The sequence below is a fragment of the Photorhabdus aballayi genome (genome assembly GCF_026153155.1).
In the GTDB taxonomy this organism is placed as follows: domain Bacteria; phylum Pseudomonadota; class Gammaproteobacteria; order Enterobacterales; family Enterobacteriaceae; genus Photorhabdus; species Photorhabdus luminescens.
The window spans coordinates 1-188486 of the sequence record NZ_JAPFCD010000005.1 but is presented as its reverse complement, the minus strand read 5'-3'; the positions used below and the strand labels follow the sequence as shown (position 1 = coordinate 188486).

At 42.4% G+C, this 188486-nt stretch carries 168 protein-coding genes, 6 tRNA genes and 2 pseudogenes; 90 read left to right on the top strand and 86 right to left on the bottom strand.

The annotated features are described in order from the left end of the window. The 13 genes from OO184_RS04950 to OO184_RS04885 all read right to left on the bottom strand — a co-directional run. Window positions 1–233: hypothetical protein (locus tag OO184_RS04950; protein ID WP_265378219.1), on the bottom strand; the 233-nt coding region annotated here is incomplete at its 3' end. Between the two features lie 7 nt (window positions 234–240). Further along, window positions 241–1131 (bottom strand): EamA family transporter RarD, encoded by an 891-nt coding sequence (rarD, locus tag OO184_RS04945; protein WP_265378218.1) that lies wholly within the window; start codon window positions 1129–1131, stop codon window positions 241–243. Between the two features lie 114 nt (window positions 1132–1245). Continuing rightward, on the bottom strand, window positions 1246–1716 hold the full coding sequence (locus OO184_RS04940; protein ID WP_265378217.1) for a thioesterase family protein: 471 nt from the start codon (window positions 1714–1716) through the stop codon (window positions 1246–1248). Between the two features lie 325 nt (window positions 1717–2041). Then, the gene (locus OO184_RS04935; RefSeq protein WP_283256219.1) at window positions 2042–4444 is read right to left on the bottom strand and encodes a GNAT family N-acetyltransferase; all 2403 of its coding nucleotides are present in this window, start codon (window positions 4442–4444) and stop codon (window positions 2042–2044) included. After that, on the bottom strand, window positions 4444–5745 hold the full coding sequence (locus tag OO184_RS04925) for a lysine N(6)-hydroxylase/L-ornithine N(5)-oxygenase family protein (protein WP_265378216.1): 1302 nt from the start codon (window positions 5743–5745) through the stop codon (window positions 4444–4446). The genes OO184_RS04935 and OO184_RS04925 overlap by 1 nt, the downstream gene beginning before the upstream one ends. A gap of 30 nt (window positions 5746–5775) precedes the next feature. Further along, window positions 5776–7233 carry a pyridoxal phosphate-dependent decarboxylase family protein gene (locus tag OO184_RS04920; RefSeq protein WP_265378227.1) on the bottom strand — a complete coding sequence of 486 codons (1458 nt, stop codon included), beginning with the start codon at window positions 7231–7233 and terminating at the stop codon, window positions 5776–5778. Window positions 7234–7495: 262 nt separating this feature from the next. After that, window positions 7496–8272 (bottom strand): siderophore-iron reductase FhuF, encoded by a 777-nt coding sequence (gene fhuF / locus OO184_RS04915; protein ID WP_265378215.1) that lies wholly within the window; start codon window positions 8270–8272, stop codon window positions 7496–7498. Window positions 8273–8451: 179 nt separating this feature from the next. Continuing rightward, a complete protein-coding gene (locus OO184_RS04910; RefSeq protein ID WP_265378214.1) occupies window positions 8452–9264 on the bottom strand; it encodes an ABC transporter ATP-binding protein in 813 nt (270 codons plus the stop codon). Further along, a complete protein-coding gene (locus tag OO184_RS04905) occupies window positions 9264–10310 on the bottom strand; it encodes a FecCD family ABC transporter permease (protein WP_265378213.1) in 1047 nt (348 codons plus the stop codon). The genes OO184_RS04910 and OO184_RS04905 overlap by 1 nt, the downstream gene beginning before the upstream one ends. After that, the gene (locus tag OO184_RS04900; protein WP_265378212.1) at window positions 10297–11310 is read right to left on the bottom strand and encodes a FecCD family ABC transporter permease; all 1014 of its coding nucleotides are present in this window, start codon (window positions 11308–11310) and stop codon (window positions 10297–10299) included. Before OO184_RS04900 ends, OO184_RS04905 begins: the two co-directional genes overlap by 14 nt. After that, entirely contained in the window at window positions 11307–12323 is a 1017-nt protein-coding gene (locus OO184_RS04895) for an iron-siderophore ABC transporter substrate-binding protein (RefSeq protein WP_265378211.1), read from the bottom strand. The genes OO184_RS04900 and OO184_RS04895 overlap by 4 nt, the downstream gene beginning before the upstream one ends. 68 nt (window positions 12324–12391) lie before the next feature. Continuing rightward, the gene (locus OO184_RS04890; RefSeq protein ID WP_376712539.1) at window positions 12392–14632 is read right to left on the bottom strand and encodes a TonB-dependent siderophore receptor; all 2241 of its coding nucleotides are present in this window, start codon (window positions 14630–14632) and stop codon (window positions 12392–12394) included. 53 nt (window positions 14633–14685) lie between these two features. After that, the gene (locus OO184_RS04885; RefSeq protein ID WP_265378210.1) at window positions 14686–16506 is read right to left on the bottom strand and encodes an IucA/IucC family protein; all 1821 of its coding nucleotides are present in this window, start codon (window positions 16504–16506) and stop codon (window positions 14686–14688) included. Window positions 16507–16955: 449 nt separating this feature from the next. Between OO184_RS04885 and recQ the strand changes: the two genes are divergently transcribed. From recQ to yigL, 3 genes are read left to right on the top strand one after another with little or no spacing between them, the layout of a single operon-like run. After that, window positions 16956–18782: an ATP-dependent DNA helicase RecQ gene (gene recQ / locus OO184_RS04880; RefSeq protein WP_265378209.1), complete on the top strand. Its 1827-nt coding sequence runs from the start codon at window positions 16956–16958 to the stop codon at window positions 18780–18782. A 14-nt stretch (window positions 18783–18796) separates the two neighbouring features. After that, window positions 18797–19795: a lysophospholipase L2 gene (gene pldB, locus OO184_RS04875; protein ID WP_265378208.1), complete on the top strand. Its 999-nt coding sequence runs from the start codon at window positions 18797–18799 to the stop codon at window positions 19793–19795. Window positions 19796–19817: 22 nt separating this feature from the next. After that, window positions 19818–20618 (top strand): sugar/pyridoxal phosphate phosphatase YigL, encoded by an 801-nt coding sequence (gene yigL / locus OO184_RS04870; RefSeq protein ID WP_132346111.1) that lies wholly within the window; start codon window positions 19818–19820, stop codon window positions 20616–20618. Between the two features lie 122 nt (window positions 20619–20740). Here yigL and OO184_RS04865 read toward each other — a convergent pair whose 3' ends face one another. From OO184_RS04865 to OO184_RS04820, 10 genes are read right to left on the bottom strand one after another with little or no spacing between them, the layout of a single operon-like run. Continuing rightward, window positions 20741–21637, bottom strand: a complete 897-nt coding sequence (locus OO184_RS04865) for a hypothetical protein (RefSeq protein ID WP_265378207.1) — start codon at window positions 21635–21637, stop codon at window positions 20741–20743. Then, window positions 21634–22602 carry a hypothetical protein gene (locus tag OO184_RS04860; RefSeq protein ID WP_265378206.1) on the bottom strand — a complete coding sequence of 323 codons (969 nt, stop codon included), beginning with the start codon at window positions 22600–22602 and terminating at the stop codon, window positions 21634–21636. Before OO184_RS04860 ends, OO184_RS04865 begins: the two co-directional genes overlap by 4 nt. After that, window positions 22599–23567, bottom strand: coding sequence for a hypothetical protein (locus OO184_RS04855; RefSeq protein WP_265378205.1), 969 nt, complete (start codon window positions 23565–23567; stop codon window positions 22599–22601). The genes OO184_RS04860 and OO184_RS04855 overlap by 4 nt, the downstream gene beginning before the upstream one ends. Beyond that, window positions 23564–24532 (bottom strand): hypothetical protein, encoded by a 969-nt coding sequence (locus OO184_RS04850; RefSeq protein ID WP_265378204.1) that lies wholly within the window; start codon window positions 24530–24532, stop codon window positions 23564–23566. Before OO184_RS04850 ends, OO184_RS04855 begins: the two co-directional genes overlap by 4 nt. Next, complete coding sequence (locus OO184_RS04845) at window positions 24529–25497, bottom strand: hypothetical protein (RefSeq protein WP_265378203.1); 969 nt, start codon at window positions 25495–25497, stop codon at window positions 24529–24531. Before OO184_RS04845 ends, OO184_RS04850 begins: the two co-directional genes overlap by 4 nt. After that, on the bottom strand, window positions 25494–26462 hold the full coding sequence (locus tag OO184_RS04840; protein ID WP_265378202.1) for a hypothetical protein: 969 nt from the start codon (window positions 26460–26462) through the stop codon (window positions 25494–25496). The genes OO184_RS04845 and OO184_RS04840 overlap by 4 nt, the downstream gene beginning before the upstream one ends. Further along, window positions 26459–29470, bottom strand: coding sequence for a toxin VasX (locus OO184_RS04835; protein WP_265378201.1), 3012 nt, complete (start codon window positions 29468–29470; stop codon window positions 26459–26461). Before OO184_RS04835 ends, OO184_RS04840 begins: the two co-directional genes overlap by 4 nt. Continuing rightward, window positions 29467–30699, bottom strand: coding sequence for a DUF4123 domain-containing protein (locus OO184_RS04830; protein ID WP_265378200.1), 1233 nt, complete (start codon window positions 30697–30699; stop codon window positions 29467–29469). The genes OO184_RS04835 and OO184_RS04830 overlap by 4 nt, the downstream gene beginning before the upstream one ends. After that, complete coding sequence (gene tssI / locus OO184_RS04825; RefSeq protein ID WP_265378199.1) at window positions 30696–32708, bottom strand: type VI secretion system tip protein TssI/VgrG; 2013 nt, start codon at window positions 32706–32708, stop codon at window positions 30696–30698. Before tssI ends, OO184_RS04830 begins: the two co-directional genes overlap by 4 nt. Window positions 32709–32725: 17 nt before the next feature. Next, window positions 32726–34405, bottom strand: a complete 1680-nt coding sequence (locus OO184_RS04820; RefSeq protein ID WP_265378198.1) for a type VI secretion system baseplate subunit TssF — start codon at window positions 34403–34405, stop codon at window positions 32726–32728. Between the two features lie 324 nt (window positions 34406–34729). Here OO184_RS04820 and OO184_RS04815 point away from each other — a divergent pair, with 324 nt between their 5' ends. Continuing rightward, complete coding sequence (locus tag OO184_RS04815; protein WP_132346133.1) at window positions 34730–34993, top strand: PAAR domain-containing protein; 264 nt, start codon at window positions 34730–34732, stop codon at window positions 34991–34993. A 79-nt stretch (window positions 34994–35072) separates the two neighbouring features. Here the strand turns inward: OO184_RS04815 and mscM are convergent, their stop codons facing one another. From mscM to rsgA, 3 genes are all read right to left on the bottom strand, one after another. Further along, window positions 35073–38408, bottom strand: coding sequence for a miniconductance mechanosensitive channel MscM (gene mscM, locus OO184_RS04810; RefSeq protein WP_265378197.1), 3336 nt, complete (start codon window positions 38406–38408; stop codon window positions 35073–35075). 26 nt (window positions 38409–38434) lie between these two features. Further along, the gene (gene asd / locus OO184_RS04805) at window positions 38435–39328 is read right to left on the bottom strand and encodes an archaetidylserine decarboxylase (protein WP_265378196.1); all 894 of its coding nucleotides are present in this window, start codon (window positions 39326–39328) and stop codon (window positions 38435–38437) included. 74 nt (window positions 39329–39402) lie between these two features. After that, the gene (rsgA, locus tag OO184_RS04800; protein ID WP_265378195.1) at window positions 39403–40458 is read right to left on the bottom strand and encodes a small ribosomal subunit biogenesis GTPase RsgA; all 1056 of its coding nucleotides are present in this window, start codon (window positions 40456–40458) and stop codon (window positions 39403–39405) included. A 94-nt stretch (window positions 40459–40552) separates the two neighbouring features. Here rsgA and orn point away from each other — a divergent pair, with 94 nt between their 5' ends. The 4 genes from orn to OO184_RS04780 all read left to right on the top strand — a co-directional run bounded on the left by orn (window position 40553) and on the right by OO184_RS04780 (window position 41637). Further along, on the top strand, window positions 40553–41098 hold the full coding sequence (gene orn / locus OO184_RS04795; RefSeq protein ID WP_265378194.1) for an oligoribonuclease: 546 nt from the start codon (window positions 40553–40555) through the stop codon (window positions 41096–41098). A gap of 193 nt (window positions 41099–41291) precedes the next feature. Then, window positions 41292–41367, top strand: a tRNA-Gly gene (locus OO184_RS04790). Window positions 41368–41422: 55 nt separating this feature from the next. Next, window positions 41423–41498 (top strand) — tRNA-Gly (locus OO184_RS04785). Window positions 41499–41561: 63 nt separating this feature from the next. After that, a tRNA-Gly gene (locus OO184_RS04780) sits at window positions 41562–41637 on the top strand. 176 nt (window positions 41638–41813) lie between these two features. Here OO184_RS04780 and OO184_RS04775 read toward each other — a convergent pair. From OO184_RS04775 to OO184_RS04755, 5 genes are all read right to left on the bottom strand, one after another. Further along, on the bottom strand, window positions 41814–42140 hold the full coding sequence (locus OO184_RS04775) for a type II toxin-antitoxin system RelE/ParE family toxin (RefSeq protein ID WP_265378193.1): 327 nt from the start codon (window positions 42138–42140) through the stop codon (window positions 41814–41816). Next, window positions 42140–42682, bottom strand: coding sequence for a type II toxin-antitoxin system Phd/YefM family antitoxin (locus tag OO184_RS04770; protein WP_265378192.1), 543 nt, complete (start codon window positions 42680–42682; stop codon window positions 42140–42142). The genes OO184_RS04775 and OO184_RS04770 overlap by 1 nt, the downstream gene beginning before the upstream one ends. A 64-nt stretch (window positions 42683–42746) precedes the next feature. Beyond that, window positions 42747–43436, bottom strand: coding sequence for a DMT family transporter (locus tag OO184_RS04765; protein ID WP_265378191.1), 690 nt, complete (start codon window positions 43434–43436; stop codon window positions 42747–42749). After that, entirely contained in the window at window positions 43427–43768 is a 342-nt protein-coding gene (locus OO184_RS04760; RefSeq protein WP_265378190.1) for a DMT family transporter, read from the bottom strand. Before OO184_RS04760 ends, OO184_RS04765 begins: the two co-directional genes overlap by 10 nt. 18 nt (window positions 43769–43786) lie before the next feature. Beyond that, complete coding sequence (locus OO184_RS04755) at window positions 43787–44254, bottom strand: tetratricopeptide repeat protein (protein WP_265378189.1); 468 nt, start codon at window positions 44252–44254, stop codon at window positions 43787–43789. A 56-nt stretch (window positions 44255–44310) separates the two neighbouring features. Between OO184_RS04755 and OO184_RS04750 the strand changes: the two genes are divergently transcribed. After that, on the top strand, window positions 44311–45228 hold the full coding sequence (locus tag OO184_RS04750; protein WP_265378188.1) for a LysR family transcriptional regulator: 918 nt from the start codon (window positions 44311–44313) through the stop codon (window positions 45226–45228). 56 nt (window positions 45229–45284) lie between these two features. On the opposite strand, the gene OO184_RS04745 is transcribed toward OO184_RS04750, so the two are convergent. Both OO184_RS04745 and queG read right to left on the bottom strand, forming a co-directional pair. Then, complete coding sequence (locus OO184_RS04745) at window positions 45285–45716, bottom strand: flagellar protein FlhE (protein ID WP_265378187.1); 432 nt, start codon at window positions 45714–45716, stop codon at window positions 45285–45287. 864 nt (window positions 45717–46580) lie between these two features. Then, window positions 46581–47738: a tRNA epoxyqueuosine(34) reductase QueG gene (gene queG / locus OO184_RS04740; RefSeq protein WP_265378225.1), complete on the bottom strand. Its 1158-nt coding sequence runs from the start codon at window positions 47736–47738 to the stop codon at window positions 46581–46583. A 171-nt stretch (window positions 47739–47909) separates the two neighbouring features. Between queG and tsaE the strand changes: the two genes are divergently transcribed. From tsaE to OO184_RS04630, 22 genes are all read left to right on the top strand, one after another. Beyond that, window positions 47910–48374, top strand: coding sequence for a tRNA (adenosine(37)-N6)-threonylcarbamoyltransferase complex ATPase subunit type 1 TsaE (gene tsaE / locus OO184_RS04735; RefSeq protein WP_265378186.1), 465 nt, complete (start codon window positions 47910–47912; stop codon window positions 48372–48374). A 14-nt stretch (window positions 48375–48388) separates the two neighbouring features. Beyond that, window positions 48389–49672: an N-acetylmuramoyl-L-alanine amidase AmiB gene (gene amiB, locus OO184_RS04730; protein ID WP_265378185.1), complete on the top strand. Its 1284-nt coding sequence runs from the start codon at window positions 48389–48391 to the stop codon at window positions 49670–49672. A gap of 9 nt (window positions 49673–49681) precedes the next feature. Further along, the gene (mutL, locus tag OO184_RS04725; protein WP_265378184.1) at window positions 49682–51583 is read left to right on the top strand and encodes a DNA mismatch repair endonuclease MutL; all 1902 of its coding nucleotides are present in this window, start codon (window positions 49682–49684) and stop codon (window positions 51581–51583) included. Further along, window positions 51576–52517 (top strand): tRNA (adenosine(37)-N6)-dimethylallyltransferase MiaA, encoded by a 942-nt coding sequence (gene miaA / locus OO184_RS04720; RefSeq protein ID WP_265378183.1) that lies wholly within the window; start codon window positions 51576–51578, stop codon window positions 52515–52517. Before mutL ends, miaA begins: the two co-directional genes overlap by 8 nt. A gap of 110 nt (window positions 52518–52627) precedes the next feature. Further along, a complete protein-coding gene (gene hfq, locus OO184_RS04715; protein ID WP_265378182.1) occupies window positions 52628–52936 on the top strand; it encodes an RNA chaperone Hfq in 309 nt (102 codons plus the stop codon). A 94-nt stretch (window positions 52937–53030) separates the two neighbouring features. Then, complete coding sequence (gene hflX / locus OO184_RS04710) at window positions 53031–54311, top strand: ribosome rescue GTPase HflX (protein WP_265378181.1); 1281 nt, start codon at window positions 53031–53033, stop codon at window positions 54309–54311. A gap of 105 nt (window positions 54312–54416) precedes the next feature. Beyond that, window positions 54417–55637, top strand: coding sequence for an FtsH protease activity modulator HflK (hflK, locus tag OO184_RS04705; RefSeq protein ID WP_265378180.1), 1221 nt, complete (start codon window positions 54417–54419; stop codon window positions 55635–55637). Between the two features lie 5 nt (window positions 55638–55642). Then, a complete protein-coding gene (hflC, locus tag OO184_RS04700; protein WP_265378179.1) occupies window positions 55643–56653 on the top strand; it encodes a protease modulator HflC in 1011 nt (336 codons plus the stop codon). Window positions 56654–56925: 272 nt separating this feature from the next. After that, a complete protein-coding gene (locus OO184_RS04695) occupies window positions 56926–58224 on the top strand; it encodes an adenylosuccinate synthase (RefSeq protein ID WP_265378178.1) in 1299 nt (432 codons plus the stop codon). 189 nt (window positions 58225–58413) lie between these two features. Then, on the top strand, window positions 58414–58839 hold the full coding sequence (gene nsrR / locus OO184_RS04690) for a nitric oxide-sensing transcriptional repressor NsrR (protein WP_049585060.1): 426 nt from the start codon (window positions 58414–58416) through the stop codon (window positions 58837–58839). A 44-nt stretch (window positions 58840–58883) separates the two neighbouring features. Next, on the top strand, window positions 58884–61325 hold the full coding sequence (rnr, locus tag OO184_RS04685) for a ribonuclease R (protein WP_265378224.1): 2442 nt from the start codon (window positions 58884–58886) through the stop codon (window positions 61323–61325). Between the two features lie 122 nt (window positions 61326–61447). Next, window positions 61448–62182 (top strand): 23S rRNA (guanosine(2251)-2'-O)-methyltransferase RlmB, encoded by a 735-nt coding sequence (gene rlmB, locus OO184_RS04680; protein WP_265378177.1) that lies wholly within the window; start codon window positions 61448–61450, stop codon window positions 62180–62182. Window positions 62183–62362: 180 nt separating this feature from the next. After that, window positions 62363–62758: a 30S ribosomal protein S6 gene (gene rpsF, locus OO184_RS04675; protein ID WP_265378176.1), complete on the top strand. Its 396-nt coding sequence runs from the start codon at window positions 62363–62365 to the stop codon at window positions 62756–62758. Window positions 62759–62763: 5 nt separating this feature from the next. Next, on the top strand, window positions 62764–63081 hold the full coding sequence (priB, locus tag OO184_RS04670; protein ID WP_265378175.1) for a primosomal replication protein N: 318 nt from the start codon (window positions 62764–62766) through the stop codon (window positions 63079–63081). Window positions 63082–63085: 4 nt separating this feature from the next. After that, window positions 63086–63313: a 30S ribosomal protein S18 gene (rpsR, locus tag OO184_RS04665; protein WP_000135199.1), complete on the top strand. Its 228-nt coding sequence runs from the start codon at window positions 63086–63088 to the stop codon at window positions 63311–63313. Between the two features lie 38 nt (window positions 63314–63351). Further along, complete coding sequence (gene rplI, locus OO184_RS04660) at window positions 63352–63804, top strand: 50S ribosomal protein L9 (protein ID WP_265378174.1); 453 nt, start codon at window positions 63352–63354, stop codon at window positions 63802–63804. An 848-nt stretch (window positions 63805–64652) separates the two neighbouring features. Further along, window positions 64653–65681 carry a PLP-dependent cysteine synthase family protein gene (locus tag OO184_RS04655; protein WP_265378173.1) on the top strand — a complete coding sequence of 343 codons (1029 nt, stop codon included), beginning with the start codon at window positions 64653–64655 and terminating at the stop codon, window positions 65679–65681. Then, entirely contained in the window at window positions 65671–66861 is a 1191-nt protein-coding gene (argG, locus tag OO184_RS04650) for an argininosuccinate synthase (protein ID WP_265378172.1), read from the top strand. The genes OO184_RS04655 and argG overlap by 11 nt, the downstream gene beginning before the upstream one ends. After that, window positions 66858–67661 (top strand): dimethylarginine dimethylaminohydrolase family protein, encoded by an 804-nt coding sequence (locus OO184_RS04645; protein WP_265378171.1) that lies wholly within the window; start codon window positions 66858–66860, stop codon window positions 67659–67661. Before argG ends, OO184_RS04645 begins: the two co-directional genes overlap by 4 nt. A 148-nt stretch (window positions 67662–67809) precedes the next feature. Next, window positions 67810–69507 carry a carbamoyltransferase family protein gene (locus OO184_RS04640; protein ID WP_265378170.1) on the top strand — a complete coding sequence of 566 codons (1698 nt, stop codon included), beginning with the start codon at window positions 67810–67812 and terminating at the stop codon, window positions 69505–69507. A 124-nt stretch (window positions 69508–69631) separates the two neighbouring features. Beyond that, window positions 69632–70819 carry an MFS transporter gene (locus OO184_RS04635; RefSeq protein ID WP_312023686.1) on the top strand — a complete coding sequence of 396 codons (1188 nt, stop codon included), beginning with the start codon at window positions 69632–69634 and terminating at the stop codon, window positions 70817–70819. A 10-nt stretch (window positions 70820–70829) separates the two neighbouring features. Then, the gene (locus tag OO184_RS04630; protein ID WP_265378169.1) at window positions 70830–72125 is read left to right on the top strand and encodes an ATP-grasp domain-containing protein; all 1296 of its coding nucleotides are present in this window, start codon (window positions 70830–70832) and stop codon (window positions 72123–72125) included. 36 nt (window positions 72126–72161) lie between these two features. Here OO184_RS04630 and OO184_RS04625 read toward each other — a convergent pair whose 3' ends face one another. Further along, window positions 72162–72878 carry a helix-turn-helix domain-containing protein gene (locus tag OO184_RS04625; protein WP_265378168.1) on the bottom strand — a complete coding sequence of 239 codons (717 nt, stop codon included), beginning with the start codon at window positions 72876–72878 and terminating at the stop codon, window positions 72162–72164. A gap of 271 nt (window positions 72879–73149) precedes the next feature. Between OO184_RS04625 and bamJ the strand changes: the two genes are divergently transcribed. From bamJ to cysQ, 4 genes are all read left to right on the top strand, one after another. Then, window positions 73150–73770 carry a BamJ family beta-barrel-assembly machinery protein gene (bamJ, locus tag OO184_RS04620; RefSeq protein WP_265378167.1) on the top strand — a complete coding sequence of 207 codons (621 nt, stop codon included), beginning with the start codon at window positions 73150–73152 and terminating at the stop codon, window positions 73768–73770. A gap of 576 nt (window positions 73771–74346) precedes the next feature. Next, entirely contained in the window at window positions 74347–75450 is a 1104-nt protein-coding gene (locus OO184_RS04615) for a hypothetical protein (protein ID WP_265378166.1), read from the top strand. Between the two features lie 122 nt (window positions 75451–75572). After that, window positions 75573–76946: an MFS transporter gene (locus OO184_RS04610; protein WP_265378165.1), complete on the top strand. Its 1374-nt coding sequence runs from the start codon at window positions 75573–75575 to the stop codon at window positions 76944–76946. 118 nt (window positions 76947–77064) lie between these two features. Next, the gene (cysQ, locus tag OO184_RS04605) at window positions 77065–77808 is read left to right on the top strand and encodes a 3'(2'),5'-bisphosphate nucleotidase CysQ (protein ID WP_088374101.1); all 744 of its coding nucleotides are present in this window, start codon (window positions 77065–77067) and stop codon (window positions 77806–77808) included. A gap of 95 nt (window positions 77809–77903) precedes the next feature. Here cysQ and OO184_RS04600 read toward each other — a convergent pair whose 3' ends face one another. Then, window positions 77904–78458: a YtfJ family protein gene (locus tag OO184_RS04600; RefSeq protein WP_265378164.1), complete on the bottom strand. Its 555-nt coding sequence runs from the start codon at window positions 78456–78458 to the stop codon at window positions 77904–77906. 290 nt (window positions 78459–78748) lie between these two features. On the opposite strand from OO184_RS04600, the gene OO184_RS04595 reads away from it, so the two are divergent. Further along, window positions 78749–78955 carry a stringent response modulator YtfK gene (locus OO184_RS04595; RefSeq protein WP_011148633.1) on the top strand — a complete coding sequence of 69 codons (207 nt, stop codon included), beginning with the start codon at window positions 78749–78751 and terminating at the stop codon, window positions 78953–78955. A 115-nt stretch (window positions 78956–79070) separates the two neighbouring features. Here OO184_RS04595 and paeA read toward each other — a convergent pair whose 3' ends face one another. Both paeA and msrA read right to left on the bottom strand, forming a co-directional pair. After that, window positions 79071–80402 (bottom strand): polyamine export protein PaeA, encoded by a 1332-nt coding sequence (gene paeA / locus OO184_RS04590; protein ID WP_265378163.1) that lies wholly within the window; start codon window positions 80400–80402, stop codon window positions 79071–79073. A gap of 165 nt (window positions 80403–80567) precedes the next feature. Continuing rightward, window positions 80568–81203: a peptide-methionine (S)-S-oxide reductase MsrA gene (gene msrA, locus OO184_RS04585; RefSeq protein ID WP_265378162.1), complete on the bottom strand. Its 636-nt coding sequence runs from the start codon at window positions 81201–81203 to the stop codon at window positions 80568–80570. Between the two features lie 114 nt (window positions 81204–81317). Between msrA and tamA the strand changes: the two genes are divergently transcribed. The 3 genes from tamA to OO184_RS04570 are packed head-to-tail and all read left to right on the top strand — an operon-like array spanning window position 81318 to window position 87180. After that, window positions 81318–83060 carry an autotransporter assembly complex protein TamA gene (gene tamA, locus OO184_RS04580; RefSeq protein ID WP_265378161.1) on the top strand — a complete coding sequence of 581 codons (1743 nt, stop codon included), beginning with the start codon at window positions 81318–81320 and terminating at the stop codon, window positions 83058–83060. Beyond that, on the top strand, window positions 83057–86830 hold the full coding sequence (gene tamB / locus OO184_RS04575) for an autotransporter assembly complex protein TamB (protein WP_265378160.1): 3774 nt from the start codon (window positions 83057–83059) through the stop codon (window positions 86828–86830). The genes tamA and tamB overlap by 4 nt, the downstream gene beginning before the upstream one ends. A gap of 2 nt (window positions 86831–86832) precedes the next feature. Next, entirely contained in the window at window positions 86833–87180 is a 348-nt protein-coding gene (locus tag OO184_RS04570; protein ID WP_049585080.1) for a gamma-glutamylcyclotransferase family protein, read from the top strand. Window positions 87181–87281: 101 nt separating this feature from the next. On the opposite strand, the gene ppa is transcribed toward OO184_RS04570, so the two are convergent. Next, a complete protein-coding gene (ppa, locus tag OO184_RS04565) occupies window positions 87282–87812 on the bottom strand; it encodes an inorganic diphosphatase (protein WP_011148627.1) in 531 nt (176 codons plus the stop codon). Between ppa and OO184_RS04560 the strand changes: the two genes are divergently transcribed. Beyond that, window positions 87811–88083 (top strand): hypothetical protein, encoded by a 273-nt coding sequence (locus OO184_RS04560; protein ID WP_265378159.1) that lies wholly within the window; start codon window positions 87811–87813, stop codon window positions 88081–88083. The genes ppa and OO184_RS04560 overlap by 2 nt on opposite strands. On the opposite strand, the pseudogene OO184_RS04555 reads toward OO184_RS04560, so the two are convergent. After that, a pseudogene (locus tag OO184_RS04555) lies at window positions 87985–88182 on the bottom strand (IS630 family transposase); the annotation flags it as partial. The gene OO184_RS04560 and the pseudogene OO184_RS04555 sit on opposite strands and share 99 nt — an antisense overlap. 276 nt (window positions 88183–88458) lie before the next feature. Between OO184_RS04555 and OO184_RS04550 the strand changes: the two are divergent. From OO184_RS04550 to OO184_RS04540, 3 genes are read left to right on the top strand one after another with little or no spacing between them, the layout of a single operon-like run. Beyond that, complete coding sequence (locus tag OO184_RS04550) at window positions 88459–89370, top strand: HD domain-containing protein (RefSeq protein WP_283256218.1); 912 nt, start codon at window positions 88459–88461, stop codon at window positions 89368–89370. Window positions 89371–89387: 17 nt separating this feature from the next. After that, window positions 89388–90629, top strand: coding sequence for a cytochrome P450 (locus OO184_RS04545; protein ID WP_265378158.1), 1242 nt, complete (start codon window positions 89388–89390; stop codon window positions 90627–90629). A gap of 48 nt (window positions 90630–90677) precedes the next feature. Next, window positions 90678–91193, top strand: a complete 516-nt coding sequence (locus OO184_RS04540) for a hypothetical protein (protein ID WP_265378157.1) — start codon at window positions 90678–90680, stop codon at window positions 91191–91193. 461 nt (window positions 91194–91654) lie between these two features. On the opposite strand, the gene fbp is transcribed toward OO184_RS04540, so the two are convergent. Further along, window positions 91655–92659: a class 1 fructose-bisphosphatase gene (fbp, locus tag OO184_RS04535; protein ID WP_265378156.1), complete on the bottom strand. Its 1005-nt coding sequence runs from the start codon at window positions 92657–92659 to the stop codon at window positions 91655–91657. Between the two features lie 165 nt (window positions 92660–92824). On the opposite strand from fbp, the gene mpl reads away from it, so the two are divergent. Next, complete coding sequence (mpl, locus tag OO184_RS04530; protein WP_265378155.1) at window positions 92825–94195, top strand: UDP-N-acetylmuramate:L-alanyl-gamma-D-glutamyl-meso-diaminopimelate ligase; 1371 nt, start codon at window positions 92825–92827, stop codon at window positions 94193–94195. A 45-nt stretch (window positions 94196–94240) separates the two neighbouring features. Here mpl and argR read toward each other — a convergent pair whose 3' ends face one another. Beyond that, window positions 94241–94711 carry a transcriptional regulator ArgR gene (gene argR / locus OO184_RS04525; RefSeq protein WP_036776550.1) on the bottom strand — a complete coding sequence of 157 codons (471 nt, stop codon included), beginning with the start codon at window positions 94709–94711 and terminating at the stop codon, window positions 94241–94243. A 456-nt stretch (window positions 94712–95167) separates the two neighbouring features. Here argR and mdh point away from each other — a divergent pair, with 456 nt between their 5' ends. Further along, window positions 95168–96106, top strand: a complete 939-nt coding sequence (gene mdh, locus OO184_RS04520; RefSeq protein ID WP_265378154.1) for a malate dehydrogenase — start codon at window positions 95168–95170, stop codon at window positions 96104–96106. Window positions 96107–96207: 101 nt separating this feature from the next. On the opposite strand, the gene OO184_RS04515 is transcribed toward mdh, so the two are convergent. After that, window positions 96208–96474, bottom strand: coding sequence for a helix-turn-helix domain-containing protein (locus tag OO184_RS04515; protein WP_011148622.1), 267 nt, complete (start codon window positions 96472–96474; stop codon window positions 96208–96210). 185 nt (window positions 96475–96659) lie between these two features. On the opposite strand from OO184_RS04515, the gene OO184_RS04510 reads away from it, so the two are divergent. Beyond that, window positions 96660–97007 (top strand): DNA-binding protein, encoded by a 348-nt coding sequence (locus OO184_RS04510; RefSeq protein ID WP_283256217.1) that lies wholly within the window; start codon window positions 96660–96662, stop codon window positions 97005–97007. Between the two features lie 76 nt (window positions 97008–97083). After that, the gene (locus OO184_RS04505; RefSeq protein WP_049585090.1) at window positions 97084–97464 is read left to right on the top strand and encodes a DNA-binding protein; all 381 of its coding nucleotides are present in this window, start codon (window positions 97084–97086) and stop codon (window positions 97462–97464) included. 21 nt (window positions 97465–97485) lie between these two features. On the opposite strand, the gene ispB is transcribed toward OO184_RS04505, so the two are convergent. Then, window positions 97486–98457, bottom strand: coding sequence for an octaprenyl diphosphate synthase (ispB, locus tag OO184_RS04500; protein WP_265378152.1), 972 nt, complete (start codon window positions 98455–98457; stop codon window positions 97486–97488). A 251-nt stretch (window positions 98458–98708) separates the two neighbouring features. On the opposite strand from ispB, the gene rplU reads away from it, so the two are divergent. The 3 genes from rplU to cgtA all read left to right on the top strand — a co-directional run bounded on the left by rplU (window position 98709) and on the right by cgtA (window position 100597). Beyond that, on the top strand, window positions 98709–99017 hold the full coding sequence (gene rplU / locus OO184_RS04495; RefSeq protein WP_214052309.1) for a 50S ribosomal protein L21: 309 nt from the start codon (window positions 98709–98711) through the stop codon (window positions 99015–99017). Window positions 99018–99036: 19 nt separating this feature from the next. Beyond that, entirely contained in the window at window positions 99037–99294 is a 258-nt protein-coding gene (rpmA, locus tag OO184_RS04490) for a 50S ribosomal protein L27 (protein ID WP_011148617.1), read from the top strand. 127 nt (window positions 99295–99421) lie between these two features. Next, window positions 99422–100597: an Obg family GTPase CgtA gene (gene cgtA, locus OO184_RS04485; protein WP_265378151.1), complete on the top strand. Its 1176-nt coding sequence runs from the start codon at window positions 99422–99424 to the stop codon at window positions 100595–100597. 78 nt (window positions 100598–100675) lie between these two features. On the opposite strand, the gene dacB is transcribed toward cgtA, so the two are convergent. Next, a complete protein-coding gene (gene dacB / locus OO184_RS04480) occupies window positions 100676–102124 on the bottom strand; it encodes a serine-type D-Ala-D-Ala carboxypeptidase (protein ID WP_265378150.1) in 1449 nt (482 codons plus the stop codon). Between the two features lie 261 nt (window positions 102125–102385). Between dacB and greA the strand changes: the two genes are divergently transcribed. Then, a complete protein-coding gene (gene greA / locus OO184_RS04475; protein ID WP_049585094.1) occupies window positions 102386–102862 on the top strand; it encodes a transcription elongation factor GreA in 477 nt (158 codons plus the stop codon). Between the two features lie 133 nt (window positions 102863–102995). On the opposite strand, the gene yhbY is transcribed toward greA, so the two are convergent. Next, on the bottom strand, window positions 102996–103289 hold the full coding sequence (gene yhbY, locus OO184_RS04470; RefSeq protein ID WP_049585095.1) for a ribosome assembly RNA-binding protein YhbY: 294 nt from the start codon (window positions 103287–103289) through the stop codon (window positions 102996–102998). A 140-nt stretch (window positions 103290–103429) separates the two neighbouring features. Between yhbY and rlmE the strand changes: the two genes are divergently transcribed. From rlmE to OO184_RS04390, 17 genes are all read left to right on the top strand, one after another. Then, window positions 103430–104059 carry a 23S rRNA (uridine(2552)-2'-O)-methyltransferase RlmE gene (gene rlmE, locus OO184_RS04465; RefSeq protein WP_049585096.1) on the top strand — a complete coding sequence of 210 codons (630 nt, stop codon included), beginning with the start codon at window positions 103430–103432 and terminating at the stop codon, window positions 104057–104059. Between the two features lie 57 nt (window positions 104060–104116). After that, window positions 104117–106069: an ATP-dependent zinc metalloprotease FtsH gene (gene ftsH, locus OO184_RS04460; RefSeq protein ID WP_088374111.1), complete on the top strand. Its 1953-nt coding sequence runs from the start codon at window positions 104117–104119 to the stop codon at window positions 106067–106069. Between the two features lie 84 nt (window positions 106070–106153). Further along, window positions 106154–106999: a dihydropteroate synthase gene (folP, locus tag OO184_RS04455; protein ID WP_265378149.1), complete on the top strand. Its 846-nt coding sequence runs from the start codon at window positions 106154–106156 to the stop codon at window positions 106997–106999. Continuing rightward, a complete protein-coding gene (gene glmM / locus OO184_RS04450; protein ID WP_265378148.1) occupies window positions 106996–108333 on the top strand; it encodes a phosphoglucosamine mutase in 1338 nt (445 codons plus the stop codon). Before folP ends, glmM begins: the two co-directional genes overlap by 4 nt. A 176-nt stretch (window positions 108334–108509) precedes the next feature. Continuing rightward, complete coding sequence (secG, locus tag OO184_RS04445; protein WP_265378147.1) at window positions 108510–108848, top strand: preprotein translocase subunit SecG; 339 nt, start codon at window positions 108510–108512, stop codon at window positions 108846–108848. A gap of 59 nt (window positions 108849–108907) precedes the next feature. Continuing rightward, window positions 108908–108996, top strand: a tRNA-Leu gene (locus OO184_RS04440). Between the two features lie 58 nt (window positions 108997–109054). Next, window positions 109055–109131, top strand: a tRNA-Met gene (locus tag OO184_RS04435). 211 nt (window positions 109132–109342) lie between these two features. Next, window positions 109343–109795, top strand: coding sequence for a ribosome maturation factor RimP (gene rimP, locus OO184_RS04430; protein WP_023043415.1), 453 nt, complete (start codon window positions 109343–109345; stop codon window positions 109793–109795). A 21-nt stretch (window positions 109796–109816) separates the two neighbouring features. Continuing rightward, window positions 109817–111325, top strand: a complete 1509-nt coding sequence (gene nusA, locus OO184_RS04425) for a transcription termination factor NusA (protein WP_049585102.1) — start codon at window positions 109817–109819, stop codon at window positions 111323–111325. A 24-nt stretch (window positions 111326–111349) separates the two neighbouring features. Continuing rightward, window positions 111350–114079 carry a translation initiation factor IF-2 gene (gene infB / locus OO184_RS04420; protein ID WP_265378146.1) on the top strand — a complete coding sequence of 910 codons (2730 nt, stop codon included), beginning with the start codon at window positions 111350–111352 and terminating at the stop codon, window positions 114077–114079. Between the two features lie 68 nt (window positions 114080–114147). After that, on the top strand, window positions 114148–114558 hold the full coding sequence (gene rbfA, locus OO184_RS04415; protein ID WP_049585104.1) for a 30S ribosome-binding factor RbfA: 411 nt from the start codon (window positions 114148–114150) through the stop codon (window positions 114556–114558). After that, a complete protein-coding gene (gene truB, locus OO184_RS04410) occupies window positions 114558–115505 on the top strand; it encodes a tRNA pseudouridine(55) synthase TruB (protein WP_265378145.1) in 948 nt (315 codons plus the stop codon). The genes rbfA and truB overlap by 1 nt, the downstream gene beginning before the upstream one ends. A gap of 124 nt (window positions 115506–115629) precedes the next feature. Next, window positions 115630–115899, top strand: a complete 270-nt coding sequence (gene rpsO, locus OO184_RS04405; protein ID WP_015836102.1) for a 30S ribosomal protein S15 — start codon at window positions 115630–115632, stop codon at window positions 115897–115899. Window positions 115900–116145: 246 nt separating this feature from the next. Next, window positions 116146–118275: a polyribonucleotide nucleotidyltransferase gene (gene pnp / locus OO184_RS04400; RefSeq protein ID WP_265378144.1), complete on the top strand. Its 2130-nt coding sequence runs from the start codon at window positions 116146–116148 to the stop codon at window positions 118273–118275. A gap of 124 nt (window positions 118276–118399) precedes the next feature. Then, on the top strand, window positions 118400–119284 hold the full coding sequence (gene nlpI / locus OO184_RS04395; RefSeq protein WP_036776503.1) for a lipoprotein NlpI: 885 nt from the start codon (window positions 118400–118402) through the stop codon (window positions 119282–119284). Window positions 119285–119385: 101 nt separating this feature from the next. Next, on the top strand, window positions 119386–119466 hold the full coding sequence (yrbN, locus tag OO184_RS25165) for a protein YrbN (RefSeq protein ID WP_105394837.1): 81 nt from the start codon (window positions 119386–119388) through the stop codon (window positions 119464–119466). Beyond that, on the top strand, window positions 119456–121357 hold the full coding sequence (locus tag OO184_RS04390; RefSeq protein WP_265378143.1) for a DEAD/DEAH family ATP-dependent RNA helicase: 1902 nt from the start codon (window positions 119456–119458) through the stop codon (window positions 121355–121357). The genes yrbN and OO184_RS04390 overlap by 11 nt, the downstream gene beginning before the upstream one ends. 85 nt (window positions 121358–121442) lie before the next feature. On the opposite strand, the gene OO184_RS04385 is transcribed toward OO184_RS04390, so the two are convergent. From OO184_RS04385 to OO184_RS04365, 5 genes are all read right to left on the bottom strand, one after another. Next, a complete protein-coding gene (locus OO184_RS04385) occupies window positions 121443–121820 on the bottom strand; it encodes a type II toxin-antitoxin system PemK/MazF family toxin (protein ID WP_312023685.1) in 378 nt (125 codons plus the stop codon). Then, on the bottom strand, window positions 121810–122091 hold the full coding sequence (locus OO184_RS04380; protein WP_265378142.1) for an AbrB/MazE/SpoVT family DNA-binding domain-containing protein: 282 nt from the start codon (window positions 122089–122091) through the stop codon (window positions 121810–121812). The genes OO184_RS04385 and OO184_RS04380 overlap by 11 nt, the downstream gene beginning before the upstream one ends. Window positions 122092–122212: 121 nt before the next feature. Beyond that, entirely contained in the window at window positions 122213–124015 is a 1803-nt protein-coding gene (locus OO184_RS04375; RefSeq protein ID WP_265378141.1) for a carbon starvation CstA family protein, read from the bottom strand. A gap of 170 nt (window positions 124016–124185) precedes the next feature. Then, entirely contained in the window at window positions 124186–124902 is a 717-nt protein-coding gene (btsR, locus tag OO184_RS04370) for a two-component system response regulator BtsR (RefSeq protein WP_265378140.1), read from the bottom strand. A gap of 2 nt (window positions 124903–124904) precedes the next feature. Further along, window positions 124905–126602 (bottom strand): sensor histidine kinase, encoded by a 1698-nt coding sequence (locus tag OO184_RS04365; protein WP_265378139.1) that lies wholly within the window; start codon window positions 126600–126602, stop codon window positions 124905–124907. Window positions 126603–126837: 235 nt separating this feature from the next. Here OO184_RS04365 and OO184_RS04360 point away from each other — a divergent pair, with 235 nt between their 5' ends. The 4 genes from OO184_RS04360 to OO184_RS25040 all read left to right on the top strand — a co-directional run bounded on the left by OO184_RS04360 (window position 126838) and on the right by OO184_RS25040 (window position 130652). Continuing rightward, window positions 126838–127809 carry an HlyD family secretion protein gene (locus OO184_RS04360; protein ID WP_265378138.1) on the top strand — a complete coding sequence of 324 codons (972 nt, stop codon included), beginning with the start codon at window positions 126838–126840 and terminating at the stop codon, window positions 127807–127809. Window positions 127810–127816: 7 nt separating this feature from the next. Next, window positions 127817–128962 carry an ABC transporter permease gene (locus OO184_RS04355; RefSeq protein WP_265378137.1) on the top strand — a complete coding sequence of 382 codons (1146 nt, stop codon included), beginning with the start codon at window positions 127817–127819 and terminating at the stop codon, window positions 128960–128962. Next, window positions 128962–130107: an ABC transporter permease gene (locus tag OO184_RS04350; protein WP_265378136.1), complete on the top strand. Its 1146-nt coding sequence runs from the start codon at window positions 128962–128964 to the stop codon at window positions 130105–130107. The genes OO184_RS04355 and OO184_RS04350 overlap by 1 nt, the downstream gene beginning before the upstream one ends. A 407-nt stretch (window positions 130108–130514) precedes the next feature. Beyond that, entirely contained in the window at window positions 130515–130652 is a 138-nt protein-coding gene (locus OO184_RS25040; RefSeq protein WP_312023687.1) for a helix-turn-helix domain-containing protein, read from the top strand. Window positions 130653–130762: 110 nt separating this feature from the next. Here OO184_RS25040 and OO184_RS04340 read toward each other — a convergent pair whose 3' ends face one another. The 7 genes from OO184_RS04340 to OO184_RS04310 all read right to left on the bottom strand — a co-directional run bounded on the left by OO184_RS04340 (window position 130763) and on the right by OO184_RS04310 (window position 140923). Further along, entirely contained in the window at window positions 130763–131305 is a 543-nt protein-coding gene (locus tag OO184_RS04340; RefSeq protein WP_265378135.1) for a CDP-archaeol synthase, read from the bottom strand. Then, the gene (locus OO184_RS04335) at window positions 131295–131918 is read right to left on the bottom strand and encodes a CDP-alcohol phosphatidyltransferase family protein (RefSeq protein ID WP_265378134.1); all 624 of its coding nucleotides are present in this window, start codon (window positions 131916–131918) and stop codon (window positions 131295–131297) included. Before OO184_RS04335 ends, OO184_RS04340 begins: the two co-directional genes overlap by 11 nt. After that, on the bottom strand, window positions 131915–133501 hold the full coding sequence (locus tag OO184_RS04330) for a fatty acid CoA ligase family protein (protein ID WP_265378133.1): 1587 nt from the start codon (window positions 133499–133501) through the stop codon (window positions 131915–131917). The genes OO184_RS04335 and OO184_RS04330 overlap by 4 nt, the downstream gene beginning before the upstream one ends. Next, window positions 133498–134553, bottom strand: a complete 1056-nt coding sequence (locus OO184_RS04325; RefSeq protein WP_265378132.1) for a hypothetical protein — start codon at window positions 134551–134553, stop codon at window positions 133498–133500. The genes OO184_RS04330 and OO184_RS04325 overlap by 4 nt, the downstream gene beginning before the upstream one ends. Continuing rightward, entirely contained in the window at window positions 134546–137290 is a 2745-nt protein-coding gene (locus OO184_RS04320; RefSeq protein WP_265378131.1) for a phosphoenolpyruvate synthase, read from the bottom strand. The genes OO184_RS04325 and OO184_RS04320 overlap by 8 nt, the downstream gene beginning before the upstream one ends. A gap of 163 nt (window positions 137291–137453) precedes the next feature. Next, window positions 137454–139958 (bottom strand): hydroxymethylglutaryl-coenzyme A reductase family protein, encoded by a 2505-nt coding sequence (locus tag OO184_RS04315; RefSeq protein WP_265378130.1) that lies wholly within the window; start codon window positions 139956–139958, stop codon window positions 137454–137456. 20 nt (window positions 139959–139978) lie between these two features. Continuing rightward, window positions 139979–140923: a prenyltransferase gene (locus OO184_RS04310; protein WP_265378129.1), complete on the bottom strand. Its 945-nt coding sequence runs from the start codon at window positions 140921–140923 to the stop codon at window positions 139979–139981. A gap of 620 nt (window positions 140924–141543) precedes the next feature. Here OO184_RS04310 and OO184_RS04305 point away from each other — a divergent pair. Continuing rightward, the gene (locus OO184_RS04305) at window positions 141544–141840 is read left to right on the top strand and encodes a hypothetical protein (protein ID WP_265378128.1); all 297 of its coding nucleotides are present in this window, start codon (window positions 141544–141546) and stop codon (window positions 141838–141840) included. Beyond that, window positions 141834–142337, top strand: a complete 504-nt coding sequence (locus OO184_RS04300; RefSeq protein ID WP_265378127.1) for a GNAT family N-acetyltransferase — start codon at window positions 141834–141836, stop codon at window positions 142335–142337. Before OO184_RS04305 ends, OO184_RS04300 begins: the two co-directional genes overlap by 7 nt. On the opposite strand, the gene OO184_RS04295 is transcribed toward OO184_RS04300, so the two are convergent. Further along, entirely contained in the window at window positions 142306–142620 is a 315-nt protein-coding gene (locus tag OO184_RS04295; RefSeq protein ID WP_265378126.1) for a GIY-YIG nuclease family protein, read from the bottom strand. The genes OO184_RS04300 and OO184_RS04295 overlap by 32 nt on opposite strands. A 274-nt stretch (window positions 142621–142894) precedes the next feature. On the opposite strand from OO184_RS04295, the gene bhsA reads away from it, so the two are divergent. Both bhsA and OO184_RS04285 read left to right on the top strand, forming a co-directional pair. Then, window positions 142895–143146 (top strand): multiple stress resistance protein BhsA, encoded by a 252-nt coding sequence (gene bhsA, locus OO184_RS04290; RefSeq protein ID WP_049585126.1) that lies wholly within the window; start codon window positions 142895–142897, stop codon window positions 143144–143146. 123 nt (window positions 143147–143269) lie between these two features. Beyond that, window positions 143270–143701, top strand: a complete 432-nt coding sequence (locus tag OO184_RS04285; protein WP_265378125.1) for a YhbP family protein — start codon at window positions 143270–143272, stop codon at window positions 143699–143701. 2 nt (window positions 143702–143703) lie between these two features. Here OO184_RS04285 and nrdG read toward each other — a convergent pair whose 3' ends face one another. The 8 genes from nrdG to argF form a co-directional block, all read right to left on the bottom strand. Beyond that, window positions 143704–144168, bottom strand: a complete 465-nt coding sequence (gene nrdG / locus OO184_RS04280; RefSeq protein ID WP_265378124.1) for an anaerobic ribonucleoside-triphosphate reductase-activating protein — start codon at window positions 144166–144168, stop codon at window positions 143704–143706. 18 nt (window positions 144169–144186) lie between these two features. Then, a complete protein-coding gene (nrdD, locus tag OO184_RS04275) occupies window positions 144187–146328 on the bottom strand; it encodes an anaerobic ribonucleoside-triphosphate reductase (protein ID WP_265378123.1) in 2142 nt (713 codons plus the stop codon). Window positions 146329–146577: 249 nt separating this feature from the next. Then, entirely contained in the window at window positions 146578–146964 is a 387-nt protein-coding gene (gene ridA, locus OO184_RS04270; protein WP_088374136.1) for a 2-iminobutanoate/2-iminopropanoate deaminase, read from the bottom strand. A 217-nt stretch (window positions 146965–147181) separates the two neighbouring features. Then, window positions 147182–147646, bottom strand: a complete 465-nt coding sequence (gene pyrI / locus OO184_RS04265; protein ID WP_265378220.1) for an aspartate carbamoyltransferase regulatory subunit — start codon at window positions 147644–147646, stop codon at window positions 147182–147184. A 284-nt stretch (window positions 147647–147930) separates the two neighbouring features. Continuing rightward, window positions 147931–148482, bottom strand: a complete 552-nt coding sequence (locus OO184_RS04260) for a class I tRNA ligase family protein (RefSeq protein WP_265378122.1) — start codon at window positions 148480–148482, stop codon at window positions 147931–147933. Window positions 148483–148885: 403 nt separating this feature from the next. Next, window positions 148886–150130, bottom strand: a complete 1245-nt coding sequence (locus tag OO184_RS04255) for a phenylacetate--CoA ligase family protein (RefSeq protein ID WP_265378121.1) — start codon at window positions 150128–150130, stop codon at window positions 148886–148888. A 1267-nt stretch (window positions 150131–151397) separates the two neighbouring features. Then, on the bottom strand, window positions 151398–152321 hold the full coding sequence (gene pyrB / locus OO184_RS04250) for an aspartate carbamoyltransferase (protein ID WP_265378120.1): 924 nt from the start codon (window positions 152319–152321) through the stop codon (window positions 151398–151400). A 306-nt stretch (window positions 152322–152627) separates the two neighbouring features. Then, entirely contained in the window at window positions 152628–153644 is a 1017-nt protein-coding gene (gene argF / locus OO184_RS04245) for an ornithine carbamoyltransferase (RefSeq protein ID WP_265378119.1), read from the bottom strand. A gap of 164 nt (window positions 153645–153808) precedes the next feature. Here argF and rraB point away from each other — a divergent pair, with 164 nt between their 5' ends. Next, the gene (rraB, locus tag OO184_RS04240; RefSeq protein ID WP_049585133.1) at window positions 153809–154216 is read left to right on the top strand and encodes a ribonuclease E inhibitor RraB; all 408 of its coding nucleotides are present in this window, start codon (window positions 153809–153811) and stop codon (window positions 154214–154216) included. A 241-nt stretch (window positions 154217–154457) separates the two neighbouring features. Here the strand turns inward: rraB and OO184_RS04235 are convergent, their stop codons facing one another. The 8 genes from OO184_RS04235 to pepA all read right to left on the bottom strand — a co-directional run bounded on the left by OO184_RS04235 (window position 154458) and on the right by pepA (window position 166844). Next, window positions 154458–157265, bottom strand: coding sequence for an RHS repeat domain-containing protein (locus OO184_RS04235; RefSeq protein WP_283256216.1), 2808 nt, complete (start codon window positions 157263–157265; stop codon window positions 154458–154460). 393 nt (window positions 157266–157658) lie between these two features. Beyond that, window positions 157659–158432 (bottom strand): amino acid ABC transporter substrate-binding protein, encoded by a 774-nt coding sequence (locus OO184_RS04230; protein WP_265378118.1) that lies wholly within the window; start codon window positions 158430–158432, stop codon window positions 157659–157661. An 87-nt stretch (window positions 158433–158519) separates the two neighbouring features. After that, window positions 158520–159284, bottom strand: a complete 765-nt coding sequence (locus OO184_RS04225) for an amino acid ABC transporter ATP-binding protein (RefSeq protein ID WP_265378117.1) — start codon at window positions 159282–159284, stop codon at window positions 158520–158522. Then, the gene (locus tag OO184_RS04220; RefSeq protein WP_265378116.1) at window positions 159262–159963 is read right to left on the bottom strand and encodes an amino acid ABC transporter permease; all 702 of its coding nucleotides are present in this window, start codon (window positions 159961–159963) and stop codon (window positions 159262–159264) included. The genes OO184_RS04225 and OO184_RS04220 overlap by 23 nt, the downstream gene beginning before the upstream one ends. Window positions 159964–160359: 396 nt before the next feature. After that, a complete protein-coding gene (locus tag OO184_RS04215; protein ID WP_265378115.1) occupies window positions 160360–161133 on the bottom strand; it encodes an amino acid ABC transporter substrate-binding protein in 774 nt (257 codons plus the stop codon). A gap of 763 nt (window positions 161134–161896) precedes the next feature. Next, complete coding sequence (locus tag OO184_RS04210) at window positions 161897–164794, bottom strand: valine--tRNA ligase (RefSeq protein ID WP_265378114.1); 2898 nt, start codon at window positions 164792–164794, stop codon at window positions 161897–161899. 13 nt (window positions 164795–164807) lie between these two features. Continuing rightward, on the bottom strand, window positions 164808–165257 hold the full coding sequence (locus tag OO184_RS04205; RefSeq protein ID WP_011148563.1) for a DNA polymerase III subunit chi: 450 nt from the start codon (window positions 165255–165257) through the stop codon (window positions 164808–164810). Window positions 165258–165323: 66 nt separating this feature from the next. Then, window positions 165324–166844 (bottom strand): leucyl aminopeptidase, encoded by a 1521-nt coding sequence (gene pepA / locus OO184_RS04200; RefSeq protein ID WP_088374147.1) that lies wholly within the window; start codon window positions 166842–166844, stop codon window positions 165324–165326. A 286-nt stretch (window positions 166845–167130) separates the two neighbouring features. On the opposite strand from pepA, the gene lptF reads away from it, so the two are divergent. Both lptF and lptG read left to right on the top strand, forming a co-directional pair. Next, window positions 167131–168231 carry an LPS export ABC transporter permease LptF gene (gene lptF, locus OO184_RS04195; RefSeq protein ID WP_265378113.1) on the top strand — a complete coding sequence of 367 codons (1101 nt, stop codon included), beginning with the start codon at window positions 167131–167133 and terminating at the stop codon, window positions 168229–168231. Then, the gene (gene lptG / locus OO184_RS04190; protein ID WP_265378112.1) at window positions 168231–169307 is read left to right on the top strand and encodes an LPS export ABC transporter permease LptG; all 1077 of its coding nucleotides are present in this window, start codon (window positions 168231–168233) and stop codon (window positions 169305–169307) included. The genes lptF and lptG overlap by 1 nt, the downstream gene beginning before the upstream one ends. 87 nt (window positions 169308–169394) lie before the next feature. Here the strand turns inward: lptG and ampH are convergent, their stop codons facing one another. Then, the gene (ampH, locus tag OO184_RS04185) at window positions 169395–170612 is read right to left on the bottom strand and encodes a D-alanyl-D-alanine-carboxypeptidase/endopeptidase AmpH (RefSeq protein ID WP_265378111.1); all 1218 of its coding nucleotides are present in this window, start codon (window positions 170610–170612) and stop codon (window positions 169395–169397) included. Between the two features lie 407 nt (window positions 170613–171019). Between ampH and OO184_RS04180 the strand changes: the two genes are divergently transcribed. From OO184_RS04180 to OO184_RS04170, 3 genes are all read left to right on the top strand, one after another. Further along, window positions 171020–171104, top strand: a tRNA-Leu gene (locus OO184_RS04180). Between the two features lie 177 nt (window positions 171105–171281). Beyond that, window positions 171282–172532 carry a tyrosine-type recombinase/integrase gene (locus tag OO184_RS04175; protein ID WP_265378110.1) on the top strand — a complete coding sequence of 417 codons (1251 nt, stop codon included), beginning with the start codon at window positions 171282–171284 and terminating at the stop codon, window positions 172530–172532. A 116-nt stretch (window positions 172533–172648) separates the two neighbouring features. Beyond that, the gene (locus OO184_RS04170; RefSeq protein WP_265378109.1) at window positions 172649–173494 is read left to right on the top strand and encodes a DUF6387 family protein; all 846 of its coding nucleotides are present in this window, start codon (window positions 172649–172651) and stop codon (window positions 173492–173494) included. Window positions 173495–173660: 166 nt separating this feature from the next. Here the strand turns inward: OO184_RS04170 and OO184_RS04165 are convergent, their stop codons facing one another. After that, window positions 173661–174503, bottom strand: a complete 843-nt coding sequence (locus tag OO184_RS04165) for a hypothetical protein (protein WP_265378108.1) — start codon at window positions 174501–174503, stop codon at window positions 173661–173663. Window positions 174504–174653: 150 nt separating this feature from the next. After that, window positions 174654–175226 carry a hypothetical protein gene (locus OO184_RS04160; protein WP_265378107.1) on the bottom strand — a complete coding sequence of 191 codons (573 nt, stop codon included), beginning with the start codon at window positions 175224–175226 and terminating at the stop codon, window positions 174654–174656. Between the two features lie 645 nt (window positions 175227–175871). Between OO184_RS04160 and OO184_RS04155 the strand changes: the two genes are divergently transcribed. From OO184_RS04155 to OO184_RS04130, 6 genes are all read left to right on the top strand, one after another. Then, the gene (locus OO184_RS04155; RefSeq protein ID WP_265378106.1) at window positions 175872–176078 is read left to right on the top strand and encodes a helix-turn-helix transcriptional regulator; all 207 of its coding nucleotides are present in this window, start codon (window positions 175872–175874) and stop codon (window positions 176076–176078) included. Between the two features lie 14 nt (window positions 176079–176092). After that, window positions 176093–176389 (top strand): hypothetical protein, encoded by a 297-nt coding sequence (locus OO184_RS04150; protein WP_265378105.1) that lies wholly within the window; start codon window positions 176093–176095, stop codon window positions 176387–176389. 77 nt (window positions 176390–176466) lie between these two features. Then, window positions 176467–176778 (top strand): hypothetical protein, encoded by a 312-nt coding sequence (locus OO184_RS04145; protein WP_265378104.1) that lies wholly within the window; start codon window positions 176467–176469, stop codon window positions 176776–176778. Window positions 176779–176998: 220 nt separating this feature from the next. Continuing rightward, window positions 176999–178303: a tyrosine-type recombinase/integrase gene (locus OO184_RS04140; RefSeq protein WP_265378103.1), complete on the top strand. Its 1305-nt coding sequence runs from the start codon at window positions 176999–177001 to the stop codon at window positions 178301–178303. 32 nt (window positions 178304–178335) lie between these two features. Further along, window positions 178336–179304: an IS30 family transposase gene (locus OO184_RS04135; protein ID WP_265378102.1), complete on the top strand. Its 969-nt coding sequence runs from the start codon at window positions 178336–178338 to the stop codon at window positions 179302–179304. A gap of 31 nt (window positions 179305–179335) precedes the next feature. Further along, on the top strand, window positions 179336–179509 hold the full coding sequence (locus tag OO184_RS04130) for a hypothetical protein (protein ID WP_265378101.1): 174 nt from the start codon (window positions 179336–179338) through the stop codon (window positions 179507–179509). Between the two features lie 86 nt (window positions 179510–179595). On the opposite strand, the gene OO184_RS04125 is transcribed toward OO184_RS04130, so the two are convergent. The 7 genes from OO184_RS04125 to OO184_RS04095 form a co-directional block, all read right to left on the bottom strand. Continuing rightward, window positions 179596–180183, bottom strand: coding sequence for an ankyrin repeat domain-containing protein (locus OO184_RS04125; RefSeq protein ID WP_265378100.1), 588 nt, complete (start codon window positions 180181–180183; stop codon window positions 179596–179598). A 75-nt stretch (window positions 180184–180258) separates the two neighbouring features. Next, a complete protein-coding gene (locus tag OO184_RS04120) occupies window positions 180259–180621 on the bottom strand; it encodes a hypothetical protein (protein ID WP_265378099.1) in 363 nt (120 codons plus the stop codon). A gap of 80 nt (window positions 180622–180701) precedes the next feature. After that, window positions 180702–181319: an HNH endonuclease family protein gene (locus tag OO184_RS04115; RefSeq protein WP_265378098.1), complete on the bottom strand. Its 618-nt coding sequence runs from the start codon at window positions 181317–181319 to the stop codon at window positions 180702–180704. Then, entirely contained in the window at window positions 181316–183187 is a 1872-nt protein-coding gene (locus tag OO184_RS04110) for an AAA family ATPase (protein ID WP_265378097.1), read from the bottom strand. The genes OO184_RS04115 and OO184_RS04110 overlap by 4 nt, the downstream gene beginning before the upstream one ends. A 2-nt stretch (window positions 183188–183189) precedes the next feature. Continuing rightward, entirely contained in the window at window positions 183190–184098 is a 909-nt protein-coding gene (locus OO184_RS04105) for a DNA-methyltransferase (RefSeq protein ID WP_265378096.1), read from the bottom strand. Beyond that, a complete protein-coding gene (locus OO184_RS04100) occupies window positions 184091–184408 on the bottom strand; it encodes a HigA family addiction module antitoxin (protein ID WP_265378095.1) in 318 nt (105 codons plus the stop codon). Before OO184_RS04100 ends, OO184_RS04105 begins: the two co-directional genes overlap by 8 nt. 350 nt (window positions 184409–184758) lie before the next feature. Further along, window positions 184759–185472, bottom strand: coding sequence for a YuaM family protein (locus OO184_RS04095; protein ID WP_265378094.1), 714 nt, complete (start codon window positions 185470–185472; stop codon window positions 184759–184761). Window positions 185473–185848: 376 nt separating this feature from the next. On the opposite strand from OO184_RS04095, the gene OO184_RS04090 reads away from it, so the two are divergent. Next, window positions 185849–186490 (top strand): tyrosine-type recombinase/integrase, encoded by a 642-nt coding sequence (locus OO184_RS04090; RefSeq protein ID WP_312023683.1) that lies wholly within the window; start codon window positions 185849–185851, stop codon window positions 186488–186490. Here OO184_RS04090 and OO184_RS04085 read toward each other — a convergent pair. Further along, a pseudogene (locus tag OO184_RS04085) lies at window positions 186466–186828 on the bottom strand (helix-turn-helix domain-containing protein); the annotation flags it as partial. The gene OO184_RS04090 and the pseudogene OO184_RS04085 sit on opposite strands and share 25 nt — an antisense overlap. Before the next feature lie 659 nt (window positions 186829–187487). On the opposite strand from OO184_RS04085, the gene OO184_RS04080 reads away from it, so the two are divergent. Then, the gene (locus OO184_RS04080; RefSeq protein ID WP_265378093.1) at window positions 187488–188165 is read left to right on the top strand and encodes a hypothetical protein; all 678 of its coding nucleotides are present in this window, start codon (window positions 187488–187490) and stop codon (window positions 188163–188165) included. Here OO184_RS04080 and OO184_RS04075 read toward each other — a convergent pair. After that, window positions 188160–188486: IS630 family transposase (locus OO184_RS04075; RefSeq protein WP_265378092.1), on the bottom strand; the 327-nt coding region annotated here is incomplete at its 5' end. The genes OO184_RS04080 and OO184_RS04075 overlap by 6 nt on opposite strands.

Below are 188486 nucleotides of genomic sequence, written 5' to 3'. Positions count from 1 at the left end.
ATATCAGCATTTCCATCAGATAGCGGTAATACAACACAAAATCCCAAAATAACATCAGCTTGCTCCGCAATATAAACATATCCTGCTTCAATATATTTTATCGGCAGTTCTATCATGTGGGGATTTGCTAGTAATAATTCCCTATCTTCTTCCCACATGAGAGATGCACGTAATTGCAGCGCTTCAAGGGCGATCTGTTCGGTTGTATTGGCTAATCTGATGGTTATTCTCATTATTTTGTTATCTCTGCGCTCTACGCTGTGTATACATTGCATCCAATGTAAATAGCACTAGTGCAGCCCAGATAAAGCCGAAAGTAATCAGACGATCAATGCCTATCTGTTCACCATAAACCAAGGTTGCTAGCAAAAACATTAGCGTTGGGCCGACGTACTGAAAGAATCCTAGTGTGGATAGACGCAGGTGAGCCGCGGCTTCGGTGAATAACAGTAATGGCACAGTAGTAATAATGCCTGCGGCGATCAGCAATAAATTGAGAGTCATTGGGTTATTACTTAAATCACTGGTTGGAGTGTTGGCAAAACCAAATAGATAAATGGCAGCAACCGGCAGTAACCAGAGGGTTTCAATCGTCATGCCCGTTTGAGCGTCAACATTCATTTTTTTACGCAGCAGGGCATACAGGGCAAAAGTGACAGCTAAACTTAATCCAATGACCGGTATAGAACCAAATTGCCATAGCTGGATTAACACGCCGGTGAAGGCCAGAATAACAGCAGCCCATTGCATGCGGCGGAAACGCTCACTCAGAAACAGCATACCGAACAAAACGTTAACCAGTGGGCTAATAAAATAACCCAGGCTAGCTTCCAGCATATGGCCGTGGTTTACTGCCCAGATGTAAATCAACCAGTTACAGGCAATGATAGTGGCCGTCACGGCCAGCAATAATACTTTTTTAGGTTGACGGAAAATTTTGGCTACCTGTGACCAGTGACGAGTTAATGTTAGCAACAGCAACATAAAGAAAAATGACCAAATAATACGATGAGTCAGAATTTCGTCAGCAGGTACTTGCTGGATATGTTTAAAATAAACTGGCGCGATTCCCCAGATAAAACAGGCGCCGAAGGCGTACAGTACTCCTTTAGTCGTTTGTGGCTTGTTCATATTGTCCTGATGTTAAGATAGAAGGTGGAAAACGTGTTACCGGTTTTTAGCCCGTTAACATGAAAATAATATGTCACCGGGCTGAATATTACGCAAGCGATTAAAATTATATTGTCATCCTACCAGATAGGTCGCCGTTACACTGGCGATATGGTCTCTCTGCTCATTATGTAGTTCTGCTCTGGCGACGGAAACTTTGTTGCCATTACGGATAATACTACTGGTGGCAGTAAATAATTCACCGCGGCCGGGGCGTAGGTAATCCACGCGTAAATCAATGGTCCCCATTATTGATAATCGCTTTGCTAATTCTTCTATTGATGCAGGTACCAGACGAGGTAAGGCGTTACCGATGCAGACCAATCCACCACATACATCCAGCACTGATGCAACTACACCGCCATGTAGAATCTCCTGTGCAATATTACCTACTAGTTTACTTTGGTTACGGAATTGTATTTCTACGTAATCCGGTTCAAATCGGATTAGTTCAAGTCCTAATAATTGGTTAAAGGGCATATCGTGAACAAAAGCATGACCAATCACTTTTCGGGCTTCTTCCAGGGTTAATAGCGTTGTAGACATTTAATTTTATTCCTAAATAAAGGTATGTGTTATCAGTGTGAATTTATATGGTTAATGGTTTGTTGATATTATGCTTTTATTGCTAACCTTGCCAGTTTGTAAGGAATATCTGGTAATAATCTGAATAACATAATTGAATACAACTATAGGTAAGTTGAAACTGGAAATAATATCGGCGCTGGAATTTAATCTACTGAAATTACGTGTATATGTAAATTGTGTAAATAAATAAGGCAGTACTGTTCATCGTACTGCCTTAAGAGAATTGAGAAATTTGCTGATGAAGCTTAGTTCTCTGTAACTATATTTTACGTATTACTATATTTTACGCATTACCAAATGTGGCAATTGGATTAATCAGGTTATCAGCAAACTGTAAACTTTGAGCTGGATCAGCTAAATCAAGCATCTGACGGTTATTCGCTATTTGTAGGCGGTTTAGACAGCAGCGTTTAATCTCCGGTGTAAACAGATCGTAACGTACAAATTGCTCACTCAACTCAGGATGGTTGCGCTGATAACTTAAAATACATTCTGCTACAGCCTGCCAGAACAGATCCTGTGAGTAGTCACCCTGTTCATCCAGAATTGCTGCCAGATAGCGGAATATACCGTCAAACACATCAGATAGGATGGTCAGTGTTTTCATCTCTTCTGGCATGTCTACTTTGACTCGACTCGCTTTTTCCGGTAAATCGGCGTCGGGATTCATGACCAGAATTTCTTCAGCCAAATCTTTCATAAAGACGTGTTGTGGAGCATGGTCTTCCAATACCAGAATGATGTTTTCGCCGTGTGGCATGAACATCAGATCGTAAGCGTACAGGCAGTGCAATAGTGGAGCAAGATAACTATCCAAATAGCGGTGTAGCCATTCCTGAGTAGACAGACCGGATGCTGAAATTAACGCAGGCAACAGGGCATTCCCTTGCTGATCACTGTGCAGTAACGCAGCCATTGTCATCACTTGTTGCCTAGGTTCAATCAATTGCAATGGGTTTTCTCGCCATAGGGCCGCCATCATTTTTTTGTAAGGCGTATCGCTACTGATTGCTTGCTCGTAATAGCTGTTTTTGAAACCAACGCTGGCGACTTCTCGTAAAATTTTAAAACGATAATGTTGCAAGACGGGATCTTGCGTTACCAAATCAAATAGCCAGTCATTAATGCCCGGTGTCGTCGCCATATAATAAGGTGATAAACCGCGCATAAATCCCATATTTAGAATAGACAACGCCATTTTTACATAATATCGCTGAGGATGACTGCGATTGAATAGGGTACGGATTGACTGTTGCGCCTGATAGGTATCAGCCCCAGTACCAAGGTAGACCAATTTCTGATTAGCAATATCGGGCGCAAACACCGATGCCAACTTGTTCTGCCATTGCCAGGGGTGAACAGGCATCAGTAAGTAATCCTCTGGATTAAGATTAAGCGCGATCAACCGCTGGTCAAATTCAGCCATTGTGGTTGTGCCTAGTTCTTGTTCCAGCAACTGTTGATAGTTAAGTTGCTCAATGCAGGCGAAGTGAGCTTTGCTCTTATGTGCGGCCAGCCATACTAAATGCATAGCAGAGGCGGCTTCGGGACTAAAGTTCTGGAAATCGCCAATATCAAAACCAATCCGGCCATTGTTGGCGACGAAAGAGGGGTGTCCTTCCATCATCTCCCCTTCCAGCGCCTGAAAATCAGTGTTCACGAGATCCATTGCACTGATGCCGACTCTGTTATGCTTAAAAGCGCTGCTATAGAGAGTACTGGTAATTTCTTCCAGATAGGTAGGCATCACGATGTCGCTAATGCCAAGTTGTTGTTTGAACTCAATAATGAATAGCAAGGAATCGAGCGCTACTTCTTCTCCGTTAGCATTTTTCTGTAACGAATCGGCATCAATCAGCCAGTGATCCAGCGCCATACGTCGCGCCCGGAAAGTATAGCTGACCAGATGGTCGGCACTATCCAAACGGTAATGATGATATCCGTTACTATCCGCTTTTTCAGTTAACTGTTGAGGCGCGAGTAGACATTCATGTGAAAATTCAGAAATAGCTTTACACAAGTGCAGACGATTAACCTTCTGCCAGACTGCCGGTTGCAAGTGTGTAGCATTTGCCATCAATGAGCCTGAAGGGGTTGATGTTGTTGCTTGATGTTCCCGCTGTAACGCAATCTGATGCTGCTCTCTGGTACAAAAGGCTAACTTGGCGGTTTTATGAGGTAATACCAATGCCTTCTGATAAACAAAACCGGCCCGCAGATTAAGCTTGTGAATTTTCTCATTACGTATATCGGGTTCAACCACCATGCGAGCCACAGTAGGATCGCTAAAAATAAAGGCCATGATGGTTTGGAAAATTCCCCAGGTGAAATGCCTGATTTTTTCTTGCGGTGGTGCAACCAGAATATGCATTCCCATATCATCTGGGTGTGCTGGATAATATTTTCCAATCAGATCATCTTGTGCACGATAACACTCTAATAAAAAAGCAGGTTGCTCCCGATATATTCCAATAAATACACTGCCTGGATGGCGTGATTCTAAATCATGATAAAATTCCCATACCTGTTTTTCGGTATTGTTTTGCATTCCCCAATAATGGGCGTAATCCCGGTTAACCCAGTCAGTTAATATGGGAATATCCCGTTCCAGATCCAGTGGACGTAATGCAAAGCTGCCTATTTCAGGCAAGGATTTTTCAAACAGCGTAGGATTAAAGACGGACATTAGCACGCTCCTTCGGTAGCAACGCTGAACTGCTGGAAAGCGATACTTTTCTCAATCGGGTAATGTTCAGTACCGGTAATTTCATAAATCAAGCAAGAGTTGCGATAACAAGCCATCCCCAGATCCGGTGTAACGAAACCGTGGGTATGTAATTCCACATTTTGTATGAAAACAGTATTGTTGCGATCAATGCTGTAATTACGTTGTACACCATAACGCCCTTTTTCATCCCAACGAATAAGATGGCGTATACCTTCAATAAAAGTCGGAGGCTGATACTGATAGCCAGTTGCCAGAACAACTCCTGCGGTATCCAGAGAAAATGGTTGCTCCTGCTCATGCTGGAATAACGTTAATGTCAGGTCGCGCCCATTTTCTGCATGGCTAACTTGCCGTAACTCACTATTGGTATATAAATTAACGTTTAATTCACCGTTTAATCGTTTAGTGTACATTAAATCGAAAATATCGTTGATTAATGAACTATTGATGCCTTTATAAAGCTGTTTATGGGACAGATTTAATGCATCACGTTTTTCTTCCGGGAGGTTATAGAAATAATCTACATATTCTGGTGAGGTCATTTCTAGAGTCAGCTTGGTATATTCCAGCGGAAGAAAACGTGGTGAGCGGGTAAGCCAATTAAGTTGATAATCGAATCTGTCAATATCACTGAGCAAATCGTAGAAAATCTCAGCGGCACTTTGTCCACTACCCAAAACGGTAATAGATTGTTTTTGTTGTAAAGCGGCTTTGTTCTTCAAATAATTACCAGATGTCACCATCTGGTCAGCGAAGGGTTGGCAGCACTTTGGAATATAGGGCGAAGGACCGGTACCTAATACCAGCTTTTTACAAACAAATTGATGTTGTTGTCCCGTTAACGTATCTGAACAATGTAATGTATATAGCGAGGTATGTTCATCATAGCTAATGCTGTTAACGCGCGTGTTAAAACGTAAATTGGATAACTGTTCTACCGCCCATTGACAATATTGATTGTATTCCTTACGCATCAAGAAAAAACTTTCCCGGATATAAAAGGAATATATTCTCCCTTTTTGCTTAATATAATTAAGGAAGCTAAGTGGGTGCGTGGGTGAGGCTAAGGTCACCAGATCTGACATAAAAGGGGTCTGCATGGTGGAATTTTCCAGCATCATTCCCGGATGCCAATCAAAGCCCGGTTTTTGATCGATAAACAGGCTATGAACATCTTTTAGTGGTTGAGTTAAACAAGCCAGTCCGAGATTAAAAGGACCTATTCCAATGGCAATAAAATCATAAGGGCGAGTTGTCATAATTTCTCCTGGTGAATAGCATTAATTTCATTAGTTATTATTATGGGTTGCCAGAAAATCGTTTCCGTGCATTACGATGCTATGCACAATTTCTTGTAGATGTTGTTGGTTTGTTGCCGGGTTAAGGAAAGTAAATTTTAAATATTGTTTGCCATTGACTTTGGTGCCTGCAATAACGGTATTGCCTTCACGGAATAGCGCTTTGCGAATGGCTGCATTGATGGCATCAATATCAGCATCGGGTAATTTTTGTTTAGGAATAAAACGGAAAACCAAAGTACTTAATTCTGGATAATGAATAAGTTCAAAATAGGGATTTTGCGCCATTAATCGATAGGCATCCTGAGCCGTATCGACAACTTTATCAAAAGCTTGCCCAAGTCGTTTTGCGCCCATAATTCGTAATGTCAGCCACATTTTCAATGCATCAAAACGACGAGTTGTCTGGATACTTTTATTAACCAGATTGGGTGTACCCTCTTGTGAGGCGCTGAGTGGATTTAAATATTCGGCATGATAAGTCAGATGGGATAAATGCTGCTTATTTTTGACGAAGAAAGCACTGCAACTAACGGGTTGGAAGAATGACTTATGGTAATCCACAGTGACAGAATCCGCCAAATTAATGCCTTCCAGTAGATGAGCGCGACGAGGCGAAACGAGTAAACCGCATCCGTATGCCGCATCCACATGTAGCCAAATACCATACTGTTTGGCGATAGCCGCGATAGGATGAAGTGGGTCAATACTGCCGAAATCTGTGGTACCGGTTGTCGCGACAATGGCAAAAGGAATGTTGCCTTGTTCGATGCATTGGTTAATGCTTTGTTCCAATGCTTGAGGGTCCATACGGAACTCACTGTCGTGAGGAACAGAGACAACGGCGTTATATCCTAAACCAAGGATGGCAGCGGCTTTTTGTGTACTGAAATGGCTGACTGTTGAGGTAAAAATACGCAGTTTATGGAAATCTGCTGGCAGACCATGTAGCTGATTTTTATGTTCAGGATCGCGCTGATGACAAAAATGATCCCGTGCCAGTAGCATTGCCATCAGATTTGATTGGGTACCGCCACTAGTAAAGATACCATCAGCATTTATACCTAATGCCATTTTATCTCGTGTCCAGTCGAGAACTTTTTGTTCTATTAGTGTCCCGCCAGCGCTTTGATCCCAGGTATCCAATGAAGAATTAATCGCGCCAATAATGGTTTCAGCCAGGACGGCGGGTAATACTAATGGACAATTAAGATGGGCCACATACCTTGGATGATGAAAATAAACAGCATCTTTAAGATAAAGTTGTTGCAACTCATCTAAAGCCTGGTTTAAAGAGGTGAGGGGAAGATCTAAATTCACTTTAGAAAATAGTGGGGATAATTCATGGGGTAATATCCCACTGAAAGGCTTATCCACCTGCTGTAATACTTTCTTTATTCTGGTAACGACATTATAGGCGTCATCAAGATAGTCTCCAGCACTATGCATATTTAAGAAATATCTGGAAAAATCTTTTTCCGTTATATGACTATCTTCCGTGTGTGGATGGTTTAATAGCAGAGTGTCTCCGTACATTATATATCCTTTTTATCTCATATATAGGTTATCATTTGGTTATTGCCCAACATAATTGATTTTATTATGTGTAATATTTGGTTAGATTAAATAAGTGTTGAATAATGGCGCGATTAAATCATAATAATCTCTTTCTGCCTAAGCAGATAGGAATTAAAAATTATAGAATAGAGTGTTAATCTTTGCTTTCTACTTTAGATTCCAGGGGGCAATCATGGCAATTACCGACGCCAGGTAGTTTATTTCGCTGGCAGCAACTGCGACGTTGCATATTGTTATGCCGTAAAATAACTGTACGGTAAAGGGGATTATCTCTACCATCAGGTAATTGCGGCTCCATAAAAAGACCATGTATAATTTCTTGATATAACTTGCTATTTATTCTTGTGCTGAATTCGGCAAGATACCAATGCATAAGATAACCGATATTATTCCACAGGAGACGTCTATTTATCCCTTGATATGATTCAATCTTTTCACATACGGGAATAATATGGCGATCCAAGAGAGAATAATGGCGGTGTAGTAATGATGAAGGCGCCTCATTCAGCCAGGTTAAATTATAGTAAAAAATATCTGGTCTGCCGCTGTCATGGAATTCAACCTGAAAAAGATTGTAATGGGTATCCACTGCTTGTGGATATTCCAGCAGCATTAACATCATTGGGGGAATAACTAAACCAAAATACCATTGGGTCCACAAGGAATATAGGGCTTTTTGGTTAGGTTTTATATCATTGTCGCCGTAATATTCATCCTGATAGCGCTGAATTAATACTGGAAACTTCTTTGTATCTGACCACTGGGGAAAGCTCATGCTGGTAACAGGGATATTGTCTGCATTTACTCTCATTGTGGCAGTAAAATGGCTGAATGTTTGTTCAAATAACTGGATGATATCTTCAATTACCACTGTGGTTAAAGGTGCAATTGAATGCTTTGTATTTGACACCGTCAACTCCCTGCTTACACTTTCGTACAACCTGATTGTAGTATCTTACATATGACTAATCATTGTAAATATAATTATGATAATTATTATTATTCTCATTGTCATTATCAAGTGGTAAATCTTTTAAGCGCCTATATTGCTTGTTAATACGACAAAATCATAGTCAGCTCATTTCTTGTTCAGATAGGATTATATCTTGGAATAATCAATGGCTTACCAGATTCTGGGTCGCAAATAATACGGCAAGCCAGACCAAACACATCAGCGATACTCTGCTCATTGATAATCTCTTCTGGCACCCCTTCGGCGTAAATTTTGCCATTTTTCATCATAATTAAATGTGAGGCATAGCGTAGTGCTAGATTAATATCGTGTAGTACCAGCACTAACGTTTTCCCCTGTAAATGTAGACGTTGGCAAAAATCAAGCATTTCAATCTGATGGGTGATGTCCAAATAAGTGGTTGGTTCATCTAACAGTACAATGGGTGTTTGTTGTGCCAATGTCATGGCAAACCAGGCGCGCTGACGCTGACCGCCGGAAAGCTCACTTACTAACCGTTGCGACATCTCCTGGAGTTCGACTGCCTGTAAAGCGTCATTAACTGCTCGTTCATCTTCTGCTGACCACTGCCGTAAAAAAGATTGATGAGCGTAACGCCCACGTGAAACCAAATCGTATACTGTCAACGCTTCGGTGATGGTTGCCCCTTGTGTCAACAGAGATAGCTCACGTGCTACCGCTTTGGGTTTGTAATGTCGAATATTGCGCCCATCAAGCAGGATTTCACCATGTTGTGGCGTTATACCTCGGCTAATGGCGCGTAGTAGGGTCGATTTTCCACAACCATTCGGGCCGATGATGACGCTGAATTCACCATCACGAATAGAAATATTTAAGTGCTCAATAATTGTTTTCTTTCCGTATGCCAGCGAAAGATCTTGGGCTGTCAATCGTGAAGCGCGAGTTGGGGAATTCATATCAAATGACATTACTTTGTTCTCCTTAATTCAGCGTATAGCAAATACATCAAATAGACGCCGCCTACCCCTGCGGTGATAACCCCTATTGGCAGACGTGCCGAAGTAGGAAGTAGCAAAGTAATTAAATCGGAGGCGAGCAGTAATAATGCTCCCACCAATGCGGAACAGAGCAGAGCAGTGCCTTTTGCCCGTACCAAACGGCGGGCGATTTGCGGAGCAGAGAGTGCGATAAAAGCTACCGGGCCGACAACCAATACTGCCATTGAGGCCAGTATTACCGCCAGTAATAAGCTCATAAGTTGAATGATACGTACTGGTACACCGAGCGTATTAGCAACTTCATAGCCCAGATTGACGTAGTTCAATTGCCGTCCCAGCCAGAGTAGAAGCGGGGCAAACAGTATCATCGTCCCGTAAATTAACCCAACATCTTGCCAGCGTCGGTTGGCGAGGCTGCCGTGCAGCAGCGAAGCAAGTTGTTGCGCCTGTTCAAGGCGCACATTCGAGATAGCAAAATTAACAAATGCCATACAAAGGGCGGCGATAGCAATTCCGGAGATGACAATCCTGGTTGTCTGCATCTGCCCAGAGTCGCTAATGTTTCCGGCGTATACCAGTAATACCGCAAAGCTGGCTCCTAGCAGCGCACCTAAAGCGACGGGGATTACTCCAGGCCAGATGATCAGCGTGGCGACGATCCCAGCGGCGGCACCGGCATTCACGCCAATAATATCGGGGCTGCCAAGTGCGTTGCGGGTCGTCAATTGAAAAAGTGAACCTGAGAGCGCTAGCGTTGCACCCGCCCCGATAGCCACTAATGCGCGGGGTAACCGTAGCTGTGTGAGAATAAATTCCTGATAAGGGGTTGAGGTTGCTAGCCAGAGGTTATCAATACCTTGCTTACCCAGAGCCAGAGAGAGATAAAACAGCATAGCGAGCAGTAGCAATATCAATAGGATTGATCTTTGGGTTCGCTGTGAAGGTATAAGAAAGACAGCAGTTCCCAACATGAAGGTGCGCGTTTTTGCCGGTCTGGATAGGTTAATCTGCGGCATAATTCACTCCACGATGGGTTTTAACGATCAGATAGAGCAACGGCCCACCGATTCCCGCGGTAATAATGCCCACCATGATCTCCCCCGGTGCTATCACCAATCGAGCCAATATATCGGAAGTGAGTAGGAGGCAAGGCCCGGCGAACAGGCAATAGGGCAGTAGCCAGCGGAAATCGCTGCCAACTAAAGCTCGCATCAAGTGAGGGGCCGCTAAGCCAATAAAGGCAATAGGACCAGCCATCGCGGTAGCCACTGCGGCCAGTATGGTGGCGGCAATAAGCGATAATACACGGGTGCGGGCAACATTAGCGCCAAGTGAACTGGCAATGCCTTCACCAAACACCATCACATTTAAAGAAGAGCTGAGTGAAAGGGTCAATATCAAAGCAAATAACAGATAGGGTATCAGCGAACTCGCTTCTGCCAGCGACATTGCGCTAAGCGATCCAATGGTCCAGAAACGATAGCTATCCAGTACATGTGCATTCATTAATACGAAGCCTTGTACAAAAGCAAATAGGCAGGCGTTAATGGCGGCACCAGTTAACACCATGCGTGCTGGATTGCTATTACGTTGTCCGCCGCTAAGCAGGTAGAACAGCAATGTAGCCAGACTTGCGCCAATAAATGCTGTCCAGAAGCGCGGCAGTTCGTTCAGTATGGGGATGAAAGAGAAACTGACGACCACCGCAGCAGCGCCGGCATTAACACCCAGTAAACCCGGCTCGGCTAATGGATTACGCATCAATCCCTGTGTTACGGCGCCGGAAAGCGCCAGTGCTGCGCCGACCATGATGCCAATTAACGTACGTGGTTTGCGGGCATTAATCACCAGATCGCTATAGCTACCATTGTCACCTAACCAGTAGTGATGCCATATGGTCGATAACGGTAACGTTTTTGCACCCAGACTCAGACTGGCAGTAATACAAATCAAGGTCAGCAGTACCATGAGACCCAGGCCAAGTAGCAGTAAGAATCGCCGTTTAGGATTTGTCATGATGATTTAATTGCCTCTGCCAGCACGGGCATAAATTGCGATAAGCCCCAGCGCAAGCTAAGTGGTGTACCGTAAGACATAGCAACAACCAATGATTGGTCGGTTAGCGGGATATAACCTCCCTGATGTACGGCACGGATAGATTGAAATAACGGCTGTGCTTCCACTGCTTTACGTTCTTGTTCATTATTGAACCATGTCACTAAGATATCCGCGCCGTTAAGATAATCCGCATTTTCCAGCCCTATATTAGCGGCAAAACTGCCGAAAGGATCGGCCAATGTGCTAACCGATGGCAGTAGCGTCAAACCAAGATGAACTAAAGTATCGACGCGTGGATCGCCTCTGACGTATACCGATAGCATGTTGCTGCTGATGCCTGCTTTGATATAGGCGAAAGTATAGCCGCTGATATGTGGGATGGTATTACCTGCTTCGCGCAATATGGCATCCAGTTCAGCAGCAAGTTGCTCTCCTTGCGGTTGTTTATCTAGCGCGCGAGCAATTAATTCAATCTGTTGTTGTGGTGTTGTGAGCCAGGGGGCAGATGGATAAGCGATCACTGGGGCGAAATGTGATAAATGGTCATAAATTTCTTGGGTGATGCCTGATTGGGTTGCCACAATCAGATCAGGCTTAAGACTAATGACCTTCTCAATGTCCAATTCGGGGTACATATTTATCACAGCAGGCAGAGTCTCGCCACGCTGTTGTATCGCTTGTTTAAACCACGGCAGATAACCTTGTTCATCTCCGCCCCAACGATGGGATTCGATCCCGACAGGGACGATGCCAAGATCCAGTACGATATCTTCCGCTCCTGCGCCCAAGGCAACAACACGTTGGGGTTGATGTGGGATTACCGCCGTACCCAATGCGGTAGTAATTTCTTTTGGATAACCGGGCTTATCTAACGATACATTGTCTGTTCTGGCTGGCTTATCACAGCCAGCCAACAGACTGATAAACAACACCAGCAGTACGGCAAACCCTTTGCAACGCTTCAATTTCATTGTTTGCTTTCCTTCAAATAAATAGAAACATAAAGTTTGCCGCCCGTGGTGCCATAACGAATTTAAACTCAGAATTTATAACGCAAGATCGCTTCAATGTTGCGAGGTGCGCCAAAGTAATACTGAGAATATTGACCGAACTGGGTGTAGTAGGTCTTATCAAATACGTTATTCAGGTTAACCGTTAAAGAGAGATCCGGTGTGAATTGATAACGGCTCATCAGGTTAACCACAGCAAAGCTGTTTTGTTCCGCTTGCATTGATGTCTTCCCAGGCCCAGCAACGGTCAACCAGGTTTTATCTTGCCAGTTAACACCACCGCCGATGGTCAGATTACTCATCGCACCTGGCAGGGTGTAGGTGGTAAACAGCTTAAACAGCCTGTTTGGCATATTGCTATTGATTCGCACACCGTTAGGATCTGTTGCGCGGAATTGCGTGTAGCCAGTATAAAGACGCCAGTTATCTGTCAGTTGACCACTGATTTCTGCTTCGAACCCACGAGTTTTAGTGCCATCCACGGTATAACGAGGAATGGAGAGATCCGGTAGTTTCGGTGCATTGTTATCGACTAATGGCAGGTTATCTTGACGGATTTCAAAGATTGCCAGTGAGTAATCAAGACTATTATCGAAGGCAACACCTTTTAGGCCCGCTTCATAGTTTTGTCCAGACACTGGAGCAAGTAATTTATTATTGCGGTCACGGTGATTTTCTGGGTTGAATATTTCGGTGTAACTGGTGTAAACCGACAAATCTTGAGTGATGTTGTAGATCAACCCACCATAAGGAACAAATTCGTCACTGTAGCTGGCATTCTGTGGAGTATTGAAATTATCACCGCGTGTTTGCCAACTGGTTACCCGACCTCCGAGGATCAAGGTCAGAGGATCTGCCAGAGAAATCTGAGTGACTGCATAACCTGCGGTCTGTTCATTACGTCCTTTTGAACCATAAGTTCGCGTATTACTCCACTCTGGTTCAGGATATTGCCAGCCTGGAGAGGTGAAGTCACCCAGCCCGGTGCAATTGCGTTTGAGCATACAGGTTGCGTTGAAGTAATCGTTTTGGAAATCCTGTTGCTGATGATTTAAGCCGAAGCTGACATGATGAGTACGGTTGAATAACCGGTAGTCGCCATTTACTTGTAGATCGTAGTTCTTCTGGCGGCGGCTGCCATCAATCAGTGTCATGTTACCTGGCGCCATACCAATATTGGTATTACGGTCAGGAAAACCTGTTGCCCACAGGACTTTTTGGTCCAGAGCGTTATTATCATAAGTAAAGGTGCCCTTCACACTCCAGCCGTTGTCAAAGTTATGTTGCAGGCTGGTAAAGGTAGAGAAGGTCCGAACTTTTGAAAAAGCCCAATCGGGTGCATAGCTGTCGCTGCGTTTATAATTTGTTTTGCTGCCGTCTGCAAAATAGATTGGCAAACCACCAAACATGCCGCCACGGGTGTGATTACGTTGATAATCAGCGCCTATAGTCAGCAATGTATTTTCTGTTAAATCCGCTTCAAGGACACCATAGAATGGGTATCTTTCGTTGCTATTGCGATCAATAAAAGAGTTGGCCGCTTGATAGGCTGTAACGAAACGTCCACGTAGGTTGCCACTGTCATTTAATGGGCCAGAGAGATCAAGGCCAGTGCGCCATTTATCCCAAGAACCGGCGCCAGCAGAAAATTCGCCACGGAAATCGCGGGTTGGACGTTTACGAATCAGGTTAACCGCTGCCGAAGGATTGCCTGGGCCAACCATCAAACCGGCTGCCCCACGTACCACTTCAATACGATCAAACAGGTCAGCATCCAACAGATTGTCACCATAGTTAAAACGGGTATCGTAGTAGGTCGCAACCCCATCACGCAGGATGTTATTGATGGCCATGCCTCGAGAGGTAAACCCGAAACGATCGCTATCAAGCTGGCGTATGCTCATACCGGTTGTGCTATTGATGATGTTATTAACACTGCTCAGATTTTCGTCAAGCATACGTTGTTTGGTGATGACACTGACGGTTTGTGGCGTTTCACGTGCTGAAAGATTCAGACCGGTGGCAGTGACCATCGAAGTGGTATTGTACATACCGGTGTCTTCGGTCACTCCTTCATTTTCTGGTCGTGAAGCAGTGACAATAATCGTGCTTTCATTTTGGGCAGCGGTTTTATCGCTTGTACTTTGCGCACTTTCCGTGATTGCATAACTATTTCCCATTAATACTAACTGTATAGTCATTGCAAGAGTTGTTTTTTTAATCATGGAACCCTTTTGCAAAAACGGATACATCACTTTCTTATTATTCATACCATCCCCAAATTAAATCTTTTGGTATTTATCTATGTTGATATTTTTATTTATTACTGCTCGGCTTGATGAAGAATAACCGAGTATTCATGGCGTAAAGCGTACAGCGGATTAACTAAAGTTCCGGCGAATTTGAGATTCTTTTCGCGGTCGTCAAGATCGATCATCTGTTGATTGTTCGCCATTTGTAGGCGGTTCAGACAGGTACGAATAAATTCCTGCTTAAACAGATCGAACTTACGGAATTTTTCGATCTGGTGCAGATGTTGGGATTGATAATTATGGACACAGCGTGCAACCAGTAACCAGAAACGCTCTTCGGGTAGATTAAGATCTTTTTGCAACAGCGGAATCAGATAGCGGAAGAAACAATCGAAGATATCAAGGAAGATATAGTTAATTTTCATGTCGTCTTCGATAGTGACGTGCAGGAAATTAATCTCTTCAGGCAATTGGAGATCACCATTCAAAATAGCGATTTCTTCACCAATATCTTTCATCAACATGTTTGTCGGGCGGTTATTATCCAATACCAACATCAGGTTTTCACCATGTGGCATAAACACCAGATCATAGGTGAAGAAAGATCGCAGTAATGGAGAAAGGTAAGCATCGAGATAGCGTGATACCCACTCTTCTGAATTTAAACCTGAATCTTTTACTAAAGCAGCAACGACGGAATTCCCCTGATGGTCAACGTGCAGCAACGAAGCCATTGTCATCAAGCGTTGGTTATCCTGCAACAGCGTCATTGGACTTTCGCGCCACAGTGCTGACAACATTTTTTTATGTGGGCTGTCTTTCTTAATGGCTGATTCAAAGTAGTTATTGAAATAACCGAGAGCAGCACGTTCCCGTAATACGGTAAAACCTTTCTGTTGGAAGAAACTGTCATTATGGACTAAGTTGCTGAGCCACTCATTGACTGATGGGGTTGTGACCATGCTGTGTGGATCGAGCCCACGCATAAAGCCCATGTTCAGCACGGATAGGGCGGTTTTAACGTAGTTCTTCTTCGGTTGAGTAATGTTGAAGAAAGTACGGATAGATTGCTGAGCGAGGTAGCGATCATGACCTTCTCCAAGATAAACAATATGATTATTGGCAATATCTGCCGCAAAGCTGATGGCGATACGGTGCTGCCACTGCCAGGGATGAAGGGGCATCAGATAATAATCTGATGGACATAATCCCAACATATTCAGGTGGCGTTCAAATTGGGCTGGCAGATATTTTCCTAGCTCTTCTTCTATTAATTGTTGGTATGAAAGATCGGACAGTGCAGAGAAAATAGCTTTATTCTTATGTACTGCAATCCAGATTAAAGTCACGGGGCTAGCGCTTTCAGGCGCATAGCGCTGATAATCATCGGCATCAAAACCAATGCGACCATTATTGGCAATAAAGACTGGATGGCCTTCACTCATTGCTGTTTCAACGACTTGATAATCGGCATGAGCTAAATCTTGGGCTGTAAGTCGGTTGTACTGATATTTAAAAGCGTGACCATAAAGCGTGCTAGATATCTCGTCGAGATAAATCGGCAGCATTTTTTCCTGGATTTCTAACAGTGGGTGCAACTCAATAATTAATTGAATAGCATCAAGTGGCTGAGATTGATTATCCTTGAATTTGGTTACGGAAGCGGTATCAATATCAATATGATCGAGCTGATAAGCCTCCGCTTGAAAATGGTATTGGTAGTCACCTATTGTCAGAGAATACTGTTGCTGCCCATGATAGGTAGGATTAATCAGTTTTTCGTGACATAGCTCACGTAATATTTTTGTCACCAGATGGCGATTGGCATAGAGCCAGTTCTCTGCGTTGAGGTGCAGAGTGTGATTATCAGAGTTAATATGTAGTGAACTCATGGTGATAACAATCCCTATTCATAATCAAAAATCATATCCAACATAGTCGTTGTACACTGGAAACAAATCGGTACGCTTAATTCTAAAATTTTCGAATATAAGCATCCTTTTTCCAGGTATTCATTCCGGTTCTCTTAGACAGGTGACTTTTGGGGTATTCAATTTTGATAACATTAATACAAATTATTATCATTAACAACTGTGTAAGTGTAAGGATTTGCTCTGGTTTTGTTTAAATAGCAGACAAAAATGTGGCGTTATGGCGCTGCATTGGGATGGGAAAGATGAGCTGAGGGGCGAATTTTTGATCGGCTATAACCTTTAACAAAACCTGCTTTTATCCGAGATGATGTTCAATGACATGCTGTAATTATTTCGAGAGTGAGATAGCATAATACACAGGCGTTTTGGATGGCGTCTGTGATTTTTTAACATGGTTGAGGAAAAGCGTGTCTACCGCAGAGGTCATTAATTCGATATCACTGACAGAGCAGGTATTGCGGAAAACCTTTGGTTATTTGCAATTCCGGCCAGGCCAGCAACAAGTTATCAATACCATTCTGGAAGGGCGTGACTGTCTGGTCATTATGCCGACTGGTGGCGGTAAATCATTGTGTTACCAAATTCCGGCGCTGGTACAGGAAGGGGTAACTTTGGTTGTTTCCCCGCTGATCTCTTTAATGAAAGATCAGGTGGATCAACTGCGGGCAAATGGCGTTGCGGCAGATTGCTTGAATTCAACTCAGGCCCGTGAACAGCAGATTGATGTGATCCGGCGTTGCCGTCAGGGAATGATTAAATTGCTGTATATCGCCCCTGAGCGTTTGATGATGGATAACTTCCTTGAACAACTTCTGGAATGGCAATCGGCAATGTTGGCTGTGGATGAAGCTCACTGTATTTCGCAATGGGGCCATGATTTCCGGCCGGAATATCGGGCGTTGGGGCAGCTCAGGCAACGCTTTCCGACATTACCTGTCATTGCGTTGACGGCCACCGCAGATGAAACAACCCGCAATGATATTGTCCGACTACTGAATCTTCATAATCCACTTATCCATATCAGCAGTTTTGACCGTCCCAATATCCGTTATACCTTGATAGAAAAATACAAACCATTAGATCAACTGTGGCTATTTATTCGCGGTCAGAAAGGTAAAAGCGGCATTGTTTACTGCAACAGTCGCAACAAAGTTGAAGAAATATCAGAGCGTTTACAAAAACGTGGCTTGAGCGTTGCGCCGTACCATGCCGGGTTGGATAACGGTCAACGTGCACGGGTGCAGGACGCATTTCAGCGTGATGATTTGCAGGTTGTAGTGGCAACCGTGGCATTTGGAATGGGCATTAATAAACCCAATGTTCGGTTTGTGGTGCATTTTAATATTCCACGTAATATCGAATCCTATTATCAGGAGACGGGACGTGCTGGACGTGATGGTTTGCCGGCGGAAGCGGTACTGTTTTATGATCCCGCGGATATGGTATGGCTTCGCCGTTGTCTGGAAGAGAAAGAAGCGGGTACACAGCAGGATATTGAGCGACATAAGCTCAATGCGATGGGGGCTTTTGCCGAAGCGCAAACTTGCCGTCGCTTGGTGTTATTAAACTACTTTGGTGAAAGTAAACAAACCCTTTGTGGTAACTGTGATATCTGCCTTGATCCACCGAAAAATTATGATGGCTTGGTGGATGCGCAAAAGGCGCTTTCTTGTATTTACCGGGTTGGGCAGCGTTTTGGTATCGGCTATGTTGTTGAAGTACTCAGAGGCGCGAATAATCAGCGTATCCGTGATATGAGGCATGATAATTTGCCGGTTTATGGTATTGGTAAAGATCAAAGTCAGGAACACTGGATGAGTGTATTGCGGCAGCTTATTCATTTAGGCTTTATCAGTCAAAACATCGCCAATTATTCTGCATTACAATTAACAGAAGCGGCACGTCCAATATTGCGTGGCGAAGTTTCGCTAAAACTGGCTGTTCCGCGAATTCAGAGCCTAAAAGGGCGCATTCAGCAGAGTAAATCGTATAGCGGTAATTATGATCGCAAACTATTTGCCAAGCTACGTAAGTTACGGAAATCCATTGCTGATGAAGAAAATATCCCGCCTTTTGTTGTATTTAACGATGTCACGCTAATTGAAATGGCGGAGCAATGCCCGGTTACGGCTGATGAATTGTTATTAATCAATGGAGTAGGGCAACGGAAACTGGAACGTTTTGGTAACGTCTTTATGGCTTTAATTAGTGAACATCTAGAGGAGTTTGGCTAGTCTGAGGGCAACTTATGACGCCAGAAATGTTGAAACAAAGTTGGCTTAATCGTGAGATACAGTTCTCTGCTTTTGCCAACGGGCCTCTGTTAGATTTTTGGCAAGTCAGGGAAGAGTGTGAATTTATTGGGGTCGATAATGTACTGATACGTTATATCCGTTTTTGTGCAACAGTAAAAAATTATAGAGCGGTTGTTATCTTTCCTGGCCGTAGTGAAAGTTATATCAAATACTCGGAAGTGGCATTTGATTTTTATCACCTTGGCTACGACGTTTTTATTATTGATCATCGTGGGCAGGGGCGATCCAGCAGAATGCTTGCAGATCCACAAAAAGGGCATGTAGAAAAATTTGATGACTATATTGATGACGTTGAAATATTAATAGAAAGAGAAATTCTTCCTCGTCATTATTCTCACTGTTATGCGTTAGCTCATTCAATGGGAGCGGCAATATTAGGGGGATTTTTATTACGTCACAGCCAGGTGTTTGATGCGGCAGCCCTTTGTGCTCCTATGTTTGGTATTAACTTTCCTATGCCGCGTTGGTTGGCGACTTTCCTGGTAAATCGGGCAGAAAAGCGGTCAGATGTGCGTAATGATTATGCGATATTAACCGGAAAATGGCGTCCATTGCCTTATTTAATAAACCTTCTGACACACAGTTATGAGCGTTATAACCGTTACCTCCGTTATTGCGCGGATTACCCGGAATTACGCATAGGTGGCCCAACATATCACTGGATGAGGGAAAGTATGTGGGTTGGCGATATGTTGATAAAAAAAGCCGGAGAAATTGAGACACCGTTGATGATCTTAAAAGCCAGTGAGGATAAAGTCGTTAATAATCAGAAAATACGGGCTTTTTGTGAATCACGTAACAAAGAGAGGGCTTTCATTGAAGAACGGTCACCTTTGATTATTCAAGGGGCGCATCATGAGATCCTGTTTGAAAAAGATAAATTACGTAGCCAGGCACTCAACGCCATTTGTGATTTTTTTGACCAGAATTGATTCAATTATAGGAATGATAACTATGTATTACATTGTTGCTTCAGATTTAGATGGCACTTTGCTATCTCCTGATCACAAATTAACTTCTTACACCAAGGAAACCCTTAATTTACTGACCAATAAAGGCATTAATTTTATTTTTGCTACTGGTCGTCATCATGTAGATGTTGCGCAAATCCGAGATGTTCTTGGTATTGATGCCTATATGATTACTTCCAATGGCGCTCGGGTACACAATGCTATGGGTGAACTGGTTTTCAGTCACAATGTTGATCCTGAGATTGTGCGTGATTTGTGTTTAATGGAGTTTGATAACGCTGATATTCTGACGAATTATTATTGCCATGATCACTGGTATATGAATCGTGAATGCCCTGAGCAGAAAGAGTTTTTTCAGGAATCAGTGTTTCATTATCAACTTTTTGAGCGTGACAACTTTAAAACCGATGATGTATGCAAAGTTTATTTTACCTGCCAAGATCATGATCTATTGGTTACGTTGGAAGAGAAAATCAAAGCGCGTTGGGGTGATAGAGTCAATGTGAGTTTCTCGTTGCGCAATTGTCTGGAAGTTATGGCGGGTGGAGTGTCGAAAGGTCATGCACTTGAACGGGTAGCCCAATCTATGGGTTATAAACTGAGTGACTGTATTGCTTTTGGCGATGGCATGAATGACTTTGAAATGCTAACGGTAGCAGGTAAGGGCTGTATTATGCAGGATGCTCACCAGCGCTTGAAAGATATCCTGCCAGATATGGAAGTGATTGGCTCAAACGCTGATGATGCAGTTTCCCACTATTTGTGCAAAATATATCAGGTTTAATTTATTATCCACTGTAATTGCAGCGCTATTGGCGCTGTTTTTTTCTTCATTTTCTTCATTTTCTTCTTCATCAGGAGGACCTAAGCGATCCAATTCTGCCAAAATCAACGGAATTTGAGCTTCTAAATCCGCAGGTCTTTTATCTTTACTCCACCAGATAAGCGGCTCACGGCGTTTATAATCCACTTTGCTGACGCTTCTTTGCCTTTTAATAAGAATTTCACCATAAAAGCGACTGCCAGCGCTTTATCATTACCACTGCTTAAAAAAGCAAAAGAGTAACTGCTGACATTAGGAATAAAACCACGCCCGATAAGGTTATTATTTTCATCCAGGCCGTAGACTTTGAGGAAAAAAATATTAGTTTTTTCAGCCATGCCGACTTGTGGATAACGAGCTGCATAAGCTTTACCTTTGTACCAGGTGTAAAAAATCTGTCGTTCACGGTCAATAATTAATGGCGCTTGACTCTGCCAGAAAAATACACAATAAACAAAGGGTGGAATAATCAATAGATAGAGCAGAAGGAAACTTATATCAATGATGAGCAATCGAGTGCTGCTTGGGTAAAAGGTATAACGATAATATAAATACTTCCTTAGTGAGATTTCTTTATCATTACCAATATAACGGGCATTTTCCATATAATCTGGTAAATCGTCACTCAGATAAAAATTTTCTCCATACTTTTCTTTTACTAGATCTACCCAGGAATGAATATCTGATTCAGTATCTTTTCGTTCTTTTATAAAGTCATTCACAGTTAACACTAGACTGGTAATTAGTCCTAGTGTAACAGGAATTAGAGTAATGTTCCTAAAACGGCGTTGTGGATTGCGAATATGACATTCCTTATCATCAAGATAGTCCAATGTTTCCACATGTTTAATGGTTTCTGCATTCTTAATATCCGGTGGTGCAGCCAGAATTTCTTTTTCCCATCGAGTCAGCCGCTTGGCTGGCAGTGGATGAATAGTAGGAAACCATTTTTTGAGTAAATATTTTAATCTTTGTTTCATTCGGAAAGATCTTCATCAGGGGGACCTAGGCGATCCAATTCTGCCAAAATCAACGGAATTTGAGCTTCTAAATCCGCAGGTCTTTTATCTTTACTCCACCAGATAAGCGGTTCACGGCGTTTATAATCCACTTTGCTGACCGCTTCTTTGCCATTTAATAAAAACTTCACCATAAAAGCCACTGCCAGTCCCTTATCATTGCCGCTGCTTAAAAAAGCGAAAGAATAACTGCTGACGTTAGGGATAAAACCACGCCCGATAAGGTTATTATTTTCATCCAGGCCGTAGACTTTGAGGAAAAAAATATTAGTTTTTTCGGCCATGCCGACTTGTGGATAGCGAGCGGCGTAGGCTTTACCTTTATACCAGGTGTAAAAAATCTGCCGTTCGCGATCAATAATTAATGGTGATTGTCGGCGTAAAAAAAATATGGCCCATAAGAAAGGTGGAATAATCAGTAGATAGAGCAATAGGAAACTTATATCAATTATGAGAAGCCGGGAACTACTTGGGTAAAAGGTATAGCGATAGTGAAGATATTTTTTCAGAGAGATCTCTTTATCGTTACCAATATAACGAGCATCTTCCATATAATCGGGTAAATCATTGCGTAGATAAAATTCTTCTCCATATTTTTCCTTTACTAACTCGATCCAATCATGAAGATTATTTTCAGCACTTCTTCGTTCTTTTATAAAATCATTTACTGTTAATAGCAGACTGGTAATTAGTCCTAGTGTTACCGGGATCAAGGCAATACTCCGAGCGCGGCGTTGGGTATTACGGATATGACATTCCTTATTATCAAGGTAGTCTAGTATTTCCACATGTTTAATGGTTTCTTCATTCTTAATATCCGGTGGTGCAGCTAGAATCTCTTTTTCCCAGTATGCCAGCCGTTTGGTTGGCAGTGGATGGATAGTAGGAAACCATTTTTTAAGTAAATTTTTTAGTCGTTGTTTCATTCGGAAAGATCTTCATCAGGAGGACCTAAGCGATCCAATTCTGCCAAAATCAATGGAATCTGAGCTTCTAAATCCGCAGGTCTTTTATCTTTACTCCACCAGATAAGCGGCTCACGGCGTTTATAATCCACTTTGCTGACCGCTTCTTTGCCATTTAATAAAAATTTCACCATAAAGGCGACTGCCAGTCCCTTATCATTGCCGCTGCTTAAGAAAGCAAAAGAATAGCTGCTGACGTTAGGGATAAAACCCCGTCCGATAAGGTTATTATTTTCATCCAGGCCGTAGACTTTGAGGAAAAAAATATTAGTTTTTTCAGCCATGCCGACTTGTGGATAGCGAGCGGCGTAGGCTTTACCTTTATACCAGGTGTAAAAAATCTGCCGTTCGCGATCAATAATTAATGGCGCTTGACGGCGAGAAAAAAACACACCCCAGACAAAAGGAGGAATAATTAACAGATATAACAATAAGAAACCTATATCAATTTTGAAAATCCGTGAACTACTTGGATAAAAGGTATAGCGATAGTGCAGGTATTTTTTCAAAGAGATTTCTTTATCATTGCCGATATAGCGAGCACCTTCCATATAATCAGGTAGATCATTGCGTAAATAAAATTCTTCGCCATATTTCTTCTTTACCAATTGAACCCAACGATGAATACCTCTCTCATCATTTTTACGATCTTCGATAAATCCGTTAATATTTAGAATAAGGCTACTAATAATCCCTAATGTTACTGGAATTAAATTAATACTCCTAAAACGGCGCTGGGGGTTTCTAACCCAGCATTCCTTATCGTTAAGGCGATCTAGTATTTCCACATGTTTGATGGTTTCTTCATCCTTGATATCTGGCGGTACTGCCAGAATTTCTTTTTCCCAGCGTACCAGCCGTTTGGCTGGCAATGGGTGGATGGTGGGAAACCATTTTTTGAGTAAATTTTCTAATCGTTGTTTCATTCGGAAAGATCTTCATCGGGGGGACCTAAGCGATCCAATTCTGCCAAAATCAATGGAATTTGAGCTTCTAAATCCGCAGGTCTTTTATCTTTACTCCACCAGATAAGCGGCTCACGGCGTTTATAATCCACTTTGCTGACCGCCTCTTTGCCATTTAATAAAAATTTCACCATAAAGGCGGTTGCCAGTCCTTTATCATTGCCGCTGCTTAAAAAAGCGAAAGAATAACTGCTGACGTTAGGGATAAAGCCACGTCCGATAAGGTTATTATTTTCATCCAGGCCGTAGACTTTGAGGAAAAAAATATTAGTTTTTTCGGCCATGCCGACTTGTGGATAGCGAGCGGCGTAGGCTTTACCTTTATACCAGGTGTAAAAAATCTGCCGTTCGCGATCAATAATTAATGGCGCTTGACGGCGAGAAAAAAACACACCCCAGACAAAAGGAGGAATAATTAACAGATATAACAATAAGAAACCTATATCAGTTTTGAAAATCCGTGAACTACTTGGATAAAAGGTATAGCGATAGTACAAATATTTTTTCAGGGAGATCTCTTTATCACTGCCGATATAGCGGGCGTTTTCCATAGAGTCGGGTAGATCATTGCGTAGATAAAATTTATCACCGTATTCCTCTTTGACTAAATTGACCCATCTATGGATAGCTTTTTCATCATTTTTACGGTCTTCGATAAATCCATTAATATTTAGAATAAGGCTACTAATAATTCCTAATGTTACTGGAATGAGATTAATGCTCCTAAAACGGCGTTGAGGATTTCTAATCCAGCATTCTTTATCATTAAGGCGATCTAGTATTTCCACATGTTTAATAGTTTCTTCGTTCTTAATATCTGGCGGTACCGCCAGAATTTCTTTTTCCCAACGGGCCAGCCGTTTGGCTGGCAGTGGATGAATAGTGGGAAACCATTTTTTAAGTAAATATTTTAATCGTTGTTTCATTCGGAAAGATCTTCATCAGGGGGACCTAAGCGATCCAATTCTGCTAAAATCAATGGAATTTGAGTTTCTAAATCGGTGGGTCTTTTATCTTTACTCCACCAGATAAGTGGTCCACGGCGTTTATAATCTACTTTGCTGACCGCTTCTTTGCCATTTAATAAAAATTTCACCATAAAGGCCACTGCCAGCGCTTTATCATTACCGTTGCTTAAAGCGGCAAAAGTATAACTGGTGATATTAGGGATAAAGCCACGCCCGATAAGGTTATTATTTTCATCCAATCCGTACACTTTGAGATACAGAATATTAGTTTTTTCTACCATACCTAATTGTGGGTAACGGGCGGCATAGGCTTTACCTTTGTACCAGGTGTAAAAAATTTGTCGTTCTCGATCAATAATTAATGGCGCTTGGCTCTGCCAGAAAAATACACAATAAACAAAGGGAGGGATAATTAATAGATAGAATAGCAGGAAACTTATATCAATTTTCAAAAAAGAGTCGCTGTGCCGATAATAATTATAACGGTAATGTAAATATTTTCTTAGGGAGATTTCTTTATCATTACCGATATAACGGGCATCTTCCATATGATTTGGTAAATCATTGCGCAGATAAAATTCTTCACCATACTTTTTCTTTACCAATGCGATCCAACTATGGATTCCTGCTTCATCATTTTTACGATCTTCGATAAATCCGTTGATATTTAGGATAAGGCTGATAATAATCCCTAATGTAACTGGGATTAAGGTAATACTTCTAAAACGGCGCTGTGGGTTGCGGATATGGCACTCCCTATTATTAAGGGAATCCAGTATTTCCACATGTTTGATGGTTTCTTTATCCTTAATATCTGGCGGTACTGCCAGAATTTCTTTTTCCCAACGGGCCAGCCGTTTGGCTGGCAGTGGATGAATAGTGGGAAACCATTTTTTAAGTAAATTTTCTAATCGTTGTTTCATTCGGAAAGATCTTCATCGGGGGGACCTAAGCGATCCAATTCTGCCAAAATCAATGGAATTTGAGCTTCTAAATCCGCAGGTCTTTTATCTTTACTCCACCAGATAAGCGGCTCACGGCGTTTATAATCCACTTTGCTGACCGCCTCTTTGCCATTTAATAAAAATTTCACCATAAAGGCGGTTGCCAGTCCTTTATCATTGCCGCTGCTTAAAAAAGCGAAAGAATAACTGCTGACGTTAGGGATAAAGCCACGTCCGATAAGGTTATTATTTTCATCCAGGCCGTAGACTTTGAGGAAAAAAATATTAGTTTTTTCGGCCATGCCGACTTGTGGATAGCGAGCGGCGTAGGCTTTACCTTTATACCAGGTGTAAAAAATCTGCCGTTCGCGATCGATAATTAATGGCGCCTGACTTTTCCAAAAAAATATACAATATACAAAAGGGGGAATAATCAGTAGGTAAAGCAATAAAAATGTTATATCAGTTATTAAAATATCATTGCTATATTCATAAAAATTATAGCGATAATGCAGGTATTTCCTTAGTGAAATTTCTTTATCGTTACCGATATAACGGGCTCCTTCCATATAATCTGGCAAATCATTGCGTAGATAAAATTTATCACCATATTCCTTTTTCACTATATTAACCCAATGATGAATATTTTCTTCACCACTTCTTCGTTCTTTTATAAAACTATTAATGTTAAGAATAAGACTACTGATAATTCCTAATGTTACAGGGATTAGATTAATACTCCTAAAACGACGTTGAGGATTGCGGATATGACATTCCTTATCATCAAGATAGTCTAGTATTTCCACGTGCTTAATAGTTTCTGCATCTTTAATATCTGGAGGAACCGCCAGAATTTCTTTTTCCCAGAGCTCCAGCCGTTTGGCTGGCAATGGATGAATAGTGGGAAACCATTTTTTAAGTAGATTTTTTAATCGTTTTTTCATAATATGCGCTCTCCGTCAAAACTGCCCTTAATGGTATTTTCTGCTGTAGGTTCTTCTCCCCAGAGATAGCGCAAAGGGGCGATAACATTCGCTGATTGTTCATAGTACCAGTACAGTTCACTACTACGGGGTAAAACACCCTTCGTTTCGGTAAATACCACCTCCAACGTTGCGGTATCGCCATTCAGTGTGAGTTTGGCTTTTTCCTGAGTTTCCTTAAATTTGGTACTACGGAAGATATCAGGAGTATATTTGCGGCGGTTAATTTCAATGTAATCAACTTTTTCTCCCCAGTAAGAAGTTTTGGGCGAAGTCACAAAGATCCAGCGGATATTTGAGAGACTCATCTGAAAAGCAGGTAAAGTAAAATGATAGGTAGTGACACCAAATCCCTGATGTATTTTCAGTTGTGGCTGAATAAAGAGATTTAGAAATTCCTGATTTTCTATAATAAAATGATTTTGGGTGTTATTGTTCATTTCTCTGGCTGTTCTAATTTGCAGTAAAATGGTTGGTCTTCCATCATCACCCCAAAAACCATACTTTTTCCCTGCTCCCCAAAAACAGTTATTCAGCACTTTTTCTAAATCTGACCAGGCATTGCTAGCCTGTACAATACTGCCACCGATAAACAGACTGGCTCCCGCAGCCAGCCATGCCAGCATTCCTGCTGTGAGGACGGAGCCCACAGCAAGGAAGACTAATCCGACTGTAGTCAGAATGATAGTGCCTGTTCCTATCGCTACCTGACTATAACCTTCCACGTTATTACCCACTTTAAAGGCGTTACTCGCATCATAGAAGGAGATAATTGCCCCTAAATAGCCCGCCACGCTACCGGCAACACGGGAGAACTGATTGACCATTGCGATATTGACGGCAGGCACTTTTATCCCGCTCATCAGCGCTTTGACTATGGGTGAGTTTACTTTACTGGCTAATGTTGAACCGAGAGAAGCCAAATCGGCACTCATCCCAATCACTGCGGTGCTAAAGCGCAACAGATTCATATAGGTAGGTCCGGGTTGTAAAGGGTTGTTGCGGGCATATTCTGTCTGCATGATCACATCGGTCAGGGTAAAGGCATTCAGAAACAGGCTGACACCGGTCAATGAAGAATCAAACAGTAAACCAAGGGAAGGTTTGCCGGCCCCGTCTAAGGTAAAAAGCTGAACCGGAGAGTCCACACTGGTTTTAACCTCAGGCAGGGTTATCACCGGTTTATTGCCCAGTGATTCCAGACGTTTACTCCAGTTAATCATCCGTTCCCCGATAGCCTGTTGACGCACTGCCGGGTCAGGGAGGTGGCGATTCGCTTTCGATTCCAGTCGTTTCAGTACTTCCTGATAGCTCTGTTCGTTGAGAGCCACTCTGCCATCCGGCTCAATCACCACTCCCAGCGTGGATAACAGGGCCGGAACCAGTTGTTGGGTTATCTGGTCAATCGCTTTCTGGGGAAGTTGCCGGACATAACTTGAACCCTGATAAATTGCCTGCTGGGTATAGGCGCAGACGGTTGCCAGAAATGTCCCCATCCCCAGCAGAATATTATCGACTCCCTGAATAAACGGACCCTTAAGTAGCGGGGATTTGACTTTGTCGTTATTCAGTACGGTGACAACCCCGGTGGTAATGGTGCGCCAGAAGTTGCCATCCCCGTTGCTGTCCGACTCTTTAGCCGCCAGCTTCGCCAGCACCTGCTGGCCGGGCAGGGAGGATTGCAGGTTGCCGAGCAGGCCGGAGAGAATTTCACTGAAAAACTGGAACTCCAGCGCATCCTCTTCTTCCAGCGTCTCTTTTTCATCTTGCAGTGAAAAGAAGTAGTGAAAATAATTTTTCAGCCTGCCGACTTGATAACTGAGGTCCGGGTTGTCTGCAAAGGCTTCAAACAGCTTCATAAACATCGCCTGACGCGCTTCAAAATCTTCGGTGACTTTTTTCAGTTTCGGCCAGTCATTTTCCCAGGCGTCAGAATCAATACTGTCATCTATTTTCTTTTTCAGCTCCGGGTTTTTGGTGGCTTTGAGATTTTCGACATAGAAGCCGATGGTCAGTGGGTAGATGTTGGAGGCGTTATAGCTCTGTTGCCACAAATTCAGGATAGAGTAGGCTTCCACAATATCCCGCTGACGGCCTACCGGGTCATGCAGGATCACAATCCGCGCCTGTTCATCCAGGTGCAGATAACTGTTGATTCGCTTGATAATCATGTCGGCGTCCATCTCGTAGCTGCCCTGAGTGGTCAGCGTATCAATCCCGACGTTAGCCAAATCCAGTTCATTGATGTCTTTTTCAATGGTGGCCTTGATGTTGGCAAACTGCTCCTGCCGGATTTTGTAATCGACAATCAGTTTTCGAAAATACTTTTCTGAGGCGTTAACCGCAAAGGGGGACTGCTCCTGTTCGAGGTTGATGAACTGCATGGTTTTCTGCCGCAGTTCAAGACTGTTGTCAATCTTAGCAAGTACGGAGGAGTGCCACGGGTGTTCACTGTAAGCGATACTGATATTGATGACATCTTTGGCGACAAACAGGAATGGATGCCCCTCGCCCCGAATGCCGGGTTCAGGGATTAGCCCTTCACTGGCGTCTTTGCGGTTGAGAAACATGTACTTTTTAAATTTCTCCACCCGCTGCTTTTTGCCGTTAACCTCTCTCTCTGATACGCAATATTTAAAGATGTGCAGATAACCGCGGGCTTTGCTGCCTCGGGTGGTCAGCGGGTCTTCTTCCTTGATGTATATCCAGCCGGGACGCAGCAGGCGGGCGGCATAGCCTTTGGTTTGCTGGAGTGACGAGGAGAACATCAGGGTGTGGATATCCGGGGGCGCTTCTGGTTTTTCGAGTTCTTTGCCGAAAAAGTTCACATAAGCATAACGAACCGGGTAAATCGGTTTAATGTTGCAGTCACAGGGCTGCATATAATTATCTACCTCAAGATTTTGCGGGAACAGTTCGTAAGCTTTTTCGATATATTTATCGAGAAGTTCCTGAATGTTGGTGGTCATAAGGTGTCCTTTGTCGTTAGTTTATTACACTGTTCAAAAAGCAAATAGGCCCGTTTTTCCTGATTTTTTGTTTGTAGATAAGCTGAGTCCCAAAGTTGTTGCCAGTGAACTTCATCGTTTGGCATTAAACACTTGGCGGTAACATAATAGAATATGGCTCTCTGCTGCGTCAGTCCTTGCAGATAAGCCTGATTAGTCTGCTGCAAAACAAAAGCAGATAGGGTGTTTTTATTCACCTGACAGCGTTCAGCTATATTTTTATGAATAAAATCAATGGTTTTAAGTGTGAAGCGTTGTTGCGTTTGTTGCTCAAACAGTTCACACAATTGGTGATTGAGCGTAACAGGCGCAGGTTTTGCCTGCCGAATGTTTTCCGTGATGGTGATAATGTGGCGGGTATTGGGTTTATCACCATAGAACCATATTGAATTGATCCCCTGCATAAAATGGGCTAATGGCCCGTCGGATAGAGTATTAAGCAGAGTCGTCAGTGTGTTGGGATGATAGAAACGGAAAAATGCCCACTCTTGAGTCAGCTCATTTTTTAAATAGGTGAACTTACGAAGATGATTTAACACTGTTTCAAAAGGTTGTTCGCTTTGGATAAACACGCTCAACTCTGCCCGGTTATCGGCATTCATAATGTATCGCTGTAATTCTGGCTGATTACTACTGTCTTTATACAGTTCAACCAGATAAGGGGCGCTATCTTCCAGTGAAACTTGAGTTTCTCCCTGAAACAGTCCTTGCCAATGTAAAGAGGAAGCGGACAGATCAGGAATGATAAATCGTCCTGCCTGTTGATATACTGCCGCGTCAATGACCGCGTAGAGATGTTCATTATCTTCATAAACCGGCGTATCAGTGGTTGGCGTCAATATCAAATCGCCACGAATGGCTGGCCGCGGAGAGTCAATATTTTCCCGTTGTACCAGTATGACGGGCTGCTGATCACTTATCTGTCGGATATGGCGTATTAACCGTAATTCGGGGTGAGCGCTTTCCATCAGGTAAGTTTGTAAGGCAATGATGTCTTGGTATTGGCCGTTTGTTATTCCAAAACCGATCACGTAGTTGCATAGATTTGTAAATGCCTCATATTCAGTCGGAGCATGGATTAATGCTTTGGCTGAATATTGTCCGGCAGGATGTTTTTCATTGCCTATCGCTTGGTAGGTGCAAGTGGCAACCCAGTAGTGAGCTAGATCAAACGAAGATAGCGTTTTCACTCTGATGTTTCCTTTTGTGCATCAGCTTTTCCTCTGCAATCCTGAGCAATGGGCTGTCCTTCATTGGCTGCGCCGGTCAATGTTGGTACGGTACCAGCGCTGCCACCTTGCACTACCACTGGGCCTTTCAAAAAGATATTGCCGTTTAGTGTGATGCCTTGAGCATCCAGCGTGATACTTCCTGCCTTACCTCTTAGGATCACGGTATCACTGGCTTGCAGGGTATGTATTTTGGTGTGTGAGTGAATGCCTTTAACGACATTTATCTGGTAATTGCCTTTGATATCACTCTGTTTGTTTTCACCAATTTGTTGGAAATGGGAAGCGTAGATCTCTTCCTTCCAGCTATTGTTGATCCGCGTAACTTTGTCTTTCTCAATGGTTTCGAACTGATTTTTATCCACTTGAATGTGTTGTTCATTCATGATGCGGATAAATTCATCATTGCCGATTTTATGCCGACGATCATTCATGACTGTGTGGCTTTCGTCGTGCTCTATTTGTTGTGTCTTATCGTGGTTAATTTGGATCAGTTGGTTACGTTGAGCGTGGATATAAATCTCTTCCCGCTCTTTTTCATCCTCAAAACGCAGTTCGTTAAAACCATTACCTTTATGTGTTTTGGTTCTGAACGTGGTGCGCGTCTTTTCTGCGGGTAAATTCAGCGGCGGGCGGTTAAGGCCGTTGTAAGTGCATCCGGTGATAATAGGCCGGTCAATATCGCCGTTGAGATAGGAGATAATGACTTCCTGACCGACTCGCGGCGTTGCCAGAAAACCAAATCCGTTGCCATTCCACCCTTGTGCAACCCGCACCCAGCAAGAAGCCCGGTCGTCAGGCGCGTCATAACGGTTCCAGTGAAAGTGAACGCGAACCGCCCCATCTTTATTGACGTAAATTTCCTCAGTGCCCGGTCCGACAACTGTTGCGATTTCATCGCCGTCAGCCAGTGGTTTATAGCGGTATGGCGGACGCCAATCGTTGCGGCCTGGTATAAACCGGGTTTGTGAATTCAGGGTAGTGCCGGTTCCGCCGTCGCCTAAAACCGCAGGGACATGCCCTGTATGTTGGGAAGAGATGACTTGCCAGCGGTCATTCATGGCGTCAATCGGGTGGTTGGTTAATGTGAAGATTCTGCCCGGCATTAATCGGATACAATTACTGTTCGCTATCCCTGATTTGCTGTCAGCACGCAGGGCTTCCAGCCGGTACTGGGTAAACGGAATGGCCTCTTTGTCTTTCTGAAAACGCCCGTAACTTTCGAAAATATGAAATAGTGTGTCGTTTTCTGCCGCAAAATCTGTTGCATTGTGTCGTAAAGCGTAATTGGGATTGTGGTAATTTCTGTCTTTTTGGGTGGTGGATTCAGGGCGCATGTGGGAGCCAAACAGCCATTTGTAGATAACATTTTCTTCTACTGCGCTGGTAATGTCCGGGTTGTAGATCAGTGTATCCGGCGCTCTCATGTTCAGGTGGCTATCACTCAGATGGAGCCCGTCATCGGCGAACCAGAAGAACATCCCCTCTTCAGCCGCCAGGCGAGTAAAGAAATCATAGGATGATTCCCTTTTCATGGTGACATATTCCCGCGTTGAATGTGGGTTATTCAAATGTATATTGGCCCGGAGTTGCTTCTGTTTCAGGAGGCTTTGTAAAATATCGGGAATGCTAATTTGGTGATAAATACGGCTGTCCTGATCGAGTGTCAGAAGCCACATTTCTGGCCTGACTGTCAGGTGATACTGGGTTTGATGCCGGTTTGTGGTTCCAACAACCGCGCTTTCAACCAATCCTGTCACTTCGCGTTGCAGAATATCGTCACGGGTGACGGTGAACCGCGCAGTTTGGAGCAGGAGGGTATCGGTATCAATATCTGAACGAGGTGCCGCTAACGTCAGAGACAGGGTAAATAACGATGAAAGCGCTTCATCTAACGTAAAATCAACCACGGCAAAAGTTTTGGCTTCTAGGCTGCCGATAGTGCAGGCAAAGCGGAGTCCAGTTTTCATAATTTTTCCTCAATACATTACATGATCTTCTGATGCCCAGGCATATTGTAAAATTCCCAGCATTCGCCGGTGTCGTCGTTGATGGCAATTAATTGGTGAAGGCTTGTTTCCACCAGACAGAGGGAGAAAGCGGTGTGTAATGTCTTAGCGAACGCATACATTTCTCCTTCATGTCGGTAATTTGCTGACGTCATGCGAAGCGTGATTCTCTGGGCTCTCACGGGAACACCGTCACCCATATGGTAGAATGGAACAATGTGGATTTTACTGAGACCATCGGCCATGCGCTGAATATGCCGGCTACGCGGGGCGTCCAGATGCGCGAAGGTATCAAGTTGTTTCACCAGAGATCTGACGGTATCAATGTAACTGAGAAAAAATGGCCCAATCGACAATAAGGATAGTATCGGCCAATGTTGATGACTGTTTACTACGGCAGGAAAATCTTTTGACGCCGGCACGATATTCTTGGCTTGAATATGGCTGGGTATCTGCTCGCTTGGTATACAAATTTCCCCGATGCCCAATGTACGTGCTTGCGCATGAAATCGGTGATATTGGCAGTAAAAGTCGCGATAGTGGTGCTCTGTTATGGGTTTTGCCTGATGATCATGAAACGTGAGATTAATTTGACTTCCACCAAATGGCGATTGTTCCCGTATATAGTTAAAAAGCAATATCTTGTCACTGGGTTCGGCAAAATGGCAGGCTGCCAGTTGTGCGCTATCGATAAGAGGAACGCAGTGGTCAGATCCGTCGGATGTTTCCTCTGGTTCAGATTGGAGTTTAACTTTGTCAATACTAAAGATTTCATCTGCTTCTAATACATAAAGCGATTTGTCCTTTTCAAATGCAATCGGTTTTGTTTTTGTCGGAACTAGGTTGATAACGGGTACGCAGTGGGGGATAAATGCGGGTGTAATATCCTCTATGGGAATGTTACAGTCGAATTCTAAAATAATGGTAAATTGCTTATCTTCTCCCAAAGGGAGTTCAGCGATCTCCTCCGATAAGTCAAATGACATAAAGTCATTAACATGTGGCAGATAGAGGTATTCGTATAACACCTGCAACGGCCAGAAATAGTCGTGTGGTCTCGGCAGTACCAAATTTTCCTTCTGGCGGGGAGCGCTCTCAATAGACAGCCACATCTCCTTCTCTTCAAGGGATGTTTTCAGATAAGTGTTATTCAGTGATTGATCGATGTATTTCGTCAGTAAAGACGCCAATTTTTGATCTTCTCCCAGAAAAAGCGTGACTTGCCCTGTCTTCCATTTGGTAGTTGGCCCATGATATTGGAAGGTCAGTGATATCAGGCTTTTGTCTTGGCTGTGTGTCAGCGTCTTATGGATCAAGGTAATTGGTTCAATACTGATATCTTGGGTGGTTCTGAACGTAATTGATTGTTTATGTTGTATGGCAGAAATTTCACTGCCTTTGGCAATGTTTGTAGTTTCAGTCATGCTGCCCGGTTGAATATCTAACTGGACAATGCTGGTTGAAGGGATCGGATGTAAAGGTATCGGCCATACCTTTCGCAAAAGAGGGTTGATGACTTCCGGGAAACCATCATCAATTTTCTGCTGAAGACCGGCAGCTATAAACGCAAAGCCTTCCAGTACTCGGAGAACATCCGGGTCGCCAGATTCAGGGGTAAATGGAGCCAGGTGTGGGTGTTCCTGTGCGGCGTTGTGCATATCATGCTTTAATTTGTGAAAGCGCTTCCCTATAGAAGTCCTCAAAATTTTTCATATCTACCTTTGTCTTTTTTCCGATCAAATATTAATGTAAATTTATATTTTGAGCTGATGGATATCAAGGTTGATAATTTAATTATGTGTAATTTTTTGTTTCAAACAGTTAATGATGTAAATTTTTTAGGTGTTCGATTAACATAATTATGTAATTTATTTCAATGAGTTTTATTTAGATAAGTTTTCTTTAATCAAATTATGGCGTCATGATAGCCATATGTTGGAAGCTGAAATTAATATTTAAGTCATTAGTTGATGGAGGGAAATATGTCACGTCCTATTATTTTAGTTGGTGATTCGACTTCGCATGGCGGCAAGGTGTTAGCAGGTGATCAAGGCCTTGATGTGTTAGGGAAGAAAGCGGCTCGGGTTGGAGATGCTGTATCCTGTCCAAAATGTGGTGGCAATCAAACTATTGTGGAAGGGACTTCTAAAATAATCAGCTCCAATGGACAAATGTACGCACTGGAGGGAATGAAAACCTCTTGTGGCGCGACATTGATTGCTTCGCAAAGCCTATTTCAAGCATAAGATGGTGATAAAAGGCCATTTTCTGCCTGAAATAGGGCTAGTTGATTCAAGTACGGATGTTCAGTGCTTCATTATCTTTTTACAAACTACCCGGTTGACGTGGTGGATTACGGCCTGACATATTGGTCGTCGCGCTGCGAATATTCCGACCAATAACATCAATACTTGCTTGAAATGGTGGGAATGGCAGAGTAATGCCGTGTTCGCGGAATCCTTGCAAAATAAGCTGATGGACTTCATGACGAACAGGCATGCGATGCCCCATTTCAGCAGCATAAATACGTAATTCAAATATTTGAATGCCATGTTGAAGATCAACCAGATAAGCTTCCGGCGCCGGGTTATCAAGGATCAGAGCGCTGCGTTTAGCGGCGGTTAATAGGATTTGGGTGACTTCTTCACAACTAGCTTCTGCCGGCGCAGGAATTGTCAGTACAACACGAGTGATAGTGTCAGATAATGACCAGTTAATAAACTGCTCAGTAATAAAGGCTTTGTTAGGAACAATGATCTCTTTTCTGTCCCAGTCTGAAAGGGTTGTTGCTCGTGTATTGATCTTGGTGATGCTACCGGTCAGGTTGCGGATAGTCACGGTATCGCCGATACGGATCGGTTTTTCGAACAAGATCATCAAGCCAGAAACGATGTTGGCGAAGATCTCCTGTAAGCCAAAACCTAGTCCAACCCCTAACGCGGCAACAAGCCATTGCAATTTTGACCATTCAATACCAATCAGCGAGAAACCGACTAAACCACCAATCAAAGTAATGGTGTATTTGGTGAGTGTGGTGATGGCGAAGCCGGTACCAGGTGTAAGTTCCAAATGCTGTAGTAAGGCCAATTCAAGCAATGCGGGTAGGTTACGCACCAGTTGAGTGGTGATAATAATCACCAAGATAGCAATCAAGACAGAACCTACGGTGATAGGTTGAACAGTTTCTACATTATTTATTGTGGTGGTGACGTCCCACAGTCGGATATTTTCTAGAAATGAGAAAGCGGAATGAAGTTCTGACCAGAGCCAAATGAGTGAAACTAAGGCAAGCAAGGTTAGAATTGAACGGACTAATCCTAGTGATTGAGCACTGATTGCATCCAGATCAATAATAGGCTCCTCAACTTCAATGGAACCTTCGATACTGCTTGAACCGGTTGAATCGTCCTCGCTTTTGGCGCGTTGAGCCAGAATTTCTGCTCGCCGTTGTTTGGCCCGGTCAAAGGCGATCCGGCGTCTCTGAATCAACATCCAACGACGGATAATATGGTAAATAACCAGCAGGAAGAACCAGATAGCAACGGAAGTCTCCAGACGCCCAAGCAGTGCTTGTGATGTGCTGAAATACCCCAGTATGCAAGCTAGCGCTGCGACTATCGGCGCAGAGAGTAAAATCCACCAGAGAGCGGTATTGATAACATTTTCTCCGGAACCATTTTTATCTAGATAGAGCGGGACTCTTGCCCGTTTCAGGCTGTTAGTGATCAGGCTTAAGGAGATACACAGGATTAGGAAGCAAAGCCTGCCAAGTGTGGAAGCAAATTCTCGATCGCTGTAATGTTCAAACGTTATCAATGCCATTACCAATGGCACAATGGCAAAGATAGATAGTTGGTAAAATCGTAAAGCTCGTTTAACTCGTTCTTCCGGCCAGCGAAAATGGGCAATGAATAATCCATTTGGATGGGCGAAAGTGGCGCTCAGCATGAAGATCCATAGAACGGGCGTCGTAGCACTGACGCCATAACCAATAGCCGTCGCCATAGGATATTGCCAGGCGCTTTGCAGCCCATAGCCAATTGCGGACCAAAGCATCGGCAAAGGTAATGCGACCACAACCGACCAGAATACGGTACGTAAAGTGAGGGAAAAGTGATCATGGGTGACTTTGCCGATACGATTACTCGCGCGTTCAAGGAATGCGTAATAATGGCGCAGAGAGCCGATGCTGAATATAACCAGGAATAGCGTGCCAAATAAGTACAGCAGCGTATCTTGAGTGGTTAGCATGACTATCAGGGCGCCGCTTAGCTGAGAAAAAGTATCCAGCGATAACAGACGGGTTAGATCCTGCACAACACTGATTGGGTAATCGAGCGAAACAGGATTGACATCCGCAACCCAAAATAGATAACGGTGTGTAGCCTCTTTAACTTCGGTTAGCGCATCATTTAGCTGGCTGGTAGCGACTTTCAGTTTGGTTAATTCAAGGATTTCACTGTCATAACCAGATAATAATGAATTGAGTAATTCTTTGCGGGTGCGGGTAAGAGAATCATAAATCCGCTCTTGCTCAGCAGTTAACGCTACGTTACTTTTTTGTACGGGTTTTGTGTCTTTTTGTAACTGATCCAGCATGTCTTCGTATTTCAGGCGATCGACCCTGAATTTGACAATATTCCGATCAAGTTGCTGTGGTTTAGACATGTCAGGCAAACGGGCAAGCTGAGTTTGGAGCGCTTCTCCAAGCGTTGTGGAGCCACCGAGCCATTGTGCCTGTTCACGAATGGTATTCAATGCCTGTCGGACTTGAATGATATCACTGGCGGCTTGTCGTTGCTTTGAGCCGATGATATTCATTCGTTGCGCTTGCTGATTTAATTCCTGAGATAAATTCCGGTTCAGTTGTAATTCATCAAGCAGAAATTTTGGTAGCTGATCACTCTGTTCCGCCAGCATCTCGGTATGTTCTAGGGCTAATTCTGCTTTTTGCTGACGTTGCGCATTAAGTTGGCTGCGAAGTTGTTGCAGCTCAAGATCAAGTCGATGATATCGTTTTTTGAACAGTTCAACCCGCATGCGGGAAATTTCCTGCCGATTGTTAGCGGAAAGTTGAGCTATTTCAAGTTCATTGACTGTTGCTTTGTGCGCATTGACTTCGGCTTGAGCTAAGGCAAATTGAGCTTCTGCTAATGGGGTGGATGGTGTTCCTAATGATTGCAAGCGAGAGGATGCATCAGTTAGCAGGCGTCGCGCTTCTGATTGTTGTTGCGGTAATAGTACGAGAGAGTCGCTGATTTCCCGCCCTTTGTCCTGCTCTTGCTGTAATTGCCCCCCTTGTTCTAACAACCGACTGCTGACCTGAATGATCTGTTGCTCAATGTTTGCAATGGGTTGGTTAGCAGGAATTGGACGGGGAGTATCACTTTCAGTAAGTAATTTTTGACGAAGTTCTTTGGTTATTTGAGGGAAATCATCAATGGCAGTTTGGTATTTCTGCGTTCTGTCATTGGCGGATTTTGTATCGGCGATCCAATTGAGCGCCCCTTGCAGCGCCTGAGCAACTTCTGCATCTTGCGGATTTTTGCTGGATTCAATTTGTTTCAGCTCTTGTTTAAGCTGATTTTCATCAAGTGAAATTGCAGCAAGAACCGGATTAATAAAGAGCAGGCTAAGCAATAAGCTGATAATCAGGCGCACGATAAAGGGCTCTCTTTGGAAAGGGATTAGCTTATGTTGTCAGTGGATTCGTCAGGCATGATAGCCTGGGCTAACAGTTCACCCATGCGGGTTGTGGAGCCACTGCTCAAGTGCTCGGCTAACTGTATCTGGTTTGATGCAAACAGGTTAATAACAGTAGAACCCAATTTGAAACGCCCCATTTCTTCACCTTTTTTGAAAGAAATTGCACCAATTGCACCGGCTTCGGGGTAAGTCCAACGTTTGATAATGCCTTCCCGTGGTGGTGTAACCGTACCACACCAAGACATTTCAATACTGCCGACGATAGTTGCACCAACCAGAATCTGTATCATTGGCCCAAATTGAGTCTCAAACAGACAGATGACTCTTTCGTTCCGAGCAAACAGATTTGGCACGTTGGCGGCAGTCAATGGATTGACAGAGAACAGATCGCCTGGGACATAGATCATCTCTTTCAGTAATCCATCACAAGGCATATGTACGCGGTGATAATCTTTAGGTGATAAGTAAGTCGTTACAAACTGCCCATCACGGAATATCTCTGCCAACTGATGGTTGCCGGCAAGTAAGGCTTCAAGCGTGTAGTGATGCCCTTTGGCTTGAAGGATTTGGTAGGTTCGGATATTGCCCAACTGGCTGATAGTACCATCAGCAGGTAGCGCTAATTGGTGTTCATTGCTGACGATTGGACGAATATCATCTTTTAGTGGACGGATGAAGAATTCGTTAAATGTCGTATATGCTGAAAATTCAGATGATTTCGCTTCATTCATATCCACTTTATAAACACGGGCAAATGTCTTGATTGCCAGTTGAGTCAACCAGCCAGCTTTTTTGTTAGCAAACCAGCCTGCCAAATGAGTTATCCCCTGTTTAGGCAGTAAATATTGCAACCTGATTTTAATGTTATCCAGCACGTCAACCTCTTGGATTCTATTGGCGAAATTAGACAAAAGGGGGTTATTGTACCCATCCTTTCATTTAATGTCAGTTAGCTATCGCTATCTGCAAAGTTCTTGCGTGGTTTAATTTGAGCCATGCTGTCGAGAATGCGGTGATAATTCTCGAAACGTTCTTGAGTTATTTCATTATTTTCCACTGCTTTCCGTAACGCACACTCTGGATCGTCCCGATGTTTACAATCACGGAATTTACAACCCCCCAGATAATCACGGAATTCGATAAAACCCTGAGTTATCTGCTCCGGTGTTAAATGCCACAGACCAAACTCCCGAACACCGGGAGAGTCAATAACATCACCGCCATGTGGGAAATGATAAAGGCGGGATGCCGTGGTGGTGTGCTGACCTAAACCGGAAACATCTGAAACCTGATTGACCAGAATCTCTTCTTCATCTTCTGGCAGGAGTGTATTGAGTAAACTTGATTTACCCACACCAGATTGGCCGGCGAAAATAGTGATTCTGCCTGCGAGCATCTTTATTAATTCAGCCATACCTTCGCCAGTATGACTTGATAGCTTCAATACTCTGTAACCAATGTTGTGGTATGTGGACATGATTTCGTTGACCCATTCACGGCTTTCTTCGTCCAGTAGATCAATTTTATTCAGTACAATTAATGGCTCAATGCCCAGTGTTTCACAGGCAACAAGGTAACGATCAATAATATTGAGTGACAGTTCAGGAAGAATGGCTGACACAATCACTATCTGGTCGATATTGGCGGCGATAGGTTTAATGCCATCATAATAGTCAGGCCGCGTGAGTACGGAAGTACGTTCGTGAACGGCTTCAACAATACCATTCACTTTAACATCAGTTTGTGTTTGCAACGAAGGACGCCATACCACCCGATCACCCGTTACCAATGAACGGATAGTTCTGCGAATATTACAGCGTTGTATAGAACCGTCTGCTGCCTCGACATCAGCATGTTGGCCGAAACGGCTGATAACAAGCCCTTCCTGAGGTTCACCTAATTGGCTATCATCCATTTCAGGTTTATTATCCTGTTTTTTCAACCTACGTTGATGATTTGCCTGTACTCGCCGTTGCTGGCCTTTGGATAGTTTATGCTTAGACACCGAACCTCACTTGTTCCACTCTTATCGCTGTTATTGCTTAAAAGCGCTATGATACACCATTAATAAGAACTCTCTCCCCAATCTAGGATATAACATGTCAAAAAGTGAGCACAATCTTATCTGGATAGATCTAGAAATGACCGGTTTAGACCCAGAGCGAGATCGCATTATTGAAATTGCGACAATTGTCACTGATGCAAATTTGAATATCCTGGCTGAAGGGCCAGTCATTGCGGTTCATCAGTCTGATGAACAACTTGCTCTGATGGATAAATGGAATGTGCGCACCCATACGGGTAGTGGGTTGGTTGAACGTGTTAAAGCAAGTAAAATTGATGATCGCGAGGCAGAGAAGGCGACGATTGAATTTTTGGAAAAGTGGGTTCCGGCAGGCGCTTCTCCTATTTGTGGTAATAGTGTCAGTCAGGATCGGCGTTTCTTGTTCCGCTATATGCCAGAATTGGAGGCTTATTTTCATTACCGTTACTTGGATGTCAGCACACTTAAGGAATTAGCCCGTCGCTGGAAGCCGGAAATCCTTGCTGGATTTAAGAAACAGAATACTCATCAGGCGCTGGATGATATCCGTGAATCAGTTGCTGAGTTAGCCCATTATCGGGAACATTTTATTCAACTGTGAGTTTTTCTGTTGGTATGGTAACGTAAGCTCGGTGTGACGATTAGTTAACCTGAACTGGCGTTTAAATCGTCATTTGACCGGAAAGTTTGTTTTTTTGCGTTGAAGGGCTTGCGGGCGCAACGATTTTTCGTATAATGCGCTCCCCATACCGATGAAGAATTTCATAAGGTATGGATGGCATACTAAAAGATATGCGGGAATAGCTCAGTTGGTAGAGCACGACCTTGCCAAGGTCGGGGTCGCGAGTTCGAGTCTCGTTTCCCGCTCCAAATTTGCGTTTGGAATCAGTATGTTATTTTTGGTTATCACTAGCCAGTTAGTGACGCGGGAATAGCTCAGTTGGTAGAGCACAACCTTGCCAAGGTTGGGGTCGCGAGTTCGAGTCTCGTTTCCCGCTCCAAGTTTAGATTCACAATTGGTTTCTTAGGTAATATGTTACCTAAGGTTATCACCAGTCAGTAATGCGGGAATAGCTCAGTTGGTAGAGCACGACCTTGCCAAGGTCGGGGTCGCGAGTTCGAGTCTCGTTTCCCGCTCCAAGTCTTCCTTATCATGTCGATAACCTAAATATCCTTCTCCTTTGCCAGTCTTATTTTCACGTGATAAACATGTTGCATGATGTTGTAAACATCGTCTGGGTTATTGGTAAATTTTTTGTATTTAACTTGTGAGTTTCATATCCATTGTTTGATAACGTAATACATACAGGGAAAATCTAACCACTCAGCAACCGGCGCATAAGCAGGGTTTGCATATCCCCACGACCATCGGCAATTACAAAAATCACCACCTGTTGACCAATGAGCTGATAAATGACCCGATAAGATTTAAAAAATGTTTGGCGAAAATCGCGGAGCCCTAGCTCCTGCAACTCCTTGGGATAATTGCCTTTTTCAGGAAAGTTAGCCAAGTTGTTTGCTGTTTTCAGCAACTGATCCAATACATAATCGGCTTTCCCTGAACTGTCATTTTCGACAATGTAATCGTAGATATCCTCTAAATCCGCCTCGGCATCTTTAGTCAGTACCACCTGATATGGCATTAGGAAAACTTTCTTTTATTCTTTAAACGTTGAACCACATCCTTTACCGGAGTGATTTCGCCCGCTTTAACCTGCTGTTGTCCTAAAGCTAAAATCTTTAACAACGCCATAGTTTCCTGAATCTGTTCATAAGAAGCAATATCCTGGATCACCGCTTTTGCTTCGCCATTTTGTGTAATAATCATCGGTGAGCGGGACTCAGAGAGTGTCGTCATCACCGTAGCTGCATTGGCTTTAAGGTAGCTGATAGGTTTAATTTGTTCTGAATAACGCATAGAATCCCTCACATCAAAAAAGACTAAATATAGACTATAAAAAGTCAATAAATTGATTGTAAAATGACTGAGCAAATTAAGCAAATGCCGATTTTGTAAAAGTAGAACAAGCAAGTCTATTGGCATGAGGTAATGAAAAATTATTATTTTTTTGCTTGTTAGAGATGGTTTGTGAGTTGCATTTCTCCACTCCCATTTTTGATATGCAAATATCCATTGAAATTTCTTACATTCACGGTTTTTAAGTCCAAAAATCAGGCTTTCCATCAGGTCTCTGTAAAATCGACGCTTCTGTTCTGTACCAAAGCGTCGATAAGGGGAAATTTCTGGTTTATCTCCTGTAACTCTTTGTTTTCATCATATGGTTGATCCCAGGTTTAGATTCGTGTGGAATAAGTTTTTTACCGGTTGCTCTCTTGTTGCAGATCAGGATACCTCCGATTATGAAAGCGCCTCCAATGAACATTGGGAATGTTAATCTCTCATCTAATAGTACTGCTAATAGTACTGCTAATAGTACTGTGCCGAGCAATACAGCGGTCAAAGGGTTAAGCGCGATGAATACGCCAGAGCGAGTGGAGCCAATTTTTTGGATTCCGTCGTAATACCAGATATAGGCCACTGCTGAACCGATTGCGCCGAGATAAAGTAAGCTGTAGAGATCAGTCATAGATAATGCATGTATTGCAGATAAACTCATTTGCCCGGTGGAAATAGCCGTTGTTGTCAGCATGATAGCGCCTGCCAGGATGGAGTATGTAACGGTATGTAGCGGGCCGATTTGGTTCACAATGTTCTTGCAGAAGACGCTATAAGCAACCCAGCTTAAAACGCAGCCAAAAATCAGCGTATCACCCAACCAGTTACCTTCTTCTCCCACGGTCAGTTGCGGTGTTTTGCTGAAAATCACAATCATTGCACCAAACAGACAAAGAATGATTCCCAGTATTTTCAATGGCGATTGCCTTTCTTTATAAAAGAAATATGAAAAAATCGCCATGATTGCTGGATTCAGCGCCACGATAAGCGAAGCTCTCTGGATGCGGTTGTGTGATGCAGGCTATAAAAGAAGAAAAGGTTGTAGGCGTATATTCCGCAGAGGCCAAGTCCGATGATTTTCAATAGTTGAGACAGATTAATCTTGACGAACATTTTTCCTGATAAAACGAGGAAGACAATTAGCGTCATGCCCGCCAGGATGAATCTGAGGCTTGCTGATAACAAGGGAGGTGTCTCGACAGAAATGTATCGACCTGCAACAAATGTCCCGCCCCAGATGATAGCTACAAGAGACAGCTTGATATAGGTTGAGTAGTTGTTGACCGGTTGCGTTGATGCGTGGTTGCTTTTCATGTTTATTAATATCGCAATTTATAGGGTGGAAGATGCTTTCAAGGCAGCGTATTCCATAGTTTGTTCCAATATTTCACGTTGAGCGCGGCTACCTCCCAATAATGACCATTTCTCATAGTTGAGACGGAGTTTGCTTAAACACTCTTCGTAGTGTCTAGATGTGAATAGTAAGATCGCTTTAAGGACGTCTATCCCTGTGGAATGTGTATCTGGTTCGATGCCAAATCCATCACTTTCTGCGATCAACTTTTCAATAAGAAAAGACTGATTTGTTGCAGAAAAAGCAAGCGCTGCATGTATTTTGTGAAAGTGAGAGGTGGATGTGCTGATGCTGCCTGTCCAAAGGAGGGCAAGATGTTCCCATATCGGTTGGAAGTTAGTGTCAGCAGATTTGAGCCTGAGCTGCCACAAGAATCCTACGGCGTCTAAATCCTGTTGAGCGCTTGGCGAGCATGCCTTGCCTATTGTTTTATATCCGCATTGCATATACTTATTCAGATGTATGATCATGCGGAAATGAGTGATTACTCAAGGGGGAGATAATGACTTTAACTCAGCTCGAAATTTTTGCTGTTGTTGCCGAACGAAAGGGCTTTACCTTAGCTGCGGCCCAGCTCAAGATCTCTCAGTCTGGGGTTTCCCATGCCATCAGACTCCTTGAACAGGAGCTTGGTGTAGAGCTACTGCATCGGCATCAAGGAGTTGTTGAACTGACAGATATAGGAGAAAGTCTGCTGCAAAAAGCCCAAGCTATTCTTGGTCTGGCTGAAACCATGCGGCAAGAAGCAGCGGATGCACGGGGAATGAAACGAGGTACGCTGCGAATCGGCTCATTTGGCCCGACTTCATCCTTGTGGCTGTTGCCAACGGTACTGGCCGATTATCGCAGGCTTTACCCCGGTATTGAGGTCCATATTGATGAGGGACCGGACAGACAGGTTGTACAGTGGCTTATGGATAGACGAGTGGATGTGGGATTCGTGACCCTGCCGGAAGATCAATTCGACACTTATCCGATTCTTGAAGACCAAATGGTGGCTTTGTTGCCGGTAGATCATCCTTTGATATTGCAGGATACGGTGACGTTGAAAGATTTGTGTGTTGGACCATTCGCCTTGACGGAAGCTGGATCGGCTGAACTGGTTTCCCGGCTTTTCTTATCAGCGAGGTTGCAACCTAATATTCGTTATCGGACGTCGCAATTGTTAAGTACTTTGGCCGCGGTTGAACGTGGTGATGCGGTGACAATTGTTGCCGAGTCATCTCTGCCGATGGCTCGCGATGTTCACTATGTTAAGAAAGCGCTGAATCCAAAAGTGAAACGGCATGTCGGGTTGGCTGTGTTTGATGAACGTCAATCGTCACCAGCTACTAAAGCATTTATCGCATTGGCGACTAAAAAATTTCGCATGGTGAATTCGGCTATTTCCCAGGCTTCCAGGGAGCTTGTCAGTGAATGATCTAGCGCTATTTTCTTGTCAATGACCCGAAGCCATGAGGCTTCAGGTCGGGTTGCTTAATACTGATAATCAACTTTGATCATATTGTAATGGGACGGGTAAACGGGGTAAGTACCTCCGTTGAGAATCCCGCTAATCCTAAAGGAACCTTTGGCATCATGGCCGCTAAAGGCATTTGTAGTGCTATTTAGGGCGCCGGAGACATCCAGGCATTGCGATGGGTTGGATGAATATCGTGGGGTGTAACAAACGTTGAAAGTCTGAGTTGTCGCACCATTGCTATATAAACCGATATTCCAAGATACTGTCGTGATAGTTGCCCTTGTCGGTACCGAAGAGGGCGTAGTAAAGAAATTTGAGTTGGTAAAGCCGGCAGCATAAACATTTGGGGCACGGTTCGTTTGTGACCAAGTGCTGGTAGCGGCAAAGGCGAGCTGAGCCGTGGTTAACGCGAGAAAACCTACTGCAATTTTGGTAAATCTTTTCATTCTTCGATCCTCATTGCTAGTTAGTTATCTTACTGTTATCTGCATGCAATAGCGGTGCGACATTCAATATGATTGGCGCACATGAAAATTGCTTGCTTATTGATTCCTCATGGTTGTTTAGATCCTCCTTGATCAAGTAAAAAGAATCTCACTGGAATAACAGTGGATCAAGCGAAGGCTTTGGCTGAATGTCTGAATCTGTGCGTTGGCTTTACCGATATTGTGTGATGTTTATGCCTAAAGGGGTATTGTTTGGTTGTGGATTTTTTGTCTTTCTTAATATTGGTAGGCTGTATTCTGGTTGTATTTAGTTCATCGTGTGGTATTTATAGGGGGTAAAGAAAGTATTATTCTTTAATTGCAAAATATTTTTTCAACTTCTGCTTGCCAAACGTTTTGAGGTAGTACATAATGCACTCCTTTCGTCAATGAGGCATGGGAAAAATATCTGTTGAATCAATGAATTAGCTGATATTCAAAGGATTTATCTCCCGCTCCAAGTTTCTTCCTCAATAGTTGTGCTCGCTTACTTTAGATTTGATTTTTGGATTATATCCCCATAGTACAGTTCTCTATTTTTTATCCACAGCTCGGAAGCTGGTTTCTCAGTAAATAAGTACGATGCTTTAAAATTATCACACAGACTTATCCACAGGCTGTTGCGTCTGAATTTTTCTGATTTTAAATGTTATAAAATGAGTATTTATTTTGTAACTTGTTGATAGTTTTTCGGAATGACCCTTTATTAAGAAATGTCACATTGATCACTTGCGCTTTTTCTGAGCATTGATCAACAAGGGGTTTTTATTTTATTCACAGGAAAATTATCTGAATCTTTGTATACGTTATAGAGATGGCTAATAATTAAGCATCTCTGGGCAAGCCTTTGGTTATCGCTCTAATAAGTCGTTTCTGTTGTGATGTTTGTACATTAATAGTGTTCGTTTTGCGGCGAATGATTTGCTGTTCAATAGCCCAATGAATATGTTCATCTAGCATAGTGTTTAATCCGAGTTTCTGTTGCAGAGCCAGAACGATATTGTACTGATAGGGGGCGTTTCCTAAAGCAACAGTAATATTGCGTAGCCAGCGTAAATAGCCGATACGGCGAATTGCAGAACCTTCCGTTATTCGTAGGAATTTCTCTTCATTCCAATTGAATAAATCCAATAGCTTTGGTGTATGTAATGTTGCACGAGGGCTGAAATCATCTTCATCTGTCAATTGGGAAAAGCGATTCCAAGGACAAATAGTCTGGCAGTCATCACAACCGTAAATACGATTTCCCATCAGTGGACGAAATTCCTCAGGAATAATGCCTTCTAATTCGATTGTGAGGTAGGAAATACAACGGCGGGCATCAATAGTATAAGGGGCGATAATTGCACCGGTTGGGCAGGTTGTCATGCAGGCGACACAGCGTCCACATTGTTCTTCTTGTGGAAGATCTATCGGCAGGGGAAGATTAATCAGCAACTCACCGAGGAAAAACCATGAACCAGCTTCTCTGTTAAGGATAAGTGAGTGTTTACCGACCCAGCCTAATCCGGCTTTGGCGGCGAGAGGGCGTTCCATTATGGGTGCTGAATCAACAAAAGGTCGAAAATTAAGAGCTCCCTGATATTCGAAGTCGTGGCAATAGTTCTGGATTTGTTCCCCGAGTTTCTTAAGACGTTGGCGCAATAGTTTGTGATAATCTCTTCCCAGAGCATAACGGCTGATATAACCGAGTTCTGCGTCGTTTAGCGTGCTGGCAAAAGAAGCTTTAGCAGGGAGGTAATTCATTCTTACACTAATAACCCGCAATGTCCCTGGTAAAAGTTCATCCGGACGAGCACGCATCATGCCGTGGCGTTTCATCCATGTCATCTCCCCGTGATACTGTTTATCCAGCCATTCCTGAAGTTTTGGTTCTTCTACTGATAAATCAGTATCACAAATACCGATTTGTTGGAAACCAAGAGAGAGACCCCATTGTTTGATGTTGGCGGCCAGAAGATTAAGATCGAGAGGCGTTGTCATGGTAGCAATCGGTTTATACTGCAAGGCGTTGCAGTGTAGCATAATTTGTTTCAGGCCAAAAATAGTGGGTTTGATAATGAAACTGAGCAGAAAATGTTAAATGTTGATAATAGAGGTGTGTTAGGGTTATCGTTTTAGCTGATGAATTAATAAAACAACAGATATTATTCGATGAAAGAACTTGTTTTATCACTTAAAGATGAAGATGCGACAGTTTCTCTTGGAAGCGCGGTTGCTGCTGCCTGTAATAGTGGTAGTGTAATTTATTTATATGGTGATTTGGGGGCCGGTAAAACTACGTTTAGCCGCGGTTTTTTGCAGTCCTTAGGTCATAAAGGGCATGTAAAAAGCCCAACTTATACTTTGGTTGAGCCTTATGCTTTAACACCGAGGTCGGTTTACCATTTCGATCTTTATCGATTGGCAGATCCGGAAGAGTTGGAATTTATGGGAATACGTGATTATTTCCATCAAGATGCCATTTGTCTGGTGGAGTGGCCTCAGCAAGGAGAAGGTGTGTTACCGGGCGCAGATATTGAATTACATTTGAGTTACCAGCCAGAAGGGCGACAGGCACATTTTATTGCTTTGTCTAAATATGGTGAGAGCCTGTTAGATAATTTGAAATATTTATAAGGGATCACCTGACCATGACGCGTCTTTTAGTCGCAAAAATGATAAAGAAATGGCAAGCCAGTTTTATGGTAGTGTGCTGGCTGTGTATTATGATAAGCAGTTTAGTGGTAACAACTGTAACAGCGGCGACTTTATCCAATATTCACGTCAGTAACAGCATAAATGAATCTAAAGTGACGATGGTTTTTTCAGGTGATCGCCCTAATTACAGTTTTTTCCCATTGCATTCGCCAGAGCGTTTAGTGGTAGATATCCATCAGCCAGAAAAGATTATTGGCTTACCCATGAATCTATCGGGGCAGGATTTAGTGGGGAAAATCCGTTCCAGCCAGGCGCCTGATCGACAAAAAAAACGCATTGTATTTGAACTAAATAATAAAGTTAAAGTCAATTCTATAGTACAGCAGTCGGGTAGTGAATATCGGGTGATTTTTACCCTACGGGCTTCTGGGGTATCGACTGGTAAGTCTGTTTTTAGGGAGAGCTCACAAGTAGCCACAAGTAAGCCATTACTTACTAACAACAAATTGCAGACGACAAAACAAGTTGCTTTGCAAGCAACTTCTAAGGGCGGTCAGCGAGTCGTTGTCGCTATTGATGCAGGGCATGGTGGTCAAGACCCCGGTGCGATTGGGCAACGTGGATTAAAAGAAAAGAATGTGACTATCAGTGTGGCACGTAAACTTGAAGCATTGTTACGTAATGATCCTATGTTCAAACCCGTTTTGACCCGTAACGGAGACTATTTTATTTCTGTTGCTGGTCGTTCTGAGGTTGCGCGTAAACATAACGCGAATATGTTGGTTTCTATTCATGCAGATGCTGCTCCTAATCGTAGCGCGCGTGGAGCTTCTGTTTGGGTGTTGTCAAACAAGCGTGCAAACAGTGAATTAGGTAATTGGCTTGAACAGCATGAGAAACAATCTGAGTTACTGGGTGGTGCAGGGGACGCATTGGCAAATGGCGCCGATCCCTATCTAAGCCAAGCGGTGCTGGATCTGCAATTCGGCCACTCTCAACGGGTGGGTTATAACGTTGCAGTACAGGTTTTAAGTGAGTTGCGTAAAGTCGGCTTATTACATAAACGTTCTCCAGAACATGCCAGCTTAGGTGTGTTACGTTCACCGGATATCCCTTCAATTTTAGTGGAAACGGGGTTTATCAGTAACTCGGCAGAAGAAGCGTTACTTGGTTCCAATGATTTTCAGGATAAGCTGGCAAGTGCTATCCATCGGGGATTGCGCAACTATTTTCTAGCGAATCCATTACAGGCTGCACCTAAAACAGCCAAGAAGTAAAGGTTAAATATGGCGATCAAGATCCTACCTCCTCAATTAGCAAACCAAATTGCGGCTGGCGAAGTCGTAGAACGCCCTGCATCAGTAGTAAAAGAGTTGGTGGAAAATAGCCTTGATGCTGGCGCTAGCCGTATTGATATTGAAATTGAGCGCGGTGGAGTAAAACTTATTCGTGTTCGTGATAATGGCTGCGGCATCAACCATCAAGATCTTGCGCTAGCGTTGGCGCGTCATGCCACCAGTAAGATTGCCACACTTGATGATTTGGAAGCTATTATCAGTATGGGATTCCGTGGGGAGGCGCTGGCGAGTATCAGCTCAGTTTCGCGTCTGACATTGACTTCCCGTACTGAAGAACAGCATGAAGCTTGGCAAGCCTACGCGGAAGGGCGGGATATGGCGGTGACGGTGAAGCCGGCGGCACATCCGGTAGGCAGTACTGTCGAAGTGTTGGATCTGTTTTATAACACACCCGCGCGACGTAAATTTTTGCGAACAGAAAAAACGGAATTTGGTCATATTGATGAAGTTGTCAGACGTATTGCACTGGCGCGTCTGGATGTATTGATCAACTTACATCATAACGGTAAGTTAATGCGTCAATACCGGCCAGCGAAAGATGAATCACAGTATGAGCGGCGGTTGGCTTCTATTTGTGGTACCGCTTTTATGCAACGGGCACTTTCTCTTTCCTGGCAGCACGATGATTTATCGATTAAAGGATGGGTTGTTGACCCGATGAATGCTGAAGCGAGTGGAGATATTCAATATTGTTATGTAAACGGACGTATGATGCGTGATCGCTTAATTAACCATGCTATACGTCAGGCTTATCAAGATTTGCTCCGAGGGGAACAACAGCCTGCTTATGTTTTATATTTGGAAGTTGATCCGCATCAGGTAGATGTGAATGTGCATCCTGCAAAGCATGAAGTTCGCTTCCATCAAGCCCGTTTGGTACATGATTTTATCTATCAGGGTGTAACCGCTGTATTAAAACAGCGCGGAAGAGGCGCTGAATTGGATATGGCTTGCTGTGAACCTGCTCCTGCATGGGAGCCGGAAAACCGCCCGTCAGCAGGGGAAAATCATTTTTCCCGGCAAAGTAATGCCACACCTGCGGCAACATCGTCACCAAAAGAGGTTTTGCCAAGTAAAGGGAGTGCAGGCAGCTCTCGCGGTAGTGAAAATCGTCAATATCATGCAGACCATTATCAGAAACGTCAGGGTGAGGTGTATCAGAAATTGATGCAGTCTGTACCTGAACCTGAAGAAAAAAGAGAATTATTTCCGGCAAGAATCGCTCCGGTTATGGCGGAAAAGGTGACTTCTGCTCGTGTTCAGGTTAAAAATAGCAGCCATAGTTTTGGTAAAGTATTGAGCATCTATTCATCGTGCTATGCTCTGATTGAATCTCCATTGGGAATTGGGTTGTTATCTTTGCCGGTAGCTGAATGCTGGTTAAAGCGAGCACAGTTAACACCAACGGAACAAGGGCTGAAATCACAGCCGCTGTTGATACCGCTGAAACTAGCTCTTAGTAAAGAGGAAGCTGACGCTTTAAATCATTATAGTGACTTATTGGGCTCTTTTGGTATTGAAGCTTCCGTATCTCATGGAAAAGCGACACTACGTGCGGTATCGTTACCATTACGTCAACAAAATCTGCCTAAATTAATTCCTGAGTTGCTAGGTTACTTAGTACAACAGGAATCAGCATCGACAGAACAGGTTGTAACCTGGCTTGCTCGTCATATCGGTAGTGAATATGAAACGTGGAATGTTGCGCAGGCGGTACAGTTATTAGCTGATGTTGAGCGTCTTTGCCCACAACTGGTAAAATCTCCACCAGATGGGTTATTACAATTAATTGATTTACAAGCAGTGGTGGCATCTCTTACTCATGAGTGATCAGAAAACTCAACATCTACCAACGGCAATTTTTGTTATGGGGCCGACGGCCTCAGGCAAAACAGCTTTATCTATCGCTTTACGTCAGCATCTTCCGGTGGAACTGATCAGTGTTGATTCTGCGCTGATTTATCGTGGAATGGATATTGGCACTGCCAAACCAACAACTGAAGAGCAAGCGTTGGCGCCTCATCGTTTAATCGATATTCTGGACCCTTCTCAACCTTATTCTGCCGCTGATTTCCGTCGCGATGCATTGAAGGAAATGGCAGAAGTTACCGCTTCTGGCCGTATTCCTCTGTTGGTTGGAGGAACGATGCTCTATTTCAAGGCGTTACTTGAAGGTTTATCGCCTTTGCCTTCGGCTGATCCCGTTATTCGGGCGCAAATAGAACAACAAGCGGCAGAGCAGGGATGGGACGCATTGCATCAGCAATTACAGCAGATTGATCCTGTGGCGGCGTTAAGAATTCATCCTAATGATCCACAGAGGCTTTCGCGGGCACTGGAAGTTTTTCTTATTTCGGGTAAGACTCTCACTGAATTGACTAAATTGTCAGGAGAATCTCTGCCTTATTATGTTCATCAATTTGCTATTGCACCGGTGAAACGCGAGCTCCTTCATCAACGTATTGAAGAGCGTTTTCATCAAATGCTTGAATCAGGATTTGAAGAGGAAGTTAAAGCACTTTATGCTCGTCATGATTTGCATGTGGATTTACCTTCTATTCGTTGTGTTGGTTATCGTCAGATGTGGTCTTATCTTTCCGGCGAAATTGACTACGATGAGATGATTTATCGCGGTATTTGTGCGACGCGTCAGTTGGCAAAGCGCCAAATAACTTGGCTCAGAGGTTGGAAGTCGGTTCATTGGTTGGATAGTTCTCAACCAGAGCAAGCTTTAGGCACAGTTATGCAGGTTGTTAGTGCATAGGTTTATTGATTGTGTACAATTGATGAGTACCAAAGCGCAATTTTTGAGTAGTTCATTTTTTCGAACCTTTAGGTTCTTAGTTAAAAACAACAAAATAAGGAAAATATAGAATGGCTAAGGGGCAATCTTTGCAAGATCCGTTCCTGAACGCATTGCGGCGTGAAAAGGTCTCGGTTTCTATTTATTTGGTCAACGGCATCAAATTGCAGGGTCAGATTGAATCTTTTGACCAGTTTGTCATTTTACTGAAGAATACAGTTAGCCAGATGGTTTATAAACATGCCATCTCTACTGTTGTACCTTCTCGCGCAATATCTCATCATAGTAGCAATACGAATGTAGGGGCAAGCGTAGGTAATTATCATTCTGGTGGCGTTTCTGCTCTGGCAGCACAACAGGAAAGTAATGGCACTGAATAAGCTTGAGAGCAGTAATAGAATGAAGAAAAACATAGGTGGGTTTTACCTATGTTTTTTCCTGTAGCGTTTATACTCAGCCTGAGAGGTCGCACCTTTGTTTGAACGTTATGAAGGCGGCGAACAAGCCGTTGTGGTGCATGTTTTTTTCTCGCAGGATAAAGACACAGATAATCTCAGTGAGTTTGAATCACTGGTAACTTCTGCTGGTGTAGTTCCTGTGCAAATTGTCACGGGGAGTAGGAAAGCCCCTCATCCGAAATATTTTGTCGGAGAAGGTAAGGCGGAAGAGATTGCTGAGGCGGTGCAGGCTAGCGGTGCTGATGTTGTGTTGTTTAATCATGCGCTCAGCCCTGCACAGGAACGCAATCTTGAGCGGCTCTGTCAGTGTCGAGTTATCGACCGCACCGGCGTGATTCTGGATATTTTTGCCCAACGGGCGCGGACTCACGAAGGGAAGTTACAGGTAGAGTTGGCTCAGTTACGTCATCTTTCTACCCGTCTTGTCCGGGGATGGACTCACCTTGAACGTCAGAAAGGTGGGATTGGTCTGAGAGGGCCGGGGGAAACGCAGCTTGAGACGGACCGGCGTTTATTACGGGATAAAATCCGTCAGATCCTGAGTCGTCTGAGCCGGGTTGAGAGACAGCGTGAACAGGGGCGCCAAGCGCGAAATAAAGCGGATATACCGACGGTTTCATTGGTGGGATATACCAACGCCGGTAAGTCGAGCTTGTTTAATCGCATGACGGCTGCTGAGGTTTATGCGGCTGATCAATTGTTCGCTACGCTGGACCCAACGTTGCGACGGATTGAAGTTAATGATGTTGGTACGGTAGTACTGGCTGATACCGTTGGCTTTATTCGTCATCTGCCTCATGATCTGGTGGCGGCATTTAAAGCGACATTGCAAGAAACCCGGCAGGCAACATTGTTGCTGCATATTGTTGATGCTGCGGATAGTCGCATCGACGAAAATATTGCTGCTGTTGACAGCGTACTGGAAGAAATTGAAGCGCATCAAATTCCGGTGCTGTTGGTGATGAATAAGATTGATATGCTGGGCAGCTTCACGCCGCGTATTGATCGCAACGAAGATAACTTACCGGTTAGAGTTTGGTTGTCTGCGCAAACTGGTGAAGGTATCCCGTTATTGTTACAAGCGTTAACGGAGCGTCTTTCGGGTGAAATTGCACATTACAAATTGCGTTTGCCGCCGGAAGCTGGTCGTTTACGCAGCCGCTTCTATCAACTGCAAGCAATAGAGAAAGAGTGGATAGAAGAGGACGGTAAGGTTGGTATCGAAGTGAGAATGCCGATTGTTGACTGGCGCCGTCTATGCAAACAAGAACAGGATTTGTTTGATTATGTTGTCTGATGTGCCTGTCAGGTGAATATCAGAAAACTTATGTGATTGAGAGTCGGCTTGTTGATAAGAGGCTCTTGGCCTGAAAAACCAATCATAAAAGAATGGAGCTAAAACATGGCGTGGAATCAGCCCGGGAACAACGGACAAGACCGCGACCCGTGGGGGAGCAGCAATAATAGCGGCAATTCCGGCGGGAACAAAAGTGGTCGAAACCGTGGGGCATCTGATCTCGACGATCTGTTCCGTAAGCTGAGCAGTAAACTCGGGGGTTTTGGTGGGAACAAGGGCGGTAATGGTTCTGACCAAGGGGCAAAATTTGGCGGGCGTATTGTTAGCCTTGTCGCTGTTGCTGTCGTCGTGATCTGGGCCGCTAGCGGTTTTTATACGATTAAAGAAACAGAACGTGGTGTTGTTACCCGTTTGGGTAAATTTAACCATATTGTGCAGCCAGGTCTGAACTGGAAACCCACATTCATTGATGAAGTTGTTCCAGTTAACGTGGAATCTGTTCGTGAATTGGCCACTGCCGGCGTGATGCTGACATCAGATGAAAGCGTTGTTCGCGTGGAGATGAACGTGCAGTATCGTGTGACTGATCCTGCCGCTTATCTTTACAGCGTGACAAGTCCTGATAATAGCTTGCGTCAGGCAACGGATAGCGCGGTTCGTGGTGTTGTTGGTAAATATACGATGGATAAAATTTTGACGGCAAACCGTATGATTGTCCGTGATGACACTCAGCGTGAGTTGGAAAAGACGATTCTTCCGTATCGAATGGGAATAACCTTGTTGGATGTTAACTTCCAGGCTGCTCGTCCGCCAGAAGAAGTTAAGGCTGCCTTTGACGATGTTATTGCTGCCCGTGAAAATGAGCAGCAGTCTATTCGTGAAGCGGAGGCTTATTCGAACGAAGTCTTGCCGCGTGCGAAAGGTGATGCGCAACGTATCATTGAAGAGGCGAAAGCGTATAAAGCTCGTGTAGTATTGGAAGCGCAGGGGGAAGTGGCAAGTTTTGCCAAAATGCTCCCTAGATATAAAGAGGCGCCTGAGATTACTCGTGAACGTTTGTACATTGAAACGATGGAAAAAGTGTTGAGTCGTACCCGCAAAGTTATTGTTAATGATAACAACAATAATTTGTTGGTATTGCCATTAGAGCAGATGTTACGCGGCGATGCTTCTGGTGTTAAAAAAGAGGGAACAGTGCAATCAGATAATACGGTAGCTTCTGATCTGCGGGTTACTCGTCCAACTCTGCCTTCAAATTCAGGTCGGGGCGCGAATTATAACCGAACAGATAATCTGCGTAATGACATTATCAGGGTAGGGAGATAATAATCATGCGTAAATCATTAGTCGTTGTTATTATCGCAGTATTAGTTGCTCTCTATGCCTCTCTATTTATTGTGCAGGAAGGACAGCGTGGCATTGTACTGCGTTTTGGCAAGGTTCTGCGTGATGCGGGAAATAAACCGATTGTTTATGAGCCGGGGCTACATTTCAAAATACCTTTTGTTGAAACGGTGAAAACCCTGGATGCTCGTATTCAGACGATGGATATTCAGGCCGACCGTTTCTTGACCAGTGAAAATAAGGACCTGATAGTTGATTCTTACCTGAAATGGCGGATTAACGATTTCAGCCGTTATTATCTGGCAACCGGTAATGGTGATATTTCTCAAGCAGAAGTATTGTTAAAGCGTAAATTCAGCGACCGCCTGCGTTCTGAAATTGGCCGTAAGGATGTGCGTGGTATCGTAACGGATTCCCGTGGTCAATTGACCACAGATGTTCGTGATGCGCTTAATAAAGGTACAACGGATAAAGAAACAGCGAGTACAACTGAAACGGATGATGCTATTGCGTCGGCGGCGGCTCGTGTAGAGCAAGAAACGGCGGATAAACAACTTGCTATCAATCCGAACAGTATGGCGGCATTGGGTATTGAAGTTGTTGATGTGCGTATCAAACAAATCAATTTACCATTAGAAGTTTCAGAGGCGATTTACCAGCGTATGCGCGCTGAACGTGAAGCGGTAGCTCGTCGTCATCGTTCGCAAGGTCTGGAAGAAGCAGAGAAACTGCGTGCAGCAGCAGATAAGCAAGTTATTGAAATCCGCGCAAAAGCGGAGCGTGAAGCGCTTACTTTGCGTGGTTCTGGTGATGCGGATGCCGCTAAACTGTTTGCTGATACATTCAGTCAAGCGCCGGATTTCTATGCCTTTATCCGTAGTTTACGTGCTTACGAGAAAAGCTTTAGTGAAGACGGGAAAGATGTTTTGGTATTAAGCCCAGAAGCTGATTTCTTCCGTTATATGAAAGCACCTGAAAAGCGTGCAGTTCAACACTAATAGATGCTGAATCTATACCCTATGGATTTCAAGATGCATCGCGACGGCAAGGGAGCGAATCCCCGGCAGCATAGAGAACTATGTGACCGGGGTGAGTGAATGCAGCCAACAAAGAGGCAACTTGAAAGACGACTGATATATAAGTTAGGCCCGCATCCTGCGGGCTTTGTCATGTCTGGTGGTCAACAAAAATAACGGATGTGATAAAAATTACTGAAAGGTGTGGGATGAGATGTTAGAATCCATTTTTAAGCAACCGAGTGAATTTTGAAATGGGTAAGAACGTTGTCGTATTGGGCACCCAATGGGGTGACGAGGGCAAGGGCAAGATCGTCGACTTGCTGACTGAACGAGCTAAGTATGTTGTTCGTTATCAAGGGGGCCATAATGCTGGTCATACACTGGTTATCAACGGTGAAAAAACCGTTCTCCACTTAATCCCATCAGGGATCCTGCGTGAAAATGTTATCAGTATCATTGCAAACGGCGTCGTATTAGCGCCTGATGCGCTGATGAAAGAGATGAACGCGTTAGAATCCCGTGGTGTTCCTGTTCGCGAGCGTCTGCTCATTTCAGAAGCCTGTCCACTTATTCTGCCATACCATGTTGCATTGGATAATGCCCGTGAAAAAGCGCGTGGTGCAAAAGCAATTGGTACAACCGGTCGCGGTATTGGTCCTGCATATGAAGACAAAGTTGCTCGTCGTGGTTTGCGGGTTGGTGATTTGTTTGATAAGGAAGCATTCGCAGTTAAGCTGAAAGAAATTATCGAATATCACAATTTCCAACTGGTTAACTATTACAAAGAACCGGCGGTTGATTACCAGAAAACCCTGGATGAAATCATGGCTGTTGCCGATATTCTGACGGATATGGTCGTCGACGTTTCTGATTTGTTGTATAAAGCGACTCAGAAAGGTGAATTGGTTATGTTCGAAGGCGCACAGGGCACATTGTTGGATATTGACCACGGCACCTACCCATATGTGACTTCTTCCAACACTACGGCGGGTGGAGTTGCAACAGGTTCTGGTTTAGGTCCATGCTATGTTGATTATGTTTTGGGGATCATCAAAGCATACTCTACTCGTGTCGGCGCGGGTCCATTCCCAACCGAACTGTTTGATGAAACGGGCAGTTACTTGCGCGAAAAAGGCCAAGAGTTTGGCGCGACTACGGGGCGTAGCCGCCGTACTGGTTGGCTGGATATCATTGCCATCCGTCGTGCAGTACAGATTAACTCACTATCAGGTTTCTGTATGACCAAATTGGACGTACTGGATGGCTTGAAAGAAGTGAAAATCTGTGTTGGTTACCGTATGCCTGATGGCAGCGTGATTGAAACTACGCCTATGGCTGCGGATGACTGGGAAGGTATTGAACCTGTTTATGAGACCATGCCTGGCTGGAATGAAAGCACTTTCGGTGTGAAAGAGCATAGCAAATTGCCTCAGGCAGCATTGAACTATATTAAACGTGTAGAAGAGCTGACTGGTGTTCCGGTTGATATTATTTCTACAGGCCCGGATCGTTCAGAAACTATGATTCTGCGTGATCCGTTTGATGCCTGATGATACTACGATCAGGTAAAGCCGGGCTTTTCAGCCCGGTTTTTTGCTATTTGTTGTGGCCTTTTTTGCTTAATGATTAGGAGATCAACATGATTTTTGCCGATTCATGGTATATAAGTTGAACAAGTGCTTATTTTTTCAGTTTGTTCTCGGATATATTAGTTTATATCTTATTATCCAGAGGTTGATGTGCAGTTAACGAGTTTTACAGATTATGGCTTGCGCGCGCTAATTTATATGGCTTCTTTACCGCAAAGCCGGATGACCAGTATTTCTGAAGTCACTGATATTTATGGTGTTTCTCGTAACCACATGGTAAAAATCATTAACCAATTAAGCCACTTAGGATTAGTGGATGCTGTTCGTGGTAAAAACGGCGGTATCCGTTTAGGTAAGCCAGCGAAAGATATCAGAATTGGCGATGTTGTTCGCGCTCTTGAACCATTATCGTTGGTTGACTGTAGTCAGGAATCTTGCCATATCACGTCTGCGTGTCGCCTGAAGGTAGTCTTAAATCAGGCAATAGAAAGGTTTTTAGAAGAGCTGGATAAGCATACTTTAGCTGATATGATTGAAGATAATGTCCCCCTTTATAAGCTGCTTCTGACCGAATGAAGAAATGGCGCAAACAGCCTGCTGATGACAACGGAGGAACAGCCATGTCACAAGATCCTTTTTTAGGGCGCGAAGCAGAAAAATACGAATCACCTATTCCAAGCCGTGAGTACATTTTAGACATTATTGCTAAACATACTGTACCGGTAAGTCGCCAAGAACTGGCACGAGAGTTGAACCTGATTAACGATGAGGAGATTGAAGCATTACGTCGTCGTTTACGGGCAATGGAGCGTGATGGTCAACTGGTTTTCACTCGTCGCCAATGTTATGCCTTGCCGGAAAGATTGGATTTATTGAAAGGTACAGTTATTGGGCATAGAGATGGTTATGGTTTTCTGCGAGTAGAAGGCCACAAGGATGATTTTTATCTCTCTGCTGAGCAGCTAAAAATGGCTATTCATGGTGATGTCGTGCTGGCGCAACCATTGTCTATGAATCGCAAAGGGCGTAATGAAGCGCGTATCGTGCGTGTATTGGTGCCTAAGGCCAGCCAGATTGTTGGCCGCTATTTTCTTGATTCTGGTATGGGATTTGTCGTGCCGGATGATAGCCGTTTAAGCTTTGATATCCTGATCCCGAAAGATGAGAGCGGTGGTGCTCGCATGGGAAATGTGGTGGTAGTCGAGTTGATTACACGCCCGGGGCGCCGCACAAAAGCTGTCGGTAAAATTATTGAAGTGTTGGGTGAAAAGATGGGAACGAACATGGCAGTGGAAATTGCCCTGCGTACTCATGAAATTCCCCACAGTTGGCCGCCGCAAGTGGAAAACCAGGTTGTTTCTTTGGATGAGCAGGTACCAGAATCGGCGAAAAAAGGCCGTGTTGATCTGCGTGCGCTGCCGTTGGTGACAATCGATGGTGAAGATGCCCGTGATTTTGATGATGCCGTTTATTGTGAAAGGAAGCGAAGCGGTGGTTGGCGTTTATGGGTTGCCATTGCGGATGTCAGTTACTATGTGCGTCCACAAACGGCGTTAGATGCCGAAGCACGTAATCGGAGTAACTCGGTTTACTTCCCATCTCAGGTTGTCCCAATGTTGCCGGAGGTGCTTTCTAATGGCCTCTGTTCTCTGAATCCGCAGGTTGATCGCCTTTGTATGGTGTGTGAGATGACGGTTTCAGCGCAGGGGAGATTATCATCCTATAAATTTTACGAAGCCGTCATGAATTCTCACGCCCGTCTGACATATACCAAAGTATGGCGTATATTGCAGGGTGATGAGGAACTGCGTGAGCACTACAAGCCACTGGTTCAGCATATTGAGCATTTACATGAGTTGTATCAGGCATTGGAAAATGCCCGTGAGCAACGTGGCGCAATCTCGTTTGAGTCAGAAGAGGCGAAGTTTATCTTTAATGCTGAACGTCGTATCGAGCGAATTGAACCGATTGTTCGTAATGATGCTCATAAGCTGATTGAAGAGTGTATGATTCTGGCGAATATTGCTGCGGCGCGCTTCGTGGAAAAAAACGGCGAGCCGGTGCTTTACCGTATTCATGATCGGCCAAAAGAAGAGAGCATTGTTAACCTGCGCTCGGTTTTTGGCGAATTAGGATTGACGCTGCCTGGCGGCATGCAACCAACGCCAAAAGATTATGCGCAACTGATGCATCAAGTGGCTGAACGCCCGGATCATGAGCTATTGCAAACCTTATTGCTACGTTCAATGAAGCAGGCAATTTATGATCCAGAAAACCGAGGGCACTTCGGTCTGTCATTAAATTCTTATGCGCATTTTACCTCACCTATTCGCCGTTATCCTGATCTAGTATTGCATCGAGCGATTAAATATCTGCTGGCAAAACAGCAAGGTATTGTTGAGCAGTGTGGAACACCGACCGGCGGATGGCACAGTGATATGGAACAGATGTTGCAACTAGGCCAACACTGTTCCATGACAGAGCGCCGCGCAGATGAAGCGACGAGAGACGTTGCCGATTGGCTTAAGTGTGATTTTATGCAGGATCAGGTGGGCAATACTTTTACTGGGATTATCACGAGTGTGACAGGTTTTGGTTTCTTTGTTCGCTTAAATGATCTGTTTATTGACGGCCTGGTGCATGTTTCCACACTGAGTAATGATTATTATCATTTCGATAATGTCGGTCAGCGTTTAGTGGGTGAATACTCGGGTAAAACTTTCCGCTTAGGGGATGAAGTTGAAATTCGTGTGGAAGCGGTTCATATGGATGAACGTAATATTGACTTTAAGCTGCTTTCTACCACCCGAAAAGCCCGGAATGTAGGCAAAACAGAGCGTGATAGAGCGAAAAAAGTAGAACCTGGCCGCGGAAATAGTAAGAAAAAAGGGCGTGGTTATCGCAAAGAGGAGCACTCTGAGCTTGATGGTGCTGCCCGTAAAAAGAGAGCAGCGGATAAACCTAAAGTGGAGAAGAAAAAGGGTAAAACGCTTTCTGCCAAGACTCAGAAAATTGCCGCTAAATTCAAAGCCAAACGGGCTAAGAAAAGCGCAGACAAATAATCAAAGGGCTATCCTATTAGCAGGATAGCCTGAATATTTTAATCTCACCCTGAATAGATGGAGCTTATCGAATAGGCTCACAGTATTTGCCAGTGCTGTATAACAGTGAAAATAAAAAGATTATGAGTGAAATTATCTACGGTATTCATGCCGTTAAAGCTTTATTAGAGCGCGATCCTCAACGTTTTATCGAAGTTTATGTCCTGAAAGGACGTGAAGATCGCCGCCTGACGCCATTGATTCATGCGCTGGAAAGTATCGGGATGACTATCCAACTGGCAAATCGTCAGTGGCTGGATAATCAAACAGAAGGTGCGGTGCATCAGGGGATTATTGCTAAAGTGAAGCCAGGACGTCAGTACCAAGAAAACGACCTGCCGGATTTATTGGCACAAACAGAAACCCCTTTCTTGCTGGTGCTTGATGGTGTAACAGATCCCCATAATCTGGGGGCTTGCTTGCGTAGTGCTGATGCAGCAGGCGTACATGCTGTTATTGTTCCTCGTGACCGTTCCGCTCAGCTTAATGCTACGGCGAAGAAAGTGGCATGTGGCGCTGCGGAGAGCGTACCACTTGTTCGTGTCACCAACCTTGCCCGTACTTTGCGTTTGTTGCAGGAGCATAATATTTGGGTGGTAGGTACAGCAGGAGAAGCTGACCATACGCTGTATCAGAGCAAACTGACCGGTCCTATGGCATTGGTGATGGGGGCGGAAGGGGAAGGTATGCGTCGCCTGACTCGCGAACACTGTGATGAGTTGATTAGCATCCCAATGGCGGGTTCTGTCTCATCGTTGAATGTGTCTGTCGCCACGGGAGTTTGCCTGTTTGAAGCGGTACGTCAGCGCGGCTCGTAATAACCCTTTATCTCACATATGAAACAAAAATGTTTTTACGCTGTTCATTCCTTGAGTTTTTTATGTGAGGTAGGTATAGTTACGCGTCAATTTTTCAGCCGCACTTAAACAAGTTCCTTGCCTCCACGGGCCGCGGTTGACCCTGACAGGAGGCTGAATAATCCGTAAGGAGCAATTCTAATGCGTCATTACGAAATCGTTTTTATGGTCCATCCTGACCAAAGCGAACAGGTTCCGGGCATGATTGAGCGTTACAGTGCGACTATCGCTAACGCGCAAGGTCAGATTCACCGTCTGGAAGACTGGGGCCGCCGTCAACTGGCTTACCCAATCAACAAACTGCACAAAGCTCACTATGTTCTGATGAACGTTGAAGCGCCGCAGGAAGTGATTGATGAGCTGGAAACTAACTTCCGCTTCAACGATGCCGTTATCCGCAGCATGATTATGCGCGTTAAGCACGCGGTAACTGAAGCATCTCCAATGGTTAAAGCCAAAGATGAACGTCGCAACCGTGACTACTCTCTGGAAGACGCCAATATGGATGCTGAAGAAGCTGGGGATTCTGAAGAGTAATAACTGTGATAACTAATCGTTTGGTGCTTTCTGGCACAGTGTGCAAAGTTCCCATTCGAAAAGTCAGTCCTGCCGGCATTCCTCATTGCCAGTTTGTGCTTGAGCACCGTTCACAGCAACAGGAAGCCGGTCTGAGCAGGCAAGCATGGTGCAGAATGCCCGTTATTGCCAGCGGACAATTGTTACAAGTTTTAACTCACAGTATAACGGTCGGCAGTCGATTAACCGTTTCAGGATTCATTAGTTGCCATCAAGGTCGCAATGGTCTTAACAAACTGGTTCTTCATGCCGAGCAGATTGAATTGATAGATTCTGGAGACTAGCCAAATGGCACGTTATTTCCGTCGTCGCAAGTTCTGCCGTTTCACCGCGGAAGGCGTTCAAGAGATTGATTATAAAGACATCGCTACGCTGAAAAACTACATCACCGAGAGCGGTAAAATTGTACCAAGCCGTATCACCGGCACCCGTGCAAAATACCAGCGTCAGCTCGCTCGTGCTATCAAGCGCGCGCGCTACCTGTCTTTGTTGCCTTACACTGATCGTCATCAGTAATCGGCACAGTCCATTAACGACTCTGAGAGGATAAGGTAATGCAAATTATTCTGCTTGATAAAGTAGCAAACCTGGGTAGCCTGGGTGATCAAGTTAACGTTAAACCGGGTTATGCCCGTAACTACTTAGTACCACAGGGCAAAGCTGTTCCTGCAACTAAGAAAAATATTGAATTCTTCGAAGCTCGCCGTGCTGAATTGGAAGCCAAACTGGCTGACGTTCTGGCAACAGCAGAAGCTCGCGCTGAGAAAATTAATGCACTGGTTTCCGTTACTATCGCTTCTAAAGCGGGTGACGAAGGTAAACTGTTCGGTTCTGTCGGTACTCGTGATATCGCTGATGCAGTTACTGCCGCGGGCGTTGAAGTTTCTAAGAGCGAAGTGCGTCTGCCTAATGGCGTTCTGCGTACTACTGGTGAACACGAAGTTAACTTCCAGGTACACAGCGATGTATTCGCTAAATTGAACGTTAACATTGTTGCTGAAGCTTAATCTCTGATTAACTGATGCTAACAAGTAAAAAACGCTGGCAATGCCGGCGTTTTTTATTGCTTCAATTTACCATTCTCTTGGTGGTTTATAAAATTTTTGCCGGTAACTCCCAAGAAATGAGCATTAATCTGATTTATTTTACATTTACTACCCTTATTTTGTCGTTTATAGAATCATAGTTTCTTTTGTCTATTCTTCTGTAATATTGCCTCTTGAACGGTTTTTCTTATTGTTGATTTTTCGGTTTTTATAGTGAAAATATTATTCATTATCAAATTATTATCTGTAAATAATCAAATTCGTATTTTTTATTATTAGATAATATCGGCATTGTTAATTCTGTTTTGATATGGGAATTTTTTATCGGATATTTTTATATATCTGCATATAAATCTGATTAATTACATGTATGATTATTTCATAATAATTAAAAATATATTACTATATAATCGCCGCTATTTTTCTTCATAATGATAATTTATTTCATATGATTTTATATAAGAATATTTAATGATAACAATATATATCCTTATTATTAAATGGTAATATCAAAAATTTATATTGGATTTGATTGATATAACTGTCAGAGTTGACAGTAGACTTTTAAGTGTAATTTTATAATTATAATTTTTGTTAATTAACCCTTGTGTGAGAACACAAATAGAGGTGCTTATTGTTAATAGGCATGAATTTATTCTCCATAGTTATTTACAAAGTAAATTGTTTCATTAATGAATTAATAGGAAAATTAGATATTGAGTTGATTGACTTTTTTATTTGTTAATGAAAATACCTTGTCATCATTATATGTTCTTCATATTAACCCAGACATAAGGGATAAAGTTGGTATGAAACTTGGTAAAAACATATTACAAACTATAGGTAATACTCCAGTAGTTATGTTGAATGGTAGATATACCAAAGGTATTAATGTCTTTCTCAAAATGGAGAATATTAACCCCAGCGGGAGTATTAAAGATCGTATTGCGGTTGCTATGTTGGAAAGGGCTGAGGCTCAGGGAGAATTAAGACCGGGAATGGTGGTCATTGAGCCATCATCGGGTAATACGGCAATTGGCTTGGCAATGGCGTGCGCGGTTAAAGGTTATCGATTTATTGCGGTTTTGGACCGTATGGTGCCAGCAGCGAAACGCGATAAAATAAAAGCATTTGGTGCGGAAATCATTTTCCTGCCAGAATTTGAAGCCGGAACGGATACTGTCAAATATCGCATTGATTTAACTAAAGAGATTATCAAAGCCTATCCGAATGCGTTTAGTCCCATGCAATTTGAAAATCAGGTTAATCCTGATGAGCATTATCAATCCACGGGGCGTGAATTGTATGAAACCTTTGGCAATAATTTGGCGGCTTGTTTTGCGACGGCAGGGAGCTGTGGAACTCTTACTGGGATTTCCCGCTATTTGAAAGAGAAAAATCCACAGGTGCGAATTTATGGTGTTGAACCTGTGGGGTCGATTATTTTCGGTGGTGAACCAGGAAAATATCTGGTACAAGGCGCGGGCCTGACATTTATACCTTCTATTCTGGATCGTAGCAATATCGATATTACCTTGAAGGTTGCAGATATTGATGCATTTCGTATAGCAAGAAAATTAGCCAGAAATGAAGGTATCTTAATTGGTGGAACGGGAGGTTGTGCGGTAAGCGCAGCATTAAATCACCTGGATGATTTTAAACCTGGAGATAATATTGTTGTCATTATTCCTGATAGTGGAGAACGTTATATCGACACAATTTATAATGATATTTTGTTATGTGAAAATAATTTCTCAGAATTAGTTGAGGAAAGTAAAGAAGAGCCTGAACTAGAAGAAATTATTACAAACATGGGGTGTACACTAAATGAGTTCTGATCGTATTTTGGTGATTTACTATAATCGCCTCTATAATCCTCTTATCATAAGGAGTCTTAAATCTAAGTATAAAGAGGTGATTGCTCTTTATATTGATGAGGGACAGGTGAGAGACATTGAAGATATTGAATTGGAATGCATGGTTGCAGGTGCTGATAAATTTATCTATAAAGATTATCGAGCGCAATATGCTGAACACTTCCTTACAAAAGCGATAAAAGCGAATGCTATTTATCAAAATGGTTATTTTCTCAGTGCTGCACTTTCCCGGCCTGCGATTGCAGAGGCGGCAGTTGAAGTAGCTAATGAGCTCAATATTGATTATATTGCCCATCAATTTAGGGGTAATGATCAAGTCAGAATGGATATGAATATAGAAATTCTGAATAAAATACCTATTGCTTCGTTGAGAGATTTTAAATACGACGAAAGTGTCGTAAATAGTTATGCTATGAATTATGGTATTCCTCAAGAATTTGGTTGTAATAACCCTTATTCTACCAGTGAAAATATATGGGGATTAAGTATCGAATGTGGTCCGTTGGCAGAACCAGAAATGTTAATTCCTGAAGATGTCAAAGAGAAATTATTTGAGCATGCATTATCGGCCACTGAACCAATATTATTGTCATTAGGTTTTGAGAATGGGATACCGGTATCGATCGACGGTGAAAAGAAATCATTATATGAAATTATTGAAGTATTAAATGAAATTGGTAAAAAGCTGTCAATTGGCATTTTTGATATTGTTGAAGATGGCATTGTCGGTTTGAAAACACGCGCAATTTATCAATCACCTGCTGCACATATCTTAATTACCGCTCATCGTGATTTGGAATGTTACTGTAGTAATCGTAACGAGAATTGGTTTAAAGAGACAATCGATAAAAAATGGGTTGAATTAGTTTATTCTGGGCTTTGGTATGATCCCTTATTAACTCATTTAAACCATTTTATTGATAGCATGAATCAACATGTCAATGGTGAGATTAAGCTTGAATTAGGCTATAAATATGCCAACGTTTGTTCCCGTACTTCAAAGACGACTATCTATGATGATAATTTAGCAATATATAATTGTGGGCATTTATATAGTCAAAACGATGCGGAGGGATTTGCAAGAATATTTAATATTCATACTAAGCAAAGTGCTAAATCTAAGATGAGGCAAATATTATGATTAAAGAATTATTAATGTGTAAACCTGACTTTTACGATATTGAATACATTATTAATGATTGGATGGACCCTAATAATAGAGTTAATAAAGAATTAGCGCGGAAACAATGGGATTTTCTTTATGAACGGCTGACTGAACGTGGTATCACTATTCGTACTATCGATCCTGTTAATGGTTTGCCTGATATGACATTCTCAGGTGATTGTGGCATGGTACATAATAATAAATTCCTTGCTAGTAATTTCCGGCACGCTGAACGCCAAGGGGAAAGTCAGTATTATATTGATTATCTGGCAAATCTAGATTATGAGATACATCGTGTTGATGAAGGTATCTATTTTGAAGGGCTTGGAGATGTTATCTATTGGGAGAATGATATCATATTTGGTTATGGTCCTCGCTCAGATAAAGAAGCAATAAATACAATTCAGAAAGTCTACCCAGAACTTAAAGTTAAAGGTGAACTGCATATTCAGGATAAGGCTTTTTTTCATGTGGCTTTAGCATTCTCATTTATTGACAAAGATACGGTTATTTACTACCCAGAGGCATTTACTAAAGAGAGTCAAGACTATATTATTGAAACGTTTGAACGTAGGATTTCAATTTCAGAGAATGACGCTAGGGAATTATTTTCCTGTAATAATATCCCAGTAGGTAAAGATATTCTCATGCATGATTGTTCTATAGAGGTTGAGCGTCAATTAAATAATTATGGTTACAATGTGGTTAAATGCGATATGAGTGAATTTTTAAAGAGTGGTGGTAGTTTGCGCTGCTTAGTATTAAAAATTAAATAATTATACCCTATGGATTTCAAGTTGCATCGCGACGGCAAGGGAGCGAATCCCCGGGAGCATAGATAACTATGTGACCGGGGTGAGTGAGTGCAGCCAACAAAGAGGCAGCTTGAAAGATAACGAGTATATAATGGGAGGATAATAAGTCATGTATATTTTAGGTATAAATTCGGTTTACCATGAATCAGCAGTTTGTTTGTTGAAAGATGGCGAAACTATTTTTGCTATCGAGGAAGAACGGCTAAATAGAAGAAAACACGGAAAACCAGCAAATATTGATAACCCTGATGAGTTACCATTGGCTTCTATTGAAGTTGCATTGGACTTTGCGGGTATTAGCTTGGAAGATGTGAGTCATATTGGTTTTTCTATCGATCCGATAGAGCGAAGAAAATCAATCTTTATTGATGAAGTCACTCATGAAGGAAGTTGGGGAAGTGTATCGGGTGAATCTATTTTCTATCGCAAAACCACTTCAGTACCAGAAATTTTGCAATCAATGGGATTCCGTGGTCAATTTCATTGGGTTCCACATCACACAGCGCATGCGGCATCTGCTTATTTTGTTTCGCCATTTGATAAAGCGCTAACCTTATCGCTTGATGGTGTTGGAGAGGATAATACCGCAGGGGTATATCTGGGTGATGGCAATAGCCTGAAAAAAATTAAAACCATTGAATATCCTCATTCAATTGGTTTTATGTGGGAGAAATTAGCCGAGTTCCTAGGTTTCTCGGTATATGATGCCTGTAAAGTAATGGGAATGTCAGCTTATGGCAAGCCTGAAGGTTTTGTGCCGGCATTTCGAGAATTCGTTAAAATTTATGAGAAAGGTGAGTTTACTATCGATAACACCATTCTCAATTTCCGTAGCGGAGAATTTTCTAAATTAGAGTCCTTGTTTGGTATTGCGAAAAGAGTTCCTGGTGGAGAGGTGGCGCAGGAATATTATGATATTGCCGCTTCTCTCCAGCAAATAACTGATGAAATAGTGTTAAATATGGCTCGTCATTATTTGCAGGAAACAGCGACAAATAAACTCTGCCTTGCGGGTGGTGTTGCATTGAATTGCATAACGAATAAGCGATTATATGAAGAGTTGGATATCGAAGATATCTTTGTTCAGCCTGCTGCACATGATGGCGGGACTGCCACAGGCGCCGCACTATTTATTTGGCATCAAATTCTTGAAAATAATCAACGCTATCCTCTGACTCATACCTATTGGGGTCTGGAATATAGCGAAGATGATTACCAGCGTAGTTTGAAGGCTCATGGTTTGGACTGGACATATGAAGAGAATATTCATGAAGTCGTCGCAGACTTGCTGGCTGAAAATAATGTTGTTGGCTGGTTCCAGGGCAGAATGGAGTTTGGGCCACGGGCATTAGGTAATCGTAGTTTGTTGGCTGATCCGAGAAATAAAGATATTCGCGATTTAATGAATCGTAAAGTTAAACATCGTGAAATGTTTAGACCATTTGCACCTAGTGTATTGCGTCAACATGTTGCTGATTGGTTCCATGTTCGGAAAGAATTACCGGAAGCGGCAAAATATATGTTGTTAGCGATGGATGCTAAAGTGGATAAAGCATCACAAATTCCGGCGGTGGTTCACGTAGATGGTACTGCCAGAGTGCAGGTTGTCGATAGTGCATCAAATTCAGGTTATGCCCAGTTGATTGAGGCATTTTATCGGAAAACAGGTGTACCTTTATTGCTGAACACCTCTTATAACGATAGCGAACCAATCGTCTGTTCACCTGAGGATGCCATTAAAACTTTCATGAAAACCAATATTGATTATTTAGTTTTAGGGAATTATTTGATTAAATCAGTTCATTAATTATTGCATAGTAAAAATCTATCCCAGTAGGCGTAATTGATGGAATCAGTTTGAGTCTTGCTTAGCGTCAAATTGATAAATAAAATGGCCTATTGGGATAGATAATAAGGTTGAGGTAATATTAATGATACACAGGATCATACTGGCTCGCTTTTTTTCTGTTTTTTCAGAAGCATTTGTTATGTTCGCTGTACCTGTATTAGTATATACCTCAACTAATAGCGCTTCGCTTTCGTCTTTTGCCTTTGGGTTGGAACGGTTATTCAGAGTGATTTCACTCCCCATTTCTGGTTGGATGGGGGACAGGATGCATACGCTGGTCATGTTATTCCTGAGTGATATTCTACGATCATTAGTTTGCTTATTTCTTTTTATCCTTTCATTCATATACTCTGATAATAATATCGTATATATCATTATTCCTCTCTCGTGTGTTTTATCCTTTTTCAGTGGAGCGGGATATGTCAACCTTGAAGGTTTTGTCTCTAAGAATATGAGTGCAACAGAATTACCTTCTGTTAACTCTCGTTTACAATTTGTTGAACAGTTTACCTATATTGCAGCTCCGGTGGTTGTCGGTGTGCTGGTTTATAAATTCAGTGTTTATGCCGTATTTGCATTTGCATTTTTTCCTTTCCTGATTAGTAGCTTGATGTGGTTTCAGCTACAAAGGAAAAACCGGATTGAAGAACACACTAATAGAGAAAGTTATAATTTGCCGGCTATTTTTAAATTCCTGATGGGAAACCCATCCTTGTTACGCGTCATTAGCCTGACATTTCTGATGAATGTGATGCAAGGTGCTATTCTGTCAACGGCAGTTTATGTTATCACCAGCGTTTTTTCACAGCCGGAAGGCAGTTATGCTCAGCTTTTGGCTTATGCGGGGCTGGTGAATTGTTGTGTATTTTTTATTGCGCCAAAATTATGCCGAATTTTTGATGTACGTGTCGTTGGTGTAACGGCTTTTCTGATTGCATTATCTGGTCTTACACTATTTGCTACCGGGCCGTTATTTGTGGTTTACACATTAGGGTTCTTACTGGTCATTGGTGCGGAAGGTTGTTTTAATCTATTTTCCCGATCTTATCGGGCAAGTCTTATTCCGAAGCAGCGTTTTTCTCAGTATCTTGGTGTGGTGCTAGTTTTGAATCAATTAGCGATACCTTTAACCAGTTTCATTTGTGCTAATTTACTGAACTATTTTTCCTACAATAGTATTTATCTAATATTCTCTGCATTTGTTTTATTGATGTTTGTCATTATTAATCCTTATCGTTCGCTTAAATTCAATCTGCATAATAGTCAATAATGGAGGAAATATGAGTTCGAAAAAATATTTGTTAGTGCTTGATTATCTTCCGGCAAGGCTGAGTGAAATCGTTAATATTCGTGATTATATTCGATACCATTACTCCCTTGAGTTAGTGATTATTAGCGATATGTTGTCCGGTGAGGAGAAAGATATCACACCATTTGTCTATCATATTCCTGTACGAACAGAAAATTATGTTGATAGTGTGATGGCAGTTCTTGCTGAACTTAATATGACATGTGCGGCTATTCTTCCCTTTATGGATGCGGTGTCTGGCTATGCGGCTGTTATCGCGAAGAAATTAAACGTTTATGGTGATGATCCCGAATTAAGTTTCGCAGGTATTGAGAAATATCAATTCCGCCAACAAGAAACTCGAATATTACCACTGCTTGCGGCACAACATATTAAGACACCTCGGTATACTTTCATTAATGAGATTAAGGAATTAGAAGAATTTTATGACTCGGTTCCGCATGGTGTGATTATTAAGCCCAACTGTGGCCGAGCAAATATAGGTGTGGTAGCGGTTAAAGATAGAAGTAAAATTCCAGAGGCTTTTGCTCAATCTGTTGAGCAATCTGGTGGTAATCAAATTCTTGCAGAAGAACTTATTATTTTCGATACAGAATATTCGTATGATGGTATTGGTTGTATGGCGTTTTTAACGCAAAAAGTTTCCCAGAAAGGGGAATATCCTGTTGAAATAGGGCAAATAGTACCGGCGCAATGTGATGGCAGAAATACGATTGCATTACATAAAGCAGGGCAGGTAATGAATCTGATCTCAGGGCAGACTCTTGGCGCATTCCATAATGAGATTAAGCAAGATAGTAAAACGGGAGAAACTTTTCTGGTTGAAACTAATCGTAGACCTGCGGGTATGCGTATTTGGGATATGGCTAATCGGGTATATGGTATAAGTTTGCAGGAAATTTGGGTTGACCATTTAGTCAAAGGATTTAGTGATCGAATGATATTGCCTGAAGCGAAGGGAAGAGCATTTTTGATTAATTTGCTGGCAGGTAAAGATGGAAAAATTAATGACAAATTTGATAAAACAGAAGTTAATAAAGTATTATTAGCATCTATTGATAATATTCTGAGTAAATTATATTGCGAAATTATTGCAATAAAAATTAATTTAGAGAAGAATTCATTGGTTTACGAAACACCAAAAAGCAATAATGATTTCTGCGGTTACGTCTGTGTGCATATTAATGATGAGCATGTCAAATGCAAATCCCTGATGAATGAAATTAATGATGCATGGAGGGGTATATTGTCTAATTATATTTTATAGTTTCGTATAGTTAGGGCCTTATTTTGGCTCTAATCATTATATAATTAGATTATATGCTATTGCTTTAGCAACTGCTGCGACTTTATTGGGAACTACTAATTTCTCCATAACATTGTTAATGTGGAAATTAACTGTTCTTGTTGAAATATCCAGTATATCGGCTATTTCAGCAGAAGTTTTTCCTTCACAAGTCCATCTTATGACTTCAACCTCTCTGGTAGAGAGTGTTGGAACAATGATTTTATCCTTTTTATTTTTTAGGTTATTGAATGTTTTTATGCATTCATTTGCCAATATGCCTAGCACGCCTGCTTTATTAAGTATTTCATTATGGGAAATAATGCCTTCTTTTCTGGCAACTGAAAAAATTGACCTCTCTCCATGATAACCTTTGATTTTGATTGAAAGACTATTTTTCACTTCATTTTTATTTGGATTTGATTTTTCAATCATAAAATCAGTGTCTTCTGATATTTTATCATTACAAACTGATGGGATGGAGAAGGTGTAATCACCATTCATTAATTGGTCGCTGTCGTGATTATTATATTGATTATAATTGTTTGCGGTTTCTATATTTAAGTTGGTTATTAGAACATATTTTTTGGTCGTGAATGGGTATTTTTCTTCCTGATAAATTGAGTAGAATTCAAAACCCAGATAATTTATCGCGTTTAACAGCCTCTTTTCTAATTCTGGCATGGTTTTGGACTTTTTAATTTCAGATAAAATCTCATTAAATAATGTATTCATAAGATTTTCCTCATTATGTAATATTTGCAAAAAAATTAATTTTATATAAAAAATATTTTATTCATATAATCAATTATAAGTAAAAATATATAAAAATTGAACTTTTATATTGTAACCTTTGAGAAGTGAATATGCTACTTAGAATTATATCGATTATTGGCTCTTATATATTTCGTCGACATGTATTTTTCTAGTGATATCTTTGGTTTACCCTACTGCATAGCACTGTTATGCTTACAGGCCTAATTTTAATTTGATCACAGGTATTTTCATGGCAAAACTTTCTTTTGACTCTATCGAAGCACAAGCAAGTTATGGGGTTGGCTTGCAAGTTGGTCAGCAATTACTAGAGTCTGGCCTGCAAGGTCTGGAACCAGAAGCGCTGTTGGCAGGGTTGTGTGATGCGCTGGAAAATCATTCTCCAGCGGTGCCGGTCGATATATTACATCGTGCTTTACGTGAAATGCATGAGCGTGCAGATGGTGTGCGTCGTGAACGTCAACAAGCTATGGCAGAAGAGGGTCAGAAGTTTCTGGCAGAAAACGCCCTGCGTGACGGTATAAGTACCACAGAATCTGGTTTGCAGTTCTCTGTGCTGAAACAGGGTGATGGCGCAATTCCTGCCCGTACTGACCGCGTGCGTGTTCATTATACGGGGCGTCTGATTGATGGCACTGTGTTTGACAGCTCAGTACAGCGTGGCGAACCTACTGAATTCCCTGTAAATGGTGTGATTGCTGGATGGATTGAAGCATTGACGTTGATGCCTGTCGGTTCTAAATGGGAGCTTTATATCCCCTATAATTTGGCTTATGGTGAGCGTGGTGCTGGTGCATCGATTCCCCCATATAGTACTCTGATTTTTGAGGTGGAATTATTGGATATTCTGTAAGTTTTATCCAGCAGTAGGATTAAAAATAGCCGGTATATTCGCCTCAGACTACTGATAAACCCATTCAAAAAGTGGGAAGTGTTTTCAGACTATCGAAAATTTCAGCTAGTATGTTGCCGATTAACTGGCTTTCTCTTGATGTCCCAGTTGTTTCCTTAAATAGTTTTTTGGCCTGATCGATTTTCGCTTTTACCTAAAAAATAGATGGTAATGCTATTGGTAACCCTATTTTCCTGATATTCCGTGCTGTTGCCACCAGTATTTGGCTTCTCTCTGCTCTTAATTGTGATCATAGTTCTGTTTCGCTGGCAAGGCTAGATTCCATTTTCTTCTTTCTCTTGTTAACTCTTATTTACTTTACCTGAGTTTTAGCATTTTAAAGCATTTTTTATTTCTTTAGTAACTTTAATAACAAATAAACAATGTTTTGTTTATTTTTATTATAAAGACAATGTTGATTTATTAAATATATTGAAGAATAGTGTAGGTTACTTCATTGCACATTGCATCAACGATTGTAAAAGGTCTGGCGGATTAATAAGTCAGGAATGTTGTCTTGATATAAAGGAAATGGAAATGAATGTAATTGAAATATCGTCATTAATACCCTATTTTTCTCGCCGTATTAATTCTGAAAGTCTTTACCTAATTTCCCCGAAAAGAATGGCACAGGCTATTGATGTTAGTATTGATTTGGGAGAAGAAGAACGTAAGCCGACAAAGGGGATACCCGGCTATTTTGCTTATGGTTGGCGTAGTGCGGTCGACCGAATAATTCACGCTAATACACTCGGGGTAGAATATATTTCTCTGAGATTTATCTCGTCGGCAAATAGAAATAATAATATTGAGGCGGGCTTAATATTATTTGAAGAAACACTGCAAAATATGCTGACTTCGATTGGTTCTGTGCCAGTAAAAATGATTGTCGATCCTTTTGGTCTGGCGTTAACGGAAGACGGGCAATGGGGTGTGCGGGATAATAACGGTAATTTTGATAAGGAACAAACCCATAATCTGTTGGAAAAATTAGGTTTTATCCTTTCGCGCAATCATGTTCATGGCGTGGTTACGTTGGGGCGTTTACCAGAGGAAGTGATGTTGACGAAAAAGGGGATCAGTAAGGCGGGGGATTATACGAAAATTTATTCGTTCTCCCAAAATAGTGAGACCAGTACTGCCTATGTTTATTTAGATACTATAGGCCATAATACCGGCCAGAAAATTATGCCAGGTAATGTCAAAGAGATGGATTTGTGGGCCCTCCTCGATATTTGGCATGGTACCGATGTTTCGGTGATTAAACCAATGGAAAGTTTCCATCTGATGAGCTCGTTGCGTTACCTCATTGAGCATGAAACTGCTCGCAAACAATTTTTGAATTCTCCTGATGTTAAGGATATGGCCCAGAAAAACGCCTTTGTTGCCAAAAGCCTGGCGGAAATGAATGCATCTCCTCTGGAGCTATCACTGAAATGCTCCCGAATTAGAATGGCTGGTTATACGGTCTCTGGCACAACTTATATGCTAGCACTATTGGCGCATGAAAAGGGCCCTGAAATGGCAAGGGCACGGATGGAGGAGATGTGGATAACGGCGTTTGGTGTGATGGATGAACAGTGTGAATGCTTGATTGATCGCAATGTGGTCAAATATCTTGAAGGTTCAATTCTTGCTTAGGTAAATTGACACAGTATTGTCATATGTTTCAGATGATAATCAGCTCTGAATTATTGTTGTCTGAAACATTAATTATGTGTGGAAAAGCGTGGCTATATTCATCCTCTTAATCATAGGACTATATGAATTCTTCTAATCAAGATACGAAATACAGAGCCATATTTATCGCCATCATGATTGTCACCTTTATGATTGGTTTTGATACAACTGGTTTAGGGGTTGCTATCCCGGTGATCGCAACTGAATTGGGTTTCGGTGTTAAAGAAGGCGCATGGCTCAGTATTTCTTATACGGCGGGTTTCGCCGCTTTCTTATTACCTGCCGGAATAATCACTGATCGTCTGGGAGCTATGAGGACACTGATTTCCGCCTTGTTGGTGTTCGTTGTTGCTTCTTATATGTCCGTTAGTTGTGTCTCTCTTGGCAGTTTTACTTTTGTTCGTTTAATTCAAGGAATTGCTGCCGCCTTTTTAAATACAGCGGCGATGGCGCTGCTGAATCTCCTGTTTCCAATGGGAAGTAGTAATCGCTCACAGGTTTTCAAAACTTGGTCAATGATACTTGGGCTGAGTTTTTCTCTGGGGCCGCCTCTGGGGGGCTTGATAATCAGGATGCTAGACTGGTCATGGATATTGTTGCTCAACTTGCCCTTGGGGGGGCTGGTTATATTCTTGATGTTGAAAAGAAAAGGCAGCACCTTGTCTGCTGGTGGGGCGTTAAGCCGTGTTTCGCTCTTTAGTACCTTACCAGTGACTGCAATTCTGCTGTTGGTCACTATGTATCAATACATTGAGCAAGTGCTTCCGGGGCAAAATGGTACTATTGTCAAGGCAACGCTGCTTATCCTGGGAGTAGTAAGCGTTTGGCTGTGTCATCGTTTTTCTGTACGTAGTTTCACTCGCTTACCTGAGCTTAAAAATGGTGCCTTTCTTATTTCGTTGGTTCTGCCGATTATTTTTTCTATCGCCTACTGGAGTCTGTTTGTGGTGTTGCCGCAATATTTCGCGGTGAAGTTGGGTTTTGATGCATTGTATCTGGCTATGACAATGCTATTGCTTTCTTTGCCGTTAACCTTGGTGCCTTTATTGAGGGTTGCCGAGCGTTTTAATCTTCAAGCTACCGAGGGATTCCTGATGTTAACGGTTGGACTGGTGTTGCTCGCGGGTATCTTTAGTCCGGTTGTTGATGGGAATGTCTGGTTGTTGGCGGCTGGGTTGTTGCTGTTGGGTACGGGAGCGGCAGTACTTAATCCATTAATGGCAAGGTTGGTGATGGATAATGTTGCTCCTGAGAATTCAGGATTGGCGGCAGCCCTTACCAGCACGTTGCGTCAAACTGGGTTTGCCGCAGGAGTCGCTTTTTTTTCATTGTTGACGCAACATGGCGGGGAGTTTGTCATCTATATCTCGGAAGCTATGGCGTTACTGATAGCCTCTATGTTGTCTTTAGTGGCGCTTGCGGTGTGCCTGGGTTTACAACGAAGTCGTGGGTATTAGCATAAAGTTTTTAATGCTGAATTTAAGAGGGCTAATAAAATTCTTACCGTTCCAATAAAAAGATCAATTGGTAATATAGTCTAAAATGATAACGGATGACTAACCGCAGAGGTGTATGATGCTAGAACAAATCTGCCAACTGGCTAAGGAAGCTGGTGCGGCTATTATGACAATTTATCAGGATGAACATCCTCTGAAAGTTGATCATAAGCAAGATGATTCACCGGTTACTATGGCTGATATTGCGGCTCATAAAATCATTAAAGCCGGATTATCCCGTATTGTTCCGGAAATTCCACTGTTGTCGGAAGAAGAGCTTCCCACTTGGGAAGAGAGACGTGATTGGAAGCGCTATTGGTTAGTTGATCCTCTGGACGGGACCAAGGAATTTATTAATCGTAACGGTGAATTTACGGTTAATATCGCTTTGATTGACGAGGGTGTTCCTGTGATGGGAGTCATATATGCTCCTGTGCAGGATACGCTTTATTTCGGGCAAGGGCGGCAGGCATGGAAAAAGACCTGTGGTGGTCAATGTTTGCCGATTAAAATTCGTGATGCTAATCCACCCATAGTAGTCGTTAGCCGCTCCCATATGGATACGGAATTAGAAGATTATCTCAATCAGTTAGGTGAACATCAGACGGTTTCTGTGGGATCTTCACTAAAGTTCTGTTTGGTGGCGGAAGGAAAAGCGCAACTTTATCCTCGCTTTGGGCCCACTCATATCTGGGATACTGCGGCGGGTCACGCGATAGCTATTGCTGCTGGCGCTCATGTGACGAACTGGAAAGGTCAGACGCTAGATTATACTCCTCGTGAATCATTCTTGAATCCGGGATTTAGAGTGACGATTTTTTAATTGTGATGGTTTTTAGCCGAGTCGTTTTTCAGCAGAATTGTGGTGATAAGGGCAAACGAAAACATACCTGCAAGTCGTTATCACCACGGATGTTTTTACTGTAGTTCTTTACGAACTAATTCAATTACTTGTTTGATTTCGCTACTGTTTAGCGCACCTTCTTTGGCAAACTTCGCTACGCCATTTTTGTCCAGGACAATAATGGCAGAACTTTTAGCTTCTAACTGCCAAGCTTTTTTGGCCACGCCGTTACTGTCAGCAATAAACTGAGACCACGGGAACTCTCTTTTGCTATCTTCAATACTGCTACGCACAAATGGTCCAGTACCGAATATGGCGTCACTGACATTGATGATGGTGGTTGTTTGGTATTTTTCTTTTGAAAAATCAGCGCGTTTTATTTCTTCTATCAGTGGAGCATTCATCTCTTTAGCAGCAGTGCGACCTGCAATATGTTGTATGACTCTCACTTTACCAATCAGTTTTCCACTATCCCAATTTTGGTAGCTAAACTTGTTATTGTTGAGTAGCAGTTCACCTTTATCAGAAACACTGATCGCAGGAACTTGTTGTTCCAGAGTGATGTTGTGAGCGAATGCTAAAGCAGGAGAACAAAGTAGCACAGCATATAGCATAAAGTTCTTTATCATGATTTTTCCTTTGTAGGTTAATGTGACAATACATGGATCTCTAGCATAGCGAGTATTAACTGATTTATCTCTTTAAAGAAGATCAAATTTTTAACATTAAGTAAGAGATAAAGTTACATAGTTATGTATATCTAAATATCTGTCATTTTATGTAAATTCGGTGCATAAAATTAAAAATGGGGGGAACAAAATCGGATAAATTCAGTCTATTATTCTACATAACGGTATGGTGTATGGAGTTGGTTCACCAAACGTAACCGTAAGAAGCACTTAGGAGGAAAAAAGCAGAGATGAAAATTTTTCACCGATATAACCCACTGAAAATTGCTCTCTACGTTAAAACTTTATTCCGTGGACGTTTATACATTAAAGACATGGGGGCTTTTGAATTCGACTGCGGCAAAATTTTACCGCCGAAGGTGAGAGATAAGCGTCATTTTAGTGTAATGAGCGAAGTCAATCAGCAAGTGCTACGTTTGCAAGCCGAAATAGGATAGAAAACGAAAAAGAGTCGGGTTGCGTACTGATGTAATCTGCGCCACAAAATAGCAATGAGTGGCGCTTAACACGAGAATACTAAACGGCCTTAGTTCAAGAATAGGCCGTTTTTATTTATCTATCATCACTGATAAGTGGGGTTTGCGTTGGCGTGGTAGTAGGAGTATCAGTGATTTTTGTAACTAGTAGCTGATCGATTTTGTAGTTATCAATATCGACAACTTCAAACTTGTAACCAGCAAACTTGACTGAATCGGTACGTTTTGGAATTTTCCGCAGCCGGAACATCATGAAACCTGCAATGGTTTCATAGTTACTTGAATCGGGAAAATCATCAATATCCAGTACCCTTTGTACATCATCAATAGGTGTTCCCCCTTCTACTAACCATGAATTTTCGTCACGGATGATGATCTGCTCTTCCTGCCCTTGGCCGACTAAATCACCCATCAGGGTGGTCATAACATCATTCAGGGTAATCACACCCATTACCAGTGCATATTCATTCAAGATAATAGCGAAATCTTCACCCGCCGCTTTAAAGCTTTCTAAAGCATCGGAAAGTGTCAAAGTATCTGGAATGATCAGCGCGTTGCGGATCTGGACACCTTGATTGAAGCTTAGGCTTTGACCGCTGAGGACACGGTTGAGTAAGTCTTTGGAATCCACATAACCGATAACGTGGTCAATATCTCCATCACATATCAGGTATTTGGAGTGCGGCTGGCTGGAAACCTGTTGTTTGATACTTTCTTCACTTTCATTCTTGTCGAAGTAGATGATACTTTCCCTTGAGGTCATGGCAGAGGGTACTGTGCGGGATTCGAGTTCGAACACGTTTTCAATCAATTCATGCTCTTGTTTACGCAGCACACCCGCAACGGCGCCTGCTTCCACAACCGCAAAAATATCATCAGATGTGATGTCTTCATTACGCGCTGTCGGAATTTTAAAGATCTTAAAGATAAGATCAGACAGGCCATTAAATAACCAAACTAATGGACGAAAAACTGTCAGACAGAAACGCATTGGGTTTACGATTTTTACTGCGACGGCTTCAGGCCTAATCATACCGATACGTTTTGGTGTCAAGTCAGCGAGCAAAATGAATATACTGGTCACAATGGTAAATGAGCAGATAAAGCCTAGCTGTTCTGCCCATTCGGGGCGCATAAATTTCATGAAAAAAGCTTTCAGTGAAGGAGAGAATGCGGATTCACCGACAATACCTGCCAAAATTGCCACTGCATTTAGGCCGATTTGCACCACGGTAAAAAACATTCCCGGTGTTTCTTGTAATTTGAGGACATGGGCTGCGTTGACATTACCCTCATCTACCATCAGTTTTAGTTTGATTCGTCTGGAGGCAGCAAGAGAGATTTCAGATAACGAAAAAAAGGCGCTTATCGCGCACAATAGAGACACTATTAAGAGACTATTTAGCATAAGGAATCCGTGTTTTACCTCCGGTGGTAGGGGTGGTTATCATTTAGAAGAGCACCGGAGGAAACAATAAAATCATATAAAATAAAAAGTGATAACAAACACTTGGAAAGCCATTGATTAGAGTAGTAATTATAACATTAATAAAATCTAACGACTAGTTTTTGTTCATTTGGGTAGGCAAACACCAATACCGCCTAGTCCGCAATACCCCTCAGGGTTTTTAAATAGATATTGTTGATGATAATCTTCAGCAAAATAGAATGGCCCCGCTTTTGTGATCTCCGTTGTAATAGGGCGGTTATCCCTCTGTTGTTGCATTGCTTGTTGGAAACGTTCAAGGCTGGCTAATGCCAGTTCATGTTGCTGAGGTGACACGGTATAAATTGCGGAGCGATACTGAGTACCAATATCCCCGCCCTGGCGCATCCCTTGAGCGGGATCGTGGTTTTCCCAGAAAAGTTTTAATAAGTTTTCGTAGCTGTTTTTTGCTGGATCGTAAACAATTCTAACAACCTCAGCGTGTCCGGTCAGGCCGCTACAAACTTCTTCGTAAGTTGGATTCGCTGTTGTACCGCCGCTATAACCTGCGGAGGTGGTGTAAATATCGGGTTGTTGCCAGAATAGGCGTTCTACGCCCCAAAAACATCCCATACCAAAATAGGCAACTTCCATATTTTCTGGAACAGGTTCTATTACATGATCAGTAACAGCATGGTTAGGTGAAACCTTAAGTGGCTCAGTTCTGCCTGGTAATGCGCTTTGAGGATCAATAGATGAGGTTTTATTAGCTGAAGTTGACACAATTTACTCCTGTAATTATTAAGTTTTCAGACATTAATAGATTGTATATATTATAAACGTTACTCAAGATAAATTTATTATAGTTAAATTATTCCGATCAGGTTAGGAGTTCGCGTGTCGAGATACCCCGTTTTATGCTTTCTTTGTGTGTCTATCGCAGCTCCCATTGCTCATAGTGCTAATCTTCGTCTGAAAATAGAAGGATTAACAGGCAGTTTAGAAAAAAATGCCCGAATTCATCTTTCCACTATCAGCACTGATGAAGTTGCGCCAGATGGCCGTTTCCGCTCTCGTGTAGATAAAGCGATTCGTGAAGGCTTACGCCCGCTTGGTTATTATGAACCCATTATCGAATTTACCTATCAGGAAAATAAACCGCCTGCTCGCTCGGTATTAACGGCAAAAGTTACCACAGGCGAACCTGTGCGAATCGCCGATGTTAATGTTGTTTTAGAAGGTGGTGCTAAGACAGATGGAGATTATGCCAAACTGGTAAAAAGCAAAAGCCCAAAGAGAGGCACGGTTCTTAACCATGATGAATATGAAGGCCTGAAAGGTTCTCTGACTGGGCTTGCTATTAGGAAAGGCTATTTTGATGCTGTTATGAAAAAGAGCCAATTGGGGGTTTCCAAAGAGCGACATGAGGCATTCTGGGACTTTGTTTTTAATAGCGGTGAGCGTTATCACTTTGGTCAGATACATTATCGTGGCTCGCAGATCCGCGAAGATTATCTGAATCATTTGGTTCCATTCGAAAAAGGGGATTTTTACGCCTCTGATCAATTGGCCGAATTAAACCGGCGGTTAGCGGAAACGGGTTGGTTTAATTCGGCAGTAGTCACGCCGGATTTTAATGCCGCCAGAAAAAATGGTGACGGAATACTTCCTCTTGAGGCGGTATTAACACCACGTTCTAAAAATTATGTTGAACTGGGTGGGGGTTATGGATCTGATGTAGGGCCACGAGTAAAGGCTAAATGGACAAAACCTTGGGTTAATTCCCGTGGACATAGCTTTAGCACCAGCATCAACCTTTCTGCACCTGAACAAGTTGTTGATGCCACCTATAAAATGCCGCTGAAGGTGAACCCGTTAGAGCAATATTACGCATTACAGACAGGTTATAAGCGTAAAGATATCAACGATACCGTATCAGACACCGCGACAGTGAATCTTTCCCGTAATTGGGATCTTTCAACGGGTTGGCAGTATGGGATTAATATGCGTTGGAGCCTCAGCCACTTTACTCAGGCTAATGTCACCAATACGGCAATGTTGTTATACCCGGGCGCGAATGTTAGTCGTATCCGCCAACGTGGGGGAACGATGCCTTATTGGGGCGATAGCCAGCGCTATTCTATTGATATCTCCGATACCCTTTGGGGGTCTGATGTTGATTTTCTGGTGTTACAGGCACAAAACGTCTGGATCAGAACTTATTGGGATAATCACCGTTTTGTTGCTCGGGGTAATTTGGGTTGGATAGAAACCAATGCGTTCGACAAAGTTCCACCTGACTTACGTTTTTTCGCCGGTGGTGATCATAGTGTCCGTGGTTACAGATATCAGAAAATCTCTCCTAAAGATGCAAAAGGAAAGTTAACCGGTGCATCCGCACTGGCTGTGGGTTCGCTTGAGTATCAATATAACGTAACCGGCAATTGGTGGAGTGCTGTTTTTGTTGATACTGGTGAAGCCATTAATGACATTAGAAAGAGCAATTTTAAAACCGGCGTAGGTGTTGGTGTGCGTTGGGCTTCTCCGGTCGGCCCCATTAAATTTGACCTTGCCAGACCAATAGGGGATTCAGAATCCCGTAACATCCAGTTTTACATCGGGTTAGGATCTGAATTATGAGATGGATTAAAAAGGTCAGTATTGTTTTTTTGCTGATGGTGACTTTGTTGGCTATTGCTGTTGCCGGGTTGGTAGGAACGCAATCTGGCCTGCATTTTATGATTAACAGTGCTGCCCGTTGGGTGCCGGGGCTGGATATAGCCAGCGTCAGTGGTGGTTGGTGGGATTTGACTCTGAAAGGCGTTAAGTATCAAATGCCCGGTGTGAATGTCAATGTTAATCAACTCCACCTTTCTCTACGTCTTTCTTGTCTTAAAGATAGCCAGTTATGTGTTAATGCATTGACAACGGAAGGCGTAGAAGTTGCGATTAATACTAGCCAATTGCCCTCTGCGGGAGAATCGTCGCCAAAGTCAGAACCTTTGGCTGAACTGAGGACGCCGTATCCAGTCTCACTTGATTTGCTATCGGTTAAAAATGTCACTGTCACCGTAGATGATATGGTATTTGCCCTTGATGAATTTAGGACCGCAGCTTACTGGCAGCAGAAAGCATTAATGCTTAAGCCAACAAAAATTAACGGATTGCTGGTGGGACTGCCAAAAACTACCCCTGAACGGCTGAAAACAGCGGAAGCAGAGGAGAAAGCGAAACGAGGGACTGGACCGGAAAAATCGTTGGCAGAAATTCTGAAAAAATTGTTCTCTCAACCGTTATTGGCAACGTTACCAGAAGTACCTATTCCACTGGATGTGACTATTGCAGGGATTAGTGGCAAGCAATTACGGCTGACGGGTGATACCAATATCACAATTAATGAGTTTTTACTGCAACTCAGCAATCAGGGGCAACAGATTCAGCTCAATAAATTGAATGTCAAAATGCCAGAAGGTTCTCTTACCATTAATGGTTCTGCGACTCTGGCGCAGCAGTGGCCGATAAAACTGGTAATAAAAGGCGAGTTAAATCGACAAGAGATCCAAAGGCAAAAGGTTGATGTAAAACTTAATGGCGCTTTACTGGAACAACTCAGTTTGGGGCTGAATTTGTCAGGGCCTGTCAGTGCTAAACTTGATGCACAAACGGAGCTGACGAAGACGGGTTTGCCAGTGCGGATGACGTTTGAAAGCCAGCAACTAAGTTGGCCTTTAACGGGTGAGCCTGAATATCAGCTTGATGGCGTAAAAATGCGCCTGAATGGTCAGGCCAGTGGTTATGATCTGTCATTGCGTTCCAGTATTAAGGGTAATGAAATCCCACCGGCATTACTCGTGTTAGATGCTAAAGGCAATGAAGAGCAGTTTAGGTTAACTCGTCTACGCCTATCTGCTTTGCAGGGAAGAGCTGAACTGGCAGGTGTGGCAGATTGGAGTAAGGCGGTAAGTTGGAATGCGGTGCTGACGCTCTCAGGGATTAATACTGCTAAACAGTGGCCGGAATGGCCTGCCAAAATAGATGGAAAAATAGTGACCCGTGGTAGTTTACACGGTGGTAGTTGGCAGCTCCAGATCCCGGAAATTACGCTGGACGGTAACGTAAAACAGAACTTAGTGAAAGCCAAAGGTAAGATTTCTGGTAATGCGGCTGGTCAGTGGAATATTCCTCAATTTGAGTTGGCTTTAGGGCGCAATAAAATGAATCTCCAGGGACAGTTATCCAAACAGTGGAAACTGGATGGTGATATCAGTGCGCCGAAGCTGGATGGCATATTACCGGGGCTTGGCGGTGTCGTGAATGGGACGTTGAAACTGCGTGGTAATAGGCAAGCGCCTCAGCTTTTGGCAGATCTCAATGCCAATGGATTGAAGTGGCAGGATTTACGTATTGATCGTGTGAGTGTAAAGGGGAATGTACGCTCTGCTGAACAGATCCACGGGGATCTTGCTGTTAAAGTCAGTCAACTGAAACAGGCGGATTTGATTGTCCGTAATTTGATGTTGGATGCAAAGGGCAATGAGAAACAGCACAATTTGCAATTGAAGATCGACGGCGAGCCGATTGCTGGTCAACTTTCACTTAATGGTAGTTTTGATCGTAAGCAACAGCGATGGGAAGGTAGTATTGACAATACCCGTTTTGACACTCCGGTTGGAGAATGGCGTTTAACTAAAGCAATAACTCTCGATTATCTTAATCAGCAACAAAAAGTCACTGTGGGCCCACATTGTTGGCTGAATCCACATGCGCGGCTCTGCGTACCTAAATCCATTGAAGCAGGCGCCAGCGGTAGCGCATCCATTGTTCTTGAACGCTTTGATCTTGCTATGATTCAGCCATTATTGGGGCCTGAAACACATTTGAAAGGCGTATTCAGTGGTAATGCTGACGTTAAATGGAGCGCGGAAGGCGGATTACCTCAGGCCAATGTTAATCTGCATGGTGATGGGGTTCAGGTTAAGCAGATGGTTGATGGTACTGCATTACCGGTAGATTTCCAGACGCTGACTCTCAATGCAGGCTTGAAAAATGGCACAGCAAAGCTGAATTGGTTGTTTAAGATTATGGGAAATGGTCAGTTTAACGGTGACGTACAGGTTGCTGATCTTGCAGGGCGTCGTAATCTATCAGGCAATGTCGATATTCAGGATATTTCACTGGCGTTGATTGAGCCGATCCTTGGACAAGGTGATAAGGCTGAAGGTCATTTATATGCCAACTTGCGTCTGGGAGGCAATGCCAAAAATCCATTATTGTTTGGTCGGCTAAACTTGAGTGCACTGCAAGCTTCGGGTCATTGGCTTCCATTTGATGTTACTCAAGGGCAAATTGGTGTGAATTTTGATGGAATACGCTCCGTTCTTGATGGGGTTATTAAAACGCCGAAAGGGCAGATTAACCTAAATGGCGATGCAGATTGGCGCAATGTGGATGCATGGCATGCAAGAGTGGCGGCTAATGGTGACAAGTTGAGGGTAACTGTGCCGCCAATGGTGAAAATTGATGTTAGCCCTGCTCTGGTGTTTGAGGCTTCTCCTCAGTTGCTGAAATTGGATGGCAGCGTTGGTATTCCTTGGGCGCGTATTACTGTGAAGGAGCTACCAGAATCGACAGTTGAGGCTTCACCGGATGAAGTGATATTGAATGAGAATCTTCAGCCATTACAAGAGAGAAAAGCGTCGATCCCGATTCAAAGTAACTTGACGATTCATATCGGAGACGATGTTCGTCTCAGTGCTTTCGGACTTAAAGCGCAACTCAAAGGCGATCTGAAGGTTGTTCAAGATAAACAGGGCTTAGGTTTGAATGGTCAAGTTGATATTCTTGATGGTCGTTTCCATACTTATGGGCAGGATCTGATCGTTCGTAAAGGGCTGATTATGTTCTCAGGTCCACCTGATCAGCCATTACTTAACATTGAGGCTATCCGTAATCCAGATTCTACCGATGGGCGGGTTATTGCAGGGGTAAGGGTGACCGGTTTGGCGGATCAGCCAAAAGTAGAAATTTTCTCAGAGCCTGTTAGATCACAATTGGAAGCGCTTTCTTATCTATTGCGTGGTGAGGGATTAGAGAATAGTAACTCGGACAACTCACAGATGACGGCAATATTAATAGGTTTGGGGGTTGCACAGAGTGGTCAATTGGTGGGTAAGATCGGTGAAATATTTGGTGTTTCCGACTTGGCGCTGGATACTCAGGGGGTTGGTGATAAATCACAGGTAGTTGTTAGCGGAAAGATTACAAAAGATCTGCAAGTTAAGTATGGTGTTGGTATATTTGATTCACTGGCAACATTAACCTTACGTTATAGGTTAATGCCTAGATTGTATCTGGAAGCGGTGTCTGGTATTGATCAGACATTGGATTTGCTCTATCAGTTTGAGTTTTAAAAATGCGAATTATTGTTTATGGCAGCTTACGGCGCAAACAGGGCAATCATCACTGGATGACCGATGCTCAATGGTTAGGTGATCATCGGCTGGAAGGCTATGAGCTATATGACCTTGGGCATTATCCTGCGGTTATCCGTGGTGACGGAAGTATTGAATGTGAGGTATATCGAATCAATTCTACTATCCTGACAGAATTAGATGATTTGAAAGATAATTCGCGGGAGTATGTAAGGGAGTTGATTCAGACACCGTATGGCAATGCATGGATATATCTTTATCAGTTTCCGATAGCTGGTTTGCGGCGGATAAAAAGCGGTGATTGGTTGAAGCGTCACGCGGAAGAGTAAATAAAAATCCTTTTTTGTCATAACAAAAAGGGAGTAGGTTTTAAAAAACCTCTGTTGGTGATGTTCCCCAGAGGTTTTTTAATTATTTAAACAGAGAAAAGTTATTTCTTAGCGGCACGTTCGAAAGAGGAGATAATTTCTGCTTTCGCAGCTTCAACATTATCCCAACCATCAACTTTAACCCACTTACCTTTTTCCAGATCTTTATAGTGCTCAAAGAAGTGAGTGATCTGAGCGCGCAGTAGTTCTGGTAAATCGTTCACATCTTTAATGTGATCATACTCTTTGGTTAGTTTGCTATGTGGAACTGCAACCAGTTTCGCGTCTTCGCCTGATTCATCAGTCATTTTCAGGACGCCAACCGGACGGCAACGGATTACAGAACCTGGTTGTAGCGGGTATGGAGTGGGAACCAGAACATCAACTGGGTCACCATCCAGAGATAAAGTGTTGTTGATGTAACCATAGTTGCATGGATAGAACATCGTGGTAGACATAAAACGATCTACAAATAGCGCACCGGATTCTTTATCAATTTCATATTTAATCGGATCTGCATTTGCAGGGATCTCAATAATGACATAGATATCTTCGGGCAGTTCTTTTCCTGCTGGTACTAAGTTCAGGCTCATGAAAGTTTCCTTTATTTCAAACCAGAATAGAGTGGCGGGTATTATAGCCAAAACATTTTTTAAAGTACTCTCCATTTTTCTGACAAATAGCTTGTTGGTTGATGCTGCCTCTGAGTTTGCCGATAACTCGGTGGTACTGTCACTAGCGGATAGTACAGGTTGTCACTTAACGCCCGACGAGATCCAGCTCCCCTGTGTCACTATGCAAGGTACCAGTCAGGTAGTATTTCTCATTTTGACCAGATGTAACGATACGTTGTGGTCCCCGTAATTGCCAGTTTGCACCTATTTTCGGATTGAAATGTATATCGACTTCATCTTCGTAAAATACCGGATGGTCAAGATTGCCTTTCTTCAGTGCTTCATTTATCTGGAACAGTTATTTAGCAAAAGTCGGCGAACTCATGGAGTAGGCTTCAGTGAACAACACAAGCGAAAGAAAAAGAAAATAATATCAGTGTTATGGGAAAGTTATTTAGTTGGTGTTAACTATATTAAATGTTTTAAATTCCACAATATATTCACATTGATTTTACATTGTTGTTCTAACTTGTTAGTATACATAACAAATTCTAGGATGATTTGTTTAGGGTGCAGGGATGTTTGTACTAGATAATGCTGTTCGAGAAAAAAAATTGAAAAATTATTGGAAATCGAAAAGCATATTTCAAGAAGTTGGCATTATAGGTCTTTAGGAGGAAAAACCCAGTTTATCCCATATCATTTCAGAAGTTTGGCACACTATACACGGATAAAACATACTAACGATGTTATCAATTGTATTCCTCTGTTTGGTAGCGAACTCGATGAATTTGAGCTTTGTCTTTGCCGTATTTCTGGAATGCTTCATGACATTGGTCATCCCCCGTTTGGGCATTCAGGCGAGCGAGTATTGAATGGGCTAATGTTAGGGCATGGGGGGGTTGAAAGTAATGCTCAAAGTGTCAGGATAGCTTGCCAGTATCTTGAACTTCCAAGTTTTATTTCTTCACTTTGTATTAAATACAATTATGTAATCCCAATACACCCACATTTTCGAAATATCACACTATTCAAGGGAGTTTACGAATCGGAAAGTTTTCTTCTGACGTTATCAAAGGATTATAATCTGGAGAAATTAAAAACTGTTGTAAATTACGCTGACGAGATCTCTTACACTGTCAGCGATATAAAAGATATGGTTATTGAGAGAGGGGATGCGATTCTTTTAGATTCATATCGAAAAACACATTATCTGGATGTGTGTAAGGTCATCACTGAGATGATAGATAAAAGTGCTGCCGAGATAGCTTCCACAGTACTTACACAATTTTTCTTCGACTCTAAAGGGCAGATTAATTCCAATGCCTTCCGAGATTTCACCAGATGTGCAGCGGCAATCAGTAAGCAATTCTTGATCGAACACGAATACGCAACAAAAGAAGATGAATATTCAAGACAGATACTTTCTTGTTTATTTGAATCACTGATTCAGAGGCGACAAGAAAATGAATCAGTCCGAGATATCGTTGATTTGATTTCATCGTTAACTGAGCAACAAACACTAACATATTATTAAAGTAAGGAGAGTAGTAAATGGAGCAGTTTAGCGTGTATGGAGATACATATCTTAATGACAGATACTCAGTATACGAACGTTTGAGAAATGAAGCCTCTGCATATTTTTCCGAAGAAATGAATTCATGGTTTATTACACGATATGAGGATGTATCAAGCTTATTGCGTTCTAACGATTTGATTACCAGCCACCTTATTCAAGAAAAGCTAGATAATCTCAAAAAAGGTGAAAGTGAGCATTTTAAAGAAATTATTGATATTATCTCAACTTGGATGATTTACAACGATAAACCAGCTCATACACGCCTTAGAAAATTCATGAATCAAGCATTTATGCGAAAAGAGCTTGAAATTATCAAGCCTGAAATTGCTAGGATTACACATACATTGATTCAAAAGATTACAGATAGCGGTCATACAGAAATCGATTTCGTGGAGGAAGTTGCTCATCTATTACCTGCGATGATTTTGTGTAAAATGTTAGGTCTGGATGAACGCGAAGTAGATAAATTCATTAAATGGTCGGATGATATTGCTGATTTCATGCAAAACTTTGTGGTATCGAGCGTACCTGATAAAGGAATTTCGGATATTACTAAAAAGAGCATGAGAGAAATGTTTGATTTTCTATTCGAAACTATCAAATCTCGTCGTAAAGCACCTCGAAATGATCTCATTAGCCGTTTGGCTAATTCTGAGAAGTTTGAAGATGAGGCGATGTTAAGTGATTCAGAAATAGCAGCTCAAACTGTTCATCTGATTTTTGGTGGGCATAAAATTCCACAATTTATGCTAATGAATATGTTGCACTGTCTGATTACTCATCCTGAACAGATGGAAGCTTTTAAACAAGATAAGTCACTACTTGATAATGCGCTCATGGAATCGATGCGTTTTGAAGGACTAATTCAATATGTAACTCATCATGCTGCTAAGGATATCGTACTACACGGAGAGATTATTAAAAAATACGATTCGGTTTATCTGTTTTTAGGTGCCGCAAATCGTGATCCACGTGCTTTCAAATATCCCGATGTGTTTAATATTCGAAGGGAAGAAAAGTCAAATCATGTTGCGTTTGGTGGTGGATACCATGCGTGTATTGGTGCTGCATTTGTACAAATGCAGCTCAATGTGATATTAGAAAAGCTGTTTGGTACCTTTAAAGACATTCAACTTGGCTACAATGTTCACAGTCCTAATTGGTCACACAATCCAACTTTCCATGGTATTAAATCAATGAGTATTAAAGTGAAATAATAATGATGCCCCATTAGTTGTATTACTTTTGGGGCGGTAAGGTGCTATATGAAATTTATAATCTTAACTGATATTTACGGAATTTCAGAACATGTGGAATTGATCGCAGAATATTTAGATGGTGATGTGTCGTTTATTTCACCTTATGAAATTGGAAATATAATTCCAAATGATAAAAATAAAATGTATGAATATTTTCATAGTGTATCATCAATAGATAAATACACACGTAAAGTGAGATGTGCTCTTGAACATATTGATTCTCCGGTGACACTAATTGGATTTAGTATCGGGGCTACAGTGGCATGGAGAATATCTGGTGATAAATGTTTACCAATTCAGAATTCTATTTGTATTTTTGGTTCACGGATTCGTGATTATTTGAGTGTAAAACCAATTAAACCTATATCGTTATTTTTTTCCAACGATGAAAAATACTTTATGGATAAGTTAAAGTACTCTGATATGGTAACCATAGAACTAGTAAATTGTGCTCACTCTGCAATATCTGAACCAAAAGGTTTTAATATTGCGATAGGATTGATAAATAAGGCGTTAAGGTAGTAATCATATATACCCGTTATCTTTCAAGTTGCCTCTTTGTTGGCTGCACTCGTTCACCTCGGTCACATAGTTCTCTATGCTCCCGGGGATTCGCTCCCTTGCCGTCGCGATGCATCTTGAAATCCATAGGGTATATGTTAATTAATGTATTAAAAACACTATGTTTCTCTTATTTCTTTTCATGGGCTGTTTTTCTCAACTTTTACTTTGTTATTGCTGAGAAAAGTGGTCTTAGTACAAATATGTCAGGAATAGTCAGTAGTATATTATTCTTAGCCCGTACTGTGGGGCTGCTTATGTTCTATCCCTATTTAATTAAGCATTTTGGCACTATTATAGTACTCTAAGATATATAGTACTCCAAGATAATACGCTGATTTTAGAAAATATTTGATTTGTTTTCTCATGTTTTGTTTCCAAAGAGGCGGTATACCGCCTCTTATGTAAATTAACCGATGAAATTACTCATCTGGGAACTCAGCCATAAAACTCTCGGCTTTTTCCACCATCGATTTACTACCCACAAAGAAAGGTACGCGCTGGTGCAGTTTGGATGGGATGATATCCAAAATGCGATTGACGCCATCACTGGCTTTACCTCCGGCTTGTTCAGCCAGGAATGCCATTGGATTACATTCATATAGCAGGCGCAATTTTCCTGATGGGTGGCTGGCAGTACTTGGATAGATATAGATTCCACCTTTCAGCAAATTGCGGTGGAAATCAGCAACCAGCGAACCAATATAACGGGTGGTGTAAGGGCGCTGAGTCGCTTCATCTTGTTCCTGGCAATATTTGATGTATTTCTTTACCCCCATAGGGAATTTGATGTAATTCCCTTCGTTGATGGAGTACATATTGCCATTGGGTGGGAACTGAACTTTCTCATGGGAAAGACAAAATACTCCCAAGGAAGGATCGTAAGTAAAGGCGTGTACCCCACAGCCGGTGGTGTAGACCAGCATAGTTGAAGAACCGTAAACAACATATCCGGCGGCAACTTGACGATGACCTGGTTGCAGGAAATCTTTTTTAGTCACTGGCTGGCCGATTGGGGTAATTCGGCGGTAGATAGAGAAGATAGTACCGACGGAAACGTTTACATCAATATTTGAAGAACCGTCTAATGGGTCCATCAAAACAACATATTTTGCGTTTTCAGCGCGGTCTCCTTCGAAAATAACGATATCATCTTCTTCCTCTGAAGCGATCCCCGCAACTTCACCGCGTGCTTTCAGTGCTGCTTTGAGTTTTTCATTAGCATACAGGTCCAGTTTCATCTGCACCTCGCCTTGGATATTGGACACACCGCTGGTTCCTAAAATATCCACTAAACCGGCTTTGTTGATATCACGGTGAATGATTTTTGCTCCGAGCTTAATAGCGGAAAGCAATGCAGTGAGTTCACCCGTAGCGTGAGAAAAATCGTGCTGCTTTTCGACGATGAATTCGCCTAATGTTTTCATGACGAAAGTCCTGAATGTGATTTGATAGTGGTTTTAGAGTGTCCATTGCACTCTTACGCGGGCAGTTTAGCCAAAGAAAGGGATGATTCATAGGCTATTCCATTTCTTATCTTGCTTTTGATGGTTAGAATAGTGACTAACTTTATACTATGGAATAGGAAATCAATGCGTATTCATATTCTTGGTATCTGCGGCACTTTTATGGGGGGACTGGCAATTTTGGCTCGTTCTCTAGGCCATGAAGTGACTGGTTCTGATGCCAATGTTTATCCACCAATGAGTACCTTACTGGAAAAACATGGGATTAATTTGATTCAGGGATATGACCCGGCACAGTTGGATTCTGAGCCAGATATGGTCATCATCGGTAATATTATGAGCCGTGGGAATCCTTGTGTAGAAGCTGTGCTGGAGCGTGGGCTCCCTTATACTTCTGGCCCACAATGGCTGCATGATTATGTTTTATCTGAACGTTGGGTGCTGGCGGTTGCGGGGACGCATGGCAAGACAACAACTGCGGGTATGTTAGCCTGGATTTTGGAAACTTGTGGTTATAAACCCGGTTTCTTAATTGGTGGTGTTCCGGGGAATTTTGAAACATCAGCTCAGATCGGGGAAAGTCCGTTTTTCGTAATAGAAGCTGATGAATATGACAGCGCTTTTTTTGATAAACGATCTAAGTTTGTGCATTACAGCCCACGTACGCTGATCATGAACAATCTGGAATTCGATCATGGCGATATTTTTGGCGATCTGGCTGCTATCCAGAGACAGTTCCATCATCTTGTTAGGATCGTTCCGGGTAGTGGTAAGATCCTTGCTCCGGATAACGATATTAACCTGAAACAGGTTTTGTCTATGGGCTGCTGGAGTGAATTGGAGCTAGTAGGTGAAACCGGTAACTGGCAGGCAAAAAAGATCAGTACAGACAGCCGTAATTATCAGGTGTTGTATGATGGTAAAGTTGTTGGAGAGGTGAACTGGTCGCTGGTGGGTGAACATAATATGCGCAATGGGCTGATTGCAATTGCCGCTGCGCATCATGTTGGTGTCCAGCCAGCCGATGCCTGCTGTGCTCTAAGCGGATTTATTAATGCGCGTCGTCGCCTTGAGTTACGTGGTGAGGAGAATGGCATCACCGTTTATGATGATTTTGCTCATCACCCGACAGCAATGCTGGCAACTTTAGAAGCTCTGCGTAGCAAGGTTGGTGGAACTGCGCGTATTATTACTGTGTTGGAACCACGTTCAAATACCATGAGAATGGGTATCAGTAAGAATGAGATCGCGCCAGCATTAGGACGTGCTGACGAAGTGTTCTTATTTCAGCCAGCTAATATTAAATGGCATGTATCAGAAATTGCAGATCGCTGTGTTCAGCCTGCTTACTGGAGTGCTGATATCGATTCACTGGTAAATATGATTGTTGATAAGGCACAACAGGGTGATCATATTCTGGTTATGAGTAATGGTGGGTTTGGTGGTATTCATGAAAAATTGCTATTTGCACTGAATAAAAAAGCTTGTCGATCCTGAAAATAACTGCGGGAAAATGAATCGCGCCATTGTTGGCGCGTTCATTTAAAGTTCTTGTTCGAATAACCCAAGAATTGCTTCACGTAGCTGTTCTGCCGTAAAACCTCTAGCCGGTGTGGTAAAAATGGTGTCATCACCAGCGATACTGCCAAGTATACCTTCTGCTTTACCAAGAGAATCTAGCAGACGGGCAATAAGCTGTGCAGCACCGGGACTTGTGCGAATGACAACAATTGAATGGTTGTGATCAACGTCCAGTACCAAGTTTTTTAGTGGGCTAGTGGCTGTTGGGACGCCAAGTTCAGCAGGTAGACAGTAGACCATCTCCATTTTGGCATTACGGGTGCGAACAGCACCAAATTTAGTGAGCATTCTGGAAACTTTGGATTGGTTAATGTTCTCAAAACCTTCTTCCAGTAAAGCAGTGACAATTTCACCTTGAGAGCTAAATTTTTCTTCTTTCAATAACGCCTTGAAAGCTTTTACTAAATCTTCCTGTTTAGAGGGAGTACGCATATTTCACCATATTCAATCAGCTATGAAGCTTGCCATTATGCATATAAATGAATTTTTATGCAATAATAATGATTTTATAGCCAATTTGAACCATGAAAAATTGGTCTTATGTTATATAGAAATTCATAAAACATGAATATGAAAATTTGCTTTTTTTAATGGGTTATCAGGTAAATATATTGTTAATCAAATGATGTTGTTTGGCGTTGTTGTTGGGTGTAAGGTATTTAGCCTATTATTTCGTGAAATCGTAGAGAAATTCTCAAAATAGTGTCCATTATCTCATTAACAGATAAGCATTTTGCCTAGAATACGGCGACTTTTGCGTCCCACTATTAGAGCGTAAGTCCACAATTTGGCTGTTAACAGATTGTTTTCAAAAACGTAGTAATCTATGGTTCTTAACCAGATGAATTTACAGCATTTTAAAGTATAAACGATTTAAGGAGTATCAGGATGAAAGTTGCAGTTCTCGGTGCAGCCGGTGGTATTGGTCAGGCTCTTGCTCTTCTACTAAAAACCCAGCTTCCTTCAGGTTCAGAACTCTCTTTATATGATATCGCTCCGGTGACGCCTGGGGTGGCTGTTGATCTGAGCCACATTCCAACGGAAGTGAAAATTAAAGGTTTTGCTGGTGAAGATGCAACTCCCGCATTAGAAGGAGCAGATGTTGTATTGATTTCTGCCGGGGTTGCCCGTAAACCAGGTATGGATCGTTCAGATCTGTTTAATGTTAATGCGGGGATCGTTCGTAACCTGGTAGAACAAGTGGCTAAAACTTGTCCGAAAGCACTGATTGGGATTATTACTAACCCAGTCAACACAACTGTAGCTATTGCAGCCGAAGTGCTGGAAAAAGCGGGTGTATATGACAAAAATCGCCTGTTTGGCGTCACGACCCTGGATGTTATTCGCTCTAATACTTTTGTTGCTGAATTGAAAGGTAAAAAACCACAGGAAATCGAAGTACCCGTTATCGGTGGTCATTCTGGTGTGACAATCTTACCTCTGTTGTCTCAGGTCCCTGGTGTGAGCTTTACTGATGAAGAGCTGGTTTCCTTGACTAAACGTATCCAGAATGCCGGTACTGAAGTGGTAGAAGCTAAAGCGGGTGGAGGGTCTGCAACTTTGTCTATGGGGCAAGCTGCGGCTCGTCTGGGCCTCTCTCTAGTCCGCGGCTTACAAGGCGAAAGTGATGTTGTGGAATGTGCTTATGTTGAAGGTGATGGCGAATATGCTCGCTTCTTCGCTCAGCCGATTCGTTTGGGTAAAAATGGTGTAGAAGAGCGTTTGGACATTGGTCAATTGAGTGATTTTGAACAGGCAGCACTGGAAGGCATGCTGGATGTATTGAGAAAAGATATAGAATTAGGCGAAAAATTTATTAATAACTAATTAATATATTTTATAAGTAAAAAATATATATCTATGAAATAATAAAACCGCTGGTATAGAGAATTACCGGCGGTTTTTATTCAACTAATATAATTCGTTAGCTAATTATTTGTTTGTTCGCGTACTTTCCTTTCTAATAACTCTCCAGTATTTGGATCAAAATAACGACTTGGCCAAATTTCTGAAGGGTGTATTTCCAGATAATTCGCAATTATCCATTCCCCCTTTGGCCACGGGCGAGATAGCGCATTAGCTAGGGTCGATGAGCTAAGCCCTGCTCTGCGTGATACTTCAGCTAAGGTTGTTCCCCGCTTGCGTAAAGCTGCAATTATATCGGCAGGATGCCAATCAGATTTCCTTGAAATCATTTTTAATCCTTTTTTTATTAAATTTGATGCTATCTTAGTGGTATAAATAACAGGTACGCATGAGAGCAATAACGAACTTAAACCTGTTATTGAGAAATAAAATAGCATTATTTTTCTAAAAATATTTCCAAATTTTTTCTTAAAGGCTTCTTTTTTGAACTTGGTAACAAAAATAGAGAAACGTGATGAAAAAAGAGTGGTATTCGGCCAAGGAGTTAATCGGCGTGGGTGAGTTACCTGGATCACCACAAGGAGTTAATGCCAGAGCAAAACGCGAGGAGTGGTTACGTCAGAAAAGACAAGGTGTGCAAGGTAAAGCAGTCGAGTATCACTACTCCTGTTTCCCGGAAACGACCATTGCAGCATTGGAGCTTCATGAATCATCTTCTGAGTATCAGGTGCAGAAACAAGATCCTTTATCGATTTGGGTTGGAGCTTTCCATCAGTTATCAGAATCTGAGAAACAGGCTGTGACAGCCATGATCTTACGGGATGGTATCAGAAGTTTTTTAGAAAAAATTTCTGTTATTTAACCCACTTTTGGAAATTAAAAATGCCAACTAACTTGGATTCTTCTTCATTATCCCGGTGCAAAGTGAGAAGAAAAGTATGAAAAAAGAATGGTACTCAGCTAAAGAGCTGGTTGGTATTGCCGGACTTCCTTCTTCGCCACAGGGAATAAATCTGATGGCAAGGCGGGAAGGATGGGAATATAGACGTAAACGGGGTGTTCAGGGCAAGGCTCTTGAATATCATATAAATAGTTTGCCTGAGGATGTACTTAATGTGCTATCTGTAGGGGAAAGCACTATTGATTATGCAAACAAACGGCAAGACCCATTCTTAATTTGGATTGAGGCTTACTATCAATTAACTAAAGTTGAGCGGGAAAAAATTGTGAAATTTATCCTTCGAGAGGGGCTGGCAAAACTTATTGGTTATATTGATGTAGGTGTTGAAGACGCAGAGAAAAACCTGGAGTCAGATTAACCCCAGGTTTTGTTCTATCGATTAAGAAAGGCGTTGTACGGCAATATGGGCTAACCCCACGAGTGCTTGCTTGTATGGGGAGTTTTCCAGCGCCTGCAAAGCAGCTATTGCTTTATCTGCTTCTTCCTCTGCTCGTTTACGGGTATATTCCAGTGAGCCGCATTGTTTCATGGTTGCCAGCACGGTTTCGAGTAAATGGCGGCCATTACCTTTTTCAATTGCTTCACGAATAAGTACTGATTGTTCTGGAGTACCATGATTCATAGCGTGCAGCAAAGGCAATGTCGGTTTACCTTCGTTAAGATCATCTCCAGTATTTTTGCCTAATGTATCGCTATCGGCATCATAATCGAGTAAGTCATCTATTAACTGGAATGCAGTGCCTAAATAACATCCGTAATTTTGCAAAGCTGTTTCTTGCTCTGGGGTGGCGTTAGAAAGAATTGCGGAAGAGTGGGCGGCGACTTCAAACAATCGGGCTGTTTTACTGTAAATCACCCGCATATAATCATCTTCAGAAATATTTGGATCATTGCAGTTCATCAACTGTAAAACTTCGCCTTCAGCGATAACATTGGTTGCCTCTGACATCAACTTAAGAACTCGCATGGAGTTAAGAGCTGTCATCATCTGGAAAGAGCGGGTGTATATAAAATCACCAACTAGTACGCTTGCTGCATTACCAAACATGGCATTGGCAGTTGCTTTGCCACGTCGCATGTCTGATTCATCCACGACGTCATCATGTAACAGAGTCGCTGTGTGGATAAATTCAATCAATGCAGCAACAGTAATATGCTTATCACCCTGATAACCCAATGCTCTGCTAGCTAGGATGGCAATGATTGGCCGGAGGCGTTTTCCACCGCCACTGATTATGTAGTAGCCCAACTGATTAATAAGCGTAACGTCAGAATTCAACTGACTAAGAATGGTTTCATTTACCGCTGCCATATCATCAGCGGTTAGCTTGATAATAGATTCTAAATTCATATTTTTTCGGCTATGGGTTTTAATGCAGAGCTGTGTTCATATTAACATTAAAATAGTTATTGCTGTGTCTTGATTGTACTCGAAAAACAGTCTAAATAAATGACAATTCAGCAACTATGTTTTTTTATCATCTGCTCTAATTCTGCACTTGTCTTCTTAGGCTTTTTTGCGTAGAATTCGCGCCCTATTATGAATATTTATAGCGCGCTCTGGAATGATATTTAAGGGGGCGTGCGGAAAGCGGAGTTTATATGTACGCGGTTTTCCAAAGTGGTGGTAAACAACACCGAGTCAGCGAAGGTCAAACAATTCGCCTGGAAAAGCTGGACATCGCAACGGGTGAAACTGTTGAGTTTGACCAGGTTCTGATGGTCGCTAATGGTGATGACATCAAAATCGGCGCTCCTGTCGTTGAAGGCATTAAAATCAAAGCTGAAGTGGTTGCCCACGGTCGTGGCGAGAAAATTAAAATCGTTAAGTTTCGTCGTCGTAAACACAGCCGTAAGCAGCAAGGCCACCGTCAGTGGTTCACCGATGTTAAAATCACTGGCATCGCTTAAGATTTAGGAGAGCAGATTAATGGCACACAAAAAGGCTGGCGGCTCAACTCGTAATGGCCGCGATTCTGAAAGCAAACGTCTGGGTGTAAAACGTTTTGGTGGCGAGTCTGTATTAGCAGGCAGCATCATTGTTCGTCAACGTGGCACTAAATTCCACGCTGGCAATAACGTTGGTTGTGGTCGCGATCACACCCTGTTCGCATTAGCTGACGGGAAAGTTAAATTCGAAGTTAAAGGCCCGAAAAACCGCAAATTTATCAGCATCGAAGCTGAATAAGTTTTTCGAGTTATAAACCGAATCAGAAGCCCTGCATGTGTTGCGGGGCTTTTTATATTCTAAAATACGCCATCTCTGGGTAACAACGGCCGTCCAGCACTGTAATGGCTATCATACGGAGAAAAATATGAAATTTGTAGATGAAGCCAGAATACTGGTTGTTGCGGGGGATGGTGGCAATGGTTGTGTCAGCTTCCGTCGTGAAAAATATATTCCGAAAGGTGGGCCAGACGGTGGAGATGGTGGAGATGGTGGAGATGTCTATCTGCTAGCAGATGAAAATCTCAATACACTGATTGACTATCGTTTTGAAAAATCCTTTCGGGCAGAACGTGGGCAAAATGGTCAAAGCCGTGATTGTACAGGCAAGCGTGGTCAGGATATCACGATTAAAGTCCCTGTTGGGACCCGTGTCTGTGATGCGGCAACCGGTGAGGTTCTAGGCGATATGATTCGTCATGAACAGCGCTTAATGGTAGCGAAAGGTGGATTCCACGGGCTTGGCAATACCCGCTTTAAATCTTCTGTTAACCGGGCTCCTCGTCAAAGAACGATGGGGACCTCAGGTGAAACCCGTGAATTGATGCTGGAGCTGATGCTGTTGGCCGATGTTGGTATGCTAGGAATGCCAAATGCGGGCAAATCCACATTTATCCGTGCTGTTTCTGCTGCTAAACCGAAAGTTGCAGATTATCCATTTACCACTCTGGTACCAAGCTTGGGTGTAGTAAGGATGGATAACGAACAAAGTTTCGTTGTGGCTGATATTCCAGGGCTCATTGAAGGTGCTTCCGACGGCGCTGGCTTGGGTATTCGTTTCTTGAAACATTTGGAACGTTGCCGGGTATTACTGCACTTAATTGATATTTGCCCTGTTGATGAATCAGATCCTGTTGAAAATGCCCGGATTATTGCCAACGAGCTACAGCAATACAGTGAAAAATTGGCAGAAAAACCGCGTTGGTTGGTATTCAATAAAGTTGATTTGTTGGAGCCAGAGGAAGCTAGACAGCGTGCCCAAGCTATTGCTGATGAATTGGGTTGGGAAGGCGACTTTTATATGATCTCAGCGATAAATCGTCTGGGCGTTAAAGCGCTTTGCTGGGATATTATGGAGTTTATGAAAACTCAGCCTCGTAATATGAGCATAACAGAAGGTGAAGCTCACCCTGAGAAAGTTGAATTTATGTGGGATGACTACCATAAAAAACAATTGGAACAGGTTTCGGAAATAGACGATGACTGGGATGACGATTGGGACGAAGATGACGATGAAGGTGTTGAGGTTATTTATAAACGCTGATTCTTTCATTTTCTCATCTGATTCTTTTACTTTCTCATCATAGTTAAGGGCGCCATATTTGAAATGGCGCCAATTTTATCAGTTATATTGATATAAATCTTTGTATAGTCTGCTTTCAAATCGAATCAAAGGAGCTCGACGGTTGCGATGCTCTTTTGGCGGTACGGCGTAAGCAGAAATAAACTGCACGAAAGCAACTTGTTGGCCGCTAGCAGTGGTTATAAAGCCAGCCAGATTATAAACTCCTTGCAGGGCACCGGTTTTAGCCGAAACTTTTCCGTTAACTCCTGCTTCATCCAGCCCTCCCCGGTATCTTAATGTGCCATCATGACCCGCCAATGGCAGCATGGAAATAAAGTCTAATTCTTGATCATGTTGAGCGATAAACTGTAATACTTCCATCATGGTTGCAGGAGTAATCAGATTATGGCGGGATAATCCTGAGCCATCCACCATCACGGTATTTCCTAGATCGATACCTGCTTTTTGTTTTAACACTTGCCGTACCGCATCAGAGCCTGAACGCCAGGTTCCCGGTATATCAAAGTGTTGTCGGCCTATTGTCCGAAATACGGTATCGGCAATCATATTGTCAGATTTTTTTAACATAACTTTCAGCAGATCATGTAATGGTGCTGATTGATTTTGAGCCAGAATTTTTCCCGGTTCAGTTGGTAAGCTTTGGCGTTTGAGATTACCTGTGATTTCAATTCCTGCAATTTGTAATTCATTTTTGAGAATTGCCCCTGCATAGCTAGGACCATTTTGAATCGCGAAAGCCAGTGGCAACGGTTCACTGCGTTGGGTAAGGCATCCGGTGAGTGTAAAACGGTTAAGTTCTCCGGGAATGACATCCAGTTCACAGTACTGGCTTTCGGGAGAGCCTTTTGCCAACGTCTTAACTTCACTGAACATATTCACAGGATAAAAGGATGCTACGCGGATAAATGCGGTATCACCGGGGCGTTCAGCACTATATACCGAAACTGAAAAACAGTTTCGATCTACAATTGCGGCAGCAGGGGGAGCACTGAAGCATTGGGTCATGTCATTCCATACCCAACCGGGAGCTTTATCGTGGCTGGCAAAAGCGGAAACATCGATGAGAAGATCGCCGTCAACTTTTTCCACGCCAGATTGTTTTAGAGCGGTGACCATATTGCGAAGTTGTTGACGGGTCAGTGTTGGATCTCCAACAAAACGAGCGATCAAATTCCCTTTCAGGACACCGTTTGAAATTTTCCCGTGACTTTCCAGTGTAGTGATAAAGCGATAATCTTTACCCAGTTGTAACAATGCGGCAAGAGCTGTGACAACTTTCAGCGTACTCGCTGGTAGCGCCATTTGCTGCCCGTGATAATCAATTAACGGGGTATTGGCACCGACTTTTTGAGCGATTAACGCCAGATTAGTACCATCAGGCAGATATTGCGTATATTCCTCAACGGGTGTGGCGTTTGCGTTGAGTGTAATTAAATACAGAACGGTGACGCAAACTAATCTGCTGGCAATTTTAAAGAAGGACATAAATTTCGCATATGGATGTAGACGTACCACAATACTAAGGCGCAAAGTGGGGAAAAGTAAACGATGACCCATCACCAAGTCTACGTTAGAATGATATATTAATATGTAAAATATGATTGTGAACTCTGGGTAGCCCTGTAGTTTGCACCATTGTTTATTGTCTGGAAGCCCGCCCGACAAGGTGTGCTCATTGTGCTGTTATCTGAAAACATCAGGATGATGCTTGTTTTTTTGCTCAGGAAAGATTTAGAGGATTAATAAATGAAACAGATTCCAATGACGGTACGTGGCGCGGATAAGTTGCGCGAAGAGTTAGATTATCTAAAGAACGTACGCCGTCCAAAAATTATTTCAGACATTGCTGAAGCGCGTGAACATGGTGATCTGAAAGAAAACGCTGAGTATCACGCTGCTCGTGAACAACAAGGTTTCTGCGAAGGTCGTATTCAAGAAATCGAAGCTAAGCTTTCTAATGCACAAGTGATTGATGTCACAAAAATGCCTAAGACTGGACGTGTTATTTTTGGGACGACAGTTACGGTTTTGAATATTAATACTGATGAAGAGCAGACTTACCGGATTGTGGGTGATGATGAAGCAGATATTAAAGAAAATTTAATCTCTGTGAATTCACCCATTGCCCGTGGTTTGATAGGTAAAGAAGTTGATGACGTTGTTATTATCAAAACACCAGGTGGTGAAGTTGAATATGAAATCCTGAAAGTTGAATATATTTAACTTCAGGATTGGCCTGTTGCTATTGGTTTACGTTAGGTAAAGCTGCACAAGGATCGTGGAGAAAGTAAAAAAGGCCGGATATGGCCTTTTTTATCATAATATGCGCACGGCATTTTATATAAATGAGGTTTGATTATTTAGGTAAAATAATTTTTCGTTCTTCCGATTGACGGTAAAGAACCAAGGTTTTACCGATAATTTGCACATTATATGCGCCGGTCTCGCGGACAATTGCATCAGCGATCAAATTTTTGGTTTCACGATCTTCGCCTGCGATTTTGACTTTGATAAGCTCATGGTGTGACAGTGTTTGCTCAATTTCGGCCAACACACCCTCGGTCAGGCCGTTATTACCAATCATGACGACAGGTTTTAGTGGGTGAGCGAGACTTCTCAGGTGTTGTACTTGTTTTTTGTTAAGGGTCATTGTTTTTTTGCTTAGTTAGGATTGAAAACGGGACATTCTACCGCCATCTCATCTCTATCACCATAAATAGTGTGTTGTGGTTTTGGTGTATGGAGCAATAGATATCTGGCTCTTTATTCGTAGTATAGTTGGAAAGGACAATGGCCAATAAAAAACGTTCGGCAAGCTCCAGTCGCTGGTTACAAGAACACTTTAGTGATAAATATGTTCTGCAAGCACAGAAAAAAGGGCTTCGTTCTCGCGCTTGGTTTAAACTTGACGAAATTCAACAAAGTGACAAAATTTTTAAGCCTGGCATGACCGTTGTCGATTTAGGCGCAGCTCCTGGTGGATGGTCTCAGTACGCAGTGAGTCAAATTAATGATAATGGGCGAGTGATTGCCTGTGATCTTTTACCGATGGATCCCATTGTTGGCGTCGATTTCCTTCAGGGTGATTTTCGAGATGAACTTGTATTGAAAGCATTGCTTGAGCGAGTTGGTGATAACAAAGTCCAGGTCGTCATGTCGGATATGGCGCCCAATATGAGCGGAACACCTGCGGTCGATATTCCTCGATCCATGTATCTGGTTGAATTGGCGTTAGATATGTGTCGTGATGTGCTGGCCCCCGGGGGGAGTTTTATTGTCAAAGTGTTTCAGGGAGAGGGCTTTGATGAATACCTGAGGGAAATTCGCTCCCTATTTACGAACGTGAAAATTCGTAAGCCAGACGCTTCGCGGGCACGATCGCGTGAAGTATACATTGTAGCGACAGGGCGGAAACTATAGTACCCTGAATGCTATTTGTTAACACAGTTGTAATATGAGGTTAATCCCTTGAGTGACATGGCGAAAAACCTGATTCTCTGGTTAGTTATCGCAGTTGTGCTGATGTCGTTATTCCAGAGTTTTGGTCCCAGCGATTCCAATAGTCGTAGGGTGGATTATTCTACCTTCATCAATGAATTAGCCCAGGATCAGGTGCGCGAAGTTCGTATCACAGGTCGTGAAATTAACGTTAGTAGGAAAGATAACAGCAGATACACCACTTACCTACCAGTACAGGATGAAAAACTGTTAGATACGTTACTGAATAAAAACGTAAAAGTGGTTGGTGAACCTCCAGAGGAACCAAGTCTGCTAACTTCTATTTTCATTTCCTGGTTCCCGATGTTATTGCTTATTGGGGTCTGGATTTTCTTTATGCGTCAGATGCAAGGCGGCGGCGGTAAAGGGGCAATGTCTTTTGGTAAAAGCAAGGCCCGTATGCTGACAGAAGATCAGATTAAAACCACTTTTGCTGATGTTGCTGGTTGTGACGAAGCGAAAGAAGAAGTTGGTGAACTGGTGGAATATCTGCGAGAGCCAGGCCGCTTCCAGAAGTTGGGTGGAAAAATTCCGAAAGGTATTCTGATGGTCGGGCCCCCGGGTACGGGTAAGACTTTACTGGCAAAAGCAATTGCTGGTGAGGCAAAAGTGCCGTTCTTTACTATCTCTGGTTCCGACTTTGTTGAAATGTTTGTTGGTGTTGGTGCATCCCGTGTTCGTGATATGTTCGAGCAGGCGAAGAAAGCAGCACCTTGTATCATCTTTATTGATGAGATTGATGCGGTGGGCCGTCAGCGTGGCGCTGGTTTGGGCGGAGGTCACGATGAACGTGAGCAGACTCTGAACCAGATGCTGGTTGAGATGGATGGTTTTGAAGGCAACGAAGGTATTATCGTTATTGCCGCGACTAACCGTCCCGACGTACTTGATCCTGCGTTGCTGCGCCCTGGTCGTTTTGACCGTCAGGTTGTTGTTGGTTTGCCAGACGTACGTGGCCGTGAGCAGATTCTGAAAGTTCATATGCGCCGGGTTCCTCTGGATACTGATGTTGATGCTTCTGTCATTGCTCGCGGTACTCCGGGATTCTCTGGCGCTGATTTGGCTAACCTGGTGAACGAAGCTGCTTTGTTTGCTGCTCGTAGTAACAGACGCGTAGTTTCTATGGTTGAATTCGAAAAAGCGAAAGACAAAATCATGATGGGCGCAGAACGCCGCTCGATGGTGATGACGGAAGAGCAAAAAGAATCAACTGCTTATCATGAAGCAGGTCATGCCATTATTGGTCGTCTGGTTCCTGAGCATGATCCTGTTCATAAAGTTACCATCATTCCGCGTGGCCGCGCTTTGGGTGTGACTTTTTTCCTACCGGAAGGAGATCAGATCAGCGCTAGTCGCCAGAAATTGGAAAGTCAGATTTCAACCTTATATGGAGGTCGTCTGGCGGAAGAGATTATTTACGGTCCAGACAGTGTTTCTACTGGTGCATCTAACGATATCAAAGTGGCGACATCAATTGCTCGTAACATGGTGACGCAGTGGGGTTTTTCGGAAAAACTCGGCCCATTACTCTATGCAGAGGAAGAAGGAGAAGTGTTCCTTGGCCGTTCAGTTGCTAAAGCTAAGCACATGTCTGATGAAACTGCTCGTCTTATCGATCAGGAAGTGAAGGCAATTATCGATCATAACTATCAACGTGCTCGTCAGATTCTGATGGACAACCTTGATATTCTGCATTCGATGAAAGATGCATTGATGAAGTACGAAACTATTGATGCCCCCCAGATTGATGACTTAATGAATCGTACAAATGTGCGCCCACCAGCTGGATGGGAAAGCGATAATGGCAGCAATAATAACAGTCGCCCAACAGGCAATACACCTCCTCCGCAGACTACAAAACCAACTGGTGATATCAATACATTGGCGCAAGGTGGTGAACAAGTAGGGCAGTCAGGAAATAAAGATCAGTAATTGTTCCATTGTTTCGTAATCTGATTGATATATTCATGAAACCCCAGGTAAGCCCTGGGGTTTTGACATTGAAGGTAGCCTGACATGAACCTTAGAGTCAGAGATAATATTCTCAATCTTTCTCGTCCACAAATAATGGGTATTTTGAATGTGACTCCAGATTCATTTTCTGATGGTGGGGTTCATAATACTCTGGATATGGCCTTACGACATGCTGAAAAGATGATTGATGAAGGGGCCGCAATCATTGATATCGGTGGGGAATCTACCCGTCCGGGAGCTGATGAAGTCAGTGAACAGGAAGAAGTGGAGCGTGTTGTTCCGGTTGTTGAGGCTTTAGCCCAACGATTCAATATTTGGATTTCTGTTGATACCTCGAAAGCATTGGTGATGAGCGAATCAGCAAAAGCTGGCGCTCATTTGATTAATGATATTCGTGCATTGCAAGAGCCTGGTGCTTTGGAAAGTGTGGCTAAATCTGGCTTACCTGTTTGTTTGATGCATATGAAAGGCCAACCACGGACGATGCAGGATGCGCCACATTATGAAAATTTGTTAAGTGAAGTGAAACAATTTTTTACTGAACAAATTGAACGTTGTGTGATGGCAGGGATAGCAAAAGATAAACTTGTTCTTGATCCGGGCTTCGGTTTTGGCAAGAACTTGGCGCATAATTATCAGTTACTGGCACATTTAAACCAATTTCATCAATTTGGTTTACCTGTGCTGGCAGGAATGTCACGTAAATCTATGATAGGTCAGTTGCTTCATGTACCGCCGCAAGAAAGGGTTGTTGGTAGTGTAGCTTGCGCTGTTATCGCTGCTATGCAAGGGGCGCAAATTATCCGGGTGCATGATGTCAAAGAAACCGTGCAGGCAATGCAAATTGTCGAAGCAACACTTTCAGCAAAGGAAGAAAAGAAATTATGAGTAACCGTAAATACTTTGGTACTGATGGTATCCGTGGCAAAGTGGGCAATAGCCCAATTACGCCAGATTTTGTGTTAAAGCTTGGTTGGGCTGCGGGTAAAGTACTGGCTCGTCATGGTTCTCGTAAGATCATTATCGGTAAGGATACCCGTATTTCTGGCTATATGCTGGAATCTTCTTTAGAAGCAGGTTTAGCTGCGGCTGGTTTGTCGGCTTCGTTCACTGGCCCTATGCCAACACCTGCTGTTGCTTATTTGACTCGTACCTTCCGTGCTGAAGCTGGAATTGTTATCTCTGCTTCTCATAATCCTTATTATGATAATGGTATTAAATTCTTCTCTATTGACGGTACGAAACTGCCGGATGATGTGGAAGAGGCAATTGAAGCTGAAATGGAAAAACCGCTGACTTGCGTGGAATCAGCAGAGCTGGGGCGTGCAAATCGTATTGTTGATGCTGCTGGCCGTTATATTGAATTCTGTAAAGGTACATTTCCAAGTGAGCAAAGTCTTAATGGATTGAAAATTGTACTTGATTGCGCTAATGGTGCGACCTACCACATTGCCCCAAATGTGCTCAGAGAACTAGGAGCTAATGTTGTGACGATTGGCTGTGAGCCGAACGGTATCAATATTAATGAAAAATGTGGTGCTACCGATGTTCGTTTATTGCAACAACGTGTTGTAGAAGAGAAGGCGGATGTTGGTCTGGCATTCGATGGTGATGGTGACCGCGTTATTATGGTTGATCATTTAGGGCAGAAAGTTGATGGCGACCAAATCCTTTATATTATTGCCCGTGAAGCATTGAGACAGGGGCAACTGCGTGGCGGAGTTGTTGGTACGCTGATGAGTAATATGGGATTGGAGCTGGCATTGAAGCAGCTTGGTATCCCATTCTTGCGTGCTAAAGTGGGGGACCGTTATGTGCTGGAAAAATTGCAAGAAGAGGGTTGGCGTTTAGGTGCCGAAAATTCTGGCCATGTTATTTTGCTGGATAAAACAACGACGGGGGACGGTATTGTTGCTGGCCTTCAGGTTCTGAGTGCTATGGTTCGTAACCATATGAGTTTGCACGATCTGTGTAGTGGTATGAAACTTTTGCCGCAGGTGCTGGTAAATGTTCGTTTCTCCGGTTCACACGATCCACTTAAATCGGAAACTGTAATTAATATTACTAAATCTGTTGAAGCTGAATTAAATGGACGTGGACGGGTATTGTTACGTAAATCTGGTACTGAGCCATTGATTCGTGTCATGGTCGAGGGTGAAGATGATGTGCAAGTCACTGCTTTGGCCCATCGTATTGCTGATGCAGTGAAACATGCGGGTTAATTTGTTGTTTTTTTCCTCAAGTAATTCTGATTATTGAAATTAACCTTGCGTATCAGATGTGGTTTGGTTAGTATTCACACCCACTCGGTCAGGTGATTAGCCTGTTTGAGTGGGTGATGTGGTATAAGGTAGCCACATAGATTGTGGTAAACCCCACGAGGATATAGGTACGACATATGCATGAAGCTCTTTTAGTTGTTTTCTTGCTGGTTGCTATCGGGCTGGTTGCCTTGGTTATGCTACAGCAAGGTAAAGGTGCTGATATGGGTGCTTCCTTTGGTGCGGGTGCCTCTGCAACGCTGTTTGGTTCATCGGGTTCTGGTAACTTTATGACTCGTATGACTGCGATTTTCGCTACTCTGTTTTTCATTATTAGTTTGGTGCTTGGTAATCTGACCAGTAACCAAACCGGTGCAAGCAGCAAGTGGGAAAACATTGGCGAGCCTGCTAAAGTTGAGAAATCAATGGAGATTCCAGCGGCACCAGCAGCACCAAATAGTGATATTCCGCAGTAATCATCATAAGAAAGAATTGAAATGGGGCTGTTTAATCAGCGATGGCTCCATCATGTAGTGCCGAGGTGGTGAAATTGGTAGACACGCTACCTTGAGGTGGTAGTGCCCACACTAGGGCTTACGGGTTCAAGTCCCGTCCTCGGTACCATTATTCGGATAGCTTGCGTTTTCGCAGTTATCGGCGTAATATTTGCCACGTTTTCGAACGCGGGATGGAGCAGCATGGTAGCTCGTCGGGCTCATAACCCGAAGGTCGTCGGTTCAAATCCGGCTCCCGCAACCACTTCTTAAATTAAGATGCACCTTTTTGAACGAAATAATTCAGCAATATTTGAGATATTGGTTCTGATTTAAAGGGGCATGAAGTGAGTGGTTGAAGCCACTGGCAGCAAATAGGGTCCAGTTGCATAAAGCCCCGAATTTCGGGGTTTTTTGTTATTTGACAACAGAACTACTGGGCTAATTAGCCCTTTTTTTATGTCTTGGGGGTGGGCTTGTCCACATTAGAGCAAAAATTAACAGCGATGATTTCAGCACCAGTTGAAGCTTTAGGCTTTGAGTTAGTCGGCTTGGAGTTTATTCGTGCACGTGTTTCTACACTGCGAATTTATATTGATAGTGAGAATGGTATCACTGTTGATGATTGTGCTGATGTTAGCCACCAGGTCAGTGCGGTATTGGATGTCGAAGATCCTATCTCAGTGCTTTATAACCTGGAAATTTCTTCACCTGGCTTAGAGCGTCCTTTGTTCACGGCTGAACATTACCAGCGTTTTATTGGTGAGGAAGTCAGTCTGGTTTTACGTATAGCAATGCAAAACCGTCGGAAATGGCTGGGTATTATCAAAACTGTCGACGGCGAAATGATCACGGTTACGGTGGATGGAAAAGATGAAGTGTTCGCACTGAGCAACATCCAGAAAGCGAACCTGGTACCCCACTTTTAAAGTTCGGATGAGGCAACTAGGATGAATAAAGAAATTCTGGCTGTTGTGGAAGCGGTTTCCAACGAAAAATCCCTTCCACGCGAAAAGATCTTCGAGGCGCTGGAAACAGCATTGGCCACAGCCACCAAGAAAAAATATGAACAAGATATTGATGTTCGTGTCAGCATTGACCGTAAATCTGGCGATTTTGACACCTTCCGTCGTTGGTTAGTTGTTGAAGAAGTGACTCAGCCGACTCGTGAAATTACGCTAGAAGCGGCTAGATTTGAAGAGCCTGAAATCGATTTGGGTAGCTATACCGAAGATCAAATTGAATCAGTGACATTTGATCGTATTACAACGCAAACCGCTAAACAGGTTATTGTACAAAAAGTACGTGAGGCTGAGCGCGCTATGGTTGTTGACCAGTTCCGCGAACAGCAAGGTGAGATCATCACCAGTGTGGTTAAGAAAGTCAATCGTGAGAATATCACTCTTGATTTGGGCAATAATGCTGAAGCAGTTATCCTTCGCGAAGATATGTTACCAAGGGAAAATTTTCGTCCAGGTGACCGTGTGCGTGGCGTACTGTATGATGTTCGCCCTGAAGCGCGAGGTGCGCAACTGTTTGTCAGCCGTTCCCGTCCGGAAATGCTGGTTGAATTGTTCCGTATTGAGGTTCCGGAAATTGGTGAAGAACTAATTGAAATTAAAGCTGCTGCTCGCGATCCGGGATCTCGCGCTAAGATTGCAGTAAAAACGAATGACAAACGTATTGATCCGGTTGGTGCTTGCGTTGGTATGCGTGGTGCGCGAGTACAGGCTGTTTCCAGCGAACTGGGCGGCGAACGAATCGATATCGTATTGTGGGATGATAATCCTGCTCAGTTTGTCATTAATGCTATGGCTCCGGCTGATGTTGCATCTATTGTTGTTGATGAAGACAAGTGCACGATGGATGTTGCCGTTGAAAGCAACAATTTAGCGCAGGCTATCGGCCGTAATGGTCAAAACGTGCGTCTGGCTGCGCAGTTGTTGAAAAGACACCGTAGTGATGACAAATGGGAATTAAATGTCATGACTGCTGAAGAGCTACAAGCAAAACATCAGGCAGAAGCTCACGCTTCTATTGATACATTCACTAAGCATCTCGATATTGATGAAGAATTCGCTACTGTTCTAGTCGAAGAAGGGTTCTCAACTCTGGAAGAATTGGCCTATGTACCAATTAAGGAACTTCTGGAAATTGAAGGCCTTGATGAGGAAACTATCGAAGTCCTGCGTGAACGTGCGAAAGCTGCTTTAACTACTCTGGAACTGGCTCAGAAAGAGAGTCTCAGTGATAAACAACCAACTGAAGAGTTGTTAAATCTGACTGGTATGAACCGTACTCTGGCATTTGACCTAGCTGCCCGTGGCATCTGTACGCTGGAAGATCTTGCCGAGCAGGGTATCGACGACCTATCTGATATTGAAGGTTTGAATGATGAGAAGACAGGCGAGCTCATCATGGCGGCCCGAAATATCTGTTGGTTTGGCGATGATGCGTAATAAACCGTAGCAGGAAGGAACAGCATGACAGATGTAACCGTAAAATCACTGGCAGAAGAGATCCAGACTTCGGTTGATCGCCTGGTACAGCAATTTGCTGATGCAGGGATTAAAAAAACCGAAACTGATTTTGTCTCTCAGAAAGAAAAAGAAGCTTTACTGGCTCATTTGAACCGCGAACAAGGTGGTTCGGCTGGTAAACCCGATAAATTAACATTGCAGCGTAAGACTCGTAGTACGTTGAATGTTTCAGGCACCGATGGTAAAAGCAAACCGGTAGCCGTTGAGGTCCGCAAAAAGCGTACATATGTGAACCGTGATGCAATTGAACAGGCTAAAGCGGAAGAGCAGGCGAAGCGTGAAGCGGAAGAGCAAGCACGGCGCGAAGCAGAAGAAAAAGCGCAACGTGAAGCCGAAGCAGCAGCGAAGAAACTCGCTGAAGAGCAGGCTAAACGTGAGGCAGAAGAAAAAGCCAAACGTGAAGCAGCTGAAGAAGCTAAGCGCCAGGCAGCGGAAAATGAAAAAGTGACCAATCAACATACCGAACATAAGCAAAAACCAGTCCAGACTGACAAAACAACCCAAAGTGAAAAAGCACGTCGTGAAGCAGAAGCTGCTGATCTTAAGCGTAAAGCAGAAGAAGAGGTGCGTCGTAAGGTAGAGGAAGAAGCTAGACGCGTTGCTGAGGAAGCTCGTCGTATGGCTGAAGAGAATCAGGACAAGTGGTCAAGTGATTCAGATTCCATTGATAACGATGATTATCATGTCACTACCTCCCGTCATGCCCGTGCAGCAGAAGACGAAAACGATGCTAAAGTTGAAGGTGATCGTCGTGCTCGTGGTCGTAGCGGTAAGGCTACTCGCCAGAAGAAAAATAATAAGCATTCTGAATCTAAAGCAGATCGTGAAGAAGCCCGCGCAGTTGGCCGTACAAAAGGCAAGCAACGTAAAACCAGTACATTGCAACAAAGTTTTAATAAGCCTGTAGCGGCTGTTAACCGTGATGTTGTGATCGGTGAAACTATTACTGTTGCTGAGTTGGCTAATAAAATGGCTGTCAAAGGTTCTCAGGTCATCAAAGCCATGATGAAAATGGGTGCAATGGCAACCATCAACCAGGTGATCGATCAGGAAACTGCACAGCTAGTTGCTGAAGAAATGGGTCATAAGGTTATCCTGCGTCGTGAGAATGAGCTGGAAGAAGCGCTGATGAGCGACCGTGATACAGGTGAAGCTGTTGCTGAATCTCGCGCGCCGGTTGTGACTATCATGGGGCACGTTGACCACGGTAAAACTTCTCTGCTGGATTACATTCGTTCTACGAAAGTTGCTTCTGGTGAGGCGGGTGGTATTACCCAGCATATCGGTGCTTACCATGTTGAAACTGAAAGTGGCATGATTACTTTCCTGGATACTCCAGGGCATGCTGCATTTACTTCAATGCGTGCACGTGGTGCAAAAGCTACCGACATCGTGGTCCTGGTTGTTGCTGCCGATGATGGTGTGATGCCTCAGACTATCGAAGCTATTCAGCATGCAAAAGCAGCGAATGTGCCTGTAGTTGTTGCGGTTAATAAGATCGACAAACCCGAAGCTGATCCGGATCGCGTGAAGAATGAGCTTTCTCAGCACGGTGTTCAGCCTGAAGAATGGGGCGGTGAAACACAGTTTATCAATGTATCTGCTAAAGCTGGTATTGGTATTGATGAATTGCTGGACGCAATCTTACTTCAAGCTGAAGTTCTTGAACTAAAAGCAGTCCATTCTGGTATGGCAAGCGGCGTTGTTATCGAATCATTCTTGGATAAAGGCCGTGGTCCGGTTGCGACAGTGCTAGTTCAAGAAGGTACTTTGAACAAAGGTGATATTGTACTTTGTGGCTTTGAATATGGACGAGTTCGTGCAATGCGTGACGAGCTAGGTCGCGAAGTGTTCTCTGCGGGTCCATCTATTCCAGTAGAGATTCTTGGCCTGTCCAACGTACCTGCCGCTGGTGATGAAGCGACTGTTGTACGTGATGAGAAGAAAGCGCGTGAAGTTGCTCTGTATCGTCAGGGTAAATTCCGTGAGGTCAAACTAGCTCGCCAGCAGAAATCTAAACTGGAAAACATGTTTGCTAACATGGAAGAAGGTGAAGTTTCTGAATTGAATATTGTTCTGAAATCTGACGTTCAGGGATCATGTGAAGCGATCCGCGAAGCATTGGAGCAATTGTCTACCAATGAAGTGAAAGTGAAAATCATCGGCTCTGGCGTAGGTGGCATTACCGAGACTGATGCAACACTGGCTGCTGCTTCTAATGCAATTATTCTGGGCTTCAATGTTCGTGCCGATGCTTCTGCACGTCGGGTTGTTGAAAATGAAAGCTTGGATCTGCGTTATTACTCTGTTATTTATAGCCTGATTGATGAAGTTAAACAGGCAATGAGTGGTATGCTGGCGCCTGAATATAAACAGCAAATCATGGGATTAGCAGAAGTTCGTGATGTGTTTAAGTCACCGAAATTTGGTGCGATTGCAGGTTGTATGGTAACCGAAGGTACGATTAAACGTAATAATCCAATTCGCGTATTGCGTGATAACGTAGTGATTTACGAAGGTGAATTGGAATCCCTTCGCCGCTTTAAAGATGACGTTAACGAAGTCCGTAATGGTATGGAATGTGGTATCGGTGTTAAGAACTACAACGATGTTCGTGTTGGTGACATGATCGAAGTATTTGAAGTTATTGAAGTTAAACGATCTATCGCTTAATTCCTACCACTGGTTAATTTCATTATTATTGGGGGGCTTTTGCCCCCCAAATGTCAGGAGATATAACAATGGCAAGAGAATTCAGTCGTACTCAGCGCGTTGCACAGGAAATGCAAAAAGAGATTGCCATCATTTTACAGCGAGAAGTGAAAGATCCCCGAATCGGTATGGCGACTGTTTCTGGCGTTGAAGTTTCCCGTGATTTGGCTTACGCCAAAGTATTTGTCACCTTTCTGAATGTGTTGACTGAAGAACATGATTCCGATGTGGTAAAAAATGGTATTAAGGCATTGAATGAAGCTTCTGGTTTTATTCGTTCTCTGTTGGGTAAAGCAATGCGTTTGCGTGTCGTACCAGAACTGACTTTCTCCTATGATAATTCCCTGGTCGAGGGGATGAGGATGTCCAATCTGGTTACTAATGTTGTGAAGAATGATGAACAGCGCCGGGCTTCTGCGGATCACAAAGAGGAGAAGTAATGGGGCGTAGTCGTCGCGGTCGTGATATACATGGTGTGTTGTTACTGGATAAGCCGCAGGATATTTCTTCTAATGATGCGTTACAAAAAGTAAAACGTATTTTCAACGCCAGCAAAGCTGGTCACACTGGCGCGTTGGATCCACTAGCAACGGGTATGCTACCGGTTTGCCTTGGTGAAGCCACGAAGTTTTCCCAGTTCTTACTTGATTCTGACAAGCGTTATCGAGTGATAGCTCGTCTTGGTCAGCGAACTGACACATCTGATTCACACGGGCAAATCATCAGTGAAAGAGCAATCCTGTTAAATCAGGCACAACTTGATACAGCTTTGGATAAATTCCGTGGTAATACCATGCAAATTCCTTCCATGTATTCTGCACTGAAACATCAGGGAAAACCATTGTATGAGTATGCTCGTCAGGGTATTGAGGTAGAACGCGAAGCACGGCCGATTACAGTCTATGAATTACAGTTTATCCGTTGGGAAGATGATGAACTGGAATTGGAAATACACTGTTCGAAAGGAACTTATATTCGCACTATTATTGATGACTTAGGTGAATTATTAGGCTGTGGTGCTCACGTTATTTATTTAAGACGTTTACAGGTAGCGAATTATCCAAATGATCGCATGGTGACACTTGAGCAATTATATGAATTGCAAAAGCAGGCCAAAGATCAGGAAATACCTGTGGGCGAATTAATTGATTCATTACTATTACCAATGGATAGTGCAATTGCTCATTTCCCAGAGGTTAATTTGATTCCAGTAGTTGCGGCTTATTTTAAACAAGGTCAGGCGGTGCGCAGTGCTAAATCCCCGGCTCTGGTTGAAAGTATGGTACGTGTAACTGAAGGTGATGAACGGAAATTCATTGGCATTGCTGTTATCAATGACGATGGGCTTGTTGCTCCCCGCCGTTTAGTTGTTGAAAGCCGGGATTAGGGTATTTGGGGCTATCTTGCGCTTAACTTATTTGCAGCGTAGAATGGCGCAGTTATATGTTGGGTAGCTGAATTAGAGATCGGCCATCCGTAATTTTAGTTTATATATTTTTGGAGTTGTAATTATGTCTCTAAGTACTGAAGCAAAAGCGCAAATTATTGCTGAATTTGGTCGTGATGCGAATGACAGTGGTTCCAGTGAAGTACAGATTGCTTTGTTAACTGCACAGATTAACCACCTGCAAGGCCACTTTTCAGAGCATAAAAAAGATCACCACAGCCGTCGTGGTCTGCTGCGCATGGTTTCTCAGCGTCGTAAACTTCTGGACTATCTGAAGCGTAAAAATGTAACAAGTTACACTGCGCTGATTGGGCGTCTTGGCCTGCGTCGCTAATCAAGCAAGTTTCAGTGGAAAGGGGCCATATATGGCCCCTTTTCTTCTGAGAAGCCATCATAGGCAACAGCACAAAAAATGCTGGTGGTGGTTTTTATTAAGGCTCTTCAGTTACAGAGGTTCGCGCGGCTAATGAGAGTGCTTAAGGGAGTAAGACCTGTCGTTAGTCGCGAGGATGTGGCATGAAGAGATCATTCATTGTTGTTTGCTGAATATAAAAGGCAATGTTAACGAAAGGATATTATTTTGCTTAATCCGATTGTTCGTAAATTTCAATATGGTCAACATACCGTTACTATCGAAACGGGTATGATGGCTCGCCAGGCTACAGCGGCTGTCATGGTCAATATGGATGACACCGCTGTATTTGTTACCGTTGTTGGTCAGAAAAAAGCAAAAGAAGGTCAGGATTTCTTTCCACTGACTGTTAACTATCAGGAACGTACTTATGCTGCTGGTCGTGTTCCAGGCAGCTTCTTTCGTCGCGAAGGTCGCCCTGGTGAAGGTGAAACATTAGTTGCTCGTTTGATTGATCGTCCTCTGCGTCCTCTGTTCCCAGAGGGTTTCCTGAACGAGGTGCAGATTGTCGCAACGGTTGTTTCTGTTAACCCGCAAGTTAACCCAGATGTTGTTGCAATGATCGGTGCTTCTGCTGCGCTGGCGCTATCTGGTATTCCGTTCAATGGCCCAATTGGCGCTGCACGCGTTGGTTATATTAATGATCAGTATGTGCTTAACCCAACCAGTGATGAGCTGAAAAATAGCCGTTTGGATCTGGTGGTTTCAGGTACTGCTGGTGCTGTTTTGATGGTTGAATCTGAAGCAGACATTCTAACTGAAGAGCAAATGTTAGGTGCGGTAGTATTCGGCCATGATCAACAACAGGTAGTTATTGATAACATTAATGCGTTGGCTGCGGAAGCAGGTAAAGAAAAATGGAATTGGGCGCCGGAACCTGTTAATCAAGTGTTGCATGACCGAGTAGCTGAATTGGCGGAAAGCCGTTTGGGTGATGCTTACCGTATCACTGAAAAACAGGAGCGTTATGCTCAGGTTGATGCTATCAAAGAGGAAGTGACGGCAGCGCTGTTGGAACAGGATGAAGCTTTAGAGGAAGCCGAAATCCATGAGATTCTGGGTAGCTTAGAGAAAAAAGTTGTTCGTAGTCGTGTCTTGCGTGGCGAACCACGTATTGATGGCCGCGAAAAAGATATGGTTCGTGCATTGGACGTACGTACTGGAGTTCTGCCTCGCACTCATGGTTCTGCGCTGTTTACTCGTGGTGAAACTCAGGCTTTGGTTACTGCGACTTTGGGTACAGAACGTGATGCACAGATCATTGACGAGTTGATGGGAGAGCGCACAGATCGTTTCCTATTGCACTACAACTTCCCGCCATATTCTGTTGGTGAAACAGGTATGATTGGTTCGCCAAAGCGTCGTGAAATTGGTCATGGTCGTTTGGCTAAACGCGGTGTGGCGGCGGTTATGCCGAAAGCTAACGAATTCCCATATACCGTTCGTGTAGTTTCTGAAATTACGGAATCAAACGGCTCATCTTCAATGGCATCTGTTTGTGGCGCATCTCTTGCGTTGATGGACGCAGGTGTGCCGATTAAAGCTGCTGTTGCTGGTATTGCAATGGGGTTAGTGAAAGAAGACGATAATTTTGTTGTTCTGTCTGATATCTTGGGTGATGAAGATCACTTGGGAGATATGGACTTTAAAGTCGCGGGTAGCTGTGAAGGCATCAGCGCACTGCAAATGGACATCAAAATTGAAGGCATTACCCGTGAAATCATGCAAATTGCTCTGAATCAGGCAAAAGGTGCGCGTTTGCACATCCTGAGTGTAATGGAGCAGGCAATTCACAGCCCACGTAATGAAATTTCTGAATTTGCACCACGTATTCACACTATTAAGATCAACCCTGATAAGATCAAAGATGTTATCGGTAAAGGTGGTTCAGTTATCCGTGCGCTGACAGAAGAAACCGGTACTACCATTGAGATCGAAGATGATGGCACAGTGAAAATTGCTGCAACTGATGGTGAAAAAGCAAAACATGCCATCAGTCGTATTGAAGAAATCACTGCTGAAATCGAAGTTGCTCGTATTTACACTGGTAAAGTAACCCGCATCGTTGATTTTGGCGCATTTGTTGCTATTGGTGGCGGTAAAGAAGGTCTGGTACATATTTCTCAGATTGCTGATAAGCGTGTTGAGAAAGTGGCAGATTATTTGCAGGTTGGTCAGGAAGTCTCAGTTAAAGTTCTGGAAATTGATCGCCAGGGTCGTGTTCGCCTGAGCATTAAAGAAGCGACAGCCGGCGTAATTGTCGAGGATACACCCGTGGCGCCACAATCAGCAGAATAAATTTGATGTCATAAACGGTGTCTTTAGAAAGGCGCCGTTTATAGACTCAGGGCAGGAGGCCCAATAAATGCAATATGGGTGATAGGGCATTCTTAATTTAATGTCTGACTTTCGGGAGTAGGAAATGAATCTTTTTCTGCGCTGGTGTTATGCTGTAGCAATACTTCTTTTGGCAGGATGCAGCAGCAAGGATTGGCGTAAAAACGAAGTTTTTGCTATTCCGTTACAACCTTCATTGCAACAAGAAGTCATTCTGGCTCGCATGGAACAGATTCTTGCGAGTCGGTCATTGACAGAAGATGAGTACGCACAGCTTTTATATGAGAGAGGTGTGCTGTATGATAGTCTCGGCCTGAGAGCTTTGGCACGAAATGATTTTTCTGTTGCCTTATCTATTCGGCCTAATATTCCAGAGATTTTTAATTATCTGGGAATTTACTTCACACAGGCTGGCAATTTTGATGCTGCCTATGAAGCGTTTGATTCTGTATTAGAGCTTGATCCAACTTACAATTACGCGCGTCTTAACCGTGGCATCGCGTTGTATTACGGTGGTAGGTATAAGTTAGCGCAGGATGATCTGCAGGCGTTTTATCAAGACGATCCAAATGATCCTTTCCGTTCGCTGTGGTTGTACCTGGTGGAAAAAGAATTTTATCCTAAAGGGGCAATGTTGAATTTATCGCAACACTACGAAAAAGCGAACCGGGGGCAATGGGGCTGGAATATAGTTGAATTCTATTTAGGCAAAATTAGTGAATATACATTGATGAATCGCTTGAAAGAGAATGCAACGGATAACACTTCGCTCGCTGAGCATCTCAGTGAAACTGACTTCTATTTAGGTAAGCATTACCTAAGTCTGGGGGACAAGGATAGCGCATCTGCGTTATTCAAGCTGACGGTAGCTAACAACGCACATAACTTTGTTGAGCACCGCTATGCATTGTTGGAATTGGCGCTGTTAGGCCAGGAACAAGATGACCTATCAGAATCGGACCAGCAATAGCTGACGAACATTTCGATATCGATTAACAAAGTCCATCATCTTGATCGATGAGGGCTTATTTGTTCGTTTAATTAAATACTTTGAGCCAGTTCACATTTTAAATGAAAATGACCGAAATTTTTTTCGATGCGTTATGTAGACTGGCCGCCATAACTAATGAGGCACCATTACATGACCACTGAGACTGAAATCTCTTTTGCTGATCTGGGTTTATCAGCACCTATCCTTTCTGCACTGGAAGATCTAGGCTATGAAAAGCCATCTCCAATTCAACAACAATGTATTCCCCATTTATTAAATGGTCGTGACGTACTGGGTATGGCGCAGACGGGGAGTGGTAAAACAGCGGCATTCAGTCTGCCTTTGCTGCATAACATCAATGCTGAGTTGAAAGCTCCGCAGATCCTTGTGTTGGCGCCGACCCGTGAACTGGCGGTACAGGTAGCCGAAGCGTGCGCAGATTTTTCTAAACATATGCGTAACGTGAATGTTGTTGCGTTGTATGGTGGGCAACGTTATGACGTTCAGTTACGCGCTTTGCGTCAAGGGCCACAAATTGTTGTGGGTACGCCTGGGCGTCTTTTGGATCATCTGAAGCGTGGTACTTTGGATCTGTCTAATCTGAGCGGTTTAGTTTTGGATGAAGCAGACGAAATGTTGCGTATGGGCTTTATCGAAGATGTTGAAAACATCATGAGCCAGATCCCCGCAGAACATCAGACTGCGTTGTTCTCTGCAACTATGCCAGAAGCTATCCGTCGTATTACTCGTCGTTTTATGAACGATCCGCAGGAAGTGCGTATCCAAGCGAGTGTAACGACTCGTCCTGACATCAGCCAGAGCTATTGGTCTGTTTACGGTATGCGTAAAAATGAAGCTTTGGTGCGTTTCCTTGAAGCAGAGGATTTTGATGCCGCGATTATTTTTGTGCGCACCAAAAACGCAACGTTGGAAGTGGCAGAAGCACTGGAGCGTAATGGCTACAACAGTGCGGCGCTAAACGGTGATATGAACCAGGCACTGCGTGAGCAGACATTGGAACGTCTGAAAGATGGCCGTTTGGATATTTTGATTGCAACTGATGTTGCAGCGCGTGGACTGGATGTTGAGCGCATCAGCCTGGTTGTTAACTATGACATTCCAATGGATGCCGAATCTTATGTTCACCGTATTGGCCGTACTGGCCGTGCAGGGCGTGCTGGTCGTGCGTTGTTGTTTGTAGAAAACCGTGAACGCCGCTTGTTACGTAACGTTGAACGTACAATGAAGCTGACTATTCCAGAAGTTGAGCTGCCAAATGCTGAGTTGTTGAGTCAGCGTCGTCTGGAAAAATTTGCCGCTAATGTGCAGCAGCAATTGGAAAGTAGCGATCTGGATCAGTACCGTACTCTGTTGTCTAAATTGCAACCTGCGGAAGATCTGGATATAGAAACTCTGGCCGCAGCATTATTAAAAATGGCACAAGGTGAGCGTCCATTGATTCTGCCTCCAGATCCGGTACGTCGTCCTCGCCGTGAATTCAATGAGCGCGATGATCGTCGTCGTAACGGCCTTGATGATCGTGGCGAACGTGGTGATCGTCCTCGTCGTGAACGCCGTGATGTCGGTGAAATGGAGTTGTACCGTATTGAAGTGGGCCGTGATGATGGCGTTGAAGTTCGTCATATCGTTGGTGCGATTGCTAACGAAGGGGATATCAGCAGCCGTTATATTGGCAATATCAAATTGTTTGCAACGCATTCCACGATTGAATTGCCAAAAGGTATGCCAGGTGATTTGTTGTCCCACTTTACCCGTACCCGCATTCTGAACAAGCCAATGAATATGCAGTTACTGGGTGATGCACAGCCGTTTGAGCGCCGCGAACGTCGCGGTGGTCCACGTAACGGCAATGGCAATGGTCCTCGTCGTGATCGTGAGAATTTTAATGGTGGTGGTCGTCGCTTCAATGGTGAACGCCGCAGTGGAGAAGGTCGTGGTGAAGGCCAAAACCGTGGCAATTTCCGTGGTCGTGGCGATGATCATGGTTCATCAGCTCCACGCCGTCGTTATAACAACAGTAATGCGCAGTAATTGTCTGATTAATATTTAAATAATAAAGCGGCTCTTTTTACAGGAGCCGTTTTTTATCAGTTAATTGTTTCAATTGCGGTATGATTCAGTCTTCTTGGGGATCAATTAAATCAATTACTTTGCCAATGATTTCATCGAGCAATTCAGCCTCTGCATCTGTAGCATATGTCGCTTTCGTTCCTTCTAAATCCAGCGTTCTGATTTGGTGACATAATACGACACCTGTAATTTCTCCAGAAAGTGTACTACGGCCATCAACCACAACTGTTGTACCTGATGAGCGTGGCTTGCTCCCACCTATTGTTATTGGACAACAAATTGCAGTTCCTAAAGCGTTATTCAATATAGTTTCAGTGATAACAATGAAGTAATGTTTTCCCTTTAATTCCCGGCCAGTCACTGGATCATGATCTACAAACCAGATTTCTCCTCGTCCTGGGAATTTTTTCCTTTTAGTCATCATTGTATTCCTTACCAACTGCCGGAGTTTCGTTCCAGAATGCTACTGATTGATTTAGTACTTTTATTTCCTGAGGATTGATTTCTGTAAGAAGCTGGGATAGGGTTTTTCTCCCTCTCCGTTGTCTTTTAGCAGATATTATATTGAGACATTCCCCCTGTTTATTTAGCTCTATTTCTGTACCGGGGCGCCAACCCAATGATTGAGCTATATCGCTGGGAATAGTTAATACAACAGCCCCACCTTGCTTTCTTAATCGAGTCAATGTAGTCATAACTGCTCCTTAAAAAGACGCATTATGTAGCACATTATAGCACAAATCACATATTCATTCATGTCTATAACAGCAAAAGCTGCTCTATACGGAGGGCAGCTTTTGATACGTGGAAGGAAAATCAGTGATTCAGTACTTCAACTGAATTACCTGCACTGCGGGTGCGCCACAGTTTTAGCCACTGCATAATGGAAGAGATCGTAATTACAACGCCGAGGATAACCATCACAATGGAGATCGTTCCGTTGAAGATGTTGAAACCTTTTGCGGCGGGGTTGAAGTAAACATGCTTCACCATCCAGTAAGCAGCGTAGTTCACAGTAACGTACAGGTAAGCCAGTGGTACCAGGCAGGTCAGCATATACCAGCGTTTTTCAGACAGACGTAGGATAATGGTTGCGCCAATCATCAGTCCGATGGAGGCCATCAGTTGATTGGATACCCCGAATAGCGCCCAGACTGAATTAATATCGCCGGAATTCAGTAGGTAGCCCCACAGTAAACAAGCAACGATACTGCAACCAATGGAACCTGGTAACCAGTTAATGCGTTTCAGAGGCGCCCAGATATCGCCCAGAAAATCTTGCAGCAAGTAACGGGCAACACGGGTACCAGAATCGACCGCTGTCAGGATAAATACAGCTTCGAACATGACGACGAACTGGAAGAAGTAGGAGGCTAACTGACTAAACCAAGGGATGCGGGTGAAGATATCTGCCATACCAACCGCCAACGTAACTGCACCACCGGTACGGCCATACAGATCCAGACCAATTTCCTGACTCAATTGTGGTAGATGGATAACATCCATACCTAGTGTGGCAAAGACCTCTGGGGTGGAATTAATCGCGAAATAATCAGCAGGATATAGGGAAGTGGCAGCGATCAACGCCATGACGCCAACAACACATTCTGCCAACATTGCACCGAAACCAACTGGCAGAATATCACCCCACTTATCGATCTGTTTTGGTGTTGTGCCAGAGCCGATAAATGCATGAAAACCAGAAATAGCACCACACGCAATGGTGATGGAGATAAACGGCCACACCGGACCAGCCAGTACAGGGCCATTGCCATGAATAAATTCAGTGACTGCCGGGAATTGGATCTCTGGGTTAATAAAGATGACACCCACAACCAGCGCACCGAATACACCGATTTTCATAAAACTGGAAAGATAACCACGGGGAGTCAATAACATCCATACAGGCAGAGCGGTGGCAAAAAACGCATAGATTGGCAGCGCCAAGCTGACAGTTGATGTACGCAGACTCAGCCACTCACCGAAAGCAGATGCCTGAATGTAAGGGCCGGCAATCACACAAGCCATAATGGTGATAATACCTACCCAAGTTGCTCCGCGCATATTACCTGTGAAGCGCTCCCATAGACCGACTCCGATTGCGACCGGAATGGTCATAAATACTGCAAATGTTCCCCAGGGATTACGTTCTAGCGCGTGAACAACCACCATAGATAGTCCTGCCATAGTAATCGTAATGATGAACAACATTGCAAGGCCGGTGCACCAACCAGCAATTGGGCCAAGTTCTGTTTTGGCAACTTCTGACAGGGATTTACCGCTATGTTTCATTGATGCGAATAAAACAACCGTATCATGCACGGCGCCGCCGATAACACAGCCGATTAACAGCCATAACATACTTGGCAGGTAACCGTATTGAGCTGCTAACACAGGGCCAACCAGCGGTCCTGCGGCTGCGATTGCTGCGAAGTGGCTACCAAAATTGACCCATTTTTTCGTGGGTACATAATCCTTACCGTCTTCCAGTAAATGGGAAGGTGTAACTTCGCTATCATCTGCTTTCAGTACCTTTTTAACGAAGAATACGCCGTACAATCGGTAGCAGATAACTAGAATACACAACGTTGCAATGACAAATGTGAGAGCATGTTGCATTTCTCTTCTCCTGAGAGTTATAAATTTTTACTCGTATCTTGTCATAGGTAAAGGAAGCTATAAGAGAGTGTCTGAGTGAGTGGTTGTATGGCGGGTTAAGTGGTCAGATTCAGCAGGTGAGCGGTGAGTAAGAACTGACTAACCTGCTAAAAATGTGATGAATGTCACGGTTACTTCAATCCTAGTGCTTCTTTTAGTGGTTTCAAATAACGGCGGCTGACAGGAATAGTTTTACCATTGCGTAGAATCAGTTCGGCCTGCCCGTGATCACCAAATAGAATTTCGCGCAGATGGGTCATATTGACCAAATATTGACGATGATTTCTCATCAATGGTGTGCGGGTTTCCAATGTGCGAAGTGTCAGTTCAGTAAATCCTTCCTGCCCATTGGTACACATAACATACACTCCGCTTGGACGGGAGGTGACGTAAAGGATTTCATCCAACTGCACAAGCCAGATTCGGCTGTGGCCGGTGCATGGGATATATTTTAGCGGCTCTTCTGCTTTGAGGGTGGAAATATCCTGTTTCTGATGTCCTTGCCGTAATCGTTGTAAGGTTTTAGTTAGACGGCTTTTTTCCAGAGGTTTTAATAAATAGTCAAATGCGTGCTCTTCAAATGCTTGTATTGCATATTCATCAAATGCGGTCAGAAAAACAATATAGGGACGATGTTCTGGATCGAGCATACCAACCATTTCTAATCCGGTGATACGTGGCATTTGGATATCCAAAAATACAACATCGGGTTTTAGATGATGTATGGCGCCAATGGCTTCAACGGCATTGGCGCATTCGCCAATAATTTGAATATCATGTTCTTCTTCTAGCAAACAACGTAGGTTTTCTCGTGCAAGCGGTTCGTCATCGACAATTAATATATTCATATTCACACAGTTTTATTAGCCTCTTTAATGAGTGGTAAGCGTAAAATTACGCGGGTAAATTTTTCTGGTTGGCAATCTATTTGCACGCCATAATTTTCACCATAGCGAAGTCGTAGTCGTTTATCTACCAGACTCATTCCTAGTCCATCCCCCATAGAGGCCGATTTATAAAGACCGGCATTATCTTCCACTTCCAGTATTAACAATTGATGCTGTTGATGAGCACGAATAGTAACCCTACCGGTTTCTAATAACTGTGATGTGCCGTGTTTGATTGCATTTTCTACTATTGGCTGGAGAGAAAAAGCGGGTAATTTGGCGTGAAGTAAAGATTCTGGCAGTTCAATGCTTATTTGCAGATGATCACGAAAACGTGCCTTTTCAATTTGTAAGTAAGCATTCACATGCTCTATTTCATCAGCTAGCGTGACAATCTCTTCCGACCGTTTCAAGTTCTTACGGAAAAAAGTTGAGAGATATTGTACTAATTGACCCGCTTGATAACTGTCCCGTCGGATTACTGCTTGCAGAGTATTTAAGGCATTAAATAAAAAGTGAGGATTCACTTGCGCATGAAGCAGCTTAATCTCTGATTGCAGCAGTGATTGTTTGTTACGTTCATATTGTCCTGCGAGGATTTGGGCGGATAACAGGCTGGCAATACCTTCCCCTAGGGGGCGGTTGATTGAGCTAAATAGACGATTTTTAGCTTCATAAAGTTTGATTGCGCCGATAACTTGCTGATTTTCTCCCTGTAGCGGAATGACCAGTGTGGAACCTAATTTGCAGGTTGGATTAATTGAACAACGGTAAGGTATTTCATTGCCATCGGCATAAACCACTTCATTATTTTCAATTGCTCGACGGGATTGTTCCGAAGAAATAGGTGTTCCAGGGAGGTGATGATCTGAACCGATACCAATAAATGCCAGAAGTTTTTCTCTATCTGTAATAGCAACTGCGCCTATTTCCAGTTGTTGGTAAATAACTTTTGCTACCTTCATACTGTTATTTTCATTAAATCCTTTTCGCAGAATACCCTCCGTATAGACAGCGATTTTCAACGCTTGAGCAGAAAATGCACTGGTGTATTTTTCAAATATTGCGCGCCGGTCAAGTAGGATACGTATAAACATTGCTGAGCCGATACTATTAGTGACGATCATAGGGGTTGCGATATTTTTGACTAATGTTAATGCTTCACTGTATGGACGGGCGAGCAGTAGTAAAATGCCCATTTGTATTATTTCAGCACAAAACGTGACGACAGCGGCTGTCCAGGGGTTAATCAGTCGATTTATTTGACCACGTTTCGTCAGATAGCTGTGAATAATGCCACCGATTAAACCTTCAATAATCGTTGATATCATGCAACTGAAAGCGGTCATCCCGCCAAGAGAGTAGCGGTGCAGTCCTCCGGTTAACCCCACCAGCACGCCGACGCCTGGCCCGCCTAGCAGTCCGCCAAGAACTGCGCCAATAGCACGGGTATTGGCAATGGAATCACCTACATGCAGACCAAAATAAGTTCCCATAATACAGAAAATGGAAAAAGTGACATAACACAGCAGTTTATGAGATAAACGCACAGTAACTTGTAACAGTGGAATAAATAGTGGTGTTTTACTTAGTAGCCAGGCGATAACTAAATAGACACACATCTGTTGTAGTAATAACAACACAAGATTAAATGCGTACATAGACTTTCCGAGAGAATTGTGAATATTGTTAGTTTACAGAAACAGCTAATAATATTATTAAGAGTTTGGTTTAAGTAGGTTAATATTTGACAAGAATCATGAACCACTACACTATTGTAAAGCGTTTTCCTTTCTGTCAGTGATTATACGCACAAACATATAAGAAATTTCCGTAGAACAATGCGAAGCTATAGCGTTAGTTTCAGGTCGGGTAATTTTGGATGTGTAAGACATCATGAAAAAAAGCACATTTTTTACGATTTTACTGGTTATTTTGCTCACAGCAATGGCTGTGTTATTTCGTTCCCATAACCAATATTTATTGTTGCAAGGTGAAGTTGATGCACCGGAAGTGATTGTGGCATCTAAAGCGAAGGGGCGAGTGGTTGAGCGTCACGTTGAACGAGGAGATGATGTTAAGGCAGGGCAATTGCTGGTTACACTCGAAAGCCCGGAATTACTGGCCCAGGTTGCTTCACTAGAAGCTGCTCGTGATCAAGCCAAAGCTCAATTGGAGCAATCTCTTCATGGAACACGTGAAGAAAGTATTCGGAATCTGGAAGCGGGTTTGGCGCAAGCTCAGGCTGAATACGATAACGCGGTTCGTGAATATGATCGTGTTCAGAACGTAGCATCTAAAGGTTATGTTTCACGGAACGATCTGGATAATGCCCACAGAAGCAGGGATGTTTCCTATCAGAAAATGCAGAGCGCAAAAGCGGCATTGGATGAAGGTATGCATGGTGACAGGATTGAACTGCGTCAGAAATATGCAGCAGCTTTACGTCAGGCTGAACAGCAACTGATTGAGTTACAAACCCAGAGTGATGATTTACAGGTCAAAGCACCTGTTGCTGGGGAGGTTGGGCCGATTCCGGCAGAAGTTGGTGAATTATTTAATGCTAATAGCCCCTTGGTGACATTAGTCCGTGTACCAGAAGCTTATTTTATTTATAACCTGCGGGAAGACATTCTGGCAAAGGTGCACAAAGGGGATAAAGTCAAACTTCGTATTCCTGCGCTAGGTGATAAAGAGATCGAAGCCGAAGTTCGTTATATCTCTCCGATGGGTGATTATGCGACTAAACGTGCAACTCGTGCCACCGGTGATTTCGATTTAAGAACCTTTGAAGTGCGCTTGTATTCCTTACAGCCTATTGAAGGTTTACGTCCTGGAATGAGTGCCTTGTGGCGTTGGGATAAGTAGGTGACTGATGCGGAGCAAGGTTGCATGGCGTGGTTTCGAACGCGCTTTTAGCCAAGAAATTCGGGCGGTGATTCGCAGTCCAGTTTTTCACTGGTTAAGCTGGTTATTTCCGTTGATGCTATTTGTGCTGATCAGCGCTAATTTCTCAGAAGGGACATTGCTCAATCTGCCGGTATCGGTGGTTGATAATGATCAGAGCCCGCTGTCACGTCATCTAATACGTAACCTGGATGCCGCTTCTCATGCGCAGATTAAATCTTATGATGGGGGATTACAGGAATCTCTTGAACGGCTTGGCAGTGCTAAGGATTACTCCTTACTTTATATTCCTCATGATTTTGAAGCTAATGCGCTCAGAGGGCGCCAGCCAACAGTGCGTATGTATTACAATGCATTGTTTTATGGTGCGGGAAGTTATTCTATTCAAGATCTCAGTGGATTAATGGCAGAGATTAATGCGAAGTATCGTTCCATATTGGCGATAGAAATGGGCCATCAGTTACCACCATTAGCCAATGTTACGCTCGTTTATGACAGCCTTTTTAATGCCAGTGGTAGTTACATCTATTATCAGCAGTTTGCGGCCACAATTCATTTGTTACAGCTTTTTGTTGTAACTTGCACGATTTATAGCATGGCACGCAGCAAGATGCTGATAACAATGAAACCATTTACTTTTGCTCTGTTGGGAAAACTGGCGCCTTATACCCTGTTTTTTACTCTGTTGCTGATTGTTGAATTGGCCGCTCTGATTGGTGTATTTGATGCAAAAGTGAATGGTAACCCAATATATATGGTGATAGTGGGTTTCTTCTACGTTATTGCTGCTCAAAGTGTTGGCCTGTTGCTGTTTACTTTCACTAATAGCGTACTGACGGCTTACAGTTTAATTGGGGTGTTAGTGAGTATTGCGACAACTTTTTCAGGTATGTCAGTGCCAGAATTATCAATGATATTACCGGCGCGGATAATTGCCAATATTGAGCCTTTGACGCATGCGCTAAATGCGATGTTTGATATTTTTCTACGTGAAGTTTCTTTACTGGGTATTTTATCTGTTTGTGCTTTATTGCTTATTTATCCGGTCGTTTGCTTTCTGCTAGTACGAAACCGGTTATTTAAACGGCTTAACCTGCCACAAGGTGATGAATAATGCAGATGTATTGGCAAACTTTTCGTCGGGTATTAATGGGAATGTTGGAAAAACCCATGTGGATGTTGATGCTGGTTTCCTTGTGTATGATGAGTCTGGTGTATGTCCGGCCAACAGTATGGGATCTGCCAGTTGCCGTAATCGACCAGGATCACAGCTCTGCTAGCCGTGCTTTGATACGTCAACTCGACTCCACGGCCAAAATTGCTGTCCACAGTTATGACAATCTGGCTGATGCCCGTCACGATTTACTGCTCCGTGAAATTTTTGCAATCATTATTATTCCTGCGGACTTGGAGAAAAATATCTTTAATGGAAAAAATATCACTTTTCCGATTTATGGCGATGCAACCAGCCGTCTTGCTAATGGACAAATTCAGCAAGAATTGACTTCTGCTCACCGGCAATTATTGAACGAATATAACAGTAAATTACTACTAAAATATGGTTTCAGCCCTGAACAGACAGAATTATTATTAATGCCGATTCGTAGTGAAACTGTTGGATTATTTAACCCAGGTGTCAGCTTTGCTGCAATTGTTTTTCCCGGTTTGTTGGTGATGTTATTACAACACTCGTTATTGATATCTTGTGTGCGGGTCAGTATTACGATACGCAGTACGCCGAAAGGTAAACCACCATTGCCTGTCTATTTGGGGGCATTGTCGGCGTTATTGCCAATCTGGCTTTTTCTCTCCATCATATTTTTTGTGCTTTGGCCGTGGGTGTTGGGATATCGGCAGGAAGCATCAATTCCTTTGCTATTAATGCTGACTTTTCTGTTTATGTTGGCGGTACTCGGATTAGGGAAATTAGTGACAGAATGTATGCGTAGTGTAGAGATGATCTATTTGACGATTGCACTACTTACAACGCCTGTGTTCTATATTTCCGGCACCATTTGGCCAGTACAGGCAATGCCTGATTGGGTAAGAGCAATCTCTTCCGCCTTGCCGTCTACTTGGGCGACAAAAGCAATTGCTGGCGTTAATCAGATGGGGTTGCCATTACAGAGTGTATTGGGAGATATTTCTATGATGCTGGTTCTTGGCGTGATTTATACTCTGCTAGGAATTTTGATAGCTATGGTGCGTCATGGTGAATTCAGGAAAATAACCTATTATTTGCGTAGGGTGTTTAAATGATGATTTATGTTTCCTAATGTATGATTTATTCTAATGAGATAGAGAAATGACCAAATAGAATCGTGTATATACCCGTCATCTTTCAAGTAGCCTCTTTGTTGGCTGCACTCACTCACCCCGGTCACATAGTTATCTATGCTCCCGGGGATTCGCTCCCTTGCCGTCGCGATGCATCTTGAAATCTATTGGGTATATATGTTCTATTTTTATACTTGTTATAATTTTTTATTTATGTAATTCAGTTGGATATTTGTTAAGAAAACAGATAAAACACCACTATCTGAAATAGTGAGAAAGCGTCTTCTTAATACACCGGAAGCTATACAAGCCTATGTTGAGGCTACAGAAGAATATGAGCTGCTGGAACAACTCTCACTGAGTGGCGGGAAAAGGCGGGCTTAAAGAAAATAGATGTAGCTAAGCGGATGGGAATTAACCCGTCTGCGGTTACCCGTATTGAGAAGAATGTAACGAAAGCTAGTTGGCACATACTTAAACGTTATGCTGCTGCATGCGGTGTTGAGTTATCTTTAACTGCGAAGTAATGCTACAGAATGCGTGTTCCGTTGGTGATGATACTTAAGATCTACTTGTTCTAAGAGGCTTCCGTTAAAGGAAGCCATTTTCCTGCAATATTTCTATCTGATTTCCTCGCTTAGAATCTCGTTTTTTTCAGCGAAAACAAAAATAATATATTTTTAATAACAAAGGCGCTGATTAAAAAACAGAGGAAAAAGAAAAGCACATCGATATAAGTAAGATTAAGATAAATAAAATAGACTAACGTGACGCCAATAGCGGAATCAAGCTGGTCGAATAAAATAAATAATCGCTTATTTTGCTCTGGGTGTTGCCCTGGTAGTGCGCCGAGCCTTCTTTTTAGCCAGGAGTTTGGCAACTCAAAAAGAATATAACCGCAACCTGCCAGAAACCCGGTAAATAAACAGGAGGAAATAGTCTGGGGAATAATCGAGTCCTGTGTTCCTGTGCTGAGAACTAACCACAATAGAGAAAATAGCGCAGTAATAATGGGTACAACAATAAAACCGCGCCAGGTCTTGTTGCGACCGAAATAACGTTGATGTATTGGAATAGCCCAGTGGGAAAAATAGTTTTTCGTCACAATCACCATATGTAAACAACCACCAAGGATGACGGGGATCATTAAAATCCATCCGTGATAAAAACTATTGAGCATAAAGACTCCAGAAATGAAGACCGGTAAATAAAACAAACCCTACAAGTGTTGTACTGATAATAGTGTTGAGACTTTTAAACTTATAAAACGGGTGATTCCATAGCATGGCGATACTGAATCCAAGGAGCGCTAATGTTAGTAAAAGATGTGCCAACCATTGTGTTAAGACTAAGCTTACCAAAGCGTAACCACTGAGAATAAATAAACTCCAGAATACGGGCATACCAAGATAGGAGAGTTGATTTTCATTCTGAATATTACCAACTTCATTAAATACAGATAATCGCAGACAACCGCTGATGATCATTAAGATAATAAACAGCGAATACCAAGATTGATAACCAGAGAGATAAAGGATAATGGCTGGTGAGATCAAGTAAATAAGTTGATCCATAAATCCATCAAGATAACGACCAAATGGGCGGACAATATTTAAATTTCTGGCTATAATGCCATCGAGCGCGTCGCCAAGCATGGCAAGATATAAAAACGCAATAGCTAAGTAATACCAATGTTGTAATGCTGCTGCTACGGAGAGAGCGCTAAATACCGCCCCGCCAATAGTAATATAGTCTGCTCTGTTTAGATTAATGATGAAATGATTATTGTTCATAATTTTTCCTTGTGTGGAACGGAAGATAATTGGCCTTTCGCGAGCATATTGATCAATGCAATGCGGTTTATTTTGCTGTTATGGCGAATGTCGACCGGAATAGAATTAATATAATAAATACGGGTAACTCGTGTCAGATCCAACTCGTCTAAAATGGCGGGTAAATCTGTCGGTAGTGTGGCGCTTTCTAGTATCAGAGCGGCTCCGCCTAAAGGATGTAACACGAATGCGTTTTGAGTGACCTCAGGCAGTTCATTGATCCTTTTTTCCAATACGTAGGGATGGATGATACGACCATCATCTAACACCACTTTGTCTTTTACCCGTCCAAGTAGCCAGAGCTGTCCTGTGGTATCCAGATAGCCAACGTCACCGGTGCAGTGCCAAATACCTCCCTGTTTACGTGGGAGTTTGTTTTCTTTCGTTGCTTGAGGGTTATCAATATAGTCTTTGAGCACATGAGGCCCAGCAACCAAGATTTCACCAGCATTACCGGCAGGCAATGGGATAATTTGTTGGGGATTAGCTGTTATTTCCCGGATACATATTTCTGCTTGTGTCACCGGTTTTCCGACCAGATAACCATCATGAGCTGCCCAGTGGTTTAATTGAGTCGTCATTTCGACGGTACTGATCGGTTCAACCTCGGTGGAACCATAGACCACCAAATGTCGAGCATGTGGAAAGACGGTCAGGCAGTTTTCAAGCAGAGCCTTGTTGGCAGGCGCGCCACCTACGATGACTGTTCGCACATTGGGGAATGACAATCCTTTGTTCTTAGCATAACCGGTGACTTTGCTCATATAGGCGGGAGCGCCGCTGAGGCATGTAACGCCGTTGTCTTGCACTTGCCTGACGATCTTCTGCGGATCGACGGTTGCGGGATGGGCAAAGTCAAAATCAGGCAGAATACTGCTGTTGCCGCAGCACAATGAGTGCAGCACCATAACGGGGAAACTGTGTAGGTCAATCTCACTCTTTCCCTCGGAAAAAAGCGCTGTTATGGCATCAAGTTGTGCTAGCAGGCTGTCATGGGTGCGGTTTGCGCCTTTGGGTATGCCGGTGGAGCCAGAGGTAAAAGTAATTAACCCAGTTGTATCCAGCGGTAAATCTCGACAGATAAAGCTATTCAGAGATAAATGTTGACTGGGTGTTTCCAGCGCTTTCATGCCCCAGATACGTTGTCCGATGACAAAACGTCGCAGTCGCCACAGTTCAGGGATCAGAAACCAGAATTTTCCTAACGTAGGTTGAGTGATCACCGCCGATAATTTGCTGCGGCGCAGTATCTCCCTCAGTTGTTTTTTGGAAAGCCCGCGTTCAAGCATAACTGGAACTAGCCCTAGCCCCAGAATGGCGATAAGCAATGGATAAAGTACTAATCCTGGTTGAATAATCACCAATAAGCGATCGCCAGCGACGAACCCGGCTTGGGTTAACTGATGCTGGAAATGGGAGGCATGAGAAAAAAATTCCTGAAAGCTTAAACCTCTACCGTGATCCAGTGAATGTGGCGCTTGCAACGCTAGATGCTCAGGATGTTTTTGGGCTACATCGACAATGGGCTGACAAATATTCGTCATGCGATCCTCCTGTAGTAAAGCGCGTATTGATGTTTGGTGGCAGCCGGTGTGTTGAAAAGCCGCCCTGCGGTTTTGAGCGAGGTATTATCTTCACGCATTAGAACTCCTCCCAGACGGGGGTGAATACGTTTGGCGCTCTGTTCAAATGAGCAATACAGCGTGCTGTATAACCGACTGCCCCGGTATTGCGGTGCGACTGCCACCGTTTTTAACAGCCCGATAGCGGGCTGACCTTTTTGCAGGACTGACAGACTCAAAATTAACCCGGCAATTTCGCCACCAGGAGTTTTAGCCAGAAATGATGCAGGGTAACGGCAAAAAGGTTTAATAAACTCCTCACCACAGTGCTGTTGAAATGCTGACCAAGATGGTGTGGTATAAGCGAAATTCTCACCAAACACCGAATCGATAAAAGAATAAAGTTTAACTTGCTCTTGCATCCATAATTCTGTTGTTAATGGTAATAATGTTGCTTGAACATCAGGAAGTTTTTGTGCGCGTTGATGAGCCCGTTGAAAGTTGACTGCTATTGCTTGGGTATCGTCGAATATCGAGGTATAGCGATAGCGAGTTTCAAAGCCTAATCCTTCCAATAAAAGAGGATAGTAAGGAGGGTTATAAGGCTCATGTTCAAAGGGGGGCACATCAAAATGATCAAGCCGAACGCGATAATGCCCGAAGGTTGAAAAGTTAATCGGCCCGTAAAGATTGAGCGCGCCATTTTCCTTGGCCCATTGTTCTAGGGCGCTAAACAGCATGATGTTGCTTGCTATGTCATGATCAGTTTCCCAAAAACCGAAAAATGCGGCAGAGCGGCCATCAACCAGATGAGGTACTAAAAAGCCAGCAAGGCGGGCTTTCCCCGGAATACAGCCAATCCAAGCTTTGCTGTGATCAAACCAGGAATTCTCTGGGCTGAACTGCTGTTGTACTTTTTCCCGGTCTTCGCCGGGCCATAGCGGCCAGTCGCGATAAATAATTGATGGAAGGTCAAGAAAACCTTCGGGCAGTGGATTGGCCGGAGACCATTCTCCCATGAAGATATTAGACATGTTCACTCCTTGATGTCAGTTCTTCTGTGGTGGTGTCGTGCAAACGAATAACGCTCCCAGTTGCGCCATCCATGCGTACTCGATCGCCATCTTTCAAAATTTGTGTGACGGCGGGAATACCGACGATGGCGGGGATTCCCAGTTCACGAGCAACAACAGCGGAATGTGAGAGCGTCGAACCACGTTCGATGAGTAATCCGCCCGCTGTAGGGAATAACGGCGCCCAACCGGGATCGGTACGCACAGTACACAGGATCTGACCTGCCAGCGACATTTCATCTTGTGGGTTTTTAATTAATCGGATAGTTGTTTCAACCTGCCCCGGGTAGCAACCTATGCCCTGTAGCACGTTGCTATCAGTTGGGGTTTGTTTTTCCCGATAGGGATAGCTGTAATCTTGTTGCTGATATAGCGAACCTCTAATGAAAAGGTGATGAGCGGGTTCATCCTCGGTTTCGTAGCTGGCATATTCTTGCTTGCGTATAGCAACTAAAGGCTTAAGTTGGGTTTGTATTGCCGTTCCTTCGTAGCTGCTGTAGATCTCCTCTAATGTGAGATAAAAAATATCGCGGGGTTCAGCGAGAATACCTTCTAGAGCATAGGCTTGACCAAGTTGTAGGAAAATATCCCGGTATAGTCCAAACATACGGGTCCGGGTGAAACGCATATTTTCCCGGTGGCGTATCGCCTGACGCAATTTCTGCAAATTCTTTTTGAAAGCGTTCATACGTCTGGAGCCAAGTCGCTCGTGTATTTGTTGAAATGCCGTATTTTCGGCCTGAGTACGCAATTTTCTTTCCCGGCTAGATAGGGTCTCTGGCGTGAGAGTATCAATAGCAAGGTAGTTTTTTAGTATCAGAAATAGAAAACTGGGATCTTGTTTTAGCGTGATGGTTTCCAGCTTCAATTCACCCATCGTGCGATCACCATATTTTTTAATATAATCAATGCACTGCTGGTGGAATGATTCATCGAGTTGGCGCACTTGGGTCAGTAGGGTACGAGCATCACCGTGGGTTAACAGGTTGCACAACTCAGGATGCTGGCGTGCGTATTGGCACATCTTTAACAGCACTTTGGTTGGTTGGGTGCTTTCAATATCTTCATCCCCAGAGAGAAGATCACCTAGTAATGCGGATGAATTCTCAATACCGGCATCAATTAGCCCACGATTCACCCGGCCATTAAACATCATCACGTAGAAGTCGTTCAGAATCGGCGTTGTCCAGCGTCGTAGCAGATGTTCATCCAGATATTTCAATTTCTCGATCAGTTGGCCGCTGTTACAATTATGCGGTTCTGTTTGTTTTATGGCGGCGGCATGCCATTTGAACTGCTCTAAAAATAGTTCTACCCGTTGATCCATCGTCCTAAAGGCATATAACAGGCGCAGAAGTGCCCAGCCCATTTTTGGCAATTTCTTTATTTTATCGCCCAGTGACAGTGTTTTATCTTCAACAAAATCAACCGGGTCTTCCAACCCCATCATTCTTTCCATATCTTTTTTATTGGTTTGGAAAGAGGGGAGTAATAATAGCCCTTTATACCAATTGTTGATGTTGTAATAGATCCTGCCTTTAATTAAACCGAGCATATTTTCCAACATGGAGCGATGTTGGTTAACTTGTTTATCAGAGCAACCTAAGGCACGTATTGTCTGTTCATAAACGGTGGCATAACCGGCACGAGCAAAAGAGAAAGTCAGTGGTGTTGTTATTCCACAATAAGATTCCTGAATATTGGAATTATCGAAGATAATATGGCGTTCGCTTTTATCATCCAGACGTGGCAATCGGGTTATTGGTCGGGTTTGTAGAATAAAGATTTTATGGTTTTGAATCGTCCATTCGATATCTTGTGGGCATCCGCGTTCTACCGCTATTTTTTTGCCAATATTTCGTAATGCATAGATTTCATTATCGAGTAAGGTCGGCTGCCACTGTTTTTCTTCCGCGACAGGTATTGTTACTGTACCGCTGCCATTGGTGGTATCGAAAACAGTTGCTGTCTCTTTTTGTGTGATATGACGTTCAATCTCAGGCGTAGAGAAATGAACTGAGAATTCGTCGGTATCGCATTCGCCAGAAACCACGCCTTCTCCGGTGCCCCAGGCAGATGAGATTAGGCAATGTTGCCTGCTGCCGGTAACTGGGTGTGCAGTAAACATGACACCAGAGACCTCACCGGCAACCATGTTCTGAATGATGACAGCACTACTTATATTGCCCATCGGTAGCCGTTTGTGTAGGCGATATTGTAATGCACGCGTGTTAAAAGCTGAGGCCATCACGGCACGTAAACTATTCGCAAGTGCTAATTTACCCCGCTGAAATAGGTAGCTGTCCATTTGCCCGGCAAAAGAGGCATTGGCGGCGTCCTCGCCGATGGCTGATGAGCGAACGGCGAAAAATATATCTGGGTGATTTTCTGATAAGAGAGCCAATTCTTCTTCTAATTCAGTAGGCAATGGAATCGACTGTATCCACTGACGCAATGGCGCAGCAATAGCATCGAGTTTTTCCTGATTGATATCATCTGGTACGGTAGCCAACTGTTCTATGACGTTGCTTGCAAATGTATCTTTGATGAGTAGGTTATTTAATACCTCGCTGCTGATTATCCAATAATTAGGTACAGGAAAACCATTTTGCGTAAGCCATAATAAATTAGCCGCTTTGCCACCTAAGGAATGTTCCGCCAATTCAATAGCGTTATCTTGAGTGTAGAGATATTTCATATTATTCCACCAATGCAGCAATAGTATACTTTGCTTACATCATGGTCTTATTTGCACGTAATATTGTTGGCGTGAATAGATCAATAAGATATGAATGTATTACAAGCTATTGCTGCACCCTTATTTTAGAGGAAGAGTAAAATTAAATAGTTTATTCGGTTGATTATTGATTCCGTGTCAATGAAATAAGCCAGCGGAGAGTTTTCATTGTGCGCTCCATAAATGGATAACCAACAACATTGTGTGCCATCATATAAAGCGGAATTCTTCTTATCCATAAATCACGCAGCGCTAATTCATAGCCACGACGCCAATTTATTGGATCAAGAGAGAACCCCGATTTTTGCTCAAGCTCAACCCGATGTAGTTCAATATAATAGGCCACCTTATCCGCATCGCTTTGTTGGTCTAAGCTAAAAGCCAGAAGTTCTGCCAGATCGCGTTGTGGTAGATGCACAGTAGACAACTCCCAATCCCAAGCGCATAAACGTAATCCGGTTTCCTGTTGCCGGAAGGCAATATTGCGTGGGTTGAAATCACCGTGGATCAATGTCCTTGGCATCTGTTCGATTTCTTCCCACCAGGTGGCGGCATTGTCTACCCAGTATTGGAAATCTTTCTCTTCTTCGGCGGTGAATAACTCAGGGAATGCTTGGTGGACAAAATTGCCCAATTTTTGCCACAAGGGCTTCATTTGGGAAACCGTATTGGCATTCGGAATTTGCAGTTGTGGGAATTTCCACGTGAGCTCTTCTTCTCGTCCCAACCAGATAGAATGAATATCGGCGGCTCCTCGAATGGCGGCTTCAAGGTGGCGCTGCTCCCAAGGTGTTTCCAAATTAATATTGTTCATTAACACCATATCGTGGAGCAATTCTTCAATCAGGGCATAAGTTCCGGTTGCTTCGTTTTCGATCACACCGTAGATAACGGGAATATAGCGCATCAACCGTGGATCTTGCTGATTCATAATAGCCAATTCACGGCTATGGCTTTGGTTAAATTCAAGCTGATGTTCAAAATCTTGGAAAACGGCAAACAACTCAGGAGAACAATGTTTGGCGATATCCAGTACCATCTTGACAACTTCCGTCCCCAAGGGTTTCAGTTTCAGCATCACGGGTAAATCATGCTGTGCGGATGTCGTCATAGAAAAAGGAAATAGACCAATTAAACGTTCCGCATAATTCGAACTCAGATGTGTCAGCATGCTGTGTTCATCATTGCCAGAAAACTTGGGTTTGATTGTGGTCAAATGGGCCCCTTGTAAGACAGGGTTAAAACTTGCTTGTTGGAAAAATGACAAATCAAGTTCCTGCGGGGTGTGCGGAACAATGTTGCTAGTGGATGCAGGACGGTGGCGACCAAGTTTTTCATGCGATTGAGCAAACTCATCCGCAGCAATCGCTGACAGAGTTGAAATATCAAGGGCCAGGCAATAACTGGCGATGATCTCAGCCAGGCGGGCAGTGCCGTTTTCATCGGTGCAGCCCAACATGTTCAGGCATTCACGTTGATGTGGTAGATAGCTTCCGCCGCCGATGGTGCCAACGATCAAAGAGGGTAGTGTGACACTGCAATAGACGCGATTGTCGGCAGTTAATGTCATGTGCAAATGGGCGACTGAAGATTCATGTACACAGGCGATGTCCTGCCCTAAAGCGGTAAACATTCCGGCGATGACATTTGCGGCATTAATATTTACGCCGACCATCCCTGAGGCGATCGCTCCCTCGCAGATATGATGATAAGCCGTGACGAGTTGTTGTGGCGTGACCCGCAATATTTGCTGACAGGATTCAGCATTTAAGTAAACTTCGGCCACGACACGTGTTCCACGTCCTTCGATGAAAGATTGATAAGCTACTTTCTTATCGCCCGAAGTATTACCATCGATCATAAAGTGACGCAGTGGTATAAACGCCATTTTGGCTAACTGTTGTTGGATCCACTGACATGCATACCAGGTGCAGATGGTGGTCATATTTTGACCTGCCGCTGCTGCTGTATTATAGATAAATTGCAGATGGACGCTGCGTCCGATGATTTGTGGTTTTATTTCCAACAATTGTGCATGTTTAGAATGGCGTCCAATTTCATTCCGTAGTTCGCTGATATGTTCGTTGATCCAATCACTGAACATAATACTGTGCGAGACGCTGTAAAATTCGAAACGAGGGGCACGTATCATACGTTGACCAAGTACACGCGCAGTTGTACCCCCTGATTGCATAATGGCCGAGGAACCACGGGATATTGATGCAATTAAAGCGCCTTCTGTGGTGGCAAGTGGCGCATAATATACCCCTTGAGCATATTGTCCCTTTATCAAGATGGGGCCGGCAATTCCCACAGGGATTTCTATTGAACCGATAAATCCCTCAATGGTTTTTGTTAATTTCGTTGCATCCAGATGGGTATCCGCCACGTGTTCCAATGTATGTCCGGTATGTTTTGCTAAATAATCCAGACGTTTTTGCCGAGCTTCCTCGGTATAGGTATAGAGGTGGCGGCGGGGCAATAATTTTGTTTGGGTTGCTTCTTGGTGTTTAATGCTGAATATGTCGCGTGATAATTCTAGAATAGAACTTCGCGCACAGTTTTCTATGTGAGCCGTGGTATTATCTGAAGCATCACGTACATATGATTGGAGAATTTTTTGCAACATAATTGTATTTCCTTTAATGCCTAAGCAAACCCAAGCTTTATTAAGATGCTGGCAGTGCAAACGGAATAACCTAGCACCATGAATATTCCCACGACAGCTTCATCGCGTTTGCGATTTTGGATGGTGGGGTTATAGAGGAATTTGCCTAATTGCCATAGACACAATACATAACAAACGACCAAGATAATTAACGCCCATAACGCTATACCATCAGTGGTGATATTGATTAGCCAAATTTGTAACGCCAACATTACAGTGAGTAACGCTGCGATAATAGCGACGGCTCCTTTTCTGCCGAAAATAGATGAATAAGTTGGTATTTCCTGGCGTTCTTCGTCTGGGCCTTTACATTTGCGTGTAATTTCAAAACTAAATCCAGAGAAAAAGCATAACCCCATTAAAACCCATATTGGAAAAGTCAGTTTGAGGTCAGGGCTGGCGATGTTGCCCAACCACCAGATAATGAGCGGCATTACTAGCATATGGGAAATAGCGTACCAAGTAAGGTGTTGGTTTAACCATTCACCGATGAAGAACTCTTTCCCCATAAGACAGGTCCAGATGAAAACTAACAGCCAGGCAAAAGTAACTGAACCAATTCCCCGATCTAAAAATAGACTTCCACCTAATTGCAATGCGATACAACAGATACCAAGTACTCGTAGATTTTTCAGCGTAATAATACCGCGCTGTAAAATTCGCTGTGGATGATGTTCACAATCCAGTTGATAATCTTTATGTTCATCGAATATCCGTAATAGTAAAAAATAGGAGAAGGACATCAAGCAACCGAGCAGGATCTCCCATGATAAAACTGGATTTTCTCCTATTGAATAAAAAGCTACGGAATAGCTGATGATATAAAAGATAAAGAAAAGCGGCGCATTTTGTAGCGGGAAGCGTTCATCCATCCATAGCTTTATCCTCTTACCAATGAATTTTGAATAAATATCTTGGCTTTCCATACATCATTCCTATTTTTTGTATAAAGATTAAACTATATACATTCGTGACAATTAAGCCCGAGGATAATCAATCCAAAAGCAAATCTTATATGAAGTCTATACGTGCTTTTTAGCGTTATCTCTCTAAATAACTTAGGGAATACGTATGGACTTGTGTCATACATTAAGCCAAAAGTTTGCGGTCGGCTATAATCAGTATGTGTAAATTTTAATTTTAGTATGCAACTTATGTTTACATTTTTTTCTATAACTGTATGTTTATATGAATTTTTATTTCTGATTTAGATCAAAAAACGACGAGCGCCGATATCATATTCCAAGCTGATATTGATGGGTATCTGCTTGTTATCTACAACAACTTTGCCATGTAAATAAATTTTTTGTAGGACAAAGTTTCTCCATATAAAATACCGGGATAAAATAATAAATGATTAGTAATTGTAATTGACTGAGTGATGTGATGTTTTGACTTAGCGCAGTTTATAGTCAGATATTGCCCCAATAATTAAAAGGTAATATTTACAGTTAGGTTTGTATTGGATTCTTGATGTAGGATCGGGGAAGGCCGATATATTTTGGCTAAATAGCTACGTTACTTTATTAAGTAAGGAGTCTGAGCTGTGTTAGGAAAAATCCACAATCTTACTCTGCGCTGGTTTACTGCTGTCTGTGATAGTTATGTTGTTGTCAACCAGTATAAGCAGGAAGAGGTTAGTTTCAGTGACGAAGCCGATGATCTGATTTTAACAACTACCCGTAAAGAATTAGGGGGGAATGTTAAAAATTGGGTAGATGCAATAGCGTTCAGATTCATGCTTTCTGCTCTTCATGCAGGTTTATTGCAATTGGCTGAATATATAAAAGAGAGTTTGCTGGAGGGCGTGGATCAGTACGATCCTGCGCGATTGTCATGTTGATCAGGGTAGAAATTCCGGTCGATGCGGCGGGAATAGATCAGTTACTACGGAAATCTTTTGATACCCCGGCAGAGGCAGAGTTGGTCCAGCAATTGCGGGAAGATGGATTGCTGACGTTAGGCATGGTTGCCACAGATGATGAAGGCCAGGTAATCGGTTACGTGGCTTTTAGTCCAGTAGATATTAATGGTGAAGATCACCAATGGGTTGGTCTGGCGCCGCTAGCGGTTGCTGAGGAATATCGTCGGCAAGGGATTGGTGAAAAGCTGGTGTATGAAGGTTTGGATAGCCTGAATGAATTTGGTTATGGCGTCGTCGTTGTTTTAGGTGATCCACACTATTATCGCCGGTTTGGTTTTATGCTTGCCAGTGAGCACCAGTTGTATTGCCAGTGGCCGATGTATGAATCTCATTTCCAGGTATATGAATTAGCTGATAGTTTTTTGGCTGATCATCAGGGATTGGTTACTTACTCCCCACACTTTGGCCGTTTCTAATTGATGCTAAATATTCTGCTATACAGACGGGCTGGCAAATAACCAGCCTCTCTTTCTGCTGTTTGCTTAATTGTTTTACTTGATATTCCAGACGTGATGCACTGGAGCGATCTCCAGCATGACAACTGAAAACTAGCTGTAACGGTCCTTTCCCCCTCAGTGATTTTGCTCCTGTTCCGTTTTCATGTTGTGCAAAACGGCGGTGAATACTTGTCGTTATCCCGGTATAAAGCATGCCTGATTTTGTTTTTAGTAAGTAAAGAACCCATTGATTTTCGGCCATATAATTTTTTTCTGAATTTTCTATTTTTGATATCTATATTTCACTCGAACGTTTTTCTATATCATTTTTCTGAATAATTTAGTCTAACTTATTATAATATAACAGTTTTATAAATCCCGTTACTTATCAATTTGCGATACGTTGTATTATTTATTCAAAAAAATTGAAATAGAATAGCAATAATTGCTAATTTTTATTCCGGCCTTTAGAGCATACTATGATCCATATCACAGAGAGTAACTCATTCCACTAAAAATTGATCAAGGATCATAGTATGAAAAACGTAAAATATATCGCTGTTGCTTTAGCTTTAAGTGCTATCTCTTTTGGCAGTATGGCGGCAAAAGAAGTTCAAACCTCTTCTTCTCCTAAAGTTGGTGTAGTTTCTGTAACGGGGGCTGATACTTTGGAAACCCTAAGTGCCGAATTGTCCAAAAAAGCTGACAAAGCAGGGGCATCTTCTTTCCGTATTATTTCTGCTAGCGGTAAGAATCAATTATCAGGTGTTGCTGAAATCTATAACTAATTTATAGTAGAACATACTGAACCCTGGCTCTGTCAGGAGATGTCAGAACACGCCGTAGGATGATGTTTATCCCGGCGTGGTTCTGGGCTTCCAGGCAGATATAATCCTGCTATTGGAGAAAGAGTGAACACCACTGAAAACTTTCAGATTATCCACAGATACCTTGCAAGACAGCATGTCCTAACACTTTGTACAGCAACGAGTGATGATATTTGGTGTGCAAGTTGCTTCTATGTTTTCAATGCCGATGAGATCGCTTTCTGGTTTATGACTGAACTTCATACTCGCCACGGTGAAATGATGCAGGTAAACCCGCAGGTTGCAGGTACCATTGCCGGGCAGATTCGAAATATTGCACAGATAAAAGGAATTCAGTTCAAAGGGGAAGTTATTCGTCTTGAGGGTGAAAAAGATAAAGTTGCCAGAGCACGTTATTGCCGTCGTTTTCCTGTGGCAATTGCTGTTGAAACTCCTATTTGGCAACTGAATCTCAGTGAAATAAAGATGACTGATAATACGCTTGGATTTGGTAAGAAAATCTGCTGGCAGCGATAAAATTATCTTAATTTATGAATAATCTGATTGTGGCTACCATGCCACAGTAAACCGGGGTCATAAAGATCTTGTATAAATTTGCCATCCACTAGCACATTAATATAGCTGACAATTTCCCGTTGAATTTCGCTAAGTTCTCTTAGCAGATAACCTGTCCAAAGCCAAATGTCCTTTTCTGAGCACTCTGTTTTAACCCGTTTTACCAATTTCAGGATCGCGGGTGAATTGTGTGGGTGTAGGGGATCGCCGCCAGATAAAGATAGCCCTTGCCGTTTAATGCGCTTGTCCTGTAAATCAAAAATTACATGGTCTTCCATCTCCTGCGTAAATGGTTGGCCGGAATTCACTCGCCAGGTACTTTTGTTATAACAACCGGGGCATTGATGTTCGCACCCGGCGACAAATAGTGTACAGCGGGTTCCGGGGCCGTTGACCACATCAACAGGGTAATATTGGTGATAATTCACTTTGTCAGTCTGCCTTCATTAACCTAATTGCCCATTTGCCAGATGTTTTACCCTGCGTTTCACCTCTTCTTGTTTGCCCGCATTGAATGGACGGGCATCGGGGCTTCCCAGATAACCACAGACGCGGCGGATTACTGATACTCTGGAAGGTTCATGATTGCCACAACGTGGACAGGTAAACCCTTTGTTGGTACAGGAGAATTCACCGGTGAATCCACAGTCATAGCACTCGTCGATGGGGGTATTAGTACCGTAATAAGGGACACGTGAGTAGCTGTAATCCCATACATCTTCCAGTGCTTTCAGATTATGTTGTAGATTAGGATATTCGCCGTAACAGATAAAACCGCCATTGGTTAGTGGTGGATAAGGCGCTTCAAAATCCAATTTATCATAAGGATTGACCTTCTTTTCAACGTCGAGATGAAAACTGTTGGTGTAATAGCCTTTATCTGTCACGCCTTCAATCACGCCAAACTCTGCGGTATCAAGGCGGCAGAAGCGGTCACAGAGATTTTCGCTTGGCGTGCTGTATAAACTGAAACCATAACCTGTTTCTTTTTTCCATTGATCAGTGGCTTTTCGCAGATGATCAACAATTGAGAGTGCTTTTACACGTAATTGTTGATCATCAAATAGATGAACCTGATTGCCATACAATGCGTTAATAGTCTCATGAATACCAATATAGCCCAGAGAGATAGAAGCCCGGCCATGCTTAAAGATTTCAGCGATATTGTCATCGGCTTTTAAACGAACCCCGCAGGCACCTTCCATATAAAGGATTGGCGCAACGCGTGCTTTGACACTTTCCAGGCGGGTAATACGGGTCATGAGTGCTTGCTTTGCCAGTACCAGACGTTTGTCTAGTAATTGCCAGAAATGTTTTTCATCTCCTTTGGCTTCGATAGCAATCCGAGGCAGGTTTAAACTGATAACCCCTAAGTTATTGCGTCCTTCATGAATTTGTTCACCTTTTTCTTCATAAACACTGAGGAAACTGCGACAGCCCATTGGAGTTTTAAAGGAACCTGTGACTTTAACCACTTGATCATAGTTAAGAATATCAGGATACATGCGTTTGCTGGCACATTTGAGAGCCAATTGCTTGATATCGTAGTTAGGATCACCGAGTTTGTGGTTCAGGCCATCACGGATAGCAAATACCAGTTTGGGAAATACCGCTGTTTTGTGGTTCTTACCCAAACCAGCAATGCGGTTACGCAGAATAGATTGCTGGATTAGGCGGGACTCTTTTGACATCCCCAAACCAAAGCCAAAAGTGACAAAAGGAGTCTGCCCGTTCGCGGTATGCAGTGTATTAACTTCATATTCCAGTGATTGGAAAGCGTCGTAACACTCTTTTTCTGTTCGTGCTTCGGCGTAAGATTTTTTATCGCTGATATCCCACTGCTCGGCAATTGCCAAGTGTTTTTCATAGCTGGCTTTAACGAAAGGGGCCAATACTTCATCTATACGGTTGATAGTGGTACCACCATAAATATGGCTGGCAACCTGAGCAATAATTTGGGCCGTTACCGCCGTTGCGGTTGAAATAGATTTTGGCGGTTCTATTTCAGCATTACCCATTTTGAACCCGTTGGTTAGCATGTTTTTCAGGTCAATCAGCATACAGTTAAACATTGGGAAAAAGGGGGAATAATCGAGATCATGATAGTGGATTTCGCCTTTTTCGTGAGCCAAAACTACATTACGCGGCAGAATATGTTGTTTGGCATAATTTTTAGCAACAATCCCGGCCAATAGATCCCGTTGCGTTGGAATCACCTTGCTGTCTTTATTGGCATTCTCATTGAGCAGGGACACGTTACTCTGTTCAACTAAGCCGCGGATTTCTTGATTAAGTCGGCTGTGTAATTCTCGGACAGTATCTCTGTCGTGACGATATTGAATATAGCAGTGGGCAAGGTGCTTATGGTTGTCTGCTATCAATTGTTTTTCTACAGCATTTTGAATATCTTGTACATCAACAACTTGCCTGTAGTCAGCGATGAATTGCGTTACTGTGGATGCAACTTGGATACAATACTTATCATCCACTATGCCAACGGCAGAAGCGGCCTGTTTTACAGCATCTCTAATACGTGTTTCATCAAATGGTACCTGATGGCCGTCCCGTTTTATCACAACAGTTTTCACAATATGACTCCTTAAGCATATTGCCTAAAAGGGCAAACCATTCTCGTTCTGATATTCAGCTTAAAGGCGAATGATTCTATATATGGGTTTATTTTTATATTTAAACACAATATATAGTAAATTGAAGTGGAATAATCACGTTCTTATTTGATCTGAAACAAAGAATGGAGACCTATATTTAAGGTCCGGTGGCAAGTACAACTCCTTGGTCAGCAACTAACCAAAGAGTTGTAGAAAACAGGATAGAGATTATTTACGAATTGCGATTGCTTCGATTTCGATTTTAACGTCTTTTGGCAGACGGGCTACTTCAACGCAAGAACGTGCCGGGAAAGATGCATTGTGTTCTTTGAAGAATGCTTCATAAGTTGCGTTAACGGTACCGAAGTCATTCAGGTCTTTAACGAAGACAGTTGTTTTAACAATGTCACTTACAGTGAGACCTGCTTTCTCAACGATAGCTTTAACATTTTCCAGTGATTGACGAGCTTGAGCGGCGATATCTTCTGCGACATCACCTGTTTCGGGATTGACTGGGATCTGGCCGGAAGTGATGACCATATTGCCTAGATCAACACCCTGAACATATGGACCAATTGCAGCAGGGGCTTTATTGGTATTAATCTCGTATGACATAGATTCTCCTGTTAATGTGATAACTATACCCGTTATCTTTCAAGTTGCCTTTTTGTTGGCTGCACTCACTCACCCCGGTCACATAGTTTGCTATGCTCTCGGGGATTCGCTCCCTTGCCGTCGCGATGCATCTTGAAATCCATAGGATATAAATGAATATTTCATCAAGGGTACTATTATAGTGTCCGCTTCTGCCTCAGCAACTGACATAGGGAGTTTAATCGTTGAGTATCACGACATTGCGGTCAAATTCTTTCTCGCAGTATTTGCAGGTTAGCACCACATCTTCCACTGTCACTTTAACTCGGAAACTGCTTTCTACGGGTTCATTGTGGCTGATGCAGTTGCTGTTGGGGCAGACTAATACGTTATCGATACGCTCAGGCAAGTTAATAGGAAGTTTCTTCACAACTTCATAGTCTTCAATACAATTCACCGTTGCATTCGGCGCATACATAGCAAGCTGGTTAGCTTGTTGTTCTGTCAGGAATGTATTTTCGATTTTGATGAGATCTTTTTTACCGAGTCGATTGGAAGGCAAATTCAGGCCGATGGTAATGCGTTGATCGGTTTCAGTTAGCTTAAACAGAGAGAGTAGTTTGAAGCCGACCTGAGCCGGGATATGGTCAATCACCGTACCGCATCTAATGGCTTCGACTTGTAGTTTATGATCTTGGGTCATAGGTTTTGTATGAATACATTTTAGTGACAACTTTCTGTATTCATCCTCCAGAATATTGTTAGGAATCGACACGTCTTTCATTTTAGGCGGTGGTACCTCGTTTATCCAGATAAAGCGTCGGTGATTCAGTACTACAAATTGTTCCCAATCTCCTCCTGACAGGACAATCTATCAAGGAATATTAGGAGGCCATATCACCGCAGAGAGCGTGAGTTAGCACAGAAATAATGAAGTTTCATGAGTTATTTTGAAGTACAGAGATAATCTGATTACCAGGGACCAACTTACACCCTGCGTTGATCATGACAACGCAGGGAAAATGAACAGCGAGCATTAAGTTTTGATTTTGGAAAGGCGATAATTTCCCGCTCTTTGGTGCTTGGCGTTATATTGATTGGCACTTGGCTGCTACAGTAAAGACCTAACATAGAAAGTATACGAGAAACCAAGTTTCCAAGATCATTAGACAAGTCTTTTTCAAGACGATTTTCGATAACCGCTTCACTAATAATGCCATCAGAGCCGAAGGGCACTTCACGCACCAGAACGAAACGCAGAACGTTAGTACTGTATTTCTCAGCGGCTGAAAAAGGAGTAACCCCATTGCCGAGCGATTTACTCATTTTGCGGCCATCACTGCCTAAGAGGTGACCTGACACATAAAGCTTTTTATAAGGCATTAGTTCTAGGGCTTTACACATTGCAAGCCAGAATAATGTATGTGGTTTTAGGATATCCTTGCCAATAATATGCCGGACAGTAGGCCAGAAATGGTTAAGGGCGTTTTCCCGAGTCGTCAGAGGGGATACATAAATGAGTAAGGCATCAAACCACACATAGTGACATGTTCCAGATAGTTGCTCATTTTGAAAAAGTAATTGATCTCGGTTCTTTTCTCTGGTGGATCTTTATCTTCGGGAAGCTTCCTATCAACCAGCTCTTTTTCTGTAACTTGGTGAGCCAAAAACAGAAGCGTTTTTCCTGTGCAAACCAACGCTGGATGACCCGAAATTCGAATCGACCACGCCGACAGATGAAATCCAGCACCTCATTGCGGGCGGTTTTTTCAAGAAAAGTGTCACTGAAGAATTGTATTAACTGAGGTTTTGTGGAGATAATTGTCATCGGCTTTATTCTCTGATCTCGGTCTTTTGTTTGGCGACAATTATCAGATCATAAATAAAGCCTTTTTTCTATCTAAAATAACAGGTTGCTGCTAAAGATCCTGTTTATGAAGCGTTACTGTGTACGTAAGTCGGTAATAAATCTTCCCTTACGTCTTATCCCATCCATAAAACGAGAAAAAGGAACAAGTTCAATGCTTAGATAGTGTTGTGGCAGTTTTGCATGAGGGAAAAGCCGGTTAACAGACTCGTGAATAACGGTGCTAGGATCGATATGGTTTTTATCGTGATTCATACAGGAAACGACAATCGTAGCCTTGTCATCATAAATTTCGAGACACAACTTGAGTAAAGGTAGCTCGTTTTCTATGTCTTTAATCAGCTTATAGATGTCGGTTTCCGTAATAAACGTATTGCCGAAAGGATATTGTTTTAGGTAGCGTCTTCCATGAATACTGAACTTACGATCTTCATGTCCCGGTGGATCGATCCATTCTGCGTAATCTCCGACCTCGACGCGGATGGCCGGTGCCGCAGTACGGAGCAGGCTGGTCACCACAGCAAGCCCTGTTTGTCCCGGTTCTTCAATGACCTCCTTCGTGACTGGATCGACAATTTCCAGGATGCATGTTTGCGGACAGACGCAAAATTCGTTCAGAGAGAAGCCATGTTTCTGTAGGCCAATCAGGCCAGTCTCAGTTGTGGCATATATAAATGGGATAATAACGGCTTCAGGGAACGCAGCCTGAATAAGTTCAGCTTGTTTGCCATAAAACAGCTCTCCCGTACATAAGATGCGTTTTACCTCAGGTGCAGTTATTCCTTGGCTTTGTAGATGATGTGCAAGGCCAAGAAAGATAGAGTTGATACCAGTCAGGACATTTGCCGAAAACTTCTGCCAAGTACTGATGAGATAGTCGAAAGGCTGATCAGAGCCAAGTGGTAATTCGCTACAGCGTCCCGGAAACTGTTCGATGGTACCGTGAACAAACATAAAGGAAGCACTATTGTCCACACACAGATTTGCGATGATATCTCCGTCTTTTATGAAACCAAACTTCCAATAATAGTTTGCTAGCATCTTCATTGCAGTCTGCCATTCATCTCGCCCAAACAGCGTAGCTTTAGGTTTCCCCGTTGTGGCAGAGGATTGATAGATAATGCCTGCGCTCGTATCGGTATTAAAGAAACGGATGGCATCTTTGTTGTGAACAATTTCCATTAATCTTTCATGAGAAAGGACCGGCAGATCCAACAGAGTGGCGCTTTCAGGACTTAGATCAGCGTAAAGTTCTCTGTAAAGCGGTGAATTTGCTTGTGCTAGTGCAACAATTTGTTTCAATGTCCAAATAGTCATCATGTTTCCTCTACTGGTAGAATTATAATTTCGGGTTTAGTGTCTGTTGTGTCTGGCTGGCGGTATTTATGACAGACTTCTCTGACCTTATTGCAGAAATCCTGCATCTGTGGGGCAGAAACATTGGCATTGGGCATAATTCTCAGGCCAGCTTTATCTCGGGGTACAATCGGGAAGAAGACAGCATAAGTGTAATAGCCTGCTTCTGGCAGTGCTCGTGCTCTGCGAACGAATGTTATTTTTATTTCTATCGTGTTTTAATCGTCCGTCACGTAGCTCAGCTCCGAATTGAAATGAAGATGGATCATCTCCAATAATAATAACAACCTGGTCAGGAACATTTACACCCAGGTATATCCATTCAGGTACGATAAAAGGCTCAGGAAAAGGTTTCTTATCAGGCATTTTTATAAGTCATGAAGAATTAATATTTTTAGTGCCTAGTCTATTTAAAAAAATTATCACATTACAATCCAATTTATAATTAAAATAAAATGAAAATGTGATATGAAACACACTAATATGATGAAATCATAATGGATGTATATAATTTAAATAAAAACCAGTAGTTATAATTTATTAGATAAATCTTGTCATAAATACTTCCGCTAGAATATGTTCATTTATCTATAAAATATTCATAAAAAGGTTTCTTATTTAGCATTTTTATAGGCTATGATGTGTTTAAGTTATTATTGTTAATGTTGAAATTTAAGTTGGGTTAAATAGTTTGCGGAGGGATTTCGGCAGCTATTTACACTTCATGCTTTTTTGTTTTTTTAGTGTAATTATTGGGGGATTGCAAAATAACTAATATAGTAAGTATCTGTTTTATATTTAAAATTAATGGATAACATAGGATTTAAAGTTGTCATTTAAAGTTTAATAAATTATTTAATGCTTAAAGGATTAATTATTGAAATTGAACTGATTTTATAAACAATTGAATATGATTAATATTTATTTTAAACATTAATAAGTATAGGGGTTTTATAGTTAAAAGAATATCTAATCTTAATGATACAATTAAATATTCAATGAATATAAATAACTTTTCATAATTATGATGCCTCTATTTTATTGTTCTCTATTATTCCTGTGGAAAATTTTTTATTATCTTTTTTTAAAGGCTGAATTTAAATTATTTTTCAGGTTAAAAGATAATTATTTAACGAATTTTAATTTTATCTTGCCCGTTAATGGGCAAGAAGTATTTTAGATTAACTTAAATATAAAATTAACATGGTCAATTATATTCTCGTTACTTTAATCATTCCTTTAAAACTAAAGATAATAGAGCCTGACGAGCATAAATGCCATTCTCAGCCTGTTGGAAATAATAAGCATAGGGTGTTTTATCTACATCGACAGTAATTTCATCAATACGAGGCAAAGGATGCAGGACTTTGAGATTCTCTTTCGCGCCGAGCAGATCGGAGGAGCGCAGAACAAATTGTGCTTTTACGTTGGCATATTCGGATGGATCGAGGCGCTCTTTCTGTACTCGAGTCATATAAAGAATATCTAGCTCCGGTAATACTTCTTCAATATTAGCGTGTTGGCTATAGGTCGCACCTTTTTCATTCAGCATATGAAGAATATGATTTGGCATTGCCAATGCTTCCGGGGCGATAAAATAAAAGTGATTGCCATTAAATTTCGCCAGCGCTTGTGATAGAGAATGGACAGTGCGGCCATATTTCAGATCGCCAACCATAGCGATATTCAAACTATCCAGCCGTTGCTGAGTTTCCTGAATGGTGAACAGATCCAGCAAGGTTTGAGTTGGATGTTGGTTGGCGCCATCACCGGCATTGATAATCGGAGTGTCACCGGAAAACTCAGAGGCCAGACGTGGTGCGCCTTCCTGTGGATGGCGTATCACGATGGCGTCAACATATTGGCTGATAACGGAAATAGTATCGGCTAGTGTTTCACCTTTTTTACCCAAGGAGGTGTTACTGCTATCTGAAAAACCGACAACTGAAGCGCCAAGGCGGTGGATTGCTGTTTCAAAAGAGAGGCGAGTACGGGTGGAGGCTTCGAAGAAACAACTGGCGATAACCTTGGGTTTCAGCAATTCAGGTTGTGGTCTGGCTTTCAGTGCAGCAGCAGTCTGCAACACCAATTCCAGATCTTCGCGGCTCAGATCATTTATTGAGATGATATGTTTGCGATATAACGGATTAGCCATTTTTCACTCTCCTCTAATGCTGACATCCGGGGCGGCAATCATGAATTGATTACCAGGCAAAAAAAAGCCCCTCAATGAGGGGCGTTAAATGATTGGTTTAGCAACGGGAAAACAATGACGGCTGGCTGTCTTCCTTCAGGCAGTTGTGCTTGATGACAAAAATAAGCGCTGTCTTTCATGATTTCTCCCGGCAAATTGTCGCGCATTATACTCGTGAAAAATCTTACAGCAAGCATTTGACCGAAGAAAAATAATATTAGCAGGATCATATCTTTAAAGACATAATCCTGCCGATATCCCAACTAATTAGATTTTAAGATCATTTGCTAGCGTTGCTACCATTACCGCTTTAATGGTATGCAGGCGATTTTCTGCTTGATCAAACACAATGCTGTGCTCTGATTCAAAAACTTCATTGGTAACTTCCAGCCCTCCATACATATTAAATTCAGCCGCGAGCTGTTTGCCTAATATCGTTTCTTCATCATGAAATGCTGGCAGGCAGTGCAGGAATTTTACTTGTGGATTGCCTGTCATGTTCACCACATCCATATTCACTTGATAAGGTTTCAGTAGGTCAATACGTTGTTGCCAAACTTCTTTTGGTTCTCCCATAGAAACCCAGACATCGGTATAAAGAAAATCAGTATGTTTAACCCCTTCGGCGACATTTTCCGTCAGAGTAATTTTACCTCCTGTTTTTTCAGCCAGTTTCTGACATTCAGTAACCAGTGTGGCGTTGGGCCAGCACTTTTCAGGGGCAATCAACCGAACATCCATGCCCGTTAGCGCCGCGGCTTCTAGCATGGTATTACCCATATTATTACGGGCATCCCCCAAGTAGGCGAATTTGATTTCTGACAAGGGTTTTTCTGGTTGATGTTCCTGAATAGTTAGCAGATCCGCCAGTAGCTGAGTAGGGTGAAATTCATCTGTTAGCCCATTCCATACTGGAACGCCTGCATATTTTGCCAGTGATTCAACGATTGTCTGGGCATAGCCGCGATATTGAATACCGTCATACATACGGCCAAGTATACGGGCGGTATCTTTGATCGATTCTTTATGACCAATCTGGTTGCCACTGGAACCGAGGTAGGTGATATTTGCTCCTTGATCGAAAGCGGCCACTTCAAATGAGCAGCGGGTACGGGTGGAATCTTTTTCAAAAATCAGCACGATGTTTTTGCCTGTTAACAGAGCCTTTTCTGTGCCAGATTTTTTAGCCGATTTTAATTCAGCAGCTAGCTTTAGCAAGGCATGAATTTCTGCTGAGGAAAAATCAAGTAACCTTAGGACATGACGCTGATAGAACGGATTCATTGTTTGGTGTCTCCGTATTTGTTGTTTGCATTTAAATTCAATCTATATCTATAAAAATGCAATTTCAACTCCGTATTAGATTTCTTTGATGTAAACAGTGGTTAGCCCGCCTGTGGTGTGGGAGAATGAGGATTGGGACGGCCAACTGCTTGAGGATATTTGGTATGGCAAATCAAAGAGACTTAGAAGAACAACGCGAAGAAACGCGCCTTATTATTGAAGAATTACTGGAAGATGGTAGTGATCCTGATGCACTTTATGCCATTGAACATCACTTTTCTGCTGAGGACTTTAGTCTGTTGGAAAAGGCGGCGGTTGAAGCCTTTAAACTGGGTTATGAAGTGACTGATGCGGAAGAATTGGAAGTCGAAGATGGTACAATTCTGATGTGTTGTGATGTTATCAGTGAGTGTGGATTGAATGCAGAGATGATTGATGCTCAGGTTGAACAGTTGGTGAATCTGGCTGAAAAAATCGGCATTAATTATGACGGTTGGGGCACTTACTTCGAAGATCCTGATGAGCAAGATGAAGATGATTTGCCGGAGCAGGGTGAGAGTAGACTTCATTAGTATAATCAGTATGTTAAGAATCCTGTGTTAACTCTGGTCGTGATTGATGCATGTGATTCAAAACAAAATAGTCCTTATCTGCTTTGGCGAATAAGGACTATTGCATTTTAAATATACCCTATGGATTTCAAGATGCATCGCCACGGCAAAGGAGTGAATCTCCGGGAGCATAGCGAACTATGTGACCGGGGTGAGCGAGTGCAGCCAACAAAGAGGCAACTTGAAAGATAACGGGTATAGACTACCTTATCAAACCATGTTCCCTGACTTTTGAAAGAATGGTTCCTCTCCTAATTTGGTTTGCTTCGGTGACTTCCCTTTTTAATTCTTGTCCTAACTCATTCGAAACCAGATCCTTATGTTTTTCTGCGAGCTCGCTTAATTCTTCTGCGGTGTGAACAACTCCGGTGATTTTCCATGCCAATGACAGACCTTTGAATGCCACTTTGGCTACCGGATGCGGTACGACCGCGGCGGCGGTGTCCAGTGTGGCGCCGACTGTCGCACCTAGCGATGCCCCGGTAATTAGCGTATCTGTTGCGACCTCTTTTAGATCATCAGTTGCTTTTTGCAGCTCTTCCAATTTTTCTGGGGTGACGGTAGCAGTAGCGGCACTTGCCTTAAATACCTTTTTTATCCCCTCGAAAGTAAGACTAAAATTGTTAATTGCATCGGTGCCTGCGGCTTTTGTGAGCTCAGTTTTGTTTAGTTCACCGACATTGCCAGCCGCGGCAAATTCTCCGGCAGCCGCGACTAAACTTGCTCCCTCTTTTATTGCTTGCGCTCCTGGGATTTGTCCTTGTGCAAGGTGTTCTGCGGCTTCTTTACGTCCAGCGATGTTATGGGCCATTTGCTGGATGGGGCTATAGTTTTCTTTTAGCGCGCTTGCTTTTTGGGTGATTTTGCTGACTTGTTGATCACCGTAGGATTCAGAGGCAGGAGATGGCATCTGAGGTCTTTCAACTTGTTGATTTTTGTATTTGTAAAGTTCGTATGCCATACCGCCAACGCCTAATGCGCCTGTTGCTACGGTTTTAAATATACGCCCATCTTCGTCTATACCAGTCATTGGATTATTTCTTACCATACGGTACAGATTCAGGCCATCGACTGTTCCCGCCGGGTCAGCGCTTAACCATCTACCGGCCCACGGTTGATAATAGCGGTAGCCGTAATAGTACAATCCTGTTGCATCACGCTCTTTGCCGGAATAACGAATGGTTTTGTAGCCGGCTTCAATCTGCTTTCTTGATGCCCATATTGCGGTGCCGCCATAGGGGTAATACTCTTCCCAACTGATAATTTCTCCGTGTATATCCAGTTCTAATTCGCTGCTGTGTGTAAGATTATCGTAGCTGTATCTGACTTGATCGTTATCTATGCCAGCGGGTTGGCCTTTTTCCCAGTGTAGTACGCGTACTTGTGCTCTCCCTGCTTGCCCGACAGTAATAACTTGCAGGTCTTCGGTGATATTGGCGCCGCTCTGTGTGGTATGTAATTCTAATCCTGGCAGGTAAGTGACTCGTTGTTGTGTGGCATTGGGTGTTTGTTGTTCATTTATTTTCAGTCGCCGCATTCCGTCACTGCCATAGCGGTACCGCTCGTGTGAGGTGTTGCCATTCTGGCTCACTTGTTGTAGTTCTCCTCGTGGGGTCCAGTTTAAGGATTGCCCTGATAACAGACTGGTTTGATGACCACCTGCATCAAAGAATGTATCAACGAGATTGGGATCGTTGGTTAGGGTGCTGAGGACACCGCGGTTATTTCGGTTTGAGATAGTGATATCTGTGGTGTAGTTATTGTTGCTTGCTGGAGCGCTATGCCGGATTTGTATCAGGTTGCCGCTATCGTCGTAGGTGTAAATGCGAGTGTAGTTAGTATAGGTATTGTCATCGGTAGGAAGAGGGGTAATTAAAGGAGGGAGCTGGCTTCCTTGCTGACCAATGTTAGCCATTTCGCGGCCGGTTGCTTTGATGAGTTGGTAGAGAGAATCATAGGAATATGCATTTTCCGGTACTATTTTTTGATTACGCCAGAATCGAGTGGCTTCTGCGTCATTACGAATATTGATTACATTGCCAACCGGATCATATTCATAACGTAAATCTTGTAGTGGTTTTGTACTATCTTTAGTCCGGTGGGTTGTAATGTTAATTAATCGTTGGGTCTCTGGTTCATAGGTATATTCCGTAATAACGCCGTTGCCGTGTTCTTCTCGTAATTTTTGTCCGGCTGCTGACCAGGTAATAGATTGCACAATCACTTTTTCGGATTGGCCTTTTAGTGTTAACCAGCTACCTTTCAATTGACCTGCTACATCATAGGCCAGCCGTTGTATATTTCCTTTGGCATCGATTTGGGTTAGCAGAGCGCCAATAGCATCAGTTTTATTTTGAGTAGTGAATATGTTGTTATTCAGTTTTGTACGCCAACTATTTTCATCATCACCGTGCCAATCGGCTTCCTGATCGTCGGCTATTAATTGACGAGATTGTGATAAAGCTGCTCCCGTCAAGGACAGACTTTCCAGTTGTACCAGCCCCGCAGTGTCGTAATGGCGTATACATTGCCCGGCGAGATTCTGGTTTTTCTCTGTCTCTGTGTTATTTGCCCAAATAAGGCGTTCCGTGGTTTTCTCGTTCTTTTGTATTGACTCGGTGACAGCCAGCAAGCGGCCGGGCAAGGTATTATCTTCATAGTGATGGGTCTGACGAGTGCCGGTTGCATTGATAGTCAGTACTGGGCGTCCTTCGATATCATTTAAGGTAATTGTCCGGCCAGCATCAATACTTTCTTCACGCAGCGTATTTCCAGCAAGGTTAAAGACACGCGAGAAGTTTGAGCCACTCTGATTTTTATATCTACGTGGATCTGTGCTTTTCACTTGAAATCCTTGAGGATTAAATTCATAGCGAGTGATCAATTCGTTGCTATTGGTTTCATCAGCTTGGGTACGCAGGTATTCCAGCGAACATATATTCAACCCTCGATTATCTAGCACGTTGACAGATGGAGTATTTCGGTTAATTGCAGAATTGTAACGACTCATATTGCAGCTCCTTATGTTGTTTTAGTCTGTTAGCTGGTTTAATAGTAACGACCTGAGACTTTACTATGGAATGAATAAAATCTTTAACAGAATAGTATGGTAATTTTTGAAATTGACAGTATGAGAATTAGTATTTCAATAGATAGTGATAGAATGGTAAAGGGGAAAGAAATTATTTTTATTAAATGATGTTTTTACAGCCAAATAAATATTTTAATTATTTAATTGTGATTAAGTAGAAATTAATTAATAACCACCTTGAATATATATTTAAAGTAATCATTAACGAGAAAATACTAATTTAATAATGATTAGAGTTTTTTGAGTGTAAAAACAGTAATAATTAATTGATAAATAGAAAACCACCTCTTGCAAGCAGAGGCGGTTATTTTCTTATTTGGAAACATCGGTACCGAAATACTGAGTAGAAATGCGTAGATAGGTGCCATCGGCTTTGATATCAGCTAGTGCTTTATCGATAGCGGCTTGCAATTCTGGTTCGCCTTTACGAATTAGCACACCGACTGAATCGCCATTGGGTTCGGTTGCAACAACTTTTACCGGCGCATTGGGTCTGTGTTTCCTAAAATCGAGATAGGACAGATTATCGTTGATAGTGGCATCAGCCCTGCCTGTAGCAACCAAATCGATTGCCTGATTAAACCCTTCGGTAGGAACGATTTCCGCCCCGAAACGTTTTGCTAATTGGGCGTAATTGCTGGTTAAACTATGGCTTGAGGTTTTACCTTTCAGATCGCTGAACGTTTTTATATTGTCATTATTTTTCCGGGTGATAAGTACAGCTTTAGATATGATATACGGCGCGGAAAAATCATATTTCTTTTGGCGTTCTGGCGTAATAGCGACCTGATTAAGTACCGCGTCATAGCGTTTGGCATCCAGCCCGGCAATAAGCCCGTCCCACTTGCCTTCGGTAAACTCGGCTTTGACATTCAGACGTCGTGCGATTTCGCGGCCAATATCAATATCAAATCCAGTCAAGGCTCCAGAGGCATCGTGATAGGTAAATGGCGGATAGGTTCCTTCGGTAGCGATTTTGAATACACCTGTTGATTTAATATTATCAAGGCCAGAATCTGCATGCGCAGAATAAGCAATGCCGAATTGAATAACACCCGCTAATAATGCGGTAAGTAACGTTTTCATCTTTTTTCTCCAAACTGTTAAAAAATTTATTTGATAGTCATCAATTGATTCTCAGATCAATTACGGCAAAGTTATTTTAACGGTGGGTTATATTTCCCAATCCGGTAAGGTATTGGTTAAGGTTGAAACAAATTCCACAGTACGTTGTTTAAGGGCATGGGTGAAAATCGTTTTCGACGTTCCTGATTCGACAATTTCCCCGGATTCTAAAAATATGACGTCGTGGGCAAGATTTGCTGCTAAACGCAGATCATGGGTAGCCATTAACATCGTGGTTCCTTCTTTAGCCAACTGTTTTAATACGGCGACAACTTCCTGTGATAATTCTGGATCAAGCGCGGAAGTTGGCTCGTCGCATAATAACACTTTGGGCGAAGGCGCTAGTGCCCGGGCAATCGCTACGCGCTGTTGCTGACCACCGGATAGTGTGGCTGGAAAGACATCGGCCTTGTGTGACATGTCGACCTTTTCCAGTAGTTCAAGCGCTCGCTGTTTAGCCTGTTCACGCGACCATTTTTGAACCCAGATTAACCCTTCCATAATGTTTTCAATGACTGTGAGGTGAGGGAAAAGCTGAAAGTTTTGAAACACCATGCCGGTTTGTTGGCGAATCCGTTGTATATCCTTGTGAGCAATCCGTCCTTTTCCGGTGAAGGTCATGCTTTCATTGCCGATCTGGAGCTTCCCGGCTTGGGGAGTTTCTAATAAGTTGATGCAGCGTAATAGCGTGCTTTTGCCGCTTCCAGATGGGCCAATTAGTGCCGTCAGGCTGCCTTCCTCAATGGTGAGATCGATTTTTTTCAGGACCTTGTGCCCGTCAAAACTTTTTTCAATGCCGGAGAGTTGGATCATTTTTTAATTCCTGTGTGTCACTCTTTTGCGAAAATTTCTTTTCCAGACGGGCTTGTAGTGATGACAACACTGAACTGATTATCAGATAAAGTATTGCCGCTTCAGTATAAAGAATGAGAGGTTGATAAGTCACCGCAGCAATACGTTGTGCAGCAAGGAAAAGCTCCGGTACGGTAATGACTGAGGCCAGTGAAGTATCTTTCACCAGTGAAATAAATGTGTTTGAGAGTGGTGGAATCGCGATTCTTGCTGCTTGAGGTAGAATAATCCGACGTAATGATTGTGTCCAGCTCATACCGATAGAATAAGCCGCTTCCCACTGTCCTTTTGGTACAGACAATAAAGTCGCGCGAATCACCTCGGAGGTATAGGCGCCAATATTCAACGTGAAACCAATCACCGCTGAGGTGAATGCGCCTAACGTAATGCCGACGCTAGGTAAGGCGTAAAAAATAAGAAACAGTTGTACCAGCAACGGTGTGCCGCGGATCAGCCAGACGTAGAATTTTGCGACGGCAATAAGCGGTTTTGGCCCGTAAAGCCGGATAAGCGCTACGATAAAACCTAGTATGATACCGAGAGTAAAGGTAATAAGCGTTAGTGGAATAGTGAAAGTAAAACCCGCATAAAGCATAGGCCAAAAAGAATCGAGTACTAGATTGAACCAAGAGGGCTCCATATATTTTCCCTATCGTGTGTAATAATACCCTTTATCTTTCAAGCTGCTGCTTTGTTGGCTGCTTTCACTCACCCCAGTCACATCGTTATCTATGCTCCTGGGGATTCGTTCACTTGCCGCCGCGCTGCAACTCGAAATCTATTAGGTATAACAATATATTTATATGTGATTTTTTTAAATATCATATGGCAAGCTGTGAATTTGTATATATAAAATAAAGTTATATCATATTGTCATTTTTGATATATAAAATAATTTTTATAAATTAATATGTTTTATATTTAATTCAAATAATTACTTATTATTCAATTCAACGGAATTAATGATAAAGTTCCCTGGTCAGAATTTGTCTTCAATCTCCAGGAAACTTTATATTTGAGAGCGGGAATATTTCACTTATTCGGGAGGATTATCGCCAAAATAGTGAGCCCAGATACGCTGGTAAGTACCATCGGCTTTGATGTCAGTGATTGCTTGATCAATAGCAACTTTTAATTCTGGCTCCCCCTGACGAAGTAAAACCGCTGTCTGCCCTGCATTGGGGCTGGTGGCGATAATTTTTACTGGTGCGTTTGGTTTATGCTTTTTATAGTCCAGATAAGATAGATTATCATTAATAGTGGCATCGGCTCTGCCGGTACTCACCAATTCGATTTCCTGACTAAATCCATTCGTGCCAATAATTTCTGCACCGTTATCTCTTGCTATTTGGGCGAAGTTGTTGGTTAGAGTATGTGCTGAGGTTTTGCCTTGTAAATCACTGAATGTTCTTATGTTATTGTTATCTTTATTAATGATAAGTACTGCTTGCGATGTGATATAGGGGATGGAGAAGTCATATTTTTTCTTGCGCTCGGGTGTAATCGTAATTTGATTAATTACTGCATCAGAACGTCCAGCATCCAACCCGGCAATTAGTCCGTCCCATTTTCCTTCAATAAATGTTGGTTTGACATTCAACCGGTGTGCAATTTCACGGCCAATGTCGACATCAAAGCCGGTTAAAGTACCTGAGGCATCGTGATAAGTAAATGGTGGATAAGCTCCTTCAGTTGCTATTTTGAATATGCCGGTGGATTTAATCTTATCAAGGGTTGATTCTGCATTAGCTGAATGTACGAGACTGAGTTGGATAGTACTTGCCAATAATAGAGTAAGAATTGTTTTCATTTTATTTCTCCGTGTTGTTATAAATTAGTGAATTAATTTATTGCGTTGGAAATGTGTGATCCTTGTGGACTTCATGTCTGTTTTGGTTGCTGCTTGTACTCTATATTGACTATTTATTGCCACCTTAATAATGCCAACTGAAATATACCCGTCATCTTTCAAGTTGCCTCTTTGTTGGTTGCGCTCGTTCACCCCAGTCACATAGTTATCTATACCCGTCATCTTTCAAGCTGCCTCTTTGTTGGCTGCACTCACTCACCCCGGTCACATAGTTATCTATGCTCCCGGGGATTCGCTTCTTTGCCGTCGCGATGCAACTTGAAATCCATTGGGTATATGCTCCCGGGGATTCTCTCCCTTGCCGTCGCGATGCATCTTGAAATCCATAGGGTATAGAATATTCCGAATAATAAACAATTGAGTATTGAGTTAAACTAAAGTTGCATTATTGTTTGCATTTTTACTTGTAATAATATATTTATATGATTTTATTCTCTATATAATATGCTAAATCCAATGATTTATATATAAAATAAAATTATATCATATTGTCATTTAAGATGTATAAATATGGAAAAGAATAAAACAGATGATTATTCATGTTAATAGAATCGATATTGTTATTTTCAATATACTTGATGGTTATTATATAGAATCGGTTGAATTTACATTTTATTATTAATTTTATCGTTTACTATTTAAATTAAAAAGCCACTGACAATGAATTGCAGTGGCTTTGGTGGAAATTTATTTTTTATGAATATTACAATGCGGCAATCGTTTCTTTCTGAGCCAGCAGCTTCTCTTTTGATGTATTGCAGCTTGCCAGACGTTCACGCTCTTTGGCTACAACAGCTTCGGGCGCACGGCTAACGAAACCTTCATTTGACAGTTTACCTTCAATGCTGCCAATTTCTTTATCCAGCTTCTCAATCTCTTTATTCAAACGGCTTAGTTCAGCTTCTTTATCCACTAAGCCAGCCATTGGGATTAATACTTCTGCGCCATTAATCAGTTTAGTGACAGAAATCGGCGCTTCTTCACCCGCAGACAAAAGCGTGACAGAAGATAAGCGGCCCATTGCCTGAATAAAATTCAGGTTTTCCGCTACACGACGTTGTGCATCAGCATCGGCATTACGTAGCAAAACTTCCAATGGTTTGCCTGGGGCGATATTCATTTCAGCACGGATATTACGTACTGCAATAATCGCTTCCTTAATCCATTCCAGATCGTTCAGCGCCAACTCATCCGTTTTCGCTAGATCAAATTCAGGGAACGGTTGCAGCATAATGGTATCTGCCTTAATCCCTTTAACCACTTTCACCCGTTGCCAGATGGTCTCGGTGATAAATGGAATAATCGGGTGAGCCAGACGCAATAATCCTTCCAGAACTTCAATCAGAGTATGACGAGCGCCACGAACTTCCGCCTCCGAACCTTTGTTAATTGCCGGTTTAGAGAGCTCCAGATACCAGTCACAGAACTGGTTCCAGGTGAATTCATAAAGAATATTGGCAGCCATATCGAAACGATATGTATCCAGTGCTTCACGGTAAGCTTTTACTGTCTGGTTAAATTCAGCCAGAATCCAACGATCAGCCAGTGATAACACCATTTCACCGCCATTTTGGCCGCAATCCTGACCTTCTGTGTTCATAAGAACAAAGCGGCTGGCATTCCACAATTTGTTACAGAAATTACGGTAACCTTGCAGGCGTTTCATATCCCAGTTGATATCACGACCTGTTGAAGCCAGCGCTGCTAATGTAAAGCGCAGGGCATCGGTACCATGCGCTTCAATACCTGTCGGGAATTGCTTCTCGGTACGTTTACGGATTTTTTCAGCCAATTGTGGCTGCATCATATTGCCAGTACGTTTTTCTAGCAGATCTTCCAGAGAAATACCGTCAACCATGTCCAGTGGGTCAATGACATTCCCTTTGGATTTTGACATCTTCTGACCTTCGTCATCCCGGATAAGGCCAGTCATATAGACCGTCTTAAATGGAACCTGAGGTTTGCCATTTTCATCTTTGATGAAATGCATGGTCATCATGATCATACGGGCAATCCAGAAGAAAATAATATCAAAGCCACTCACCAACACATCGGTTGGGTGGAAGGTCTTCAATGCGTCAGTTTGTTCAGGCCAACCAAGGGTAGAGAAAGTCCATAAACCGGAAGAGAACCAAGTATCCAGTACATCTTCATCCTGGTTTAAAGAGATATCCTCGCCCAGATTGTTTTCACGACGGACTTCTTCTTCACTGCGACCGACATAAACATTACCGTTGGCGTCATACCATGCCGGGATACGGTGGCCCCACCATAATTGGCGAGAGATACACCAATCCTGAATATCGCGCATCCAGGAGTAGTACATATTTTCATACTGTTTAGGTACAAACTGGATATCGCCATTTTCAACGGCTTCGATAGCCACTTTCGCCAGAGGCGCGGTACGAACATACCATTGATCAGTCAGCATGGGTTCAATAACCACTCCGCCGCGATCGCCATAAGGAACGGTCAGATCATGAGCTTTAATTTCAACCAGCAAACCCAGTCTTTCGAACTCAGCCACAATAGCTTTACGGGCGGCAAAACGCTCTATGCCTTGATATTCAGCCGGAATATCAGAACTGTAACTATCAGAAATCTCGCCATGAGTATCGAAAACTTCTACTTCATGACGGATGTTGCCATCCAGAGTCATGATATTGATCATCGGCAGAGCATGACGTTTACCCACTTCATAGTCATTGAAGTCATGGGCAGGTGTGATTTTTACACAACCGGTACCTTTTTCCATATCCGCATGTTCATCACCGACAATAGGAATGCGGCGGTTAACTAATGGCAGAATGATTTCTTTGCCGATTAAATCCTTATAACGCGGATCTTCCGGGTTAACAGCTACGCCGGTATCGCCTAACATAGTTTCAGGCCGGGTAGTTGCAACGATCAGGTAATCTTTCCCTTCTGCGGTTGTGACACCATCGGCCAATGGATAACGTAAATGCCACATAGAACCTTTAACTTCACGATTCTCAACTTCCAGATCGGAAATTGCAGTGTGCAACTTCGGGTCCCAGTTAACCAGGCGCTTACCGCGATAAATGAGATTTTCTTGATACAAACGGACAAAGGCTTCTTTTACGGCGTTGGATAGACCTTCATCCATAGTGAAACGCTCGCGCTCCCAGTCAACGGAGTTACCCAGACGACGCATCTGATTGGTAATCGTGCCGCCGGATTCTGCTTTCCACTGCCAGATCTTATCGATAAACGCATCACGGCCATAATCGTGACGGGTTTTGCCTTCTTCTGCTGCGATCTTGCGCTCAACCACCATTTGAGTAGCAATACCTGCGTGGTCAGTACCGGACTGCCACAAAGTATTTTTACCCTGCATTCGCTGATAACGGATCATGGTATCCATAATGGTTTGTTGAAACGCATGGCCCATATGCAGGCTACCGGTCACGTTTGGTGGTGGGATAACAATACAAAAACTCTCACGGCTAGTATCGCCGTTAGGCTTGAAGTAACCACTTTTCTCCCAATGGTTATAAAGAGGCTGCTCAATTTCTTTAGGATTGTACGTCTTATCGAGAGATGGCTCGGCTTGCGTTTGAGTTGCGGGTGTTTTTTCCATTTTATCTTGATACTTAGTATGTTGGCGGCGTTGCCATGGTCAAATTAAAGCCGACGCTACGATATGATTTATATCGTTCACGCGCCAACTGTTTCAAATTTTCATCTATAGGAACGAAGTCTATCACTTCATGGAAAGCGGTGGCAAAGTCTGCAAATTGCGGCAACAGATTTATTAGGATATCACGGGGCGCATTTCCCCGTTTTTGCGGCCAACATAACTCAACCGGCGCGCCATACCTTGGCCCTTCGCCAGCAAGATTATGTGGGACGAACTGATGAGGCTCCCGTTGCCATAAGGCTTCATCTAACTTTTCTGCCTGTTGCTGATTTTCACAGGCAATGAGCACCCGTTTTCCTGCTCGCCATTGGTCAGCCGCAAATTGACATGCCAGCCATTCGTGAGCTTGCAAATCTGCCTGAGGTGATGGCTGTTCCAGTAAATAAAACGTGGCACTTTTCATAATGTCTCTGTTACGGAGAAAGGGCATTGTCAAATGCCCTTTTGATAAGCTAAGCGGGGAATCAAATTAATCGTCGTTATTGATACCGGCACTTCCTGCCCGATTTAACAGGAATTGTGACAGTAGTGCAACCGGGCGACCTGTTGCGCCTTTTGCTTTACCTGAACGCCAGGCCGTACCTGCGATATCCAGATGGGCCCAGTGATATTTTGTTGCGAAGCGGGACAAGAAACAGGCGGCGGTAATCGCACCACCCGCACTGCCGCCGGTATTCGCCAGATCGGCAAAGTTAGAATCGATTTGCTCAAGAAACTCGTCAGTCATTGGCAGGCGCCATGCGCGATCGCCGGCTTGTTCTGAAGCATTGAGTAACTCATGGGCCAATGGATTATGGTTGGATAACAATCCACTGTAATGGTTACCAAGAGCTGTGATGCAAGCACCGGTCAGTGTAGCGATATCAATGACTAATTCTGGATCAAAACGTTCAACGTAAGTTAATGCGTCGCACAGAACCAGACGGCCTTCGGCATCGGTGTTGAGTACCTCGACAGTCTGACCAGATAGGGTGGTTAAAATATCTCCAGGTCGGTAAGCGCGGCCGCCTGGCATATTCTCGCAACCAGCCATGACACCAATGACATTGAGCGGCAATTGTAGCTCAGAAACGACGCGCATCACGCCATAAACTGTTGCAGCCCCACACATATCGTATTTCATCTCGTCCATGCCGCCCGCAGATTTGATTGAAATACCGCCGGAGTCAAAAGTCAGTCCCTTGCCAACCAGGATGATGGGTTTGGCATTTTTATCAGAACTGCCTTTATATTCCATGACTGACATCAGAGATTCATTTTGAGAACCTTGACCAACCGCCAGATAGGCATTCATGCCTAGCTCTTTCATCTGCTCTTCACCAATCACTTTTGTTGTAATATGGCTATTGGCAGAATCTGCGAGCTGGCGTGCCTGAGAAGCCAGATAAGCTGCATTACAGATATTGGGTGGCATATTACCAAGATCTTTGGCCGCTTTGATACCGGCAGCAATGGCAAGGCCGTGCTGGATTGCACGTTCACCGCTGGTTAGCTCCCGACGGGTCGGAACATTGAAAACCATTTTACGCAGTGGGCGGCGCAACTCATTTTTATTACTTTTTAGCTGGTTGAAAACATAGAGAGACTCTTTTGCTGTTTCCACCGCTTGACGTACTTTCCAATAATTATTGCGGCCTTTAACATGCAATTCTGTTAAGAAGCAAACAGCTTCCATTGAACCCGTTTCATTGAGGGTATTGATAGTTTTCTGAATAATCTGTTTATACTGGCGTTCATCCAATTCGCGCTCTTTACCACAGCCGATAAGCAGAATACGTTCAGATAACACATTGGGAACATGATGCAGCAGCAGTGATTGACCAACTTTGCCTTCTAGTTCACCGCGGCGCAGCAATGCACTGATGTAACCATCACTTATTTTATCGAGTTGTTCAGCGATAGAGGAAAGGCGGCGAGGTTCGAAAACGCCGACAATGATACATGCACTACGTTGTTTTTCCGGGCTACCGCTTTTTACACTAAACTCCATGCGTTCTCCTGAATCTTAAAGACAAAGACGGATGCTATCGCTAAAATATAGCGTTCCGCATTAATCTACCCCATAGAAAATTAACTATTTATGTTAAGCTAAGCGCACTATTTGTTATTGTTTAGCTAACTATATAAGTATGTTCTGACTGGGAACCTGAATATGGAATGCTTCGATATCATTTTAGCAGTGAGGAAGCCAAACTGATGCACATAATAAATGGTATATATACAATGAAGTTAGCGATTTTCCTGCAAAAAGACAAGTTTTCACAGGCGTAATAAGCGTGATCATCATTAGATATCTGGTACGGGAAACCCTGAAAAGCCAAGTTGCGATACTCTTTATCCTTTTACTGATCTTTTTCTGTCAAAGATTAGTCGAAATTTTGGGTGCCGCAGTGGAAGGGGACGTCCCGGCAAATTTAGTTTTATCCTTGTTAGGATTAGGTGTGCCTGAAATGGCGCAGTTGATTTTGCCCCTGAGTCTGTTTCTTGGGATATTGATGACTTTCAGTAAACTCTATACTGAAAGTGAAATAACTGTTATGCATGCGTGTGGTTTGGGCAAGCGTGTGCTGGTGGTTTCGGCGCTTATTATGGCGTTGTTAACTTCCGTGTTAGCGGCAGTGAATGTCATTTGGGTCATGCCGTGGTCTTCGAAATATCAGGAACATGTGGTGGCTGATGCTAAAGCTAATCCAAGTTTAGCGGCTATCATGGAAGGGCGGTTCAAACCTTCCGAAGATGGTAATCTGGTGCTCTATATTGGCAACGTGCACGGCAATAAATTTGAAAACGTATTCCTTGCCCAACTTCGTCCCGTTGATAACCAGCGTCCTTCCGTGGTGATCTCTGATGGCGGTCATATGGTGGAGCGGCCTGATGGCAAACAGGTGGTTATCCTCAATCATGGCACCCGTTATGAAGGCACGGCGATGTTGCGTGATTTTAGGATCACTGAGTTCCATGATTATCAAGCCATTGTCGGACATCAAACTTCAATCGTAGATAGTAATAAAGTTGAACAGAAGTCTATTGTTCAGTTATGGCAGGATGATGATAAGCATTCCCGCGCTGAGTTCCATTGGCGTCTGACTCTGGTGCTCTCGGTACTGATTATGGCCATGATGGTTGTACCGTTAAGTGTGGTAAACCCGCGTCAAGGGCGGGTACTCAGTATGTTGCCTGCGATGCTGCTATATCTAATTTTCTTCTTACTACAAAGTTCTCTGCGTTCTAACGGCAGTAAAGGCAAATTGGACCCTCTTATCTGGATGTGGTTAGTTAACGGGGCTTATTTAACGCTGGCGCTGGTTCTCAATATTTGGGATACCTTGCCGATGCGTAGGATTCGGGCTCGTTTCAAAGGCAGAGGAGTAGCCTGATGTTTGGTGTATTAGATCGTTATATCGGGCGGACTATTCTACAGACTATTCTGATGACGCTGTTTATGCTGGTATCGCTTTCCGGCATTATTAAGTTTGTTGATCAGCTAAGAAAAGTGGGGCAGGGGGAATATACCACTATTTCCGCGGGTCTTTATGCTCTGTTAAGCGTACCGAAAGATATTCAGATATTCTTCCCGATGGCCGCTTTGCTTGGCGCCTTACTGGGTCTTGGTACGCTGGCGACCCGTAGTGAATTGGTGGTCATGCAGGCGTCTGGATTTACCCGCATGCAGATTGCTGGCTCAGTAATGAAAACCGCTATTCCGTTGGTGATCCTGACTATGGTTATCGGTGAATGGGTCGCGCCACAAGGTGAACAGATGGCACGTAATTACCGGGCTCAGAAGATGCTTGGTGGTTCTCTGGTTTCAACAACGAAAGGTATGTGGGCGAAAGATGGGGATGATTTTATCTACATCCAGCGGATTGTGAGTGATACAGAGATTAAAGGCGTCAATATCTATCATTTTAGTGATGATAAAAAACTACTCTCTGTAAAGTATGCGGCCAGTGCGGTTTATGATGAAGATAGCGACCTGTGGAAGCTTTCTCAGGTGGAAGAATCCGATCTGACAGACAGTAAAAAAATCACTGGCTCACAACGTCTTTCTGCTGATTGGAAAATTCTCCTGACGCCAGAACAGTTGAATGTGGTGGCGCTTGAACCTGAAGCGCTTTCCATCAGCGGCTTATATCAGTACATCAAGTACCTTAAGCAGAGTGAACAGGAGTCAGGTCGTTATCAACTGAATATGTGGAAAAAAATATTTGCGCCACTTTCTGTTGCAGTGATGATGTTGATGGCGCTCTCTTTCATCTTCGGACCACTGCGTAGTGTGCCGATGGGAGTGAGGATAGTAACAGGGATAAGCTTTGGTTTCCTATTTTATGTACTTAATGAGATCTTTGGTCCACTGAGCTTGGTGTACAACATGCCTGCGGTTTTGGCGGCACTGTTGCCAAGCTTATTGTTCCTTACTGTGAGTATTTATTTACTCCTTAAGAGACAGTAGCTTTTAGCAATCAAGGCACCATAGGGATAGGGTTTTTGGTTAAGAAGAACCCTATCCTGAGCATCTCGATTTTAAGATATAAAAGGATCACGCCTGATGATGATTCCTCGACAATGCCGTGACCAATTGATTAACCCCGGTTGTTACCTTACTGAAATGGCTGTGTTGTTTACGAGTGATCACCACAAACACCCCGATATTTTGTTCGGGGATCATTGCCATATACGTATTAAACCCCCCTCCGCCGCCGGTTTTCTGATAAATACCCGGTACATCACCACGGGTGTTCATGTAAACCCAACCAAGGCCAACGCCATCTGCCTGACCGGCAACATCCATCCCTTTAATTGAAGCCAGAGCGGAACGTTTAAAATAAATACCTTGTTCGCGACTCGCGGTTTGTTTGCGTAACTGACTGTCTGATGATAAAAATTGCTGCATCCAACGCTGCATATCCTTTGGTGTTGAATAGATTCCACCGCTGCCTGCCGCAGCAATCGTATTAAGACACGGACTCGGCTTATAACTTTCCATCAAACGAGCACACTGGGAACGGTTTGGTGTCAGTGTAGTGTCTTTCATGTAATAAGGGCCGGTGATCTTATCATGTAACAAACGAGTATATGGCTTACCCGTAGCCTTAGAGAGCGCATCTGCCAATAAATCGTAGGCCAGATTGGAATAAGATGCTGTTGTGCCTGGTGCGGAGTCTAATTGAGCTGTTTTTAACCAGACCCAGCGATTGGCTTGTGTAGGCCAGACAAAAACAGGTCGCCCCCATTTACCTCCCGGCTGCTCACGAGGTAAACCACTGGTATGGCTTGCCAGGTGGAACAACCGGATAGGTTGAAGAGGGCTGTATTGGGGCACTTTCACGCCATAATAGCTATAATCCTGCAACGGATCGGTGGAGCGCAGAACCTCATCTTCTTCTAATTTGATCATAACCTCACTGGTCATCAACTTAGTTAGCGAGGCAATACGGATGATAGAATCGGGCTTCGGACGGATACCATTTCCTGGACGGGTTTCACCGAAACTACGGTAAACCGTCTGATTATTATCAATCACCACCATCGCCATGCCTTGCGCATTGCTGCCGTTGAAAATATCCTGTGCATACTGATCAACCAACTGTGAAGCTAGCTTTTTAGTTCTCGCATTGCCTTCGAACACTTCCCATTTCAATGGTTGTTTCTTCGGTTGCAAAAACTTTGCCGAAAATGTTTTATTTGAAGAAGAGCAGGCTGTAAGAGCCAACACTATGGCAAAAGCAGAGAAGATCTTAAAAAACTGTTTATTCATTTTGAATTGACCAATCGGCATATTTCCAGTGAATTCACAAACAGCATAAAGATAGCAAAAGCTGTTATTTATTCTTCTTAAACAGCATCATCAACGCGCCAATGACAATGCCCAAAAAGATCCCGGCGCCAATCCAGCTAATAATCGTCATAACCATTTACCTCATAGCGAATTATCATGCTGAGATTATATAAGGTGATTGTAGGTTGTCTATCGACGTCAGGTAGAAAAGATATTGCTGGGTGTATTTATTTAGGGCTTTTATGCTCAGTAATTGAACGCGCATTTGTGTTGAATAGATGGGTCTGATCTTTTTTTCGACACTTAAACCAAAGTTAGAAGGATAACAGTTGCTAACAGATCGCTGACAGGTATAATGGCCCTCGTTTTCCGCATACTACTTCAGTGCCGAAGTGGCGAAATCGGTAGACGCAGTTGATTCAAAATCAACCGCCTTCGGGTGTGCCGGTTCGAGTCCGGCCTTCGGCACCATAAAAAGCTTTTTTCAAGTCTATTAACGTATACTTTAGTCCATAAAAACAGTAACTTAAGCGGATTTCTGACTCTGCTTAGTCTGTCCACGTCTACTCAATTCCTTGAACATATACCAACTGATGATGGTATTCCCGGTTCGATTGATTTTGGTACCAACACTGGAGGTATCAACTGATGGCTCTCACCGATATCAAAGTTAGGACTACCAAGCCCTCCGACAAACCCTTCAAACTCACTGATGGGCAGGGTATGCACCTGCTGATTAACCCCAATGGCTCAAAATACTGGCGACTCCAATACCGTTTCGAGGGTAAACAAAAAGTTTTGGCATTGGGTGTTTATCCAATGGTTTCTCTTGGTGAAGCCCGCAGGAAACGAGATGAAGCCAAAAAGTTGGTATCTGATGGTATCGACCCTTCAGAGAAGAAAAAAGCAGACAAGATCGAGCAAAGCGAAGCCCTGACATTCGAAGCAGTTGCCAGGGACTGGCATACTGCCTGTAAAAGGAAATGGTCAGATTCCCATAGCGAGAGAGTTCTAAAAAGCCTTGAAGATAACCTTTTCTCCTTCATAGGAAAGAGAAAGATAATCGAGCTTAAAACCAAGGATCTATTCGTTCCGATCAAAGTTGTTGAAGCTTCTGGACGGTTAGGAGTAGCAGCCCGTCTACAACAACGAACCACAGCAATTTTGCGATATGCAGTCCAGAATGGCTTAATTGACTATAATCCGGCCCAAGAAATGTCTGGGGCAATCGCTGTAGCAAAACGAACCCACAAACCGGCATTACCGTTTGATCGTTTCTCTGAACTCCTGGAACGAATTGAAAAATTCAAAGGTAGGAAACTCACGAAGTTAGCCGTGAAGCTTACATTACTCATTTTCATTCGTTCCAGCGAACTCAGATTCGCAAGATGGTCGGAGATCGACTTTGAAAATGCGATGTGGACTATCCCAGGAGAACGCAAGCCATTGCCAGGGGTCAAACATTCCCATCGAGGCTCAAAAATGAAGACCCCACACCTCGTGCCGTTAAGTCGTCAGGCTTTAGAACTTCTAAAAGCCGTCAGAGAAATCAGCGGCGAATTTGAACTTGTGTTCATTGGCGACCATGATTTCAGAAAGCCTATGAGTGAAAACACGGTAAACAAGGCTTTGAGGTCTATAGGCTATGACACAACCGTGGAGGTCTGTGGGCATGGATTCAGGGCGATGGCTTGTAGTGCCTTAATCGAATCGGGAAAATGGTCAAGGGATGCTGTTGAACGGCAGATGAGCCACCAAGAGCGAAACTCCGTTCGTGCTGCCTACATTCATAAAGCAGAACACCTTGATGAAAGAAGGCTTATGTTGCAGTGGTGGGCTGATTACCTTGACCTTCTTAGAATACGACAAGTTTCACCATTTGATTTCAGAGGTAAATAGTTTCTCAAAATCCCTGCTGTCCTATGTGTTTTTTGTGTGCCTGGACAGGGGGATTTTCATTTGCCCATCATAACCGTATGATACGATATGATTAAATTTCATTCGTGGATAATGAGATGCAAAACTGGAAAACGGAGCATACAAAAGACATCAAGAGTTGGTTTAAGGTTGATACGTATCGCAAATTTGAAAACCTCTCATTGATACATTTCTACCATGAGTTATGGGCTCGGAACTTATTCTTTAAAGAGTATCGAGATGACTTTGAGAGCAAAACTCTTATGGGTTACTTCTCAAAAGTTTTTAGTGGCAACCCTTTTTTGATTCAAGAAGGGCAACTTGGATACATGACTCCTGCCAATAAGCTGTTTCAACCGCCACATTTTTTTCTAACAACTCTTGATCGCCTTGCTGAAACGAGCATTATTGCAATGCAACGTGGAGGTTTTCTTTGGCATGAAGGTGACAATTATTCTATAAACAGAGATCTGCGTGAAGAATCACTTTCAGATATCATGCCCGATCAATTTGACCGGACAGTAATGTTAGAGATCGATTTGGCAAGTGGTACAGACGAAGAAATTGCAGAGTCGCTTAAGGCTGCACTTCCACAATGGCGTAAAATTAAGGACATTGATGAAAATCCATTAGAATCTGTTCGCTTTGGATATGGAACTATCAAGAAACTCATCAGTTATCGTATAATACCTATGCTTGACATCTTGGTATGGGCCGCTGTTAAAAAAATCCGTGTTTCAGACGATAGATTATCCAGATTGTTATATACAGACGATGACGAAGAAAGTGAAATGAGGGAGTCCAGCCAAATAAAAGATACTGACAGACCATTGGCTTTTAAAGCCAGCACAACTGATTTTATCAGGCAATTCCATTTCTTCATGAATAAGAATAGTCATTTGAAAGAAATGACGGTTTCCGATGTTATGAAACTATCGGATTGATTTATGTAATAGTATTTGAATATATGATGTTGTAATATTTATTTTTTATGTTGCATAGGAATGGTTGATTTTAAATTTCATGAGTGTGTTAGTGTAATGATATATTAATGGTAATACAAAAAACAGATATGTGCAGTATTTCGCTGTTGTATATGCAATAAACTCATTATTCTAAGATATCTGGTTTATGAAAATGTGAATATGTTTTGAATGTATTCCAGTTATCTTTGTTTTCCTCTTTTAGACCTGAAATCCTTGGTTGACCTTTCTTAAACATCCATTGTGAATGTGTTACAAGACTTTGTACGATCTCTGGTATATCGTTTTTGGGAGAATTATTAGCAATATGCAAGGCTGCCAATTCTAACATTTTCTCACCATCTACTTTTGCTGTAAGTATGAATGGCTCATTAGTCATAAATCGCACGTAGTTATAATTTGGTGCTTTGCATGACCAATGATAAATATTTAGTTTTGTTAAATCTAACACTAAATGCAAGCAAATATGTAAACAACGGCCGAATTCATTTGAAGGTATTAACCCAATGATTTCCTGTGCTTTAAATGGATTCATCTTTTTATCAATGTGTGCAGATACTTTATTTCTGGCTGTAGATATATCGGCTTTATGATCATGTGGTAGTAGGGAAGAGAATAACTTTTGTATCTCTAACACTTCAGCAACACTTTTTTCATCAAGTAGAGATCGAGTGTCTTTATTACTATGGATCTCATTACAAAGATCATCCAAACACATAGCTAAAGAGTGAAGATGAGTTAGAGCTATCTTTAACTTCCTTTTTTTCTTCGTTGCATTTTTCTGTTGCGCAGCATCAAAGACTAATTCATCTAAATCCCTTAAGCTCTCTAAACAACGCCATAGCTTTTGGGCAGCATTGTTTGAAGGAAACCAAGCATCAACATCAATAAGATCTAACGAGTCAGAAATGTTTCTTGGGATTTCATCCAAAAATATTGGCATTCCTTTATTGTTTTCAAAATTATCCATGTCTGATATCTCTAATGCATATAATAAAGGGGAAATGATTGAATCTGATTCTTCATATATAATTTGTACACTTTACGAAAGCCAGCCCAACAGTTTCGAACCTAAGGCAAATGCACCTATAGCTGTTGTAGCTAAAACACCAAGTAGGCTTCAGAGATGTGCCGGTCTTAAACTTGAGGTGATTTCTCCAATTGTCATTTTTTCTAATTCCAGATTTCGGTATTTTTGTTTTTTACGCTCACTGAGTTTTCCCTTCCAGCTTGCAAGGATACCACTAAACTCATCAGAATGAAGTGCGGAGGCTTCTGGGTTGACTCTCTGGACAAACCAGTCATAACCCGGTTCAAGTAACCCTTCTGTTCTTACTTCTTTTGCCACAATAACCAGCAAAGGAAGCCCACGACTGTAAGAAAGGGCAGCTTCAATCTGATTCCAGGGAGTGGCTATACTTGTGTCAGATAGAGCAATGGAGTTTTCCCCTCCTCGTCGCTCTATACCAGATGCGAAATACAATCGTTCAATAGCAATAACTACCGTTCCTTCACAAGTATCCATCAGTTCGGTGATTGCTTTTAAAGGAGCTTCAGAACTGAAATGATTACGCCCAAGTGTGAGTGGATTAAGTCCTTCGCTTCTAAGTCTACTCTCGATAGCCTGAACAAAATCTTCCTGTTCACGGTTTGCTACGTTCCCGACGCTAAGAAATACATTTACACTGCTCATTTTTTTGATCCTTGGAACAAAATTTTCTTTTAAGTTAGATTAATCGCGAAGGTAATTGATGTGCTAACTTTACAATTTATGGTATTGATTTATCAAGACTTATTTAGAGATTCTTATGACACTTGTACAGATACTTTTCGTAACCGACAAGAGACTAGTAGGTTGCTTATAATATTACTTTTGTAATCACTGTTTACGTTGGATTGCTCTCATCTCATGTTTCTGTTGCGAAACAATGTACCAAGTTGTAGATCACAACATCACTGCAACTTCTGACACTGATCTCGTTAAAGCCAATTGTCTCCCTGGTTTATCCTTCCACTATATTGCCCTGAACCCAAAGTGAATCCAGCGATATTGTATGGCTTAGACCTGCCCGATATCAGGACATAGCCCGGTCGGGTTAAACAAGAGCTTCGTAAATCCTGAAAAGGTATTCCTTATCTATGGAGGTTAAGGGGAGTAAGTACCTTCCTCAAAAGGGGGGAAGTTCAGGTGGAGTCAAATTCCCCGATTCTGTACTGCACCAACTTCTTGACCTTCATCTTACATAACAGTTGTGAAACTCCGCCTCAGGAGCTTCACTCCTTTATTTTCCCTGTTGTTCGTATAGTGACCTCATCGCAACGACAAGGGGAAAACAAAATGAACAATCAACCAACTCGTCTAATCCGTCTATCAGAAGTTCTTTCACGGACCGGCTACGGCAAAGCTTGGATCTATCGGCTGGTCAGCGAAGGCCGGTTTCCGCAGCCGGTAAAGATCGGCCTTCGCTCCATTGCCTTTGTTGAAAGTGAAGTTGAGGACTGGATTCAGTCTGTTATTGAAACGGCCAGAAAAAATGTTGCCTGAATGGGAGAGAGAAAATGAATATTGAATGCTTTGTAAGTGAGAATCATATGTGCAACCTCGGTGAGAGGTTGTTTAACGAGATTTTTGATCTCGATGCCATGGCTGAACTCGCTGATGACAAGTTTACTAGGGAAGCTGTTTATATGCTGAGCCAGTATCTTTGTGGAAACACGAATGGACCATTTAAAGCAATCAACAGACTTGCAGATTATGAGCAGATTTATGTTTATGAGATATGGATTTCAATTATTAAATCTACGGATGAGTTGAAAATTTTATTCAAAGCTATACTTCGACATTGTATTGAATGAAATTATTAGTTTTAAGACGGATAAAAGTTTGGCGACATACTTAACACCTACCATAAGCAATATAATAGGCATTTAATATGAAAATTAAGAAAACTAAAAGCAATAAATCCAAAACCAACAAATCTCAAATCATTACATTAAATAACAATAGTGTCATAGATGGAAAACTGATGTGTACTGTAATTATGCGTGAGGATGATCTAAAGGCTTGCTTTGAAACCCTTCCTAATGAATATGGAGCACCAATAATTGGTGATTACACAGGAGTGTTGATGAGCTTTTTGTGTAATTCAATCTGGTATGGATTCGGTAATTCTATTGTTGATGTGGTTCTTGATGATGCAATTCGAGAACAGGTAAAAAAAATTGAAGAACAAAATAAAGTGTAAAAAATAAAATAATTAACTATAAATATTTGATTTTTTTATTTACACAATATATATAAAGTATCATATTAACTATGATTGTGGATAATATTATCTAAATCAGGTTAATAGAATAAACATTATATATAGTAAATCCAAAATCGTAAATTAATTTTTGCGACGGCACTAATGACAGGTGCCGCCGATATTTCGATGTAAAAAATTTGGAAAGCTAAAAAATAATATGTTATATATACACATAATTGTAAATAACTGGAGGCTTAATGAAAAAATAAGTATAAATACATTTATTTTGAATGGAGGAGAAAGATACTGCCTGATTATTGATAAAGAAACCGGGATTCCACTCTACTACCCAACTTTATATATAACTACCCAAGTCAGAAACAAAAGCGATTCTATATCAACTATAGAACTCATTGCTGGAGCAATCTCCTTATTGTATGGTTTTCTTAATGATAGAAATATTTATATAGAGGAGCGACTCCATTCAGGTGAAAATCTTGCTATTCATGAAATAGATGCTCTGAGGGATTACTGTGAGAAGAAAACAAGAGTTAAAAAGAGTTTACCTTATACTCTCAAAGAAAAAAGAGTTGTTAATAACACTACAAAATATTTTAGATTGACTCACATAGCAAACTACTTAGGTTGGCTAGGACGAAGTTTGTTATGTATGTCAAATCATAGAGAGCATGATATTAAAGAACTTGTCGAAAAGATAAGAGCAAGAAGACCAAGGATAAGAAGATCTGAGCGATTAATTAAAAAAGAAAAATCACTCAACGATGCTCAGATAGCTTCACTACTCGAAGCGGTAAGAGTTGGTTCTGAAAGTAATCCGTTCAAACAAGATGTTCAATACAGAAACAGACTTATTATTCTAATGCTTTATCTATTAGGCATAAGGTCTGGTGAGCTACTTAACATTCGTATTAGCGATATAAATTTTAGCGATTCGAGTGTGGCCATTCGCCGCAGACCTGACAACATGGCTGATCCCCGTGTAAAACAGCCTTTAGTTAAAACCTTTGAAAGGAAGCTTCCTTTATCACAACAGTTGGCAAAAGAACTACGAGATTACATTACTAATATTCGTAGAACTTTTAAAAATGCAAGAAAACATGAGTATTTATTCGTAACTCACAAGTCTGGGCCAAGTCAGGGGGCTCCATTATCTTCTATGGCTTACCACAAAGCGATAGCCGCTATTAGAGAGGTAGTTCCTGAACTCAATAACCTCACGGGACATAAACTACGACATACATGGAATTATGAGTTTTCAAAAAAACTCGATGAGATGTCTTCTCCTTTAAATGAAAGTGAACAAGAAAATTTACGTTCATCACTTATGGGGTGGTCGAAAGGTTCAGGAACCGCCAGATTATATAATGCAAGGCACATTCAGAATAAAGCGGAAAAAGTAGCACTATTATTACAAGAATCAATTAATAATAAGGAAAATAAGAATGAAGGGCGGATTCGACTAATAAGTGCAATTTTTCAGAAAGGCGGTCAGTTGCTATAGTAGGCATCTTTCCCGCCACAGGAAAATGCACTATGGCCTATACACAACTGACCGAGACAGAAAGATACCAGATTTCCAGTTTAAAAAAAGCGGGTTTTTCACAGCGTTTCATTGCTGAGTCACTTAAGCGAAGCCCATCGACCATCAGCAGAGAATTGAAGAGAAATCAAGAAGTCCAGACATACTGCCCCGAACAGGCTCATTTAAAGGGATTGGCTCGTCGTCATTTTGCTAAGAAAGCCGTGAAAATCACACCGGAAGTAAAAAAATGGATAAAACGGTTAATTTGGAAAGATTTAAGTCCTGAGCAGGTGGCTGATTATTTGAAGCAGCATAAAGAGATATTTTTGCATCATGAGACGATTTATAGGCTGATTTATCAAGATAAAATAGAGGGGGGTGATTTATGGCAACATCTACGAATTGCCAGAAAACCCTATCGTAAACGCTATGGTTGCTATGAAAAAAGAGGCAAAATTAAAAATCGGGTCAGTATTGATAAGCGCCCAGAACTCGTTGATAAAAAAGAGCGTATCGGCGACTGGGAAGGTGATACGATAATGGGGAAAGATAAAAAAAGTGCCTTATTAACCCTGGTTGACCGTAAAACGCTGTATACAATTATTGTTAAACTGGATGGCAAGCGGGCATCAGAAGTGACGAAAGCGGCGGTGAAAGTATTATATCCATTAAAACAAAGAGTTAAAACCATCACCTTCGATAACGGTTTGGAGTTCGCAGATCATGAAACCATAAGTAAAAAATTAGAAACTGAAATTTATTTTGCCCATCCTTACTCGCCTTGGGAGAGAGGGATCAATGAGAATATCAATGGGTTAATCAGACAATACTTTCCAAAGGGAACTGATTTTAATGAAGTCTCTGATCAGGAAATAAATTTTGTGGTAAACCGATTAAATCATCGTCCCCGAAAAACACGGGGTGGGAAAACCCCGAATGAATTATTTAAGGGTATACGAACATATTTACTTCCAGATTAACGATGTTGCACTTATTATGTGAATCTACCGAATGAATGAAGTTCATAACGAAATTGTTGAAACAAAGAATACACTGAAAATATTGAATAGTGGATTGTTAGCTAAAATTGATGAAAAACAGTTCCAAATAGATGAACTTAAACGTATTCAGAAAGAACAGAATGAAAGTTTACAGAGCATTATTAAAAAACAGAAAAAGAAATAATGAGTTTGGCAGTTGATTTTTTCAACCGCAGGGAAGAAAAAACAAGGCAACAAATAGAAGATCCGCTTCTATTTGTTAGCTCTTGCTTATAAAATTTTGCTAAAGATGTTTTTGAAATTTGTAATCGAGGTAACATTTGAACATTCGCTAAGTATTATTTTTGATGTAGAGAATTGTATATTGTTATTAATTATTAACTCTTTTATTGAAAGTACTTCTTTTCGGCATAAAAGGAGAGGATAGTGAATTTTTATTACATAGTTAAATCTAACTTTTATATTAGCGTTGATCAATTTTTTAATCGCTTTACTTGATGATGGATATAAATTCCCTATTACTATTTCATTTGCTTGGAGTTTAGATATGTGCTTTATAAACACATCTGGTTGTTGTGCAAAAAGAGAATAAGATAAAGCAGTTAATCCTTTATTGTCCTTAATGTTGATATTAACTCCAAAATTAAATACTTCATCAATTAAATTTTCATTTTTTGGCCATCTATAAAAAAGAAGTGTTCTTCCTAAATTATCAAAATGATTTATATTAGCACCGTTTATAATTAAAAACTTAGTAAAATAGTAATCATCTGAATAGAAAATAGGTGTGCGACCATACCTGTCTACTGAATTAATTAAAGAATGATCAATAAATAAACCCATGAAATCTAAAAGCATCTGACCTCCTAAATAACAAATAATTTATAAATTAATAATTCATTATTTAGAAGGTGTCAATAATATAACTTTTCTTTATTTTCCGTATCGACTTCGGCGTGGTGGTGAATATGATTTATCATTTTTTTCAATATCAGAATCAGTATTATCAGTTGAACTATTCTCTGGGCTTAAATTATGGTTGGTATTTTCTTTTTTTTCATCAGAAATATCATCATTTACAATTTCTTCTTTTTGGTTTTCAAGGGGGATGTCTTCCTCTAATTGTTCAGTGAGCATTTTCGCTGTTTTTCTTGCTTCTTCAATTGATGATAACCCTGTAACGACTGTATTATTGTTTTTACGGTTTACTAACTGAAATTCAACGATTTCTTTTGTCGTGGGATCGAGTTTTGCATAAATTGCAAAAAATTCATTTACAGTTTCAACAAGTTTCATATGTTACCTCATAGTATATGGTTAATAACAGCATGATGTTTTTTAACGTAAAATAGTTATTACTTTTTAAATAAATATCTCTAATCTATTCTTTTAAAAATATCGGATAAGTTATTGACTAATCCTTGCCTCTTAATCTCTTGTGCTATGAATGGATACTTTTCCTCCACGAAATTCATATTTATATACCCTTCAATAAGATACATAATGATGTCACATCGATTTTGAACTAAGCCATCATCCTTGTTTAACTTCAAAACATCAATAGTATATAAAATTTTATCATGGAGTTCTTGGGGGAGATCTTCACCAGGTTTTATCAAACAGCTTGGAAGATCTAGAACGAACCAGCCGATTTCAATCGTAAAAGGATCACAAATATTCTCAATATTACCTTTGTACTGATTAAGTCTATCTAAACATAATCTATAATTACTCCATTCATAGGCGAGTTGAGGATATTTCGTTTTAGGTAAAAAATGATCCACAACCCCAGGAGATGTAGGTAAATATATACAGCTATATGCACAGATAGAACGATAGGAACTATAAAGTTCTTTTGCTGCCTTTCGCCAATAATCTTTACCTGCAAAATCTTTATAGTTAGGATTTGGCACCCTGTTAAGAAATAAAGCCCCCTTTTGTCGGACATCCAGATCAAAATTCTGCGGTTCGGGCATTAATTGCAAAGGTATCATAATTTAACCCCATTCCTTTCAGCAAATATAATCCAACGAGGCCAAAATTTGTCTGTGGCTGAAAGATATTTACGCAATCTAACTGTTATATCTTCTATCATTTCTATATCAGGATTTTCAAGTGCCTGTATTTTCTTTGCATCCTCGATGGCTGCTTCACCTTCTTGCGATCTTGCTTGTCGTAATTCAAAAATTGGGGACATTAACCAAGAGGAAACATCTCCATACTTGACGAAGTCTAATTCATCAAGTGTTATTTTACCTTTATTATCCAGTTGTAAGTGATATAAGCTATCTGTCTCGATATCGAATACTTCCTCAGAGGATGCCATTACTAAAGGAGAGTGAGTAGCGATGATAAATTGGATCTTCAACTCACTTGAAAATACCTTATCAAGTGCTATTAAAGATGGTAAGAATGCTCTTTGCCATTTTGGATGTAAATGAGCTTCTAATTCGTCAACAAGCACAACCATATTATTTTGAGGAGGAATATTCATCATCTCAGAAATAACGACATGTTCATTCCATGCCCATACGATCATATATGCCAAAGCAACAATTCTTCTAACACCTGCTGAGGCATTTGTTATCGGGATCTCTCCATAAGGATGAATTAAGGTTGGAATGACTCTTGGGTCGTCAGGAATTCTAACTGGTTCACCCGGTTTCAAAACCCCCAAGTCTGGAGGAGATAGCTTTTCTAATACTTTTTCAAAATGTTTGAAATGCTGGTTCTTACTATCATTCTTCCAAGTCATCCAGTCTCTGATCAAACCTTCGAGAACACCAATCCCATCTTGCCCGTCCCATACTTCCTTGCTTTTAAAAACGAATTTTTCTTTTTCAGTAAAGGTCGATTGAGTAGAATATTTTCTGGCTGGGTCCCATACAGCGAAAGAACCATCTACTTTGGCATAGACAATAAGACCTGGAATGGTAGGTCTGTCCGTTTGTATCGGCCAATTAAAATTGTCCCAGTCGAAGTTCACACAATTATCTGACTTAAATTCACCATTACCTTTGATTGAATAAGTTAGGTTGATTTTTTTTCCTCTTAGTCTTGGGTCAGGATAGGCGACACGATCTGTCCAGGTATTGGTTAATGCCCACCAAGCTGATTCGAGAATAAAGGATTTCCCAAGCCCGTTATCACCTGTAATAATATTAAGCCGTGTCTTAGGCTCGATGACTAGTTTTTTAGCAGGCCCAATATTTTCGATAGAGAGCAAGGATAAAGTCCCGCCATTTTCAGGCTTGGAATCGGGGGGTAATGATAACTTACCCTTTATTTTATCCCAAGTTATGCATTCATCCTCAAATAATTCATTTATGTTGCCTTCTTCAAATAAAAATAATTCTTCAAGCTCTTTGTCTGATATGTTATATTCTTGTGTAAAAGTGGCAATTATACTTTCGCAGGATGTGTTTTGAGGAAAGTCATTAAATTTATATAACCAAATACATAATGACATCAATGAGATTTTATTTTTCTTAACTGAAGGATGGTCTTTTAGAATATGTAGGTAATTATCAGCCCACCCCCATTGCTGAGTACGTTTAGGATGAATAAATGCTGCAGAAAAAGTTTGTGTATTTATCGCTTGTAATCCAGATGACGCATAATTATTATTGAGCCATTCATGGGATGTCTGGTATGTAAACGGTTGATAAAAATATTCTGAATCAGGATCAATCTTATGTACTTCCTCAAGAAAACACTTATTTTTTGCATCTAAAGCAAATTGTGTGTTAGTTCCGATAGGAAGATTGTTTTTTTTGCAGACAAGGAAAGTAATTCCGAAAAAAGGGTGGACCTTCTTAAGGTCCACAATCGCATTCAGCACTGCACTTTGACTAAAAAACATAATTAAATGTTCTCCATGTTTAATGCAGAATATTCGCAAAATTCATGATTGAGATCTATACCAATCGATGAATATCCCATTTGTGCTGCTACACGGCAAGTTGTTCCGCTACCTAAAAATGGGTCCAGTACGGTGCCATTAGGTTTGCATCCAATTTTTAGACATCTCTCGACCAAAGCGTCAGGGTATGGTGCCGTATCAAGACCACCTCCGCTTTTTGGTCTTGCCGGTATAGTCCACATATCCTCTTCGACTTTTTGCTCTATCAATTCTTGTTTGTTAAAATAATATTTTCTGCTTTTAACAAACATGAATACATATTCATAGCTTCGGCTTGGTCTGTCTTTCACAGGTTCCGGCAGACATTTTTCTCTATGCCAAATGATTGAACTGCGGATAACCCATCCACGAGTAGCCATTTCAATGGCTACTCGCCATGGAATTCCAATCATGGATTTTCTTTGTAAACCTATGCCCATTCCACCGCTTTTATCTACAGCTCTAAGACCAAAACGACGTTTATTACTTTTTCTGTCCTTACCCTGAGATTGACCTTTTCCTGAATAATATGTATCACCAATATTCATAAACAGAGTCCCTTCTGGATTAAGGGCTTCTTTAACTGTGTCCATAACATCAGCGATAGCATCAACATACTCTTGCACTGAATCTTCCAGACCAATTTGACCATCAACACCATAGTCTCTAAGCCAAAAATAGGGCGGTGAAGTTATTGCACAGTCAATGCTACCGCTTGGAAGGTCTTTTATTATCTGGGCTGAATCTCCATTGTATATTTCCCATTTAGCTCCAGTTGAAGTCAATCCTTCCCAATATTTTTTTAGGTTTTCTGTATTTTCTGCTGATTGAATATCAGTATTGTCGAAGTTCAACTCTATATTTTTAGTCATTAGTGTTATCTTTTGAAATGCTATTTGAACTAGCTCGGTGAAATTTTGGTAAAACTTGGATTAGTTGTTTTGATTTTAGTTTTGCTTCATTTAAATCAAAATGTAATTGCAATTCCAACCAATACTCAGGAGGTGTTTGAAAGAAATGAGCTAACCTCAATGCAGTGTCACCCGTAATCGCTCTCTTTCCCTTTATAATCGTAGTGATTCTATTTTTGGGAACATCTATCTTCCTTGCTAATTCTGATGCACTCAATCCGCATTCTTCAAGCTTACATAGAAGTGATTTTCCGGGGTGCTCAATGTTCATTTCAGAACCCTATAGAATTTTTCGATAATATATTATAATATTGGGGTTACGTCAAGCGTAACTTTTTTCTGAATATAACATATGCATTGGTAATGTAATGCAAGAAACAAAAAAATATTAATATACTGGATGGGAATTCTTAGGAATTTTTCTAAAACTTAAATAGATCACGTAAACCTACATTTAGGGAACGTAGTTTAAAATATTATCGTTTAATTAAAAATTTCCTATCAATATTTTACCATTAAACCAATGAATATTTTGTGTCATGTGCGATTCTTATCTTTAGAAGGTGAGAATCAATCCCACCTTATGAGTAACATTATAGAATGTCATTATTTTCAGCAAAATCAAATGTTATCTTTTTCTTTTATTTTTTTAGCAAGTTCAATAATCTCTTTCAGATATTGCAAATGATTTGCTACATTTTTAAGTGCTAATGCTCCAAGTGATAACCCTAAAAGAAAAGCTAATCCAAATACGATTAATGTATTTGCTGTGCCTGAATTGAAGATCCCTTTTGATATGGTGTCACCCAATTTGTCTAACCCACCAAAACCTTGAATAGCAGAGTATGCTAATCCAATTATTGATAAGACGGCAGTTTTTTCTCCAAAGAAATCATTTATTCTTGATTTCACTCTTTGTATCTTTATGTTTAACCAATCTATTGAATAGTTTAATTCTGTCAACGAGTAAGGCATTAGTTTTTCTATGTTTTGTTCATCATTGTCAATTTCACAAATTAGGTCATTGAAAATTTCTTTTTTGAAGTTGAGCATGAACTTCACACCTGGAATTATAGGTGTAAACAAATAAACTATACCGGCAACAGAATTGAGGGCATACAGAACGAATGCTGGTAAAAGAAATGGCTCTTTGGGAAGGTCACAAATCTTATAGATAACTGCCATTACCACCATTAAAACAAGAGAAAAGAGAGATGTGAGAAATGAATATACTTGAACCTTTCTAAGTAAGTTACTTTTTTTATTTATCTGATTATAGGGAGCATAAGAATTCATTTTGCTTATAGTTTTGATGATTTGATTTACTCTATACATTGTTTATAATTCCATTAATAAACTATTGCTTAGGGCCATTGATTACAGTATGTATAGATTTTACACTATCAAGTCGGAATAACTAATACAGTTTGTTCGATTATCACCAATCGGGTCTGATGGTATCAATGATGGTATCATGTCCAATGTAGTAAATTTTAATCTCTTAAGATCATAAGGATAGTTTCGATGTTCGAGTCCGGCCTTCCCATTTGACCTTCCAGAGACGTACATAATCTTCCATAACTATCTGAAAAAGCAACAGATTACTTAGTTTTTGGGTCTATAATCGTCCATTCGTATCCGTTGACATCCATGATATTTGGGGGGCAAATTGGGGGGCATTTCTTTTCGATAATGAGCTGACCTCCAAATTATGCCTTTAACAGACATGGAAGCTCGTGCGGCAAAGCCCCGTGAAAAAGAATACAAACTTACCGATGTACAAGGTTTGTATCTTCTCATCAAACCCAATGGCTCAAAACTCTGGTATCTGAAATATCGGTTTGCGGGTAAAGAAAGCCGGATTGCTTTATGTGCATATCCTCAAGTAACACTGGGGAAAGCTAGAGAGCAACGCGATAGTATCAAGATAATGATCCGTAATGGCATCAATCCCAGTAAAAAAAGAGAAGTAGAAAAACAAGAAGCAATTGCCGAAACCCTAACTTTTGAAAAAGTGGCTAGAGATTGGCACAGTAGCAATAAGCGTTGGTCAACAACGCATTCAGAACGAGTACTGGGTGATCTCCGACGTAATGTTTTCCCTGCGATTGGGAATAAAAGTATTGCAACTTTAGAAGTCAAAGAGCTATCGGCGCCTCTCAAAGAGATAGAAAGCAGTGGTCGATTGGAACTCGCTTCCAGACAACAACAAAGGATTACTGCTATTATGCGCTATGCGGTACAAAATGGCTTGATCGCTCGCAATCCTGCTCAAGATCTCAAAGGTGCGTTGGCGACACGCAAATCAACTCATCGTCTTGCTCTTCATTTATTTATGCCGGGAACGGTGTAACTGCTATCCCACCGTTTTTCGACAAGGCGGATAACCGCCTGTGTGGGGGGCAGAAGATTCGCTGTCAGATAAGTGATAAGTTCCTGCGTCTGTGTTTCGCTGAGGTGGCTCTGAGAGCCGCCATTTTCGGGCTTCAGTTTGCGGTGATTAAGATAATCGCTGATATGACGATTAACCATCGTTTCATGCAGGTGCAGGGCCTGAGCGATCATGACAGAACTCCAGCCCTCAGAAGCCAGCAAAACTCCTGTAATGCAATCACACTACCTCTTATCACGGTAGGTGTGATGAAGGTGTTCGAGTTCGGCTTTCTGTTCATCGGTAATGAATATTTTCATGCCGGATACCACAAGCCTTATTTTGGGGAAAATCAAGCATTTTCAATAATCACAGGTATATTGTTGGTAATGTGAATAATACCTATATTACAACTCCCTCACTATTTCAATCCGGGTTTATTAAGATTTAATTTTCTAGGATGTTGATATGTACTAATAATTAAGTGTAGATGATAAGCGATTATTTCACCTGATGTTTGACTCGTTTTGAAAAATAAACTATCAAATCCTACGGCTGTTTTGGAACAGCATATAAATCAACGTCTTTGATGACAAAGTCTAATGCTTATATTCAGCTTGTTATAATCATGGTACGCAGAACTGGATACGCTTTTCTGTTTTTCAGCATATAAAGTATGCTTTCGATATTTTTTTCTAACATCTAACATCTAACATCTAACATCTAATATCAATATGTGAATTATATTCTATATGGTTTTTAAAAATATTCATTAGATAGTGGAACTTAGAAATATGTATTATGAATGTAGTTTATCACTATTTATAAAATATTTAATTAAGAAAGGGAAGTAAGAATTTACTCCGATTGTTTGCTTAGTGGTTAAGTGTTTTTATACGGTATCTGGAGTAATAGAAAAACTGAAATTTCATTGCTAATGCATTCGTAGAAAAATCCCTTAGTTAAGGAGTTTTTAATTATGATAACACATAAATTAGTTATATTTATACTGTGTTTATCTCCAGCCGTATGCTTTTCACAGCCTGATAAATTATCTCCAGGCTCATATGAGTTAATTATTGGAGCAAGACCTTCGATGCCTTATTCACCGATTCAGAATTATAATCAAGACCTAACACGGCAAGGTACTGGGCGTGAATTTAATGTTCCTGTGTCCCGTCATCACATAATCCCATTCAATCTATTAAGAGGCTTCTATAACCGTGTTGTTGAAAATAACCGGCTACGTAATATAAGTAGCTTTCTCACAGTATACTCAAATAATTTACGGTTTTATGCTAGTCGTGGCGGTGTTGATTGTAATCAATTAGGTAGCGATATTATTGATGCATCAAATTTAGGTTTGGCCCAGGGTAGTGGATGGATAAGAGGTGGTAGTAATAGATTTACTCCAGGCTTTAGCACATTCGAACAATTTTATGCGTGGTTACCGGGCAACCTTTTCATTGGGCCAAATAATCGCTCAGATGATCCAGGTCCAGGATTTGAGAGTAACGCAGCGGCTGTTATTGGCGAGGCTAACTTCAACTTAGTTTCCAGGTTGTACAGAAATATGATGAATTATATGTCAACAAATGATGAAAGTTTATTAAATGGAATTGCAGTAGATTTATCAAGGCTAAATAAGCTTTCATAATAGTGATACACTTATTTTTTTCATTCCAGGTTGTTGTTGTAACGAAAACGCCTCCATGAACTCTTTCACATATTGAAGTAACTGCCACATATACTGACAGCAATGATTTCGTGTTACTGTTTCATGTAACGATTGCCATAAACGTTCAATCTTGTTTAGCCAGGGAGAATAAACAGGTAAAAACAACAGATTAAATTTAGCGTTTTGCTTTAACCATGCCCTGACTTTCCGGCTTTTATGAATGCCATAGTTATCTAAAATTACTGTGATACTTTCTGCATGGCGATATTGGACATTCATTTCCTCTAACAGGGTGATAAA

Excerpts from the sequence above, each read along its gene's own strand:
- rarD (WP_265378218.1), bottom strand. The coding sequence starts at position 1,131 with ATGAACAAGCCACAAACGACTAAAGGAGTACTGTACGCCTTCGGCGCC.
- OO184_RS04940 (WP_265378217.1), bottom strand. The coding sequence starts at position 1,716 with ATGTCTACAACGCTATTAACCCTGGAAGAAGCCCGAAAAGTGATTGGT.
- OO184_RS04935 (WP_283256219.1), bottom strand. The coding sequence starts at position 4,444 with ATGTCCGTCTTTAATCCTACGCTGTTTGAAAAATCCTTGCCTGAAATA.
- OO184_RS04925 (WP_265378216.1), bottom strand. The coding sequence starts at position 5,745 with ATGACAACTCGCCCTTATGATTTTATTGCCATTGGAATAGGTCCTTTT.
- OO184_RS04920 (WP_265378227.1), bottom strand. The coding sequence starts at position 7,233 with ATGCATAGTGCTGGAGACTATCTTGATGACGCCTATAATGTCGTTACC.
- OO184_RS04910 (WP_265378214.1), bottom strand. The coding sequence starts at position 9,264 with ATGTCATTTGATATGAATTCCCCAACTCGCGCTTCACGATTGACAGCC.
- OO184_RS04905 (WP_265378213.1), bottom strand. The coding sequence starts at position 10,310 with ATGCCGCAGATTAACCTATCCAGACCGGCAAAAACGCGCACCTTCATG.
- OO184_RS04900 (WP_265378212.1), bottom strand. The coding sequence starts at position 11,310 with ATGACAAATCCTAAACGGCGATTCTTACTGCTACTTGGCCTGGGTCTC.
- OO184_RS04895 (WP_265378211.1), bottom strand. The coding sequence starts at position 12,323 with ATGAAATTGAAGCGTTGCAAAGGGTTTGCCGTACTGCTGGTGTTGTTT.
- OO184_RS04890 (WP_376712539.1), bottom strand. The coding sequence starts at position 14,632 with ATGAATAATAAGAAAGTGATGTATCCGTTTTTGCAAAAGGGTTCCATG.
- OO184_RS04885 (WP_265378210.1), bottom strand. The coding sequence starts at position 16,506 with ATGAGTTCACTACATATTAACTCTGATAATCACACTCTGCACCTCAAC.
- pldB (WP_265378208.1), top strand. The coding sequence starts at position 18,797 with ATGACGCCAGAAATGTTGAAACAAAGTTGGCTTAATCGTGAGATACAG.
- yigL (WP_132346111.1), top strand. The coding sequence starts at position 19,818 with ATGTATTACATTGTTGCTTCAGATTTAGATGGCACTTTGCTATCTCCT.
- OO184_RS04865 (WP_265378207.1), bottom strand. The coding sequence starts at position 21,637 with ATGAAACAAAGATTAAAATATTTACTCAAAAAATGGTTTCCTACTATT.
- OO184_RS04860 (WP_265378206.1), bottom strand. The coding sequence starts at position 22,602 with ATGAAACAACGACTAAAAAATTTACTTAAAAAATGGTTTCCTACTATC.
- OO184_RS04855 (WP_265378205.1), bottom strand. The coding sequence starts at position 23,567 with ATGAAACAACGATTAGAAAATTTACTCAAAAAATGGTTTCCCACCATC.
- OO184_RS04850 (WP_265378204.1), bottom strand. The coding sequence starts at position 24,532 with ATGAAACAACGATTAAAATATTTACTTAAAAAATGGTTTCCCACTATT.
- OO184_RS04845 (WP_265378203.1), bottom strand. The coding sequence starts at position 25,497 with ATGAAACAACGATTAGAAAATTTACTTAAAAAATGGTTTCCCACTATT.
- OO184_RS04840 (WP_265378202.1), bottom strand. The coding sequence starts at position 26,462 with ATGAAAAAACGATTAAAAAATCTACTTAAAAAATGGTTTCCCACTATT.
- OO184_RS04835 (WP_265378201.1), bottom strand. The coding sequence starts at position 29,470 with ATGACCACCAACATTCAGGAACTTCTCGATAAATATATCGAAAAAGCT.
- tssI (WP_265378199.1), bottom strand. The coding sequence starts at position 32,708 with ATGAAAACTGGACTCCGCTTTGCCTGCACTATCGGCAGCCTAGAAGCC.
- OO184_RS04820 (WP_265378198.1), bottom strand. The coding sequence starts at position 34,405 with ATGCACAACGCCGCACAGGAACACCCACACCTGGCTCCATTTACCCCT.
- OO184_RS04815 (WP_132346133.1), top strand. The coding sequence starts at position 34,730 with ATGTCACGTCCTATTATTTTAGTTGGTGATTCGACTTCGCATGGCGGC.
- orn (WP_265378194.1), top strand. The coding sequence starts at position 40,553 with ATGTCAAAAAGTGAGCACAATCTTATCTGGATAGATCTAGAAATGACC.
- OO184_RS04775 (WP_265378193.1), bottom strand. The coding sequence starts at position 42,140 with ATGCCATATCAGGTGGTACTGACTAAAGATGCCGAGGCGGATTTAGAG.
- OO184_RS04770 (WP_265378192.1), bottom strand. The coding sequence starts at position 42,682 with ATGGAAAGCCTGATTTTTGGACTTAAAAACCGTGAATGTAAGAAATTT.
- OO184_RS04760 (WP_265378190.1), bottom strand. The coding sequence starts at position 43,768 with ATGAAAAGCAACCACGCATCAACGCAACCGGTCAACAACTACTCAACC.
- OO184_RS04755 (WP_265378189.1), bottom strand. The coding sequence starts at position 44,254 with ATGCAATGCGGATATAAAACAATAGGCAAGGCATGCTCGCCAAGCGCT.
- OO184_RS04750 (WP_265378188.1), top strand. The coding sequence starts at position 44,311 with ATGACTTTAACTCAGCTCGAAATTTTTGCTGTTGTTGCCGAACGAAAG.
- OO184_RS04745 (WP_265378187.1), bottom strand. The coding sequence starts at position 45,716 with ATGAAAAGATTTACCAAAATTGCAGTAGGTTTTCTCGCGTTAACCACG.
- queG (WP_265378225.1), bottom strand. The coding sequence starts at position 47,738 with ATGACAACGCCTCTCGATCTTAATCTTCTGGCCGCCAACATCAAACAA.
- tsaE (WP_265378186.1), top strand. The coding sequence starts at position 47,910 with ATGAAAGAACTTGTTTTATCACTTAAAGATGAAGATGCGACAGTTTCT.
- amiB (WP_265378185.1), top strand. The coding sequence starts at position 48,389 with ATGACGCGTCTTTTAGTCGCAAAAATGATAAAGAAATGGCAAGCCAGT.
- mutL (WP_265378184.1), top strand. The coding sequence starts at position 49,682 with ATGGCGATCAAGATCCTACCTCCTCAATTAGCAAACCAAATTGCGGCT.
- miaA (WP_265378183.1), top strand. The coding sequence starts at position 51,576 with ATGAGTGATCAGAAAACTCAACATCTACCAACGGCAATTTTTGTTATG.
- hfq (WP_265378182.1), top strand. The coding sequence starts at position 52,628 with ATGGCTAAGGGGCAATCTTTGCAAGATCCGTTCCTGAACGCATTGCGG.
- hflK (WP_265378180.1), top strand. The coding sequence starts at position 54,417 with ATGGCGTGGAATCAGCCCGGGAACAACGGACAAGACCGCGACCCGTGG.
- hflC (WP_265378179.1), top strand. The coding sequence starts at position 55,643 with ATGCGTAAATCATTAGTCGTTGTTATTATCGCAGTATTAGTTGCTCTC.
- OO184_RS04695 (WP_265378178.1), top strand. The coding sequence starts at position 56,926 with ATGGGTAAGAACGTTGTCGTATTGGGCACCCAATGGGGTGACGAGGGC.
- rnr (WP_265378224.1), top strand. The coding sequence starts at position 58,884 with ATGTCACAAGATCCTTTTTTAGGGCGCGAAGCAGAAAAATACGAATCA.
- rlmB (WP_265378177.1), top strand. The coding sequence starts at position 61,448 with ATGAGTGAAATTATCTACGGTATTCATGCCGTTAAAGCTTTATTAGAG.
- rpsF (WP_265378176.1), top strand. The coding sequence starts at position 62,363 with ATGCGTCATTACGAAATCGTTTTTATGGTCCATCCTGACCAAAGCGAA.
- rpsR (WP_000135199.1), top strand. The coding sequence starts at position 63,086 with ATGGCACGTTATTTCCGTCGTCGCAAGTTCTGCCGTTTCACCGCGGAA.
- rplI (WP_265378174.1), top strand. The coding sequence starts at position 63,352 with ATGCAAATTATTCTGCTTGATAAAGTAGCAAACCTGGGTAGCCTGGGT.
- OO184_RS04655 (WP_265378173.1), top strand. The coding sequence starts at position 64,653 with ATGAAACTTGGTAAAAACATATTACAAACTATAGGTAATACTCCAGTA.
- argG (WP_265378172.1), top strand. The coding sequence starts at position 65,671 with ATGAGTTCTGATCGTATTTTGGTGATTTACTATAATCGCCTCTATAAT.
- OO184_RS04645 (WP_265378171.1), top strand. The coding sequence starts at position 66,858 with ATGATTAAAGAATTATTAATGTGTAAACCTGACTTTTACGATATTGAA.
- OO184_RS04640 (WP_265378170.1), top strand. The coding sequence starts at position 67,810 with ATGTATATTTTAGGTATAAATTCGGTTTACCATGAATCAGCAGTTTGT.
- OO184_RS04635 (WP_312023686.1), top strand. The coding sequence starts at position 69,632 with ATGATACACAGGATCATACTGGCTCGCTTTTTTTCTGTTTTTTCAGAA.
- OO184_RS04630 (WP_265378169.1), top strand. The coding sequence starts at position 70,830 with ATGAGTTCGAAAAAATATTTGTTAGTGCTTGATTATCTTCCGGCAAGG.
- OO184_RS04625 (WP_265378168.1), bottom strand. The coding sequence starts at position 72,878 with ATGAATACATTATTTAATGAGATTTTATCTGAAATTAAAAAGTCCAAA.
- bamJ (WP_265378167.1), top strand. The coding sequence starts at position 73,150 with ATGGCAAAACTTTCTTTTGACTCTATCGAAGCACAAGCAAGTTATGGG.
- OO184_RS04615 (WP_265378166.1), top strand. The coding sequence starts at position 74,347 with ATGAATGTAATTGAAATATCGTCATTAATACCCTATTTTTCTCGCCGT.
- OO184_RS04610 (WP_265378165.1), top strand. The coding sequence starts at position 75,573 with ATGAATTCTTCTAATCAAGATACGAAATACAGAGCCATATTTATCGCC.
- cysQ (WP_088374101.1), top strand. The coding sequence starts at position 77,065 with ATGCTAGAACAAATCTGCCAACTGGCTAAGGAAGCTGGTGCGGCTATT.
- OO184_RS04600 (WP_265378164.1), bottom strand. The coding sequence starts at position 78,458 with ATGATAAAGAACTTTATGCTATATGCTGTGCTACTTTGTTCTCCTGCT.
- OO184_RS04595 (WP_011148633.1), top strand. The coding sequence starts at position 78,749 with ATGAAAATTTTTCACCGATATAACCCACTGAAAATTGCTCTCTACGTT.
- paeA (WP_265378163.1), bottom strand. The coding sequence starts at position 80,402 with ATGCTAAATAGTCTCTTAATAGTGTCTCTATTGTGCGCGATAAGCGCC.
- tamB (WP_265378160.1), top strand. The coding sequence starts at position 83,057 with ATGAGATGGATTAAAAAGGTCAGTATTGTTTTTTTGCTGATGGTGACT.
- OO184_RS04570 (WP_049585080.1), top strand. The coding sequence starts at position 86,833 with ATGCGAATTATTGTTTATGGCAGCTTACGGCGCAAACAGGGCAATCAT.
- OO184_RS04560 (WP_265378159.1), top strand. The coding sequence starts at position 87,811 with ATGAAAGTTTCCTTTATTTCAAACCAGAATAGAGTGGCGGGTATTATA.
- ppa (WP_011148627.1), bottom strand. The coding sequence starts at position 87,812 with ATGAGCCTGAACTTAGTACCAGCAGGAAAAGAACTGCCCGAAGATATC.
- OO184_RS04545 (WP_265378158.1), top strand. The coding sequence starts at position 89,388 with ATGGAGCAGTTTAGCGTGTATGGAGATACATATCTTAATGACAGATAC.
- OO184_RS04540 (WP_265378157.1), top strand. The coding sequence starts at position 90,678 with ATGAAATTTATAATCTTAACTGATATTTACGGAATTTCAGAACATGTG.
- fbp (WP_265378156.1), bottom strand. The coding sequence starts at position 92,659 with ATGAAAACATTAGGCGAATTCATCGTCGAAAAGCAGCACGATTTTTCT.
- mpl (WP_265378155.1), top strand. The coding sequence starts at position 92,825 with ATGCGTATTCATATTCTTGGTATCTGCGGCACTTTTATGGGGGGACTG.
- argR (WP_036776550.1), bottom strand. The coding sequence starts at position 94,711 with ATGCGTACTCCCTCTAAACAGGAAGATTTAGTAAAAGCTTTCAAGGCG.
- mdh (WP_265378154.1), top strand. The coding sequence starts at position 95,168 with ATGAAAGTTGCAGTTCTCGGTGCAGCCGGTGGTATTGGTCAGGCTCTT.
- OO184_RS04515 (WP_011148622.1), bottom strand. The coding sequence starts at position 96,474 with ATGATTTCAAGGAAATCTGATTGGCATCCTGCCGATATAATTGCAGCT.
- OO184_RS04510 (WP_283256217.1), top strand. The coding sequence starts at position 96,660 with ATGAAAAAAGAGTGGTATTCGGCCAAGGAGTTAATCGGCGTGGGTGAG.
- OO184_RS04505 (WP_049585090.1), top strand. The coding sequence starts at position 97,084 with ATGAAAAAAGAATGGTACTCAGCTAAAGAGCTGGTTGGTATTGCCGGA.
- ispB (WP_265378152.1), bottom strand. The coding sequence starts at position 98,457 with ATGAATTTAGAATCTATTATCAAGCTAACCGCTGATGATATGGCAGCG.
- rplU (WP_214052309.1), top strand. The coding sequence starts at position 98,709 with ATGTACGCGGTTTTCCAAAGTGGTGGTAAACAACACCGAGTCAGCGAA.
- rpmA (WP_011148617.1), top strand. The coding sequence starts at position 99,037 with ATGGCACACAAAAAGGCTGGCGGCTCAACTCGTAATGGCCGCGATTCT.
- cgtA (WP_265378151.1), top strand. The coding sequence starts at position 99,422 with ATGAAATTTGTAGATGAAGCCAGAATACTGGTTGTTGCGGGGGATGGT.
- dacB (WP_265378150.1), bottom strand. The coding sequence starts at position 102,124 with ATGTCCTTCTTTAAAATTGCCAGCAGATTAGTTTGCGTCACCGTTCTG.
- greA (WP_049585094.1), top strand. The coding sequence starts at position 102,386 with ATGAAACAGATTCCAATGACGGTACGTGGCGCGGATAAGTTGCGCGAA.
- yhbY (WP_049585095.1), bottom strand. The coding sequence starts at position 103,289 with ATGACCCTTAACAAAAAACAAGTACAACACCTGAGAAGTCTCGCTCAC.
- rlmE (WP_049585096.1), top strand. The coding sequence starts at position 103,430 with ATGGCCAATAAAAAACGTTCGGCAAGCTCCAGTCGCTGGTTACAAGAA.
- ftsH (WP_088374111.1), top strand. The coding sequence starts at position 104,117 with ATGGCGAAAAACCTGATTCTCTGGTTAGTTATCGCAGTTGTGCTGATG.
- folP (WP_265378149.1), top strand. The coding sequence starts at position 106,154 with ATGAACCTTAGAGTCAGAGATAATATTCTCAATCTTTCTCGTCCACAA.
- glmM (WP_265378148.1), top strand. The coding sequence starts at position 106,996 with ATGAGTAACCGTAAATACTTTGGTACTGATGGTATCCGTGGCAAAGTG.
- secG (WP_265378147.1), top strand. The coding sequence starts at position 108,510 with ATGCATGAAGCTCTTTTAGTTGTTTTCTTGCTGGTTGCTATCGGGCTG.
- nusA (WP_049585102.1), top strand. The coding sequence starts at position 109,817 with ATGAATAAAGAAATTCTGGCTGTTGTGGAAGCGGTTTCCAACGAAAAA.
- infB (WP_265378146.1), top strand. The coding sequence starts at position 111,350 with ATGACAGATGTAACCGTAAAATCACTGGCAGAAGAGATCCAGACTTCG.
- rbfA (WP_049585104.1), top strand. The coding sequence starts at position 114,148 with ATGGCAAGAGAATTCAGTCGTACTCAGCGCGTTGCACAGGAAATGCAA.
- truB (WP_265378145.1), top strand. The coding sequence starts at position 114,558 with ATGGGGCGTAGTCGTCGCGGTCGTGATATACATGGTGTGTTGTTACTG.
- rpsO (WP_015836102.1), top strand. The coding sequence starts at position 115,630 with ATGTCTCTAAGTACTGAAGCAAAAGCGCAAATTATTGCTGAATTTGGT.
- nlpI (WP_036776503.1), top strand. The coding sequence starts at position 118,400 with ATGAATCTTTTTCTGCGCTGGTGTTATGCTGTAGCAATACTTCTTTTG.
- yrbN (WP_105394837.1), top strand. The coding sequence starts at position 119,386 with ATGAAAATGACCGAAATTTTTTTCGATGCGTTATGTAGACTGGCCGCC.
- OO184_RS04390 (WP_265378143.1), top strand. The coding sequence starts at position 119,456 with ATGACCACTGAGACTGAAATCTCTTTTGCTGATCTGGGTTTATCAGCA.
- OO184_RS04385 (WP_312023685.1), bottom strand. The coding sequence starts at position 121,820 with ATGATGACTAAAAGGAAAAAATTCCCAGGACGAGGAGAAATCTGGTTT.
- OO184_RS04380 (WP_265378142.1), bottom strand. The coding sequence starts at position 122,091 with ATGACTACATTGACTCGATTAAGAAAGCAAGGTGGGGCTGTTGTATTA.
- OO184_RS04375 (WP_265378141.1), bottom strand. The coding sequence starts at position 124,015 with ATGCAACATGCTCTCACATTTGTCATTGCAACGTTGTGTATTCTAGTT.
- btsR (WP_265378140.1), bottom strand. The coding sequence starts at position 124,902 with ATGAATATATTAATTGTCGATGACGAACCGCTTGCACGAGAAAACCTA.
- OO184_RS04365 (WP_265378139.1), bottom strand. The coding sequence starts at position 126,602 with ATGTACGCATTTAATCTTGTGTTGTTATTACTACAACAGATGTGTGTC.
- OO184_RS04360 (WP_265378138.1), top strand. The coding sequence starts at position 126,838 with ATGAAAAAAAGCACATTTTTTACGATTTTACTGGTTATTTTGCTCACA.
- OO184_RS04355 (WP_265378137.1), top strand. The coding sequence starts at position 127,817 with ATGCGGAGCAAGGTTGCATGGCGTGGTTTCGAACGCGCTTTTAGCCAA.
- OO184_RS04350 (WP_265378136.1), top strand. The coding sequence starts at position 128,962 with ATGCAGATGTATTGGCAAACTTTTCGTCGGGTATTAATGGGAATGTTG.
- OO184_RS04340 (WP_265378135.1), bottom strand. The coding sequence starts at position 131,305 with ATGCTCAATAGTTTTTATCACGGATGGATTTTAATGATCCCCGTCATC.
- OO184_RS04335 (WP_265378134.1), bottom strand. The coding sequence starts at position 131,918 with ATGAACAATAATCATTTCATCATTAATCTAAACAGAGCAGACTATATT.
- OO184_RS04330 (WP_265378133.1), bottom strand. The coding sequence starts at position 133,501 with ATGACGAATATTTGTCAGCCCATTGTCGATGTAGCCCAAAAACATCCT.
- OO184_RS04325 (WP_265378132.1), bottom strand. The coding sequence starts at position 134,553 with ATGTCTAATATCTTCATGGGAGAATGGTCTCCGGCCAATCCACTGCCC.
- OO184_RS04320 (WP_265378131.1), bottom strand. The coding sequence starts at position 137,290 with ATGAAATATCTCTACACTCAAGATAACGCTATTGAATTGGCGGAACAT.
- OO184_RS04315 (WP_265378130.1), bottom strand. The coding sequence starts at position 139,958 with ATGTTGCAAAAAATTCTCCAATCATATGTACGTGATGCTTCAGATAAT.
- OO184_RS04310 (WP_265378129.1), bottom strand. The coding sequence starts at position 140,923 with ATGGAAAGCCAAGATATTTATTCAAAATTCATTGGTAAGAGGATAAAG.
- OO184_RS04300 (WP_265378127.1), top strand. The coding sequence starts at position 141,834 with ATGTTGATCAGGGTAGAAATTCCGGTCGATGCGGCGGGAATAGATCAG.
- OO184_RS04295 (WP_265378126.1), bottom strand. The coding sequence starts at position 142,620 with ATGGCCGAAAATCAATGGGTTCTTTACTTACTAAAAACAAAATCAGGC.
- bhsA (WP_049585126.1), top strand. The coding sequence starts at position 142,895 with ATGAAAAACGTAAAATATATCGCTGTTGCTTTAGCTTTAAGTGCTATC.
- ridA (WP_088374136.1), bottom strand. The coding sequence starts at position 146,964 with ATGTCATACGAGATTAATACCAATAAAGCCCCTGCTGCAATTGGTCCA.
- pyrI (WP_265378220.1), bottom strand. The coding sequence starts at position 147,646 with ATGACCCAAGATCATAAACTACAAGTCGAAGCCATTAGATGCGGTACG.
- OO184_RS04255 (WP_265378121.1), bottom strand. The coding sequence starts at position 150,130 with ATGATGACTATTTGGACATTGAAACAAATTGTTGCACTAGCACAAGCA.
- pyrB (WP_265378120.1), bottom strand. The coding sequence starts at position 152,321 with ATGGCTAATCCGTTATATCGCAAACATATCATCTCAATAAATGATCTG.
- argF (WP_265378119.1), bottom strand. The coding sequence starts at position 153,644 with ATGAATCCGTTCTATCAGCGTCATGTCCTAAGGTTACTTGATTTTTCC.
- rraB (WP_049585133.1), top strand. The coding sequence starts at position 153,809 with ATGGCAAATCAAAGAGACTTAGAAGAACAACGCGAAGAAACGCGCCTT.
- OO184_RS04235 (WP_283256216.1), bottom strand. The coding sequence starts at position 157,265 with ATGAGTCGTTACAATTCTGCAATTAACCGAAATACTCCATCTGTCAAC.
- OO184_RS04230 (WP_265378118.1), bottom strand. The coding sequence starts at position 158,432 with ATGAAAACGTTACTTACCGCATTATTAGCGGGTGTTATTCAATTCGGC.
- OO184_RS04225 (WP_265378117.1), bottom strand. The coding sequence starts at position 159,284 with ATGATCCAACTCTCCGGCATTGAAAAAAGTTTTGACGGGCACAAGGTC.
- OO184_RS04220 (WP_265378116.1), bottom strand. The coding sequence starts at position 159,963 with ATGGAGCCCTCTTGGTTCAATCTAGTACTCGATTCTTTTTGGCCTATG.
- OO184_RS04215 (WP_265378115.1), bottom strand. The coding sequence starts at position 161,133 with ATGAAAACAATTCTTACTCTATTATTGGCAAGTACTATCCAACTCAGT.
- OO184_RS04210 (WP_265378114.1), bottom strand. The coding sequence starts at position 164,794 with ATGGAAAAAACACCCGCAACTCAAACGCAAGCCGAGCCATCTCTCGAT.
- OO184_RS04205 (WP_011148563.1), bottom strand. The coding sequence starts at position 165,257 with ATGAAAAGTGCCACGTTTTATTTACTGGAACAGCCATCACCTCAGGCA.
- pepA (WP_088374147.1), bottom strand. The coding sequence starts at position 166,844 with ATGGAGTTTAGTGTAAAAAGCGGTAGCCCGGAAAAACAACGTAGTGCA.
- lptG (WP_265378112.1), top strand. The coding sequence starts at position 168,231 with ATGTTTGGTGTATTAGATCGTTATATCGGGCGGACTATTCTACAGACT.
- ampH (WP_265378111.1), bottom strand. The coding sequence starts at position 170,612 with ATGAATAAACAGTTTTTTAAGATCTTCTCTGCTTTTGCCATAGTGTTG.
- OO184_RS04175 (WP_265378110.1), top strand. The coding sequence starts at position 171,282 with ATGGCTCTCACCGATATCAAAGTTAGGACTACCAAGCCCTCCGACAAA.
- OO184_RS04170 (WP_265378109.1), top strand. The coding sequence starts at position 172,649 with ATGCAAAACTGGAAAACGGAGCATACAAAAGACATCAAGAGTTGGTTT.
- OO184_RS04165 (WP_265378108.1), bottom strand. The coding sequence starts at position 174,503 with ATGGATAATTTTGAAAACAATAAAGGAATGCCAATATTTTTGGATGAA.
- OO184_RS04160 (WP_265378107.1), bottom strand. The coding sequence starts at position 175,226 with ATGAGCAGTGTAAATGTATTTCTTAGCGTCGGGAACGTAGCAAACCGT.
- OO184_RS04155 (WP_265378106.1), top strand. The coding sequence starts at position 175,872 with ATGAACAATCAACCAACTCGTCTAATCCGTCTATCAGAAGTTCTTTCA.
- OO184_RS04150 (WP_265378105.1), top strand. The coding sequence starts at position 176,093 with ATGAATATTGAATGCTTTGTAAGTGAGAATCATATGTGCAACCTCGGT.
- OO184_RS04145 (WP_265378104.1), top strand. The coding sequence starts at position 176,467 with ATGAAAATTAAGAAAACTAAAAGCAATAAATCCAAAACCAACAAATCT.
- OO184_RS04140 (WP_265378103.1), top strand. The coding sequence starts at position 176,999 with ATGTTATATATACACATAATTGTAAATAACTGGAGGCTTAATGAAAAA.
- OO184_RS04135 (WP_265378102.1), top strand. The coding sequence starts at position 178,336 with ATGGCCTATACACAACTGACCGAGACAGAAAGATACCAGATTTCCAGT.
- OO184_RS04130 (WP_265378101.1), top strand. The coding sequence starts at position 179,336 with ATGAATGAAGTTCATAACGAAATTGTTGAAACAAAGAATACACTGAAA.
- OO184_RS04125 (WP_265378100.1), bottom strand. The coding sequence starts at position 180,183 with ATGCTTTTAGATTTCATGGGTTTATTTATTGATCATTCTTTAATTAAT.
- OO184_RS04120 (WP_265378099.1), bottom strand. The coding sequence starts at position 180,621 with ATGAAACTTGTTGAAACTGTAAATGAATTTTTTGCAATTTATGCAAAA.
- OO184_RS04115 (WP_265378098.1), bottom strand. The coding sequence starts at position 181,319 with ATGATACCTTTGCAATTAATGCCCGAACCGCAGAATTTTGATCTGGAT.
- OO184_RS04110 (WP_265378097.1), bottom strand. The coding sequence starts at position 183,187 with ATGTTTTTTAGTCAAAGTGCAGTGCTGAATGCGATTGTGGACCTTAAG.
- OO184_RS04105 (WP_265378096.1), bottom strand. The coding sequence starts at position 184,098 with ATGACTAAAAATATAGAGTTGAACTTCGACAATACTGATATTCAATCA.
- OO184_RS04100 (WP_265378095.1), bottom strand. The coding sequence starts at position 184,408 with ATGAACATTGAGCACCCCGGAAAATCACTTCTATGTAAGCTTGAAGAA.
- OO184_RS04095 (WP_265378094.1), bottom strand. The coding sequence starts at position 185,472 with ATGTATAGAGTAAATCAAATCATCAAAACTATAAGCAAAATGAATTCT.
- OO184_RS04090 (WP_312023683.1), top strand. The coding sequence starts at position 185,849 with ATGCCTTTAACAGACATGGAAGCTCGTGCGGCAAAGCCCCGTGAAAAA.
- OO184_RS04080 (WP_265378093.1), top strand. The coding sequence starts at position 187,488 with ATGATAACACATAAATTAGTTATATTTATACTGTGTTTATCTCCAGCC.